Annotated in this window: 228 protein-coding genes, 23 tRNA genes, 2 other RNA genes, 3 pseudogenes and 1 riboswitch (1 of these 257 cut by a window edge); of the genes and pseudogenes, 121 read left to right on the forward strand and 135 right to left on the reverse strand. The window is 33.0% G+C overall.

The window, feature by feature from the left end; translation table 11 throughout:
- From N2692_00005 to metG, 13 genes are all read right to left on the reverse strand, one after another.
- A partial coding sequence (locus N2692_00005; protein ID MCX8015692.1) for an alanine--tRNA ligase-related protein occupies positions 1-448 on the reverse strand: 448 nt, incomplete at its 3' end.
- Positions 449-491: 43 nt separating this feature from the next.
- A complete protein-coding gene (locus N2692_00010) occupies positions 492-872 on the reverse strand; it encodes a hypothetical protein (GenBank protein ID MCX8015693.1) in 381 nt (126 codons plus the stop codon).
- Positions 869-1,147: a hypothetical protein gene (locus N2692_00015; protein MCX8015694.1), complete on the reverse strand. Its 279-nt coding sequence runs from the start codon at positions 1,145-1,147 to the stop codon at positions 869-871. Before N2692_00015 ends, N2692_00010 begins: the two co-directional genes overlap by 4 nt.
- A gap of 75 nt (positions 1,148-1,222) precedes the next feature.
- Positions 1,223-2,530 carry an exopolysaccharide biosynthesis polyprenyl glycosylphosphotransferase gene (locus N2692_00020; protein ID MCX8015695.1) on the reverse strand — a complete coding sequence of 436 codons (1,308 nt, stop codon included), beginning with the start codon at positions 2,528-2,530 and terminating at the stop codon, positions 1,223-1,225.
- An 11-nt stretch (positions 2,531-2,541) separates the two neighbouring features.
- Entirely contained in the window at positions 2,542-3,447 is a 906-nt protein-coding gene (gene secF, locus N2692_00025) for a protein translocase subunit SecF (protein ID MCX8015696.1), read from the reverse strand.
- Between the two features lie 5 nt (positions 3,448-3,452).
- Positions 3,453-4,748: a protein translocase subunit SecD gene (secD, locus tag N2692_00030; protein ID MCX8015697.1), complete on the reverse strand. Its 1,296-nt coding sequence runs from the start codon at positions 4,746-4,748 to the stop codon at positions 3,453-3,455.
- 57 nt (positions 4,749-4,805) lie between these two features.
- Positions 4,806-4,899, reverse strand: a tRNA-Lys gene (locus N2692_00035).
- Entirely contained in the window at positions 4,858-5,139 is a 282-nt protein-coding gene (locus tag N2692_00040; GenBank protein ID MCX8015698.1) for a GIY-YIG nuclease family protein, read from the reverse strand. Before N2692_00040 ends, N2692_00035 begins: the two co-directional genes overlap by 42 nt.
- Before the next feature lie 13 nt (positions 5,140-5,152).
- Positions 5,153-5,225: transfer RNA gene (locus N2692_00045), tRNA-Lys, on the reverse strand.
- Positions 5,226-5,373: 148 nt separating this feature from the next.
- Positions 5,374-5,730, reverse strand: a complete 357-nt coding sequence (locus N2692_00050) for a diacylglycerol kinase family protein (GenBank protein MCX8015699.1) — start codon at positions 5,728-5,730, stop codon at positions 5,374-5,376.
- 4 nt (positions 5,731-5,734) lie between these two features.
- The gene (locus N2692_00055; protein ID MCX8015700.1) at positions 5,735-7,147 is read right to left on the reverse strand and encodes a phospholipid carrier-dependent glycosyltransferase; all 1,413 of its coding nucleotides are present in this window, start codon (positions 7,145-7,147) and stop codon (positions 5,735-5,737) included.
- A complete protein-coding gene (locus tag N2692_00060) occupies positions 7,144-7,968 on the reverse strand; it encodes a TatD family hydrolase (GenBank protein MCX8015701.1) in 825 nt (274 codons plus the stop codon). The genes N2692_00055 and N2692_00060 overlap by 4 nt, the downstream gene beginning before the upstream one ends.
- A 4-nt stretch (positions 7,969-7,972) precedes the next feature.
- Complete coding sequence (metG, locus tag N2692_00065; protein MCX8015702.1) at positions 7,973-9,451, reverse strand: methionine--tRNA ligase; 1,479 nt, start codon at positions 9,449-9,451, stop codon at positions 7,973-7,975.
- Between the two features lie 46 nt (positions 9,452-9,497).
- Between metG and N2692_00070 the strand changes: the two genes are divergently transcribed.
- Positions 9,498-10,016, forward strand: a complete 519-nt coding sequence (locus tag N2692_00070; GenBank protein ID MCX8015703.1) for a hypothetical protein — start codon at positions 9,498-9,500, stop codon at positions 10,014-10,016.
- A gap of 47 nt (positions 10,017-10,063) precedes the next feature.
- Here N2692_00070 and N2692_00075 read toward each other — a convergent pair whose 3' ends face one another.
- Positions 10,064-11,089, reverse strand: a complete 1,026-nt coding sequence (locus tag N2692_00075) for an AI-2E family transporter (protein MCX8015704.1) — start codon at positions 11,087-11,089, stop codon at positions 10,064-10,066.
- A gap of 81 nt (positions 11,090-11,170) precedes the next feature.
- On the opposite strand from N2692_00075, the gene N2692_00080 reads away from it, so the two are divergent.
- Positions 11,171-12,274 carry a glycosyltransferase gene (locus N2692_00080; GenBank protein MCX8015705.1) on the forward strand — a complete coding sequence of 368 codons (1,104 nt, stop codon included), beginning with the start codon at positions 11,171-11,173 and terminating at the stop codon, positions 12,272-12,274.
- Here N2692_00080 and N2692_00085 read toward each other — a convergent pair.
- The 11 genes from N2692_00085 to N2692_00135 form a co-directional block, all read right to left on the reverse strand.
- A complete protein-coding gene (locus N2692_00085) occupies positions 12,241-13,446 on the reverse strand; it encodes a glycosyltransferase (protein ID MCX8015706.1) in 1,206 nt (401 codons plus the stop codon). The two genes, N2692_00080 and N2692_00085, sit on opposite strands and share 34 nt — an antisense overlap.
- Positions 13,436-14,251 carry a class I SAM-dependent methyltransferase gene (locus tag N2692_00090; GenBank protein ID MCX8015707.1) on the reverse strand — a complete coding sequence of 272 codons (816 nt, stop codon included), beginning with the start codon at positions 14,249-14,251 and terminating at the stop codon, positions 13,436-13,438. The genes N2692_00085 and N2692_00090 overlap by 11 nt, the downstream gene beginning before the upstream one ends.
- Positions 14,252-14,387: 136 nt before the next feature.
- Positions 14,388-15,173: a glycosyltransferase family 2 protein gene (locus N2692_00095; GenBank protein MCX8015708.1), complete on the reverse strand. Its 786-nt coding sequence runs from the start codon at positions 15,171-15,173 to the stop codon at positions 14,388-14,390.
- Positions 15,157-16,845: an asparagine synthase (glutamine-hydrolyzing) gene (gene asnB, locus N2692_00100; protein MCX8015709.1), complete on the reverse strand. Its 1,689-nt coding sequence runs from the start codon at positions 16,843-16,845 to the stop codon at positions 15,157-15,159. Before asnB ends, N2692_00095 begins: the two co-directional genes overlap by 17 nt.
- A 46-nt stretch (positions 16,846-16,891) precedes the next feature.
- Positions 16,892-17,500, reverse strand: coding sequence for a hypothetical protein (locus N2692_00105; GenBank protein ID MCX8015710.1), 609 nt, complete (start codon positions 17,498-17,500; stop codon positions 16,892-16,894).
- A gap of 1 nt (position 17,501) precedes the next feature.
- Positions 17,502-18,656, reverse strand: a complete 1,155-nt coding sequence (locus tag N2692_00110; protein ID MCX8015711.1) for a glycosyltransferase family 4 protein — start codon at positions 18,654-18,656, stop codon at positions 17,502-17,504.
- A gap of 74 nt (positions 18,657-18,730) precedes the next feature.
- Entirely contained in the window at positions 18,731-19,975 is a 1,245-nt protein-coding gene (locus N2692_00115; GenBank protein ID MCX8015712.1) for a flippase, read from the reverse strand.
- A 3-nt stretch (positions 19,976-19,978) separates the two neighbouring features.
- The gene (locus tag N2692_00120; protein MCX8015713.1) at positions 19,979-20,557 is read right to left on the reverse strand and encodes an elongation factor P; all 579 of its coding nucleotides are present in this window, start codon (positions 20,555-20,557) and stop codon (positions 19,979-19,981) included.
- 44 nt (positions 20,558-20,601) lie between these two features.
- Positions 20,602-20,826 (reverse strand): DUF167 domain-containing protein, encoded by a 225-nt coding sequence (locus N2692_00125; GenBank protein ID MCX8015714.1) that lies wholly within the window; start codon positions 20,824-20,826, stop codon positions 20,602-20,604.
- Positions 20,827-20,833: 7 nt separating this feature from the next.
- On the reverse strand, positions 20,834-22,495 hold the full coding sequence (locus N2692_00130) for a type IV secretion system DNA-binding domain-containing protein (GenBank protein ID MCX8015715.1): 1,662 nt from the start codon (positions 22,493-22,495) through the stop codon (positions 20,834-20,836).
- 100 nt (positions 22,496-22,595) lie between these two features.
- Positions 22,596-22,790, reverse strand: coding sequence for a hypothetical protein (locus N2692_00135; protein MCX8015716.1), 195 nt, complete (start codon positions 22,788-22,790; stop codon positions 22,596-22,598).
- Between the two features lie 116 nt (positions 22,791-22,906).
- On the opposite strand from N2692_00135, the gene N2692_00140 reads away from it, so the two are divergent.
- Positions 22,907-24,028 carry a hypothetical protein gene (locus N2692_00140; GenBank protein ID MCX8015717.1) on the forward strand — a complete coding sequence of 374 codons (1,122 nt, stop codon included), beginning with the start codon at positions 22,907-22,909 and terminating at the stop codon, positions 24,026-24,028.
- Between the two features lie 9 nt (positions 24,029-24,037).
- On the opposite strand, the gene N2692_00145 is transcribed toward N2692_00140, so the two are convergent.
- Positions 24,038-25,318: a radical SAM protein gene (locus N2692_00145; protein ID MCX8015718.1), complete on the reverse strand. Its 1,281-nt coding sequence runs from the start codon at positions 25,316-25,318 to the stop codon at positions 24,038-24,040.
- A 122-nt stretch (positions 25,319-25,440) separates the two neighbouring features.
- Between N2692_00145 and N2692_00150 the strand changes: the two genes are divergently transcribed.
- Genes N2692_00150 through N2692_00160 form a run of 3 tightly spaced genes read left to right on the forward strand, consistent with a single transcriptional unit; the run spans position 25,441 to position 28,853 of the window.
- A complete protein-coding gene (locus tag N2692_00150) occupies positions 25,441-27,651 on the forward strand; it encodes a valine--tRNA ligase (GenBank protein MCX8015719.1) in 2,211 nt (736 codons plus the stop codon).
- A 1-nt stretch (position 27,652) separates the two neighbouring features.
- Positions 27,653-28,420, forward strand: coding sequence for a PrsW family intramembrane metalloprotease (locus N2692_00155; GenBank protein ID MCX8015720.1), 768 nt, complete (start codon positions 27,653-27,655; stop codon positions 28,418-28,420).
- A 1-nt stretch (position 28,421) separates the two neighbouring features.
- Positions 28,422-28,853, forward strand: a complete 432-nt coding sequence (locus N2692_00160) for an Hsp20/alpha crystallin family protein (protein MCX8015721.1) — start codon at positions 28,422-28,424, stop codon at positions 28,851-28,853.
- Between the two features lie 41 nt (positions 28,854-28,894).
- Here the strand turns inward: N2692_00160 and N2692_00165 are convergent, their stop codons facing one another.
- The 18 genes and pseudogenes from N2692_00165 to N2692_00250 all read right to left on the reverse strand — a co-directional run bounded on the left by N2692_00165 (position 28,895) and on the right by N2692_00250 (position 42,205).
- Positions 28,895-29,416: a phosphatase PAP2 family protein gene (locus tag N2692_00165; GenBank protein MCX8015722.1), complete on the reverse strand. Its 522-nt coding sequence runs from the start codon at positions 29,414-29,416 to the stop codon at positions 28,895-28,897.
- A complete protein-coding gene (locus tag N2692_00170) occupies positions 29,413-30,771 on the reverse strand; it encodes a L,D-transpeptidase family protein (protein ID MCX8015723.1) in 1,359 nt (452 codons plus the stop codon). Before N2692_00170 ends, N2692_00165 begins: the two co-directional genes overlap by 4 nt.
- A complete protein-coding gene (purN, locus tag N2692_00175) occupies positions 30,768-31,397 on the reverse strand; it encodes a phosphoribosylglycinamide formyltransferase (GenBank protein MCX8015724.1) in 630 nt (209 codons plus the stop codon). The genes N2692_00170 and purN overlap by 4 nt, the downstream gene beginning before the upstream one ends.
- 8 nt (positions 31,398-31,405) lie before the next feature.
- Positions 31,406-31,975, reverse strand: coding sequence for a response regulator (locus N2692_00180; protein ID MCX8015725.1), 570 nt, complete (start codon positions 31,973-31,975; stop codon positions 31,406-31,408).
- 39 nt (positions 31,976-32,014) lie between these two features.
- Positions 32,015-32,103, reverse strand: a tRNA-Ser gene (locus N2692_00185).
- A 13-nt stretch (positions 32,104-32,116) separates the two neighbouring features.
- Complete coding sequence (locus N2692_00190; protein MCX8015726.1) at positions 32,117-33,565, reverse strand: MBL fold metallo-hydrolase; 1,449 nt, start codon at positions 33,563-33,565, stop codon at positions 32,117-32,119.
- Positions 33,546-34,046, reverse strand: coding sequence for an NUDIX domain-containing protein (locus N2692_00195; GenBank protein MCX8015727.1), 501 nt, complete (start codon positions 34,044-34,046; stop codon positions 33,546-33,548). The genes N2692_00190 and N2692_00195 overlap by 20 nt, the downstream gene beginning before the upstream one ends.
- Positions 33,998-35,752, reverse strand: a complete 1,755-nt coding sequence (polX, locus tag N2692_00200; protein ID MCX8015728.1) for a DNA polymerase/3'-5' exonuclease PolX — start codon at positions 35,750-35,752, stop codon at positions 33,998-34,000. The genes N2692_00195 and polX overlap by 49 nt, the downstream gene beginning before the upstream one ends.
- Before the next feature lie 24 nt (positions 35,753-35,776).
- Complete coding sequence (gene queA, locus N2692_00205; GenBank protein MCX8015729.1) at positions 35,777-36,814, reverse strand: tRNA preQ1(34) S-adenosylmethionine ribosyltransferase-isomerase QueA; 1,038 nt, start codon at positions 36,812-36,814, stop codon at positions 35,777-35,779.
- 2 nt (positions 36,815-36,816) lie between these two features.
- Complete coding sequence (locus tag N2692_00210; GenBank protein ID MCX8015730.1) at positions 36,817-37,494, reverse strand: queuosine precursor transporter; 678 nt, start codon at positions 37,492-37,494, stop codon at positions 36,817-36,819.
- Between the two features lie 6 nt (positions 37,495-37,500).
- The gene (gene infB, locus N2692_00215; GenBank protein ID MCX8015731.1) at positions 37,501-38,982 is read right to left on the reverse strand and encodes a translation initiation factor IF-2; all 1,482 of its coding nucleotides are present in this window, start codon (positions 38,980-38,982) and stop codon (positions 37,501-37,503) included.
- Positions 38,983-39,097: 115 nt separating this feature from the next.
- Positions 39,098-39,502, reverse strand: a complete 405-nt coding sequence (locus tag N2692_00220; GenBank protein MCX8015732.1) for a hypothetical protein — start codon at positions 39,500-39,502, stop codon at positions 39,098-39,100.
- Between the two features lie 25 nt (positions 39,503-39,527).
- Positions 39,528-40,037 (reverse strand): PIN domain-containing protein, encoded by a 510-nt coding sequence (locus N2692_00225; protein ID MCX8015733.1) that lies wholly within the window; start codon positions 40,035-40,037, stop codon positions 39,528-39,530.
- A gap of 82 nt (positions 40,038-40,119) precedes the next feature.
- Positions 40,120-40,830, reverse strand: a complete 711-nt coding sequence (locus N2692_00230; GenBank protein MCX8015734.1) for an RluA family pseudouridine synthase — start codon at positions 40,828-40,830, stop codon at positions 40,120-40,122.
- A 75-nt stretch (positions 40,831-40,905) separates the two neighbouring features.
- On the reverse strand, positions 40,906-41,448 hold the full coding sequence (locus N2692_00235) for a CPBP family glutamic-type intramembrane protease (protein MCX8015735.1): 543 nt from the start codon (positions 41,446-41,448) through the stop codon (positions 40,906-40,908).
- Positions 41,449-41,546: 98 nt separating this feature from the next.
- Positions 41,547-41,618: transfer RNA gene (locus N2692_00240), tRNA-Val, on the reverse strand.
- 65 nt (positions 41,619-41,683) lie between these two features.
- Positions 41,684-42,104: pseudogene (locus N2692_00245) on the reverse strand (pyrimidine dimer DNA glycosylase/endonuclease V).
- 29 nt (positions 42,105-42,133) lie between these two features.
- Positions 42,134-42,205: transfer RNA gene (locus N2692_00250), tRNA-Ala, on the reverse strand.
- A gap of 126 nt (positions 42,206-42,331) precedes the next feature.
- On the opposite strand from N2692_00250, the gene N2692_00255 reads away from it, so the two are divergent.
- The 4 genes from N2692_00255 to N2692_00270 are packed head-to-tail and all read left to right on the forward strand — an operon-like array spanning position 42,332 to position 45,799.
- Complete coding sequence (locus tag N2692_00255) at positions 42,332-43,333, forward strand: hypothetical protein (GenBank protein MCX8015736.1); 1,002 nt, start codon at positions 42,332-42,334, stop codon at positions 43,331-43,333.
- A 49-nt stretch (positions 43,334-43,382) separates the two neighbouring features.
- Positions 43,383-44,645, forward strand: coding sequence for a tyrosine--tRNA ligase (tyrS, locus tag N2692_00260; protein ID MCX8015737.1), 1,263 nt, complete (start codon positions 43,383-43,385; stop codon positions 44,643-44,645).
- Positions 44,646-44,690: 45 nt separating this feature from the next.
- Positions 44,691-45,170 (forward strand): ribonuclease H-like YkuK family protein, encoded by a 480-nt coding sequence (locus N2692_00265; GenBank protein ID MCX8015738.1) that lies wholly within the window; start codon positions 44,691-44,693, stop codon positions 45,168-45,170.
- 2 nt (positions 45,171-45,172) lie between these two features.
- Positions 45,173-45,799, forward strand: a complete 627-nt coding sequence (locus N2692_00270) for a ribonuclease H-like domain-containing protein (protein ID MCX8015739.1) — start codon at positions 45,173-45,175, stop codon at positions 45,797-45,799.
- A gap of 119 nt (positions 45,800-45,918) precedes the next feature.
- Here N2692_00270 and N2692_00275 read toward each other — a convergent pair whose 3' ends face one another.
- The 20 genes from N2692_00275 to rpsF form a co-directional block, all read right to left on the reverse strand.
- Positions 45,919-47,214 (reverse strand): hypothetical protein, encoded by a 1,296-nt coding sequence (locus N2692_00275; GenBank protein MCX8015740.1) that lies wholly within the window; start codon positions 47,212-47,214, stop codon positions 45,919-45,921.
- Positions 47,215-47,446: 232 nt separating this feature from the next.
- Entirely contained in the window at positions 47,447-50,770 is a 3,324-nt protein-coding gene (locus N2692_00280; protein ID MCX8015741.1) for a GNAT family N-acetyltransferase, read from the reverse strand.
- A 30-nt stretch (positions 50,771-50,800) separates the two neighbouring features.
- A tRNA-Ala gene (locus tag N2692_00285) sits at positions 50,801-50,873 on the reverse strand.
- Positions 50,874-51,064: 191 nt separating this feature from the next.
- On the reverse strand, positions 51,065-52,381 hold the full coding sequence (locus N2692_00290; protein MCX8015742.1) for an ATP-binding protein: 1,317 nt from the start codon (positions 52,379-52,381) through the stop codon (positions 51,065-51,067).
- A gap of 70 nt (positions 52,382-52,451) precedes the next feature.
- Positions 52,452-52,706 (reverse strand): thioredoxin family protein, encoded by a 255-nt coding sequence (locus tag N2692_00295; protein ID MCX8015743.1) that lies wholly within the window; start codon positions 52,704-52,706, stop codon positions 52,452-52,454.
- Positions 52,696-53,472 carry a thioredoxin domain-containing protein gene (locus tag N2692_00300; protein MCX8015744.1) on the reverse strand — a complete coding sequence of 259 codons (777 nt, stop codon included), beginning with the start codon at positions 53,470-53,472 and terminating at the stop codon, positions 52,696-52,698. The genes N2692_00295 and N2692_00300 overlap by 11 nt, the downstream gene beginning before the upstream one ends.
- Before the next feature lie 64 nt (positions 53,473-53,536).
- Complete coding sequence (locus N2692_00305; GenBank protein ID MCX8015745.1) at positions 53,537-56,050, reverse strand: O-antigen ligase family protein; 2,514 nt, start codon at positions 56,048-56,050, stop codon at positions 53,537-53,539.
- Positions 56,051-56,165: 115 nt separating this feature from the next.
- Complete coding sequence (locus tag N2692_00310; GenBank protein MCX8015746.1) at positions 56,166-56,987, reverse strand: hypothetical protein; 822 nt, start codon at positions 56,985-56,987, stop codon at positions 56,166-56,168.
- 50 nt (positions 56,988-57,037) lie between these two features.
- Positions 57,038-58,711 carry a peptidoglycan-binding protein gene (locus N2692_00315; GenBank protein ID MCX8015747.1) on the reverse strand — a complete coding sequence of 558 codons (1,674 nt, stop codon included), beginning with the start codon at positions 58,709-58,711 and terminating at the stop codon, positions 57,038-57,040.
- Between the two features lie 86 nt (positions 58,712-58,797).
- Positions 58,798-59,631 (reverse strand): hypothetical protein, encoded by an 834-nt coding sequence (locus N2692_00320; GenBank protein MCX8015748.1) that lies wholly within the window; start codon positions 59,629-59,631, stop codon positions 58,798-58,800.
- 126 nt (positions 59,632-59,757) lie between these two features.
- Positions 59,758-60,264: a hypothetical protein gene (locus N2692_00325; GenBank protein ID MCX8015749.1), complete on the reverse strand. Its 507-nt coding sequence runs from the start codon at positions 60,262-60,264 to the stop codon at positions 59,758-59,760.
- Between the two features lie 474 nt (positions 60,265-60,738).
- Positions 60,739-61,515, reverse strand: a complete 777-nt coding sequence (locus N2692_00330; GenBank protein MCX8015750.1) for a lytic murein transglycosylase — start codon at positions 61,513-61,515, stop codon at positions 60,739-60,741.
- A gap of 20 nt (positions 61,516-61,535) precedes the next feature.
- Positions 61,536-61,838 carry a hypothetical protein gene (locus tag N2692_00335; GenBank protein MCX8015751.1) on the reverse strand — a complete coding sequence of 101 codons (303 nt, stop codon included), beginning with the start codon at positions 61,836-61,838 and terminating at the stop codon, positions 61,536-61,538.
- Between the two features lie 466 nt (positions 61,839-62,304).
- Positions 62,305-64,167, reverse strand: coding sequence for a peptidoglycan-binding protein (locus N2692_00340; GenBank protein MCX8015752.1), 1,863 nt, complete (start codon positions 64,165-64,167; stop codon positions 62,305-62,307).
- Positions 64,168-64,556: 389 nt separating this feature from the next.
- On the reverse strand, positions 64,557-65,270 hold the full coding sequence (locus tag N2692_00345) for a hypothetical protein (protein ID MCX8015753.1): 714 nt from the start codon (positions 65,268-65,270) through the stop codon (positions 64,557-64,559).
- Positions 65,267-67,918, reverse strand: a complete 2,652-nt coding sequence (locus N2692_00350) for an AAA family ATPase (protein ID MCX8015754.1) — start codon at positions 67,916-67,918, stop codon at positions 65,267-65,269. The genes N2692_00345 and N2692_00350 overlap by 4 nt, the downstream gene beginning before the upstream one ends.
- 4 nt (positions 67,919-67,922) lie before the next feature.
- Positions 67,923-69,221: a trypsin-like peptidase domain-containing protein gene (locus N2692_00355; protein MCX8015755.1), complete on the reverse strand. Its 1,299-nt coding sequence runs from the start codon at positions 69,219-69,221 to the stop codon at positions 67,923-67,925.
- 36 nt (positions 69,222-69,257) lie between these two features.
- Complete coding sequence (gene rpsR, locus N2692_00360) at positions 69,258-69,455, reverse strand: 30S ribosomal protein S18 (protein MCX8015756.1); 198 nt, start codon at positions 69,453-69,455, stop codon at positions 69,258-69,260.
- A gap of 13 nt (positions 69,456-69,468) precedes the next feature.
- Entirely contained in the window at positions 69,469-69,933 is a 465-nt protein-coding gene (locus N2692_00365; protein MCX8015757.1) for a single-stranded DNA-binding protein, read from the reverse strand.
- 31 nt (positions 69,934-69,964) lie between these two features.
- Positions 69,965-70,414 carry a 30S ribosomal protein S6 gene (gene rpsF / locus N2692_00370; GenBank protein ID MCX8015758.1) on the reverse strand — a complete coding sequence of 150 codons (450 nt, stop codon included), beginning with the start codon at positions 70,412-70,414 and terminating at the stop codon, positions 69,965-69,967.
- 99 nt (positions 70,415-70,513) lie between these two features.
- Here rpsF and N2692_00375 point away from each other — a divergent pair, with 99 nt between their 5' ends.
- From N2692_00375 to mltG, 7 genes are read left to right on the forward strand one after another with little or no spacing between them, the layout of a single operon-like run.
- Complete coding sequence (locus N2692_00375) at positions 70,514-70,825, forward strand: hypothetical protein (GenBank protein ID MCX8015759.1); 312 nt, start codon at positions 70,514-70,516, stop codon at positions 70,823-70,825.
- 5 nt (positions 70,826-70,830) lie between these two features.
- Positions 70,831-71,703 carry a bifunctional DNA-formamidopyrimidine glycosylase/DNA-(apurinic or apyrimidinic site) lyase gene (gene mutM / locus N2692_00380; protein MCX8015760.1) on the forward strand — a complete coding sequence of 291 codons (873 nt, stop codon included), beginning with the start codon at positions 70,831-70,833 and terminating at the stop codon, positions 71,701-71,703.
- Entirely contained in the window at positions 71,700-72,653 is a 954-nt protein-coding gene (locus tag N2692_00385) for a hypothetical protein (protein MCX8015761.1), read from the forward strand. Before mutM ends, N2692_00385 begins: the two co-directional genes overlap by 4 nt.
- On the forward strand, positions 72,654-73,715 hold the full coding sequence (gene mnmA / locus N2692_00390; protein ID MCX8015762.1) for a tRNA 2-thiouridine(34) synthase MnmA: 1,062 nt from the start codon (positions 72,654-72,656) through the stop codon (positions 73,713-73,715). It abuts the gene before it with no gap.
- 22 nt (positions 73,716-73,737) lie between these two features.
- On the forward strand, positions 73,738-74,550 hold the full coding sequence (locus N2692_00395) for a hypothetical protein (GenBank protein MCX8015763.1): 813 nt from the start codon (positions 73,738-73,740) through the stop codon (positions 74,548-74,550).
- Between the two features lie 2 nt (positions 74,551-74,552).
- A complete protein-coding gene (gene rodA, locus N2692_00400) occupies positions 74,553-75,650 on the forward strand; it encodes a rod shape-determining protein RodA (protein MCX8015764.1) in 1,098 nt (365 codons plus the stop codon).
- Positions 75,651-75,693: 43 nt separating this feature from the next.
- Positions 75,694-76,725, forward strand: coding sequence for an endolytic transglycosylase MltG (gene mltG / locus N2692_00405; GenBank protein MCX8015765.1), 1,032 nt, complete (start codon positions 75,694-75,696; stop codon positions 76,723-76,725).
- Between the two features lie 27 nt (positions 76,726-76,752).
- Here the strand turns inward: mltG and recA are convergent, their stop codons facing one another.
- From recA to N2692_00520, 23 genes are all read right to left on the reverse strand, one after another.
- Entirely contained in the window at positions 76,753-77,784 is a 1,032-nt protein-coding gene (recA, locus tag N2692_00410; protein MCX8015766.1) for a recombinase RecA, read from the reverse strand.
- Positions 77,785-77,880: 96 nt separating this feature from the next.
- Positions 77,881-77,952: transfer RNA gene (locus tag N2692_00415), tRNA-Arg, on the reverse strand.
- A gap of 7 nt (positions 77,953-77,959) precedes the next feature.
- Positions 77,960-79,051, reverse strand: a complete 1,092-nt coding sequence (locus tag N2692_00420) for a lamin tail domain-containing protein (GenBank protein ID MCX8015767.1) — start codon at positions 79,049-79,051, stop codon at positions 77,960-77,962.
- Positions 79,051-79,479, reverse strand: coding sequence for an Hsp20/alpha crystallin family protein (locus N2692_00425; GenBank protein ID MCX8015768.1), 429 nt, complete (start codon positions 79,477-79,479; stop codon positions 79,051-79,053). Before N2692_00425 ends, N2692_00420 begins: the two co-directional genes overlap by 1 nt.
- Before the next feature lie 84 nt (positions 79,480-79,563).
- Entirely contained in the window at positions 79,564-81,174 is a 1,611-nt protein-coding gene (locus N2692_00430; protein MCX8015769.1) for a hypothetical protein, read from the reverse strand.
- A gap of 34 nt (positions 81,175-81,208) precedes the next feature.
- Positions 81,209-82,483 carry a 23S rRNA (uracil(1939)-C(5))-methyltransferase RlmD gene (gene rlmD, locus N2692_00435; GenBank protein ID MCX8015770.1) on the reverse strand — a complete coding sequence of 425 codons (1,275 nt, stop codon included), beginning with the start codon at positions 82,481-82,483 and terminating at the stop codon, positions 81,209-81,211.
- On the reverse strand, positions 82,480-82,872 hold the full coding sequence (locus tag N2692_00440) for a secondary thiamine-phosphate synthase enzyme YjbQ (GenBank protein MCX8015771.1): 393 nt from the start codon (positions 82,870-82,872) through the stop codon (positions 82,480-82,482). The genes rlmD and N2692_00440 overlap by 4 nt, the downstream gene beginning before the upstream one ends.
- 32 nt (positions 82,873-82,904) lie before the next feature.
- Positions 82,905-83,867 carry a methionine adenosyltransferase domain-containing protein gene (locus N2692_00445; protein MCX8015772.1) on the reverse strand — a complete coding sequence of 321 codons (963 nt, stop codon included), beginning with the start codon at positions 83,865-83,867 and terminating at the stop codon, positions 82,905-82,907.
- A gap of 60 nt (positions 83,868-83,927) precedes the next feature.
- A riboswitch (SAM riboswitch) is annotated at positions 83,928-84,038 on the reverse strand.
- Positions 84,039-84,051: 13 nt separating this feature from the next.
- Complete coding sequence (locus N2692_00450; protein ID MCX8015773.1) at positions 84,052-84,375, reverse strand: hypothetical protein; 324 nt, start codon at positions 84,373-84,375, stop codon at positions 84,052-84,054.
- 41 nt (positions 84,376-84,416) lie between these two features.
- The gene (locus N2692_00455) at positions 84,417-85,961 is read right to left on the reverse strand and encodes a hypothetical protein (protein ID MCX8015774.1); all 1,545 of its coding nucleotides are present in this window, start codon (positions 85,959-85,961) and stop codon (positions 84,417-84,419) included.
- 104 nt (positions 85,962-86,065) lie between these two features.
- The gene (locus tag N2692_00460) at positions 86,066-86,398 is read right to left on the reverse strand and encodes a DUF4870 domain-containing protein (GenBank protein MCX8015775.1); all 333 of its coding nucleotides are present in this window, start codon (positions 86,396-86,398) and stop codon (positions 86,066-86,068) included.
- A 20-nt stretch (positions 86,399-86,418) separates the two neighbouring features.
- Positions 86,419-87,156 (reverse strand): PD-(D/E)XK nuclease family protein, encoded by a 738-nt coding sequence (locus N2692_00465; GenBank protein MCX8015776.1) that lies wholly within the window; start codon positions 87,154-87,156, stop codon positions 86,419-86,421.
- Between the two features lie 6 nt (positions 87,157-87,162).
- Positions 87,163-87,702 carry a DUF6512 family protein gene (locus N2692_00470; protein MCX8015777.1) on the reverse strand — a complete coding sequence of 180 codons (540 nt, stop codon included), beginning with the start codon at positions 87,700-87,702 and terminating at the stop codon, positions 87,163-87,165.
- A gap of 110 nt (positions 87,703-87,812) precedes the next feature.
- The gene (locus tag N2692_00475; protein MCX8015778.1) at positions 87,813-88,001 is read right to left on the reverse strand and encodes a hypothetical protein; all 189 of its coding nucleotides are present in this window, start codon (positions 87,999-88,001) and stop codon (positions 87,813-87,815) included.
- A gap of 99 nt (positions 88,002-88,100) precedes the next feature.
- A complete protein-coding gene (locus tag N2692_00480; GenBank protein ID MCX8015779.1) occupies positions 88,101-88,574 on the reverse strand; it encodes a tryptophan-rich sensory protein in 474 nt (157 codons plus the stop codon).
- Between the two features lie 75 nt (positions 88,575-88,649).
- Positions 88,650-88,895, reverse strand: coding sequence for a DUF5652 family protein (locus N2692_00485; protein ID MCX8015780.1), 246 nt, complete (start codon positions 88,893-88,895; stop codon positions 88,650-88,652).
- 87 nt (positions 88,896-88,982) lie between these two features.
- A complete protein-coding gene (locus N2692_00490) occupies positions 88,983-89,468 on the reverse strand; it encodes a hypothetical protein (GenBank protein ID MCX8015781.1) in 486 nt (161 codons plus the stop codon).
- Positions 89,469-89,591: 123 nt separating this feature from the next.
- Complete coding sequence (locus tag N2692_00495; protein ID MCX8015782.1) at positions 89,592-90,098, reverse strand: hypothetical protein; 507 nt, start codon at positions 90,096-90,098, stop codon at positions 89,592-89,594.
- A gap of 310 nt (positions 90,099-90,408) precedes the next feature.
- Positions 90,409-91,263: a class I SAM-dependent methyltransferase gene (locus N2692_00500; protein MCX8015783.1), complete on the reverse strand. Its 855-nt coding sequence runs from the start codon at positions 91,261-91,263 to the stop codon at positions 90,409-90,411.
- Between the two features lie 51 nt (positions 91,264-91,314).
- Positions 91,315-92,355 carry a hypothetical protein gene (locus tag N2692_00505; protein MCX8015784.1) on the reverse strand — a complete coding sequence of 347 codons (1,041 nt, stop codon included), beginning with the start codon at positions 92,353-92,355 and terminating at the stop codon, positions 91,315-91,317.
- Positions 92,356-92,556: 201 nt separating this feature from the next.
- Positions 92,557-92,628, reverse strand: a tRNA-Pro gene (locus N2692_00510).
- Between the two features lie 47 nt (positions 92,629-92,675).
- Positions 92,676-92,747 (reverse strand) — tRNA-Glu (locus N2692_00515).
- Between the two features lie 75 nt (positions 92,748-92,822).
- Positions 92,823-93,776 carry an SPFH domain-containing protein gene (locus tag N2692_00520; protein ID MCX8015785.1) on the reverse strand — a complete coding sequence of 318 codons (954 nt, stop codon included), beginning with the start codon at positions 93,774-93,776 and terminating at the stop codon, positions 92,823-92,825.
- A 173-nt stretch (positions 93,777-93,949) separates the two neighbouring features.
- Between N2692_00520 and N2692_00525 the strand changes: the two genes are divergently transcribed.
- The 3 genes from N2692_00525 (at position 93,950) to N2692_00535 (ending at position 96,261) form a co-directional block, all read left to right on the forward strand.
- A tRNA-Arg gene (locus tag N2692_00525) sits at positions 93,950-94,021 on the forward strand.
- A gap of 21 nt (positions 94,022-94,042) precedes the next feature.
- Positions 94,043-95,248, forward strand: a complete 1,206-nt coding sequence (locus N2692_00530) for a tRNA (adenosine(37)-N6)-threonylcarbamoyltransferase complex transferase subunit TsaD (protein ID MCX8015786.1) — start codon at positions 94,043-94,045, stop codon at positions 95,246-95,248.
- Positions 95,249-95,886: 638 nt separating this feature from the next.
- A complete protein-coding gene (locus tag N2692_00535) occupies positions 95,887-96,261 on the forward strand; it encodes a YraN family protein (GenBank protein ID MCX8015787.1) in 375 nt (124 codons plus the stop codon).
- Positions 96,262-96,400: 139 nt separating this feature from the next.
- Here N2692_00535 and N2692_00540 read toward each other — a convergent pair whose 3' ends face one another.
- Positions 96,401-96,943, reverse strand: coding sequence for a hypothetical protein (locus N2692_00540; GenBank protein ID MCX8015788.1), 543 nt, complete (start codon positions 96,941-96,943; stop codon positions 96,401-96,403).
- 91 nt (positions 96,944-97,034) lie between these two features.
- Here N2692_00540 and N2692_00545 point away from each other — a divergent pair, with 91 nt between their 5' ends.
- From N2692_00545 to N2692_00565, 5 genes are all read left to right on the forward strand, one after another.
- Entirely contained in the window at positions 97,035-97,751 is a 717-nt protein-coding gene (locus N2692_00545; GenBank protein ID MCX8015789.1) for a YebC/PmpR family DNA-binding transcriptional regulator, read from the forward strand.
- 13 nt (positions 97,752-97,764) lie between these two features.
- Positions 97,765-98,253 (forward strand): crossover junction endodeoxyribonuclease RuvC, encoded by a 489-nt coding sequence (gene ruvC / locus N2692_00550; GenBank protein ID MCX8015790.1) that lies wholly within the window; start codon positions 97,765-97,767, stop codon positions 98,251-98,253.
- 123 nt (positions 98,254-98,376) lie between these two features.
- Positions 98,377-99,747 carry a chromosomal replication initiator protein DnaA gene (dnaA, locus tag N2692_00555; GenBank protein ID MCX8015791.1) on the forward strand — a complete coding sequence of 457 codons (1,371 nt, stop codon included), beginning with the start codon at positions 98,377-98,379 and terminating at the stop codon, positions 99,745-99,747.
- Between the two features lie 153 nt (positions 99,748-99,900).
- Positions 99,901-101,001 (forward strand): DNA polymerase III subunit beta, encoded by a 1,101-nt coding sequence (gene dnaN, locus N2692_00560; GenBank protein MCX8015792.1) that lies wholly within the window; start codon positions 99,901-99,903, stop codon positions 100,999-101,001.
- Positions 101,002-101,006: 5 nt separating this feature from the next.
- Positions 101,007-101,561, forward strand: a complete 555-nt coding sequence (locus N2692_00565; protein ID MCX8015793.1) for an HD domain-containing protein — start codon at positions 101,007-101,009, stop codon at positions 101,559-101,561.
- Positions 101,562-101,564: 3 nt separating this feature from the next.
- Here N2692_00565 and recG read toward each other — a convergent pair whose 3' ends face one another.
- The 4 genes from recG to N2692_00585 all read right to left on the reverse strand — a co-directional run bounded on the left by recG (position 101,565) and on the right by N2692_00585 (position 105,480).
- Entirely contained in the window at positions 101,565-103,658 is a 2,094-nt protein-coding gene (gene recG, locus N2692_00570) for an ATP-dependent DNA helicase RecG (GenBank protein ID MCX8015794.1), read from the reverse strand.
- A gap of 16 nt (positions 103,659-103,674) precedes the next feature.
- A tRNA-Arg gene (locus tag N2692_00575) sits at positions 103,675-103,746 on the reverse strand.
- 12 nt (positions 103,747-103,758) lie between these two features.
- On the reverse strand, positions 103,759-104,364 hold the full coding sequence (locus N2692_00580) for a hypothetical protein (protein MCX8015795.1): 606 nt from the start codon (positions 104,362-104,364) through the stop codon (positions 103,759-103,761).
- A 12-nt stretch (positions 104,365-104,376) separates the two neighbouring features.
- A complete protein-coding gene (locus tag N2692_00585; GenBank protein ID MCX8015796.1) occupies positions 104,377-105,480 on the reverse strand; it encodes a S1 RNA-binding domain-containing protein in 1,104 nt (367 codons plus the stop codon).
- A 91-nt stretch (positions 105,481-105,571) separates the two neighbouring features.
- Between N2692_00585 and N2692_00590 the strand changes: the two genes are divergently transcribed.
- The 9 genes from N2692_00590 (at position 105,572) to N2692_00630 (ending at position 112,764) form a co-directional block, all read left to right on the forward strand.
- Positions 105,572-106,216: an MBL fold metallo-hydrolase gene (locus N2692_00590; GenBank protein ID MCX8015797.1), complete on the forward strand. Its 645-nt coding sequence runs from the start codon at positions 105,572-105,574 to the stop codon at positions 106,214-106,216.
- A complete protein-coding gene (locus N2692_00595; protein ID MCX8015798.1) occupies positions 106,213-106,617 on the forward strand; it encodes a hypothetical protein in 405 nt (134 codons plus the stop codon). The genes N2692_00590 and N2692_00595 overlap by 4 nt, the downstream gene beginning before the upstream one ends.
- 8 nt (positions 106,618-106,625) lie before the next feature.
- Entirely contained in the window at positions 106,626-109,130 is a 2,505-nt protein-coding gene (gene gyrA, locus N2692_00600; GenBank protein ID MCX8015799.1) for a DNA gyrase subunit A, read from the forward strand.
- Positions 109,131-109,159: 29 nt separating this feature from the next.
- Positions 109,160-109,690 carry a class I SAM-dependent methyltransferase gene (locus tag N2692_00605; protein MCX8015800.1) on the forward strand — a complete coding sequence of 177 codons (531 nt, stop codon included), beginning with the start codon at positions 109,160-109,162 and terminating at the stop codon, positions 109,688-109,690.
- 1 nt (position 109,691) lies between these two features.
- A complete protein-coding gene (locus N2692_00610) occupies positions 109,692-110,975 on the forward strand; it encodes an extracellular solute-binding protein (GenBank protein ID MCX8015801.1) in 1,284 nt (427 codons plus the stop codon).
- On the forward strand, positions 110,975-111,424 hold the full coding sequence (locus N2692_00615; GenBank protein MCX8015802.1) for a hypothetical protein: 450 nt from the start codon (positions 110,975-110,977) through the stop codon (positions 111,422-111,424). The genes N2692_00610 and N2692_00615 overlap by 1 nt, the downstream gene beginning before the upstream one ends.
- Before the next feature lie 4 nt (positions 111,425-111,428).
- Positions 111,429-112,001, forward strand: coding sequence for a pilin (locus tag N2692_00620; protein ID MCX8015803.1), 573 nt, complete (start codon positions 111,429-111,431; stop codon positions 111,999-112,001).
- 2 nt (positions 112,002-112,003) lie between these two features.
- On the forward strand, positions 112,004-112,354 hold the full coding sequence (locus N2692_00625; GenBank protein MCX8015804.1) for a hypothetical protein: 351 nt from the start codon (positions 112,004-112,006) through the stop codon (positions 112,352-112,354).
- Between the two features lie 86 nt (positions 112,355-112,440).
- Complete coding sequence (locus tag N2692_00630; GenBank protein ID MCX8015805.1) at positions 112,441-112,764, forward strand: hypothetical protein; 324 nt, start codon at positions 112,441-112,443, stop codon at positions 112,762-112,764.
- Between the two features lie 99 nt (positions 112,765-112,863).
- Here the strand turns inward: N2692_00630 and N2692_00635 are convergent.
- The 9 genes from N2692_00635 to N2692_00675 all read right to left on the reverse strand — a co-directional run bounded on the left by N2692_00635 (position 112,864) and on the right by N2692_00675 (position 117,671).
- Positions 112,864-112,946: transfer RNA gene (locus N2692_00635), tRNA-Leu, on the reverse strand.
- Positions 112,947-112,950: 4 nt separating this feature from the next.
- Complete coding sequence (locus N2692_00640; GenBank protein ID MCX8015806.1) at positions 112,951-113,877, reverse strand: hypothetical protein; 927 nt, start codon at positions 113,875-113,877, stop codon at positions 112,951-112,953.
- Between the two features lie 30 nt (positions 113,878-113,907).
- Entirely contained in the window at positions 113,908-115,074 is a 1,167-nt protein-coding gene (locus N2692_00645) for a hypothetical protein (GenBank protein MCX8015807.1), read from the reverse strand.
- Entirely contained in the window at positions 115,061-115,531 is a 471-nt protein-coding gene (locus N2692_00650; GenBank protein MCX8015808.1) for an MgtC/SapB family protein, read from the reverse strand. The genes N2692_00645 and N2692_00650 overlap by 14 nt, the downstream gene beginning before the upstream one ends.
- 22 nt (positions 115,532-115,553) lie before the next feature.
- On the reverse strand, positions 115,554-115,904 hold the full coding sequence (locus N2692_00655; GenBank protein ID MCX8015809.1) for a translation elongation factor-like protein: 351 nt from the start codon (positions 115,902-115,904) through the stop codon (positions 115,554-115,556).
- 24 nt (positions 115,905-115,928) lie between these two features.
- Positions 115,929-116,501: an LOG family protein gene (locus N2692_00660; protein ID MCX8015810.1), complete on the reverse strand. Its 573-nt coding sequence runs from the start codon at positions 116,499-116,501 to the stop codon at positions 115,929-115,931.
- A 47-nt stretch (positions 116,502-116,548) separates the two neighbouring features.
- Positions 116,549-116,621, reverse strand: a tRNA-Lys gene (locus tag N2692_00665).
- A 50-nt stretch (positions 116,622-116,671) separates the two neighbouring features.
- A complete protein-coding gene (locus N2692_00670; GenBank protein MCX8015811.1) occupies positions 116,672-117,349 on the reverse strand; it encodes a 1-acyl-sn-glycerol-3-phosphate acyltransferase in 678 nt (225 codons plus the stop codon).
- Between the two features lie 250 nt (positions 117,350-117,599).
- A tRNA-Arg gene (locus tag N2692_00675) sits at positions 117,600-117,671 on the reverse strand.
- 56 nt (positions 117,672-117,727) lie between these two features.
- On the opposite strand from N2692_00675, the gene N2692_00680 reads away from it, so the two are divergent.
- From N2692_00680 to N2692_00725, 10 genes are all read left to right on the forward strand, one after another.
- A complete protein-coding gene (locus tag N2692_00680; GenBank protein ID MCX8015812.1) occupies positions 117,728-119,335 on the forward strand; it encodes a type II secretion system GspH family protein in 1,608 nt (535 codons plus the stop codon).
- A 28-nt stretch (positions 119,336-119,363) separates the two neighbouring features.
- Positions 119,364-119,723, forward strand: coding sequence for a four helix bundle protein (locus N2692_00685; GenBank protein MCX8015813.1), 360 nt, complete (start codon positions 119,364-119,366; stop codon positions 119,721-119,723).
- A gap of 434 nt (positions 119,724-120,157) precedes the next feature.
- Positions 120,158-121,198 carry a reverse transcriptase/maturase family protein gene (locus N2692_00690; GenBank protein ID MCX8015814.1) on the forward strand — a complete coding sequence of 347 codons (1,041 nt, stop codon included), beginning with the start codon at positions 120,158-120,160 and terminating at the stop codon, positions 121,196-121,198.
- Positions 121,199-121,277: 79 nt separating this feature from the next.
- Positions 121,278-122,768 (forward strand): CCA tRNA nucleotidyltransferase, encoded by a 1,491-nt coding sequence (locus N2692_00695; GenBank protein MCX8015815.1) that lies wholly within the window; start codon positions 121,278-121,280, stop codon positions 122,766-122,768.
- 3 nt (positions 122,769-122,771) lie between these two features.
- Positions 122,772-122,842: transfer RNA gene (locus tag N2692_00700), tRNA-Pro, on the forward strand.
- Between the two features lie 10 nt (positions 122,843-122,852).
- A complete protein-coding gene (locus N2692_00705) occupies positions 122,853-123,059 on the forward strand; it encodes a DUF6485 family protein (protein MCX8015816.1) in 207 nt (68 codons plus the stop codon).
- An 8-nt stretch (positions 123,060-123,067) separates the two neighbouring features.
- Positions 123,068-124,039: an L-threonylcarbamoyladenylate synthase gene (locus N2692_00710; protein MCX8015817.1), complete on the forward strand. Its 972-nt coding sequence runs from the start codon at positions 123,068-123,070 to the stop codon at positions 124,037-124,039.
- 1 nt (position 124,040) lies between these two features.
- Positions 124,041-124,496 carry a DUF192 domain-containing protein gene (locus tag N2692_00715; GenBank protein ID MCX8015818.1) on the forward strand — a complete coding sequence of 152 codons (456 nt, stop codon included), beginning with the start codon at positions 124,041-124,043 and terminating at the stop codon, positions 124,494-124,496.
- 132 nt (positions 124,497-124,628) lie between these two features.
- Positions 124,629-125,561 (forward strand): KamA family radical SAM protein, encoded by a 933-nt coding sequence (locus tag N2692_00720; GenBank protein ID MCX8015819.1) that lies wholly within the window; start codon positions 124,629-124,631, stop codon positions 125,559-125,561.
- A 114-nt stretch (positions 125,562-125,675) separates the two neighbouring features.
- A complete protein-coding gene (locus N2692_00725; GenBank protein MCX8015820.1) occupies positions 125,676-127,130 on the forward strand; it encodes a hypothetical protein in 1,455 nt (484 codons plus the stop codon).
- 63 nt (positions 127,131-127,193) lie between these two features.
- On the opposite strand, the gene N2692_00730 is transcribed toward N2692_00725, so the two are convergent.
- From N2692_00730 to N2692_00750, 5 genes are all read right to left on the reverse strand, one after another.
- Positions 127,194-127,385 (reverse strand): ferredoxin, encoded by a 192-nt coding sequence (locus N2692_00730; GenBank protein MCX8015821.1) that lies wholly within the window; start codon positions 127,383-127,385, stop codon positions 127,194-127,196.
- A gap of 19 nt (positions 127,386-127,404) precedes the next feature.
- Complete coding sequence (locus N2692_00735; GenBank protein MCX8015822.1) at positions 127,405-128,064, reverse strand: iron-sulfur cluster assembly scaffold protein; 660 nt, start codon at positions 128,062-128,064, stop codon at positions 127,405-127,407.
- Positions 128,061-129,254 (reverse strand): cysteine desulfurase, encoded by a 1,194-nt coding sequence (locus N2692_00740; GenBank protein MCX8015823.1) that lies wholly within the window; start codon positions 129,252-129,254, stop codon positions 128,061-128,063. Before N2692_00740 ends, N2692_00735 begins: the two co-directional genes overlap by 4 nt.
- A gap of 1 nt (position 129,255) precedes the next feature.
- The gene (locus N2692_00745; GenBank protein ID MCX8015824.1) at positions 129,256-129,657 is read right to left on the reverse strand and encodes an Rrf2 family transcriptional regulator; all 402 of its coding nucleotides are present in this window, start codon (positions 129,655-129,657) and stop codon (positions 129,256-129,258) included.
- Between the two features lie 100 nt (positions 129,658-129,757).
- Positions 129,758-130,264 carry a hypothetical protein gene (locus tag N2692_00750; GenBank protein MCX8015825.1) on the reverse strand — a complete coding sequence of 169 codons (507 nt, stop codon included), beginning with the start codon at positions 130,262-130,264 and terminating at the stop codon, positions 129,758-129,760.
- 229 nt (positions 130,265-130,493) lie between these two features.
- Between N2692_00750 and N2692_00755 the strand changes: the two genes are divergently transcribed.
- From N2692_00755 to N2692_00905, 31 genes are all read left to right on the forward strand, one after another.
- Positions 130,494-131,027, forward strand: coding sequence for a prepilin-type N-terminal cleavage/methylation domain-containing protein (locus N2692_00755; protein MCX8015826.1), 534 nt, complete (start codon positions 130,494-130,496; stop codon positions 131,025-131,027).
- Position 131,028: 1 nt separating this feature from the next.
- The gene (locus tag N2692_00760) at positions 131,029-131,523 is read left to right on the forward strand and encodes a prepilin-type N-terminal cleavage/methylation domain-containing protein (GenBank protein ID MCX8015827.1); all 495 of its coding nucleotides are present in this window, start codon (positions 131,029-131,031) and stop codon (positions 131,521-131,523) included.
- Positions 131,523-132,032: a prepilin-type N-terminal cleavage/methylation domain-containing protein gene (locus N2692_00765; protein MCX8015828.1), complete on the forward strand. Its 510-nt coding sequence runs from the start codon at positions 131,523-131,525 to the stop codon at positions 132,030-132,032. Before N2692_00760 ends, N2692_00765 begins: the two co-directional genes overlap by 1 nt.
- Before the next feature lies 1 nt (position 132,033).
- On the forward strand, positions 132,034-132,375 hold the full coding sequence (locus tag N2692_00770) for a hypothetical protein (protein ID MCX8015829.1): 342 nt from the start codon (positions 132,034-132,036) through the stop codon (positions 132,373-132,375).
- A 16-nt stretch (positions 132,376-132,391) separates the two neighbouring features.
- Positions 132,392-134,485 (forward strand): NAD-dependent DNA ligase LigA, encoded by a 2,094-nt coding sequence (ligA, locus tag N2692_00775; protein MCX8015830.1) that lies wholly within the window; start codon positions 132,392-132,394, stop codon positions 134,483-134,485.
- Positions 134,486-134,518: 33 nt separating this feature from the next.
- A complete protein-coding gene (locus tag N2692_00780) occupies positions 134,519-134,818 on the forward strand; it encodes a hypothetical protein (protein ID MCX8015831.1) in 300 nt (99 codons plus the stop codon).
- Between the two features lie 7 nt (positions 134,819-134,825).
- Positions 134,826-136,277, forward strand: coding sequence for an Asp-tRNA(Asn)/Glu-tRNA(Gln) amidotransferase subunit GatA (gene gatA, locus N2692_00785; protein ID MCX8015832.1), 1,452 nt, complete (start codon positions 134,826-134,828; stop codon positions 136,275-136,277).
- Positions 136,261-136,833: a hypothetical protein gene (locus N2692_00790; GenBank protein MCX8015833.1), complete on the forward strand. Its 573-nt coding sequence runs from the start codon at positions 136,261-136,263 to the stop codon at positions 136,831-136,833. The genes gatA and N2692_00790 overlap by 17 nt, the downstream gene beginning before the upstream one ends.
- A 3-nt stretch (positions 136,834-136,836) precedes the next feature.
- A complete protein-coding gene (locus tag N2692_00795) occupies positions 136,837-139,020 on the forward strand; it encodes a DNA translocase FtsK (GenBank protein ID MCX8015834.1) in 2,184 nt (727 codons plus the stop codon).
- Positions 139,021-139,028: 8 nt separating this feature from the next.
- On the forward strand, positions 139,029-139,802 hold the full coding sequence (locus N2692_00800) for a helix-turn-helix domain-containing protein (GenBank protein ID MCX8015835.1): 774 nt from the start codon (positions 139,029-139,031) through the stop codon (positions 139,800-139,802).
- Positions 139,803-139,839: 37 nt separating this feature from the next.
- Positions 139,840-140,234, forward strand: an RNA gene (rnpB, locus tag N2692_00805) — RNase P RNA component class A.
- 92 nt (positions 140,235-140,326) lie between these two features.
- On the forward strand, positions 140,327-140,908 hold the full coding sequence (locus N2692_00810) for a hypothetical protein (protein MCX8015836.1): 582 nt from the start codon (positions 140,327-140,329) through the stop codon (positions 140,906-140,908).
- Between the two features lie 3 nt (positions 140,909-140,911).
- Positions 140,912-142,498, forward strand: a complete 1,587-nt coding sequence (gene gpmI / locus N2692_00815) for a 2,3-bisphosphoglycerate-independent phosphoglycerate mutase (GenBank protein MCX8015837.1) — start codon at positions 140,912-140,914, stop codon at positions 142,496-142,498.
- Positions 142,499-142,544: 46 nt separating this feature from the next.
- Positions 142,545-144,980, forward strand: coding sequence for a leucine--tRNA ligase (gene leuS, locus N2692_00820; protein ID MCX8015838.1), 2,436 nt, complete (start codon positions 142,545-142,547; stop codon positions 144,978-144,980).
- Positions 144,981-145,061: 81 nt separating this feature from the next.
- A complete protein-coding gene (locus N2692_00825) occupies positions 145,062-145,613 on the forward strand; it encodes a hypothetical protein (protein MCX8015839.1) in 552 nt (183 codons plus the stop codon).
- Positions 145,614-145,653: 40 nt separating this feature from the next.
- Entirely contained in the window at positions 145,654-149,232 is a 3,579-nt protein-coding gene (locus N2692_00830) for a lamin tail domain-containing protein (protein ID MCX8015840.1), read from the forward strand.
- Positions 149,233-149,349: 117 nt separating this feature from the next.
- On the forward strand, positions 149,350-151,176 hold the full coding sequence (gene ftsH / locus N2692_00835; protein ID MCX8015841.1) for an ATP-dependent zinc metalloprotease FtsH: 1,827 nt from the start codon (positions 149,350-149,352) through the stop codon (positions 151,174-151,176).
- A gap of 63 nt (positions 151,177-151,239) precedes the next feature.
- Positions 151,240-151,312, forward strand: a tRNA-Ile gene (locus N2692_00840).
- A gap of 126 nt (positions 151,313-151,438) precedes the next feature.
- Positions 151,439-152,740 (forward strand): hypothetical protein, encoded by a 1,302-nt coding sequence (locus tag N2692_00845; protein ID MCX8015842.1) that lies wholly within the window; start codon positions 151,439-151,441, stop codon positions 152,738-152,740.
- 14 nt (positions 152,741-152,754) lie between these two features.
- On the forward strand, positions 152,755-153,024 hold the full coding sequence (locus N2692_00850; GenBank protein MCX8015843.1) for a hypothetical protein: 270 nt from the start codon (positions 152,755-152,757) through the stop codon (positions 153,022-153,024).
- A 129-nt stretch (positions 153,025-153,153) separates the two neighbouring features.
- Complete coding sequence (locus tag N2692_00855; GenBank protein MCX8015844.1) at positions 153,154-154,146, forward strand: LD-carboxypeptidase; 993 nt, start codon at positions 153,154-153,156, stop codon at positions 154,144-154,146.
- 49 nt (positions 154,147-154,195) lie between these two features.
- Positions 154,196-154,268 (forward strand) — tRNA-Arg (locus tag N2692_00860).
- A gap of 5 nt (positions 154,269-154,273) precedes the next feature.
- The gene (locus tag N2692_00865) at positions 154,274-155,851 is read left to right on the forward strand and encodes a glycosyltransferase family 2 protein (protein MCX8015845.1); all 1,578 of its coding nucleotides are present in this window, start codon (positions 154,274-154,276) and stop codon (positions 155,849-155,851) included.
- 41 nt (positions 155,852-155,892) lie between these two features.
- Positions 155,893-157,332, forward strand: coding sequence for an RtcB family protein (locus N2692_00870; protein MCX8015846.1), 1,440 nt, complete (start codon positions 155,893-155,895; stop codon positions 157,330-157,332).
- Between the two features lie 2 nt (positions 157,333-157,334).
- A complete protein-coding gene (gene smpB, locus N2692_00875; GenBank protein ID MCX8015847.1) occupies positions 157,335-157,787 on the forward strand; it encodes an SsrA-binding protein SmpB in 453 nt (150 codons plus the stop codon).
- Positions 157,788-157,794: 7 nt separating this feature from the next.
- Positions 157,795-158,144, forward strand: a transfer-messenger RNA (tmRNA) gene (gene ssrA, locus N2692_00880).
- Positions 158,145-158,193: 49 nt separating this feature from the next.
- The gene (gene infC, locus N2692_00885; GenBank protein ID MCX8015848.1) at positions 158,194-158,679 is read left to right on the forward strand and encodes a translation initiation factor IF-3; all 486 of its coding nucleotides are present in this window, start codon (positions 158,194-158,196) and stop codon (positions 158,677-158,679) included.
- Between the two features lie 10 nt (positions 158,680-158,689).
- Entirely contained in the window at positions 158,690-158,887 is a 198-nt protein-coding gene (locus N2692_00890; protein MCX8015849.1) for a hypothetical protein, read from the forward strand.
- A gap of 75 nt (positions 158,888-158,962) precedes the next feature.
- Positions 158,963-159,307, forward strand: a complete 345-nt coding sequence (rplT, locus tag N2692_00895; GenBank protein MCX8015850.1) for a 50S ribosomal protein L20 — start codon at positions 158,963-158,965, stop codon at positions 159,305-159,307.
- Positions 159,308-159,318: 11 nt separating this feature from the next.
- Entirely contained in the window at positions 159,319-159,711 is a 393-nt protein-coding gene (locus N2692_00900; GenBank protein MCX8015851.1) for a TraR/DksA family transcriptional regulator, read from the forward strand.
- 20 nt (positions 159,712-159,731) lie between these two features.
- The gene (locus N2692_00905) at positions 159,732-161,267 is read left to right on the forward strand and encodes a YifB family Mg chelatase-like AAA ATPase (GenBank protein ID MCX8015852.1); all 1,536 of its coding nucleotides are present in this window, start codon (positions 159,732-159,734) and stop codon (positions 161,265-161,267) included.
- A gap of 66 nt (positions 161,268-161,333) precedes the next feature.
- Here the strand turns inward: N2692_00905 and N2692_00910 are convergent, their stop codons facing one another.
- On the reverse strand, positions 161,334-162,323 hold the full coding sequence (locus N2692_00910; protein ID MCX8015853.1) for a peptidoglycan DD-metalloendopeptidase family protein: 990 nt from the start codon (positions 162,321-162,323) through the stop codon (positions 161,334-161,336).
- 324 nt (positions 162,324-162,647) lie between these two features.
- Here N2692_00910 and N2692_00915 point away from each other — a divergent pair, with 324 nt between their 5' ends.
- Genes N2692_00915 through N2692_00975 form a run of 13 tightly spaced genes read left to right on the forward strand, consistent with a single transcriptional unit; the run spans position 162,648 to position 177,220 of the window.
- Entirely contained in the window at positions 162,648-164,618 is a 1,971-nt protein-coding gene (locus N2692_00915; GenBank protein MCX8015854.1) for a UvrD-helicase domain-containing protein, read from the forward strand.
- Positions 164,608-165,387 carry a 16S rRNA (adenine(1518)-N(6)/adenine(1519)-N(6))-dimethyltransferase RsmA gene (gene rsmA / locus N2692_00920; protein ID MCX8015855.1) on the forward strand — a complete coding sequence of 260 codons (780 nt, stop codon included), beginning with the start codon at positions 164,608-164,610 and terminating at the stop codon, positions 165,385-165,387. Before N2692_00915 ends, rsmA begins: the two co-directional genes overlap by 11 nt.
- Before the next feature lie 43 nt (positions 165,388-165,430).
- Complete coding sequence (locus tag N2692_00925) at positions 165,431-166,249, forward strand: hypothetical protein (protein ID MCX8015856.1); 819 nt, start codon at positions 165,431-165,433, stop codon at positions 166,247-166,249.
- Positions 166,250-167,797, forward strand: coding sequence for a hypothetical protein (locus tag N2692_00930; GenBank protein MCX8015857.1), 1,548 nt, complete (start codon positions 166,250-166,252; stop codon positions 167,795-167,797).
- Between the two features lie 13 nt (positions 167,798-167,810).
- On the forward strand, positions 167,811-169,763 hold the full coding sequence (locus tag N2692_00935) for a hypothetical protein (protein MCX8015858.1): 1,953 nt from the start codon (positions 167,811-167,813) through the stop codon (positions 169,761-169,763).
- 36 nt (positions 169,764-169,799) lie between these two features.
- Positions 169,800-170,975, forward strand: coding sequence for a hypothetical protein (locus tag N2692_00940; GenBank protein MCX8015859.1), 1,176 nt, complete (start codon positions 169,800-169,802; stop codon positions 170,973-170,975).
- Positions 170,976-170,987: 12 nt separating this feature from the next.
- Positions 170,988-171,392, forward strand: coding sequence for a PrgI family protein (locus tag N2692_00945; GenBank protein MCX8015860.1), 405 nt, complete (start codon positions 170,988-170,990; stop codon positions 171,390-171,392).
- 2 nt (positions 171,393-171,394) lie between these two features.
- Positions 171,395-172,099 (forward strand): hypothetical protein, encoded by a 705-nt coding sequence (locus tag N2692_00950; GenBank protein ID MCX8015861.1) that lies wholly within the window; start codon positions 171,395-171,397, stop codon positions 172,097-172,099.
- Positions 172,100-172,103: 4 nt separating this feature from the next.
- Positions 172,104-173,906, forward strand: a complete 1,803-nt coding sequence (locus tag N2692_00955) for an ATP-binding protein (protein ID MCX8015862.1) — start codon at positions 172,104-172,106, stop codon at positions 173,904-173,906.
- Positions 173,907-173,940: 34 nt separating this feature from the next.
- Positions 173,941-174,432 carry a hypothetical protein gene (locus N2692_00960; protein ID MCX8015863.1) on the forward strand — a complete coding sequence of 164 codons (492 nt, stop codon included), beginning with the start codon at positions 173,941-173,943 and terminating at the stop codon, positions 174,430-174,432.
- Positions 174,416-175,141: a hypothetical protein gene (locus tag N2692_00965; protein ID MCX8015864.1), complete on the forward strand. Its 726-nt coding sequence runs from the start codon at positions 174,416-174,418 to the stop codon at positions 175,139-175,141. Before N2692_00960 ends, N2692_00965 begins: the two co-directional genes overlap by 17 nt.
- A complete protein-coding gene (locus tag N2692_00970; protein MCX8015865.1) occupies positions 175,138-175,935 on the forward strand; it encodes a hypothetical protein in 798 nt (265 codons plus the stop codon). Before N2692_00965 ends, N2692_00970 begins: the two co-directional genes overlap by 4 nt.
- A gap of 4 nt (positions 175,936-175,939) precedes the next feature.
- The gene (locus N2692_00975; protein MCX8015866.1) at positions 175,940-177,220 is read left to right on the forward strand and encodes a hypothetical protein; all 1,281 of its coding nucleotides are present in this window, start codon (positions 175,940-175,942) and stop codon (positions 177,218-177,220) included.
- A 64-nt stretch (positions 177,221-177,284) separates the two neighbouring features.
- On the opposite strand, the gene N2692_00980 is transcribed toward N2692_00975, so the two are convergent.
- From N2692_00980 to rpmH, 5 genes are read right to left on the reverse strand one after another with little or no spacing between them, the layout of a single operon-like run.
- Complete coding sequence (locus N2692_00980) at positions 177,285-177,719, reverse strand: hypothetical protein (protein MCX8015867.1); 435 nt, start codon at positions 177,717-177,719, stop codon at positions 177,285-177,287.
- Positions 177,703-178,467 carry a YidC/Oxa1 family membrane protein insertase gene (locus tag N2692_00985; GenBank protein MCX8015868.1) on the reverse strand — a complete coding sequence of 255 codons (765 nt, stop codon included), beginning with the start codon at positions 178,465-178,467 and terminating at the stop codon, positions 177,703-177,705. Before N2692_00985 ends, N2692_00980 begins: the two co-directional genes overlap by 17 nt.
- Before the next feature lie 5 nt (positions 178,468-178,472).
- Positions 178,473-178,694 (reverse strand): membrane protein insertion efficiency factor YidD, encoded by a 222-nt coding sequence (gene yidD, locus N2692_00990; protein ID MCX8015869.1) that lies wholly within the window; start codon positions 178,692-178,694, stop codon positions 178,473-178,475.
- A 3-nt stretch (positions 178,695-178,697) separates the two neighbouring features.
- Positions 178,698-179,033: a ribonuclease P protein component gene (rnpA, locus tag N2692_00995; protein ID MCX8015870.1), complete on the reverse strand. Its 336-nt coding sequence runs from the start codon at positions 179,031-179,033 to the stop codon at positions 178,698-178,700.
- Positions 179,033-179,167, reverse strand: coding sequence for a 50S ribosomal protein L34 (gene rpmH, locus N2692_01000; GenBank protein ID MCX8015871.1), 135 nt, complete (start codon positions 179,165-179,167; stop codon positions 179,033-179,035). Before rpmH ends, rnpA begins: the two co-directional genes overlap by 1 nt.
- A gap of 68 nt (positions 179,168-179,235) precedes the next feature.
- Between rpmH and N2692_01005 the strand changes: the two genes are divergently transcribed.
- Complete coding sequence (locus N2692_01005; GenBank protein ID MCX8015872.1) at positions 179,236-179,799, forward strand: sigma-70 family RNA polymerase sigma factor; 564 nt, start codon at positions 179,236-179,238, stop codon at positions 179,797-179,799.
- Between the two features lie 64 nt (positions 179,800-179,863).
- On the opposite strand, the gene N2692_01010 is transcribed toward N2692_01005, so the two are convergent.
- From N2692_01010 to N2692_01045, 8 genes are all read right to left on the reverse strand, one after another.
- On the reverse strand, positions 179,864-180,139 hold the full coding sequence (locus tag N2692_01010; GenBank protein ID MCX8015873.1) for an HU family DNA-binding protein: 276 nt from the start codon (positions 180,137-180,139) through the stop codon (positions 179,864-179,866).
- A gap of 94 nt (positions 180,140-180,233) precedes the next feature.
- On the reverse strand, positions 180,234-181,757 hold the full coding sequence (gene rny / locus N2692_01015) for a ribonuclease Y (GenBank protein MCX8015874.1): 1,524 nt from the start codon (positions 181,755-181,757) through the stop codon (positions 180,234-180,236).
- 198 nt (positions 181,758-181,955) lie between these two features.
- Positions 181,956-182,312 carry a hypothetical protein gene (locus N2692_01020; protein ID MCX8015875.1) on the reverse strand — a complete coding sequence of 119 codons (357 nt, stop codon included), beginning with the start codon at positions 182,310-182,312 and terminating at the stop codon, positions 181,956-181,958.
- 85 nt (positions 182,313-182,397) lie between these two features.
- Entirely contained in the window at positions 182,398-182,871 is a 474-nt protein-coding gene (locus tag N2692_01025) for a hypothetical protein (protein ID MCX8015876.1), read from the reverse strand.
- Positions 182,872-182,884: 13 nt separating this feature from the next.
- Positions 182,885-183,259, reverse strand: a complete 375-nt coding sequence (locus N2692_01030) for a hypothetical protein (GenBank protein MCX8015877.1) — start codon at positions 183,257-183,259, stop codon at positions 182,885-182,887.
- A gap of 85 nt (positions 183,260-183,344) precedes the next feature.
- On the reverse strand, positions 183,345-183,740 hold the full coding sequence (locus N2692_01035) for a hypothetical protein (GenBank protein MCX8015878.1): 396 nt from the start codon (positions 183,738-183,740) through the stop codon (positions 183,345-183,347).
- 117 nt (positions 183,741-183,857) lie between these two features.
- Positions 183,858-183,930, reverse strand: a tRNA-His gene (locus tag N2692_01040).
- Between the two features lie 44 nt (positions 183,931-183,974).
- Complete coding sequence (locus N2692_01045; GenBank protein MCX8015879.1) at positions 183,975-184,274, reverse strand: hypothetical protein; 300 nt, start codon at positions 184,272-184,274, stop codon at positions 183,975-183,977.
- A 63-nt stretch (positions 184,275-184,337) separates the two neighbouring features.
- Between N2692_01045 and N2692_01050 the strand changes: the two genes are divergently transcribed.
- Together N2692_01050 and N2692_01055 are read left to right on the forward strand one after the other, a co-directional pair.
- A complete protein-coding gene (locus tag N2692_01050; GenBank protein ID MCX8015880.1) occupies positions 184,338-184,568 on the forward strand; it encodes a HypC/HybG/HupF family hydrogenase formation chaperone in 231 nt (76 codons plus the stop codon).
- A gap of 22 nt (positions 184,569-184,590) precedes the next feature.
- Positions 184,591-185,199, forward strand: coding sequence for a DUF6390 family protein (locus N2692_01055; protein MCX8015881.1), 609 nt, complete (start codon positions 184,591-184,593; stop codon positions 185,197-185,199).
- Positions 185,200-185,236: 37 nt separating this feature from the next.
- Here N2692_01055 and N2692_01060 read toward each other — a convergent pair whose 3' ends face one another.
- From N2692_01060 to N2692_01080, 5 genes are read right to left on the reverse strand one after another with little or no spacing between them, the layout of a single operon-like run.
- Positions 185,237-186,427, reverse strand: a complete 1,191-nt coding sequence (locus N2692_01060) for a Ni/Fe hydrogenase subunit alpha (protein ID MCX8015882.1) — start codon at positions 186,425-186,427, stop codon at positions 185,237-185,239.
- Positions 186,420-187,169 carry an NADH:ubiquinone oxidoreductase gene (locus N2692_01065; protein ID MCX8015883.1) on the reverse strand — a complete coding sequence of 250 codons (750 nt, stop codon included), beginning with the start codon at positions 187,167-187,169 and terminating at the stop codon, positions 186,420-186,422. The genes N2692_01060 and N2692_01065 overlap by 8 nt, the downstream gene beginning before the upstream one ends.
- Positions 187,162-187,977 carry an FAD/NAD(P)-binding protein gene (locus N2692_01070; protein ID MCX8015884.1) on the reverse strand — a complete coding sequence of 272 codons (816 nt, stop codon included), beginning with the start codon at positions 187,975-187,977 and terminating at the stop codon, positions 187,162-187,164. Before N2692_01070 ends, N2692_01065 begins: the two co-directional genes overlap by 8 nt.
- Positions 187,946-188,884, reverse strand: coding sequence for a 4Fe-4S dicluster domain-containing protein (locus tag N2692_01075; GenBank protein ID MCX8015885.1), 939 nt, complete (start codon positions 188,882-188,884; stop codon positions 187,946-187,948). Before N2692_01075 ends, N2692_01070 begins: the two co-directional genes overlap by 32 nt.
- 39 nt (positions 188,885-188,923) lie before the next feature.
- On the reverse strand, positions 188,924-189,181 hold the full coding sequence (locus N2692_01080; GenBank protein ID MCX8015886.1) for a hypothetical protein: 258 nt from the start codon (positions 189,179-189,181) through the stop codon (positions 188,924-188,926).
- Positions 189,182-189,301: 120 nt separating this feature from the next.
- Between N2692_01080 and N2692_01085 the strand changes: the two genes are divergently transcribed.
- Complete coding sequence (locus tag N2692_01085) at positions 189,302-189,580, forward strand: hypothetical protein (GenBank protein ID MCX8015887.1); 279 nt, start codon at positions 189,302-189,304, stop codon at positions 189,578-189,580.
- 37 nt (positions 189,581-189,617) lie between these two features.
- Here the strand turns inward: N2692_01085 and N2692_01090 are convergent.
- Positions 189,618-189,703, reverse strand: a tRNA-Leu gene (locus tag N2692_01090).
- A 91-nt stretch (positions 189,704-189,794) separates the two neighbouring features.
- On the opposite strand from N2692_01090, the pseudogene N2692_01095 reads away from it, so the two are divergent.
- The 5 genes and pseudogenes from N2692_01095 to N2692_01115 all read left to right on the forward strand — a co-directional run bounded on the left by N2692_01095 (position 189,795) and on the right by N2692_01115 (position 195,374).
- A pseudogene (locus N2692_01095) lies at positions 189,795-190,709 on the forward strand (sugar phosphate nucleotidyltransferase).
- Complete coding sequence (locus N2692_01100; protein ID MCX8015888.1) at positions 190,704-191,666, forward strand: ParB/RepB/Spo0J family partition protein; 963 nt, start codon at positions 190,704-190,706, stop codon at positions 191,664-191,666. The pseudogene N2692_01095 and the gene N2692_01100 overlap by 6 nt, the downstream one beginning before the upstream one ends.
- Positions 191,667-191,719: 53 nt before the next feature.
- Positions 191,720-192,376: an FAD-dependent thymidylate synthase gene (thyX, locus tag N2692_01105; protein MCX8015889.1), complete on the forward strand. Its 657-nt coding sequence runs from the start codon at positions 191,720-191,722 to the stop codon at positions 192,374-192,376.
- Positions 192,377-192,529: 153 nt separating this feature from the next.
- A complete protein-coding gene (locus N2692_01110) occupies positions 192,530-194,548 on the forward strand; it encodes a PEP-utilizing enzyme (GenBank protein MCX8015890.1) in 2,019 nt (672 codons plus the stop codon).
- 7 nt (positions 194,549-194,555) lie between these two features.
- On the forward strand, positions 194,556-195,374 hold the full coding sequence (locus N2692_01115; protein ID MCX8015891.1) for a hypothetical protein: 819 nt from the start codon (positions 194,556-194,558) through the stop codon (positions 195,372-195,374).
- A gap of 120 nt (positions 195,375-195,494) precedes the next feature.
- On the opposite strand, the gene N2692_01120 is transcribed toward N2692_01115, so the two are convergent.
- Both N2692_01120 and N2692_01125 read right to left on the reverse strand, forming a co-directional pair.
- Positions 195,495-196,268, reverse strand: coding sequence for a nucleoside phosphorylase (locus N2692_01120; GenBank protein ID MCX8015892.1), 774 nt, complete (start codon positions 196,266-196,268; stop codon positions 195,495-195,497).
- 95 nt (positions 196,269-196,363) lie between these two features.
- Positions 196,364-196,451 (reverse strand) — tRNA-Ser (locus N2692_01125).
- A 38-nt stretch (positions 196,452-196,489) separates the two neighbouring features.
- Between N2692_01125 and N2692_01130 the strand changes: the two genes are divergently transcribed.
- From N2692_01130 to rpoC, 8 genes are all read left to right on the forward strand, one after another.
- Positions 196,490-197,101, forward strand: coding sequence for a methyltransferase domain-containing protein (locus N2692_01130; GenBank protein MCX8015893.1), 612 nt, complete (start codon positions 196,490-196,492; stop codon positions 197,099-197,101).
- Positions 197,098-198,372, forward strand: coding sequence for an endonuclease Q family protein (locus N2692_01135; GenBank protein MCX8015894.1), 1,275 nt, complete (start codon positions 197,098-197,100; stop codon positions 198,370-198,372). Before N2692_01130 ends, N2692_01135 begins: the two co-directional genes overlap by 4 nt.
- Before the next feature lie 2 nt (positions 198,373-198,374).
- Positions 198,375-199,478 carry a tRNA guanosine(34) transglycosylase Tgt gene (gene tgt / locus N2692_01140; protein ID MCX8015895.1) on the forward strand — a complete coding sequence of 368 codons (1,104 nt, stop codon included), beginning with the start codon at positions 198,375-198,377 and terminating at the stop codon, positions 199,476-199,478.
- Entirely contained in the window at positions 199,475-200,044 is a 570-nt protein-coding gene (locus N2692_01145; GenBank protein ID MCX8015896.1) for an epoxyqueuosine reductase QueH, read from the forward strand. Before tgt ends, N2692_01145 begins: the two co-directional genes overlap by 4 nt.
- A 25-nt stretch (positions 200,045-200,069) precedes the next feature.
- Entirely contained in the window at positions 200,070-200,414 is a 345-nt protein-coding gene (locus tag N2692_01150; GenBank protein ID MCX8015897.1) for a hypothetical protein, read from the forward strand.
- Between the two features lie 3 nt (positions 200,415-200,417).
- Entirely contained in the window at positions 200,418-202,946 is a 2,529-nt protein-coding gene (locus N2692_01155; protein MCX8015898.1) for an ATP-dependent Clp protease ATP-binding subunit, read from the forward strand.
- A 202-nt stretch (positions 202,947-203,148) separates the two neighbouring features.
- Positions 203,149-206,430 carry a DNA-directed RNA polymerase subunit beta gene (locus N2692_01160; GenBank protein ID MCX8015899.1) on the forward strand — a complete coding sequence of 1,094 codons (3,282 nt, stop codon included), beginning with the start codon at positions 203,149-203,151 and terminating at the stop codon, positions 206,428-206,430.
- A gap of 4 nt (positions 206,431-206,434) precedes the next feature.
- Complete coding sequence (rpoC, locus tag N2692_01165; protein MCX8015900.1) at positions 206,435-210,085, forward strand: DNA-directed RNA polymerase subunit beta'; 3,651 nt, start codon at positions 206,435-206,437, stop codon at positions 210,083-210,085.
- A gap of 59 nt (positions 210,086-210,144) precedes the next feature.
- Here the strand turns inward: rpoC and N2692_01170 are convergent, their stop codons facing one another.
- From N2692_01170 to rpsO, 3 genes are all read right to left on the reverse strand, one after another.
- Positions 210,145-212,289: a polyribonucleotide nucleotidyltransferase gene (locus N2692_01170; GenBank protein MCX8015901.1), complete on the reverse strand. Its 2,145-nt coding sequence runs from the start codon at positions 212,287-212,289 to the stop codon at positions 210,145-210,147.
- A gap of 93 nt (positions 212,290-212,382) precedes the next feature.
- A complete protein-coding gene (locus N2692_01175; protein MCX8015902.1) occupies positions 212,383-212,934 on the reverse strand; it encodes an NYN domain-containing protein in 552 nt (183 codons plus the stop codon).
- Between the two features lie 12 nt (positions 212,935-212,946).
- Complete coding sequence (gene rpsO, locus N2692_01180; GenBank protein MCX8015903.1) at positions 212,947-213,210, reverse strand: 30S ribosomal protein S15; 264 nt, start codon at positions 213,208-213,210, stop codon at positions 212,947-212,949.
- A 76-nt stretch (positions 213,211-213,286) separates the two neighbouring features.
- Here rpsO and N2692_01185 point away from each other — a divergent pair, with 76 nt between their 5' ends.
- From N2692_01185 to clpP, 6 genes are all read left to right on the forward strand, one after another.
- On the forward strand, positions 213,287-214,228 hold the full coding sequence (locus N2692_01185; GenBank protein ID MCX8015904.1) for a tyrosine-type recombinase/integrase: 942 nt from the start codon (positions 213,287-213,289) through the stop codon (positions 214,226-214,228).
- A 52-nt stretch (positions 214,229-214,280) separates the two neighbouring features.
- Positions 214,281-215,351 carry an HTH domain-containing protein gene (locus N2692_01190; protein MCX8015905.1) on the forward strand — a complete coding sequence of 357 codons (1,071 nt, stop codon included), beginning with the start codon at positions 214,281-214,283 and terminating at the stop codon, positions 215,349-215,351.
- Positions 215,352-215,372: 21 nt separating this feature from the next.
- The gene (locus tag N2692_01195; GenBank protein ID MCX8015906.1) at positions 215,373-216,638 is read left to right on the forward strand and encodes a hypothetical protein; all 1,266 of its coding nucleotides are present in this window, start codon (positions 215,373-215,375) and stop codon (positions 216,636-216,638) included.
- Positions 216,639-216,768: 130 nt separating this feature from the next.
- A complete protein-coding gene (gene nusA, locus N2692_01200) occupies positions 216,769-218,025 on the forward strand; it encodes a transcription termination factor NusA (protein ID MCX8015907.1) in 1,257 nt (418 codons plus the stop codon).
- A 2-nt stretch (positions 218,026-218,027) separates the two neighbouring features.
- Positions 218,028-219,317, forward strand: coding sequence for a trigger factor (gene tig / locus N2692_01205; protein ID MCX8015908.1), 1,290 nt, complete (start codon positions 218,028-218,030; stop codon positions 219,315-219,317).
- 13 nt (positions 219,318-219,330) lie between these two features.
- Entirely contained in the window at positions 219,331-219,942 is a 612-nt protein-coding gene (clpP, locus tag N2692_01210; protein ID MCX8015909.1) for an ATP-dependent Clp endopeptidase proteolytic subunit ClpP, read from the forward strand.
- Between the two features lie 60 nt (positions 219,943-220,002).
- On the opposite strand, the gene N2692_01215 is transcribed toward clpP, so the two are convergent.
- Positions 220,003-220,085, reverse strand: a tRNA-Leu gene (locus N2692_01215).
- An 87-nt stretch (positions 220,086-220,172) separates the two neighbouring features.
- On the opposite strand from N2692_01215, the gene N2692_01220 reads away from it, so the two are divergent.
- From N2692_01220 to N2692_01230, 3 genes are read left to right on the forward strand one after another with little or no spacing between them, the layout of a single operon-like run.
- A complete protein-coding gene (locus tag N2692_01220) occupies positions 220,173-221,495 on the forward strand; it encodes a hypothetical protein (protein MCX8015910.1) in 1,323 nt (440 codons plus the stop codon).
- Entirely contained in the window at positions 221,483-222,400 is a 918-nt protein-coding gene (locus N2692_01225) for a hypothetical protein (GenBank protein ID MCX8015911.1), read from the forward strand. The genes N2692_01220 and N2692_01225 overlap by 13 nt, the downstream gene beginning before the upstream one ends.
- 1 nt (position 222,401) lies before the next feature.
- Positions 222,402-223,430 carry an endo-1,4-beta-xylanase gene (locus N2692_01230; protein ID MCX8015912.1) on the forward strand — a complete coding sequence of 343 codons (1,029 nt, stop codon included), beginning with the start codon at positions 222,402-222,404 and terminating at the stop codon, positions 223,428-223,430.
- Between the two features lie 124 nt (positions 223,431-223,554).
- Here the strand turns inward: N2692_01230 and rplS are convergent.
- Together rplS and ychF are read right to left on the reverse strand one after the other, a co-directional pair.
- Positions 223,555-223,884 (reverse strand): annotated as a pseudogene (gene rplS, locus N2692_01235) (50S ribosomal protein L19).
- A gap of 44 nt (positions 223,885-223,928) precedes the next feature.
- A complete protein-coding gene (ychF, locus tag N2692_01240) occupies positions 223,929-225,026 on the reverse strand; it encodes a redox-regulated ATPase YchF (GenBank protein MCX8015913.1) in 1,098 nt (365 codons plus the stop codon).
- A gap of 43 nt (positions 225,027-225,069) precedes the next feature.
- Between ychF and N2692_01245 the strand changes: the two genes are divergently transcribed.
- The 7 genes from N2692_01245 to N2692_01275 all read left to right on the forward strand — a co-directional run bounded on the left by N2692_01245 (position 225,070) and on the right by N2692_01275 (position 230,317).
- Positions 225,070-226,389, forward strand: coding sequence for a hypothetical protein (locus tag N2692_01245; protein ID MCX8015914.1), 1,320 nt, complete (start codon positions 225,070-225,072; stop codon positions 226,387-226,389).
- Positions 226,386-226,736 (forward strand): 30S ribosome-binding factor RbfA, encoded by a 351-nt coding sequence (gene rbfA, locus N2692_01250; protein ID MCX8015915.1) that lies wholly within the window; start codon positions 226,386-226,388, stop codon positions 226,734-226,736. Before N2692_01245 ends, rbfA begins: the two co-directional genes overlap by 4 nt.
- Positions 226,737-226,782: 46 nt before the next feature.
- A tRNA-Cys gene (locus tag N2692_01255) sits at positions 226,783-226,854 on the forward strand.
- Between the two features lie 18 nt (positions 226,855-226,872).
- A tRNA-Leu gene (locus tag N2692_01260) sits at positions 226,873-226,961 on the forward strand.
- A gap of 41 nt (positions 226,962-227,002) precedes the next feature.
- The gene (locus tag N2692_01265; GenBank protein ID MCX8015916.1) at positions 227,003-227,968 is read left to right on the forward strand and encodes a YvcK family protein; all 966 of its coding nucleotides are present in this window, start codon (positions 227,003-227,005) and stop codon (positions 227,966-227,968) included.
- A 2-nt stretch (positions 227,969-227,970) separates the two neighbouring features.
- The gene (locus tag N2692_01270; GenBank protein MCX8015917.1) at positions 227,971-229,476 is read left to right on the forward strand and encodes a competence protein ComEC family protein; all 1,506 of its coding nucleotides are present in this window, start codon (positions 227,971-227,973) and stop codon (positions 229,474-229,476) included.
- Complete coding sequence (locus N2692_01275; protein MCX8015918.1) at positions 229,448-230,317, forward strand: MBL fold metallo-hydrolase; 870 nt, start codon at positions 229,448-229,450, stop codon at positions 230,315-230,317. Before N2692_01270 ends, N2692_01275 begins: the two co-directional genes overlap by 29 nt.
- Here the strand turns inward: N2692_01275 and N2692_01280 are convergent.
- A protein-coding gene (locus N2692_01280; GenBank protein ID MCX8015919.1) for a magnesium transporter CorA family protein crosses the window boundary here: on the reverse strand, positions 230,314-230,686 show its final stretch. 533 nt of this gene lie beyond the right edge of the window; 373 of the gene's 906 nt are visible here — the last part of the coding sequence; its start codon lies off the right edge, out of view; it ends in the stop codon at positions 230,314-230,316. The two genes, N2692_01275 and N2692_01280, sit on opposite strands and share 4 nt — an antisense overlap.

Raw genomic sequence — 230,686 nt, forward strand, 5'->3', positions numbered from 1 at the left:
CTTCTGGTATGCCCAAATTCCTCCATATTTCATAGGATTCCACATCTTTTTCAACTACCTCATCTCCACCAAAACAACTCACTGCTAATTTTTCTTTATTTAAACCCAGCCATTGAGGCGAAGTTAAAAATTCATAACTCCATTCTATCGCCTCTTTTTTAAAATAATCACCCAACGACCAATTACCCAGCATTTCAAAAAAAGTTAGATGTGCTTCATCACCCACTTCATCAATATCATCAGTCCGTAAACACTTCTGCACATCACACAAACGCTTGCCAGCTGGATGCTTCTCCCCAAGCAAAAAAGGAATTAAAGGATGCATACCGGCCGTAGTAAAAAGAACCGTTGGGTCGTTTTCAGGAATTAAAGAAGCCGAAGGTAATCTTTTATGACCCCTTTCTTCAAAAAATTTTAAAAATTTTTCCCTCAACTCATTTCCAGTCATAATTTTTATTCTAATCATTTTTTAAAAAAAGAAAAATCCGCCCCTACGGGCGGACTGATTTGTTTAATTTCTCTATCCTCAAGAAATTTTTTCCTTCCTTTTTCTCAGCAATCTGTTCCAATTTCTCTCTTCCTATAATTTTCTCAATTTCTCCCACCTTCACTTCAACTACCTGTAAAAATTTTCTGAGGGGAATCAATTTAAAAATTTTTTCAACCTTAATTTCTAATAATACAGGTTGGATCATCCTAACCACTCTATCCTCTTTTTCTAAAATTATCTCCTTCTTCTGTTTTTTCTGCATTAACTTTATTAACGTCTCCGATATTTTTCTTTCTTTTTTTTGAAGCTCCACTCGTCTGTCCTGTAAACTAACCAACTGAATAGCCAATTTTTCCATCCGATGATTTTTCATTTTTTTCATCTTTCAACCTCCTCTTTCATTTTTCCTTCAACCCGAGAGATAAACTTTCGGATTAATTCAAATCTTCTTTCCCGCAATTCTTCTTTTTTGTCTTCCAACTTTTTAATTTTTTCGTTAATTTCAAAAAGATCATGCATCCACTGAAATTTACTTAATTCGCCCTCGAATTTTTCTCTTCTAGCCAAAAAAATTCTTTCCGATTCCGCTCGTACAATTTCCTCCTCTAGCAAAGAAATCTCGCGGGAAAGAAAATAAATTTCCCTTTTTAAATCCATTTTAAAAACCTCCTTTTAAAATTTTTAATTTTAGGCTGATTTTATATTACAATTTTTTTTATTTTGGTCAAGATATTATAAATTAAAAATTATTTTTATTGTCCTCAAAATAATTGCCAAATCAAAAAACAACGATTGATTTCGAATATAATATAAATCATACTCAAATTTCTTCAATTCATCCTCCAAACAAGCCGCATAACGATAATTTAATTGCGCCCAACCAGCTAAACCCGGCTTGATTAAATTTCGTAAATAATAAAGAGGCTCGGCATTAACGCATAAATCAAAAAGTTCTTTTTCAATTGGTCGCGGCCCAACAAAAGACATTTCGCCTTTTATAATATTTATCAACTGCGGCCATTCATCAATGTGTAATTTTCTCAATAATTTACCAACTCTTGTAATCCGATTATCGTTCTCTTTTGACCAACGTGAATTATCATTGTTGTTAATATACATCGAGCGAAACTTAAAGATTTTAAACAATTGCCCTTTTTGACCCACCCGCCACGAAGAATAAAAAACAGGACCATTAGAATCAACTTTTATCGCTAGCATTATTATTGGCCAAAATGGTAATGTAATAAGAAAAAGCGTTAAAGCACTCAAAAAATCAAAAACACCCTTTACTAACAAACTAATTTTTTGACGATTCAAACTAAAATAATTTAGAAACCAATTTTCATCAACAAGCCGCAATGGAACGCATTTAAAAATCATCTCATAAAAATCAGCAGTATCATAAATTTCTTTTTTCTCAAACATCATTTTAAGAAAGGTTTCTTTGAGTTCTTTTTGTAAAAGCAAATCATCCGAAACAATAACTTTAATATTATTTTCTCGAATCAGTTTTTCTAACTCTTCATTTTTAACTTCCTCTATTTTTTCAAAATGAAATTTAACACGATAACCCCAATGTGGCATTTCTTCTAGTTGTTTTTTTATCTCTTTTAATTCTTCGCTATTCCCCAAAAGAATTGTCGGATAAACTATTTTTTTTGAAAAAACTGAATAAAAAATTAGACGCCAGATTAAAACAAAAAATGAAGAAAAAATAATGATTAAGGCCAAATTGGTTTTGGGAGTAATAATCGGATAAAGATAAAAAATGACGATGGCTAATAAAATATTAATAATTTGAAGTTTTATTAATGATGAAATTATTTTTTTTCTTTCTTTGAATGTTGTCAATTCATAAAAATGGCCGACATAAAAAATAAACACCCACACCAAAAAAATTAAAGAAAAAAGTTTAAAGTGAACAGCAAAATAATCAGCGGATAAATTTCTGATAATAGCCATTAAATAAAGCGAAAAGTAAAAACAGATGATATCGCCTATCACCAAAAAAATCTTTCTAATTTTTTCCGCAAAGGGCATATTCTTCTCTATTATCGCTTATTTTTTCTCTTTTGCAAAAATAATTGCCAATCGTAAAGCAATGGGCTGGCGATAAAAATAGAAGAATAAGTTCCAAAAAATGTTCCAACTAAAAGCGTAAGTGTAAAGTAAAAAAGATTAAGCGGTCCAAAAATTAAAAGTGTTAAAAGCACTAAAACCAAGGTGGCCGAAGTTAAAATAGACCGCCGCATCGTTTCATTGATACTTTCGTTAATCACTTGTTCAAAAGATAGTCCTGGATGGGTGCGTAATTTTTCGCGAATGCGGTCAAAAACAACTATGGTATCGTGAACAGAAAAACCTAAAACAACAAGTAAGGCAACAATAAAATTTGAATCAATTTCTATGCCCTTCAAATGACCAAGCAAAGCAAATAAACCCGTAGGGATACTAATATCATGAATTAATGCTAAAATAGCGGTAACGCCATAACGCCATGAAGCAACTGGTCTTGAAACCTGTCGAAAAGCCCAAGTAAGATAAATGATAATAAAAACGATAACTAAAATAATCGCTGTGATAGATTTGTTACGTAATTCCTTCCCTATTGTCGGCCCAAAAGATTCAAATCTCATTTCTTCAATTTGGTTATACTTTTCTTTAATTTGAGAGATGATTAATTGATGATTTTCTTCGGAAACATCCGTTGAACGAATTGTTAATCCTCCTTCACCATGGGGAGAAATTAAAATTGATTGATAGCCATATTGCTTATAAATATCTTCAATTACCTTATAATCTACTTGTGCTCCATTTAATTTTAACTCCAAAAGAGATCCACCAATAAAATCCATACCTGACTTTAAACCAAACACTATCAAAAAAATCCACGAAGCTAGAACTAATATTCCAGAAATCGTATAAGCAATTTTTCTTTTTTGAATAAAATTAATCATATTTTTTATTTAATAAAAACCTTCAAAAAAGACCGAGTAAGAACTACCGCTGAAAACATACTCACCAAAACACCAATCAATAATGTCAAAGCAAATCCTTTAATCATTGAGCTGGTAAAATTATAAAGAACTAAACAGGTAATTATTGAGGAAATATTAGAATCGCGAATTGAAGGCCAAGCGCGGCGAAAACCCTCCATCAAAGCTCGTTTTTTTTCTAAACCGCGCTTTAATTCTTCTTTATATCTTTCAAAAATCAAAATATTAGCATCAACCGCCATTCCAACCGAAAGAATAAAACCAGCAATACCTGATAATGTCAGAGTAACTGGTATTACTTTGTAAATGGCTAGGTTAATAATGGTGTAAATAATCAAAGCAATAGAAGCAACAAAACCAAGAAAGCCATACATCAAAATCATAAATACAATAATCGCAATCAATCCAATAAACCCAGCCTTAATACTTAAATTCAAAAAGAATTCACCTTGAGTTGCACCAACAGATTGTTGCGAAATAAGTCTAATTGGCACAGGCAAAGCGCCCGCATTTAAATTTTCAACTAATTTTTTCGCTTCTTCAGCAGTAAATTTACCCGTAATTTGAGCTTGGCCAGATTCAATTTCTTCTTGAACAACGGGTAAAGAAATTGGTTGACCATCTAAATAAATCGCTAAAATTTTTCCTACATTTTTCTTAGTTAATTCGGCAAAAATTTTTGTACCCTCATCGTTAAATTCCAAACTTACCATCGGTTCGTATGTGCGCGGATTGAAATCTAAACGAGCCGTTTTTAAATATTTACCAGTTAATAAAGGTTGAGATGGTACAAAATAAGGGTCAACAAATGCATAATCCGCATTATTATTTTTTTGCTCCTCTAAAATTTTGTCTGTCTCTTCTTTAGGTCGCTGTTCACGAAATTCTAAATAAGGCGTCTGTCCTATCATTTGAATAGCCGTAGCAATATCTTTCACTCCTGCTAATTCAACATTTAAGCGATAATCATCGCCTACCTTAACAACTTCAACCCGTGGTTCACTTACGCCAAATAAATTTACTCGGCGCTCTATTACATCCCGCAAACCATTCATAGCGGAATCTCTATCTTTAAGCTCAATTTGGCTCAAATCAGCCTCATAAATCAAACGCGTACCGCCGCTTAAATCCAAGCCCAAACGAAAGGGTTTTTTAAACCAATTGGGCAAAAAATTAAATTGGCCATAATCAAAAAGACCAATGAGAATTGCCAAAATCAAAACGATAATAACGAAAATTAAATTTCTCGAATTTTCTTTCATAGAAAAATTATTTTCATTCTAACTCAAAATAAATTATTTTCAAGCAATTTTTTGTTTTGGTAGTCCCCCCGGCAGGACTCGAACCTGCAACTTTCTGCTTAAAAGGCAGCTACTCCCTGCCTGCCGGCAGGCAGGTACCAATTGAGTTACGTTGTTGAATTTTTAATTTTAATAATTCTCTACCATAACCAGATTTATAAAATTTTTCTTTCTGGCGCGCTTCTAAACGATTTTCACATGCTTCTTCAAAAACTAAAATAAATGGTCGCCTACCCTTTGTAGAGGGAGTCATACCCGAATTGTGTTGTTTTAATCTCTTTTGGGGATTTTGTGAGATACCAATATAAAGTTTGCCGTCTTTTAAACTTTGGATAGCGTAAACAAAAAACATAATTTCTTGATAGTCCCCCCGGCAGGACTCGAACCTGCAACTTTCTGCTTAAAAGGCAGCTACTCTACCAATTGAGTTACGGGGGGATAAAATTTTTAAGAACAACTTCTAATCGCCGGCAATAATTAAAATCTGAATCTGCTTAAAAGGCAGCTACTCCCTGCCTGCCGGCAGGCAGGTACCAATTGAGTTACGGGGGGATAAAATTTTTAATAATTAAATAATAACTTTTTTTTAGAAAATTTCAAGAATTTTTGGCAAAAAAATTAAAATACCCGCAATCAAAGCAGTTAATGAAGCGAGAAAAACTGCTGCAGCCACCAAGTCCTTTGCTATTTTCACAATCGGATTAATCTCTGGTCTTAAATAATCAAAACTTCTTTCCCAAGCAGTATTAATGATTTCCAAAGTCAAAACTAATCCCATACTCAAAATTATCATTATCCACTCAAACAAAGAAATTTTTAATAAAAATCCTAAACAAATTGTTATCACAACAATAAAAAGCATCACACGAAAACTGTGGCCTTTCACCGCCTCTTTTAATCCATCAATTGCAAAAGAAAAGCTTTTAATTAATTTTTGAAACATATTTTTACCGCCATGTCGGCAACCACAATCGATGAATATACTGATTTTCAGTTAATGGCAACCCATAACTTAATGGCACGAAATATAAGAAAGATTGAATAAGAATAATAAAGATAACAATTAAAACCAGAGGTTTTTTGCGCAAGAAAAACCACAACAAAAATCCGCTAATTAAAGTCATAAAAATAAGTGATGGAAAGTAATGGTAGATAAAAGCGGGTCGAGTAATAAAAATATAAGGCAAAAGGTTTAAAAGGTAGCCGAAAACCAAAACTAATAAAGGCCGAAAATAAATTGTTTTATCTTTAAAACGCAGTTCGTAAATTAAAGCGAGAACAACAAAAACAACACACAATAAGCCCAACCACCAAATCAGCGGATTGCCGATTAAATAAATTCTGGCATGTATTTTATTGTTATCATCAACTAATTTATGCCACTCAAAAATTGGACGATACATAATTGGCCACGTATACCACTTTGAACTATAAGGATGTTTAGCATTTATAGCAGCATTTGCAGCAAACATTTTTGTATTTAATTCAATAATTCTTTTAATTAAATTGGGCGGTTCGTATTTGCCGTAAAATTGATTACCCAATAAAGCGCTTTGTGACTCACGAGTCAAAAATCCATCATGATTTGGCCCGCCAGTATAAGGCAAACTTAAAATATGAATAGCAAAAACACCAAAATAAGCTACAATAAAAATAGCAAACATTATTAATAATTCTTTAATAAAAAGTCTAATTTTATGAGGTCTACCGAAAGCTCTATCTAAAAATAAAAGAAAGATACCGACAGCCATAAAAACTAAAGCCGTCCATTTCACTAAAACGCCAGCAGTTAAAAATAAACTGCCTAAAAATAATTCTGGAAAAGAATTTGAATCCAATTTTTTATATTCTCTCAGCCGCAAAATAAAATAGATACCCAAAGCGCCAAAAGCCAAAAGAAAAATATCGGTAAAGATATATCGCGATTGCACCAAAATAGCATTGTCAAAAATAATTAATAACGAAGCTAGAAAGCCTGGCCATTTATTATAAAATAATCGCTTGCCGATCCCATAAATAGTCAAAACTAAAATTAAACTAAAAAACATTTCTACTCCTCTAAATAACTTATAAAAATCTCCTTTATATTTATTACCAATCTGGGAAAAATCAGTATTGTTTGTTTCGCTTAAACCAAAAATTTTTCCTGTTGCTGCCAAAATCATTTTTGCCAATGGCGGATGAATATCAAAATAAAATGTCCCTTTAAAATAATTAGTTGACCACTGCGCAAAATAAACTTCATCAAAAACCACCTCGTCGGGGTATCCAAAATAAGGAATTCTTGTTGTGGCAGTCAAAATAATTAAAATCCCAATCAATACCCATTCTTTCTGAAAAAATTTAATTAAATTCTTCATAATTGAAATAAATTAAAACAATTTTCCGTGGTAATTTCAGCAACTTTATTTAAAGATATTTTTTTAATTTTGGCAAGTCTATCCGCTACAAACTCTACAAAAATTGGTTCATTTCTTTTGCCGCGATAAGGAACTGGCGCCACATAGGGACAGTCCGTTTCAACTAATAATTTTTCTAAAGGCAAAGAGTTAATAATTTTATCATAAGCATCAGTAAAAGTAATGACACCAGGAAAAGAAATATAAAATCCTAACTTAATAAATTCTTCAGCTATTTTTAAATCGCCTGAGAAAAAATGAACTACTCCACTATTGCGAGCAGCTTCGTTATAACCATATTGTTTTAAAATCTCTAAAGCATCAAAGTAAGCATCTAAATTTTTGTAAGCGCGCAAATGTAAAACCAGAGGTTTTTTAATTTCATTGGCAAATTCAATCTGTTTTTTAAATTCTTCTTTTTGTCTTTCTTTAGCTTCTAGTGAATGATTATGAAAATAATCTAAACCACACTCTCCCACTCCCACTACTTTTTTACTTTTTATTAATGTTAAAAATTTATCTTTATCAAAAAATTCAATTTCTGTTTTTCCTTCGTTTGAATCCTGAGATTCAAAAAGATGAATAGGATGAAGACCGATAACAGCGTATAAAAAACCAACTTTTTCAGCTAATTCTACTGCTTTTTGTGAAAATAAAAAATTTGAGCCAATATTAATCGCCCAAATGTTTTTTTGTTTCATTCTCTCAATTACCGTCCCTCTATCATTATCAAAAGCGGCAAATTGCAAATGTGCATGAGAATCAATTAAATATGGTTTCATTGTTTTAATTTAAACGCGGAAAAAGTGGCGGAATTCTTTTAACAATAAATTCCTTGCCCAAAAAATTAACTTCGTTGTTTGCTCCTAATGAATTTTTTATTTTAATAGCTGTTTCGGGAAGATAGGGAGAAATTAAATCTGATAAATTAATCAAAATCATCCACAAGCTGCTCAAAGTTTCATTTTTCTTTTGCTCTTCTTCAATAGCCCAAACTCTTGTTTGATTTATAAAAGCATCCGCCTTACTAATTAATTGCAGAAAGGCTTCGGCAGCTTGATTAAATCGAAAATCAAGCATTGCCTCATCATATTTTTGCCACGCCTCATCAATATCATTTTTCAATAAATTACTTTCTATCTTTATCTTCCCACCTTGTTTTTCAATTAATGCTACAACACGATTTAACAAATTACCCAGTCCATTAGCTAGTTCCTTATCATAACGTTCTTTTATATTAGCAATGGTTAAATCGCCATCTTGAGCTAAAGAAAATTCTTTTAATAAATAATAGCGAATAGTTTCTACTCCAAATTGTTTCGCTAATTCAACTGGATCAATTACATTACCAACCGATTTGGACATTTTTTGGCCCTCAATAGTAATAAAACCATGAATAATAATTTTATTAGGCAAACGCACTCCTGCTGACAAAAGCATTGCTGGCCAATAAATACAATGGAATTTCGTAATGTCTTTCCCAATAAAATGCCAGATTTGGGTAGACTCATCTTCCCACCAAGCGCGATAAAGAGGAGAATTTACTGCATAGCCCAAAGCAGTAATATAATTGCACAAAGCATCAAACCAAACATAAATTACTTGGGAGTCATCATTGGGAGTTATAATGCCCCAATTATGCGCTCGCTCTTTTGAGCGTGAAATACTAAAATCTTTTAACCCACCTCCAATAAAATTCTCTATTTCTGCCTTGCGCGTTTCCGGAACAATTTCAATTTGATTATCCTGATAAATTTCTTTTAATTTCTGTTGATAACCAGAAAGTTTAAAGAAATAATTTTTCTCGGAAATTAATTGAGGAGGTTGTTTATGATTCGGACATAAACCATCAATTAATTCCTCTTCTTTCAAATAATCTTCGCAGCCCGTGCAATATAATCCTTGATATTCGCTTTGATAAATATCTTTCTCTGCTGCTTTCCAAAATCTATTTACCCCTTCAAAATGGCGTTTTTCAGTGGTTCGAATAAAATCAGAAATGCTTATATTATAAAGTTTCAAAATATCTTTAAATACTTGCGCTTTTTTATCTACTAATTCTTTTGGTGAAATACCTTCTTTTTCGGCAGCCAAAGCATTTTTTAAACTATTTTCATCAACGCCAGTTAAAAAATAAACTTCGTTTCCTTTAAGTCTCTGATAGCGCACTGCACAATCAGCTTGAATAAATTCTAAAACATGACCCAAATGCGGATCAGCATTAGAATAAGGAATAGCGGTTGTAATATAAATTTTTTTAAGCATAATTAATAATATAGATAATAGTTAAACTTTTTAAATTTTCAAATTTATGATTTTATCAGTTCATTTTATTACCGGCGCCGCCATTACTAAGATTATTCCCAATAAATTAATCGCCTATCCTTTGGCATTTTTAATTCATTTTCTATTAGATGCCCTGCCTCACACTGATTATTCACTACGCGGAATTTCTTCTGGTTGGAAAAAGAAAAATTTTTATGAAAGCGTTTTTAGTTTGATACTAGATACCTTATTTGGAATTGCTTTTATTATAATCTGGGCGATGGCTTTTGACAACTTTAATATAACTTCTGCGTTGGTCGGCGGATTTTTGGGAATTCTTCCGGATTTTTTGAATCTCATCTCTTATTTATTTCACAACAAAAACTTTCTTTTATTTATTAAAGGACATCCTTTAACTGATTTGGAAGAATTTAAAACCCAAAGCCAAAATCTTTACTATCGCTTCCATCATTGGATACATAATGGCTCTGAATCATCTAATAGCATTGGCATTGCCACTCAAATAGTCATTTTTTTAGCGGCATTAATTATTTTGCTGAAATAAAAAGCAAGGCCCGATAATCGGGCCTTGCTTTTTCACATCATAAATTTTTATGGCAATGGTAAAGGGCTATATTGCTTTTTATTATTTAATTCCTTAATTGTTTCCTCAATAACAATAATTGTTGGTAAGGCAATCAAAACACCGACCACCCCACCTAATTTGGCGCCAATCAATAGTCCTACTATTACAATCACTGGATTAAAACCAATGGTTTTTTTCATTACTAAAGGAATAAGTATATCATTTTCTAGACGCTGAATAAGAATAAAAACTAAAGCAGTCCAAAGTGCTAAGGGAACTGATTGAGTTAAGGCAATAAGAGTTGCTACAATGCCTGCTAAAATTGGACCAACAACTGGTACTAATTCACACAAAGCAGCAAAGACAGCAAGAATAAAAGCATACTTTACGCCCAAAATCAACATCGCCGCTAAAACCATTATACCGATAAAACCACTTAACAAAATCTGGGTACGCAACCATTTACCAAGTCGCAACTTGGAACGATACCAAATTCTTAAAACCGATTCTTCAATGCTTATTGGCAAAACAAATTTAATAAAATCCGCCACACCATCCTTTTTAATCAAAAGATAAAAAGAAATTAAGAAAACAGTCACCACCGAAACAATACCACCACCCAAATTAAACAAAATTGCAAAAAATTTTCCCGCATCTTCAAACAAAGACCCTTGATAAGTTGTTAGAAAATCCAAAATTTTTTCTCCTAATTGCGAGGTGGTGGCCGAACCTAAGATTTTTTCTGAAAAACCCGGCAATAAACTGCCAATATTTAAAATCTGTTCATAAACAATCGGGAAAGAAAAATATAAAACAATAGCGAGCAAAATTAAAATGAAAAGATAAATAGCCGCCGCACCCAAAAAACGCGGAATTCTTTTCTTTTCTAGCCGATCAACAAGCGGCGAAAAAGCAGCAGCAATAATAATCGCCACAAAAAGCATTACAAAAATTGAACGCAAAACATAAACCAGCGCTAAAATAATAATTAGCAAAATCAACCTCCAAAAACTCATCCACGATATCTCAATTTTTTTCACCTCCTCTGGCATTGATTTTATTATAGAAAATAAAGATAAAACAAGCAAGTCAAAAATTTTATTAATTATCTTTTTAATTTATAATTAAAATATATGCGAGTTTTAATTTTAATTACCCACGGAAATATCGGCGGTGCAACTAATTTTGTTTACTGGCTCGCTGAAGGATTAAAACAAAAAAGTGTTGAAGTAACAGTCGGTTTTGGTGAGGGAGATTATTTAAAAAATCTTTTAGAAAAAGCAGGAATTAACTTTGTTAATTTTAAATGGCTAAAAAGAACACACAATCCCATTTATAATTTGTTTTTTATTAAAGAATTTAAAAAATATCTGGATAATAATCGTTTTGATGTTTGCCATTTCAATAGCACCAATACTCTTTTCGGAGCTATCGCTGCCAAATTATCCAAAAACAAAACAAAAAATATATTTACATTTCACGGATTGTCTATATTAGACCCCAATTATAAAAAAAATTATTTTTTAAAAATTATTTATTGGCTTGTTTTTAAATTTTTACTTTTATTCATTGATACACCAGTTTTTGTTTGTAAAGCTAATTTGGAAACTGCCAAAAAACTTCATTTAGTTAAAAATGGCGCTGTAATTTACAATGGCATACCAGAACCAAAATTTTTATCACGCGATGAAGCACGAAATTTTTTTGCAAATAATTTATCCATTGAAATAAAAGATAAATTTGTAATAGGCTCAATTGGTAGATTAGATTATTCGAAAAATTATGAATTTTTGATAAAAAATTTTTCTGAAATCTTAAAAATAAAGCCCAATGCTATTTGTATTATCATCGGCGAAGGCCCAGAAAGAAAAAAATATGAAAAATTAATTAAAAAGTTGGGATTAGAAACAAAATTTTTTTTACTTGGCGAAAAACAAAATGCCCCTCAATACATGAAAGGCTTTGATTTGTTTGTTTTACCATCAAGATATGAAGGATTATCACTTACTTTAATTGAAGCATTATTCGCTCAAATACCCATATTAGCAAGTGATGTAGGAGGGAATAAAGAAATAGTTGGGAAAGAAAATATTTTCCCTAATGATTTTAATGGTTTTCTCGAAAAAATTTCTTCGTATACATCAGCAAAAAAAGAAAATATAAACTTTATAATCTCACAAATGATAAAAAATTATAATATTTTTTATTCATCTTCTTCTAGTAATTTTTCCCACTGAGGAACAATCTTTTCTAAATCAAAATCTTTGGCTCTCTCCTCTGCTTTTATTGAATACTTTTTTCTTAAATCATCATTTTCTAAAAATTTTTTTATAGTATTAACCCAATATTCAATAGTATCATTATTTTCGTTTGGGACTGGCAATAAAACACCATAATCCGCAAACTCAATTTTATCAGTTTGATAAGAAAAATCTGAGTTGGGAGCCAAAATCTCTCTAGGACCAGATTTACAATCTGATGAGATAACCGGCGTGCCACAAGCTAGAGCTTCAATTATTACATTTGGGAATCCCTCCCACAAAGAAGTAAGAATAAAAACATCTGAACGTGCAATAAATTTAAATGGATTTTCTTGAAATCCCAAAAAATAAACATCAAATTTGTCTGACAAAACATCTGAATCGTCTACAAAAACATTTAAATTCATTGCTTTTGATAAAGAAATAAGATTTTTTTTTAAAGGTCCATCGCCTAAAATTACTAATTTTAAAGATTTATATTCTTTTTTTAATAATTTAAATATTTCTAATAAAAATTTTTGGTTTTTTTGCTCTGTCAATCTACCACTATTAATTATTGTTTGATTTTTAAAAATTATTCCATAATTTCCCATCGATTCATTTCTCTTATTAATTATTTCCTGAATCTGATGAGGATTATATATGACTCTGATATTATCCAAACACAAACCAAGAGCTTCTAAACTTTTTTTAATTCCGTTTGAAACAGCAATTATTAAATCGGCACGAGAATAAAAAAATTTAATAAGAGGGTGAATTATTTTTCTAAAACCCGCGTAACCATCTATCAAATTTATATGAACCGAAACAATGGATTTGTGTTTAATAAAAAATTTTAAAAAAATATTTACGAAATTAGCCCTTTCTAAAAAAGAAAGAATAGTAATTTTTTTATTTTTATATTTTTTAATAAAGCGGAGCAATTTCAATATATAAATAGGCATAGACAGGTATTTTAAAAAAGAATTGGTTTTTCTGGTGTAATTAGATAAAATTATTATTTTTCCAGGATTAATCTTATAAACTATTTCATTTTCCAATAAAATAATTTTTTCGAAATCTAGCGAATTAGATAAATTTAAAACAATCTGCTCCGCTCCGCCACCGCCTAAAGAATTAATTAAGATAAAAGTTGCATTATTTTTCATTATTTTGAGGTATTGCTTCAAAATAAATATGATTGCCCCTTACAAATAAATTAACTATAAATGCAATAGGAAAAAAAATTATTTGTCTAAAAAATTTTATTATTTTCATTAAATTTAAATTTTTAGTTGAAGACGTATATTTTCTTATTTTGATTTTTAAACGATTACCCTTTTGTCCAGTAATTAAAGTTTCTATATTTATAATAATTTCTTCTAAAATTTTGTCCATTATTAATTTTAATTGAAAACCATTAATGTTTAAAATTTTTTCTAAAGAATCTTTAGAAAATCGCAAAAAATGATGGGGGGGCAAATCTGTTTTATCAATTTTTCCTCTATAAAAATATATGAATGTACCATCTCTATTAGGCACTGAACCAACAACTAATCCGTCAGGTTTTAAAAGATTTTTAATAATCAACAAAAAATCTTTGGGGCTATCCTGATGTTCTAAAACATCAAACATAGTAATAATATCAAATTTTACATTTGGAATAAATTTATAAAAATCAGCCAGTGATAATGCATATACATTTTTTAAACCTAATCTCCTTGCCGCTTCAATACTTTTTTTATCCAGATCTATACCCCACACATCTAATCCTCTTTTGCAAAGCTCTAACAAAAATGTTCCATCTCCACATCCAATATCTAGAACCGTTAATTTTTTTCTATTGCCAAAGAATTGGATTCGATATCTTTTTAATTTTTTTAAAAAAATCTTTTGACAAGGTTGTAAAATTCCTAAACCATAATGAAAAAACTTATAAGTTATATCTCCTTCTTGTATATAAAATTCTGGCATCATCTTTAGTGGCTCCCAAAATTGACACGCACAAAATTTACATTCATATAATACGTAATTTTTATTATTAAAATTCGATGTGTAATTTTCTTTTTTTATTAGATTATTATTATTACATATGGGGCAATTCATAGAATTAATTTATTAATTTTTTTAATAAACACAAAATCCGATAAATGATTAATTTTATAAAATAAATAATCAGAACAAAAGGACAACACATTAATAAGTCCTTATAAAAATTTTTTAAAAATTCTTTATGAACTTGATATATTCTTTCAAAATTATTCTTTTTAATTGATAATCTATCATCTCTCTTATTATTATATATCCTCAAAACATGTTTAACAAAATATCCGCAAGAATTTTTTTTCAACAATTTTATCCAGGCTATTGATTCACCGCCCCTAATATTAATAGGAAACATTATTGGCAAAAACAAATCTTTTTTTACCACCGTCAAAGCTTCACCCTTTATTTTCCCACATAAAAAATCTTTATAGGAAACCGGCCCCTCATAATCGGCTATATTTATTGGAATATTTCCAACTAAATCTCTACAATTAAACAAAAAAATAGAAACATTGGGAAATTTATTTATATACTGATTAATAATTTTTAAGGCATCTGCCATTAATGAATCATCCGAATCTAAAAAAACCAACCACTCTCCAGAAGCTCGAAGAATACCAAAATTTCTTGCTATATTTGGACCTACATTTTTCAAAAATGAAAAATATTTTATACGATTATCAATTGCAATATATTCCTCTACAATTTTTTTTGTATTATCATTTGAAGCATCATCAATAATTAACATTTCCCAATTTATAAACGTTTGCGAAATAATACTTTCAATAGCATTTTTAATTATATCTGCTCTATTAAACGTGGGAGTAATAATACTAAACCGAGGAGTCATGGTAAAAATCAAAAAATTGTTTAGTTAGATTATTAAGACCAAAACCAAAACCTTTTTTGGGGGCATATAAAATTTCTTTTGGCAATAACCATTCAAATGCTTCTCTTAATATTAGTTTATTATAAATTTTTCCGTATTTCCTTCTAATTTTTTTATGAGGATCTATTTTAAAAGCCATTTCTATAACTCTATAATCTAGAAATGGAGATCGAGTTTCAATTCCAAACATCATAGCGGGCAAATCTCCTATAATAGTAATAGAATGACTATTTTCAGTAATTAATGCTAACCAATGGGATATATCTATATAATTGTTTGTTTCCACTTTATTGGCCCAGTAATCTATCAATTCATTAAAATTATAATCATATTCAAATTTTTTTCTTGATTCTTCTAAATATAAAAAACCTTTGCGTTTTTTATTTTCTATTTGAGCCAATTTAAATAAAATTTTTAGTTGTTTGTTAAAAAAGGAGATTTTTTCTAAAACTTTCAAAATCTTTTTAGGAAAAATCTCTATCATTTTTACAAAATCTGAAAAAATAAGTTGTTTATATGCATTATCATATCCATAAAAAATTTCATCAGCCCCATTGCCTGTCATTACCACTTTAATATCATTTTTTTTAATATCACTAAAAAGTTTTGCTGCATGAACCAACGGAAATAGCTTAATGTTTTCACCATAAATTTCGGTCATTTTGTTATAAAATTTTCTTTCTATTTCTTCTTCATAATAACAAATATGTAAAGGGATCTTAAATAAATTAGCTACCTTTTTTGCACGATTCAATTCTTCTGCATCTGCCATTAAACTAAACGCAGAGGGTTTCAAGCCGTGTTTGCACATTAATCCCGCAACAATAGAACTATCCACACCTCCGCTTAACAAAACAGCAACATCAACATCTGCCCTTTCCCTTATTCTAACAGCATCATCAATAACTGCACACAAATCTTCTTTAGTAATCTTAGGATCATAATAAAAAGAAGGCGACCAATAGCACCATTTTTTTATAATCTTTTTATTTTTTACTATGATTGCATGGGCGGGTTCTAATCTTTTTATTTCTTTATATTTTGTAAAAGGTTCGGGGATGTGTAAAAAATTTCTTAGATGACTGTACGCTATACCTATTTTATCTTCCTCTGAAGAAAATATACCTATACTAAACAACGCACCCAATTCTGAAGCGAAATAAAAGCCGGATGAATTTTCACTAAAAATAAACGGTTTCTCTCCTATCCTATCACGAGCACAAAATAATATTTTTTCTTTCTTATCATATATAGCAAACGCGAATGCTCCATTTAATTTTTCTAAACATTTTTCTTTATAAAATATATAAGAAATTAGGAGTACTTCTGTATCACTATTTGTTTTGAAAGAATAATGAAATTTATTTTTGATTTCATTTTTTAACTCAAGATAATTATATATTTCCCCATTAAAAACAATGGCGTATCTGCCACATTGGGAAATAAATGGTTGATTAGCGTTAGCGCTTAAATCAATGATTGCCAAACGATTATGCCCTAATGTGATATCATCAATAGTTATTTTAGAAATATTATCAGAACCACGATGAATCTGTTTTTCAAGAATTTTCTCTACATACCTCTCTTGTAATTTGATTGGATTTGTTGACCAAACACCTGCTATTCCGCACATATAATATTAAATTTATTCGCTCTCAAATTTTTGAAAATATTATTTATTAAAATTTAGTTAATTCTGCTATAATACCCCTACAATATTCTTTTTTGATACATTCAAATAATCTTTGAATTTTATAAGCTAGCGATTGATTATTATTTTCAAAATAAAAAAATAAATATCCTTCAACTTTATCTCCACAATAATTATTCAATAGATTTTGAAGTGTGACTATATCGAATAATAACACGTGATTTTTATCGTTTTTAACAAATTTACCAAAAATTGCATCTTTTAAAAAAATTGGGGCATAAGCATTAGGAGTGGTAATAATGATCTTTCCTCCGCTTTTTAAATGGATGAGGGTATTACAAATTAATTTACCAATATTCCAAACATGTTCAATAAGCTCCCCTATAATTATTATGTCAAAAAATTCAAAAAATTCATCTGTATAAAAATCTTCGGCGTTAGCTTTGATATAATTTAGTAAATTAGCATCAAAAATATCTAAACCATAGGTCACTTGGGCAACTTTTGATATTTTATTATGAAAAGTTGCCTTTCTATCCGCTCCCAAGCAGCCTAAATGCAAAACTCTTTTATTTTTGCATAATTCAATTATATATTCTTCTCTTTCTACTTTTTTATTTAGAAAATTGATTGCCATATTATACCCCCATTATTTCTTTAAATCTTTGGTGCCATAAATTAGAAGAAAATTTTTTCTCAAATAATTCAATGCTATTTCTCTGCCATATTTTATATATACCCAAAGAATCATTTATAGCATTTTTAAGATCATTATATAAATTTTCATAAAATTCTTTATTGGCTAAATATCTTTCAAAAAAGTCCCTATTATTCATTTTTACACAATTAACTATCTGCTGATTGTTAATAATCTCGGGCGTCAAAATAGGATGTTTTAGTAATTTCCCATTATAATCATTTATTACCATTTCGGGTACGGCATAATTATTTACTGCTATAATTCCCATCCCAAATGAAAGTGCTTCTAACAAAACAACACCAAACGATTCATAAAAAGAAGGGAGTATTAATATATCCATCTTAGGATAAATTTCACAAAATAATTTTTCGCGCGACTGAGTAGGTAAAAATATTATTCTTTTATCAAGCCTGTATTTATTTTTAATTACTTCATCGATATCTGAAATTAAAGTCAATCTAATACTATCATTCTTAATATCATGAAAGGCTTCTAAGAGTTCTATTACTCCTTTAAGTCGATAATTTAAACCTACAAAAATAAAGTTTATAATGGAGTCATTTCTAGTATTTCGTTGGTAATTTGACTCCATATAAGGATATAAAATTGAGATTTTCCCTAATAAGTTATTGTCAAATTCTTCTAGTAGATGATTTTTGCATGCTTCTGATAAGCAAACTATTTTATAAGCTTTATCAATTAATTTTTTTAGCTTGTTTTTGTTTTTATAAAAATTCCAATAAGAATAATAGGTTAAAACGTAAGGATTATCTAATTCTATAATAAAATTTTTATTACTGCATCGAGGAAATGCGCCCCACATATAAACTAAATCGGCATTATACGAGGAACTCCTATCCACATTTTGTTTATGAATTAATATATTACTTAAGTAATATATTATCTGCGATTTTAAATAAACAACTATCCGAGATAATTTGCTATTTTTTTTATTACTATTTTTACTATTTTTTGCACAAGGCAATAAATTGTTGACACGATTTAACACATTGCAATCTTGTTGTGCTGCTTTAATAGTATCTATCATTCTGGGCCGAGCATTATTTCTTAAGTTAAAATAGATTTTTTTCATTATGATGTTTTTAAAAATAATTTTAATAAGATTATATAATAAAGGAATTTTTACTATTTTATACTTTCATATATCTATTGCTTCTTGCTCAATAATATAATTAACAACCCAGCATTAACTGCTTGTGCTATAATACTCGTCAATGCGGCGGCGAACATGCCGAAGCGAGGAATTAAAATGAGATTAAGAACTAAATTAAGTATAGCACAAAAAGCGGTTAAAGCAAAATTAAGCCATTGTTTATTGTAAGCAATATAAAGATAGCTTAAATAAACTGAAGGAAAAGTGAAAACTACTATCCACCCCAAAAATTGCGCTAAACCAATTGAGGGCTGATATTGTTTTCCAACGAAAAATGGAAGAATTGGCGAAAAAATAAAAATTAGTAAAGCAATTAAAAATCCCAGACCAGTTAATCCAATTAAAGCCTTTTTTGTTATTTTTTTGATTTTTTCTTTGTCATTGATATTAGCAGCAAGATAAGGGAAAAGGGCGGTTATTATCAAAAATGGAAGAACATTAATCAAAAGAATACCCTTGGCAATCAAAGAATAATAACCAACTTCCTCTACTCCTCGCATCTTACCCAAAATAATTTGATCAGTGGAAAAGAAAATAAAATTAAGCAAGCCAAAAAGAGCAATTGGGAAACCATTAATTAATAATTTTTTTAATAATTCTTTATCAAATGTCGGTTTAAAATATGATTTGAAGTTTTTAATCACCAATAAAGCGGTTGCAAAACTAAGCAAAACGCCAATTAAATAACCAATACTTAAAGAAATAACATTGCGATTAATTAAAATTAAAAAGATGCTAAAAGCCATCACAAAAAATCCTTCAGCAAAAACAATTAAAAATTCTTTTTCCATCTTTTGAATGGCGCGCAAAAAAGCCACAAAAGTTTCTTTTATGTTAGAGACAAAAAGATAAAGCGAAAGCACTATAAAATTGAGACGAAAAGCGGGATTTTCGAATACAAAAAGACCAATTAAAGCCGCAATTAGACATATGCTTACGGTAATAATCCGAAACATAAAAGCGGCTTTTGTATAGCATTCTTTTTCTTCTATCTGCTGATAATCGCGAATTAGTAAAGTATTAACACCCCAATCAGCAAAAAGAAAAAAGAGGGTGGCAATTGATAAAATATAATTAAAAGTGCCAAAACCATTTGGTCCCAAAACACGAGCAGAAACTAAAACCAGAATCAATTTAAAAAAACGGCTCAGCGCTTGGCTCAATAAAAGCCAAAAACTATTTTTGAAAAAAGTTTGTTTGGGTGAAAGATTATTAAAAAGTAAGTTTTCTAAATCCATAAATTAAGAGTTTTTCGCTTTTTCTACCCTCTCCACATATTCGCCTGATTCTGTATTTACCCGAATAATATCGCCTTCATTAATAAATAATGGTGCGGCAATCTTGGCTCCTGTTTCAATGGTTACAATTTTAGTTCCCCCTTGAGCTGTATCACCTTTAATTCCTGGCGGTGCTTCCACAACCTTAAAATCCATTTTAATCGGCAATTCAATATTTATAATTTTTCCATTAAACTTAAAAGCTTCTATTGGTACGCCAGCTTTCAAAAAATTTTTATTTTCTCCCAAAACCGCTTCATCTAATTGAAATCTTTTAGAGCGGTCGCCTGCTTCACAGAACCAATATTCACCTCGATGATGATATAAAAATTCTACAGTTAAACGCTCCAATTCTGCCTCTTCAAATTCTTCTGAATGCTGAATGTTTCTATCAATTACTTTGCCGTTAATTAAATTTTTAAGCCGTGTTTGAAGCACGGGTTTTCTTTGTTGCATCTTCAAAAAATTAGCGCTCAAAACCTCATACGGCTCATCATCAATGATAATAATTGTTTTTGGTTTTAAATCATTAATTCCTAACATAATGAATTATCTTAAAAAAATATTCAGTTGCTGTCAATAAAAATTTAAATGTTTGTTATGTCGAAAATTTTTTGCTTGCTTTTTGCTCCTTTGATTAAATTAATACGGGAAGGTGCGATATTTAAAAATTCTGCTAATATTGTAATAACCGCCTCATTAGCTTTGTTTTCTTTAGCTGGCGCTGTAGTAAAAATTTCAAATTGATTATCAGCGATTTTTTTAATTTTATTTATGGAAGCATTGGGTTTAACTTTAACGCTAATTTTCATAAACAAACTATTTTTCGTCTTCTTTTCTTTCCTCTTTCTGACTCAATTTAGAAAGAGATTCACGTAAAGCTTTTTTCAATTCATCAACATTTACTTGTGCTTTTGGTTTTTCAGTTCCTTTTTTTTCTATTAATTTTTTGCCACTGCTTTCGAAAATATTCTTAACGATTTTGGTTTCTAAACGAAGGGGTTTTGTTGGTGGGATAATTTCGCCTTTTTCTACACCCTCTAAACAAACTTTGCAGAAAACTGGTCTTTTGCCATCAGGTTGAAAAGGCACTTCTGTCTGCGCGCCACACACCCAACAAAAATCCATATAAGTTTTTTTCTTTTTTTCTTTTTTAACTTCTACAACTTCCTGATTATTTTCCTCAGCGCCTTCCAACCATTCAGCGCTAATCTGCCTTTCAACTTCAATTCGTGGTTGACAATAAATCTTTCTTGTATTTTCAATAATTTGTTGCTTAAAACTAATTTCGGGTTTTATTCGCGGCGGCAAAGTAACTGCCGAAAAAGCTTTTGATGTTATTCCATCAATCATCAATTTGAGATAAATATTATATTTAGGCAAATTTACCAAGTCCGTTGCAGTGAATTCAGGCGCAAATTCTTTTTCTAACCATTCTGCATCTTCAGCGCCAACTCGAAAAACAACAAAAGTACCCACATTACCAAAAATGGCTTCTTTAACGGATTCGGGCAATTGCCCAATATACTGATGAGAAATAATCAAAGATAAATGATACTTGCGAGCTTCAGATAAAATATTAGTGAAAGATTCTGTAGCAAAAGTCTGAAATTCATCAACATACAAAAAGAAATCTGGACGTTCTTCTGGTGGCACATCGGCACGACTCATAGCCGCTTGTTGAATGCGCGTCACCATCATTGCGCCTAACAAAGCTGAATTGACTTCTCCAATGCGACCCTTGGATAAATTCACAATCAAAATTTTTCCCTCATCCATTATTTTCCTGATATTAAAAGATGATTTCGGCTGGCCAACGATATTTCTTACCAGGGGATTAGTAAGAAATTGGCCGACTTTATTTTGAATAGGAGCAATTGCTTCTACTTGAAATTTTTCATGATAACGCGCGAATTCATTAACCCAGAAATTTTTCACCACTGGATCTTTCAAACCGGAAACAATATAATCGCGATATTTTTTATCAGTTAATAAACGCATTATGCCCAAAAGCGTTGAATTGGGATATTCAAGAAGTGCCATCAAACAATTATTTAAGATATACTCCATTCTGGCGCTCCAAACATCTGGCCAGATTTTTTTAAAAATCTCCAAAATCCCGCTCGCTACCAAATGCCTCTGTTCCTCGCCTACTGATTCCAAAGGATTAAAAGCAATGGGATAATCAGTATCGTGCGGGCAAAAATAAATAACATCTTCAAGGCGCTTCTCTGGTATATGCTCAAGTAATTCTTCGGCTGATTCGCCATGAGGATCAATAAAGGCCAAACCAAAGCCTGATTCAATATCGGAAATAGCCATATTAGTCAGCATAACCGTTTTACCCATACCTGTCTTACCAATCGCATACATATGCTTTCGGCGGTCATCTAACTTAATACCAAATTTCACTTTTTGGTTTCGAAAATTCGTTTCAGCAAAAAAATTGATATTTTCCTCACTATATTTTGCCTTTGCCATATTTCTTTTTTATTGTACTTTAAAATAATGAAAAAGACAAATAGAATTTAAAATTATAAAAAAATGAAAAAGGGCCCAAAGGCCCCTTATTTTAAAATAATTAATAACTATTTGGTGGGTATTCTCCGCAGCTATCGGTATCACCACAGCATCCATCTTGATTGTCAGGAATGTCTTCTTCGCAGGAACTACCTACTTCATAATTTGATTTTATAAAAACAATTTTATCAATTGCATAGGATTCTAATTCTTCAAGGGTAATTATGTTCTCAGGCATTTTCTCACCTCCTTTCATTTAAATTAACATGCTACTATTATAGTAATTATTTAAAAAAATAAGTCAATAATCAATAAAAAAACATTTGCTCTTTGCATTTATCTTAAGGTAAAATAAAGATATATAAGAAATATATGAGAAAAAATAACAAAAAAGAGGGGTTTTATCTCAAATTTATCATTAATAAATGGGCTAATTTCTTCTTTTTTATTGATAATTTAGCTTTCCCCATTGATACAATGCATAAAGAGTATAACTCGCAGTGGTTAAATGAGTATGAATTAACAACAAAAGAAAAGACTGCTTTAGAAAAATATCGTCAATTTAAATACTTACTCTTTCGACAAGGCGGACGAAAATTATTTGATGATATAACAGCCATTTTCTATCAAAACACCAACTCAATAACAAAAAGAAAAAAAGAATTATCAAGTTTTTTAAATAAAAAACAAATCAATGATTTAGAAAAAATCTTTTTTGTTTTTAAAAAACGTTTTAATAAAATATGGAGAAAGAATTTGCCTATTTTAAGTAATAATTTACAAAACATCCAAATTCATTATCAAAAAAAAGAAAAAGATTTTTTATTGGCTTTTGAACTCATTAAAAACTTTTACCAAAATTCATCAGATAAATATTCGACTGAAATTTTTCTAATAATACGTCCTTTTGAGGGTTTTGTAGGTGGACGTGTTATTAGCAAATCACCCCACTCAAAAATATTAATCGAAAGCGGCAAAATTGGTAAAAAAAACAAAAAAATAATATGGAATCATTTCTGGTTACTATTATTGCATGAATTATGCCATCTTTTTTTCGAAACAGAAATTTTTCAACAAAAATTAAATGATTTTCTAAAAAACAAGGAGGAGTTGAAACAATTTTTAGTTACTTATCCATCAACAAAAACCGCCTATTGGGCAACACGACGTGTAATGCGCGAAATGATTATTAATAGCGTAGTCTTAAGCAGCAAAATAAAAAGAATTTTTGATAAAAATTATAGATTTAATAAAAAATTGGTTCTTTTGCGTATAAAAAATTGGTTAGAAAAAACCTCTTCAAATCCTAATGATTGGGGGGATATAATTCTTAAAGAAGGTGGGGTTTTTAAAGATTATATAATTATCAAAATAGATAAATATATAAATAAATATCTAGGAATAAAAGAATTGGACAATAAATTGTTAAATAAATTATATGAGATTCTCTATTATTTTCCTAAAAACTTATTGGAAGAGCTTTCCAAAAAATAAAAAGAGGAGTTAAAAATACTCCTCTTTTTTATTTAGCAAAAATTTTAGCATTTCTTTAGTGGCAATTTGAATATCCTCACATCTATAACTGGGTTTTCTCCAAAAATTATAGCCATATAACAATGCCTTATTAGCCGGGCAATCTCCTGCGCAACTATATCGAGCAAAACAATTTTTACATTGAGGTATACTATCTATTGTCAATTTTTTCAAAAAATTATATTTTTTACTATCAAATATAAATGATTTCTTGTCGAAATTAAAATCACCAAAATGAAAAACATCGCCCATACTCCCATTTTCAATCATTCTATGACAAGCAAAAATTCGATTATCATAAGTAACCATAAAATTTTTCCCTGCCACACCACAAAAAGAATATCTTCTGTCTTTGTCCAATTTTAAAACCGAAGTTCGTATTCTTGAATTAAATTTTCTACCAATTTCTACACTTTCCAAAAATTTTGTAAAAAAATCTCTTGGATTAGGTGAACTAGCAAAAAGACACTTTGAATCATTTACTGAAAAAACTGGCTCATACAATTGAAAACATCCAGGAAAATTATTAGCTAAAAAAGAAACGATATCCGGCAAGTATCTTACACTAAAAGCTGAAATAGTAATACGAAAACTTAATTTTTTAAAATCTTCTTCATAAATTCTTTTAGCATTCTCAAAAATTATATTAAAAGTTTTACCTCTCTGTTTATTGTGTATCCAAGCCGGACCATCTAAAGAAATTAGGATTTTATCTATATTTTTACAAAGCCATTCTGCTTTCTTCTTATCAAAAAATCCATTCGTTGTCATATTTATAATACCTCGAGTATTATTCTTTAAAATTTGGTCTCTTGCGTAAGTGGTTATTCTAACTAGAGTTTCCCACGCCAATGTTGGTTCTCCACCGAATAAATCAATTCTGACTTTAGAATATTTTTTTGATTGGGCATTTCTCAAAATATAATTTATAGCAGCATAAGCAGTTTCCAACGGAATTACTGCAGAATTTTTTTTATCAAATCCACCGTAATTCCCAAAACAATAAGTACAATTTAAATTGCAAGCATTTGTTAAGAGTAAAACTGCATTTGTAAAACAATAATCTGAATTTTCAAAATCAAAATGATTCCTCGCCTTGTCTTCAATAGCAACAAAATCAGGTATTTCCCTTGCTGATTTCGAATTAGCTACATAAAAAATTTCTGACAATTCAGGGATATAAATAATTATTTTTTCTCCATCGGGAATTTTAAAAACCCTTACAATTTCTTTATTGTCTTTATTATTCATAATTACCTCCTTTTTTTGATTTTTTAATTTTCTAAATATAGAATAGAATATATTTTTAATTTGTCAACTTATGAAATTATACCTTGTTTAATCTGATTTTTTATAGTAAAATCCATTATTGTATGCAGGAAATGGATAAAATTTATAATCATTTAGCAGTGGAGAAAAAAATTTATGAGAGCTGGGAAAAATCCGGCTATTTTAATCCAAATAAATTACCAACCAAAAGCAATAAAACTTTTACTATTATTATGCCACCGCCTAATGCTAATGGCGCGCTTCATTTAGGACATGCCTTAACAACAACCCTGGAAGATATAATGATTCGCTATAAAAGGATGCGCGGATTTAAAACACTCTGGCTACCTGGTGCTGACCATGCAGGTTTTGAAACGCAAGTAGTTTTTGAAAAGAAACTTGAAAAAGAAGGCTCCAGTCGCTTTGAAATTTTAAAACAAGAAGGTGGACGCGAAAAATTATATCAGATGATTTGGGATTTTACGCAAAGTAATAAAGTTAATATGGAAAATCAATTGCGACAATTAGGAGCTTCCTGTGATTGGTCTCGCGAAAAATTTACACTTGACCCATCAATTATTAAAGTAGTTTATGAAACATTTAAAAAACTTTATGAGGATGGCTTAATTTATAAAGCAAATCGCATCATTAATTGGTGTCCGAAACATCAAACAGCCCTTTCTGATTTAGAAATAGCCTGGGAAGAAAGAAAGGATAAACTTTACTATGTAAAATATTTCCTCGAAGATGACCCCTCGGAATTTCTAATTGTTGCAACAACACGACCAGAAACTATTCCCGCTGATATGGCTATTGCTGTACATCCGCATGATAAGAGATATAAAAATTGGATTGGGAAAAAACTAATAAATCCTCTAATTAAAAACCGAGGAAAATATGGTGATAGCATTGAAATTATTGCCGATGAACTAGTTGATAAAGATTTTGGCACTGGTGCCTTAAAAATTACACCAGCTCATGACCCTGTTGATTTTGAAATAGGCCTTAAACACAACCTGCCCCTTGATTACCAAATTATTGATTGGGATGGAAAGATGAATAATCTGGCTAATGAACTTAATGGTCTAAAACCAGAGCCAGCGAGAGAATTATCAATTAAAATTCTTGAAGAAAATAGCGCGTTAGAAAAAATTGAAGAATATTCCCACAAAGTCCCTCTTTGTTATAAATGCAAATCAGTTATTGAGCCATTACCACGCAAGCAATGGTTTTTGAGAATGACCACCCCACCTAAAAGCGGCAAAAAATCTTTGCGCGATTTAGCTGTAGAAGCCGTCAAAAGTGGAAAAATAAAATTTGTCACTAAACGCTTTGAAAAAATTTTTTATCATTGGATGAAAAATATTAAAGATTGGAATATCTCTCGCCAAATCGTTTGGGGTATTCCTATTCCTGTTTGGTACTGTAATGATTGTGGTACTGAAATTGTTCATATTGAGAAAAAACCTATTGTTCAATGTCCAAAATGTCATAGTAAAAATTTAACAAAAGAAAGTGATGTTTTTGATACGTGGTTCTCCTCGGGTCAATGGCCATTCGCTACTTTAGGTTATCCAAACAATTCGGATTTTAAAAAATTCTATCCAACCGACGTAATGGAGACAGGATGGGATATTCTTTTCTTCTGGGTAGCAAGAATGATTATGTTTGGTTTATACAGAACTGGGAAACCACCTTTTAATTATGTCTATCTTCATGGATTAATTCGCGATAAAGAACGCCAAAAAATGTCAAAATCAAAGGGCAATGTTATTGATCCTTTGGGCGTTGTTGATTTATATGGCGTTGATGCTTTAAGAATGGCTTTGGTTGTTGGCACGGCGCCTGGTAATGACCCGATTATTTCTGAAGAAAAAATCCGCGGTTATCGTAATTTTTCCAATAAAATTTGGAATGCTTCGCGATTTGTTTTAATGAATCTTTCTGATTACAATCCGAAGAGAAAAATTAGTTTAAGTACAAAAGATAAAAAAATATTAACGCAATTAGAAAAATTTGTTTTGGAAATAACAAAAGATATGGAAAACTTTCGTTTTCATCGCGCCTCAGAAAAACTCTATCAATATTTCTGGCATACTTTTGCTGATAAAATTATTGAACAAAGCAAGCCGCGACTTCAAAACCCAAAAGAACGCCCTCAAACGCAATATCTTCTTTTAACCATTCTCTCAACGCTTCTAAAAATGCTTCATCCTTTTATGCCTTTTATCACTGAAGCCGTTTATCAACAGCTGCCAAATAAAAATAAAAAGTTTATAATGATTGAAGAGTGGCCCTCGAAAATAAAATCTTAATATGCCCACTATCTTACATATTATTTTTCTTGTCAGTTTAGCTCTTTTGCCCAGCCTTATTTGGTTGGGTTATTATTTAAAAAGAGATGATCGCCCCGAACCGCGATATCGCCTAATAATAACTTTCTGCTGCGGAGTTTTGATAACTTTTTTTGCTGCTTTTGCTGAAGGACTCTTAGCTAAAACCTCTTCTTTTTTAAATAGCATTAACCTCTCAACAATTATTTTCTTTTTTGCTTTTCCATTTATTGAAGAGATTAGTAAATTTTTGGCTACTGTAATTAGTAATTTTAAAAATCGTTTTTTTGGCGACGAATATACCGATCCGATGGTTTATAGCATTACTGCGGCTTTGGGTTTCGCAGCCGCTGAAAATCTAAAAGTATGCCTATCTATCCTTGAAGAAAATGCTGTTGCCTTAAAAATGCCTCTGTTGGCTAATTTAACCATTCCATCATTAATTTTGAATACGCTTGTTATTACTATTTTTATTCGTTTTCTTTCGGCTGTTTTCCTTCACGCCAATGCTTCTTCAATTTATGGATATTTTTGGGGCATTGGTTTAATTCTAAAAAAAGACAAAAAAATGAAATTTTTAATGCTTACTTTTGGAATTATAATGGCCACTCTTTTGCATTCTTTTTATAATTATCTTATAATGAAAACGGGTGAGAATTTATATTTTGCTTTAATAGTCATTCTACTTTTAATTGTTACTAATTACATAATGAGTCGCGCTTTTAAACAATTAAAATCTTATCAACAATAATATGGCATTTAGATTTTTTAAAACCAAAGGTGAAGAGGAAGAAAAAAACATTACAATTAAAAATCATCTACGCCCCACCGAAGAAGAGGATGTTTTGGAGGGCGAAGGTCAATTAATGGTTGATGTTTATCAGACACCAACAGAAATTGTTATAAAATCGGCTGTGGCAGGAGTTAAACCAGAAGATATTGATATTTCCATCGTTAACGATATGATTACCATCAAAGGAAAGAGAGAGTTAGACGAGACAGTGAGGAGTGATGATTATTTTTATCAGGAATGCTATTGGGGTTCATTCAGCCGTTCAATCATTTTGCCCATTGAAATTGATGCGGATCGGGTCAATGCAAATTTAAAAAACGGGATTTTAACTATTCGCCTGCCAAAAATTGATAAAAATAAAGTTAAAAAGGTAAAAATTAAATCTGAATAAAAAATCTCCCCCAAAGGGGGAGATTTTTTATTAAATTAAATCTATTTTAGAAATTTTATTCTTGGTGAAATTTTTTCAACAAACCAAGCTGAAAAAACTCCAACAATTATTCCACCAACAATATCTAAAGGATAATGAACGCCTACATAAATGCGGGCAATGCCCATTAAAACACCCAAAACAATAAAGACTAGGCCTATTTTTTTATTAACCGAGGCCACAAAATAAATTAAAGGAAAAATAAAAGTGATATGACCAGAAGGAAAAGAACCACTGATATCATGAGAAACTAGATTGTTCACCTGATGAGTCAAAAATGGTCTCGGGCGATAATAGAAAAATCTAATTATTTCTGTAATAATAGCGCGGGAGAAAATAATAGCAATAATTGGCTTAATAAATTCTTTCCATTGTTTTTGATAAATAAAAAATAAGTAAATTAAACCGAAAGCGGTCATAAAATAAATTAGATATTCTGCCAAAAAAATCATTAACTTATCAAACCATAAACATTGATTAGCCAAATTATTTATTTTTTGAAAAATTAAATAATCAAAATTCATAATTCAATTTGATAATGCGTTTTAACAAAATCGACCATTTTTAAAATATCCGATTTAACATCATCGGATTTTAAAGCAATAAAAACTATTGGTCGTTTCTCACCATTAAATTGTAATTCAAAAACCGCCATCATTGTTTCTTTGCTGGCTTCAGTTTTCCCCATTTTACCGCCAACAAAATCATTATTATCAGCAAATAAATTTAAATTTTTCAATTCATAGATAGGTTGGCCGTAATAGGTATTATCAAAAATTCCTTTGGTCATTTTTAAAATAAAACTGCGGTTAAAGTAAAGATAGCGGGCTAATTGATAGAGGTCGGTCGGAGTTGAAACATTCTCACTCGCAGCGCCATTTGGATCAACAAAACGCGTATTAATCATTCCGATACTTCTCGCAATATTATTCATCCAATCAATCACCTTGTCTGCGCCTAAATATTGAGAAAGCGTTATACCCGCTTCATTGGATGATTCAACTAAAAGCAAGGCCAATAAATCAAAAACGGAAATTTTTTGCCCAACTTTTAATCTTGGAATAGAAGTAAAAACTATCGCTTCTTTGGGTACAATAATATTGTATTCCAAAAAAGTATGGTCTAAAACCGTTAAGGCTGTAATTAATTTGGTAATCGAAGCAATAGGAAATTGTTGATTTTTATTTTTTTCTAAAAAAACAAAATTATTTTTTAAATCAACCGCCAAATAAGCTTCAGCAGATAATTCAGGAATTGAATAACGGTAACTGGAATTTTCAGCTAATAAATCTTTTTTAAATACCAAAACGGGCATATCAACCTCAGTTAAATCATAAATTTTTTTCGCATCTTCATCAAATAAACGAATACAGCCGCCAGAATAAGAACTATCAACCTTTCTCCCATTTGGATAATAAGGCCAACCGTGAATTAAAAAATTCCCCTCAAAAACTAAGGCATAATTCATATAAACATTGGCTAATTTAGAATAAGCCTTGTTAAACTTTGCTTCAATTTTGTAAAACCCCACCGGTGTTTCAAACCAAGAACCCACTCGTCCTTTAGCAATAATTGGAACATTTTCTATTGCCTCGCCATTTTTATAAACTGTTATTTTCATTTCGTCTAAATCAGCTAAAAGAAAATCCATTTTTTGATTCATCATTTTTGTTAAAACATTATGAAAAAAATTGACATCGCCCAGTTCTGGCCAAATGCCATATTGAAATTCAATATCTTTATTTTCTCCATTGTTCAGTTGAATATGATATTGTTTTATTTCCTTTCTAGGAAAATAATAAAAAAGTCCAATGATACTGGCGCCCACAATTAAAATCCCCAAAATTAATCCTAAAGAAATTTTTTTTGTTTGATTCATAAAACAATAACTTTTCGACCATCAATTTTTATTCGGCCCTCAGCAAATGCTTTTATACCTTCGCATAAAATTTCCTCCTCTTTTTGATGAATTTTTTCTTCTAAACTTTCAATAGTGTCGTCATTTTTAACTTCAACGGCGCGTTGAAAAATAATTGGCCCCGTATCAACACCCTCATCAACAAAATGCAAAGTACATCCTGTTATTTTCACTCCATAATCCAAAGCTTGCTTAGGAGCATCCAACCCCGGAAAAGAAGGACACAAAGAAGGATGGATATTTATTACAGCATTGGGGAAATTTTTAAGAAATGCTTGCGAAACCACCAAATCCCATCCTGCCATCACCACTAAATTAATATTCCTTTCTTTTAAAATTTTTGCTAATTCTTCATCAAATAATTGTCTATCTTTACCTTGCAATTTCCAATCGCTCAAACGAAAATAAAAAGCTTCAATGCCTTGCGTTTTTGCCCATTCAATACCCGGAGATTCTTTTTTATGCGAAATAACAACTGCTAATTCGATTAGAGGATGATTTTTGCAACATTCATAAATGGCTTTCAAGCGCCCCCCTCTTCCTATTAATGCCGCAACGCGGCAATGATTTCTTTGAGAAATAGACATAAAAAAATTTATTTTTTATCGTCGGTCTCTTCTTTCCCAGTTTCTGTTTTGCGCTGTTCCACTAATTGTCTAAAATAATCGGCTAGCAATGCTGATTCTGTTTTTCTAAAAGCTATTTCAGCGCCAATTTGCATCATTTCTTCATTTTTTGTTTCCGAACTACTAAATCCAATGATTTTGATTTGACTAGTTAAATCTCTTATTTGCTGAACAACAATTGGACCGCTATTTAATTCTTCTTCGTCTAAGTCTAAATAACCGTCAACCAAAATAATGCCTGGCAAATTTTCTTTATTTTCTATTCGCTTTTTTAATTCATCAAGCGCTTCTTTGGCGGTATCAAAATGCCTGAATTGATATCCCAATCCTCGTGTTTTAACTTCGAATAATCTTAAACACGCCTCAACAACATTTTTATCATCATCAATAATCCAAACTTCATGATTATTTAACTCCATTAAATCTGGTTTATGCGCGTTGTTTGTCTTTTCGTTTTTATTTAATGGCACATCTGCTTCGTTTGGCAATTTATTAATTTTTGATTTCAAAAATTCAAATTTATTAACTAGATTAAACATATGAAATTATTATATCAAATAATCCAAAATCTAAAAGAGCGGTGGGGGCGAGACTCGAACTCGCATGTCCGCTCATCACGGACCCCGCTTTTCGAGAGCGGTGCCTTACCAATTCGGCGCACCCCACCAATTTTTAAAATTCTATTCTAATTCAAAGGTTTGTCCATAATCCGGCACTTCAGTAACAATGCCAAAATTATCTCTGCTTTTTTGAGCTAATTCTTTTGCGGCGTCTTCTTCACCATGAACAATAAATAACTTCTTGATACGAAATCTTAATTCTTTTATCCAATCTAAAAGCATTCTTTGATCAGCATGGGCTGAATAACCCGTAATTTGCGCTACTTTGCAATTAACATTAATTAATTCATTGTGAATTTCAACCTGCTTTGCGCCTTCAAGAATTTTTCTTCCCAAAGAATTTTTAGCCTGATAAGAAACAATTAAAATGATGCTATGCGGATCGGCCAAATATCTTTTCTCGTGATGCAAAATGCGACCGCCCTCTGACGAACCAGAACCAGCTAAAATAACCTTAGGAGGAGGAACAGCATTAATGGCTTTGGATTCTTCTGTTGTTAAAGTAAAAGTTAAACCTGGAAATTCAAATAATCCCCTACCATTTCCCACAAATTTAAATGCCTCAATTTTAATATAATCCAAGTATTTCTGGTAAATTTCAGTTAATTTACTTGCCAAAGGACTATCCATAAAAATCGGCACCAAAGGAATTCGATGATGAACTACTAATTCATTTAATTCAACTAAAATCTCTTGGGTGCGTTCTAATGCTAAAACCGGAATCATTAATACTCCTCTATTGCGAATTACCTCTTCAATGGCATCTTCTAATAAATCTTTCCGAATTTCCGCATCTTCATGAAATCGATTCCCATATGTTGATTCAACAACACAATAATCGGCTTCTTCGCTAATAATATCAGTATCGGGCAATAAGATATTAAATGAATTACCCAAATCACCCGAAAATAGAATTTTAACTTCTTTATCAGATTTTTTAACTTTCAACAAAACTATAGCAGAACCCAAAATATGACCAGCATTATAAAAGATAAAAGAAATTCTGGGGGAAATTTTTACTTCTTGATAGTAATTTTGCGGACTAAATAATTTCAGAGTTTCCTTCATTTCTGTTTCGGTATAAAGTAATGGTAACCCCTGTTTTTCAGCTGCCTCCTTCATTAAATTAAAAGCATCCTCCCATAAAACAGCGCAACAATCAATTGTTGGCGGCGTGGCATATATTTTCCCGCGAAAGCCATTTTTATACAAAACAGGCGCTAGACCGCTATGATCAATGTGGGCATGGGTTAAAATAATTGTTTTTAATTCTTTTGGGTCGAAGGGGGTTGGTTCATAATTTCTTTCATTTCTTACATCACGATAAATTCCGCAGTCAATCAAAACTTTTTCATTTTTATACTCTACCAAAAAACGACTTCCTTCAACTTCTTTCGCCGCGCCATAAAAAGAAATTTTTATTTTGTCATTATTTTTTTTGTGGTTATTTTTAGAAATAACTTTGCGGTTTTTATTCTTTTTTGTATTATTATTTTTTTTCTTCGGCACTTTTTTGAAAATTTTTTATTAGTTCGACAGCATGAAGAAAAAGTTTTCGTGTATTAGGAAAAGTGGTTGTTTTTAAAGCTTCTTCAGTCGTTAACCATTTACCTTCAATATGTTCTGGTGATAATCGAATATTTTTTTCCTGTGTTTCTCCTAATAAAAAAATAACTTTTTTATAAATCCATTCTTTTCTGCCTGTATATTTGGCATTATTAAACCAATAGGTGATAGATTTTTGAAAATTTGGGTAAATTTTAAAATTTCTAATCCCTGTTTCTTCAAAAACCTCCCTTCTTATAGTTTCCTCTATTTTTTCATTTTTTTCAATATGCCCTTTCACAAAATCCCAATGTCCTGCTGGATAATGAAGCATTAACCACAAAATTTGTCCGTTCTCTTCTCTAAACAAAAAAATGCCAACAGAAATTTCAAATTTTACTTTTTTCTTTTTTGGTTTTTTAAAATTTTTAACAATTCTGGCCATGGTCGTGTATTAATAATATCATCTTTAGTTGCCCAACCTCGTCGCGCTTGGGCAATGCCGAATTTTAAATAACCAAGATGAGTAATAGAGTGAGCATCTGAATCAATTGATAATTTCACCCCCTTTTCAATGGCTTTTTTAATGTGTTCGTCTTTAAAGTCTAAACGGTCGGGGGAAGCGTTAATTTCGATACATTCTCCTCGTCTCGCGGCCTCCTCAATAATTCTATCAATATCTATCTCATAAGCTGGTCTTCTTAAAAGTACTCGACCAGTCGGATGAAAAATAATATCAACCAATGGATTTTTAATTGCCTTGCAAATTCGTTCGGTCATTTCTTTTTTGTTCATATTAAAATGAGAATGAACGGCAGCAGCGACAATGTCTAATTTTGCTAAAACTTCTTCTTTGATATCCAAAGAGCCGTCTTTTAAAATATTTACTTCGGCGCTCTTTAAAATTTTAAATTTAATCCCTTCCTTTTCTAATTTTCGATTTAAGCTATCAATTTCCTTCATCTGTTTTAATAATTTTTGCTCATCGCAACCCCCTGTCATAGCCAAACTTTTAGTGTGATCAGTAATAGCAATATATTCTAATCCTAATTTAATCGCCTCCTCAACATATTCTCCAATAGAATTTGCGCCGTCGCTCCAATTTGTTTGAATTTGTAAATCACCCCTGAGGTCATCGTAATTGATTAATTTTGGCAATTGATGTTTTTGAGCTAATTCTATTTCTCCCCAATCCTCCCGCATTTCTGGTTCAATATAATCTAATCCAAGTTTTTCATAAATTTCTTCTTCTGTTTTACCAGCAATTTTAATTTCTTTGTTTTTATTAATTTTAAATAAACCGTATTCATTTAACTTATACCCCTTTTTTAGGGCAATTTCTCGTAAACGAATGCCGTGGTTTTTTGAACCAGTAAAATAATTAAGTGCTGCTCCAAAAGATTCCTCAGGAACAACACGCAAATCAACATCTAAGCCATTATTCAAACGAATAGCGGATTTGGTTTCTCCATGCGCCACTACCTGAAAAACATCTTTTAAATTGACAAAATAATCCATTACTATTTTAGGATTATCTGAAACCACTAGAATATCTAAATCTCCTATTGTCTCTTTCATTCTTCTTACCGAGCCAGCTGCTATAATTTTTTTCACTCCTTTTACTTTTTTTAATTGCGCAATAATTGATTCTATCTGTGGGTAAATAAAGCCGAGAATGAATCGATTACCGCCCTGTTTCAAAAATTCAATGCTTTTCAAAATATTCTGCTCTGTTTTTTCACCAAAACCTTCAATATTTCTAATTTTTCCTTCCCGAGCTGCCTTTTCTAAATCAGTAATATTTTTAATTTTTAGTTTTTCATAAAGTTTTTTAAGTGACCTCGGCCCGATCCCTTCCACTCTTGATAAATTTTCCAAATCGAGCGGATACTTTTTCTTTAAATTTTCATAATATTTTAATTTCCCGGTCTTCAACAATTCCTTGATTTTTTCAGCAATAGAAACACCAACCCCTGGAATTTCTTCAATTCCTTTTACTCCTTGTTTCTGGTAAATCTCTTTCAACGGCTTATCTAATGCCTCAATACTCGATGCAGCTTTTTCATAGGCGCGAGGTTTGAAAGCTTCACCTTCCATCTCTAACAAAAAGGAGATTTCTGATAAAATTTTAGCAATCTCCCAATTTTCCATTAATTTTATTATAACCTGCTTTAACTAAATAATAAACATCGCATCACCAAAGCTGAAAAATCTGTATTTTTTCTTAACAGCTTCTTGATAAGCTTTAAAAATCAAATCCTTGCCAGCAAAAGCTGAAACAAGCATTAATAAAGTAGATTTAGGCAAGTGAAAATTAGTGATTAAAGCGTCAATGAATTTAAATTGATAACCAGGATAAATAAAAATATCAACAAATTTTTGACCAAATCGAAGATACCCTTTTTTATCAGCAAAACCTTCTAATGCTCTTGTGGTGGTTGTCCCAACCGCAATAATTCTTTTATAGCTCTTCTTTGCCTGATTTAAAAACGCCGCTGTTTTTTTATCAATCTCCGCCCACTCCGAATGCATTTTATGTTTTTCAATTTCATCCACTTTAACTGGTTGAAAAGTCCCCAACCCAACATGCAAAGTAATATATTTAAAAACAACTCCTTTTGCTTTCAATTTTTTTATTAATCGTGGCGTAAAATGAAATCCTGCTGTTGGCGCTGCCACTGACCCTAAATTTTTAGCATAAACCGTTTGATATTCTTTTAGATTGGACATCCTTTTGATGTAAGGAGGCGTTGGCGCTTGGCCGATTTGATAAATAATTTTTTTTAATTTTTCACCATGACAATTGAACTCGATGACACGTTCATAATTAACTGATTTTTTTACCACAGCTGTTAAACCTTTTTCAAAAATAATTTTTTGCCCTTCTGATAAACCAGGTTTACCAATCACTACCCATTTTTTTATCCATTGATAATGGGTTAATTTTTTTGTCTCGGGCCGCAAAAGTAAAATTTCCACCCTCCCGCCAGTTTCTGGTTTTTTACCTATCAATCGCGCAGGTATCACTTTGCTATTATTTAAAACCAAAACATCGCCTTTCTGTAAAAATTTTTCTATTTCATAAAAATAATGATGACTGATTTTTTTCTCTTTTCGATTAACAACCATCAACCGCGAATGGTCTCTCGGAGAAATCGGCTTCTGGGCAATATATTCTTTTGGCAAATAATAGTTAAACTCTTCGAGCTTCATAGTTAATAATTAAAATCTTTAATTTTGAATGGCGAAAAGTGAGTACCAATGTCAAATGTGTCAACTTTCTCTTTTTTCTTTAAGAAGTTAGCAGCAAGATAAGTGAGCGGCGTAAACAAAATTTCTACGCTGACTTTAAAAATATAATTGGAAATAATAATTGTTAACAATAAACCCAAAGGAATTTTACCAAAAAACGCAATTAAACAAAAAATTAGTGAATCTAAAAATTCGGCCACTAAAGTTGAACTAATCGTTCGGCTCCACAAATATCGCCCTTTAGTAAAAATTTTCATTTTGGCTAAAATAAATGAATTCACAAACTCCCCAATCCAATAAGCAACAATACTTGCTAAAACAATTCGCGGCACCCAACCTAAAATTGCTTCATAAGCTTTTTGGTTTTCCCATCCTTCAGCTGGTGGCAACTTCGCCACAATCATAAAAATCAAGGCCATCAAAATATTAGTGCCAAAACCCAACCAAATCACTCGCCTCATTCTTTTATAACCATAAACCTCCGTAAAAATATCGCCCAAAATATAAGCCAAAGGAAAAAGAATTGTTCCGCCATCAAAAGTAAAAGGACCAAATCTTAAAATTTTAGCTGAAACAACATTGGAAACCAAAAGCACTAAAATAAATAAAACCAATAAAAAATCAAAATATTTAAAATTCATGCGTTATTATTGGAAAATTAATTGATCTCCAACAATAATTTCCACATCGCTATCAATTAAAATACCACATTCTTTCCCTTCTAAAACTTCTTTAACATCTAATTTATTGCATTGAACATTTAAAATTTTTCCGCGGCCAATAATTTCTTCTCCTCGCTGAATTTTCACCTGCGCACCCTTTACAATTCTTCCTTCAATAACCTTACCGCCAACAACCTGCTCGGTTCGTTTTTTACTGAAACAAGCTAGAATTTCCAATTTTCCCTTTATTGGCGGCTCTTGCGGTTTAAACATTGCTTCAATTTCTTCTTTCAAAAACTTCTCCATTTCATAAATCACATCAAAAAGATAAACACGCAGATTTTTAGCTTGAATAATTGTTTGTAAATCTTTCGGTATTTTTACTCGAAATCCCAAAATAATTGCCGGCGCCGTTTCGGCCAATGAAACATCAGAAACAAAAATATCACCAATTGATTCGCTAATAATTTTCAAACTTGTATTTTCTGGCAAAGTGAGATTATTCAAAATGTTTTTCATCGCCTCAAGCGAACCAACAACATCAGCTTTTAAAATAATATTTAAAACATTTTCACTGGCATCCAATTTTTGAATTTCAACTCTTTTATTCTCGCGCATTTTTTTCAATTCTTCCTCGCTTTTCTCGCCAACAAAAAACTCCTCACCAACCTGCGGCATATCTTTAAAACCAATAATTAACACTGGTTTTGAAGGACCAGCTTCTTTAATTTGTTTGCCGTTGCAATCTTCCATTAAACGCACTTTGCCAAGAACTGTTTCTGTATAAATAGAATCACCTACTTTCAAAACGCCGTTTTTTATTAAAACCGAAGCAATAATACCCCGTTTATTATCAAATTTCGTTTCCAAAATAACTCCACTGGCAGGAATATTTAATTCTGCTTTCAAATCCTCCATATCTGCCACCAATAAAATTAGCTCAAGCAATTCATTGATATTGGTACCGTTTTTCGCCGAAATATTAACAATTGGCACATTGCCTCCCCAACCCTCAACAAAAACTCCTAATTCTGCTAATTGGGTTTTAACTTTGTCGGGATTGGCTTCGGCTCTATCAATTTTATTCAAAGCCACAATAAAAGGAATTTTTGCTTGCTGGATATGGTTTAAAGCTTCAATTGTCTGCGGTTTTACTCCTTCATCAGCCGCAATAATTAAAATAGCAATATCACAAACTTGCGCCCCGCGCGCTCGAATAGCCGAAAACGCTTCATGACCAGGCGTATCAATAAAAGTAATTTGTCGATTATTGTATTCGGGGTTATCGCTTTTAACAATAATATCATAAGCGCCAATATGCTGAGTGATGCCACCTGCTTCTTTGGCAGTAATATTAGTTTTGCGAATAGTATCTAAAAGAGTTGTTTTTCCATGGTCAATATGACCCATCACTACTACAATGGGCGGTCGTTTAACCATATTCACTTGATTTGTTTTCTCAGCCATAAAATTTTTCTTAAAGTGTTTTTATCTTATCACAAAATTTCTTTTTCGTCTACTATTTATTTTTAATTTCAAAAAACAAAAAAGGGGTTCATTTTTGAACCCCTTATAAAAATTTTTAACGCCTTTCCACCCAAAACCTTCCACCATCCTCGCGGATGATGAAGGTGTAAGAATACGAATAATAGTTCGATCTTGCCCACACCTTATCGGCGTAGGCGAAACCCCTTCTATCAACAATCTGCAGGGAAACTTCCTCCCCATAAAGGGAGGTGTTCCACAGACGAGCTAACCACTTCCCATAGGGAGCCGCCACCCCCCTCTCCACCCCATCTATTAAAATATAAAAATAATAGGGGGTGGTGTTAAGAACAGTAACCCTTGTAGTATTAATAGGAAGATTAGTGTCAACTGCAACAGTCAAACCGAGGGGAGTGCAGCTAGACAACAAAAGCAGAGTAAGCAACAACAGCACCAGCGAAAGAAAAATTTCTTTTGTTTGCTTCTTAATTAAATTCTTCATTTTTGCCTCCTTTTTATAATTTTTATTATTTTAATATCTCCCCTTTCCAAAAGTGCCTCTGCCAACCATGGGTTGGCGGGACACTTATATCTAATTTTCTGGCTAGTGCTATGACTGCATGATCTAGTGACAGCAATTTAACTTTTTGCTCACCACCATTCTGAAGAGCAAGAGCCGTTGCAACAACTCTAATGTCTATTATTGATATATCCTTCAACCTCATCCTTTCAGCCTCCGCTATTAATCTGGGGACTATCCTTTTTCTATACGACCCGGCTACTTTCCATTCGCCGGATCTAATTTTTTCCTCCACCTGTGGCCATCGCTTTAAGGATAATGCAATGGTTTTTTCCAGCTTCTTCACCCGTCCATTCTGCGGCTTAGTTCTAAGCCGCTTTAAAACATCAAGATCTGCTCGATATTTTAATTCCTCTACAACTGCTCGAGGAACAATGATTTGAACACCCTTCTCGCGCCCAAGTACCTCTACAAAACCATAACTTCGCAGTAAAATATTGCTATCTACCACAATCATTAGCATTTTTTACCTCCTTATTTTTATTTTTTAAAGAACTTTTTTCAAAACCGCCTAAATTATATACCTTTTTTATTTTTTGTCAAATATCAATTTTTTCTCCTATTTCTTTCAAAAACCGCTCCAAATCCTCAGGCAAATCAGCCTCTAATCGCAAAGTGGTGCCGTTTGGCGAAGGAAATTCCAATAAATACGCATGCAGAAACAGCCGAACCGCTATTTTTTCTTTCTTCCGACCATAAATTTTATCACCTACAATAGGATGACCAATACTTGCTAAATGCACTCTAATTTGATGTGTACGGCCAGTTTTGGGGGAAACCCTCAAAAGCGTCAACTTTTCTTTTTGCCACTCAAAAACTTTAATCACTTCATACTCAGTAATCGCCTCTTTTAATTCTTTCATTTTTTGAGCAGCAGTTGAGCGTTTGATAGAGGAAGCAATAATACCAATTGGCTTATCAATGACACCTTTTTTATTTTTTATCTCACCATAAACCAAAGCTAGATATCCTTTTTTTATTTTCCGCTCCTGAAAAAGTTTTTTAAAATAATCAAACGCTTTTTGATTTTTGGCAATTAATAAAAGACCAGAAGTTTCTTTGTCTAAACGATGAACAATGCCTGGTCGATTTTTATCTTCACCAACGCCAACAATATAAGGATAGCGTTTAATTAGCCAATCCACCAAACTTTTTTCGCCATATTTTGTCGAATGAACCAGCACTCCTACTGGCTTATTAATCACCACAAAATCTTCATTTTCAAAAACAATAGAAATTTCTAACATCATTTTTATCCTATCATTTCTAAAGTTTTTTTCAAATAAAAAAGCGCCTTTCTAATAGGCGCCTTCTTTAAATTAAAATTATAAACCGCCGAAAATTTTGACAAAAAAATAACCATTAAATAACACTAAAAGATTATACAAGATATGCGAAAAGATAACCGCTAAGGAAGCTTCAAAATATCTTTGCTGATAACCGCCGGCTTTCAAAAATAAATAAGACCATAATAAACCAAGAATGCCTTGAATAAAAATATTGAAACGTGTGGTATGAGACAAGGCAAATCCTAAAGACAAAAATAAAATAGAAATTATCAACAAAACATTAGCGAATTTCCGATTTTTCAGACCTAACAATAGAAAACTTATCAATGTCAAAGGTAAAATCCGCCAAACCACTTCCTCGCCCGCCGAATAAATAATTATGTTTCTTAAATTAACACCCATCCCCTTCCCAAAAGAATGCCAGAATTTCAAAAAATAAACCTGCGGGAAAAATAAATCATCAAGCGCTAAGGAAATAAAACAACAGAAAAAAAGCGTATAGTTAAAACCCAAAAGAGAAACAATCAGTGTCCATAAAATTTTTTCCTTGTTGTTTAATTGTCTTTTAAACAAGTCCATTCTTCGCCTCCTTATTAAAATTTTAAAAAACTAATAAAAGCTTAGCATTTTTTGAAAAATTTTTCAAAAATAAAAAGCCGCTCGGCGGCTTTCAATAGTGCGCCCTGGAGGGATCGAACCTCCGGCCTTTTCGATGTCAACGAAACGCTCTACCACTGAGCTAAGGGCGCAAACAATTAAATATCTATTATTAGAATAATCAAAAACTCAATTAAAGTCAACGATTAGGTTTTCCCTATTTTTCTTTTTCACCTTTGATTATTTGAAAAAGGGGGTGTGGTAAAATTTTGTTAACTCGCAATAATTCTTTATATTTTTCTTTATCTCGCTTTTTTAATTTTTTTAATAAATGATTAAATTCAAATTTTAATTGCCTCTCAGTTATTTTTATTTTTCTTTTTACTCTCGGAATTGGCCAAATTTTTGTTTGGTTAAATTTAAAACTGCGTTTCTTTGCTTCCAAATAAACAAAAAATACAAATAAAACCTGATGCAATTTTGGGGATTATAACAATTTTTAAATCTGATTAACTGTGGATGGTTTTGATAGCCTTTTGTTTTATTCTCCAAAACCTTTTTCGCTAATAAACCCTCGCGTCATAAAGCAATTAACCTTTGGTATCTAAATATTTTGGATGAATAGACCATAAACGCATAAATTCAAATTTATTTAAATAAAAATTAGTGGACCGGATGGGAGTTGAACCCACGACCTTCCCGATGCGAACGGGATGCTCTACCACTGAGCTACCGGCCCTTTTTTCTTATAAATTAATCTTAATGATTTTTGTTAATTTTTCAATTTTTTCTCTATTTGACAAGAAATAAAAAAGTTTTAAGATTAAAACGGTTTCTTAAAAAATTTTAAAAGGAGGATAAAAAAATGAATAAAAAGAAGGATGAAAAAATTTTTCCAATATTAGACCCTATTCACACCACCCAACCCGATACCCTTGATGGAATTATTTTTGATGATTCCCCAGAAATTGACAGAAGCGAATTTCCCTTGGTTCTCATTGATACTGACACAATTATTATCCCCGTTACTACTTTTAAAGGATACGGAGAAATTGGCTCTAATGTACTAATCTCCAACTCTTTTCTTTCCAAAACCACCATTAAAAATGGTAGCAAAATTATTGATAGCCGAATTTTCACTGGTATTATACATAATGAAACTGTAATTATTAATTCAACCATTGAAGGTTCGGTTTTTAATGAGAAATGCTACGCTAACAACTGCACCATAATCGAAAGCGTTTTAGGAAAAGAGGTGATTATCTGCGGCAGTTCCAATATCAATCGCTCTAGGATATATGACGAAGTAGTCTTAAGTCCACAAGTTATTGTTGATAATGGCAAAGTAGAAAAATTTTGTTATTTAGAAAGTGGAGTCAAGCTTATTGGTCAAAAAGGCCGATACGGAGATGCGGTTGTTATTCTCAAGCCAAAAGTTTATGTTGGAGCCAACTCCTTAATTATCGGCCCAGCACTGATTGACCATAATTGCTATATTGACAGCGATGTTGTTATAGAACCAAGTAATTTAATTGGAATTTTTATTCCCCCTTTTTCATATATCAGAAGAAGCGACAACAAAAAAGGGTACGAAGTTTTAGAAAAGAGATCTTTTTATTTAATTGACGGTCTTTGGTATGTGGCAAAAGACACTCCAATTGAAATATCATTAATCAGAGAAGTAAAAAATAAACTGGAATTTATCGAAAAAAAATTAAAAGAAAAAAAAGAGGACATAAAAGAAGTGCTAACAAATAAAAATACAAAAGCGGGAAATCAACCACCCATCCAATTGCTTTTATATAATGATGGTCTAAAGAAATTTAAAGAATTTTTAAATAGAATGATGGAATCCCTCGTCAATTGACGGGGGATTTTTTTGACTTATTCTTGAAAAATTTCTAAAATAAAAAAGTATGAAAGAAAACGTTTTTAATGAATTGGAATGGCGCGGCCTAATTAATCAAACAACCGATGCCAATCAATTAAAAGAACGCTTGAAAAAACCCATTGTTTTATATTGCGGTTTTGATGTAACAGCCGATAGTTTACATATTGGCCATCTTTTGCCGTTAATAACCCTCAAGCGTTTTGCCGAGTATAATCATCAAATTATCGCTGTTTTGGGCTCAGCAACCAGTTTAATCGGCGACCCGAGCGGTAAAAAATCCGAACGCAAGCTTCAACCTGAAGAAATTGTTCAACAATGGAATCATGGCATAAAAAAACAATTAAATAATTTATTGAAAGAAGAAATTCAAACACACAAAGCTATTATTGTTGAAAATAGTGAATGGCTTAAAAAGTTGGGTCTTTTATCATTCATTCGCGATATTGGCAAACATTTCAGTTTGGGCTATATGCTGGCAAAAGAATCAGTAAAAAACCGTCTTGAAGTTGGAATTTCTTTTACTGAATTTAGTTATATGTTGCTTCAAGCTTATGATTTTTGGTGGTTGTATAAAAAATATAATTGCGAACTTCAAATTGGAGGTAGCGACCAGTGGGGTAATATTACTACTGGTATTGATTTAATTCAAAAATTAGAAAATAAAAATGTTTATGGGTTAACACTTCCTCTTCTTCTTAAATCTGACGGGACTAAATTTGGAAAAACTGAGGGTGGCGCTGTTTGGCTTGATGCTTCAAAAACTTCCGTCTACCAATTTTATCAATTTCTTATTAATACAGATGATCGCGACGTTATAAAATTATTAAAATTTTTAACTTTTTTAACTGCTGAGCAAATCAAAGAATTAGAAAAGTCGGTAAAAAATCAACCAGAAAAACGCCTTGCCCAAAAAACATTAGCGCAAGAATTAACAAAATTAGTTCATGGCGAAAAAGCGTTACAACGAGCAGAAAAAATTTCTGAAGCCTTGTTTTATAATAATCTTAAAAATTTATCAGCTGAAGAGTTGAAAGAGGGTCTTAATGATGTTCCAACGGCTAAAATTGAAAATAAGCAAAAATTAAACCTCGTTGATTTTTTGGTTGAAACCAAAGTTTGTTCTTCCAAACGACAAGCCCGCGAAGATATTATTAATGGCGCAATTACTTTAAATGGTGAGGTTGTTAGAGACATTAATTTAACCCTCTCCCCTCAAAATTCGCTTGTTGAAAATATCTTTGTTGTTCGCCGCGGCAAAAAAAATTATCATCTTATTTTTTGGCAATAATTAAAAATTGACTTTCTCTTTTTCTCTATTAATATCAATTTTGATATGGCTGAGATGTTGTTTAATTCGTCAGATAATCGGAAAATTGGTCTCAAAAAATTAATTGGGGAAATTTTTGCTTTTATCCAAGAAAAACCTCAAGCCGCTTACAAATTAGTTATTGGCACTGATTCATTAAACGCGGCTGACCACTCGGATTTCGTCACGGCAATTATTATTTTACGCATTGGCAATGGCGGACGTTATTTCTGGCGGAGAATTAAAGATAAAAATTTTAAGAGCTTGCGCGAGAGAATTTACAAAGAAGTCTATTTATCTCTAGAAATTGGCCAACAATTACTCAAATTGCTAGAGAAAAATCAATTTTACACTTTTGATTTGGAAATTCATGTTGATGTTGGACAGAATGGCGAAACTCGTAATTTAATTAACGAGGTTACTGGTTTGGTAAGAGGTTGCGGTTTTGTGGTAAAAACTAAACCCGAAAGTTTTGCCGCTTCAAGCGTGGCAGATCATTGTATTTAAATATGCTTGATAAAATTGTTTTGGATTTAGAAACAAAAAATTCTTTCGCTGATGTTGGGGGGAAACAAAATCTTCATCAACTTGAAATTTCTTTAATTGGTATTTACTCATACAAACGCGATGAATATTTAGCTTTTACAGAAAAAGAATTTCATCTTTTTGAAAAATTTCTTCATGATGTTGGCGCTATTATTGGTTTTTCTATTTATAATTTTGATTTACCTTTAATTGAAAAACATTTTGATTATAAATTTGATAATCATATCATTTTTGATATTTTAAAAGAAATTGAAGAAAAACGCGGTCATAAAATCAGCCTTGACGAATTAGCATCAGCTAATATAGGGTTGCGAAAAAACGGCAATGGTTTAGAAGCTATTAAATTATACAAGGAAGGAAAAATTGAAGAATTAAAAAGATATTGTTTAAATGATGTGAGATTAACAAAAGAGCTTTATGAACTTATTCTAAAGCAAAATCATTTAATTATCCCATCAAAAATTCACGCACCAGTAAAAGTGCCTTTTAATTGGATTCAGTTGCACAATGATTTAGAAAAGAAACTTATTGAAATAGAAAAACAACGCCAAAAAATTTCTGTTCAAAATTCTTTGTTTGAAATCTTTTAAACGCATTTACTATAAATTTTTTAAATTTGAAAAAATAATAGGGTCTCCTTTTAAGACCCTATTATTTTTTGTTTTATTTTTTATTATTTTTTATTATTTTTAATTTTTTAATTCTCCAGTTATTCTTCTACCTCCTCCTCGCCCTCATATGCCTCTTCTTCCTCATTATGACCATCATAATGTTGAGATACATAAAATATCTCCGAGTGCCCCCATAAAAAACTTATCCATTTCCACCACTTTCCTTCTATTAAAACCTTCGTCGATATTGTTCCATCCTCTTGAGAATGAAATCGAGCTACACCTCTTATTCTTTTATTATCAATTTTTTTTAAAAGATTCTCCCCTCTAAAAAGCCATCTTTCCTCGTCTAACATCACCACCCCAGCTAATTTTCCGTTTTTTTGTAAATGAACATGTTTTAATTCTAAATCTGATGAATTAGACTTAATCTTAATTTCCCACAATATATTATTATTTTCAAATCCAATTACTTTATCATCAGAATTAAATATCCCCACTATACCATTTGTTTTTCGAGAATAACCAACATAAAGAATCTCTTTTATTGGTTCTCCGGCTATCTCTTTTAAGATGGTATCTCCGGAAAAAAGAGAACACTTATTATCGTCGCCTTCTAATACAGCCAGCCCGCATAATGTTCCATCTAACCGAGGGAAAACCTCGAGAACCTCTAATATCTTTTTATTTCCTATCTTTTCTAAAACGACATCTCCTTGAAAAAGAACTTTTTCTCTTTTATCTAAATCAGCAATACCCACTAGAGTACCGTCTGGTTGAGAATACAATTGATAAATATAACGTATTTTCTCTCCTGCAATTCTTGGAATAAGGCTATCTCCGCTAAACAAAAACGATTCTCCCTTTTTTGTGTACATGAAACCAGCTAACATATTATTTTCTAAAGGTTCTAAAGGAATGGCAAGCTCCACCTCTTTTATCCTTTTCCCACCAATTTTTTCTATAAGAACATTGTCTTTAAAAAGAAATTCATTATCTTCATAGCCACTTATCTCAACTACACCAACTAGCTTACCATTTTTTAGAGAAAAAACTTGATGGGCATCCACAACTTTTTCGCCTTCTATTTCCTCAAAAAGAATATTTTCTTTAAAAGGAATCTCGCTTGCGCCACTGTCACTTAATTTAACCGTCCCTGCTAATTTACCATTTTCCTGAGAATGAAAATCACAAACTTCCCTTACCTTTTTTCCTCCAATTCTTCCAAACAGAGTATCATTCCTAAAAGGAATTTTTCTGCCATTTTCTAATTTAACAACGCCAGCCACAGCATCATTTTTCTGTCTATGCACATCATATACGTCTACTATTATAAAGCCTAATTTCTGAAAAAAATTCTTAAGAAAACTAAAAATATCTTTTGTTTTTTTCATCTTTAACCTCCTTATATGCTCTTCCTACTTGATCCCCCCTTTCGGTGGGGCATCGGAAGAAATTTTAAATTTGCTAATTATACAATAAAAAATTATTTAAATTTGTCAATTTTTTGATTTTATAAAAAATTTTCTAAAGACAATAAAAAGCTAACCCATTGAAGACTTGGCGTTTTGATTAATTGAATAAAAAGTGTTCTGGATAATTCTGACAAGGACGTCTCAAAACAAACTAAATCTCCACCTCCAAATAATCAAAGGGTTCGCCGAAATTATGCCAATTTTCAATGCGTCTTAATTTTTTAGCACCTTTTTTCTGTAAAAATTCTGAAAGTCCATTTTCTACTCTTGCATGCATAGTAATCTTCTTATATCCCCGGCGTTTTGCTTCTTCTTGTAAAGATTTCAATATTCTTAAAAATATTTTAATATTTCTTTCTTCTGGTTTGGTAGCTATTGATTCTATATATAAAGCATCCTCTTCTGGCTTTAATTCTAAATCATAATCTTTTAATTCTTTAAAGGCGTCTTTTAATGGTTTAGAAGATAAATACGAAACTACTTCGCCTTTTTCATTTTTAGCAATAATCTGAATGCCGTTGCGATTTTCTAAAGTTTCCTTTAAATCTGCTAAATCTGACTGCATTTCTTCAGGGAAACTGGCTTGCTCGACAAGCAAAATTTTTTCAAGTAACTCTTTATTTATTTTTTTTACCACTTCAACTTTATACTCTCCTCCTTCTTGTTTTTTTCCTTCAACCTCTCGAGTAATATTAAATGCTTTCCCACTAAGAAGCGCTTCTAGATAATATCCATCGTCATATAAATATCCACCCAGTTTAGAGTTTACTAAAAGATTCTCGATTTCTTGTAGATCTTGCGTTTCAATATCGTTGTAAGCATCCATTCCTAACCCCACCTTAGAAATATTACAAGCTTGAGCATATCTATTAAGAAATTCAAACATAGCTTCGCGAATAGCATTATTAATATTATCGCCTTGAGGGTATTTTCTGTTTACTTCAAAATTATCAGCGATTAAAACAGGTTTACCGTTATTATCTAAAGTGACAAAAAGCCAAGTTTGAGCAATAACATCACCAGTATCAGGGTCAATGATTTCAGCAACATTAATGCCTTTATCAATAAGATATTGGAAAATTGTTTCGGGATAAAGAGTGGGAGGGCCGCCACCGGGTGGTGATTCTTTAACGCCAACAGCAATACAACAATCAGTATCATTGCCTTGAAACATATCTTTTCTGGGATCTCTATCCCATAATTTAACAATAAATTGTTTTTTAACAGTTTTTTCTTTGTGTTCGGAAGAGAAAGCTTTGATTGCTTCAATAAGATGGGCAAAAGCTTCTTGGGCTTCAATTGGCAATTGAAAATCAGGATATTTGGTTTTTAGGTAGTTTAAGCTTTTGGTATAAGTGGGGAGGAGTTGTTCAAGCCAGTTGGAATCATGAATATTGATTTTTGAAGGGTCAAATTCTTTTTTCTTTTGATTGAGTTGGGTAAGGTCTTTTTCTAAAGATGTTTTTAAACGAGGTTCAGATTCGCTGACGATTGTTATCCAATTTTTTAATCGTTCTTCAAATTGTTTAAATAAGGCTTCGGTATCTTGTTTTTTCTGAGTATCAACGGTTATTAAAACTTGTTCTTTGAAATTAAGCCAATTATCCCAATTGATGTTTTTTTCTTTAAAAGCTTTTTCTACTTGTTGGTTATGATAGGCGATATCACAGCCAATTTCATCTTTTTGATTAGGATTAGAGATAAAATCATTGAATCTATTTTCAAAGACTGATTTAAGAAGATGGTTAAAAATTTCAAGGTATTCTTCTTTGTTTTGTTGCCTTAACATTTCTTGATTAGTAATGAGATTGGCAAAATATTTAATTTTCCACTGAGAAAGTTCTTGATTAGAAACTTCAACATCAAGATTTAATGATTGAGCCACCATTTTTAAAAGATTTTTGTTTAATTCTGATTTTAGTTCATTAAAGTTTTTGGCTTTTGAATTGGTAATAATTTGTTGAAAGGTTTTTTGAGCATTGATAATTTGATAAGATGAGGCGATTTCTAATAAATCAGCAAAGTTATATCCATCAAGTTGTTTGTTGGTTTGGATATATTTTTGAATAGCATTTTTTATTTCTTCATCTTGAATAGTTGGTTCTACAAAATTTAGAAAACTATCAGCATAAGATAATCCTCGATAAATGATGTTTTTTAACAGTTGGGTGGAGAGATTAAGGTCTAATAACTGAAGATTGGCGATATTTGAATTGTGATAAACAAAAAAGTCTTCGGGATTTTCCCATCTTTTTCTTTCATCAATTGTCTCGTTAATTTTTTTAGCAAATTGTTTGATAGTTTGATATTCAGGTAAATATTTAATTGCAAATTCTCCTAAATCTTTTTGATTTTTTAATAAATTAATTAATATTGGATAAGCATAATAAATGTCAATTTCTGAAAGTTTGTATTTTGTATTAAGAATTTCTGCAATTTTTTGTTCTTGTTTATTATTAATTTTAGCTAGTTCACCTAATTGTGAGGCTGCGGCTTCTCTGACATCTGGCTCATTATCTTTAAAACATTGTTCATATAAAGGAAAGGTTTTTTCTGGTAATACTTTAGCTAGTTCAACTAATTGTGAGGCTGCGGCGTATCTGACATATTTATTATTACTTTTAAGGCATTGTTCATATAAAGGAAAAGTTTTTTCTGGTAATGCTTTAGTTAGTTCAACTAATTGTGAGGCTGCGGCTTTTCTGATATATCTATCATTATCTTTAAGGCATTGTTCATATAAAGGAAGGGTTTTTTCTGGTAATGCTTTAGCTAGTTCACCTAATTGTGAGGCTGCGGCGTATCTGACAGAGTAATAATCATCTTTAAGGCATTGTTCATATAAAGGAAGGGCTTTTTCTGGTAATGCTTTAGCTAGTTCACCTAATTGTGAGGCTGCGACTTCTCTGACCCATGAATGATTATCTTTAAGATATTGTTCATATAAAGGAAGGGTTTTTTCTGGTAATGCTTTAGCTAGTTCACCTAATTGTGAGGCTGCGGCGTGTCTGACCTCTGGTTCATAATCTGTAAGGCATTGTTCATAAAAAGGAAAGGCTTTTTCTGGTAATGCTTTAGCTAGTTCACCTAATTGTGAGGCTGTGGCGCGTCTGACATCTGGGTCATAATCTTTAAGACATTGTTCATATAAAAGAATGGTAGTTAAGGAATAGATTAGTTCTAATTTTTCTTTTTCTGCTAATTTTTTAAGGCTTTCTAATTGTTGAATATCTTCTGCTGTAATTTCCTTGTTTAATTCTTCTTTAACTTTTTTTCTAATGGTTTCTATTAAATATTTAGCCTGAGCTTCTTCAGATTGTCTTAAACGTAAAATTTTGCCAGCTGGGACATTTAATTTGCCTTTTTGTTCTATTGGATGTGCTAATTGTATATCAGGCGGTAAAATTTCGCGAATTTCTTCTCGTTTTTGTTTTCTTTTATTCTGATTATTCTGATTTTCTAATGAATTTTTCATCTTTATTTAGGTGTTTTTTAATAAAATTTGTGGACCTGAGGGGACTCGAACCCCTGACCTCCTCGATGCCATCGAGGCGCTCTACCAACTAAGCTACAGGCCCTTAAGTTTTAATTTTAGAAGAACGGTAATGAATTTTTTCGAAATAATTTATTTTTTGTTAGAATGCCATCGAAGCGCCCCTGCCTGCCGGCAGGCAGGTCTGCCTAACGGCAGATAAATACCAACTAAGCTACAGGTCCTTAAGTTTTTAATTATTTTTAATTTTATCTGTTTCTTAAAATTTTTCAACTTTTAAATGGAGCTGGAAATGTAGCGCTTTGGCAATAATTTTTCATCCATAGGTAAAGTGAAATAAAAAGTGGATCCTCGATTTTCAATTGATTCAGCCCAAATTTTTCCACCATGTGCTTCAATAATGTTTTTAGTAATATAAAGCCCCAAACCAGTGCCTTCGGTTTCGTATTTTAAAACATTGGTAGCGCGGAAAAATTTAGTAAATAATTTTGGAATTTCTTCTTTAGGAATACCAATGCCAGTATCTGTTATTGAAACTTCCACATACGGCGGTTTTTTCTCAATTTTTATAATAATTTGTCCATTTTCAACATTATAGCGTAAAGCATTCTCAATAAGATTTTGAATAACAATTTTTATTCTCATTGGGTCAAACTTAAACGGCTGAAGACCATCTGGAGGCGGCTGGAAATATATTTTGATACCATGTCGCTCAGCCAAAGAAATATATCCTTCAACAACTTTTTGAATTAAAGCACATAAATCTCCCTGAACAAATTCATAACCAAATTTACCTGCTTCAATATTGGCAGTATCAAGCAAATCATTGGCTAATTTCAAAACTTTATCGGTTGCTTCTAAAGTGCGTTTTAATAAATCTCTTTGGGTCTCATTTAAATTTTTATTATCTTCACCCAACAATGTTTCTAAACTCCAGCGAATTCCTGATAATGGCGTCCGCATTTGATGAGCGGCAACAGTCAAAAACTCTGATTTAGTTTTTAAAATTTCTTCTTCTCTGGTTCTATCTTTAATTACTTTAAAAAATCCCAAAATCTTTCCTTTTTGGTCTAATACTCTAATTGTTGTCACTACTAATTCAATAAACGGCTCAGTAATAGAAATTTCCATTATATTAGGAAAAATAGCTGGGTCGCTTTTCCATGTCATTGCTGGCGCTAAACTCGGAAAAAGCACTTGGGCTAGTAATTTTGTTTTTGGATTTTTCGCCCACTCTGGCGTCACAATCTCGCCAATCACATCAAAAGCTTTTAATCCAAACAGGTCTTCGGCGGCGCTATTAAAAACAGTGATTCTAAAATCACTATCATAAGCGATAATCGCTTCAGTAAAATTAGCAAGAATTGTTTTAACTTGATTTCTCTCAGCTAAAAGTTCGTAATGTTTAATTGTATTGCGCAAAGACAAAAAGAAACTGATTAATAAAAAAATAATAGTGACAACCAAAGCAATCGTCTCCCACAATCCTTCGCCAAAATGCAAAATAATGCCCAATAAAAAAAGCATTATAATGAGCATTATCCAAAACAAAATCATCTCAGGCAATGACAAATAAGCCAAAATTTTCTTCATATCTTAATTATAATTGAAAGCTTAAAAAATAAAAACCCTCGCCAATCAGCGAGGGTTTATTAAAAAGTCATCATTTGCTCTTTTCTTTAAGAATCCGCTCAATTTCAGCTCGGTTAAAACCAATAATAATTTCTCCGTCAATATCAATTACTGGCACGCCCATTTGCCCGCTTTTTTCAATCATTTCCTGCGCAGCTTCTTCATTTTGAGAAACATCAATATCTTCAAAATCAACATTCATTTCTTTTAAAAATTCTTTTGCTAAATGACAATAAGGACAAGTGGGTGTTGAATAAACTTTTATTTTCATATTTTTATTTAGCATAAACATCTAACACCGACTTTACAACACTATATGGTTGCGCGCCAATTAGTAAAACCGCATTGCCTAAATCAACTTGGGGATTTGAACCTTGGAAAGCCGCATTAATTTTTTGAATATCAACATCCAAAGGCAAATTCTTTGTTGGAGTAATAATCATGGAAGGTGTTCCCAAAATTCCCAGCTTTGAAGCCAAATTTAAAGATTCTTGAACTCTAGCCGCATATTTATTTGAATTTAAACAATCAGAAAGGAGTTGTGTGTCCAAACCTAATTCTTTCCCGTATTTTACCAATGATTCAATTTTTAAATCCTCAGCGTTTTCAGCCGTGGCAAAAATTTTATCATGCATTTCCCAGAATTTATTTTGGTCTTTAGCACACCAAGCTGCTTCAGAAGCTTTTTGCGCAAACTCATGAAATGGCAGTGGCACATCAATAAAAACAATTTTTGCTAACCCCGTATCCACATAATCTTTTACTAAACTAATATGGGTTAACAAATAAAATCTTCGGCAATAAGGGCATTGATAATCGGCAAATTCAAAAATTGTTATTGGCGCGTTATCTTTGCCTAAAACAACATTATCCGAAGCAATAGCCAATTTTAGAGTATTGCCCGCTGATTGTTGTTCTTGTTCTACTTCTGCTTTTTGGGTAACATTAACACCTTTACTATAAATAAAAGCACCACCAATAATTAAAGCCGCTAAAACAATTGAGATCGGCAATAAATAATCTTTTTTCTTGGTTTGTTGATTATTTTCCATAACTTTTTTCTTAATAGACCTTTTGTTATTTTAAAGCTTAAACAAATTAAACTTTAAATCAAGATTAAAAAAGTTTATCCCATTGCTCTTGTTCAACTAAATTAATAAATTCCCTTACATCAGTCGCGTAGCGCGAATCAACTTTGAGAACTTGCTGGGCGTATTCAATAGCTTTTTCTTTGTTATGTAGTTGAGCATAAGCAGCAGCTAATTTGATAAGAATTTCCAGGCGATTTTTTTGATATTGATTGGCTTTTTCTAAATAATTTATTACTTTATTGATGTGATCGGCGTCTTTTGGTGGATTGCTAATTTCTATAAAAACAGCTAAATCAATTAAACTTTTTACTTTGTTTAACAAAATCCCTTTTTGAAAGGCATTTAATTTTTCATTTTGGAGCAATTTTTCGGTTTTGCTAATTTCTTCATCAATTAAACCAATCATTTTTCCTCTGGTTTGGAATAAAGTTATTTGCGAGACAACATTCATTATAAAATCAGAAGATTTTTCTAGATAAAATTCATAACCATTATCAAAAGCAGTATTTATATATTCAAACACTTCTTCTTCATTTTTCCCATCTTGAATGGCTAAAATTGCTTTTAACCACCATGCTGGCGCGTATTTCGGAGTTTTTTCCAAAAGCTCCGCTAGCTCTTTTTGCGTTTTCTCTTTTGATGGTTGACTTAAAACATATTGCATCAAAAAATCACTTCTTTTAGAATAATTTTTCTTTAAAAATCCAAAATATTCGTCCATTTCACTATAATACTTTTGCCTTTCTTCATCAGATAAATTAGGTTGCTTGGGCATTTGTGAGGCAATGTAAGATAAATAAACATAAAAATCTACCATTGGCTCGCGTTTATAACCAGACAATAATTGTTCTTTAATTTTTTCATAAAAATTAACCACTTGATTTTTATCGGCTTTAATCTGGCCAGAACTACTATATGTTAAATAGGAAAAGAAGTAATCAGCCCATGGTTTTTTAATTTCGGTATTGATAAAAGTATTGAGCTTTACCGCTTTTTCAAAAGTTTGGAATCTCCCTGCTAAATCCTGCGGATTAACCCGATTAGCTTCATAAACCAATTGGGCAGCTTTATAAGGTTTATAATCAACATGGTAAAAAATAAAAGCGGCAATTAATAAAATTATTCCAATAATTAATAAATCCAAAACATCAAAAGCTTTTTTTGGAATAAATATTTTTTGCTCTATTTTCTTCTCTGATGAAACTTTTTTAATCTTTATATCTTCCGTCGATAAATTAACAAAAGCTAAAAAGAAAAAGAAAAAGATAGAATTGGCCGGCGTATCAAAAACAAAAAAATTATGAACATTATAAGCTATAAAAAGCGAGAAAATAAGAATCCAGCTAATCTTATCTTTAAAGGTTTCTGATAATTTAATCTTTTTGAAAATTAAATAGCCAACCACCGCCAACAAAAACACATAAGCCAAAAATCCAACAATCCCATTCATTACTAAAACATCAAAAAATTTATTATGCGCCCTATCAAAACGCTCATGGCTTAAAGCGTAATCATTAGCATCGTAATGACTATCAAAAACAGCGTAATACATATCCTGTCCATAACCAAAAATCGGTCTTTCTTTCCACCAATTAAAACTACGCTGCCAATTTAAAATACGAGCGCGAGTGGAAGCATCTGATAAAGAAATACTAGCTAAACGTCCAATAAAAGGAATTTTTTCGCTGATAACGCTTTTTTGAATTTGCGGTTGAAAAACAAAAAATAAAATACCTAAAATAACAATGGCGCCAGAAACAAGAGCGCTAATTTTTTTATATTGTTTATTGGGAATAGTAAAAATACTCAAAATCAAACCAACGAATAAACCAAAAACTAAGCCTAAAATTGAGCCGCGCGTCTGCGCCCAAAGAAAAACAAAAAAGGAAACTGCGCCCATTATTATTACCAGATTTTTTTGCTGTTTTAATTCGGCTTTGTGAGCAAAATTAAGATAATACCAGACAATCAAAAACAAATGCACCAACAAAAAACCAGCAAAAAAAGTTGGATTGCCAAAAACGCCGCCCGGTCGCGTTAAATTTTCACCGGTTGGGATAGCAACAATTCTGAAAACTTCCAAAATAGGAAAAATAGCACCGAAAAAACTAATACAAATTGAAGTAAAAACTAATTTGCGAATTGCTTCTTTATCATTGAAAAAAATTGAAGAAATAGCTAAAAAGAAACCATAAAAATGAAGTAATGAAATAAAACCTTCCATTCGCTCAGCATTGCCCCAAAAACTGCGATAAGGTACAAGGCTAAAAATGCAGCTAATTAAAATAGCGAAATAAAAAACCGAAACAGCGATTGTTAATAAATTAAAGCGCGGTCGATATTTTTGAAAATTAATCAACATCAAAATTGCCCAAACAACTAAAAGCAAAAGTGTTGAAATTTGAAAAGGAAACATTTTGCCCAGAATAAACGGCCGCAAAATATTGGGCAAAAAAATCAAAGCAGAAAACAAAGCAGCGGCCACCAAAAAGAATGCAACTTTTTTTAAATTATTTTCCAAAGAAATTAATTGACTCATTTTTTATTTATAACAATTAAAAGCGACAAGTATATCTATTATTATAGATGATAATTTATTTTTTCCAAATTAAAAAAGCCCTTCTGGGGCTTTTATACTTTTATAGCAGAAAATTCTACAATCCTAATTCTTTTTTCAACTCATCAATAATCACCAAAGCATCCACACAACGATTGTTATTTAACAATTCATCAGCTTGTTTTAATTGAGAAATGATTCCTTCTTTGTCATTATTGTCTAAACTTAAATAATCAACTATTTCTTTAAGCTGTGCCAAATCATTTTCTAAATAAACAGGGCAACGATTAATTTTATCCTCTGCTTCGGATTTTAAAGCAAAAACTTGATTTTCAACTTTTTCCAATTGATTTTGTATTTTTTCTACCTCGGTTGCCACCTCTTTTTTATTAACAGCCACTTGTTTCAAAGTTTCTTTTGCTTTATTTGTTTCTTTTTGTAATTGCTCAGATAGAGCCGCTAATTGCTGAGGATGTGAAATTTGTTTTAACTGTTGAGTTATATCTTCTAAATTTTGCGTTAGGGTTTCAAAAGCCAATTGGTTATAATAATCGCCTACTTTTTTATTCAAATCATTCACCATCATCTGGGTGATGGCCATTTTTAAATCCAATTTATATTGAGACGGCGCCAAAGCAATTATAGCTTTGTTCATTAAAATTTTAGCGCCATAAAGAGGGCTATCAATGGATGCTGTTTGGGCTAAATTAACCGCGCCACTCAATAAAAGCATTACAGCGCAAAAAACCGCTGCTAATTTATATCCCAAAGAAAAAACAAAAATAGGCGCTTTGGCGCTTTTTTGTTCTATTCTATCAATCTGAGCTATTAAAACTCTTTTACTGGAAACAAGCCATTCTTTATCTGGCTTTACCATTTTTAATTGTCTAATCCGCGCGATAATATCAGCTTTTTTCATATTTGCCTCTCTATAATATATAACGAAAAAAGCGGCAAAATATTACTACATCAATATCCAAACCATTCACGATTGGCCACTACCCGTGTTAATGGCCCAAAATAACCCGTTGGCGGCAAGCCGTATTTTTGCTGATATTTTTGGATAGCGGCTTTTGTTAAATCCAAAAAGTTCCCCGTGATTAATCCGCCACCATAAATACTCGGCTCTTTCTCTGACAACATCTTTTGCAAACATTTCACATCATTATCATTCTTTAAACCATAATACAAATCTCTCTGAAAACGCGAGCAGGAAATAGTTGTTTGATTTGTGGCATTTAATTGAGCAACAAGCATTGCTAATTGAGCTTTAAGTTGAGCAATGCGTTGATTAAGCATTTCAATTAAAGTGGAGTTATTAGAAACACTGCTTGAAACTTGCGCGTCATATTTAAATAAAGCGCTACCCGCTGAATTATTAGTAATAAGAGGCAAAAGATAAAGCGCGTTAATATTAACACCGAAATCAGAAATAGAAATCGTCCCTTTATTGTTGTCTTTATTAGAAACTGTTTCTATTTTTTTATTATTCGCTTTATCAACGCTGATATAAGTTAAAACAAACTGCGTATCCTGCGGAAATTCATAATAAACTTTTAAATCGCCTCGACCGCCGCTGATTTTAATCCAAGTGCCAGCGTATAAATTTAGATAGCTATTGGCGGTTAAAGAAGCAGTACCATATTCAGGCAAATAAGTGGTATAAGGGTAGATGCGGAAATTGCTCAAATTAGGATTATCAAAGCAATAAAGCTTACCCAAAGAACAATCATTAAAAAGCATCGCAATTAACCAATTGCGAAAAAGAGTATTAAAATCTTCTGAATAACCATTTTTTGCCAAAGCGTAATTAACCGAAGCAATGCCAGTTAAATTAGAACGCAGCGAATCAACCAAAATTTTAATGCCATATTTCTCAACAATATATTCAGCCAAAAGATGAACAGCCGCATAATCACTATTTGTCCCTTTGAATTCCAACAACGAAAAATTGGGATTTTGACGCAAAGCATTCAGACGTTTTTCTAAAATACTGCCAGCTAAATTATTGTTATAACCTAAAAAAGTGGAAAAATAATCTGAGCGCGCTTCTGCCAGCCAACGCTCATCTTCGGAATTAACAAAAATGCCTTTTTGATTAAACGAAATGAGATGTAAAACTTCATGAGCAAGATAATAGCCGATTTGCTGAGGAGGTGTATCTAAAAAAATCGCGGTATTTAAATAAACCATCTCGTGCTGATTGGAAAAATTATTGGCTGAAGCGGGCAATGAATCAACAAAGCGAGCATAACCAAGAAAATTTTCTTTTAAGGGATGAATTAAAATATAAATGCGGGTGTCATTATCATAACCAGGGATAGCCTCGGAGCCAAAGGTTGCTGTAATTTTCGGATAATCATAGTTTTCAAAATAACTGGCTAAAGAGAAAATTTTGGCATTGATATTATTTTGGTCAGTAAACGTAAGGCTTTGCCACCAATTGGTATCAATGTAGAAATTGAGTTTATTAGTTTGATAAATGAGAATAGCGTTTATTTGATTGCGAGAATAATAATCATAATCGCTTTCAACATAAAAAACGCTCTGCGAATTAATTGATTGAGCAGAAACAAAAAGCGGCGCAAACAAAATTAGCATTGAAATAAAAATAAATTTCCAATTTTTGGTCTTTTTCGCCATTTTCTTGATTATAAAATAAAAGAGGTGGTGTTTCAATGATTTGAAAAAGAAAAGCGGCTGCGTTGTTCCAACGCAGCCGCTTGAGTTCAATTTTCCTCCCTAAAGTCCCGCAGGGACATGCCCCGCGGGTTTCTTTCTACATCATCCTCTGCGCGGAGAGGAAGCTTTTTTCCTCTCCTTTTTTCTACTTTTTTTTCTACATCGACCTTGACCTTCTTCTGCTCCCGGTCTGATGGTACTTCAACGGGAACGGGATCAGGAAGAAATGGCTGAGAGTGAGGGGAAGGCTGCTGGGGCTGTGGAGGGTTCATCCTCGGCCGAGGAGTACTCGACCGAAGAACATTCTCCAATCCCTTTTCCCACTGGGGATTGGAGATGCGATCGGGCTCGAAAAGCTCGACCGCCACTTCTAGAAGTTCCTCCGTGACCTCGCCGCGGAGAAACTCCCGGAGTCCCTCCTTGTCCCGCACAAAGTGCGGGACATCAATCGCTACCCGCTCCTTTTGCAGGAGCTGGTAACGAGCCCCCTGGCGGACTACTGCAAGGTAATCCGCCACTAGTTTTCGGCCATGGAACCGCACCACGGTTCCATTCCGAAAAACTATGAGCCATTTCTCCAACTTTTGATTAAAGCGGGGAGTGACTCTTTTGCCTTCCCCTACCAGCACCACCCAGCCACGAGGGCCAGGAACGGCCAGCGAGAGCTGAAACCAGTGAGGCTGCCCTAGTTGGGGCAGTATCACCCACGGTTTCACCTCCCCTGTGGAGAGGATTTCGCACGGGATTTTCACCCGTGCATCCTCACCAAGGTAGACGCCCTGCAGGGCGCCTCCCTTGATTCTCTGCCGAATTTCTCGGCAGAATTCCTGCCCGAGCCGCTCCCAGACGGCCCAACATCTTAAAAATTTTAAGCCTATCATTTTAAACCTCCTTTTAAATTTTCAAACAAGGTGTGGCCCGGGCCGACAGCCCTGACGGTTCACCTTGCGCTGATTTAAGAATATCATAAAAACTCAAAAAAGTCAATATAAATAAAAAGGAGGGACTTAGTCCCTCCAACGATCGGGTGAGGAGGATGTTAAATCCTCCTTCACCCACACTGAGTTCCTTTCCAGAATGGAAAGGAACTCTTCGTACGTCCGCGGTCTTTTCAAACCGCGGACGTAAACAATCACCTCCCGCGGAGCGCGGGAGGGATTGTGGTCCCAGGAGGTTAAATACCTTAACCTCCCGGCACCATCTCTCTTGATGCCATTAATGGCATCAAGAGAGACCCCCAGCCTCTGGAGGACCTTCTCCAGGTCCTCCATAGACCGGAAGCACCACATTGCCCTAAAGGGCAACTGGTGCTCCCGGCAATATCGCCGGGGGAAATCTCTGTCTTCCTCCACAGGAGGAAGACAGAGGACTTTGTGTGGGGAAATCCGGTAAACTCTACCGGATTTCACCTTCCATAACCCTCCTCCGCGGGAGGAGGAAATAATCCTTCCTCCCGTACCCACTTCCAGGATCCACCCGGAAGTGGGGTCCTGGGGATCCGGGACCAGAATCATTCTGGCTCCAGAATCCCCCTTCCGAATTACTTGCGGCCCAGCCGCAAGCAATTCGGAGGAAACCAGAATTTCAAAAAAATTTGCCATTTTTTCCTCCTTTTCCCCCACCTGCCTTACGGTCAGGTGCCCACCTTTTTCTAAACAAAAAAAGGTGGGGTTTTAAGGGTTATTTTTTTAAATGGCTACATATATTATATCATAAAAAATTCAAAAAGTCAATAGAGTGCCAATTCAAACTAAAAAAGAAAAGCGGGTCTAAAAACCCGCTTTTTTCCTAAATTTTTCTCTTTCTTTCTCCTTTCTGTCCTCTAGGACAGAAAGGAGAAGTATCAGCAACACAGAAGCCAACATTAACCCCCCTGTTAGCGCCGTCCACCCTATCTTCTCCTGCCCCCACGGCCGAAAGCCGAAGAGGAGGAGATTTTCAATAATTAACAAAAACAATAAAAAATATTTCATCACAACCTCCTTTTTTTATTTTAGAAAGTTTGAATACGTAATTATAGCAAGAACATATGCTAAATCGTGATTGTAACTTAAAATAGCCTCCTTCTGCCTATAAAAATCACCTCTCTTCCAACCATGAGCACGCAGATAACGAGCAACGCTCATAACCGCGTCATCAACCTTATTCAAATCAACTCTACCATCGCCATCTCCATCAACCCCATACTGCAGGTAAGAAGATGGAAGAAATTGAGGCAGGCCGAACGCGCCCATATAAGATCCACTATAGTTATATGGATCTTCATGATTTTTTCTAGCTATCAAAAACAGATTAAGCATCTCTTTTTCCGCAAAATCCGCTCGAAAATCCAAAATAAGCATTGAATAAAAGGTTGATATCAGACGACGTCTACCAACAAAACTGCCAAAATTCGTTTCCAACCGAAGAATAGCCACAATCACTTCTTTGGACACTTGAAATTCTTTTTCGGATCTTTCCAAAACTGATTTGTTTTCTGTAAGAAATTCCCGACCGCGAGCAATGGAATTCAGTGAAAACAAACCAAATGCCGCTTCAAAATAATCTACCTTCTTCTTTTTGAGTTCCCCAATATCATTATAAAATTCCAACCGCGGATCGGAAAAAATTTTCTCCAGCTCAGAACGCGCAAATCTCTCTTTCTCTAATTTTTTTACTGCTCTTTCTAAAGCTGGCGGGAATTCTTTTTCTTCTCCCAGAAGAATTATGGCCAACAGTGCCAAAAATAATAAAAGCAACAGTGCTTTCTTTCCTTCATCTTTCATTGCCTTCCTCCTTTTTTAATTTAATTAAAGTATTTCGTTAGCAAAATTTTTCTAAATCCATTTTTCCACATAACCTCCATAGCCTGCAACTTTCCTCCTCCAAAAAGCACTCTAATCCCAAAAAATTTTGGTTCGCCATCCTTAAATCTAGTTAGTCCAATAACATGACCCTCCTTTAATTTTGTAAAATCTACTTTGCTTAACCATTCGGAAACTTTATTGGCATCTTCTTCGGAAATTTCTTTTTGCACAAAAAGCAGGTCCAAAATCTTTATTGCTTCTTTTTCAATTTCTTCAATAAAATCATCAGTCAGTTCTTTCATTTTCTCCTCCTTTTTATACCCGAACCTTAAATGGGTTGGGCATTTAATTATTAAAAAGCTGCCTATATTTCAGCATAAAAATTTTAAAAAGTCAATGGTTTGAATAAAAAATAAAAGCCCCAGCTCTTCGAGAAGAGCTGGGGCCGTTCCGTACCTTTTTTTACGCCCCCGGAATTTTGGGGCAACCTCCTACTGATAGGAGGGTTGTTAAAAAATAACTAGTCCGGTGCCAATGGCCTTTTGGCCATCATTCTCACCTCCTTTTTTAAAATATCTAAACTAATTATATCATAAATTATTTTTTAAGTCAAGGGTGGAAAATTCAACGAATTTCCCCTGCTTTGGGAATCTTTGTTTTTTTATTAGTTAATAATCGCCAGAAATTATAAATAAAAAACTGCTCCCGCCGAAAGGCGGGAGCAGCCAAAGCTGGGATTAACCCAGCCAACCCCTCAAGGAAAGGGTGTTAGTAAGACAAGTAGAGTGAACCAGTCTTGAAGTTATCCCAACCCCAAGTCTGTTCAACATCATTGGTAGTTGTAGCGCTAGTATTCCAAGTGATTTTACCAACACCAACTTGGAAGAAGCCATTTTGAGTTGAAGTGCTTAATTGAATAACGGCGCTCAACTCACAAGTGGCGGTTGAACCAGCGCTAATGCGGTAATAATTACCCTCTTCGGTAGCATTGGTTGTACAAGTAAAGTTGTAAGCTGTAGAAGCAGAAGTTGTACCAGCAACTAATGTTCCGTAAGTATTAGCGCTTGTTTTGTCAATATAAATATCGTTGTTGTAAGCGGTAATACCTAAGGTAATTTTCGCATTACCAATGCTTTGAGGATGATCAGCGCTACCAGCAGCTGTAAAGCTGGTTGTTCCCAAAGCAAACACTGGGGCTTTGACAAAGACGTATTGTTCATTGCCAGCCAAAGTGTAAGTGCTGCCAACGATATTGGAGTTGGCATCAAGACCCTGCAACCAAACATTGCTTGCTTTCACATAACTGCCAGCAACAAAAGTTGTGTCAGTTGTCGGAATTGAAGCAATAATGGCTTTAACAATTAAGGTCTTGGTGGTGTTAGCAGCAATAGGTAAAGTGAAGTTTTCCCAGCTTACAGCACCATTGGTTGTGGTCCAAGTAGGAGCAGCGGTTTGAACGCGAGTGCTGCCATCCCACAACTCAACAGCGGTTACATAAGAAGTTGTAGTTGTATTCTGTACTACAACAGTGGTTGTCGCGCGATTTAAAGTAGCGCTGACATTGCTGTCGTTTTTAACAGTGAACTTAAGCAAGGTCACTGCTGTGGTATTGCTGGTTGAAGCAATCACATTGCTTTTGACTGGATTATCAGTGGCTAAAGAAACAATGAGATTGGCTCTGTCAGCTTCGCCAACAGTACCAATTGTCGCTGACAAATTCTTGCTAGTGACATCCAAAGTGGTGTAAACCACACCAGCTGTATCAGTGTAAACAGTACTGCTGTTCATTGCCACTGTAAAGCTAGCAGCCAAAGCACTAGTTGTTAAGGTTGGCAACAAAGTAGCTTTGACAGTTAAAGTTTTCTTTTGGCCATTAGGAATAACCCAGTTCAAACCAGCAACATTTAAGGTGTAGTTGCTAGCGAAAACATTCTCAATCAAGTTGGCTTGATTAACAACTAATTCAGCTAATTTGGTTGAACCTTCCCACAAAGAAATTGTGGAGAACTTCTGCCAGGGCAACATATTGGAGCTGGTAGTGATATCAATGCCGATTTTGCGGACAGTAATATCAGAACCAGTGGCTTTGAATTCGCCGGCAAAAAGTTCATAGGTTCCACCAGCGTAATAGGTATAAGCTGGATTAGCAACTGGTACTTTGTTGATTGATAAATTGCCGTAAGCAGCGGTGGTTGGAGTGGTTGTTGGAGCAGTAGTAGTGGTCTGTTGAGCAGTACCACAATAGAGCGAATTTAATTTAGCTCTTGTTGCTGGGCCAACAATACCAACCTGATCCAAACCGTATTTAGCTTGGAATTTTTTCACAGCTGCTTCGGTTAATGAACCAAAGTAGCCAGTAACTAAACCTTCAGGATAAATTGAAGAGTCAGTCTTCAAGACTTGCTGCAAAGTGGTTACTTCTGGATCGCTCATACCCTTTTGAAGGGTCTTGGTGAAGCAACCAGTTGCAGTTGATCCGCCTTGAGCTGCCAACTGAGCTTGAAGTTGAGCAATTTGTTGGAGCAAGGCGTTGATTTGAGCTTGAAGCTCTTCAACGGTTGCGCCGTTAATTGGAGCAACCCAAGCCAAAGTTGTTAAGGCTAAGGCGATTGCAATAACTTTATTTTTCATAGGAATTAAAAGGACCTTTTAATTCTCGACCAAAAGGAATCTAAAAGATTTCTTAAGGTCGATTTTGTTAGTTATAGCGCATTCTTTAACTCAATCGACCCGCCTCTCCAAATGGAGAAGCTTGAATTAAAGAAGGCTATTTTTTAACTTGCTTGACGCAAGTCTGCGAACTTTAGTTCGCAGAGGTAAAATTACTCTCTTAATAATCTTACCTCTATGAACTATTTTTTATTTGAAAAGAGCGAATATAACAAAAACCTAACGCTAAAAGCGCTATTTTATATTTTAATCAATTTTGATAAAAGAATCAAGCATTTTCAAAAATATAGTCATTTGCTGGGTATTCATATAATAAAACGAAAAACAAAGGAAAAGGTTACATTTCCCCCTTAAAGCATCTGCCAAGTGCTGCTGGTTAGGATTAAACTAATTAAAATGGCCGAAAAAATCACTTCTGGCAAAAAATGCTTAAAATTAAAGAGGTTTTGAATGGTTAAAAGCATTGTTTCGTTGGCCAAAATAAACAAAATCAACCAGACGCCAGCTAAACTCAAAAAATTAATGGGCAAAAAATTTAAAACCCAAAGAAACTCCAAAAGCACAAAAGCTGGAACCAACGCTATCAAAGAACGATTTTGATTTTGCAATTCAAAAAGATAGCGATAACTTTCTAAATAAAGGTAAAGCGCTAAAAAGAATAATAATTGTTTGAAAAAGAAATTTTCAAAAAGATTGGAGCGGAAGAAAAAATAAGCCATCGCGCCAAAAACAATCGGCGAAAAAATGCGAAAAAAATCTGGCGATTGCATAAAACGTTTATAGAAAATAATTAGTGGGTAAAGAACTAAATAGCCGATAATAATAAATATCTGGCTGGTGATATTTGTCCACTGAAAAACCTGGGGAACAATCAAAAAAAGAATAAAAACCAAAAAAAGAGGCCAAATTCTAAAAAAGTTTTGTTTGAAGGAGCTTTCTTCTGTTTTTAATCGCTCAAAAAGATAATAAAAGAAAAATAGAATGGCAAAAACTAGCCAAAAATAAGAGAAATTTTTCCATAAATAAATTACTGATGATAAAAAGCTGAAAATAAAGGATATCATTTTTTCTTGGGAACTTTGGATTTATGGCCGACGCCCAAAAAATTGATTTGGTTGTTGGAAGAAAGGGTGATTTTAATTTTATCTCCAGCTGAAATTTCGTTTGAAACAATTTTGGAAGCCAAAGGGTCTAAAATAAGGCGCTGGATAACACGTTTTAATTCTCGAGCGCCGAATTCAGGGCTAAAACCTTCTTTAGCCAAATAAGTCTTTACTTCAGATGAAATTTCTAATTTAATATCTTTTTGTTCTAATCGCTTACTAACATTTTTTAATTGAATTTCCACAATCTGCTCAATATCTTTTTGAGTTAATGGGTTGAAAATAATAATTTCGTCAATGCGATTTAAAAATTCGGGGCGAAATCTTTCTTTAAGAGCTAATCGTATTTTCTCTTTTAGACTTTTGGTTTCGAGGGTTTCTTTGCTTTCCCCATTATCGGTTTTAAAACCCAGTTCAGACATCTGCTCTAAATACTGGCTACCAACATTAGAAGTCATAATAATGATGGTGTTTTTGAAATTAACCGTCCTTCCTTTGGCGTCAGTTAATCGGCCATTGTCTAGAATTTGAAGAAGAATATTGAATACTTCTGGATGAGCTTTTTCAATTTCATCAAACAAAATTAAGCTATAAGGTCGATGTTTTATTAATTCGGTTAATTGCCCGCCTTCTTCATAGCCGACATAACCGGGCGGTGAACCAATCAAACGACTGACTGTATGCTTTTCCATATATTCACTCATATCAATTCTAATCATTGCTTTTTCATCATTGAACATAAATTCAGCCAGAGCTCGCGCCAATTCAGTTTTACCAACGCCAGTCGGACCCAAAAACATAAAAGAGCCGATGGGTTTGTCTTCTTCGGCTAAACCAGCGCGACCGCGACGAATGGCATTTGCCACTGCCTTAATTGCCTCCTCTTGTCCTACTATTCTTTGATGAAGCGCTTCTTCTATTTTATTTAATTTCTCCGCTTCGCTTTCAAGCATTTTACTGACAGGAATACCAGTCCATTGGGAAACAACCTTGGCAATGTCTTCTTCATCAATTTGCTCCTTAAATAATTTTTGTTTGTTGGCTTTGATTTTTTTCTCCAGCTCCTCCAATTTCTTTTCGGTTTGGGGAATTTCACCATAAATCAGGCGAGCGACTTTTTCTAAATCGCCCTGCAATTCGGCAATTTCTTTCTCTTTTTTCAAATCATCTATTTTTTTGCGAAGAGTATGAACTTCCTCAATAATTTTTCTATTGCCACTCCATTTATTATTGGCTTTTTTAAATTCTTCTTTAAGTTTTTTTAACTCTGCTTCAATTTTTTTAAGGCGGGCGCTTTGATTTTTTTCTTTTTTCAACGCCTGCTTTTCAATTTCTAAATTAAGCATTTTTCTTTTAATAGCTTCTAACTCTGGCGGGGTGCTGTCTAACTCTAAACGACGCGCGGCCGCTGCTTCATCAATCAAATCAATGGCTTTATCAGGCAAAAAACGATCAGTGATATAACGCGCTGATAGATTAACAGCAGCAACTAAAGCATTATCAGTAATTTTAATGCCATGGTGCGATTCGTATTTTTCTTTTATACCTCTTAAAATAGCAATCGCTTCTTCAATGGACGGCTCCTCAACCAATACTGGTTGGAACCTTCTTTCCAAAGCTGGGTCTTTTTCAATGTGACGTTGATAATCTTTCAAAGTTGTAGCGCCAATAGCGCGCAATTCGCCGCGAGCAAGAGGTGGTTTTAAAACATTAGAAGCATCAATCGCGCCTTCCGCAGCGCCAGCGCCGACAATCATATGAATTTCATCAATAAAAAGAATATATTTTCCTTCGGCAGCTTTAATTTCTTTAATAAAAGCTTTGAGACGCTCTTCAAATTCACCGCGGAATTTTGTACCAGCAACCATGCCAGGCAAATCCAAGGAAATAATTTCTTTATTTTTCAAACTTTCTGGCACTTCACCATTAACAATTTTTTGTGCTAATCCCTCAACAATAGCTGTTTTCCCAACGCCTGGCTCACCAATAAGCATTGGATTATTTTTAGTTCGGCGCGACAAAATTTGAATAACTCGATAAAGCTCATCTTCTCGGCCAATTACTGGGTCTAATTTCTGCTCGCGCGCTAATTGAGTTAAATTCACCGCATATTTTTCTAAAACTTGAAATTTGTTTTCGGGAGTTTCATCAGTCACTCTTTGGCTGCCGCGAATTTCTTTGAGGGCTTTCAAAATATTTTCTCGGCTGATATTAAATTTGGAAAAAACTAACTTCAGGTCGGTTGCCATTTCAATTAAACCGAGAAACAAATGTTCACAAGAAACAAATTCATCTTTTAATTCAGCAGCCTCTTTGGCTGAACGATCCAAAACTTTAATTAAATCTTGCGAAAGATAAAGCTGTCCAACATTAGCGTTAACGACAAATAATTTCGGCAAACGATTGATTTCTGCCTCTAAAAAATTGGCTAAAGCGTTTAAATTAACACCCAAACGCGATAAAATCATTGGCACTACTCCGCCCTCCTGAACTACCAAAGTGTAAAATAGATGGATTGGTTTAAGCTCGCCTTGATTTTTACTCACGGCCAATTCTTGAGCGGCTTGTAATGCTTCTTGAGCTTTTAATGTAAAACGGTTAAATGGCATATTATTAAAAGTTATCCGGACGTTCTCCTAAAATTAATTCTATATTGATTTCTTGTTTATCCCGCAAAACTTTCAAATTAACTTTATCACCAACTTTATATTTTTTCAAAATGGCAGTTAAAGTATTAGTGGCGGTAATTTTTTCGCCATTAAATTCTAAAATAATATCACCTTCTTTAAGCCCAGCTTTTTCCGCTGGCGAGCCGGAGATAATTGCTGATTCTTTGCTGGACCCGCTATTAATCCAAGCGCCATAATCAACCGACAAATTATTTTGTTTTTGAATAGCGGAATTAACAATTGTGTATTTTATGCCAATAAACGGCGCGGTAATTTTCCCAAATTTTTGATAAGATTCAAGGGCTTTTTTAGCGCGATTAATCGGAATAGCAAAACCGATATTTTCAGCGCCAGAAGCAATAGCAGTGTTAATACCAATTACTTCACCTTTCAAATTAATTAATGGGCCACCTGAATTGCCTAAATTAATCGCCGCGTCAGTTTGAATAACATTATCAATAGATTCAATATTGCCATAAGCGTCAGAAGCCATTACTGAGCGCGATAAACCTGAAACAACACCCACCGAAACTGTATTTCGAAATTCACCCAAAGCGTTTCCGATAGCAATTACCGTTTGGCCAACTTTAATGCCATCAGAATCCCCTAGTTTTAAAGTTTTGAGATTTTGCGCTTCAATTTTTATCAAAGCAATATCATCAATAGGGTCAAGCGCTAAAACTTTAGCGTCATATTTTGTACCATTATTAAGATAAACAGTATAACTAGCATCTTTGTCATTAACCACGTGCTTATTTGTTAAAATCAAACCATCAGACGAAATAATAAAACCAGTGCCGCCACCGATTTCTTTTTTCTCTGTGCCTTTTTGACGATATTGAGGAATATTAAATTGGAAAAATGGTCCGAAAAATTCCTGCCAATCTTGGGGCAAATTACCAAAAGGATTGGTATAATATTGCTCAAAAATTGGAACATCTTTAGAAACAATGATACTCACTACTGCATTAGCCGATTGTTCAACGATATCAATAATTCTTTGCTCATAGGCTAAATCTGGTTCATAAAACGCTGGTGTTGGTGCGGGCGTAGGCGTTGCTTTTTCAAACCAGTTTTGGGGAATTAAATTTTTCGGGATTAAGTTTTTAAGATTATCAAAAATGCTGGCTGTAAAATTAGAACTCGAATAAGCAATTTGATGCGAAAACAAAACTCCAACAACAGCACCAACTAAACTGCTTAAAATAATAACCGAAATCAAAAATTTGGTGTTGAACTTCATAGTTTGATTATACGAATAGAAAAAAATATCGGCAAATTAAGGAATGTATTTAATTAAACCAAGATATCTAGCGCGTTTAATGGCTTTTGACAATCTTTTTTGATGTTTGCGGCATAAACCAGTTTTTTTAGCTGGTAAAATTTTAGCCTGAAAAGACATAAAACGCGGCAAAAGCGTTACATCCTTGTAATCTACCTCATCTACGTTTTGACTACAAAAAAAACATTGTTTCATATTATTTTATCAATTAAAATGGCAAGTCGTCAGCGGAAATTTCATCTTCGGAAACAATCGGAATATCTGATTCAATATTTACTTCATCCAAATTGGCTGGCGGTTCTATATCAACACCTTCAGAAGCTGGAACATTGGCGGCAGAAGAAGTTGAGCGCGGTCCCAATTGAAAATTCTGAGCAATAATTTCTGTCCGCGAATGACGAACGCCATTTTGGTCAGTCCAATTTCTGGTTTTTAGTCGACCCTCAATAAAAACTAGTTTGCCTTTAGTTAAATAACGGCTGGCTGTTTCAGCTAATTTGCCCCAAACAACAATATTATGGAATTCAACTTCACTTTGTCTCTGTCCATTTTTATCAGTCCAGATGCGATTGGTAGCCACGCCAAATGTAGCAACACTCTGGCCGCTTGGCGTGGTTCTTAATTCGGGATCGCGAGTTAAATTGCCTAAAATAAATACTCTATTAAAATTCATATTTTTGAAACTAAAAGACCTTTCTTAATTATTATACCAATTTTTGAATTTCTTCCAATTTTTCTTCTAATTTCTCAAAATCTGGCTCTGGTTTTTTCTCTTCTGAAGCAGCGGCGATTTCGCTTATTGGTTGAGGCGCGCTTTTGGATTCTTTGGCTAATTTTGGTTGACTTGTTAGTTTCTTATATTTTGGCGGAGGAGTCACAATTAAATAGCGCAAAATATTTTTTTCATACGATAATTGTTCTTTAAAATCCGCCAATTTATCAGGCTCTAACTCAAACCAAAAATAACCAAAATATGCTTCGGTTTCTTTTTTGATGGGATAGGATAAATTGATTTTATTGAACTCTGCTTCTTTAAGAAGCTGAGCGCCGACGGATTGAAAAGCATTTTTTATCTTTTCAATTTGACCGCTGAGTTCGGCTTCGGTCAATCGGCCGCTCAAAAGGCAACCAATCTCATAAACCTTTTTATTCATACTGAATAGTTTAATTCAAATTTCGGAATTGTCAAATAAAAATTGAAAATCTCCTATTTTTTAGTTATGCTTAAAGTGGTCGCGTAATTTATTTTTTATATGCCATATATAAAACCCGAAATTAGAAAAAATTTAGAGGGTGAAATTGATGCTTTGGTGGAAAAAATTGCTGATGAAGCTCAAAAAGACGATCCAAAAATTGCTTTTGTTGGAATTTTAAATTACACTTTTACCACCATCGCATTAAAAACCGTCAAAAAACTTTTTGGTCAAATGCGATATTGGTTAATTGCTGCGCTTGTTGGTCTTTTTCATAATATCGCCGATGAGTTTTATCGCCGCGTTGGCGCCGCTTATGAAAATAAACAAATTGAAAAAAGCGGAGATATTGAAGTTTATCAGGATTTTTAACTAATATGCCGGAACTGCCCGAAGTTGAAACAATTGTTAATGATTTGAAAAAAATCCTTCTTAAAAGAAGAATTGTTGATGTTTGGACTGATACCAAAAAACTTATTAAACAACCAGATTTTGAAATTTTTAAAAAACAGGTTAAAGGCCTTTTAATTAAAAATATCCGTCGTCGAGGAAAAAACATTCTTATTGATTTATCAAATGACCTTACTTTATTAATTCACCAAAAGTTAACTGGCCATCTTTTATATGGAAAGTGGAGTATTCAAAAAAATAAAGCCATTCCCTTGATTCATGGCGCCTTAGAAGATCCGATGAATAATTTTATTCATGTTGTTTTTTATTTAGATAATAACTATCAACTAGCTCTTTCGGATTTGCGTAAATTCGCCAAAATTATCTTAGCCAAAACGGATGAAATTGAAAATTTAAAAGAAATAAAAGAAATTGGGCCTGACCCATTGGATAAAAATTTTGATTTTGAAACATTTAAAAAAGCGATAAAGAAACAGCGAGGAAAAATTAAACAAGTGCTGATGGAACAAAAAGTTATTGCGGGCATTGGCAATATCTATTCTGATGAAATTTTGTGGTGGGCTAAAATTCATCCTTTAAGAACTACCGCATCTTTAACGGATGAAGAATTAAAAAAACTTTATCATTATACACTAGAAGTTTTAAAAACCGCCATTAAAGCCCGCGGCTCTTCAGTAAGCGATTATCGCGACCCCAAAGGAGAAAAAGGCAGTTATGACCAGATTCGCCGCGTTTATCGTCGCGAAAATCAAAAATGTTATCGGTGTGGGACATTAATTAAAAGAATAAAAATAGGTGGTCGCTCCAGTTGTTTTTGCCCCAATTGTCAAAAATTATGATTTATTTTTTGTTTGGCACCGACGACTATAGAATTAAAGAAAAATCTGATGAAATAAAAAATTCCTACCAGCAAAAATATCCTAATTTGCTTGGTTTCGATACTTATGATTTTGAAGAAAAGAATGTGTTTGATGAATTTAAAAATTTTTTTGAAAGTATTTCAATGTTTGCGCCTCAAAAATTAGCCATTGCTTATAACTTATTTAACAGCCCTGAATTTAAAAAAATTGCCGATTTTTTAACTCACTCAAATTTAAAAGATAGTAAAGAAAATAATCTCATTATTGTCCAAACTGATTTTGATAAAGAAAAAATTAAAAAATTATCTAAAGAAAAAGAGGAATTATTAAAATTTTTAAAGAAGAACGCGAAAAACCAAGAATTTCAACCTTTTGAAAATTTTTCTGAAGCTTTACCATGGATAAAAATCCAACTAAAAAAATATGACATCAAAATCGATTTGCCGGCTTTAAAAATTTTATTTGAAAACTTTAAAACCAATTCCTATCAATTTATCAATGAATTAATAAAAGCCTCTCTTTTTAATTCAAAAGAAAAAATAACCTTGAAAGAATTGGAATCAATCTCTAGTTTCGAAATTAATCCGGATTTTTTCGCTATTTTTGATAATTTTTTCGATGGCAACAAAAAAGCAATGCTTTTTAATCTAGAAAAAGCCTTGAAGGGCGGAGTTGATGAAGGTCAAATTTTTAATTATTTTATTAAACAAGTTCGGGTTGCTATTTATATTTTGAATCATCAAACAGAAAATATTGAAGCGCCGACTTTTGTAGTAAACAAAATTAAGAGAAAATTGGTGCGGTGGCGCAATGCCAAGGAAACGCTATTTAAAATTTATGAACAATTAGCCAAAATTGATTGGTTAATTAAAAAAGGCGTTCTTGATTATCAAACAGCGTTAGAAATATTAATTGCTCATCTTAAATAAATGATGAATAAAAAAAATGGTAAAAATTTAAAAGTGGTGATTGGTTTATCGGGCGGCATTGATAGTGCCGTTGCGGCCAAATTGTTAAAAGAAAGTGGATTTGAAGTTGTCGGCGTTCATTTAAAACTCTGGCATGAAAAAAAAGAAATTTTAAAAAAACGTGAGTTATTGGTTAAAAAAATCGCCAAAAAATTAAATATTCCTCTCATCATCGTTAATGCCCAAAAAATTTTTTTGAATTATACAATTAATCAATTTTTAAAAGAATTGAGGAGGGGCCGAACGCCCAATCCTTGCATTGATTGCAACTATTACGTAAAGTTTGAAGCGCTTGCTAAAATCGCCAACAGAATCAAGGCTCAATTTCTAGCAACAGGTCATTATGCCCGCATTAAAAATGAAAAAGGTGTTTTCTATTTATTAAAAGGAAAGGATAAAAACAAAGATCAATCATATTTTCTATGGCGACTTAATCAAAAATTACTAAAAAGAATTATTTTCCCCTTAGGAGAATTTCAAAAAGATGAAGTGAAAAAAATGGCTGAATTTTGGGGATTAAATCTGAAAAAAAATTATTCAGAAAGCCAAGACTTATGTTTTGCTAATAATTTAGAGAGGTTTATTGAAAAAAGATTAAAAAGACGAGATGGCGTTATTATTGATGTAACAAAAAATAAAATAATCGGGGAACATCCAGGGATTCATTTTTTTACTATTGGCCAGAGAAAAAACATTCGAATTCCCGGCCCTGAACCATATTATGTCATTAAAAAGAATAGTAAAAAAAATTTATTATTTGTCGCTCCTTTCTCTGCTAAAAAATTTTTCCAAAATAACCAATGCGAATTAGAGAAAGTTAATTTTGTTATTTATAAAATTAAATTGCCTCTTTCTTGTTTGGTAAAAATCCGTTATCGAACAAGACCTCTTTCGGCGACGCTTTTAAAGAGAAACGGGAAATACTTGCTCTGCTTTAAAAAGCCGGCTGAATTTTTAACGCCAGGCCAATCAGCCGTATTTTATCAAAAAGAAAAGCTGATTGGCGGAGGAGTGATAAAATAAAATTTTTAGTTATAATGAAGATATGAGCAATTTTGAAGAAAGAATTATTGAATTAGAAAAAATTAGAAAGCGCAAAAAAATTATTGTGGTCATTATTCCATTGTTGATTATTCTTCTTTTTGTTTTAATTAAGCTTTTCTTTATTAAACCAGAGCCAACATGCTTTGATGGGGTAAAAAATGGCCGAGAGGAAGGAATTGATTGTGGCGGTCCATGTTTAGCTTGCGGCATTAAATATGCCGCACCAATTGAAGTTGTCCAAACAAAAATTATTCCTGAAACAATTAATACCAGCGAGGTTTTAGTTCAAATTAAAAATAGCAATTTGGAATATGGCGTTAAATTCCGTTACTCTATTACTCTCTACAGTGCTTTTGGTGAAAAAATAAAAACAATAAGCGATTATGACTATATCTTACCTTTTTCAACAAAATATTTATTGGCTCAGAAAATTGATATTTCAACTGACAAAATCAATCGCGCTGAGGTGAATTTTGAATATAACATTAGCGACTGGTTTTATAGCCCACGAAAAACTTCTGATTTATTTACCGTTGTTGATAAAAGGTTGAGAAAAATGGAACCAAACGAAGCGGGATTTTTAGAATTAATTTCTCAGATAAAAAATAACACTAATCAAGATTTTTCAGAGGTTGATATTATTATTTTGCTTTTCTCCAAAACCGGCCAAATTATCAATGCAGCTAAAACAAAAACTTTTAATTTAGGCGCTTATGATACACGCACTTTTGGTTATGTTTGGCAACTGGCCTTCCCCGAATTAAATAATTTGGATTATTTCCACATTGAAATTCTGACTGATGCTCTTGAATAATTATGAATTTATCTTTGCGTAAAATTTCTTTTTCTCTGATTTTGCCGTTGTTTATTTTGGCTATTTTAAGCTTGTTAACACTTTATAGTTTATCTTCCCAAGACGCAAAGCCTTATCAAATTTTTCAAAAACAGCTATTTTGGTTTATTTTTTGTTTTGCGGTTTTTTATCTCATTGCTAATTTTTTTGATTACCGTGTTTTAAATACTCAAAATTTTTTCGTTGCTATCATCTATTTTATCGCCTTGATTCTTTTAATAATTGTTTTGGTTTTCGGCTCGAGAATTAAAGGAGCGGCAGGTTGGTTAAATTTTAAACTTTTTAGTTTTCAACCAGTAGAGCTAGCTAAATTAGCTTTGATTATTTTTTTAGCGCGATATTTTGCTATTTGGCACATTGAAATTTGGCGACCTCAAAGATTATTGGTTACCGCCATTTATAGTGGTTTATTCGCTTTTTTAACTTTCCTTCAACCCGATTTGGGTTCAGCTATCTTTTTTATGGTTATCTGGGTGGGAATGCTTTTATTTTCTGGTTTAAAATTTAAGCATTTTTTGATTTTAGTAATCTTTTTTGTTATTTTGGCGCTGCTTGGCTGGAATTATTTTTTGAAACCTTATCAGAAAGAGCGCATTCTTACTTTTTTAAACCCAGCTCGCGATCCCTTGGGTAGTGGATATAGTGTTATCCAAGCAAAAATTGCTATTGGCTCAGCGGGATTTTTCGGTCGAGGATTGGGACAAGGATTATTAACTCAATTAAGATTTTTACCTGAAGCAAAAACTGATTTCTTTTTTGCGGCTTTCACGGAAGAGTGGGGGATTCTTGGAATAATTATTATGTTTTTTGCCTATGGTTGGTTAATTTTTCAAATATATCGCATTGCTATAAAAAGCGAGAATAATTTTTCCCGTCTTTTTATTTTTGGTTATCTTTTAATTTTATTCACTCAGATTTTTATAAATCTCGGGGCTAATCTTGGATTTCTACCAGTCACTGGTTTGCCTTTGCCATTTTTAAGTTATGGTGGCTCCAATCTCTTGATTAATTTTATCGCTTTGGGTATTATTCAAAATATTAGCCGCATTCATAGTTTTTAATTTTTTTGTCGTTTCGAAATTTTTCTTTATTTAAATTTTTGCCATGAAACAATTCCTAATTCTGGTTGCAAGCATTTATCTTGTTGGGATAATTCTCTTCATTATTATTTTCAATTATCAATTAAAACCTCTAATAGTAAGTGCTGATGTGAAAAACCAAAAAGTAGAATTTGTTGTTCAAAAAGGCGAAGGTTTTAAAGAAATTGCCGAAAATTTAGAAGCTCAACAATTAATCAAATCTTCAAAATCTTTTAAACTTTATCTTCTGCTTCATGGCTGGGCGAACAAATTAAAACCCGGAATTTATCAAATTCCTTATGAATTGCCCGCTTCGGAAGTGGCTAAAATGCTTTTAACTGGCGTTGTTGATGAAAAAACCATCACTATCCCTGAAGGATATACGCTTTCTCTAATTGAAGAAAAATTAAAAAATGAAGGAGTTTTGGCGCAAGATGAATCGCTTTTGAAATTAAAAATCTCTGATTTTCAAAACGATTATTTCTTTTTAAAGGATGCGCCGGCGAATTATTCTTTGGAAGGATTTCTTTTCCCCGATACTTATCGTTTTAAACTTAATTCGCCAGCTAAAATTATTGCCAAACGAATGCTTGATAACTTAGAAAAAAATCTTACTGATGGTATTCGTCAACAAATTGAACAATCACGATTTAATGTGTACCAGATTATTGCTTTGGCTTCATTAATTGAAGGAGAAATTCCTCATGCCGAAGATAGGCCAATTGTGGCAGGAATATTAATCAAACGCCTTGATAATCAAATACCGCTTCAAATTGATGCAACAATTGTTTATATAAAATGTGAAATTTTAAAAACGGAAAATTGCCGAAAATTATCATTAGATGATTTAAAAATTCCTTCACCTTATAACACCTATCAAAATTTAGGATTGCCCAAAGGACCAATTAATAATCCTGGTTTAAATGCCATTGAGGCTGTTCTTAATCCATTAGAAAGTGCTTATTGGTATTATTTATCTGATCCCAAAACAGGAAATACAATTTTTTCAAAAACTTTAAAAGAACATAATGCAGCAAAAGCTAAGTATTTGAAATAAAAAATTCCGCCGAACGGCGGAATTTTTTTATTTCATTTCTTTTAAAACTTTCTGTCTTAAGGCTTTGTCAATTTCTAAAGCAATTTTTGGGTTTTGTTTTAAAAATTCTTTCGCATTATCAATACCAACGCCCAATTTTGTCTCGCCGTAAAGATACGAATTACCAGAACGATTAATGATACCGAATTTAACACCTGTATTAATTAAATCCCCTTCTTTGGAAATACCTTCATTATAAATAATATCAAATTCTGCCTCCCTAAATGGTGGCGCCACTTTATTCTTTACCACTTTTACTTTGACTCGGGAACCAATAATTTCTTCTCCTTTTTTCACCTGCGCTGTCCGGCGAATATCTAATCTAACAGAGGCATAAAATTTCAACGCTCGGCCGCCCGGCGTTGTTTCTGGATTACCAAACATAATGCCAACCTGCATTCGAATTTGATTGATAAAAATAATAACGGTTTTGGTTTTGGCGGCAATTGCAGTAATTTTTCTTAAAGCTTGCGACATTAATCGCGCCTGAAGACCAATATGCTGCGCGCCCATTTCTCCCTCAATTTCCGCTCGAGGAGTTAGCGCTGCTACCGAATCAACAACAATTACATCCAAAGAACCAGAACGCACTAATTGTTCCATAATATTTAATGCCTCCTCACCATTATCAGGTTGGGAAATAAAAAGTTCATTTAATTTAACGCCGATTTTTTTAGCATATTCAGGATCCAACGCATGCTCCGCATCAATAAAAGCTGCCTTTCCTCCTTGTTTTTGCGCCTGTGCTACAATATGCAAAGCTAAAGTTGTTTTACCGCTCGATTCTGGTCCAAAAATCTCAACGATTCTCCCCCGCGGCACACCACCGACACCCAAAGCTAAATCTAAAGAAATCGAACCAGTAGAAATAGCTTCCACATCTACCCTTGGCGCTTCTCCCAATTTCATAATTGCGCCTTCTCCGAATTTTGCTTGGATTTCTTTAATTGTCGCTTCCAAAATTTCGTCTTTTTCATCTATTGTTTCTTTTTCTTCTTTTTTCTTTGATTGTTTTACCATAAATAAAAATTTTTATTCGGCCATTTAAATTTTTCCTAATGTTATTATAGCACAAAACAAAAAAAATTAAATTTAATTTTAATAAACAAATCTTTGTGCCCCTGGTAGGAATCGAACCCACATCTCTCCCTTAGGACGGGATTGCTCTATCCGTTGAGCTACAGGGGCTTAAAAATTAGTATTGATAAGCGTCAACAACTAATCCCTTATTATCCTTTAAAATAATTTTGTCATGACTCCTATCCGCTAGACTGTTATTTACAAAAACGTACCATTCGTTTTGAAAGAAATCTGAATTGTTTTGGTATTTATTAACGCAATTATCATAACCATAATAACTATTTAAAAATTGCTGACAAGAAAAATCACCGACAAAACGGTTAACATCAATACTTGTAGGAATTTGGCACCTTCCTAAATTATTAATATAACGTTGGCAATCGCTTGATAAATAAGAAATGTCATTTTCTAATGGCCGCGGGCAATCTAAACGAAAAAGATTATAAAAATTATAAGAATTTGTTAGATAACCGAAGCAGCGATTCAAATAAAAATTAACGACAATCGGACTGCCCGCTCCCACTATTATTAAAGAATCTTGAGGATTTAAAATAATATTTTGCCAAATCAAACTAGAATTTAATCGGAAAAATTTAACAGCACTACCAATTGAGTAACTACGTGAATTACTTTCTATCGTCCAACCATTCAAATCAATATTTGTACCAGAACGATTAACTAAGGTCAATTTTTGCGGTGTATTTTGAGGATAAACAGAAGCTATCTTTACCTGTCCAGCTTTGTCTGAAAGTTTTGCTCTAAAAACTCTCTGCGCTGGAGTATAATCTTCAATTCCGTCTTTGGTTTTTGCTCGGACATAAAAATAATAAGTGCGCTCGCCCGGCAATAATTGGACTACTCTGATATTGCTGCTGCTCACCTGCCAATCTGTATCAATACCATCTACTTTGGTTTCAAAAACTAATCCCCGTTGATCCCCGCTCCAAATTGCTACAAATTGAAAAACAGCCACATTGTTATCCGCAATCTCCTCCCAGTCTTTTGGACCAGAAATAATTACTGTTTCGGGTCGCGGACCAGTATAAGGAGTCGGATAAGGCGTGGCTGTTTTCCACGATGACTGGTTAGAAATTTTTAAACCCTCTAATCCAGGCAATGAAACCTTTATTGGACTAAAATTAGCCAAAACAAAAAGAATTATTCCAAATCCAATTAATAAAAATACTATGGGTAAAGTTTTTGGCATTAATCTTTGCTTTTAATTTTAATTTTTTTCTCTTCGGAGCGTGAAGGCGACTTCTTTGGCATTACAACTTTTAATACACCTTTTTCATAGTTTGCCTCAACCTTGTCCTCATCAATCTCAACAGGAATTCTAACTATTCTTTCAAATTCACCGCGTCGAATTTCTTTTCGCCAATAATCTTTTTTCTTTTCTTCTTCTTTACTTTCAGTTGAACCTTTTATAGTTAAAACTTGATCTTTAACTGAAACTTCAACTTTCTCTGGATCAACGTTGGGCAAATTTAATTCAGCAATAACTTCTTTATCAGTTTGATAAAGGTCCATTGTCGGTTCTTTAAAGAAAGAGGTTGAAACAACTGGCAAAAACCAGTCATCATCTTCAAAAAATTTTTCTAAATCTCTAAAAGGACTCCAACGAATTAAGCTCATATTTTTGTTTTTATATAAGCTTAACTCGACCTTTAATTTTTATCCTATATTATATTATACCAAAATTGTCAAGACCCTGCAAGATTAACCAAACATTAGCCAAGCTGGTTTAAATATTAGAAGCAACCCAATAATAACCATTAGAATGCCTCCGATTAAGCGTGAATAAAGAGTATATTTATTGTTTTTAGCAGCAATTTTTAAAGTAATCATCGCGATAACAAAAACAACTATATCATCAAGCATATAAAGAATAATGTAAATTAACATATAAAAGAAGTATTGCCAGGAATTTAGATTGCTTAAAGCTAAAATCTGCGTAAAAACAACTGGGAAACCAGCAGAGCAAATGAGCTCTACTAAATTAACAGAAAAAGCTAAAGCAATAATACCAATAATAGCTAATAAAAGTGATTTTTTATGAATTGCCTCTTTCATTCGTTCAATAATTTTTTTCTTCTGAGTTTCATTGGTTACATCACACGTTATTGCTTTTTGTTTCTTAATTTTAAAGACTTCTCTAATTGAAAAAATACCTGCGCCAATAGCAACCAAGGCAATTGCTAAACGCACCCAAAAAATCGCACCAACAAAAAGAATAAGCTTTAACCAAGCAGCCATAAACAAGAAATAAACTAGTCCAGAAATAAAAAGAAAAATTCCGCCTAAAATCCACATTCTTTTTCTATCTTTCATTCCTAAAAGAAAACTAATTAAAAATATCAAAACCCACATCGCGCAAGGATTAAAACCATCCAGACTACCCATTATAATTGTCAAAAGAGGCAATGAAATATTTTTTGTTTTAATTTCGCCGAATAACGGCAATTTCAAAACCTCAGGAATTACACTGTCTTTTGTTGGAAGATTTATAGAAGAAATTAGATTACCAACAATATCAGGGCAACCAGTTTCAATAGCACATTGAATGGCATCCTCAATAATTGGACCTGTAACAGATTCATTTTTCCAACCTAAAACATATTTTTTACCAATCACAAAAAGAGGAACTGCCGCATTCTCAATTTGCAATTCGTCAAGTGTTTTTTTAAAAATTTCCAAATTTTCTTTTTTGGATAATTCTAATTTTTTAATTTCAAGATTGGGATATTTTGTTCTTAATGTTTCCAAATATTGTTTTTCTGCATTACATAAAGGACAACCACTACTCCAGAAAAAATAAGCTTTTAATTCTGCTTCAGAAACAGGAGTTGTTGGAGTAATAAATGGAGTGGGAGTGGGCGAAGGTTGGGGAGTAAAAGTTGGCACAAAAGGAGAAACATTAATCAATTTAGCCAACGGATCATCACATTTCTGAAGGCGACATTGCAAAACATAACTTTCGATTTGAGCACCGGTTGTTTCGTCGTTTAAATAACCAACAAGCGCATTATTGCCAACAACTGTAAAAGGTACTCCTCCAATTTGTTGATTTAAAATTTTACCTGCCTCAATTAATAATTCTCTATTTTTAGCATTATACCAAACTTCGAAAGAATAAATTTTAACTTCTGGGTACTTCTGCTGAAGTTTTTCTAAAAATGGTTTCTCATCAGCACAATGAGGACAACCATCACCCCAGAAAAAATAAATATTAACTTGATTAAAGGCTAAAGTTTTAAAACCAAAAATAAAAAAAATAGAAACAAAAAAGACAACAAACAAAGAAAACGGTAATAATCTTTTTCTGAACATAATAGTTTTATTGTAAATAATTTAATGGTGAAAATCAAACTTTTTTAAGAATAACTAAACTTTCCAAATGTGGTGTGTTTGGATAAAAATCAAAGCCATATATTTTTTCTAATTTATAAAATTCTTTTAAATAATTGATATCTCTTGCTTGAGTTAAAGGATTACAAGCTAAATAAAAAATATATTTTGGCAGGCACTGAAGAATAGCTTTAATAACGTTTCTATGAATGCCGGCGCGCGGTGGATCCAAAATTAATAAATCGGCGTTTTCTAAATGTTGAAGCGCCACTTTTTCCGACTTGGCCGCTAATGCTTGAAAATGTGAAGCATTATTCAATTTAGCATTAATTTCAGCATAATGGATAGCATTCTGATCTAAATCAACGCCAACAATTTTTTTGGCATAATCACTCAAAGAAATGCCTATTACACCTACGCCACAATATAAATCTATAATTTTATTAAAATCTAAAACATTCTCTTTCATTAAAATTAACGCTTTTTCAAATAATGGAATATTATTTTGAAAAAAATTATTAAAACCGTATTGAAATTCCTGATTTAAAATTTTTTCTCGTAAAAAATTTTTTCCTTTAGTTATCAAAATTTCATCAATCACACTTGCAGGTGATTGCGGCCGCGAATAGCCCACAATAAAACCACTTAATTTTTCATTACTATAAATTGAATGATTATATTCCTTTTTTTTAATTAATAAATTAAAAACTAAATCATTAAAATTTTTGCTCTTTCTCACAATTAAACTTTTTAACTTTTCAATTTTCTCTTTATTAAGAAATTGTACAAAATCTAAAACAATTTGATTGCTTTCTTTGTCTAACAAAATGCATCCTTGAAGCAATTTTTCTTTTCTTAAAAAATCTCCTCTTTTATGAAACGCCAATGATAAACCATTTTCATCTTCATCAAAAACAAACTCCATTTTTGTACGATAACCAAAAATTTCTGGCGATTCAAAAAATCCATTTAATTCTATCTCTTTTTGGAAAAAACGATTATAAATTTCTTTAAGCAAATTCTTTTTTAATTCAATTTGATAACCGTAATTAAAAGTTTGCCAGGGGGAACAAATTAAATAATGATCCTCTTTTGGTTCAATACGATGCGGAGATTTTTCTAGTATTTCAATTAATTCGCCTTCAATAAAATTATGTTTTTCTTTAATAATTCTGATTTTTGCCTTTTCATTTGGTAAAATTCCATAAGCAAAAACTACTTTGTGATTAAAATAACCAATGGAAACGCCATTATGTCCTATTTTTTCAAAAGTTACAATTAATTCTTTCATTTTGATTCAAAACAACGCAAAATAATTTCCCGACTCCGTGGTCCTTCAAATTCAATTAAAACAACTCTCTGCCATATTCCCAATAATAAATGTCCATTTTCAATTGGTAAAATTAAAGATGTGCCAATTAATGATGATAAAATATGCGCAGGCATATGCGCCGGATTATGCGGATGACGAAAATTGATTTTAGGAATAATCTTTTCAAACGCTTCTAAATAATCAATATCGGTTCCACCCGGATCTAAATCAGCAGTGGTTAAAGCTGCTGTTGTGTGAAGTAGAAATAGATGACAAATACCTTTCTGAATATTTAATCCTTTAATTTCCTGATTAATTAAATCAGTAATATCAACCACTTCTCTTTTAGTCTGTGTTTTTATAATCATCTTTTCATTTTACTCTATTTTTGCTAAAAACTCTATTTATCCCATTGAAAACCTCGACCAAAATGACCCCACGACGCTGTTTTTAAAAAAATCGGATTTCTTAAATTTAAAAATTTAATAATGCCTTGCGGCGTTAAATCATATCCTTTAATTTCATCACTTACTCCATCAACAATCACTTCCTTCATTAATGGTTTTTCCTCGCCAATCGCATAAGCTAAACGTACAAAAACCTCTTTTGCTTTATATTTCCTTAAATAATCAACAGCAATTTTCCGCGCCATATAAGCAGCGCTGCGATCAACTTTGGTTCCATCTTTGCCGCTAAAAGAACCTCCTCCAACTGGTACATTTGGACCATACGAATCAATAACTAATTTGCGACCAGTCAAACCACTATCAGCATCAAAACCACCCGTTTGCCAATCGCCAGCTGGATTAATATAATACTTTTCTGCTTTAATTAATTTTCTTACTAATTTTTCTAATGTTTCACGTGAAACATTTTGAAAACTTGCTACAACTGATAAAACTTTTTTACCATAAATAGTCACTTGTGTTTTTCCATCATATGGAAACCTTTCGTAAATTTTTTGACAAAGATAACGCGATAATTCATATTCTAAAGGCATTAAACTTTTTGTGTCACTAGTTGCATAACCATTCATAATCCCTTGATCGCCAGCACCGCCTTTTTCTACGCCTCGAGCAATTTCCAAACTCTGCTCTACTAATCGTATTTCTAATTTAAATTTCAGACCAACAAATTTTTGAATAATTTTTCTTATTTCTTTTTCACCTAATTTTATTCGACTTTTTACTTCACCAATCACAGCCACTAAATTATGACCAGCTAAAATTTCAATGGCTGTGCGCGCAAAGGGATCTTTTTTTAAATAAGCATCAAGCAAAGCATCAGCCATTTGATCGCATAATTTATCAGGGTGTTTTGGTGAAACAAATTCAGCGGTTTTAATTAATTTTTCTTTTTTCATATTTTTTAATTTAATTTTTTATAATTAAAAAACTCTTCCTAAAAAGAAGAGTTTTTCGACCAGTTATCTCTCCCTTTTAGGGTCTGGATTTGGCACCTTCTTTAAGGAGTCACCTTAAAGGGTTGCCGACGGATCATTGGGCCAGTTCCCTCCCCGCACTCGCGATAACTTTTTATTCAATTTTTTATTTTACTAAATTACGTGTATCTAACAACATCTTTTTTTCTTCAGCAATTATTTCTGATAAAATTTCGTTATAATTTGGTACTTTTTCATCTAAAAATTTCTGAAAACCATCAACATCCCCTTGTTTAACAATTTCTTCTAATTTTTCAATTGACTCATCATCAATAATTTCTGACAATTTATTAATAAATCTTAAATATACAACATCAGCTAATTTGGCTAAAAGAGCCAAACGTGATTCCATTGGGATATCATCAAGATTAAGACCTTCAAAAATATCTTTTGATAAATATTCTTTAATTTCTTCTTTAGATATTGGCATTTTTAAAAACTTTTAAATTTTACTAAACGACCTTTTAAAAATTAATTCTGGCCTAGACCTCGCAAAATAGATTTAATTACCCCTAATGGCACTTCTTTGCCTAATTTCTTGTATGCATTAATTAGATCTTCAGCGCCTCCAATTTTAACTTTTGGAGTAATAAGAGCTTGAAATTTAAAATCTTCAGGATTAAGTGTTAGTAATACTTGTTGATCTGATTTTAATGGCAAAACCCAATGAGCTTGAGGCATTTTAAACACCTGGCCCGAGATAGGATCAATAACTTCTGCATTACTCCAAGCTCTAGCAAAAAATTCATCAGTCATTCCTAATTGTTGTTTAATGGTTTGAGCAGCAGCCCAAAAACCACCTTTTCCAACATAAATAGTCGGAAAAACATTTCTTTCTCCAATCATTTCAAAAATTCTAGTAGAAGGCTTGGGTAGCTTTTCTATTTTTGTGATTACTTGTTCAACTGGCTTAGATGGTGGTTCTGGTAAAAGAACATCATGACCAAATGCTCTTTTTGTAAGAGCATAAATATTATCAGCATTGGCAGCTACACCACCAATCAAAGCAGCAATTAATGTCCATTTTCGACGTTTTTTGTCATGCTGAGCTCTTATTTTATCACGCTCTGCCAAAACTTGATCTAATCGACTATCAAGCTCTTCAGCTATATTAATCCATTGCTCATATGATTGAGGGGTTTTTGCAGGATCATTAATTAAATCAGCAATCTCTTTACTAATTTTTTCTACATTTTTATTAGTTTCTTCAATTAAAACTTTGTTTTCTTTACGTTTAATTAATTTATCAGCCAAAGATTTAATAGATCCACCAACAACAACACCTCCAAAAAATCGACGAGCAAAAGCTGTTGCTCCAATTCCCAAAGCAGCAAAGCCAGCACCTCCAGCAGCACCAATTACCCCACCACCGACACCAGCAATCGCTGCGCCAATTAAAGCTTTTTTACCATAGGGCAATGCTTTGTATTTTTCCCACAATTTACCAAAAAACTTGGCATTTTTTATATTTACAGAATTGATCATCGCTCGAATTTCTTCGGCTGTTCTTTCTTCTTCGGCTAAAGTATTAAAAGCTACTTCGCTGATTAATAATTTTTGAATATCATTTTTTTCTTTTTCAAAAATTATTTCTGCCTCCTTATCAATTTCTCTTTCAACTGCTTCTTGTAATTTTGCGGGAGTTATTGAAGGATATGCTTTTAATAAACGATTTTCAATGACACTGCGCTTTCTTTTAGCTATCTCATCTCGAATATATCTTTTCTTTCTATTTAGCACATCGTGATATTCGGAAACCTTGTATTCATCCAAGGCGCGACGATACATATTATAAGCATTTTTATACCACAACTCTGCTTCTTTTAGCTTGGCCTCTGCCTCTAAACGCGCATCTGGCTTTTTTTCTTTTTTTACCGATTTTTGCATTTCTAAATATTTTTTGTACTGCAACAAATATTCAGCTTTTGCCTCTGATAAATTTTTTATTGATTCTCCTGTTGTTAAAATTTTATCAGATTCTTCTAATTTAAATTTTAATGTTTTTTTGGAAGCCATTTTTGTTATATTTAAAAAGCACCTAAGCGACTTTGAATTCTATAACAATAGTAGAATAATTAATATAACCTGTCAAGAAATGGCTTTAATCTGTAAATTATGACTTAAAATCTGAATTTCTCAGCAAACTGTCCAATAATAGGCAAATGTTCTTTTTTGCCATTAATCACATTAACAATGCCTATAATGGACAAAATGAACCAAGCTAAGCTGCCGATAGTCCAAACAAGCCAACCAATAATTGGCACCCAACTAATCATTAACGTGGCTATCTGAGCAATAGCCAAAACTAAACCTTGTTTGGCATGAAACTTTACAAATTCATCTTTCTTTTCAATTAAAAGCGGGATAAGAACCAATAAACCAATATAGCTCAAAATCGCCAAAGCATTTACTTTTGCCTTTTCTTCTTTTTTTTCTTCAATTTTTTGTTCCATAAATAAAATTTTAACGACCTTTATTCCTCTTCTTTTTTTCTTAATAAATAATAACTGCAATAATTACAATCGGGGTCTGGAGGCGGAATTTTATTCGCTTCAAGAGTTTTTTTGATATTCATCAATGCATCCTCAATCCAACTATCATTGCCTTCATAAGGCAAAACTGAAATATCAAATTCTAATTTACCATCAAAAGCTTCTCTATCAGTTTTGCCATTGCAATAAACAAAAAAACCAGTTTTAGAAACTTTAAAACCATTTTTTTTAAAAAGCCATTGATAAATTTCCATTTGTCTTTTGTAAGAATCTTTCCACTCATCATCAAGCGTCACTTCATTGCTGGAGCTGGTGCTTTTAAAATCAACAATATAAAGTACTCCTTCCTCGTCTACCCACACATCATCAATGGCTCCATAAATCTCTAAATTTGTCGGCTTGTGATAATAACGAATACCAACACGATTATTTCGCCATTCACTAATTCGCTCATCATTTAATGGTTTTAATTTTATCCCATAGCGTTCTAATAGTGGGTATTTTTCATTTTTTGCTCGATGAATATCAAATTCCTTTTTCAACAAAGTATCAACTGCTTGATTTAAACTAAAAGGAAAACCCGGCGGCCGTGAAATACCTAAGCGAACATCTAAATAAAAACAACGCGGACATTCAATAAATAAATCAATTTTTGAACGACTTAAAACAAAAGGTTCTAAACCTTCTGGCTGATAAATATTTCTTTCTCTTTTGTGCATACGGAGTTATTTTACCAAATTAATTCCATAGCTGCTACTTAAAGGATCTTGAAAAAGAAAAATCTTTGGGGGATAAAAAGTAAAAACAGCAAAACAAATTAAAAGTCCAACCAATAAAACGAGACCTAAAATCGCATACCCTCTTTGCACTGGCCGCCAAAACATAATCCAATAACTTAAAAATTGACCCGAAATCACCGCAATAATAAAAGTAGAAATATCTAACCACAAAATATTTTTGCCTAAAATCGCGGTATAACCATAAAAAATAACGATAATTAAAACAGGCATTAGAAAAATTCCTTTTACTTTAGCAAAAACAAAATTAGGAATTTCGTATTTTAAAATTTTATCTTCAATTAAAAGCCAGAGGACCGCCGGAAACACTGCTAATTTTAAATGCTCCCAGACACTTTCGTTCACGGCCGAAAAAATACCAACTAACCAAAAACGATTAAACCATTCAAAAGTAAAATGCAGCAAACTACCCAAAATAATAATAAATCCTGCGCCAATCAACTCCAATCTTAAAATTTTCTTTCTCATTTCCGACATCACCACCATTATAACAAAAAATAACAGCAAATGCGATTTGGCTATCTAATATTAAATCAACCACTACCACATTATATCACAAAATGTTCTCAATCTATATTTTAATTTTTATCTTTTTTATTATGTTTTTTATTATCCTTATCTTTTCGTACTACTATCTTAATTTTCCCATCATAATTCTCTTGGAGTTCAGATATAAAATCATCAAATGTTTGCTTTAGATACAAATTATAAAGAATGGCACCACCAATGCCACCTAAAATAAAACATAGAAAAAATAACCAAAACATCTTTTTGGTTTTAAACGACCTTTGCCTCCTATATATACCGTTACAAGTGGAAAACTTGGCAATGCTTAACAAAAATCAGCCTTTATGACTGTAGATTTGCTAATTCAACATCCAAACCGCCAAATTAAGAATTGAAGCAAAAGTAACCCAGAGAATATAAGGAATCAAAAGAAAAGCGGCAAGCGGTTTTATTTTATAAAATTTAATAATGGTCAATAAAATCAAAATCCACAAAATAACAATTTCAAAAAAAGCAAAACCGAAGTTTTTCAAACCAAAAAATATTATTGACCACAAAGCGTTAAAAATAAGATGAATTAAATAAATTGAAAGCGCGGATTTGATATTTTTATTTTCTCTTTCTCGCCAAACTAAAAATGCCGCCACAGCCATCAAAAAATAAAAGAGGATCCAAGCTGGGCCAAACAACCAATTCGGCGGAGCGAAACTAGGCTTTTTTAAATACTGGTACCAGCTGACTATATTTGGAGTGGTAAAATAAGAGCCAATGGAGGTAGTAAGAAAAACTAAAAGAAACGAAATGAAGAGTGGTAAAATGTATTTTTTAAACATATTATTTTTATTATAAATGATAGAAATAGAAATAAAACTGTGGCGCCGAAGGCGCCGCAGAAATCATTTATTATATTAGTTTGAAGATGAAATTTCGTCGTTATTTTCTTTTAGCATCTTTTTACTTACAACAAAAAGATAAATAATTTCCAAAATGCCAACGGTATTAATAAAAAAGAGAATAATAAACCACCATTTTTGGCCCAACCGAGCAGCACGCCACAAAGCCCAAAGTTTCCAAACAATACTCCAAGCTAAAAGAACGGCTAATAAAACAGGTGGGATGGCATATTGTTGAGCGATAATTTGAAAGTAATTCATAAAAAACTTTTTGATGCGACTAAAATAATTATAACATTTTTAAATTTTTTATAAAAAGAAAAGCGGCGCTATGCGCCGCCTGATTTTTTAAATTAAAAACAAAAGGCGAGGAATCCTCTGAGAATCCACATCCAACTTAAAACATTCTCTGCTCATCCACTGCAACAGATCTCCTTTTTTTATTTGAAGTTCCTCAAATAAAAATTTTGCTCTAGTCAAAATGATTAATTCATTTAAACTTAATTCCCCTCTTACTTCTAAAAATTTCTTAATTCTCTCTTTTTCTTTTTCTTTTAATTGATACTCGGGGGTTTTCACAAAAGTAAAATAATACCCTTTACCATTAAATTTAATTTCAATATACCCTGCCGTCTCAGCAATCGCAACATAATGATCAATCAAATCCGAAAAGAAAACTCCACTCGGTGACATCAGAAAACCCCATTTTTCTTTTTTGTCATATTGGTAAAGAAATATCAGCGCATTCAGCATTGTCCGACTAATCTTTTTCTGGGGAAATAGTTGTTCAAACGATCTAATCATTTCAACTAGAAGCGCAATTTGTTTTAACATTAAATACCTCCTTATAAAAATTTTAAAAAACTAAAAAAATTTTATTCACCAAAGAAAAGTTGTCAAGGTTTTTTGGGAAAAATTTTATTAAAATGAAGAAAAGAAAAGCGGCGCTTCGCGCCGCTAAATTACTACCTCAACAAGTTTTTTTATTTCCTCTCTTTCTAGAAAAGGGCGGGAATCACAAATCGCATCAATAATCATTTTCTTATCCTCCATTTGGTAATTATTCCGCATGTATACCGCAAGGGTAATAATGCCTAATTCATCCGCTTTAAACTGTTGAAATTTCTGTATGATCTGCGTTAATGCTTGTTTATCCTCCGCATTTAGAGAATCCGTAACATCTGTAGAAACCTCTCGAAAAATAAACCAACTATTTTTTCCCTCTCTTTTCACCGCGATGTATTCCCGTGCCTCCGCCCAGCTTAGAAATAAATCTATGAGTTCTGAATGGGGTCCTGACGAATTTTTCAAATGGTACCCCCATTCGTATCGCATCTGATCCGAGAACAAGAAGAGTAACTTTTGAACTACAGTTCTACTCAGCCATTGACGGTGATATTCATTCTTCAACACCGCCAACAAATAACAAACTGCTGCCGTGCCTTTTTCCATAAGCTCACTCATTTAAACCTCCTTTTAAATTTAAATTTTTAAAATTTTCTACCCTAAATTTTGCACTTTTTTTGTTTTTTGTCAAATAAAATGTGGGGTTGCATTAAATTAAATACAAAAACTACCTCAATCGAGGTGGTTTTTAAAAATTTAAAAAGGGTTTTTATTCCCTGATATTGTCCGGGCTCTGTCTTTATTTTGCGCATAACACCACCCCCTTCTTCTACTTTCAATCCTATAAAATTAAAATCTGATTCTTGAGGAGAAATGAATGAATCTCGCGAGTTATTAAACACAATTAATTTATTCAAAATAATTTGCTTTATCTTGTTGCGTGTTTTTTAATAACCGCTCCAAAAGTTAAATCATAATAATTTTTTCTTTTTATGCTATAAATTTTATAAGAAATTTTGTATTGTCTTTTTATAATATCCAGTGCTTTTTTTATATCTTTTTTTGCCAACGCCGATAAATGTCCCTTAAAACCCTCTATGAAGTCTTTTTCGCTTAATGTAGTTGCTAAATGAATCAGCCTTTTCTGTTTTAATTTCCAAGGGGAATCTCTTTGAATATCTTGAATAAAAATTTCCCCATTTTTTGGAAGTATTTTTATCATTTCTTCAATTGTTTTAATGGGATCTTTAAGTAAATGAAATGTGCTGGTACTTATTATGTATTTTAGTTTTGGCAATTTTAATTCTTTTGGGCTTTTTTTAATTTTAAATAATTTGATTTTTTTAAGAAGACCTCTTTCTTGAATATTTTTTCTTCCAAGTTTAATCATAACAGGAGAATTATCCGCACCATAAAGCACCACAGAACGAAATCTATTTTGTTTGTATATTTTGCTGGCTATTGCTATTAGTAATAGAGCTGAGCCACAACCAAAATCCAAAATATTTCCCGGTTTTTTTACGAAAGATGTTTCTTCGAAAAAAATTCTCAAAATATCATCATAACTGGATAATCTGTTTTTAAAATACAAATTATAAGTGTATGCATATTGTTTCCGGAAGCGTTCGCTTATATTGGTAAAATAATATCTTTTTCCTTCTGTTTTGATACCAAGAATTAAAAAAGCCGCCTCTTGTAAAGATTTGGCTTTTTTAAGATGCTTAATTAATTCTTTGCTATCCATATTAAAATTATATAATAATTTAAAATAAATTAAAACCATATCGAATAAGACATCTTAACAAATTTATTTTGTGAAATAGAAAAGAGGCTCTTAAAGAGCCTCTTTTATTTTTTCAACTAATTTCTCTACCACCACTCCCCCCCCTATCTCCTCAAAATTCATTCCATAAACTAATGAGGAAAATAGAGGTACTGCCTGTCCAATGTTGATATACGCCCCATCCTCGCTATTAATAATATTTTTCTGCCTCAAATATTCTATGACCACAGGGCGGCGATACGCAGTAAAAAAGCCTCCGTGATATTCGTAAATCCGTCCTGTAGAAATACTGCGCTCTCTCAACGAGTGTCTATCAACAAATACTACATCATCTCCATCAACATTGAAGTTAGGAAGATAGGGGTAATCTCCACTAAAAGACAGTGTTCCATCAACAAATACTACTCTTGCCTCCGCCGATCCCTTTAATTCATTGACCACCCTCTGTTTGAACTGGGTGAGTAAGTTATTAAATGTCTCTGGATCTATATTGCGCCGCTCCTTTTTTTGATTGATGATGGTGGCTTTATTTATAGCCTTCTCCCCTCTGAGTCTACTGCGGGTAATGAGTATAACTCTTTCATCACCTAAACTTACCGGGATTCCGTGATCTAACATGGTCAGATCTACAAGAACTCTTTGCACGTCTCTGTCGGCTTTTTCTGCTTTGACTATCTCCGACATTAACTGAACTACATCAAAAGCTTCTCCGATTAGGGCCTCTTCAATCAGAACCCCTTTCTTTTCTTTCAACAATTCACCAAAAAACGACAAAGACGTGGCGTCATATACGACCACCTCAGATTCTTTAATTTTCTGTTCTATTTCTGCGCTAAGAGCACCATCATCATAAGTTACAACTTCCACGCTAGCATATTTAGCACGAAATTTTTCGTCGGTATAAAGAGCATCGGAAATCTTTCTTGCTACTTCATCATTGACATGTAGCGCATGAGCACCCTGTGCTTTTCTGTACAAAATAAGAACTTTCTTTTTGGGTTTCGGTGGAGCAGGTGGAACTGGCGGGGTCGGTGGTGTTGGCAGTGTCTTTTTACTTCCACCGCTAAAAATGGAAAAAATTTTTTTAAACATCGCAAACCTCCATATTTCTCCCTACTTGATCCCCCCTTTCGGTGGGGCATCGGGAGAATAATTTTAATTTGCTTATTTAAGTATAACAATTTATGATTATTTTGTCAATATTAATTGGATTTTTATAAAAATGCGGGGTTTTGTTCTATAAATTAAATAACGAAAGAAAAAACCACCTCAATTGAGGTGGCTTTTAGCTAGTCGGGCTGCCGGGATTCGAACCCGGACTAAATCCTCCCAAAGGACTCGTGCTAGCCGTTACACTACAGCCCGTTTCATTTATATATTATAACCAAAAAGAGCTTTGAAAAAAATTTCTGCGCCGCCACCGGGAATCGAACCCGGATTTACACCTTGAAAGAGTGTTGTCCTAGCCATTAGACGATGGCGGCTGATGTTTTTTATTTTATTGATTAAAAAAATTTTTTCAATAAAAAGGGCTGTCTATTAGACAGCCCTTTATGCCTTTATTTTTCTTTTTGCTTCATTAATTTAGTAGTATCGAATACTGGTGTAATATCAGATCCGTAGGGGAAAAACATAATAGTGTTTGAAGGAGATTCAGCTACGCTGGGAAGATTTTTTATGAAATACCACTGTAAGTACTCTTTTGTTAAGGATTGTTGAATAATTTTATTAGATTCTGCTATCCCCTGAGCTTCAATGATTTTCCTCTCCTTTTCTTTTTGTTCTTTTAGAATTTTGTACTGCATCTCCTGGGCCTCCTGGTCAGCCTGCATTTTTCTTTCAATAGCCTGTTCTAGTTGATCAGGAAGCTTGACCTTCCTTATGGTAAAATCAACACCCAACACCCACATCTTTTCTGCTTTTTCACAAAATCGCTCAAAAATCCTTCTGCCAAATTCTTCTCTTTTTTGAGGGTGGGAGTAAATATCATTGGAGCTATAATTTACAGCGATGTCCCTTGCTGCACCTCGTAACTGAGGTAGTGCTACGGTCGAGAGTGGATCGCCTGAAATGTTTAACAAATATTTGTGGGCATTGGCAACATCAAGCCTATACCACAATGTAGCATCCAAAAAAACCCTCAAGCCGTCATTCATCAGCACATCCATCGTTGTAGTAGCTCCTTCTCCTTCAACATTCAAAGGAATGTGCATGGTCAACTCCTGGATCCGTCCGTCCATCTTTTCAACTTGTACAAATGGATTTACTAAATGTAATCCAGAGGGGATAATTTTCATTTGAACCTTACCAAATAGAACGGGCACCCCCACATGGCCAACAGGAATCACCGTGAAAAAAGAGATTGAAAAAATTAAAATACATGTGCCTATCGCCAAAGCAATTGTACCCGTGGTTATCCCCTTTTTGTCATTCCCCTCTCGTACGTCCTTCAACCACCAAAGCAAACCTAATCCCGCAAAAATTCCCAAAACCAAAAGTCCTATGCCTTGCATTTAAACCTCCTGATGTTCCTTTGTTGCCTGCCGACATAATCGGTTCAGGTATCCGGAACATTTTTAATTTGCTAATTATATATTAAACTTTTTTTAATTTTTGTCAAGACTAATTTTTCTTGAATTATTCCATTCTTTTAGTAAAATTAAAAATTAGTAAATAATAAAATGTTGTCCCCGTAGTTCAATGGATAGAACAGCTCCCTTCTAAGGAGCGGATGGGGGTTCGATTCCCTCCGGGGGCACTTAAATAGTTTTTTGACATTTTGTTTTTAAAAAATAAGATTTTAGTAATGAAGGTTTTGGCTATTGAAACAAGCTGTGATGAAACCTCAATAAGCATTTTGGAATTTGATGCTAAAAAAAGATGCCGCATTTTGGCTAATTTTGTTTATTCGCAAATTGCAGTGCATCAACCTTTTGGCGGTGTAGTGCCGACTTTGGCCAAACGCGAACACCAAAAAAATTTGGTCCCTATTTTAAAATTGGCCTTAAAAAAAGCTGCTTTATTAAAAAAGAGAAAAAATACTATTTCCTCTAAAAAAATCTCTATTATTAAAGAAATTCTGGCCCGCGATGAAATTTTACAACAACAAACGCTTGATTTTTTTACTCAATATCAAAAACCTCAAATTCACTTCATTGCTGTTACAGCAGGACCAGGATTAGCTCCTGCTCTTTGGCCGGGCGTTAACTTTGCCCGCGCTTTAAGTTTTTATTGGCAAACTCCACTTATTGGTGTCAATCATTTAGAAGGCCACGTTTTGGCTAACTGGCTCCCCAAAGAAGAAAAAGTATGGCAAAAAATAAATATTTCTCCTAAAATTTTTCCAGCGTTAAGTTTAATTGTTTCCGGCGGCCATACTCAGTTGGTCTTAATTAAAAAATTAGGCCATTATAAAGTTATTGGTGAAACACGTGATGATGCTGCCGGTGAGTGTTTTGATAAAACAGCGCGTCTTTTAAATTTGGGATATCCCGGCGGTCCAGCCATTGCTAAAGAAGCAGCAAAATTTCAAAAAGAAAATCCATTTTCTATTCAATTACCTCGGCCAATGATTAATTCAAAAGACTATGATTTTTCTTTTGCTGGTTTAAAAACAGCTGTTCTTTATTTAATTGAGGATTTAAAAAAGAAAAATGTAAATTTAAAAAAACTCAAACCTCTTATAGCTAAAGAAATCCAAGATAGTATTAATGAAGTTTTAGTAAAAAAGACGATTCAAGCAGCTAAAAATTTTAAAACCCACAGTATTATTTTAGGAGGTGGAGTAGCTGCAAACGAAAATTTAAAATTTTTATTAGCTAATGAAGTTAAAAAACAATTGCCAAAAATTCAACTATTTATTCCTGAAACAAAATATACTGGCGATAATGCCGCAATGATTGCTTTGGTTGGTTGGTTAAAGAAGAAATCTGCCAATATCAATAATTGGAAAAAATTAGAAGCTGATGCTAATCTGAGATTATAGAATTTATTTAATAAGAATTATTTTTAATAATTTTGTCAAGAGATATTTTTAAACAAAATCCCCTATTTATCCACAGGGGTTTTATTTTAAATTGTCCTGGTTGATTTTTAAGACCGCTCTTTATTTTGTTGTTTTAAACCCGCCCACTCACCCGCTCCATTTTTATCTCGATCCCGCCCACTTGTCTCATCCCATTCAGAACCATTGCCGACCTATGATATGTCGCACAATATTGTTTCACAAAAATTTTGTGAAACACTTTCCCAACCAAAATGTTTCACGTGAAACATTTTCGGCCTCCTGCACCCTAAAGTGTTTCACGTGAAACATTTCTGATATTTTTCAGGCTTAAACATTACTTAAAAAACCACTAAAAATGTTTCACGTGAAACATTTTAAGATTGAGTATTTCACAAAAAAATTCGCGAAACACTCCAGGAATCAAAAAAACTTCCACAAAATGTTTCACGTGAAACATTTACCGAACTACCAAAAAGTGTTTCACGTGAAACACTTAAAACAAGTAAAAAATGAAAAATATAGAAAATATGTGAATTTGTGAATTTTTGCAATTTTGATTTGACAAAAATGTTTCACATTGTATAATTTTTTTGTGAAACAATATTGTGCGACGTATTATGTCCAAGCAAACAAATAAAACCATCGGCACATTAGGAGAATTAATTGCTGAACGCCATCTTATAAAGGAAGGCTACAAGATTATTGCTAAAAATGTCAGGGAGAAGTGGGGCGAGATTGACTTAATCGCCGATAATAAAAAAGAAATTGTTTTTATTGAGGTAAAAACTCTAATTCAAAAATCACCCTCTTTATCAAACCTTAAACCTGAGGATCAAATGACCAACCATAAAATCCAACACCTTCAAAAAAGCATTCTTCATTATTTAAATAAAAATAAAATAAACGGAGATTACCGCGTGGATTTAATTAGTGTTGAATTATACCCCCAATCTAAAAAATATCACCTTCGCCACTACAAAAATATTTTATAAAAAAATCGCCCAGCTGGGCGATTTTTATTTAGATACTTTTGTTTTTTGTAATTTGTATTTTTGTAAATAACGGAAGGTTGATGGTGTTCGATAGGCTAATTTTCCCTTTTTAGCTCGGCGTGAAGAATAATTTTTCATATTACAAATTTATTTTTTCCGCCCATTTATATAAAATAGGAATGCGCCAATATCTTCCCAAAAGAGTTTGAAAAAAAGAATTAAGAGTAATTGCCAAAACCAATAAACCATAAAGCATATTAATAATGGGAATAAAATAAAAAATAGAAGTAACAAGTTGAAGGGCAAACCAAACTAGTCCTTGTTTAGCATGTTTCTGGCAAAATTGACTGTCACGTTTTAAAAATAGAGGAATAAGGAAAAGAAAAGATAAATAAGAAAAAACGGCCACATATTTATTTTGTTTTATATCTTCTTCTGATAATTTCTCGTTTTCTAATTGTAAATTATTTTTCTGTAAAAAAGCATCCAAATTATTTTTTTCTTCAAAGATTTCTTCAGAATAATTATTAGTGGTTGATTCATTAATTTTTTTTGATAGATTTTCTTTTTCTTGATGTTGTGATAATGTGTCTATTGTAATTTTTAATTCGTCGGTTGATAAATTATTTTTTGATGTTCTTGATGTTTTTTTGTTGGATGTTGATGATTTTTTTCTCGGCATATCTTTTCTTAATAAGCGACAATCACTATTATAAAAAATTTTTTCGAAAAATAAAATTGAATTTTTTAAAAATGTTTCTATACTTTTAATTATGGCTGGACATTCAAAGTGGGCGCAAATAAAACATAAGAAGGCGGCAACGGATGCAAAAAAAAGTAAAATTTTTTCTAAATTAGCTGCCGCAATCACTGTTGCTGCCAGAGAAGGAGGAGGGGATCCGGATAAAAATCCGAAACTTCGCCTTGCTATTGAAAAGGCACGTTCATTTAATATGCCCTCGGATAATATTGAACGCGCCATTAAAAGAGGCACTGGCGCATTAGAAGGAGCACAATTAGAAGAATTATTACTTGAAGCTTATGGGCCAAATGGTCATGCGCTTTTAATCTCTGCTATCACTGATAATCGTAACCGTACTTTAGCAGAAATAAAGCATATTCTTAATAAATATGATGGTAAATTAGGAACAGAAGGGAGTGTGCGATGGATGTTTGATTTGAAAGGAAAAATTATTCTAGAAACACCGAAGCTGACAGAAGAAGAGGAATTAAAATTGATTGATTGGGGCGTTGAGGATATTCAACAAGAAGATGATAATATTATTGTTTATACTCAACCTGATAATCTTTATAATCTTCAACAACAAATTAAAAATAATGGATTTCGCATTTTAGAGGCATCATTGGATTTTATTCCAAAAAATATTGAAACAATTTCCGACGAAGAAAAAAATATTTATGAAAAATTATTTGATGAATTAGATGAACAAGCAGAAGTCAAAGATATTTATTCAACCATCGAATTTTAATAAAAATATTTTTATGAAAATTCTGGGTTTTGATCCGGGAACAAAAAGATTAGGATATGGAATTATTGAAATTAAAAATAATCAATTAAAAGTTATTGATGCTGATTGTTTTGAACCAAAAAATAGAACGGAAGAAAAAATTTTAGAAGAAATTTTTCAAAAAGTAGATTCATTAATCAAAAAATATAAACCTGATTTTATTTCTATTGAAAAAATTTTCTTTTTTCAAAATCAAAAAACCGCTTTTCAAATTAGTGAAGTAAGAGGTGTTTTACTTTTAGCTGCCGCTCAACATCAAATTCCGATTATTCAACCAACTCCACTAGAAATTAAAACTTGTTTAACTGGTTATGGCAGGGCAGAAAAAAATAACGTGGCTTTAATGGTTAAAAAAATTCTTAAATTAGAAAAAATGCCGCGCTTAGACGATACAACAGACGCTTTAGCTTGCTCTATCACTGCTTATTATTTTTTGAAAAATAATTTCAAAATTAAGAAATAATTTTTATACTCGTCAAAAAAGAGAAATCCACAGGAAATCCACATTTGCAAGGATATTAATTTGTTATTATTTTTTATAATAAATATTGAATAATTTATTATTTTTCGCATAATAGGTGTGAATATGGATAATAAAGAGCTTTGGCAATTGGTTTTAGGGGAGTTAGAACTTCAAATTTCGAAGCCAAATTTTCAAACTTGGTTTAAAAATAGCGCTTTAACCGAGAAAGGTGATGATTATGTAGTAATTAGTCTAGAAAGTGTCTTCGCAAAAGAGTGGGTAGAGACCAAATATAACAAATTATTGCTTAAAATTATCCGAAATTTCGAGCCGGAAATCAAAGAAATTCGCTATCAAATCCAACCGACTACTAAACCAGCTGTTTTAATCACCAAAAAGAAGGTGGAGGCAACCATTGAAACCGAAAATCTGAATTTAAATGACTTTTCTATTGATCCAAAAACTAATTTAAATTCAAAATATACATTTCAAAATTTTATTGTTGGTTCTAATAATGAATTGGCTTACTCGGCCGCTATGGCTGTTATTCAAGAATTGGGGAAAAAATATAATCCGTTATTCATTTATGGTGGTGTTGGGTTGGGTAAAACTCATTTAATCCAAGCCGTTGGTAATGAATTAAAGAAAAATTATAAAAATAAAATTGGAATTAAATATGTTTCAACAGAAACTTTTGTTAATGAAGTAATTAATGGAATCAAAAATAAAAGAATGGAAGATGTAAAAAATAAATATCGCAAAGTTGATGTTTTAATTATTGATGATATTCAATTTATTGCTGGTAAAGAAAAAACACAAGAGGAATTTTTCCATACATTTAATACTTTATATGAAAATAATAAGCAAATTATTATTTCATCAGACAGATCGCCTTATTTACTCTCAACCCTAGAAGAACGATTAAGGTCTCGTTTTGAAGGAGGAATGGTAGCAGATATTTCTTATCCGGATTTTGAAACAAGAATGGCTATTTTAAAGCTTAAATTACAAACTCATCATTCTGAAATCTTTCTTTCTGATGAAATTTTAGGGTTAATTGCTGAGAAATTCCCTTATAATATTCGCGAATTAGAAGGTGCTTTAACGCGTTTATTGGGTATTTTAAAAATTAGAAAATTAAATCCTACTAAAGAAAATATAGAAAATCTATTAAATGAAATAACCAATCAAAGGGTAATGATGATTGCGCCTGAATTAATTATTAAAACCGTAGGAGAATTTTATAATATTCCCGAAAAAGATTTAATTAGTCATTCTCGGAAAAAAGAATTAGTTAAACCACGTCAAATTATCATGTATTTATTAAGAGAATATTTAAAATATTCATTTCCAACAATCGCTCGAAAATTAGGAGGCCGCGACCATACCACAATAATGCATGCTTATAATAAAATCACTCAGGAATTACTAAAAAATCATTTATTAACCCAAGAAATTAATTTAATAAAAGAAAAAATATATAATCGTCATTAATTCAATTGGTTATCCAAATTTTTATTTCATTTATACAAAATTTATTCACAACTAATCCAAAATTAAAAAATCAAAAAATCAGTTAAAAATCTCAAATTATTAGATAAATTATTTAAAAAAAGTCGCGCTCTATTACAACAACAAATTTAAAATATGAAAATTATTGTTATAAAGGAAAATTTAAAAAAGTCTTTTTCTGATGTAGAAGGGGGAATTGGTAGTGGGGTAATGTTACCCATACTAAAAAATGTTTTAATTACTACCGATGATGGAAGAATAAAAATTTGTTCTACTGATTTAGAAATTGCTATTACTAGCTGGATTAATGGAAAAATTGTGGATGAAGGTGGGATAACAGTGCCGGCTAATATTTTAGGAATGGTTTTAAATAATATTTCTGAATCAAAAATTGAATTAGATTCCACAGATTCAAAATTAAAAATAAAAACCGATAAATCAGAAAATATTATTCAAGGAATTAAAGATTCAGAATATCCTATTATTCCAACTATTAAATCCGATAATTATATCGAGATAAAAAGTGATGTCTTAAAAAAATCTTTAAATCAAATAATTTCAGCTGCCGCCTCATCTGATAGAAGAATCGAATTAAATGGAATTTTGTTTTATTTAAATAATGAATTAAAAATGGTAGCTACAGACACTTTTCGATTAGCGGAGAAAACCTTAAAAAATAATGAATTTCAAACAAATATTACCGAATTACGCGCTATTATTCCATTAAAAGTTATCCAAGAATTTCTAAAAATTTGTAAAGAAGATAAAGTTGTTAAAATTTATTTCGACCCACACCAAGTAATGTTTGATTTAGAGGATGTTCAAATAATTTCTCGGTTAATAGAAGGTAATTTTCCTGATTATCAATCTATAATTCCTCAAGATTTTTTAACTACTGTATTGATTAATAAAGAATTTTTATACAATGCCATTAAATTAGCTTCTGTTTTTTCATCAAAAATTAATAATGTAAATATTAAAATAAAATCACCTAATAAATTTATTGTTTATAATCAAGAATCAAGTATTGGTGAGACTAAATCAGAATTAGATGCTGAAATTAATGGTGAAAATCAGGAATTGATATTTAATTGGCATTATTTAATTGATGGATTAAAAAATATTGAGAGTGAAGAAGTGTTTTTAGGTTTTAACGGAGATATAAAACCATTATTTATTAAATCACCAACCGATAATAATTACTTTTATATTCTAATGCCGATTAAAAATAATTAATAATTATGACACGCGAAGAAGCTTTTAATTTATTAAAAGAAAAAATTCAAGATATTAATATGGTAAAACATTCTTTGGCGGTTGAGGCTTGTTTGAGAGAATTAGCTATTTTTTTCAGTCAAAATCCGGATGAATGGGGATTAGCTGGTTTGCTTCATGATTATGATTATAAAGAAATGTTGCCATTTCCAGAAAAACACGGATTGGTAGCAGTGGAGGAATTAGAAAAATTAGGATTAAAAAATCAAGATATTTTGCACGCTATCAAAGCTCATAATGAAAAAAATAATACTCCGAGAGAATCTTTATTAGATAAAGCTATTCATTGTACGGATCCAATGACGGGTTTAATTGTGGCTGCTACCTTGGTTTTACCTTCAAAAAAAATCAATGATTTAAATGTTGAGATGATTTTAAATCGCTATAAAGAAAAAAGATTTGCCGCTGGCGCAAATCGAGAAATCATTAGCCGTTGTTCGGAATTAGGTTTATCATTAGAAAAATTTTCAGAGATTTGTTTGAAGGCGATGCAGAAAATTAGTGATGATTTAGGTTTATAAATTTCAATGAATAATTTCTAAAATTTTTTGTTGTTGAATTTTCTTTTGAAGTAGTATATTTTTTTTCAGTTCTGGGTCGGATTTTAAAATTATTTCCGCCTCTTTTTTAGCAATTTGCACTAAAGATAAATTTGTTAAAGCTCTCATTAAATTATCAGGCAAACCTGATTGGCGTGTACCTAGAAATTCCCCTGGTCCTCTTAATTCTAAATCTTTTTCGGCTAATTCAAAAGAATTTTTAGCTGTTAAGATAGCTTTTAATCTTTTTTGGGTATTTAAACTATTATTTTCTGTAAATAAAAAACAATAAGATTGATAAGGTCCACGACCTACTCGGCCTCGAAATTGATATAATTGAGCCAAACCAAATCTTTCAGCGCCTTCTATTAAAATAATAGAAGTATTAGGTACATCAATACCAACTTCCACTACAGAAGTAGAAACCAAAATATCATATTCTCTATTTAAAAATTTTTTCATAATTTCTTCCTTTTCTTTATTTTTTAATTTTCCATGTAACATAGCAATATTTAAATCCGGAAAGATATCTTTTTTTAATTTTTCATATTCTTGGGTGACGCTTTTAACCTCTAATTTTTCTGAATTATCAATTAAAGGACAAATAATAAAAACTTGTCTACCTTCTTTAATTTTTTCTCTAATAAATTCATAAACTTTTTCTCTTTGATTTGGAGTAATAATTTTTGTAATGATTGGTTTTCTATTTTTTGGTAACTCTTTAATTATTGAAATATCCAAATCACCCCACAATGTTAAAGCTAAAGTGCGCGGTATGGGCGTAGCAGTCATTGATAATAAATGAGGGATAAAATCGTTATGATTGGTTAAAAGTTTTTGTCTTTGTTCAACACCAAAACGATGTTGTTCATCAATAATCACCAGTCCCAATTTTTGAAATTTAATATTTTTTTGAATAAGGGCGTGAGTGCCAATAATGATATTTATTTCATTATTAATGCAATTTTGAATAAATGTTTTTTTATTTATATCAGAGACAAAACCTTCCCAACTTAATCTGGTATTACTGCTTGTTATTAAACCTATACTAATATCAAAATTTTTGAAAAGATTATTAAAATTTTGAAAATGTTGATTGGCTAAAATTTCCGTAGGAGCCATAAAGGCAACCTGATAATTATTTTTAACTGTCATTAAAGAGGCAATAGCAGCGACGATTGTTTTGCCAGAGCCGACATCTCCCTGCAATAAGCGATTCATTGGTTTTCCTTTTTGAAAATCTTTTAAAATGTCTAAAACTGCATTTTTTTGATCTGCTGTTAATTGGAAATTTAATGATTGAGCAAATTCCTTGAGGATTTCTAAATTGGGTTTAATAGCAAATCCCTTGTATTGTTGTAATTTTGATTTTTGTTGTAAAATTATTAATTCTAGAATTAATAAATCTTCGAATAAAAAACGCTTCTGAGCATTTTCTGCTTCTTTTAAATTTTTGGGGAAGTGTATTTGGTTTAGGGCTTTTTTTAAATCAGGAAAATTATATTTATTTTTTAAATAAGGGGGTAGCCAGTCAATTGGTATGCGAGTTTCCTTAAGACATTTTTTTATGAAAAATCTTATAGCACGAGATGTTAAACCTTCAGTTTCCGGATATACTGGAATTAACCCTCCTGTTTCTCTCCTTTCTTTATTATTCAAATCGTTAATTTTTTCATAATGTGATGGTAAAAAATAAGTGCCATTTTTATCAATTATTAACTTGCCAGCAACACTAATAAACTCATTAATTCTCAAATTTTTTGTAAGAAATGGCTGATTAAACCAAAGAATTTTTACTACACCGGATTCATCTTGAAGAATAGCTTCTGTTATGTACATTTTTTTGTGCCATGTCTTAAAAGTTTTTATATCTAAAATTTTCCCTTCAATAGTAACGATTTCATTGGGAATTAATTGAGTGATATTTTTCACTATTGAAAAATCTTCATATCGGAAGGGAAAATAAAATAATAAATCTTTAATAGTTTCAATATTAATTTTTTTAAATTTTGTTAAATATTTTTTCCCTACACCAGACAATTTTTCAATAGGTGTTTGAAAATCATACATATATTTCATTATAACCCAAAGTTTGTACCCCCACGAGGAATTGAACCTCGATCTCAGCCTCCGCAGGGCTGCGCTCTATCCGTTGAGCTATGGGGGCAGCAGTCTTAGCTTAAAAAATATTAGCAATTAAATCAATTAGTGATGGTTTAATTTCTTTTTCTGGTAACAAATTTTTTAAAAACTCTTTAATTTTATCTGTTTTTTCTTTTTTAAATGGCACAAAAAGATTGGTATTTAAAAATTTATTAGTTTTAAAAATAATAAAATTTTTATCAGCCGTTTCCATAATCCAAAAATAATTTAAATCATTATAAGAATAAAATGTTTCAGCCACATACAATCCTTCCTCAGTTAAACGATAAATAGATTTTTGGGGTTTTAAGAAATATAAAACAAATAATACATCAGCTAAAAGAATGATAACGAAAAAAATCCAATTACTTTGCAAGAAAGCAACAATAATGAAAACGAGAGATAAAATAAAAAAGATAATTGAAAGCCAAGAATTATAAGAATATTTTTCTTCAACCGTCCACCAAATTGGCTGAATTTTTTTATTTTTTGTTTTTTCTGTGGTGGGAGATTGTTTCTGCAGATTTTCTGTATTATTGTTTTTTGGCGGAACAATAACTGTTTTTTTATTAATTGTTCGTAAATCTAAAACAGTTTCCGGCTTTTTTTGATTATTAGCAATAGCGTCTAATTTTTTGGCCATTATATTTATATTTTAATCCTTTTTTATTTGAAGATTAATGCGTTTTTCGTTGAAATTTATATTACTAATAATAAATTCACCTTCGTCATTGAGTTTTAGTTGTTGCTGCATTTTTTCAATACCTCCAAATTCGGAAGAGTGTATAAAACCAAATATATCCGAATCAATTTGGATTAATGCTCCAAAAGGTAAAAATTTATACACTTTCCCCTTAATTATTTGTTGTGGTTGGTATTGTTTGAGTTTTTCAATTAAAGGATCTTGTTGTAATGCTTTTAGGGAAAGAATAATCTCTTTGTTTTTATTGATAGATGTAATTTTAAATTGGTAAAAGGTGTTTGGTTTGAGTATTGTATCTAATTTATCAACTGGAGACCAAGATGCTTCATCAATGGGTAAAAACGCTTTAATTAGAGGATGGTCTTTAAGGGAAATAATTGCTCCGCCACTAGTTATTTTATATAGACTTCCTTCAACCACATCACCCACTTTATATTTATTAATCAAATCCTTTATTTTATCTTCCTCTATTTTTTTCTCCGAGAAAATAATTTTACCATCAGCTGGGGTGAAATTTAGAATTTTTACTTTGATTTCCTTTCCCACTAATTGTTCAAGCGCTTCTAAAATTTTTTCTTTGTCACCGCCTTCCACTTTTGGAAAGTGGTCTTCAGACATTTGGGAAGTTGGCAAAAATCCTTGGATATCGTCAATTTTAATTATTAATCCCCCGCGATTGGCACCCATAACTTTTCCAATAAGAATCTCATCTTTATTAATCAATTCTTTTAGATTTTGATATTGTTCATGGGGTACGACATCGTGCAACATCATTTCAATCATTCCGAATTCATTTTCTGGATGTAAAACTTGCGCTCGGACAATATCCCCCTCTTTTAGATTTTTAATAACATCAGCCGATTTTATAAATTCAGCGCCCCAAATTAAACCCGTGCCGTATTGATTTAAATCTAGATATAACGCTTTTGATGCTTTTTTGATAATTTTAGCTTCTAAAATTGTGCCGGGGTTTAACTTCGGCAAATTAGTTGCGTGGAGCCAAGAAGGCCGTCTCTTTATTGTAGAAGAATTTGGAGTGGAATTTTGATTCAACATAGTGTAAATAGATTAGCAAATTTCTTTAAAAATGTCCAGAGTGTAGAGGCTAAGAGTTGAAAAAAACTTTTAAAAAATTAAAATAAAGAATATGACTCTTGAATGGTTTGGCGAAGGATGTTTTAAAATTACTGAAACTGGCAACCGTTTTTCTATACTTACCGAAACTCCTAGTAAAGATTCGGGATTGCCTATTCCGCGTCATAAAACAGACGTTTATTTAAGCGTTTTTTCTAATTTAAGTGATAGTTTATTTAATTCAAATAAAAAAGAAAATGAAATTTTTATTATTAATAATGCCGGTGATTATGAATTAAAAGATAATTTTATTCGGGGAATGGTGGTCAGCGTGAAAGAAGGATTAGTGAAAAGCATTTATACAATTAAAATGGAGGATATTAGAGTTGCTTATTTAGGAATGATTAATAATAAAGAATGGACGCCGGAAGCGGGAAATTTTTTGGGAGAAATAGATATAATGTTAATTCCTATAGGTGGCGGTGAAATGCTTGATGCGGTTCAAGCGGTTGAGGTTATAAAACAGGTGGAGCCAAAAATCGTTATTCCGATGTATTATAAAATTCCCGGTTTAAAAATAAAAAGAGGAGAATTAAATACTTTTCTAAATAAAATGGAAATCAAAAAAATCGAAGAAATGGATAAATTACTAATTAAAAGCAGAGAATTAGAAAATTGGGGAGAAGAAATTAAAGTATATATTTTAAAACAATCATGAAAATTATAAAAAAAATAAAAAATTTCTTTGTTTTTATTCAATCCTTGCCCTACGAAAAAAGGCTTTATTTACTTCAAATTTCTTTAGTTGTGGTTGGTTTAATAGGTTTTTTGGTGTGGATTAGTATTTTTAGCAACCAAGTGAGCGAGAATAGAATTGCCTTAGAAGAACAAAATAAATCAGCTCCTAGTAAAGTAGATGTTTTCAAAAAAGGTATCTATGCGGTTTATCAGGATTCTTTATTACCATTTTTAAAGAAAACTTCCCAGGTTTTACTCTCATTCTTTTCTTTTTCCGTGCAAGTAGTAATTAGAATTTTCAATTTTACTTCACATTTAGCACAGCAAATTCTAGTACAATATAAAGCGTATGCGCAATTAATTCAACACTTCCTCTTTTAATAAAAACTATGAAATATAAAAATAAAAAATCCGATAATAATTCTCCAAACAAAGAAGATTTAAAAAATAATTCTAATAATAACAAAATTGTTCCCCGTGAAATTACCGAAGAATTAAAAACGGCTTATTTAGATTATGCAATGAGCGTCATTGTTTCGCGAGCTTTACCTGATGTGCGTGATGGTTTAAAGCCGGTTCAGCGAAGAATTTTGTATGCGATGGGTGAGGCTGGTTTTTGGCATTCATCCAAATTTAGAAAATCAGCGAGCATTGTTGGTGAGGTGTTGGGCAAATATCATCCCCATGGCGATGTGCCGGTGTACGATGCTTTGGCAAGAATGGCCCAACCGTTTTCTTTGCGTTACCCATTAATCGAAGGTCAAGGTAATTGGGGTTCAATTGATGGAGATGCACCAGCAGCGATGCGTTATACCGAAGCGCGTTTGGCAGTTTTGGCTGAGGAGATGCTTCAGGATTTAGACAAAGAAACTGTTCCTTTCCAAGATAATTATGATGGAACTCGGAAAGAGCCCACTGTCTTGCCAGCCAAACTGCCTAATTTACTTATTAATGGCACATCAGGTATTGCTGTAGGAATGGCAACAAACATTCCCCCTCATAATTTAGGAGAGGTTTGCGATGCTGTGGTTTATTTAATTGATCATCCTCAAGCTGAGGTAAAAGATTTATTAAATTTTGTTCAAGGTCCTGATTTTCCAACTGGTGGTGTTATTTATAATCGCAAGGTATTAGAAGAAATTTACAGCGCTGGTAAAGGGGCGATTACAGTAAGAGCTCTAGCTGATATTCAAGAAAGAAAATCAGGTCAGTTTGATATTGTGATTACGGAAATTCCTTATCAAGTTAATAAATCTGCTTTATTGGAAAAAATTGCGGAGTTAGTACAAGACAAAAAAATTGAAGGAATTAAGGATATTCGTGATGAATCTGATAAAGAAGGATTGTGTATTACTATCCAGTTAAAAAATGATGCTCATCCCCAAAAAATTTTAAATAATTTATTTAAACATACAGACTTACAAAAAGATTTCCATGTTAATTTTTTGGCTTTGGTTGATGGTATTCAACCCCAAACTCTTTCATTGAAAGGATTGCTTGAGCAATTTATTAAACACCGCCAAAATATTATTCGCAAGCGCTCAGAGTTTGATTTAGCGAAAGCCAAAGCCCGCTTACATATTTTAGAAGGTTTATTAAAGGCATTAAAGAATATTGATGCGGTTATCAAAACAATTAAAACCTCGAAAAGTCGTGATGAAGCAAAAGAAAAATTAGTTAAAAATTTTAAATTAACCGTTATTCAAGCAGAAGCAATTTTAGAGATGAAACTTCAAACACTTGTTGGCTTGGAAAGAATTAAAATTGAAGAAGAAGCTAAATTAAAAGAAAAAGAAATTAAAGAGCTGGAAGAAATTTTAGGTAGTCCTAAGAAAATTTTGCAGATTATTAAAGACGAAACAACTGAATTAAAAAAGAAATATAGCGATGAGCGCAAAACAAAAGTTGTTAATGCTGCTATTGGTGAATTTAAAGATGAAGATTTAATTCAGGCACAAGACGTTGTTATAATGATGAGTCAGGATGGTTATATTAAATCGTTTGTACCAGAAACAATTAAAGCTCAAAAACGTGGAGGAAAAGGTTTAATAGGATTTGATGTCAAAGAAGAAGATAAAATTCAACACGTTCTTGTGGCTAATACCCATGATAATCTACTCTTTTTAACAACCGCTGGTCGCGCTTTTCAATTGCGAGCTTATGAAATTCCTTTGGGCAGTCGAACATCGCGAGGCAAGAGTATTTTTAATTTTCTGGAATTGCCTCAAAATGAAAAAATCGCCGCGATTGTCAATTACCCATTTAATGAAAAAAAAGAGCCTGAGGGATTTTTAGCACTAGTAACCAAAAATGGCATTATGAAGAAAACTCCCTTGGCAGATTTTTTGAGTGTAAGACGTTCGGGATTAATAGCTATTAGATTAAAAGAAGGTGATGAGTTAAAAGACGCTAAAATTGTTAATAAAGGGGATGAAGTTATTGTTTTATCTGCTTATGGGCAGGCATTAAGATTCCCTGAAAAAGATTTGAGGCCAATGGGAAGGGTAGCGGCTGGTGTTTTGGGCATTAAATTAAAAAAAGAAGCGGGTAATGAAGTGAGAGGCTTTGATGTGATTCCTTCAATAATGAAAGAGGGTTTATTATTGGTGGTTACTGAAAATGGCTTTGGGAAAAAAACATTATTAAAAGAATATCGTCTGCAACATCGCGGCGGTCAAGGCATCAAAACGGCCAAAATTACTGAAAAAACAGGAAAAGTGGTAGCTATTAGGGTAATTACTAAAGAAGATAAGGAAGCATTAATTATTTCTAAAACTGGCATTTTAATTAAAACGGATTTAGATAATATTTCGCAGCAATCCCGTACTTCGCAGGGCGTAAGAATCATTCGTTTAGAAACGGGAGATTTAGTGGCTGGTGTGGTAGTATTATAATTTTTTTTGTGTTAAAATTATAATATTATATGGCCGAAATGTTTAATCCTAAAATTGTTATTGCGCAATTAAATATTCCAACTGGTGCCATTGTAGCGGATTTTGGTTGTGGAAGCGGTTATTTTACGTTGGAATTAGCGCAAGCGGTGGGATCAAAAGGTAAGGTTTTCGCTATTGATGTTGTTCCAGAGCAATTGGAATCAGTGAGATCCTTAGCTCAGATGAGAGGATTAAATGAAATTATTGAAACTCGCTGGGCTAATTTGGAAAAAACGAGCACTTTAGACAAAGAAAGTTGTGATTGGGTGATTGCTGCTAATCTTTTTTTTCAAATCCCCAAAGATCTTAAAGATAAGGTAGTGAAAGAAGCGTTTAATATCTTAAAGAAGGGTGGTAAGATGGCGATTATTGATTGGAAAAAAGATTCAATAATTGGCCCACCGAAAGAAGAAAGAATTGATAAAGAAGAAATTATTCAATTAGCCGCTAAAGAAAATTTCAAATTATTCAAAGAAATCAATATTAGCGACACTCATTGGTGCGTTGTTTTAATAAAATAAAATGGCTGAACTTACAAAATCACAAAAAATTATTTTCCTAGTTTTTGGCGTTATTATATTAATTGTTGTTTTGATGGCATTGGGAATTTTGCCTGGTTTGAAATCAAACCAACAAAAAAAATCTCCTCCAATGCCGCCAATGACTTTGGAATTTTGGGGTATTGATAATGAGGATTATTTTAAACCTTTAATTGAAAAATTTATCGCAATTTATCCTAATGTAACCATTCGTTACAAAAAAATTAATGAAACCGAATATGAAACAAAACTTATTGATGCTTTGGCGTCTCAATCAGGGCCGGATATTTTAATGATAAAAAATAATTGGATTCCTAAACACATAAATAAACTTTATCCCTCAACTGTCACTTTAAAAGATTTAAAAAACGCCTTTGTTGATGTGGTGGCTTCTGATTTATATTACAATAATGATTCACAAGGCCGTGTTTGGGCTTTGCCTTTATGGGTTGATACCTTGGCTTTGTTTTATAACAAAGATTTGTTTAATAATGCCAGTATTGCTTTGCCTCCTCAAAATTGGGATGAATTTATTAAAGATGTTCAGTTATTAACAAAAAAAGATACAGTTGGTTCTATTTTCCAATCGGGGGTGGCTTTGGGAACAGTGAATAATATTTCTTATCCCACCGAAATTCTATTAACTTTAATTATGCAAAATGGTCAACAATTGGTTGATGAATCGGGAAGGGCTATATTTAATAATCCTAAAGCTCAAGATGCCATTAATTTTTATTTAAGTTTTGCTAATCCTGTTGCACCTAATTATTGTTGGAATGCATCATTTGGTAATGATATTGAGCTTTTTGCTCAAAATAAAGTAGCAATGATTATTGCTTATAGTTCTGCCATGAAAAAAATAGAGGGTTTAAATCCTTATTTGAATTATTCTGTGTCTTTTTTGCCGCAACCCACCAATGCAAAATTAAAACAAAATTTAGCTAATTATTGGGCTTTATCTGTTTCTGCTACTTCACGCTATCCGCAGATGGCTTGGAATTTTATTTATTATATAATAAATAATGGAATGAAAGATTATATGGATTTAACTCAGCGTCCAACTCCAATGCGCACTTTAATTAGTGAATGTCAAAAATATGATAAATTAAGTGTTTTCTGCGAGCAGAGTTTAGTAGCTAAAAGCTGGTTACAATTTAATCCGGAGAAGAATACTCAGATTTTGAAAAATATGTTAGAATCAATAATAAGCGGTCGAAGCAGCGTGGGTGTTGCTTTATCACAAGCTGTTGATTTAATAAATAAATAATGAAAAAACAAAAAATAATTTTTTTTGCGCTTTTAATTTCGTTGTTTGCAACGGGTATTTCGGTTTTTGCGCAAGTTAGAGTAGATATTGAGCAACAAACAGCTAATAAAGGATTATTATCAGGTATTTCTTCTGCTTGTGCCGAATCGGGTCAATGCACCTTGGTTGATTTTATGGTTGTTGTAAAAAATATCTTTCTTTTATTGCGACAAATCGCTTTTTGGGCAGCGGTTGGATTTGGAATTTATGGTGGTATTACATTGATAATTTCTCAAGGCAACCCTTCAAAAATTAAAAGTGGTAAAAATATTATTTTGGCAGCTTTTGTTGGATTAATGATTGTTTATGGCGTGAGCTTAATTATAAATATAATTCTTTTGGCTATAAATAAGCAACCGATTAATTTGGAGCAAATTTGGAATCCTCAAATAATATTTGTAAATGAATAAAAATATGATTTTTTACAAATTATTGACCAAATTTTTTATTTTTTCTATATTGTTAATAGCAGTATTTTTAACAAATTATGCGTTTGCTCAAGAAGGACTTCCTGATCCTTTGGGAGGTAAAACTCTTTTAGGATTAGCTGAAACGATTGTTAAATGGCTAATGCAGATTGCTGTGCCGTTAACTGCGATTATGACAATCTGGGGTGCAATTTTGATGATGACAGCAATGGGCAATCCTCAAAAAATTAAACAAGCCCAAGGCGCTTTAACTTGGGCGGTAGCTGGATTAGTGGTAATCATTATTTTGCAAGGTTTATTTGAGTTTGGGCAGACCACTATTTCTGAAGCAGAAGGATTATCCGATTTATTAAATACTATTCAGCAATATTTACTTTTTATTGGAGGCCCATTATCAATAGTTATATTTTTATACGGCTCCTATTTATTAGGAACTGCTAAACCCGAAAATGTTAAAACAGGAAAAAATATTTTAATTTGGACTTCGGTTGCTTTGGCAATTATTAGTATTTTTACCGTCGCCAATCTTATCAATATTATTAATCAATTGGCAAAATAAATATGAAGAAAAAAATTGTATTACCATTTTTAATTATTGTTGGTTTAATGCCGACAATTTTAATAATGGCCCAAACGAATGAGGCTTTACCCACAATTCAAGTGAAAAATGTAGATGATGTAATTAAAATAATTAACAATGTTGCTGCCTGGATGTATAGAATTATTTTGGCAATAGCCGGCATTTTTGTTTTAATGGCTGCTTTCACCTTCTTTTCAGCTGGCGAAAAAACAGAAAATGTGAAAAAAGCCAGAAATCAAATTTATTATGCGGTAGTGGCTTTAGTGGTAGCTGTTTTAGCTTTTAGTATTAAAGAAATTGTGATTAAAATTTTAACAACGACAACAAAATAATAAAAAATAAAAGGTCGTTTAAATAAAATAATTAAAACAAATTTAATATGAAAAAAATAAAAGAAATTGGTTTGTGGGTTATAACATTGAGCTTAGTTTTAGGTCCAGCAGTTTCAGTTTTTGCTCAAACCGTAGCTACAGCCAATACGCCACAACCCAAGGACTTAGGTACTTGGTTGGGCGTCGTAAAAACCGTCTTTCGATGGATTTATACTATTATTTTAGTTATATCAGTTGGTCTGGGTCTTTATGCCGCATTTTTATATCTTACTTCTGGAGGAGATGCTGGTAAAGTAAAACAAGCTAGTAAATATTTGATTTATGCTATTATTGGTTTAGTAGTAGCAGTATTAGCCTTTAGTATTACAAGTATTGTAGGCAGTTTAATTAACGAGCAGATGAATGTTTAATAAGAAGAAATATGTCAATTTTAAATCAAGGCCAGTTTTTAAAACTGGCCTTGATTTTTTTATCAAAAAATCTGTTAGAAAATTATTGTATTAATTGAGTGCCGAGGGAGGGATTCGAACCCTCAACCCCAAATGGGACTAGGTCCTAAGCCTAGCGCGTCTGCCAATTCCGCCACCTCGGCCAATTTATTTTATTAAAATCAAATCCAAAATTTTTTCAAATGCTTTTTGGCTGGTAGCAACAATAAAATACTCATTGTAAAAACCATAATAAAATTCATTGCCGGTTGAAAATTTAATGTACTGAGCTTTTATTGGTCCGATTTCTTTGGGTAAAAATGGTTGGGTTGGACTTCCAATATTTTCCAGATATTGAGAGGTTAATAAATCAGGATTTTGTTCAATCATTTTTTCAAAAGCTAAACCAAATTTTGATTTTAAGTTTGACAAAGCAAAAACTGATAAGCCCGAGGCATTGATTTTACTAACATAAGCGATTGATTTTTTGCTTAATTCATCGGAATAAACAATAAATGAAAAGTTAGCAAAAAACTTCGGTTGTTCACTAGAAGCTATGCCTGAAAAATTATTATAGAGCAAACGAAGAAATTCGTCGGTTGTAATAAAATCTCCCGTGGATTTTGTAAAAATAATTTCTTGGATATTTTGAGGACCAAGCAGATGCTTTTTAATAAGAATCTTTTCAAAGTCATCCAAGGACAAATCCATTAATTCATAAACAGACTGACCGGAGAAATTTATTAATAGCGAAACGTATTGGGCTTTTGGAGTTGGTGTAATAGAGGTTTTAGGAGTCTGGGGTTTGTGAGACAGAAAATAAATTAGGCCGACAATTACTGCTAATCCCAAAATTGTTCCGCCAATAATAAAAAGTAAATTTTTTTTCTGAGGTTTAATTTCTTGATCAGCGGTATCAGTAGGGAAAAAAGTAATAACCTGTTCCTGATTAATTTTCTGGCTTATTTCTTCAAAATCTCTTCCAAGAATTTTTCCACTAACTAATCCTCCACCACTTTTGCGAAGGTCTTCAACATCAGTTTCAAGTGTGCGGATTTTAATTTGAGATGGTGGTTTTTTAAGAATTTCCGCCATATTTTTATTATAATTAAATTTTTCAAATAATTAAAAACTGTGAATTATTTCAAAAATAGCTCCTCCAATTAAAAGAAAAATGAGAATAATTCTTATAAATTGTGGAATTTTTATAATGTAAGGTGGAATTTGATTTCCTTTTTGTTGAGCTTTTTTATGAATGAGAAAATTTAATAAACTTTCAATTCCTAATATAGAAGCGCCTAAAAATCCAATGACTTTAATAAAATTATGAATGCCTAATTGATAAAGAAGGAGAGGTAAGATTACAGGAACGAACCATGCCCATTTTTTATTGATTCGGAGATCAAAAATTAGAGCATTTTTGAAGTTAAAAGCCAGAATAAAATAAGAGGTAATAATTAAAAGGAGTCCAAGCAAATCAGTCGTGATGCCCAAAATGGGATTTTTGGAAATTAGTTGAGGCACTACATCCCATTGAATATTGCCATTGCCTAATATTCCCAAAATACCTAGTGCAAAAATTAAATATAAAAAAGCGGGGACGATGCTACCTAAAATAATAGGTTTTTTAAAATTAATTTCATGGGGTGTTAGAGATTTTTTACGGAAATAATTAAAAATTTCCGGCACGGCTGAACCACCAGATAAAGCAAAAAGTAAAACGCCATAAGGCAAGAAAAAATCTTTAAAATTCATTAAAGGAACGCTTGCTAAATTTAGATGGGGTGCCCCTAGAATAAAAAATCCAAAAATTAAAATTAAAATTAAAATAGCTCCAATAGCTTCGCCAAAACTGATAAATCTAATGCCTAGAATTACCCCCAAAGAACCAAACAACCAGAGCAGCAAAACAGCTAAGTTTAAATCTATTGGTTGGCCAATAATATTGAAAAAATTGTAAATAAATTGACCGCCTAAAATCAAATAAGCCAAAAGACAACCTCCAACGCTAATAAAAGTGGTCAATGTGACTAATTTTTTCGCCCAAGGGCCTAAATAAATTTCTGCCAATCCAATAAAGCGATGTTCCTCTTTTGTTCTTAGAAGAGATTCACCGAAAATTAAATGAGTAATTGTGCAGATTAGCGTTGCTAAAATGAGATAAAATAAAAAAATTAAAATACCTGATTGTGAAAAGACATAAGGCAAAGAAAAAATTCCGGCACCTAAAATAGTGCCAGCTAAAATTGTTGAAGCGGCAAAATAAATTTCAATCTTTTTAAATTGACTCATCGGAAGATTTTTTAATTTTTCTAGTTAAACTTTTTTCGACAAAATAAAAAATAATCAAAACAATTAAAACTAGACAAGTAGCAATAATAGCTAAACTGTATAGTTTAAAACCAACAGCCATACCTATGGCTGCCGAAACCCATAAACTGGCGGCAGTGGTGATGCCATAAATTTTGGAACGATGAAAAATAATAACGCCAGCGCCGAGGAATCCAATGCCAACAATAATTTGTGAAGCTAAGCGTGATGGATCAAAAGATAATCCATTGCCACCAATGGCTTTATACTTTAAAGCCATTGTTTCGGAGATAATAGTAAATAAAGTAGCACCTAAACAAACAAGCGAATAAGTTCTAAATCCTGCTGGTTTTTGGGCTAATTGTCTTTCTAATCCAATAAGAGAACCCAATAATAAAGATAAAAGAAGTTGTCCGAGAATGATTAAATCTCCACTCATTAAAGTTGATTTTTATAAAAGGTTATTCGACTAAATAAATCTCATTTCCTTCGTGTACTTTTTGAATAACTTTAATTCCAACCTCATCGCCTTTTTTGGCTTTTTTAACTGGTTCGTGTTCAATTTGCATTGAGGTAACTTCTTGTTCAAATAAATCTCCTAAATGACTGCGGAAGAGAATTTTATCACCTATAGATAAAGGGGCTTTTAATTTTAAAGCCGCTACACTAATTTTGTCAAAATAATGTGTAACAACACCTACTAATTTTTCTTTTTTCTGGGTTTTTGCTTTGGATTTTACAATTTTGGTCTTGCTTTTAGATTTTTTGTTTGATTTTTTGCTTTTTGATGTGGTTTTGGTTTTTTTAGGCATTTTTTTTATTTTAAAAATCGACCTTTAAAAATGATTGTTTGTTTTCTTTTCTTTATGGATAGCTTCAATTAATTGTTCTACTAATTCTTTCGGGTTACTATTAAAAATTACTTTGCCGGGTCCGCGACGTGCTTTTTCAATAATTTCTTTAAGCATATCTGAAATACCACCTGTTCCTTCTAGAACTCCTGTGAGTTTGTTTTCTTCAAATGCGACAGTAAATTCGTTTAATGTACCAATACGACCGCAAATAGTTATAACAGCATCAGCAGCGCGGGTTAAAAGTAAATTGCGTCCTGCGTATCCCGACCCAGTATAGATAATTAAATCGTGATAATCAATTGGAAGATGATATTTTTTAACATGTTCTTGTTCGGAAATAGCAGGTGATAAACCTATAACAATTCCCCCTGCTTCTTTGGCGGCTTTAGCCACCCAATAAGGAGCACCTGTTGTGGCACCTGTTACAACAACACAATCATGTTTAACTAATTCCCGTCCCAATTCCATAGACATTTCCATTGCTTGGGGACTACAAAGACCAGTTTCGGCAGCGCCGGAAATGGCAATTTTGATTTTTGGTTTAAAAATTTCCATATAGAATAATTATAATTAAAAAATTTTAAAAATAAAAATTTAATCAGTCCGCCCAGCAGGACTCGAACCTGCAACCGTTTGCTTAAGAGGCAACTGCTCTGCCAATTGAGCTATGGGCGGATATTTATATATTAAGGAAATTTTGGATTTCTTCAAGAAAAAAAAGGTCCTTAAAAAAGGACCTGTTGATATGTTTTATTTGCTACTTTTGCAATTTCAGTCATTATCCGATTGGTAGCTTCAATTAAAAACTGGGGATTTTCATCAATTTCTTTTTGATTTTTTATTTCGAGTTGAAATGGTTTGCCAATTCGAATTTCTTTTTTCGCAAAGAATCCGATAACACCCTCTTTAAATCCATAAGTGCTCGGTCCAAAACATCCGATAGGAATAATCTGACAACCACTTATTAAAGCTATTACCGCCGCCCCCCTTTTTCCTTTTTTTAAAGAGGAAAAGGGATTTCGATGGCCTTCTGGGAAAATAACCACTATATTTCCTTCGTTAATTAATTTAACAGCCTTGATTAAACTTTCGCGCGCTGCTGGCAAATAGCCAATACTATCCATTCCGAGCGTTAATATTGTGCTTATTACATGATATTTAAGAAAATTTTTCTGGAGATGCTTGGCACCAATAAAGAAAACCTTTTTCTTTTTAGGTAAAAGATACATTTTAAAGTAGGCATAAAGAGCAGCAGCTATTATTGGCGGATCATAATTATTCTGATGATTAGCAATAATTAAAAATCCTCCGTCTTTTGGTAAATTTTCCAATCCCTCAATTTTTTCTAATCTCGGTCTGATTAAGGAATAAACAAAAAAATAGAGTAGTTTATAGAATAACATTCTAAACCTCCTTCTAATAAAAATTTTTAAAAACCCACTTTATTTTATTAGTTTTTTTAATTTTTTCAATTGTGCCCTCGGAGGGATTCGCCTACAAGTAATCTGCCTGACGGCAGATTCTCGCAGGCCGCCCCTCGCGGTGCTCGCCTTTTCCGCTTGCGCGGAAAAACTCGCACATCGCTGCGGGCTTCGAATCCTCCACGCAAGCAAAGCAGTTTGCTTGCTCGAGGTCACTCTCGCTTTGCTCGAGTGCCCTCGGGAGGATTCGAACCCCCAATTCCAGTTCCGAAGACTGGCGTGATATCCGTTTCACCACGAGGGCTAGAAATTGCAAGTTCTTTTTTAAATTTAATACTTTTCTTTTAAAAATCAACCCCATTGCATATTAAAAGAAAAATTGAAAGAAAAAATTATGTAAGTTATAATATCCAAAATAGTCAATTTGCCCCTCCTATTCCCCTTATGCGATTTACTATTAAAGATAAGCGAATAGTAATCAAGAGATTTTTTCTCACTAAAACCTCTTCTTCTTTCACCCTCATTGAACTTTTAATTGTTATCGCTATTTTAGCTGTGTTAATGTCTGTGATTGTTGTTAGCTTGAATCCCGCAGAAATGTTGAAAAGAACCAGAGATGTGAGACGCCAGGCAGATTTAAAAGCTATTAACTCAGCTTTATTAATTTATTCTGTTTCCAATCCTAATGGTTTTTTTGGTTCTTCCACCATTGTTTATATCTCCATCCCTTCTAACTATTCTAATTGTTCTGATTTGGGCTTACCGCCACTTCCCTCAGGTTGGTCTTATCATTGTTCAAACGCTGATAATTACCGAAAAATTGATGGCAGCGGTTGGATTCCAGTTAACTTTAATTCTTTAGATGTTGGCGCTCCTATTTCTGCTTTGCCCATTGACCCCATTAATTCAACCACTTCAGGCAATTATTATACTTATGTTACCGGTGGTTCTTGGGAATTAACCGCTCTTTTTGAATCACAAAAATATCGCCAAGAAAGCGCTCCCGCTGATGGCGGAGATGTGGTGAATGGTTTTGAGGTCGGCAATAATTTAACCCTCACTCCCATTATCTTTCCTCACAACTGGATTAAAGTGCCGGGCAGTTCTCTTTACGGCACCAATGATTTCTGGGTGATGCAATTTGAAGCTAAATACTCTAAAACCGGTTCTGGCGCTGATGATGCTGGAGCTTGTTATTATACTTCTGGCTACGATACCTGGGATTGGGGCAAAACCGGAACCGACTGTCCGTCTTCTTGGTCAAACACTAATGTCGTTTCCTCTCCTTATGGTTCGCCGATTGCCGGTGTTAGTCATAATGAAGCCAAAGCCATTTGTCAATCATTAGGCGGTCATCTGATAACTAATCAAGAATGGATGACCATTGTCAGAAATGCTGAGCAAGTGGAAGAGAATTGGTCAGGTGGTTCGGTTGGTTCTGGCTGTCTTTTTCGGGGTAATGTCGGTTCTAACGATGCCTGCGGCTATGATGGCGCTAACCCGGAAAAGGGAATTAATCGCAATCCCAAAGCCAAATTAATTCTTTCCAATAATGAAGAAATCTGGGATATGGCGGGCAATGTTTGGGAACATGTAATGAAAGATTTAAATGATACTCTGGTCAATAACCATCCTACCATTCTTTCCGACAACACCTGGAAGTGGTCAGAACATACAGCCAGCTGGACTAGTTATGGTGATCTTTCTTACAATGAAATCAGACCTTCCAATTCTTCTTGGAACGTCAATCAAGGAATGGGCAGGATTTATCATTATGATGGTTATTACAGCGGCCGTGTTCTGCTTCGCGGCGGGTATTGGGATGGTGGTGACAGTGCCGGGGCGTTGACGCTGTACTTGATATTGGGACGCGACGACTCAGAGCAGCCCTGTGGGGTTTCGCTGCGCCCGCTGATCCCCGTGAGATACCTCCGTATCTCACGGGGTGAAGGGGTTTTGGTAATTTAATCTAAAATCTAAAATTTAAAAAACTTTCATGTTAAACGATTTGATTGTTTTTCAAAAGACCTATGATTTTTACGTTTGGCAAAAAACTATTATTCTTCATCTAGCCAAAGTTCATAAATATAGTTTGGGTATCCAATTAGAAAACGAAACATTAAATCTTTTAAAACAGATAGTCAAAGCAAATTTAAGCCGAACAGCCAAAAAAGAAGAAATAGAAAATTGTTTAGTATCTTTGGAAATTATTAAAGTTTTGATAAGGGTCGGCCACGAATTTAACAGAGAAGGCGGGATTAGTTTGAAAAATTATCAACTAGCATCAGAGAAACTTGCAGAAATCGGAAAATTGTTGGGTGGCTGGTTGAAAAATTTCAGCGGCCGGGCGCTTTAATGGCATTATAAGCCGTAGAGAATCCGGCCGCCCCGTTCTGTTTTTTACAGGACGGGCGGGGGATAAAATCAATAAGCGGCCGTGTTCTGCTTCGCGGCGGGAATTGGGATAATGGTGACAATGCCGGGGCGTTTACGCTGAACTTGAATTGGGACACGACGACTCAGAACAACAATGTGGGGTTTCGCTGCGCCCGCTTCAGTGGTTATAATTTGCCAGAACTTTGCCTTTTCTTTGGAAAGGCGAAGGTGTGCTTTACAAAACCCCAGATTTTATTCCCTCCCGATATGATTTTATCATAGGGAAAATATTAGGCTTTTACCCCGAGGCAGTGAAAGTAGTTAAATTATTACGAAATTTCTGCCTCGGGCCATTAAGCCCCCTTTTAATATAACGTCTTGCGATGACGTAAATATAGATATAGATATAGATATATGTTTGATAAAATCTGCTCTTTTCAAAATTTATACTCAGCTTATTTAAAAGCGCGAAAAGCCAAAAGATATCGGCCTTATATTTTAGAATTCAATTTTAATTTAGAAGAAAATTTACTGAATCTCCAAAAAGATTTATTAAACTTGACTTATCAGCCAGGACCATATCGTCAATTCACTGTTTGTGATTCTAAAAAGCGGCTCATTAAGGCGCCGGCGTTTCGTGACCGCATCATCCATCACGCTTTATGCAATGTCATTGAGCCGATTTTTGACCGAGGATTTATTTTCGACAGTTATGCTTGCAGGAAAAATAAAGGCACCCATCGGGCAGTTAAAAGATTGGGGAATTTCATTAAATCATTAAAAACGCGTTTGGGGGAAAGTACGACCAGTGTCGAAACTTATTGCCTTAAATGCGATGTTTCCAAATATTTTGAAAATATAGACCATAATCTTTTGTTAGGTTTTATTGCAAAGAAAATTAAAGATAAGAGAGTTTTCTGGTTGATTAAACGAATTATTGAAAGCGATTCGCCGGGGATACCCATTGGCAATTTAACCAGCCAGCTTTTCGCCAATATTTATTTGAACGAATTAGACCAGTTCATAAAACATTATTTAAGAGAAAAGTATTATCTTCGCTATATGGACGATTTTTTAATTTTAGATATCAATAAAAAGCGATTGCATCAAATTAAGCGCCAAATTCAAAAATTTTTAAGAGATAAATTAAGATTAGAATTACACCCCAAAAAAGCCAATATTTTTCCGATAAATAAAGGAATTGATTTTTTGGGTTATAAAATATTTTTTAATTATCGTTTGCTGCGCAAAAATACCGTTAAACGTTTTATTAGAAGATTAAAAAAACATCAACAACAATTAAAAAATAATTTAATAAAAATTAATGATTTTAAAAAAACATTTTACTCTTGGTTGGTTTATGCTCAATTTGGAAAATCTTGGCGATTAATAAAAGATTTAAAGTTTAAAGAAAGACTTTGTTCAATACATAATGCCAGATATATATTATATTAGATTTTGTTAAACTTCAATCTCAGGGCATTTTTAATCATCGGCATTGTCAATTTAATGGATTTAAGATAAGATAAGAAAGATGAAAATTCCCCAAGAAATTTTAGCCATTATTAAAAAGTTTGAAGAAAGCCCTCAAAAATTTGAGGTTTATTTGGTTGGTGGCTGTGTGAGGGATTTGTTGCTTTCGCGCGAGCCAAAAGATTGGGATTTAACAACGAATGCCACACCTTCTGAGATCCAAAAATTATTTCCAAAAAGTTTTTATGAAAATCAATTTGGCACGGTTTCAGTGATTACTGATTCGGAAAAAGAAAGTTTAAAAATTGTTGAGATTACTCCCTTTCGTTTGGAAGGAAAATATTCTGATAAACGCCATCCTGATGAAATTAAATTTGCTAAAACTTTGAAGGAGGATTTAGCGCGCCGCGATTTTACAATTAATGCAATGGCGCTTCAGGTTAATACTTCGACATTAAAAACAAAATTGATTGATTATTTTGGCGGCGAGAAGGATTTAAAAGATAAAATTATTCGAGCCGTAGGCGATCCAGAAAAAAGATTTAATGAGGATGCTTTAAGGTTAATGAGGGCAGTGCGTTGCGCTGTTGAGTTAGATTTTGAAATTGAAGAAAAAACTCAAAGAGCGATTGTGGAATTAGCCAATAATTTAGCTTATATTTCTCGCGAAAGAATTCGTGATGAATTAATAAAGATTTTAATGTGCGAAAATGCAGCCAAAGGGATTCAATTGCTTTATGAATTAAAATTATTGCCTTATGTAATAAAGGAATTAGAAGAAGGAGTTAATAGTATCGGAGTAACAAAAAAACTAAAAGAGCATATTAAATACGAAAAATTAACGACCTTTGAACATTTATTAAAGACTTTAGATTATGCCGCAAAAAATAATTTTAATTTAGAGACTCGTTTAGCAGCTTTGCTCCATGATATTGCCAAACCTCGGACTAAAGAAGGAGAAGGATTAGAAGCGACTTTTAAAGGACACGAACGATTGGGGGCAAAAATGGTAAAAGAAATTTTAATGCGATTGCATTTTTCAAATAAAGTTATTGATAAAGTAGTAAAATTAGTACGTTGGCATTTCTTCTTTTATGATGTAGACAAAGTAACGCCAGCTGGTGTAAGGCGATTGATTAGAAATGTTGGCGCAGAAAATATTGATGATTTATTAAAATTACGCGAAGCTGATCGGAGCGGATCGGGATTGCCAAAAATTTCTTCATATCGGCTCAGGCATTTGCGTTATATGATTGAAAAAGTAAAAAAAGACCCGATTGAACCAAAAATGTTAGAAGTAAAAGGTAATGATGTAATGGAAATTTTAAATATTCCGCCATCACCCAAAGTTGGTTGGGTTTTAAATATTCTTTTAGAAGAAGTTTTGGAAGATCCTCAAAAAAATAAAAGAGATTATTTATTAAAACGGATAGAAGAATTAAAAGAAAAAGATGAAGGGGAATTACAAAAAATGGCTGAAGAGGCAAAACGGCGGATTGAAGCAATAGAAGAAGATGTTGACCAGCAAATAAGAAAAAAATACAATGTTTAAAAGCGGGGTGTAGTATAACGGTAGTACGCTGGGTTCGGGACTCAGTGGCCCGGGTTCAACTCCCGGCACCCCGACACCACAAATATGAATTGTCAAAAAGAGAAAAATTTAAAAGATTGCCCGTGTAGTTATCCTTCTTGTCCGAGAAAGGGGATTTGTTGCGAATGTATCAGGCATCATCGGGAAAACAATGAGTTGCCAGCTTGTTATTTTTCAGAAGAAGCAGAGAAGAGTTATGACCGCTCTATTGAAAGGTTTATTGAAGATATTAAAAAACTAGGTCATTATTAGATAATTTTATGGCGGAAATTCTTAATGGTTATTCTTCAAAAAATATCAAAAAAGCTGCTCAATTATTAAAAAAAGGAGAGCCAGTAGTTTTTCCAACGGAAACGGTTTATGGTTTGGGAGCGATTGCTTATCATAAAAAATCAGTGGCGAAAATTTTTGAAATAAAAGAAAGACCATTTTTTGACCCAATTATTGTTCATATTGCTAATTTAAAACAATTGGAAGAGGTGGCTGAGGTAAAAGATGAAAGAGTAAATATTTTAATTCAACATTTTTGGCCAGGTCCTTTAACTTTAATTTTGCCTAAAAAGAAAAAAATTCCTTATTTAGTAACAGCAGGTTTAGAAACAGTGGGAGTAAGAATGCCACAGAATATTATGGCTTTGTCTTTGATTGAAGAAGTGGGAATGCCTATTGCAGCGCCAAGCGCTAACAAATTTTCTCAATTAAGTCCAACGCGCGCGGAACACGTTGAAAAACAAATCGGCGATAGAGTTAAAATTATTTTAGATGGCGGAAAAACAATTTTTGGCGTTGAGTCAACAATTTTATTAATGGAAGAAACGCCTGTTGTTTTGCGCGCAGGTGGATTAGCGATTGAGGAAATTAAAAAAGTTATTGGCCCAGTTTTAATGAAAAAAAAGTTAGACGATAAAGTATTGGCGCCAGGGAATTTAAAAACGCATTACGCTCCGCAAAAGCCGCTTGTTATTGTTAATAACGAAGAAGAAATTCAGCAATTTAAAGAAAAAAGAAAAATAGGATTTTTGGCTTTTCAAAAAATAAAGAATAAAAAATTATTTGTAGATTATAAAATTTTATCGCCAAAAGGAGATTTGAAAGAAGCAGCGAGTAATTTTTTTGATTGTCTTCATCAATTAGACGAAGGGCCGTCTGAAATAATTTTTGCTGAAAAAGTAGAAGAAGTTGGGTTGGGTAAAGCAATTATGGAAAGATTAATCAAAGCAGCCCACAAGTGATATGTTTCAATCAAAAACAATGATTATTCTTGCTATTGTTTTAATAATTTTATTAATTATTGGCGTTTATTTTGTTTTAAAAAAAGAAGTTGTTGAAATAAATTTTGGAAAGAAAAATTTAACAGTGAAAGCGGAGGTGGCGGAAACATTATGGGAACAAACGAGGGGGTTGATGGGAAGAAAACATTTGGGAGAATTTGAAGGAATGCTTTTTGTTTTTACTGATGAAGCGCCAAGAAGTTTTTGGATGAAAAACACTTATATTCCATTGGATTTAATTTTTATTTCTCAAGAGAAAAAAATAGTAGAAATTAAGCGGAATTTTGAGCCTTGTCAGGAAAGTAATTGTCCTGTCTATCGCTCGCAAGCTTCAGCAAAATATGTTTTGGAGGTGAATGGTGGTTTTTGTGAAAAGCATCAGATTGAGGTTGGCGACGAATTAGATTTTTCATTTTAGAGTTTTGAAAAAATTTTTTGGAAAAATTTTTGGTAAAAAGTTATCCACATATTGCATGAGGTTCAATTTGTGTTAGAATGAAAGTGGAAAATAAAAACGAGTATAAAAAATTTTCTAAAAAATAAGAAAGAGATGCTCGCAGAAAAAATTTCAGACCACCTAAAAAAATTAGCGACAACGAGTTCAGCAATCAAGAAACAGTTTTTTATCTCGAAATGGGAACTTCATGCTAAAGAAGATAAATTAAGCTCGTCCGATCCTTTATTAGAAGATGAATATACAAAAATACGCGGCCTGATTTACAAGTATTCGGGTCGCGTTTTGATTTTATTAACGCTTTCTTGCGCTTCTTATTGCCGTTTTTGCACGCGGCGACGTTGTGTTTCAGAAATTGAGAAGGGGATTTTAACAAAAGAAGATATAAATCGAATGGCTGATTATATTCAAAAACATCAGGAAATTAAAGAAGTTATTTTGTCTGGCGGCGATCCTTTAACAGTCCCCGAGCTTTTAAAATATGCATTAAAAGTTTTTTCGGCTTTGCCGCAAATAAAAATTATTCGGATTGGGACGCGGGCACCAGTTTCTAATCCAAAATTAGTTAACGATTCGCTAATAAGAGTTATTAAAAAAATAAAACAACCAGTTTATATTGGAATTCATTTTGAGCACCCTGATGAATTAACCAAAGAAACAATTGAGGCTTGCGAAAAATTACGCAAAGCGGGCGCGATTTTGTATAGTCAGAGTGTTTTTCTTAAAGGCGTTAATGATTCTTATAAAGTTTTGTATGAATTGTTTTCGCGTTTGATAGAAATTGGAGTGAAACCTTATTATTTGTATCGCTGCGATCCAGTAAAAGGCATTGAACATTTTCGGGTGCCGTTTGAAAAAGAAATTAAAATTGCCACGAAGTTGAGAAAAAATTTATCGGGGTTGGCTTGGCCAACTTATGTTATTGATACGCCGAACGGCAGCGGAAAAATTCCTGTGCCTTTGGAGTTTTGGGAATTTAATAAAAAAGAATTTAGAGATTTTTTGGGGGAAAGGCATAAGGTTATTTAATTGCAAAGATTTTTTAGGGTAAAAAGCAGGCGAAGCAGAGCTTCGCCTGCAATTATTTTCAAAAACCCCTTTCCTTGACAAAATATAAAAATAAAGTAGAATTTAGGCAGCTTTTTGAAAAAGAAAATTTTTTTTAAAAGGAGGTTTTACATGAAAAAAAATTTAGGAGTGTTTGTGGTACTGCTGCTGCTGGCAACAGCGGCAGCTGGGCAAGAAATTGAGTTGAAGGAGCTGGGAAGGGCTCCTTTGAGTCCATATCTCCAGTCCCCAGCGGAGGTAAGAACTCTTCTCGGTCGCGTGAATGAAGAGCTGGGCAGGGCTTTGGATTTTTTCCCTGGTGGAGGGCTCGGCGAACAAGTTTATGCCTCTCTCTATGAACAGTTGCAGAATTTGAAAATGGAAGTAGTAGATATTCATCCAAACCAAAAAATGGTTTGGATGATGTACTCGAAGGGACGTCTCCTGAAGTCGGTGGTTTGGAAAGGCAATGAGTCTTTCCAAGCGTACAAGTTCCGGCTGGAAGTGGAGGGAAAAATTTTTACATTTATAGTTCCAATTCGTTGCGGCAACATCGCGCTTCTCGAAATGCGAGAAGCGCCGGTAGCTCCACAACCACCAGCTCCAGTTCCACCGGCTCCTCAACCGCCAACTTCGCAACCACCAGCTCCTACTCCGCAGCCAATCCCAGTTCCGCAACCGCCAGCTCCTCAGCCAACATCGGTGACTCCGGTCATGGTTCATTGGACTCCCACTATAAAAATAAAAGTGGGAGGGGGATGGGCAGGAATAAAATTTCCCGCACCAGTAGATTTTTCCAGCTCACGCGTTGACTTCTTCTCTCTTATTCCCGCTGATTCCTCCGTCTTCTATTGCGAAGACGGGGTAGCCTTCTGGTACTACAGTCCTAGAAACTCCATTCCCTTTGCCGTCGGCCAGAGCGTACCGCTCTGGCGGCACGAGGTGGTAGAAATTCAGAAGGGAAAGAATTTTCCCTTCTACGCGCAGATAGAAATCGAGTTCGCGCGTAATTTATTCATTACCGGATCCTTTTTCGAACTCGGAAAATACTCTTCTTTCCAATACGAAGGAAAGGAGAGTATGGTATTGGACGAGGTACGTCTCCTCGGCCAATACCAGGGACAAGAAGGGCAGACCTGCCCCCCCACGTACGTCTATTACGTGGGGTTACACCGGGACTGGCATGAAATCCTGGTCCGGGAGAACATCCGGATTCAGGAGTTTTCAGCTGGTATTTCATACCAGCTGAAGGTGGTGAGGAATGTTTTTGTCACCCCGCAGGGTGGGGTGACGTGGCAGACCCGGCGGGGTACCCGAGTGACGGATACCACTATTAGCAAGTGGTATCCGTTTAAGGAGGCCCCTCTCGAGAAAGAGAGGGTAACCGAGGTGGTGGAAAAGGTAAAATCCACCACAACCCACCCTTATGTGGGGATTGGGTTGGAAATCGGTCCCTTCTTTCTCGAAGGTCGCCGTCTGTTCGGCGACCAGCCGGGACCAATGAAAATCTCTCCCTGGCGTGTCCAGGGAGGGATCCTCCTAAAAATTTAAAAAAAATAAGCCCCGAGACCGAAGGTCGAGGGGCTTTTCTTTTTCTTAAAATTTTTTTTCAAATTATTTTTTCTCAACTTCAATGGCTTCAACTGGGCAAGATTCAATAGCTTCTTTTAATTTTTCCTCGTCAATTTTTTCAATTTTTTTAACTTCTGCTTTACCCTCATTATTTATTTCAAACATTTCTGGATAAATAAAAGTGCACGTGCCGCAACCCAAACATTTTTTTTGATTTATTTTTATCTTTTTCATAAGAAACTTTTTAAGCGACCTATAAATTGTATTTTTCTTTGTAAAAACGAATAAGTTCTTTAACTAAAGGAAGACATTTTGAATCACCTAATCCAACTTTGGTTTTTGCTTGTACTTCTTCCAAAGTTGTAGCGCCTTCAAGAACTGCTTTTTCAATATCGCGTTCGGTAATTTTTAAAACTTTATCAACAATGCGGCTGCCTTCTGGTTCAATTTTATCGTATTGTTTTGTTCGGCGGTAATAATCATTAATAGCATCGCGCAAAGCTTTATCACCCAAAACTGAGCAGTGATATTTAATAGCGGGCAAACCTCCTAATTCTTTAATTATATCATCAGGCGTGATTTTGCGCGCTTCCTCAATTTTCATTCCGCCGTTTTTGGTAATCATTTCTGATAAAACCGAAGTTGAAGCAATAGCTGAAGCGCAGCCAAAAGTTCGCCAGCGGCATTTTTTAATTTTTTCTGTTTTTGGGTCAATCCATAACCAAAATTTCATTACATCGCCGCAAGCGGGACTACCCACCATTCCTAAAGCGTTATATTTAAATTTTTCTTCTTCTCCGAATTTCATAAAATTTTTTGGGCGGAGAAAATGTTGGCGAACTTTTTTGCTGTAAACCCAAGGTGCGCCGCTTAAAATATCAATTTCTTTTTTTTGTTTCTTTTTGTTTGTCATTTTATTTGAAGAGAGAGCGGAGATAATTCTCTTAATTTTTTAACGACTTTTTCCAATGATTGAATTAGATAATCAATATCTTTTTTGGTGGTATATTTGCCGAGTGTGATTCTAATGCTTCCATGGATGAATTCAGGAGGTAAACCAATGGCTTTTAAAACATGTGAAGGTTGAAGGCTTTTGGAATGGCAAGCTGAGCCAGTGGAAACCGCAATGCCTAATTCGTCTAATTTTAAAACCAACGCTTCGCCTTCAACATCTAAAACTGAGACATTGATATTATTCGGTAAACGATTTTTTAAATCGCCGTTAATAATAATTTTTGGGATGCGTTTTTTTAAATTTTCAACCAGATATTTTTGTAATTTTTTGAGCCGCACGCTTTCTTTTGTTTTTTCTTTTTGAGCTAATTCTAAAGCTTTGGCAAAACCAATCAGACCAGCCACATTTTCTGTGCCAGAACGATAACCAAATTCTTGGCCGCCGCCGAAAATAATAGGCGTTAGTTCAATACCACTTTTTTTATAAAGCATACCAGTTGCTTTTGGGCCATAAATTTTACTGCCATTTAAACTCATTAAATCCACTCCTAATTGTTTTGGTTGAATATTTAAATAACCAGCTGCTTGGCAGGCATCGGTATGAAAAAAAGGAAAGATGGTTTTATTTTTCACGCGAAAATTTTTGAGATATTGAGCAATTTTTTTAATTGGTTGAACAATGCCAATTTCATTGTTGGCGTACATTATAGAAATTAAAAGCGTATTTTTATTGATTTGCTTTTTTAATTTTTCTAAATCAACAATGCCGTTTGGCAAAACATTTAAGTAAGTAATTTTAATCCCATTTTTTTCAAGAAATTTTGCTGTTTCCAGCACTGCTGGATGTTCAATTTGAGAGATAATAATTTCTGGTTGAGAGAAATTTTTTCGGTAATAATTTACAGCGCCTAAAAGAGCTAAATTAACTGATTCGCTGCCGCCATTGGTAAAAATAATTTCTTCGGGTTTAATCTTTAAAATTTGCGCAATTTTTTGACGGGCTTTTTCAAGGAAAAATTTGGCCATTCTTCCTTCATAATAAATTGCTGAAGGATTGCCAAAATATTTTTGCCAAAAAATCTCCATTTCTTTAATGACTTCTTTTCTAACTGGTGTGGTGGCGGCGTAGTCAAAATAGTAGCGTTTCATATTATTTTAAAAATTGATTTAGTTTTATTTTGGCCAATTTTTTAGCTAAATCTTTGTTTAAAGTTTGCCAGCAGTTTTTAAGGGCGCATGTTTGAGAAGTACAAAAGGGTGAGCAATAAACTAAAGAGATTGGTCCTTCAAGAGTTTCAATAATAGAAAGTAATGAAATTTGCTGAGGCGATTTTTTAAGACGATAACCGCCAGTTTTGCCTTTTTGCGATTCAATTAATCCAGCTTTGACTAATTGGCGATTGATTTTTTGAAGATGATAAAAAGAAACTCTTTTTTCATTACAAAAAGAGCGCAAATTAATAAAATCGCTTGTTTTATTTTGGGCTAAGAATAAAAGCCAGCGGAGAGCCAATTCGATTTGTTTGGAGATTTTGATACTTTTGAAATTCATACTAATGAATACTCAATTAGTATAAAAAAACAAAATTAATTGTCAACAAAAAGAAAAAAGGACCCTAAGGGCCCTTTTTTCTTAAGAAGCAAATTATTTGCTAGCGATGCAAGATGTAATCAACCTCCACTTTCAATCCTAAGCCAGTTTGGTCAAAGCGCATTCGGATATTAATGTCCTCTTTTGCTCTTCGAGCGTACAAATTATAAATTTCACCGCTTGAAGTATCATTAATAATCGTCCAGTTGTTTTTGGTTAAATAGTTTTTGAAAGTAGTAATTAATTCTCCTATCGGTTTTTTAGAATAATAAGCAAGATGAGCTGTTACATCTCCACTATCTTTGTATTGGGTTTTTGTCGATTCAATTAAGCGCGTTCCGGATTCAAACGGAAAATCTTTTGGGAAAATTTCAGCTGGGATATCGCTGTAATCCCAAGTTTCTAAACTAGCTTCAGATTGAATAGAAGTAGTAACAGTTGCTTGTTGCTTAACTCCGCTCTGTTTGCCGTATAAATAGCCACCGATACCAATTAAAACCATTAGAACAATAATGATAATCCATAAAAGAGCTTTATTTGATTTTTTTGTGATGGTAATCTCAGCCATATTTTACAAAGCGAAATAAACAATCGCTAAAATAATAATAATAGCAAGAACAATCCAAAGCCAAGTTAATTTTTTCTTTGGTTTTGTTTCTTGCATTGGAGCTTGATTTAGTTCGTCCATAAAAGAATGAATGTTAAATTAAATTCGACCTTGGCACATTTTTATTATAACTCAAAAAAGGACGTCAAACAAATTGCTTGTGGATAAAAAATAGGGTAAAATAAAAATAATGAAAAATAGAGGGTATACTTTGGTGGAAATTTTAGTGGTTTTGGGAGTGACGGCTTTATTAAGCGGCCTTTTGTTTGTTTATAGTCGACAAGGTGAAAAAATCGGTGAAATTATGAGGGTGCGAGCGCAGGTTGTATCAGATATTAATCGAGTAAAAAATTTAGCTATTACAGCTGCCACTTGGCAAGGGCAATTAACTTGTGGTTATGGTATTTATTTTGATATCCCAAACAATCAATATATTATTTTTACTGATATTTCTGCTGATTGTAAATCATCGAATCATTTACGCAACCAAGCACAAACTCAGGATGTAGAAAGAATAAAAACGCCTCAGCGATTTACGTTGGTTAATACTAATGTTCAACAAGTATTTTTTATGCCACCTCAACCATTTGTTTTTTTTGATGGTCAAGCAGCTGAGAAGCAAAGTGCAATTGAAGAAGTTGAGATTACATTTGGTTATTTGTCTGATATAGACCCAGCCTTTAAAGTTTATATTAATTCCATTGGTCAAACTTGGGCTTATTAAAATGAAAAAAAAGATTCAAACAACAAAAAATGGTTTTAGCATTATTGAGGTAGTAGTAGCAATTGGTGTTATTTTAATTGCCTTTACAGGCATGCTCACTTTAATTAATCGTTCTTTAGCTTTTCATGATTTGGCTTATAGTCGCCTAATTGCTTCTTATTTAGCACAGGAAGGCATAGAAATTATTAGAAATATCCGCGATAATAATATTTTGCAAAATAAAAATTGGAATGCTGGATTATCAACGGGCACTTATCAAGTGCAGTATAATGATTTAGCGTTAAGAAATTATACTGGCGAGCCATTAAAGCTGGATACAGTAAATGGTATTTATAATTATGATTCGGGTTCGATTACGCGTTATATAAGGCAGGTTGATATAACAACCATTTCTTCTGACCATATTTTTGTTAAATCAATTGTTACATGGAAAAATCGCGGCGGCTCTTTTGATATTGTGGTCGAAGATCATTTATATAATTGGCTTGGCGATTAATGAAAAAAAATAATCCTCAATTAACGGGTTTTACTTTAATTGAAATATTGGTGGCTACAGCAGTGTTTTTAACGGTGATTAGCATTACAACTGCTACATTTTTAACCAGTTTGCGTACCCAGCGTTATCTTTTGGCTTCAATTAATGGTACAGCCAACCTTGCTTATGCTTTGGAAGTAATGGGACGAGAAATTCGTATGGGTAAAAGTTTTTTTGCTCCAACTGAAGACACTCTAAATTTTCTAAATGTTGATAATGATGCCATTGTTTATCGTTTGAATTCGGTTACTCAACAGATTGAAAGGTCAATCGGAGGCGGGCCATTTAAAACTTTAACGTCGCCAGATGTTCGCGTTTTATCTTTAAGATTTATTATTAGTGGCGCCGAGCGCCAAGATGGACAACAGGTAAAAGTAACGATTTTGCTAAAAGTAGCTTCATATGCTGGTCGAAGACAAATTGAAAGCAATATCCAAACAACCATCAGTAGTCGTCAACCAGAAACATAAAATGAATAAAAAAATTTTAAACAATAAAGGTCAGGCAATGCTCATTACACTTTTGATTTTGAGCGCTTCATTTTTAATTGCGATGGCTTTGGGTAGTTTGGTTTTATACGAATTAAGATCAATGATTTTTACTGGTGAATCAATTAAAGCTTTGTATGCTGCCGAGAGTGGTTTAGAGTGGAAATTATTTGAAAATATAAAGGGTGTTTTAATTGAAGCGCCGACAATGACTAATAATTCTTCGTTTGAAGTTTCTGTTTCTAATCCGCCTGCTGGTGGGACACTGATAAAATCAATAGGACAAAGTGGAAACAACTTTAGAGCTTTGGAAGCATCTTTTTAATTAATTTATTTATAGTATGAATAAAGAAGAGGCGAAAAAAAGAATTGAAAAATTACGCCAGGAAATTAATTATCATCGTTATCTTTATCATGTTTTGGATAAAGAAGAGATTTCTCCAGAGGCACTAGATTCGCTCAAAAAAGAATTGTTTGATTTAGAACAGCAATTCCCAGATTTAATTACTCCTGATTCGCCAACACAACGAATAGGCGGTGAGCCGCTTGATGCTTTTAAAAAAGTAGAACATCCAAGACCAATGCTTTCTTTTAATGATGCCTTTTCTCAAGAAGATATGCGAGCTTGGGAAAAAAGATTTGTTGATTTTTTGGGTGGTAAATTAAGGAAATGGGAGAAGTTTTATTATTGCGAATTAAAATTGGATGGATTAGCAATTGAATTGTATTATGAAAACGGGATTTTTGTTTGCGGCGCTACTCGGGGGGATGGTTATATTGGTGAAGATGTCACTCAAAATTTAAAAACGATAGAAGCCATTCCATTAAGATTATTAGATGAAGAGGAGGTAATTAAAAATTTAGAAAAAGAAAAACTTTTTAATGTTGTCGAAAAGATTAAAAATAATTTTCCTCAAAAAATTGTAGTGCGTGGGGAGGTTTTTATGCATAAAAAAAATTTAGAAATTCTTAATAAAGAACAAATTAAAAAAGGTTTAAAACCATTCGCTAATCCGAGAAATGCTGCGGCTGGTTCTATTAGACAATTAGACCCAAAAATTACTGCCTCGCGCAAATTAGATTCTTACGCGTATAGTTTGGTAACTGATTTTGGTCAAAAAACTCATGAGGAGGAGCATATTATTTTAAAATCCTTAGGATTTAAAACTAATCCACATAACAAACCAGCGAAAAGTTTAGAAGAAGTTTTTGATTTTCATAATTATTGGTCTAAAAATCGTGATAAACTTCCTTATGAAATTGATGGTATTGTAGTTATTTTAAATGATGAAAAAGATTTTGAACGGGCTGGTTATGTTGGGAAAGCGCCGCGAGCAGCAATAGCTTATAAATTTGCCTTAAAACAAGCAACTACAATTGTTGAAGATATTATTGTTCAAGTGGGAAGAACAGGAGTTTTGACGCCTGTGGCGATTTTAAAACCAGTTAATGTTGGTGGCGTAACGATTTCGCGGTCAACCTTGCATAATTTTGAAGAAATCAAACGTTTAGGATTAAAAATTGGCGATACAGTGATTGTTGGAAGGGCTGGTGATGTAATTCCGCAAATCATTCAGGTTTTAGCTGATTTGCGAACAGGAAAAGAAAAAGAATTTCAAATTCCTAAGAAATGTCCAATGTGCGATTCGCCGATTATTAAAGATGAAGGAGGGATTATTTATCGTTGCAGCAATAAAAATTGTTTTGCCATTAATCGTCGTTCATTATATCATTTTGTTTCAAAATCCGCTTTTGATATTATAGGCGTTGGTCCAAAAATCATTGATCGTTTATTAGAAGAGGGATTAATTAGAGATGCGGCCGACCTTTTTGAATTAAAAGAAGGAGATTTAGCTTCTTTGGAGCGATTTGGAGAAAAATCAGCGGAAAATATTATTCAGTCAATTAATAATCATCGTCAAATTGATTTATCGCGATTTATTTATGCTTTGGGAATTTTGCATGTTGGAGAAGAGACGGCCGAAGTTTTAGCTACACATTTGTTAAAAGTTAAAAATATTAAAAAACCAACCGATGTATTGGAGGCCATGAAGAAATTTTCTATTGAAGATTTAGAAACAATTGAAGATATAGGTCCAAAAGTTGCTTTGAGTATTAAAACGTGGTTTGAGAATAAAAATAATCAAAAATTTTTAGAGAAATTAGAAAAAGTTAGTATTAAAATTACAAAACCAGAAATAATTGAGTCAAAATTAAAAGGTAAAATTTTTGTATTAACCGGCACGCTAGATTCAATGAGTCGAGAAGAAGCTAAGGAGAGAATTAAGCGATTAGGCGGTCGTGTTTCTTCATCGGTTTCAAAACATACAGATTTTGTAGTGGCCGGAAGAGAGCCGGGGAGCAAATACGAAAAAGCCAAAGAATTGGGTGTAAAAATTATTGATGAGAAAGAATTTATTAAGATGTTAGAGTAGAATTTAAGCAATTTTTGTGTTAAAATAAAAAACATGAGCGGAGAAAATCTTATTAATCAAAAGATAGTTGACTATTTATTAGATTTGAGTCGTTTGCAAATTTCAGAAAAAGAAAAGGAGAAAATTGAAAAAGATTTAAACCTCATTCTTGATTATGTGAAACAATTACAGGAAATTAATACAGGGGGGATTGATTTAGAAAAAATACTTTTTCAAACAAAAAACTCAGACAACAAAGAAGTGGATGATGATTTGTTATTTGTGCGTGATGATTTGTTAGATGGTTTTTATCAGAGGAAAGATAATTGGTTGGAAATTCCGCCAATTTTTTAACTTTTTTATGATTACTTTACATGATTTAACAATCAAAAAAATTCACAACCTTCTTTTGAACAAAGAAGTTTGTTCTTTTGATTTAACAAAAGAATTTTTTGACTATATTGAAAAAAAAGACAGAAACATTGATGCCTATCTATCCCTTTTGAAAGAAGAAGCATTAAAACAGGCTAATGAGGTTGATAGAAAAATTGCAGCTGGTGAAAATATCCCTATTTTAGCTGGTGTGCCATTGGCTATTAAAGATAATATTTTAATTAGAGATACTATTACAACAGCTGGCTCAAAAATATTGAAAGATTATAAAGCAACATATGACGCGACGGTAATAAAAAAATTAAAAAAACAATTGGCAATTTTTTTGGGGAAGACCAATCTTGATGAGTTTGCAATGGGTTCTTCAACGGAAACATCCGCTTTTAAATTAACTAGAAATCCTTTGGATGAAGAGCGAGTGCCAGGTGGGTCAAGTGGTGGTTCAGCTGCAGCAGTGGCAGCTCATGAAGCAGTCGCGGCTTTAGGATCTGATACTGGGGGATCTGTAAGACAACCAGCTAGTTTTTGCGGTTTGGTTGGTTTAAAACCAACTTATGGCGCGGTGTCACGATTTGGCTTAATTGCGATGGCTTCTTCGTTAGATCAGATTGGCCCTATTACTAAAAACGTTGAGGATGCCGCTCTTTTGTTAGAAGCAATTTGCGGCAAAGATAAATTTGATAACACAACGGAAAATTTTAGTTTTGACGCTCAATCAATTTATGAACGAAAAGATTTAAAAAATTTAAAAATAGGCATTATTAAAGAAATTGATTTAACTCAATTCGATGCTAATTTGGCGGAGATTTTTCAAAAAAGTCTTTCTTTATTAAAAGAATTGGGAGCAGAAATTAAAGAAATTTCTATTCCTCATGTTAATTTAAGTTTGGCGTGTTATTATGTTTTAATGCCAGCAGAAGTAAGTAGTAATTTGGCGCGTTTTGATGGTTTGCGTTATTCTCCTTCTGAAGAAAGTGGAATATTAAAAGATTTATATTTTAAAACTCGCGGTAAATTGTTTGGTCAAGAGGTGAGGCGAAGAATTCTTTTGGGCACGTTTGTTTTATCAAGCGGTTATTATGAGGCGTATTATAAAAAAGCTCGTTTAATCCAGGCCTTAATTAAAAAAGAATTTGAGAATATTTTTAAAGAGGTTGATTTAGTTGTTTTACCGACAACTCCCACCCCTGCTTTTAAAATCGGTGAAAAAACCAGCAATCCTTTAGAAATGTATCTTTCGGATATTTTCACAGTGCCTGCTAATATTGCTGGAATCCCAGCTATTTCTTTGCCTCTCTGGTCTTCTAAAAACAAATTACCTTATGGTCTACAATTTTTTGGAAAACATTTTGAAGAGCCATTAATCTTAAACGCCGCTTATTTATTTGAGCAAAATTCAAATTATGGAAGATTTTATTAGTGCAACTACTTCTATTATTAATACTATTGTTGGTGTTTTTCAGGCGATCATAAATGTTGCTATTTTTATCTTTAATCTGCCAATTATAAAAATATTACGTTTAATTGGAGGCATTCTCTCGCTTGTTTTGTTTATTTTCTGGATTTATTTAATTATTAAAACAAATAAAATCACTGATGTCATTGAAAAATATAAAACCATCTGGGTTGGAGGTCATTATGAAAAAAGAAGAGTGTTAAGAGCATGGAAAGAAATTCACGATTTATTAAAAGAGGATGACATCCAATCTTATAAGCTCGCTTTTTCGTTGCTTAATGAATTGTTGGAAGAGGTGATTAATCGTTTAAATCCCAAAGGAAAAAATTTATTAGAGAAAATTAAATCTTTAAAAATTGCCGAACTAAACGAAATTGAAAAAAGCAAATTGTTGGTGGGTGTTTATGCTTATGATAAATTAAAAAGCGACCCAACTTTTAATTTAGAACCAAAAGAGGTAAAATATTTTGTAAAGCTTTATAAAGAATTCTTTGAGCGATTACATATTTTGGGTGATTAAATTATGGCTAAAAAAGAAAATAAAAACAATAAAAAAACAGAACGATTGCCGAAGATGAATTTGAAAGAAGAAACGAAGCAAACGGTTATAGGAATTATCTGTTTTGGTTTGGCTATTTTATTGGTTTTAAGTTTTTTTAAATTGGCAGGTCCTTTTGGTATTTTTGTTTATGATGTTTTTCATTTTTTATTTGGTTGGATTTATTTCTTTCTGCCAATAATTTTTATTATTGCCGGCGGTATTTTTATTGGTTCGTTGAGAAAAAATATTTATTTATCAACCATTATCGGTCTTTTATTGTTTAGTTTGGGTATACTGGGTTTTTCTGATATTTTGAAACCGTTTTCAGGGGGATGGTTGGGTGATAAGGTTGGATTGGTTGATAAGGTGTTTGGTTTTTGGGGTGGTTTAGTTTTTTGTTTAATTTTAATTTTTGTTGGTTTGGTAATTGTTTTTGAGTGGTCTTTGAAAAAACCCAAAGAAGAAGAAAAAGAAATAAAATCAATCATTGAACCGACGCCAATAAAGGAAGTTAAAATTAAAACCAATGGCGCTGAAAAAGAAACAAGCGTTGTTAAGGAAAAAATTAAAAACGTTATTGAAGAAGAATTGGAAAAGGTAGAGAAGAAAAAAACTGAAAAAAAGACGTGGCAGAAAGAGAGAATTGTGACTAATTGGAATTTCCCACCTTTGGATTTATTGGAAAAAGAATCTGGCAAACCAACAAGTGGAGATATTAAAGCCAATGTAAATATTATTCAGAGGACATTGGCTAATTTTGGAATTCCTGTCGAGATGGGTGAGGTTTATGTTGGTCCAACAGTTACCCGATACACTTTAAAACCAGCTGAGGGCGTCAAATTATCAAAAATTGTTGCTTTGCAAAATGATTTATCTTTAGCTTTGGCAGCTCACCCCATCCGCATTGAAGCTCCAATTCCCGGTCAATCGCTTGTTGGCATTGAAGTACCTAACAAACAAAAAATGACCGTTCGTTTAAGAAACATGATTGAACTTGATAAATTTTTAGAAAGCGATTTATTAACTTTTCCTTTAGGACGCGACGTGGCGGGCGAACCGGTTTTTGCTGATTTGGCTAAAATGCCTCATTTACTAATTGCTGGCAGCACGGGTTCAGGGAAATCAATAACCATTCATTCTATTTTGTGCAGTTTGCTTTATAAGAATACTCCGGAAACATTGCGTTTCATTTTAATTGATCCAAAAAGAGTTGAATTATCGGCTTATAATCGTTTACCCCATTTAATTTCCGAAGTGATAATTAATCCTAAAAAAACAATTCTAGCTTTGCGATGGGCGGTCAATGAAATGGATGAGCGCTACAATCGTTTATTAGCTGCGAATGCGCGCGATATTAATAGTTTCAACCAAAAAATGATGAAAGAGGGCAAACCATTAATGCCGTTTATAGTCATTGTAATTGATGAATTGGCCGATTTAATGGTGGCCTATGGACGAGAAATTGAAGCGGCAATTGTGCGATTGGCGCAGATGGCAAGAGCTACAGGTTTACATTTAATTGTTTCTACGCAAAGGCCATCGGTGGAAGTTGTGACAGGATTAATTAAAGCTAATATTACTTCGCGCATTGCTTTGCAGGTAGCTAGTCAAGTTGATTCAAGAACAATTTTGGATATGGCTGGCGCAGAAAGATTATTAGGTAGGGGTGATATGCTTTATTTGGCAGGAGACACATTCAAACCAAAAAGAATCCAGGGTATTTATATTTCTGAACCAGAAGTTCAAAAGATTATTAAATATATTATAGAAGAAAACAAAGATTATGAGATTTCTGGCGAAGAAGAAATGGATTTTGAAAAAGAATTAGAGAAACAAATGCAAGAAATTTCGTTGGATAGCGCTGGGTCTTTTGAAAATTTAGATGCTGATGAATTGTATCCAGAAGCTTATAAAATAGTAGTTCAAACCGGTAAAGCTTCAGCGTCATTTTTGCAAAGAAGGTTGCGGGTAGGTTATGCGAGGGCAGCGCGACTCCTGGATTTATTGGAAGAAAGGGGGATAATTGGGCCAGCAGATGGCGCCAAACCCCGAGAAGTTTTGGTAAAAGGAGATAATATAAATAATGAAAATGGAGATATAAATGTGGAGGATGAAAATATTGAAAAGGATAATATTTTAACCGAGGAAGAAATTGAGCGGGAATAATAAATATTATGTTTCAAGAATATTTCAATCAAAGAATGGATGATAAAAATTTTACCGCTGAAGATATTGAGCGGTTAACAAAAGTGCCATTGAAAAATATTATCGCTTTAAAAGAAGGCAAATTTGAGCAGTTGCCAGCCAATGTTTTCGTAAAAGGATATTTACAAAAAATTGCTAAAATTTTGGATATTGATTTTGAAGAGTTTTGGAACATGTATCTTGAAGAATACAATTTGAGAATGCCACCAAAACCAGATTTATTGCCATCAAATCGTTTTGAATCAAACAAAGAAATTACTCACCACATTCTAAAAATTTTACGTTACATTCCCATTGTGGCAATTATTATTACCGCTATTGGTTTTATTCTTTTTCAAAGCAAAAATCTTTTTGGTGAACCAAAATTAAAGATAATTAGTCCAGCTTTCGAGACGATTGAAACTTCAGAAAATCCATTTGTAATCGAGGGTGAAGGTCAGCCTCATAGTTACATCACCATTAATAATAAAGAAATTTATCTTGGAGATGATGGAAAATTTAGTGAAGCGATTAATTTAAGGGAAGGATTAAACGAAATTATTATTGAGTCAGTTAATCGAACAGGCAAAAAGAAGACCATTGAAAGAAAGATATATTTTAATAACCCAACCCAAGTTTCTTCTACACCGACCCCAATTAAGACACCGTCAGTCTCTATCACGCCGAAAATTTTAAATTCTTCGCCAAATTCTTCTTTAGAAATTAATACTCCCACTCCAACTTTGCCTATAATAAACTATTGATTTTTTTGAAAATCAAAGTAAAATCTTTAACAGTTTCTTCAATAAGTAGGCAACTGCTGTTAATGCTTTGAGATTTTTTCAATAATAAGCATTAACAGAGGAAAGTCCGAACACCCTGCTGTTTTCTTTTGAAGACAGTAGAAGCAGGAAGTTGCTAACAGCAACCGGTCACATTAACTGTGATTAGGGAAAGTGCCACAGAAACTATACCGGCCGTCTTTTAAGGCGACCAAGGGTGAAAAGAGTGGAGGTAAGAGCTCCCAACTCTAATTGGTGACAATTAGAGGTGGCAAACCCTTCCTGGTGCAAGATCAAGTTGTCGCGCAAGCGACAGGTAGATCGCTCTGAACTTGGTAGCAATACCAAGTCAAGATAAATAGTTGCCGCCCATTTTTAATGGGTACAGAATTCGGCTTATTCTTATTGAAGAAACAAGAATCAGAAAATCCTGCCCAACGGCAGGGTTTTCTGATTTAATAGTGACTCTTTTATTTTTTTAAAAATTGAGTTAGAATAAAAATACCATGAGTAAAAACACAAAATTAATAATTATTATTGTTATTTTAATTATTTTAGTTGTTGGTGGTTTAATTTTTATTTTAAAGATTAATAAGTCAGGAGAGCAAACACCAACTATTGTTAAAGAGGTGAAAACTGGCAGCAATGAGTTAGTTTCTTTGATAGAAAAAAACCAAAACAATCTCAAAGCCGCCAAAGAAAAATATGACCAGAAACAATTAAAAGAAGCGCTTGATATTGCTATTGTGATTAGTAATGATATTCCAAAAATTTCTGATGAATTGCTTAAATTATCCGAACAAATTAAACAACTTTTAACGCGCAATGATAGCTTAGCTGGTGACCAAAAGGCGATTATTTTACAATTAGCCCAATATCAAATTAATGCTTTGAATAATTTGAAAGATTATTGTACTTATGCGGATTTATTAAAACAGGGTATTGCGGCAGAGTATGAGGCGGAATTAGACAAAAAAGGAATTGATTTAAATATTAATCCTGCTGGTTTACTTCAAGAGATGGAAAATAATCTAACTTTGGCAAAGCAAAATTTAACCGAAGCAGATAAGATAATGGCAGATTTGTAATTTATGAGAAAAAATTTAGTCTTAATTATTTTAGATGGCTGGGGGATTGGAGCTCGAGATGATTCCAATCCCATTTATAAAGTAAAACCAGAAATTATTGAGAATTTTAAATACAACTATCCGGCGACTTCTTTGCAAGCCAGCGGCATTGCTGTTGGTTTGCCGTGGGGAGAAGCGGGTAATAGTGAAGTTGGTCATTTAACAATGGGCATTGGAAAAATCATCTATCAGTATTATCCGCGCATTAGTTTGGAAATTCGCAATGGTAATTTTTATAAAAATGAAGCAATAAATAAAGCTTTTGATTTTGCTTTAAAAAATAATTCAACCCTTCATTGTCTTGGATTATTATCAGAATCTCACGCCCACAGTGCGTATGAACATATTTTAGCGTTATTACAATTTGCCGCAAAGAAACAATTAAAAAAAATAATTTTTCATTTTTTTACTGATGGTCGCGATAGTCGGCCAAAATCAGGAAAGGAATTAGTAGAAAGATTTTTGACTGATGCCCAAAAAATTGGAGTGGGTAAATTGGGTAGTTTATCCGGGCGTTATTATGCGTTAGATCGTTCAAAAAACTGGGATTTAACTGCTCGCGTTTATAATTTGTTAGTTAATGGTGAAGGGCGGAAAGCAAAAAATTATCAGGAAGTTTTTGATTATTTTTATAATGAAAAAAAATTGAGCGATCCATACATTGAACCAACGATAATTATTGAAGAAAATTCTCAAGATTTACCCCTTATTAAGGATGGCGATAGTATAATCTTTTTTGATTTTCGCGAAGACAGCGTTCGACAATTGAGCAGCGCTTTCGCTCTTTCAGAATTTAGTTTTTTCCCAAGAAAGAAATTGAATATTCACGTTACAACAATGACTCAATATGATAAAAATTTTAAAGTTGATGTTGCTTATTATCCAGAAAAAATAGAAACATCTTTAACAGCTGAATTAAGCAGACACAACTTGAAGCAATTAAAAATTGCCGAGACAGAAAAATATTACCATCTAACCTACTTTTTTAATGGTTTAACAGATAAAGTTTTCCCTGATGAATTTAGAGTTTTAATTCCTTCTAAAGAAATACCACATCCGGATGAATATCCAGCCATGCGCGCGCCAGAAATTACTGAAAGATTAATCGCGGCTATGATGGAAGGGGTTTATGATTTTATTGCCGTAAATTATGCTAATCCAGATACTATCGCCCATACGGGGAATTATAATGCAGTGATGGAGGCTATTAAAGTTTTAAATCAACAATTAACAAAAGTTTATGAAGTCGCTCAAAAAATTGGCGCTACTTTAATTGTTACTTCTGATCATGGCAACGCAGAGAGATTATATGATCCCTTAACTGGCGAAAAAGAGACACACCACGATAGCAATCCCGTACCATTTTATTTAATTGATGAAAGATTTAAGTTAAAAATTCCCAGAACCGAAGAGCAGATTAAAGAAATGGAGGGTATGACGACAGGTTCATTGTGTGATATTGCGCCGACAATTTTGGAATTGATGGGGTTGCCAATTCCGATAGAGATGAGCGGTGTTAGTTTGTTAACCAACTTGATTTCTTATCAATAAATTTTATACTTTTTTATAATAGTCATTAAACTTTTATTTTGTAAGTATGAAAGTTTTTAAATATCCTTTTCAAAAAATTGAGAATAAATGGTTAAAAAATTGGGAAAGAAAAAATTTTAAAACTTATCAGGTAAGTGATTATCCCAAAAAGAAATTTTATGTTTTAGATATGTTTCCATATCCTTCTGGTCAAGGATTGCATTTGGGACATGTTGAAAATTATACGGCGAGTGATATTTATGCGCGATATAAAAAGATGCAAGGATATGAAGTGCTTCATCCAATGGGGTGGGATGCTTTTGGTTTGCCAGCCGAAAATTACGCTATTAAAGTAAAAAAACATCCAGCTGAAATTGTAGCAAAAAATATCAAAATTTTTAAAAAACAATTATTAAGAATGGGGTTTGCTTATGATTGGAAGCGTGAAATTAATACAACAGACCCGAAATATTATAAATGGACACAGTGGATATTTTTAAAACTTTTTGAAAAAGGTTTGGCTTATGAAAAAGAAGCACCAATTAATTTTTGTCCTTCTTGTAAAACAGGTCTTGCTAATGAAGAGGTAACAGCGGAGGGGAATTGTGATCGGTGTGGTGCTCCCGTTCAAAGAAAAATGCTTCGTCAGTGGTGGCTTAAAATTACTACCTATGCTGAAAAATTATTAAAAGATATTCCATTACTTGATTGGCCTGAAGATATAAAAGAAATGCAAAAAAATTGGATAGGAAAATCTGTTGGTCATCAAATTAAATTTGTATTAAAAGATAAAAATAATTACAAAATTGGAGAGATTGAAGTTTTTACTACTCGCATTGATACCTTATTTGGTGCTACTTATTTGGTTGTCGCACCAGAACATTCAATAATTAATGAATTAAAAGATTACATTGAGAATGTTTATGAAGTTGAAAAATATATTCAAGATGCAATGCAAAAATCAGAATTAGAGCGAACAGATTTAGCAAAGACAAAAACGGGTGTTGAGTTAAAAGGTATTTGGGCAATTAATCCAACAAATCAAAAATTAATTCCTGTTTGGATTTCGGATTATGTTTTAATTCATTATGGCACAGGAGCAATTATGGCTGTGCCAGCTCACGATGAAAGAGATTTTGAGTTTGCTAAAAAATTTAAACTTGAAATTGTAGAAGTCATTAGTTCTGATGGGAGTGAACATAATTTAGAAAATGCTTATACCGGAGATGGCTATTTAATTAACTCCGGACCATTTAATGGCTTGGATAATCGTAGCGCTCAGGAGAAAATTGCTAATTATGTTGGCGCGAAAAAAGTAACGAATTACAAAATGCGAGATTGGATTTTTTCTCGTCAGCGTTACTGGGGTGAACCTATTCCAATTGTTCATTGTCAAAAGTGTGGTATTGTTCCAATTCCAGAAAAAGATTTACCTTTAACTCTGCCCAAAGTGAAATCATATGAACCAACTGGCACTGGTGAATCTCCTTTAGCGGCTATTGAAAATTGGGTAAATACGAAATGTCCAAAATGCGGTGGACCAGCTAAAAGAGAAACCAACACCATGCCTCAGTGGGCTGGTTCTTGTTGGTATTATTTGCGTTATATTGATCCAAAAAATTCTAAAAGGTTTGTTGATTTGAAAAAAGAAAAAAAATGGATGCCAGTTGATTTGTATATTGGCGGGAAAGAACATGCAGTTTTACATTTGCTTTATGCTCGTTTTTGGCACAAGTTTCTTTATGATTTAGGTTTAGTTTCTACCCCCGAGCCATTTAAAAAACTTGTTAATCAAGGTATTATTTTGGGATCTGATAATCGGAAAATGTCTAAATCTTTTGGAAATGTTGTTAATCCTGATGATATTGTAAAACAATACGGCGCTGATACTTTACGAATGTATCTTATGTTTATGGGGCCACTTGAAGATATGAAGCCATGGAATTCAGAGGGCATCAATGGCATTTTCCGATTTATTAATCGCATTTGGAATTTTTATCAAAATCAAATGCGATTAAAAATGAAAGAGACAAAAGATAATGAGATTGAAACAATCATTCATCGCACAATTAAGAAAGTAACAGAAGATATCGAAGTTTTGCGGTATAATACGGCAATTAGTGCATTGATGGAATGTTTGAATAAAATGCAGGATAAAAATATTAAACTTTCTAAAAAGCATCTGGAAATTTATATAAAACTTGTGGCACCATTTGCGCCATTTATAGCAGAAGAAATCTGGCAATTACTTGGACATAAAAATTCTGTTCATGATGAAAAATGGCCAAAGTATGAGGAGGGATATTTACAACAAAAGCAATTTGAATTATTAGTGCAAATCAATGGTAAATTAAGAGCAAAAATTACTGTTCCATTTAATATTTCTCAACGCGAAGCAGAAAAAATTGTTTTAGCCAATGATAAAATTGCCGAATTTTTGAAGGGCAGTAAAATTAAAAAGATAATTTTTGTCCCCAATCGTTTGATTAATGTGGTAATATAGAAATATAAAAATTTTCTCTTTTCCCAATTTAAATTGGTTTTTTTGAAGATATGGTCGATTAAAAATCATAAATTTTAAAAAATGACAAACAATCAAAATCTACAAAAACTGCCAAAAAGAAAAAAATTTTTATTAATCATCTCAATAAGTTTATTAATGATTATTTTGATTTTATTTGCACTTGGCGGTGGATTCGGTTTATTGCGAGAGAGAATCCAATTAGTTATTGATACATATCGCTTTAGAAAAGCTTCGGAACAATTTTATCAAGGGTTAGAACAATATTATCAAGCATTTCGAGAAGATACTTATGGCGGGAAAACACCTCAAGAAACATTAAATATGTTTATTGAGGCATTAGAAAAAGGTGATATAGAATTAGCTTCTAAATATTTTGCTATGGATGATAATTTAAGTCGGGAAAAGTGGGAGAATGGTTTAAGACAAGCACAAACAGAAGGGAGAATATCAGAAATAATTGCTTTGTGTTATCAATTTAAGCCTGACCGAATACAATCGTGGGATACTACAACGTATGATTTTGTTATTATTGGCGATGATAATTTAGTTCAGCATACTTTAAGAATGAAATTTAATGAATATTCTGGTGTTTGGAAAATAGTTAGTATGTAAAATAAAAAAAATTCAAAGTCGTTTTTTAAACTTTTTAAATATGTTTAAAAAAAGATTTTGGATTATTTTATTTTTACTAATTTTTCCTTTTAAATCATTTGCTTATGATAATTTAACTACTCATCCAGCCCTAACTTCAGAAATTGTAAAATTTTATAATAATTTTTATACCCCAAAAATAAATGAAGAAGAAAGAAATTGGTTAATAAATGGAAGTACAAAAGAAGATGAACCCATTTCAAGAACATTAAATCATTTTTTTGACCCAGTTTACAATAGAGGTTTAAACAATGAAATTAATGCCGGCGCCTTAGCGCCATTTTTAAGAATTTTAAAGCCCTTTATTCAAACCGCCAAAGAATGGGCGCAAAATTCTTATAAGCAAGCCATGTTTTTAGGAGAAGCTTACAAAAATGCCGCTTTAAATCCATATGCTCAATTAACCAAAAGCGCAGTAGAAATTTTAAGTGTTCATACTTGGGAAAAGGCTATTTATAACTATATTATTGGTAATAAAAAACAAGCTTTTGAGGATTTAGGACATGTTTTGCATCTATTGGAAGATATGGGTGTGCCAGCGCATACGCGGAATGATCATCATTTAAGAGGTGATGATTATGAAAAATATACTTCGCAATTTACAAAAGAAAATATTAATATTATCTCTCAATTAAAAGATAAAAAACCTTTAGTATTTAATAAGTTAAATGATTACTTTAATGATCTAGCTTCATATACTAATAGTCATTTTTATAGCCAAGATACTATTGGTATTCAAAGTGGTTATAATCAACCAGAATGGAATTATTTAGAAACAAAGAGTATAAACAATAAAATATATAGTTTCTCTGAAGACGAATTTGGTTTTTATTATCTATTAAGAAAAGATATAAATCAAGGAATTATTATCTCAACCCAGCCCACTTTAATTTTAGATGCACTAATCCACGAATCCTACTGGTCTCATTTATCAAAAAAAATAGTTTTATCGGGCGCCGGCGTTTTAAGATTATTTTTTGAGGAAGTAGAAAAATATCGTGATGATCAAGAATTTTTGAAAAAAATGCGAAAAACGTTATTTGCGATAATGATTGATAATTTTAAAAAGAATTTGGGTTTAATTAATGAGGATGAGCAAAATTTTAATCAAAATGAGAATCAGACAAAAGTAGGTTTATCAATAGAATCTGATTTATCGCCAACAACTCAAGAAATCTCACAACCCGTTATTTTATCATCACCAGTACCACAAAATCAGGAACAATTTCAAGAAATTGAGATTTTGCAAAATCAAATTACACCAAGCCCAATTATTACGCCAACCCCAATCGTTACTCCTTCGCCTACTTTTCCTCTTTCAATCACACCAACTCCTTTTTCTAATTCAGTAAGCCAAATAATTTCTGCAAATTCAACTATTATTGCTTCTTCAGAAACACCATCTCCATCACCTTCTTCATCTCCCTTCTTAACACCAACCATTACCCCCTCTCCTACTCCACCTTCAAAAATTTTAATTTCCGAAATTTTATATGATGCGGGTCATGGAGATGAGGGTAAAGAATTTATTGAATTATATAATCCCAATGATTTTGCGGTAGATTTGAGTGGGTGGTCACTGAGGATTATTAAAAATAATAGCACAAGTTCAAATTCACTGGCTACTATTAAAACAACAGATAAAAATAATACTATTCCAGCCAGAGGTTTTTATTTAATTGGCTTAAACGATTATGACGCAACAAATTATAATGGAGTAGTTGCTGATATTATTCGTTCTTATAGTTTGCCCGATGCATCAGATGATAACGTTTATACTATTTATTTAATTAAAGATAATGAAATAATAGATTCAATTACTTATGATAAAAATATGGCTGTACCAAGCAAAAGCTTAGAAAGAAAAGCAAAAGAAAATTCTACGTCAGAATCAATGAGTATCGGGGAGGATAAATTTTTAGGTAATGGCTATGATAGTGATTCAATGGATGATTTTGTTATTCGTGATCCTCAACCACAAAATTCTTTAAATCTATCTGAACCACGTTCAAAACCTACATCCCCAAAACCTATTGAGAATAAAAACAACATTGTTTTTTATGAGACTCAAACTAACAGTTTAATATTTCAATGGCTACCATCTTACGATGCAAAAAATTCATCAGAAGGAATTATTTACAGCATTTTTGTAAAAAAAGAAGACAATTTTTTGCTTTTAACTTCCACTTCTGCTTTAGAGTTTATTTATCCTCTGAATAATGAAGAAGAAAAAACTTTTGATTTTAAAATGATAGCATATGACAGAGACCAATTGGCATCAGATCCAATTTATTTTAGCGCAAATATAGAAGGATTAATTTTTGTGCAGGATGTTGATTCTGAACAATCTATGGCCAGTTGGTATTCTGATAATTGGTATCGTTTAGGACGAGGCTTTTCCGGCATTCTTAAATCTTTAACTTTGAAAGGATATGTTAATGATAATGAGCCATATGAATCAATTATTACTTTGAAAGAATTTGAGGATGAAAATTATACTATTGAGTTGGCTTCATATTTAATTTTATCAGATGGAATATCTTTTGCTTCAACAGCAAAAGAAGTGAAAATTAATAATCTAAACATTCCCTTAAATCCTTATTCTTATTATCGTTTAGATGTTTACCAAAGTCGACAAAATCGAAGCGTGATTTTATTAGGCACAACAGCAACGGGCACTGCAATGTATAATGATCATGTATTTGGAGTAGGCAAAAAAGAATTTATTTATGTATTTTATCCTTTTATAAAAATGGAGGGAATTTTAGGATCAAAGGTTGACTTTTCTATACCCCAACCTCCAACGATGCCGGAATTGAAATCTGTTAGCTTTGATAATCTAGCTGAAACTATTTATCTTGAATGGTCATCATCAACCGATCTTGATTCATTGGATTCAGAAATTGTTTATGAGTATAATGTTAGTTTGAAAGATTCTGATTTTGATGAGACAAAATGGCGATCTGTTGGGAAAAATTTAAACGCAATTATTCCCGTGAAATTCCCTAATCAATATAAAATTGGCGTGAGAGCAGTAGATAATTTTGGGATGCATTCGGATGTAAGAATTCTTGAATGGCAATTTCCGTCAGATTTTGTCATTATTCAAGAACAGCGCGAGATGGAAGATAAAGAATTTAACCCCAATCCTTATGTTTTAGCTCAGATTTTTGTAGCTAATCAATCGGGTTATGTAAAAGGTTTAAAATTATTTGCTCAACAATTTTTTGGTCAATCAACAGGAGATATGCAGGTGTTTTTGTATAATACTGATAATTATGAAAATATTTCAGAGAATAATTTGATTGCATCATCTGATAAGATTGTATTATATGGCGGTCAGCAAGGAGGCGAGATAATAGTTAGGTTTAATCAGTCACCATTTTTAGAAAAGGATCATAAATATTTATGGGCAGTTTATTTTAATAAAGTAACTTCTAATTTTAAAGGAACATGTACTGATAATTTATCAGAAGGTTTTGCTTCGGCAAGATTCGGAAGCAATAACTGGGTTGTAGGTGATTGCTATGTGGCTCCATTAGATTATTATTTTGTCTTAATTGGTTCAACAAATGAATAATTTTAGATGAAAAAAATAAAATCCCTGGCGTAAGCCGGGGATTTTTATTGTTTTTTTGGTAAGAATATGCTAAAATGAATATCACTAATTTAATAATCAAAAGGTAATTAAATTAAAATCACTATGAAAAACTTATTCAAAAACTTAGCTTTAGGCATTATTATTTTTTTGCTTTTAAGTTCGATTTTTTCCTATTTGTTTAGCGGTGGTATTACGGTTAAAGAAAAAAAAGTTTCTTTAAATGAGTTGGCTTCTAAAATCCAAAAAGAAGAAATAAAAGAAATAACGGTGCAGAGTAATGAGATAATAGCTAAAAGTATTAATGATGAGATTTTTAAGACGAATAAAGAGGAGGGAGTAAGCATTGTTGAAACATTAAAAAATCTCGGCGTAAATAGTGAGCAATTAGCCAAGGTAAATATCAATATTAAAACTTCTTCTGATTGGTTATTTTGGGGGGCATTGCTGCTTCAAACGATTTTGCCACTTGGTTTAATTTTGCTCTTTTTCCTTTGGATGAACAAACAGGCTCAAAAAGGAGTTGGGCAAGCTTTTTCTTTTGGAAGAGTTAATTTGAAAATTTCTTCGCCAAAAGATAAAGTAACTTTTAAGGATGTTGCGGGCTTGGAAGAAGCAAAACAAGAATTAAAAGAAGTTGTTGAATTTTTAAAAAATCCTAAAAAATTTTTGGATTTAGGCGCTAAAATTCCGCGCGGGGTTTTATTGATGGGTCCTCCAGGCTCTGGTAAAACTTTATTGGCGCGGGCAGTGGCTGGTGAAGCTAATGTTCCTTTTTTCCATATTTCTGGTGCTGAGTTTGTGGAGCTTTTTGTTGGTGTTGGTGCCAGTCGAGTGCGCGATGCTTTTGCTACTGCTAAAAAAGCCGCTCCTTCTATTTTGTTTATTGATGAGATTGATGCGGTTGGCCGTGAGCGGGGAGCTGGTTTGGGTGGCGGCCATGATGAACGAGAGCAAACTTTAAATCAAATTCTTGTTGAAATGGACGGCTTTGATAGAGATACAAATGTAATTGTAATAGCCGCGACTAATAGACCCGATATTCTAGACCCAGCTCTTTTGAGACCTGGTCGATTTGATCGCCGAATTGTTTTAGATTTGCCTGATTTAAAAGAAAGAGAAGAAATTCTAAAAATTCATTGTCGGGACAAAATTTTAGGTAAAGATGTATTTTTACGAAGGATTGCTGAAAGAACTCCCGGATTTTCTGGCGCTGATCTGGCTAATTTAGTAAATGAAGCAGCAATTTTAGCAGCGCGAAGAAATAAAAAAGAAATTACCCAAAGTGAACTTTTAGAATCAATTGAAAAAGTTGTTTTGGGGCCAGAAAGAAGGAGTAGAGTTATTTCAGAAAAAGAGAAACAAATTATTGCTTACCATGAAGCAGGTCATGCTTTGGTGACTTATCATTTGCCCGACGCTGATCCAGTTCAAAAAATTTCAATTATTGCGCGTGGCCAAGCGGGTGGTTATACATTAAAAATGCCATTGGAAGATAGGAGATTACAAACAAAAAAACAATTTTTGGCTGAATTAGGAGTATTGATGGGAGGATATGTTGCTGAGAAAATTTATTTAGGTGATATTTCAACGGGAGCAGCCAATGATTTAAGAGAAGCTTCTGAATTAGCTAGAAAAATGATTGTTAAATTTGGGATGTCTGAGAAGTTAGGCCCGATTACTTTTGGGAAAACTGAGGAATTAATCTTTTTGGGTCGGGAAATTACTGCCGAAAAGAATTATTCGGAAAAAACAGCTGTTGAAATTGATAATGAAGTTAAAAGATTGATTAATGAAGCGGTTAAACAAGCAGAAAAAATAATAAAAACTCATAAAAAACAGATGGATGTTCTAGTGAAAACCTTATTAGAAAAAGAAATCATAGAGAAAGAAGAGTTTGAGGAATTAATGAAAAACTCAAAATAACACAGTTTGAAAAAAATTAAAAAATAAATAAACTAAAAAGAGATATTAATTCTTTTTAGTTTGGGGCGCATAGCTCAGCGGTTAGAGCACAGACCTTATAAGTCTGGGGTCGATGGTTCGAATCCATCTGCGCCCACACTTTTTTTATTTTTTTATTGTTTTATAATCAATAAAAGAACCGCCTAAAACTTTGGCGGAAGACTCTTGCAAATTTTTAGTTTTTCTGGTATAATTAAAGTGTTGTCGATAAACAATAAAAAATATGGCTAATAAATTTGAAAAAATGGAACAATCCATTTCCCAAGAAATGGCAGAGGCGCAGAAAAAATTAATAGAAAAATCATTTAGCAAACGACCAGTTGAAATTAATCTACTTCAAGTTTTAACCAATGACAGCAAACCGATATTTGAAAAGTTAACGGATAAGGCAAAGGATATTGCAAGAAAAACTTATGAAAAAATTTATAATACAGAGGGCGTCAATCGTTTAGCTGGAAAATTAGAAACCGCTTTAAGCCAAAAAAGAGTTAATGTTTATGAAGAAAAATTGTTAACCTTTAAAAACGCTATTGACCAGATTGATTATCGCATCAATTTATTTAATCAAGCTGAAAAGGAATTAACAGATTACAAAGAAAATTTTTTGAAAAGCAATATACCAGGATTAGAAGGAATTGATAATCAATTAAAGAAAATCAGAGAAGAAAGGGAAAAGCTTTTGAATAAAAAAGATAAAATTGCTTCAAAATTTGAAATTGAAAAAAACAAAAGAGATGTTTATGTTGAAAAAAGAAATATTATTGCTCAAAGACTAATAGATTATTATAACCAGAAAATTAAACCGTTTGAGCAGAAAATGGAAATTTTGAATCAACGCAAGAATGATTTAGAAAACAAATGGAAGGAAACAACCAAGCAGTACGAAGAGCGAATAATGGTTTTGGAGAAGCAAAAAAATGATTTATATCAAATTTTGACAAAAATTGGTTTGTCAGAAAGAAAAATTAATAATGATTCTACAATAAAAACTTTGGAAAAATTAATTAACGATACAAAGAAGCAATTAAATTCTCAAAGAATTGCCATAGAAAAGCAAATCTTAGAAGCAGAAAAAAGAATAGAAAAAATAAATAATAGAATGCGACCGCAAGTAGAAAAGAGAAATGAATTTTTAAGAATAATTGAGCGAGCGCCCTTAGATGTTTCAATTAATAAAGAAGAAGATAATAAAGAAGAAGAAAAAGAAGAAAAAAAGGAAGAAGTCGTTAAAATGGAAGAGACAGAAGAAAAAGAAAAAGCAATAGAAATGAGAATAGAAGAATTTCTTAAATACTGGGATAATTATTTAAAAGCGAGTTCTCGTAAGGATTTCGAAAATTATCAATTTTCCGAAAAACAATTTATTGAAAAATTTAATATTTCGCCTAAAAAACCAATGGATATTAAGAATTTTGTTGTATTGTTAAAAAATTTTTATGATGATTATCCCAAAAATCAACAAGACAGGGTTAGAATGCTCATTGACGATTTTATTATTCAATTACCCAAAGAAAAAGGCGAGTAATAAATTTTAAAAATATGACCAATTATAACGACGAGCAAGTTCAAAATAAAAAAAAGGAGATTGAAGAAATTGCTCAAAAAACCAAAGAAGAAATTAAAAAAATCAGCGAAAATTATAAAGAAATTCAAAAAGGTTTTGAAAAACTAATTAAGGATCTTGATGAAATGTTAAAAGATTCTGAGAGGGAGGAAAGAGAAATTGGTAAAGCCGAAAGCGATTTTGAGGAAGAACTTGATAAGTTAATTTTACAAAACGCTCAAGACGAAGCCGAAGAGGCGGAATAAAATTTTTCGAAAACTTTTAACTGAGAATCGCTAAAAATTGTCGAGTTAAATAAACTTGATAAAATTTAAATTTTTAGTATAATTAAATAAATCAAGGGATTGTGCGGTCCTTTTTTATTTATTAAAGATATGATTACTTTAATTCGTCATTTGCCATTATTAAAGCCAAAGAGGTTGAGAAGAGGAGATAAGGTTATTGTTGTCTCTCCTTCTCAGCCCATAACCAATGAGAAACATTTTAAAAGAGGGCTTAAAACCTTAGAAAGCCTTGGTTTTGTGGTTGAAACTTCGAAAAACGTAGATATGGTTTATGGTATGTATAAAGCAGGTACGCCAGAAGAAAGAGCGCAGGATTTAAATGAAGCGTTTGCCAGAAAGGATATAAAGGCAATTTTTATGAGTGTTGGTGGTTATCTTGCTAATCAAGTTTTGCCGTTGCTGGATTATAATTTGATTCGTAAAAACCCTAAAATTTTAATTGGTTTTTCTGATGGAACAACTTTATTAAATGCGATTTATCGCCGAAGTAGAATTGTAACCTTTCATGGTTTTAATATCGAACACTTTTTTATGAAGGCAAATAGTTACACAATTAATTCTTTTAAAAATATTTGTTTTGAAGGAGGAACTACTTTTTTAAGAAGAAGCAAATGGCAAGTATTAAAGCCTGGTCGAGCGCGTGGTAAGTTAGTTGGTGGTAATTTAATTAGTTTTGCAAATTTATTGGGTACTCGTTATTTCCCCGATGTTTCCAATAGTATTTTATTTTTTGAAGAACATGGTGATTATTCTGAAGACGTTGAATGCGCATTAACTCGTTTAATTAACGCAGGATTATTCGTAGAAGGTGGCGTTAGAGGAATTATTTTTGGGAAAATGATAAATGTAACTGTGGGTTCAGCCGATAAAGAATTGGAGAAAAAATTCGGCCGTCCAAAATATTTTACGCTCAATACTATTTTTAAGGAGATTTTGAAACCATATAAAATTCCGGTGGTAACTAATGTTGATTTCGGTGATATTTATTATCCGATGACTATCCCCATTGGCGTAGAGGCGGAATTAGACGCAACAAAAAGAGGGGAAGTAATAATTCGTTTATTAGAGCCAGCAGTTCGATAGTAAAAACTTGGCTAAATTTTAAATTTGAATTAAAGTATTTAAAGAAGGAGCGCCTGTAGCTTAACGGATAAAGCGTCGGCCTCCGGAGCCGAAGACTGCGCGTTCGATTCGCGCCAGGCGCACTTATATGCTTTCTCCAGAGTTATATTATCTTAAAATAGGCAAAGCAGATGAATTATCTAATAGAACAGAAAAAACAATATTTCGCTTTTTTGAAATTTTTCCGGGTTTGTTGTCATGGATAACTTTAATTTTAGTTTTTATTGTGGCGTGGCGATTACCGGTTGTGGCCGCTATTTTTATTATTGTTTTTGATGTTTTTTGGTTAATAAAAACAATTTATTTTAGTATTCACGCTTTTTATAGTTTTAAAATTCTCAGAAAAAATTTAGCAAAAAATTGGTTGGTTGAATTGAAAAATTTACCAAAGGAAAATTATCAACTAAACATCAGTGATTGGCGAGAAATATATCATTTAGTAATTTTACCGATGGTAAGTGAATCTTATGAAATTATATCTTCCACTTTAAATGCATTATCTAATGTTAATTATCCAACTGATCGTTTAATTGTAGTTTTAGCGACAGAAGAAAGAGTTCAAGAACAAATTCAAGAGACTATCACAAAGGTTAAAGAACAATTTGGGAATGTTTTTAAATATTTTTTAATAACGGTTCATCCTAAAGATATTGAAGGAGAAATTGCTGGTAAGGGCGCAAATGCAACATGGGCAGCGCGAGAAGCGAAAAAAAATATAATTGATCCTCTACATATTCCTTATGAAAATATTTTAGTTTCTAATTTTGATATTGATACCGTTATACCAGCAGATTATTTTGGTTGTCTTACATACCATTTTTTAACAGCTAACAAGCCTTTAAATTCTAGTTATCAACCTGTGCCACTTTTTACTAATAATATCTGGGAGGCGCCGGCATTAGCGAGAGTCATTTCTTTTTCGGCAACTTTTTTTCAATTAATTCAACAAGCTCGACCAGAACGAATGACAACTTTTTCCTCCCATTCAATGCCATTTAAGGCTTTGGTTGATATTGATTTTTGGCAAACTAATGTTGTTTCGGAGGATTCACGAATTTTTTGGCAATGTTTTTTGTATTATGATGGCAATTGGGAAATTGTGCCGTTATTTTATCCTGTTTCAATGGATGCAAATGTGGACGCTAAATTTATTAAAACAATGATTAATCAATATAAACAACAAAGACGTTGGGCTTATGGCGTTTTTGATATTGCTTATGCCTTTTTTGGTTTTTTAAAGAACAAAAAAATTCCTTTAAAAAAGAAATTAACCTATGGGTTTTTCCTTTTTGATGGATTTTATTCGTGGGCGACAACCAGTTTAATAATTTTCTTTTTGGGGTGGCTGCCTTTGGTTTTGGGAGGACCAAAATTTAATTTTACCATCCTCTCATTTTATTTACCGAAGATGACATCATATATTCTAACGGTTGCGAATATAGGTATTATTACTTGTGCGATTTTAAATTTTTGGTTCTTGCCGCCACGCCCACCATATTATGGCAAGTGGCGTTATGTTTATTTTGTTTTACAATGGTTTTTAACTCCAATAAATTTAATTTTCTTTGGGAGCATACCAGCGTTAGACGCTCAAACAAGATTAATGATTAAGAAATATATGGGTTTTTGGGTGACACCAAAACATCGTAAGCTCAAAATCAATTAATTTTTAATTTCTAAAAATAAAGTTATAATAAAAATGTTTTTATGAATAAAAACGATTTTATTAAAATTAAAGATTATTTGTGGGAGATTCCAAAAACATTCAGAGATGATATGCGTGTTTCTGCAAGAGTTTATGCGAGTGAAAAATTAATTGATGAATCAATGCGCGATCGTTCTATTCATCAATTAATCAATGTGGCAACCTTGCCGGGAATTATTAATTATAGTTTAGCAATGCCTGATATTCACGAAGGTTACGGTTTTCCTATTGGGGGTGTTGCGGCTATTGATGCAAAAGAAGGCGTAATTTCACCCGGTGGAGTCGGTTATGATATTAATTGTGGGATGCGTATTTTATTGTCTGATTATTCAAAAATTGATTTAGAACCATATTTAGATAGATTAGCAACAGCCATTGCTAAGGCAGTACCGTCAGGTCTTGGGAGAGGACATAAAGAAGGATTAAGCATTATAGATTTGGATAAAATTTTAAATGGCGGCGCAAAAAAATTAGTGGCAGATGGATATGGAGAGAAGGAGGATATTGAACTTTGTGAATCAAATGGATGTTTGGATTTTGCCGATGCAAAACTAGTTTCGTATAAAGCTAAAGATCGAGGTAGAGATCAGCTAGGAACTTTAGGGAGCGGGAATCATTTTTTAGAAATTCTTAAGGTAGCAGAAATTTTTGATGAGAGGCTTGCTCAAGTAATGGGATTTTTTCATGATCAAGTAGTTGTTATGATTCATACTGGTTCAAGAGGGCTGGGGCATCAGGTGGCAACCGATTATATTCAACAAATGATGAAGTCAATGAAAAAATATAATATAAATGTTCCTGATAGAGAATTGGTTTGCGCGCCATTCCAAAGTGAGGAAGGACAAAGTTATTTTAGAGCAATGAGTGCGGCTGCCAATTTTGCTTGGGCTAATCGCCAAATGATTACTTTTTATATTCGGGAGGCTTGGGAGAAAATTTTGGGTAGAGATAAAAAATTAAAAATGTTGTATGATGTGGCGCATAACATTGCTAAATTAGAGGAGTATGAAATAGAAGGAGAAAAAAAGAAACTTCTAATTCATCGCAAAGGTTCAACGCGTGCTTTTCCGCCATTTCATCCAGAAATTCCCAAAAAATATCAAGCCATTGGTCAACCGGTATTGATTCCGGGCAGTATGGGGACAGCTTCATATATTTTGGTTGGGACAGAAAAAGGATTAGAAAGTTGGTATTCCACTTGTCATGGTGCTGGTCGAAGGATGTCGCGTATGGCAGCAGTTAAAAATCTTTCTCCGAAAGAAATTATTAAATATTTAGAAAATAAAGGGATTTTAGTTAAATGTGAAAGTTTGAAGGGTTTAGCCGAAGAAGCCCCAGAGGCATATAAAGACATAAATGAAGTGGTTAATATTGTTCACCAGAGCGATTTATCATTAAAAGTGGCTAAACTAGTGCCTTTGTCGGTAATAAAAGGAGAGTGATTATGAAAATTTTAGCCAAAAATAGCAAAGCGGAATTTAATTATGAAATTTTAGAAAGAATTGAAGCAGGAATCCAATTGCTTGGATGTGAGGTTAAATCTGTAAAAAATGGCAATGTTAATTTAACTGGTTCATTTGCCCAAATTTATGGTAATGAAATTTATTTAATCAATGCTAAAATTCCAGCTTGGCAGCCCCAAAATGCCCCTTTTAACTATCAAGATGATCGGAGCCGCAAGTTATTGCTTCATAGAGAAGAAATTAAGCGATTAATTGGCAAAATGAAAACCGAGCGTTTATTGCTTATTCCCCTGGCGGTTTACTTGAAAAAAAATAAAATTAAAGTAGAATTAGGACTTGGTAGAAGCAGACATAAAATTGATAAAAGAGATATAATAAAACAACGCGAAGTAGAAAGAGAGATAGCCCGCAACTTTAAAAATTATCAATTTTAGTCAAAAGGGGGATGATCGGCCTCGAGACGGAAAAGCATTTTCGAGTCAGGCCGAGGAGCCGTTACCTCGTAAATCAACGGGAAACAAAAAACTGCCAATTTTAGCAGAAATTTGGCTTTTGCTTTAGCATAAGCCCATCCAATTAGCTGATGCTCGATAGGCTAAAAGGGTGTCAAATTATCGAGCTTGGCTCTTTCTAGGCGTCTTTGGCTAGAAGAGCAACCTAACTCCAAAGACAGGGACTAATAATTTTGCCGATTTTAGATATTAGTCCTTAAGAAAAATCGGCTGATTGTCTGGAAAGCTCGAAAATCAACTTTTTCGTCCACGCGGGTTCGATTCCCGCCATCTCCACTAAATTATCCGGTCGGTCGATTTTTAAAATTCTAAGATAAAAAGATTTAACATCAACAACCAAATAAGAGCGAGAGAAGTTAGAGTAATTGATGAGAATGGTCAAAATTTGGGGGTAATGTCATTGGAAGAAGCTTTACGTTTGGCGCAGTCAAGAAATTTAGATGTGGTTGAAATTACAAGCAAAGCTAATCCTGTCGTGGTGAAAATTTGCGATTTTGGCAAATTTTTATATCAACAAGAGAAAGAAGAAAGGAAAAAGAGGATGAAAGAACGCAGTGATGAAATGAAGCATGTTCGATTGGGTTTTAATATTGGCAGACATGATATGGAAGTAAAAGCGCGGCAAGCTGAGGAATTTTTGAAGGATGGTTTAAAAATCCAAATTGAACTCATACTTAGAGGTCGAGAAAAAAGCCATAAGGATTTAGCGGAGAAGAAATTAAAAGAATTTTTGACTTTTATTAATCATCCATATAAAATCATTCAAGATATAAAAAGCGCTCCGCGAGGGTTAATTATAACAATCTCTTCTTAAAATAAAAAATATGCTAAAAACAAAAAAGGCTGTTCAAAAAAGAATAAAAATTACCAAAAACAAAAAATCACTTCACCGTCCAATAAAACAGAATCACTTTAAATCAAAATTAACAGGTCGAGATAATCAAAAAAAGAGACATTATAAAGGTTTTTATAAGGCGGATGAAAAGGTAATTAAAAAATTTTTGCCTTATAATATCAAATAAAAATTTTTATTAAGGTTTCTGTTTAATTTTTTATAAAAATTAAATGGAAACTATTTTTTATAAATTTTTAAAACTATGGTCAGAGTCAAAAGAGGAAAAATTGCTCATAAGAAAAGAGAAAAAATTTTACGTTATACAAAAGGATTTAAATGGGGTCGCAAATCAAAAGAGCGATTGGCTAAAGAAGCTCTTCTTCATGCGTGGACCCATGCTTTTGAGGGAAGAAAATTAAAAAAGCGTGATTTTCGTCGTCTTTGGCAAACTAAAATTAAGGCTGCGGTTAATCAGGGTGGATTGAAGTATAACGAGTTTATTAACTTATTAAAGAAAAATAATGTAAAAATTAATAGAAAAATCCTTGCTCAATTAGCCGAATTTTATCCGGAAGTTTTCAGCCAAATTGTTTCAGCGGTCAAATAAAAAATTTCACTATGATTATTTTTAAACGAAAAAAATACGATAAGAAAATTTTGAAAGAGTTAAAAGAATTATTGGATAAAGAAAAAAAGGAACTTCAAGAAAAAGTAGAAGAATTGAACTTAAAAGAGAAAGACATGGCAATAAAAATGCCCGATTTTATGGCATCCGAAGATGCTTCAATTGAAGCTGATGAAGTAGAAGAATTAAACAACCTTCTTTCCTTAAAAATGGAATGGGAAAACGAAATTGATAGAATTAATCAAGCATTAGAAAGAATGGAAAAGGGGAGTTATGGCATTTGTGCTGAATGCGGTAATTTAATTGAAATTGCGCGTTTAAAAATTGAACCGACAGCGCAAATTTGTATGACTTGCGTTAAGAAAAAAAATCGTCAAACACCTTAATTATAAAATATTTCTTTACAATGACTGCCAAAGTTTTTTCTTCGGCTGTTGTTGGAATAAAAGCTCAAATAATTGAAGTAGAAGTTGATTTAGCACCTGGTCTTCATGCTTTTAATATTGTGGGTTTGGCTGATAAAGCTGTTAGTGAGGCAAGGGACAGAGTTTCGTCGGCTATAAAAAATAGTGGCGCTGTGGCGCCTCAACGCTTAAATAAAAGAATCACTGTTAATTTAGCGCCGGCTGATTTAAAAAAAGAGGGTTCGGCTTATGATTTGGCTATTGCGGTTGGTTGTCTTTTAGCCTCCAAACAAATCAAAATTTTTAATACTCAAAATAAAATTTTTTTAGGTGAATTAGCGTTGGATGGTAGTTTAAGGCCTGTGGCTGGTGTTTTACCAATTGTTTTAATGGCCAAAAAATTTTCTTTTGAAGAAGTAATTATTCCCAAACAGAATGTTAATGAAGCAGGTCTGGTTGAGGGATTAAAAGTGGTTGGTTGTGAAAATTTAGCAGAAGTAATCGATTATTTAGAAGGAAGAAAGGATATATCTTTTATAAGCAAAGGAGATTTTAATCGGCAAAAATTAAATGATTATTCTGTAGACTTTTCTGATATTAAAGGTCAATATCAAGCAAAAAGAGCTTTAGAAATAGCAGCGGCTGGCGGACACAATGTGTTAATGATTGGATCGCCCGGGGCTGGTAAAAGTATGTTAGCTAAGGCGTTACCTTCGATTTTACCACCTTTATCTTTAGAAGAAGCTTTGGATGTAAGTAAAATTTATAGTGTTTGCGGTTTGCTTTCCAATGAAAATCCTTTGATAACTACAAGACCATTTCGCTCGCCCCATCATACAGCTTCAAAAATTGCTTTAGTTGGGGGAGGATCCTGGCCAAAACCCGGTGAAATTAGTTTGGCTCATCGTGGAGTTTTGTTTATGGATGAAATTCCTGAATTCGCCCGTGATGTTTTAGAAAGTTTAAGGCAACCATTGGAAGATGGCGAAATTACCGTTAGTCGTGTTCAGGGAAGTTTAACTTTTCCAGCGCGATTTATTTTGGTGGCTGCTATGAATCCCTGTCCGTGTGGTTATTATGGCGATTCAGAAAAAGAATGCCGTTGTTCACCTTCGGAAATTTTAAGATATCAAAAGAAAATCTCTGGTCCTTTACTTGACCGTATTGATTTACAAATTGAAGTGCCAAGAGTTAAATATGAGGAGCTCAAGCAGGAAAAAAATGGTGATTCATCAGAGGTAATTAGAAAACGAATTGAAAAAGCACGCGAGATTCAAAAACAAAGATTTGCTCAGTTGGAAAGAAATATTTTCACCAATGCGGAAATGACTTCTAAAGATGTTGAAAAGTTTTGCCGATTGGAAGAGGCAGCAGAAAAATTATTAAAACAAGCCATTGAAAATTGGTATTTATCAGCCAGAAGTTATTATCGGATTCTTAAAGTTGCCCGCACAATTGCTGATTTATCAGAATCAGAAGTGATAAAAAATGAACATATAGCTGAAGCTTTAAGGTATCGGATTAAGAACGAAAATTAAAGAAAAAGATAAAACAAAAAATCGAGTTAAAACTCGATTTTTTGTTTTTGGATAAGATTGTAAACTTTATCTGGCAAAGGGATTTTTAGCGCCGCGGACTTCAAAATGAAGATGACACCCTGGCGAACCGATAACATAACCGCTATTGCCCATTAATCCGATTAATTGTCCCTGCATCACATAATCGCCTTCTTTAACTTGAACTTGATTTAAGTGAGCGTATAGGGTTTCAGTATTGTTGGGATGTTGAATTTTTATATATTTGCCGTAGCTATTGTCATAAGATGCCGTTTCTACCAATCCCTCGGCCGCTGCTAAAACCGGAGTATCGCAGCGATTAGCAATATCAACAGCATTTACATTGTGGAGAATGCCCCAATTAAAACCAGCGACGGGGATGATGTAGTAATATGGATATTCAGGCAAAGAAGAGGTTGCAGCGAATACTTTATAAGTTCTGGGCATTCGGCCATCGGGTATAATAATTTTTTGTCCTGGTATTAAAGAAGAGCTAGTTAAATTATTGTAAGCAATAATTTTGTCAGTTGCGACAGAGTATAATTCCGCAATTTTTTCTATTGTGTCACCGGGTTTGATTTCATGCAGAACGCCAGATACTGGTAAAATAATTAATTCTTCGCCGGGAGTGATTCTTTCACTTTTCAAATTATTAGCCCATTTTATAGTATCCAAACTTATACCAAATTCAGAGGCAAGACTTAATAACGTATCACCCTTTTGAACTTTATAAATCAAGACACCATTTTTATCCGTTTTAATACTTGTAAGAATGGGGCTGGGATTTTGTAAGCTATTGTTGTCAATAAGATAATAAATATTGGAGTCGGCGATAGATGAAAACCCCAAACCTTTATTTTCATTAAAACTCTGATTAACGGCGAGAGCAAAAACGGCTGTATTGTTATTATTTGATGCTAAATTTGTGGTAATTAATTTTGGACCGCCTAAAATTCCTCTGTCCGACTCTTTGTAAGCTAAAAGTTTATTTTCGTTTGTGTAATTAATGACTATTAAAACAATTCCTAAAATAAACAAAAAGACAACCGTTGGGAGTGGCTGTCTAAAGAAAAAGAACTTCTCTTTTAACGAAAAGAGGTTTTTTGAATTAAAAATGATAACTTTCAGTTCAATCGTGATCTTTCGAATCAATCGCTTAAAATTGGTGAAAAGCGTACAAATAAGCTTGTTTAATTGTTTTCTCCTCAAAAGACAGGGGTCTTTTTAAGGATTACTCTAAATTATAAACAAAGAGGAAAACAAGTCAAGTTTTTGTTAATCGAGAAAAAATCAGTTTAAAAATCTAAAAATTATAATAATTTTTGCTGGAAAAAACGAAGAAAAAATGTTAAACTTAGTTTTATGATTGATAAGTTTGAAATTCTGGAGAATTTAAATGAGGATCAGAAAGAGGCGGTGCTTTTTACAGAAGGGCCGCTTTTAATTGTGGCTGGTGCTGGGTCGGGCAAAACGAAAACTTTATCTCATCGGGTGGCCTATCTTTTGGCTACTGGTATAAAACCCGAAAATATTTTAGCTATTACTTTTACTAATAAAGCTGCCGAAGAGATGCGTGAACGAATTAAAAAAATTTTGGGCGCTAATAATTTTTCTCATAAACTTTTTATAGGGACTTTTCATAAATTAGGCTTAAATATTCTAAAGGATTTATTAAGAATAGTGCGCCGCAATAAAAATTTTGTAATTTTTGATGAAGACGATTCATTAAAAATTATTAAAGATTGTTTACGAGAACTAAATTTGCCGAAAGAACAATTTTTACCAAGTATTGTTCGCAATGAAATTTCTCGAGCCAAGAGTGAATTAATTGATGTGATTAACTATGAAAAAAACGTTGAAAATTTTTTTCAAGAAAAAGTAGCAAAAGTTTATCGATTATATGAGGAAAAATTAATTCAAAACAATGCTTTTGATTTTGACGATTTGATTAAATTGCCAGTAGAAATTTTTCAAAAAAATCCAGAAATTTTGGAAAAATATCAAAACAAATGGAAATATATTTTAGTTGATGAATATCAGGATACAAACACTTCCCAATATCAATTAATAAAACTTCTTGCTTCGAAATATCGCAATTTATGTGTGGTGGGCGATGAAGACCAGTCAATTTATACTTGGCGACAAGCTGATTTTCGCAATTTTTTAAATTTTGAAAAAGATTGGCCAGATGCAAAGGTGGTAGTATTGCGAACCAGTTATCGGTTAACAAAGAATATTTTGAGAGCAGCCCAAGAGATAATAAAAAACAATAGATTGCGTCGAGAAAAAGAATTGATATCGGTTAACAAAGAAGGAAAGCCAGTTTTTGTTGTGAGGACACTTGATGAAATTGAAGAAGCAGAATTTGTAGCCTCGATGATTTTAAATTTAATCGAACAATATCATTATCAATATAAAAATTTCGCTGTGCTTTATAGAATCAATGCCCAATCCCGTGTTTTGGAGGAGGTTTTTTTAAAAGCAGGCATCCCTTATCAAATTTTTGCTGGCATTAAATTTTATCAAAGAAAAGAAATAAAAGATATTATTGCTTATTTAAGGATTTTAGTTAATCCAAAAGATTTGGCTAGTTTAGAGCGGATTATTAATATTCCGCCGCGCCAAATTGGAGCAAAGAAAACGGCAATTATTTTTCAAGAGGATAATTATGAAAAAGTTTGGGAAAATATTAAAAAAATTGCCGAAGCAAAAAATTTTTTAAAAATTTATAATGAATTAAAGAATTTAGTTGATAAAATTCCAATAGCCCAATTATTGCGAGAATTATTAAATAGAATTAATTATGAGCAGTATCTGAAGGAAACAGTTAAAGATCCTATAGAAAAATGGCAAAATGTTTTGGAGTTGGTGCGATTAGCAGAGGATTTTGATGCTTATGAAAAAGGCACATTGACAGAATTTTTAGAAAAAATCACTTTATTTCAGGAGGGTGATGAAAAAACAGAGGATAGAAACTATGTTTCTTTAATGACTTTACATAGCGCTAAAGGATTAGAATTTGATGTTGTTTTTATTGTCGGGGCGGAAGAAGGAATTTTGCCGCATATTCAGTCTCAGTATTCAGAAGAAGAACTTGAGGAGGAGAGGAGATTAATGTATGTTGGGATGACGCGAGCTAAAGAAGAGGTTTATTTGATCTGGTCATCGCGACGCAAAATGTTTGGTCAATTGAAAATCAGTGAGAGCTCTCGTTTTGTTGAAGAAATTCCAAAAGAGCTAAAAGAAGAAATAGAATTAGAACCATATAAAGAAATAATTGATCCGGATTATCCAGAAATCGAATTAATTGATGATGATAATTATGAAATATAAAAAAAGATTAGGACAAAATTTTTTGATTAATAAATCAGCATTAAAAAAAATTGTCGATGCTTTGGAAATTAAAAAAGATGATATTGTTGTTGAAATTGGCGCTGGCAGTGGCAATTTAACCAGTGAGATTTTTAGAAAAACTCCTTTTGTTATTGCGGTTGAAAAAGATAAAGAATGGATTGAAATTCTAAAAAAACGTTTAGGAGTTTTTAAAAATGAATGGCCGAAAATTATTGAAGCAGATATTCGTGATGTTTTAGAAGAAATTTCAAAAACTTATAAAAATTATAAAATCATTGGTAATATCCCTTATTACTTGACTGGTCAACTTTTGCGCATTTTTCAGAAATTAAGAAACCCACCCCAATTAATTGTTTTGATGCTCCAAAAAGAAGTGGCTCAAAAAATTTTGGCCAGCCCACCAAACGCTAATTTATTATCGAATATAGTTAATCTTTGGTCTAAACCCCGATTGGTTTTTAATTTAAAATCAAAAGATTTTTATCCGCCGCCTAAAGTGTCATCAGCGGTAATTAAATTGGAAGTTTTGTCTACTGGTAAAAGATTAAAAAATGAGGAAGAAATAATAGAATTATTAAAAATTGCTTTTAAACAACCACGAAAAACGCTTTTGAATAATTTGTCAAGTAAATTTGATAAAGAAAAAATTAGAAAAATCTTAGCGGAATTAAATTTGTCTGAAAAATTAAGACCTTCTGAATTATCGCTTCAATTGTGGATAACTTTGGCAGAAAAACTTAATAAATAATAATTTTTGCAGTATAATATTAAAGAAGCAAAGAATTTTTAATATGAAGAGCAAATATTTACAATTAAGCATAGGAATTTTTATCTTTGCGATTTTTATTTCTTTTTTGATTTTGCAAAACAATAAAACAAATAGTTTAAATGAAAACAACTTAGCTGTGGTTAATTCAGCTAAAATTAATGCCCCTTCTTCTTTTTCGTTGGAAAAATTAAATCAAAAATTAGCAGCGGATATAGAATCGTTGGATATTAAAGATGAAGATAACCTAACTTTAAAAGTGGCTAATGAACTAGCCTCACAAATTATTTCTTTAAACGCCAATAACGATTTGTCCTCGGGAGAATTAATGGTGCCGAACGAGGAATTATTTAGCGCTGAAATGATTGAGAAATACAAGAATTATTTTTTGGAAAACTTACCTATTACCACTTTTGCTGAATTAAAATTTATCTCAAATGAACAGCCGCCATTCACCTCTTTTAAATATTTTGTTGAAACAATAAAAATTTTATATGACAACAAATTAACTGATGATATCTTCCAAGAAAAAATCCAGAGTTTTCTTGATAATGAAAATCCAACCTTTTTTAGCGACACAATTAATGATTTAAATTTAGCAATTACCGATTTGAAAAACTTGCCTATTCCCACCTCTTATGCCAATTTGCATTTGGACTTGATTAATCTTTTAAACACAAAACTTTCAATACTAAAGGCGCTTTATAATTACCAAAAGGATCCAGTGAGCGCCTTGGTTGCCTCTCAACTGCTTGAGGATTTGGATACTGCCTATCAGCAATGGATGGCGGCAATGATGCGGAAAATGGAAAGCGATGGTTCGATTAAATATTTTAAGTTTTAAATGAGCAAAAAAACATTTGCCATTATCACTTTAATTGCTATTTTACTCCTTAATTTAGAAGGGGTTATTGAGGTTAAAAAGGCCAATGCCCAAGTTTCCCTTCCTACTGTTGAAAGATCTCTGCCCCCCATACAAGATATGGAACCAGTTATAGAATCAGCACCAGAAGTATACGATGCCGAAAATTGGGGCGAGGTGATGGTTTGTTCCACGGGGATTTACCAGAGGATTAGTAGTTGGATAAATACCGCATTATCAGTTGTTCTTAATCCAGTTTGTCAGATGTTGGGTCGCGCTTTTAGTTTTTTGGGGATTGGGGGTACAGCTGTTTCAGGAGAGTGTATTATAAATACTGGTGGCGCTGATACAACCCAGCAATGTAAAGAATGGGTAGCGAAAAAGAAAGCTTCTTTAAAGGCGAAAATGGCAGAAATGACAAAGTTGTTGTTAAGAATTACGGTTAAAACATTTATGGATCGTCTAGTTTCTAATGCTGTTGACTGGATTAGCGGTAGAACAACAGGAGATCCTCAGTTTGTTACCAATTGGAGACAATTTTTTAGTGATGTAGTTAATGAAGCATTTGGATTCTTCATTGAAAACTCCCCATTTTCTCAATTATGCGAACCATTTCGTTATACAGTGCGAGTTGGGACTACTTTGCCTGGTAAGCCACCATTCCCAACTTGTACTTTATCTAGAGTGGTAAGCAATATTGAATCTTTTTATGATAATTTTTCTAATGGCGGATGGTTGGCGTTTGAGGAATCGTTTTATCCTTGGAATAATGCTTTTGGGGCATACTTGATGACCCAAGAATCTTTAAATGCGGAATTGACCGAGGCTCGCGAAGAAGCAGAGAAAAAGACACAAAGCGGATATAAGCCGACTGAGTGGTGTATTAAAACCAAAAAAGATCCTGCTACTGGGCAAGAGATATGTGTAGAAAAAGTGGTAAGTATTCCTGGCGAAGCAAAATCCGATGTAACCTCAAAAGTTTTAACCAATCAACTTGATAAAGCAGATACATATTTCTTAACCTCAGCTGATCTTAAAGGTTATGCTGAAATGATTGCCCAAGCCATAATGAGTCGTTTGATAAAATCAGCTAAAGAATTATTGATTGGTGGCAAATGGTATGGTAAGGGGTTATTGAATTTGCCGGAAAAGGGTGATTCAGGTCCATCTTTAAATTTGCGTTATGCGTGTAAAACATATGGAGGTTCAAAGGTTTGTGAGATTGATGCAGATGGGCCCTATTTTTCCAAGGAGAGTTGTGAAGCGGTTTGTAGTGGTTCATCAATACGATTTAAATGCGACGCCCAATTACAAATTTGTGTAGCTGATCCAAACGGCAATTATAGTGATTATGATTCTTGTAATCGAGTTTGTTATCCTACAATAACTACCCCTCCGCCATCAGAAAATCGTTATAGCTGTAATGAAACCGAAGGGCTTTGCGAATTAGACCCCAATGGTGATTTTACCAGCCTGACTAGTTGTCAAAAATATTGTGGTAGCGAACCACCTCCACCGCCGCAGTATTAAAATTTACTGAAATATGCTAAGAAAGATAAAAAATATACTTAAAAAAATTAAATTGAGAAAATTGTCTTTGACTCAAGGGGTGGTTTTGGGTTTGTTTATAAATTTTATAGCAGTTTTTAAAACCCATGCACAAACCTCCTATATTACTTCAAAAGTCATTTATGGTATTTTTAGTTGGATTTCACATCTAATTGCTATTATTGCTTCTCAAATCATTATTTTAGAAGCAAAACTCTTGGCTTTAATTATTAATGCTTCCGTCTTTACAAAAATGCCCGTTGTTCAAACAGGATGGCGAATCGCGCGCGATTTCACCAACATCTTATTTATAATAATTTTAATTTACATTGCTTTTTCTTATATTTTGAGAGTGCAATCAAGAGCAACAAAAGGTTTATTGGTCAAAATGATTATTATGGCTATTTTGATTAATTTTAGTTTGATGATTGGCGGAGTTATTATAGATTTTTCAAATATGTTTTTCAGATATTTTATTTTCGGTTCTTTGGGCGGAGATTCGAGTGGTTTAAGTGGTGTCAGATTTACTAATGCACTAGCTGATGCTTTATCATTGCAAACATTTATGAAAAGTCAGTCTGTTCAAGAACCTACAGCTACCTCTACACCAGCAGAGTGGCAAACATGGGTAGAATCACAAATGGCGGGTGCTCAAGAAAAAACTGCTTTGATGGGGATTGCAAAATTAATGTTTACCATTATCTTTAGCTTTTTAATGATTATAATTTTTGGCGCTCTCGTGGGTATTTTATTTGTTCGTCTTTTCTGGTTGTGGATTTTATTAATTTTTGCTCCTCTGGCGTGGGTGATATCGTTAATTTCAATTCCCGGCACGCCGGGCAATATTGCTAAGCAGTGGTGGGATAAATTTTTGCAGTGGTGTTTTGTAGCTCCAGTAATGGGATTTTTCATTTATTTAGCTTTAGAGACAGCGGGTCATGTTAAACAACTGACCATTCCTGATAGAATAGTAACTGGAATGAGTTCTGTAATGTATAACCTTCAAGAAATAATGCAAATGTTTTTAGTGGCTGGTTTTATTGTTGCGGGGTTGATAGCAGGGGAGAAAATGGGAGCAAAAATTGCTGCTAAGGCGCATGGTATTGTAACCTCGGCTGGCAATAAAGTAAAAGGAGCTGTTAAAAATAAAGCTTCTTTATGGGCATTGCGAGCTGCTAATGCTCCGGCCACTGGTTTGGAAAAAGCCGCTAGTAAATCCGATGTAGCAAAAGCGCTAATCGGAATCACTGGATTGGGCATGGCTAGTCGTTATGTTTCCCGCAAAGCCGAGGAGGCTGAAAGTAAGGATTGGAATGAGAGAAAGAAGAAGTACGAATCTGTTGGCGTTGATCAATTAAAGAAAATGGCTAATTCAGCTTTGATGCCGGCCGAAAGAGCGGCAATGTTCTCGGTTTTAGCTCAAAAAGGAGGAATTGATGATTCTAACAAAGATCAAGCTATATCATTGTTAAATAGGTATGATAAAGATTCTTATAAGAAAGTTTTAAGTGAACACCCTGAATGGCATCCTGCTGTTCAAACAGCGGTCAAGAGTAATGATATACAACAAGTAAAAAATGTTATTAAATCAAATTCTGACATTGATATAAATAAATTTAATATTAGCAAAATTAAAGATGAAACTATTCTTTCAGCTGTTGTTGAGCTAAAGATTGATTTGGATCCAGAAAAAGCAGCATTAGAATTAAGAAATCTTGATTTAGATTTGTTAAATAAATTAACCACGCATATTAAGGAAAGATTCAAAGGTTTAGATATTGAAAGCAAAAAAGAATTTGCCAAAAAGATGAAAAGTGGTTATACCGGTCGACAATGGTTTAATGCAAATTTAAACGCTGATTTAGAAGCAGCATTAGAAGAAGAAGCATTAAAAGAACAAAAACAAAAAGAAGAAAAAGAAGAACCGAAAGTTAAATTGTATAAATAAAATAAAAAACAGAAAATTTTTTAAACAAATAAAATTATGAATAATAATACATTAATTAATTCAGAAGAAACAATAGAAAATATTAGAAAAAGAATGGATAAATTACCTGATAACATTCAGAAGATTCTTATTAGTAATGAGTTGGCCGATTATTTTTTAGAATTAGATCGTCAAAACTATTTGACGATGGAACAATTTGATGTAATGGTAGAGACAACACATCAAGTTTTTTTGGGCATGATTAATCCGAGTGTTTTTCTCCCGTTATTGTCCGGCAAATTAATAGATAAAGGACTTCATCCTGTCATTGCCAAGGAAATTGCTCAAAAAATCGAAAGTAAACTCATTGCTCCAATAAGAGATGATTTAGAAAAAATTTATCATCGTTTTTCAGCGATGGAAAAATTAGAAGGAAAAACCCAAGAAGAAGTCCAAAAACAAAAAGAAGAAATATCGAAACCTTTAGAAGCGCAAGAAACACCCCCCACCTCATTAATTATTGAAAGTCAAAAATTGCCACAAGAAACTTCTGGGGGAGAGATTAAGTCAATGGACACGATTATTAAGCCCAAATCAGAAGAAATTGCTCCACCCATTCAACCATCAGAAGAGAAGCCAAGGCGTTCCTTTTTGTCATTTTTGAAATTCAAACAACCAACTGAAGAAAAACCTGCGGAAAAAGTAATTATTGGGAAAGAAGAAGAATCCAAACCAGTTTTGGAGGAATCTTCACCATGGCGAATTAGCTTTGAGGATGTTCAACCAGCCAAAGAAAAAGTAGTTTCAGAAATTGAGTTAAAACACGAGGAAGAAATTAAACCAATTGGAAAGATAGAAAAACCAGTTTTTGAAAAAGAGGAAATAATTCAGAAAGAAGGAACTCCCACCATACCCGCTGAAACCATACCAGCAATGCAAGCAGCCGCACCTCCCCTAGAGAAAAAGTTAGAACCCCCCATTCCTGAAATGAAAACAGCCGAACCAATGATAGAAAAAGAAATTTTCCCAAGCGCTAAGCCGCTATCAGAACCCCCAGAGATAAAACATGAAACAATAAACTTAACACAAAATAAACCTTCGTTAGAAGAGCAAGCGCCAGAATCGGCCACGATTAAGGAATCCCCCAAAGAAGAACCAGAAAAGATTAAAGAAGGAGATTCACAGAATGTTCCCGCTGAGAATGTAATTGATTTAAGAAAACTGAAATTCTAAAAATTAAATAATATGCCGACAACACAAGTTCCACAATTTATTAATTTAGAAAGCAAAATTGTTGGGCCGTTAACCCTTCGTCAATTTTTATTTCTGGGGGGCGGAGGAGTTTTAATTTTTATTTTAAATTCTATTTTAACAACAGGTCTATGGATTTTAGTAAGCATTGTTATTGGTTTAATTTCAATTGCTTTGGCTTTTGTGAAAATTAACGAGCAGCCGCTTCATAAAATCCTAATCAACGCTTTAAAATTTTATATTAATCCTCGTTTATATACTTGGAAAAAACCACAAGCAACAAAGCCATTATTAAAAGAAACAAAACCAATTGTTGCTAAAAAAGAAGAAAAAAAGCGATTAACCGTCGAAGAATTAGAAGCAATAGCTAAACAATTAGAAGAAAAAAATAATCAATAATTATGATAGGAGGCGCTTCTACAGAAAAATTCATAGATATTGAGACAATCAAAGACGATTGCGTTATTTTAAAAGACGGCTCTTTAAGGGCGGTTTTAATGGTTTCTGGCATTAACTTTGATTTATTGTCGGAAACTGAACAAGAGATAGTGTTAAATGCTTACCAGAATTTATTAAATTCTTTAGATTTTCCACTGCAAATTCTTGTTCATTCTCGAAAAATCAATCTTGATAATTATTTGCAAAAGATTAAAGAAATTGAAAAAAACGAGCAGAACGAACTTTTGAAATTGCAAATTCAAGAATACCGCAATTTTATCGATGAATTAATAAAAAGCACCAATATTATGACAAAAAGATTTTATGTTGTTATTCCTTATTCGCCATCACTTATTTCCGCAAGTAGCTCGGCTAATCCATTAACGCAAATTTTTCAAAAATTACCTTTTGGCAAGCAAAAAGCAAATATTCAACAACAAGAAATTGATGCCGAAACACAATTTGTTAATAATAAAATGCAATTATATCATCGCGTCAGCGCTGTTATTTCTGCTTTGAAGCCAATGGGTTTAAATGCCATCCGTCTTAAAACGCCGGAGTTAATTGAATTATATTACAACTTTTATAATCCCGAAAAACAAGAAAGGGTCGGTTTGGCTATTACAGCCGAACTAGAACAATTAGAAGAAGAACCATTAATAGAGTAAAAATATGCCATTTTTACCTTTTTCATCAAAAAAAGACGAAGAAATAAAAATTCCGAAACCATCGCGAACGGGCTTGCAAACCATTAGAGAAATTTTAACCCCACCCGCTTTGGAGATAGAGTCAACATATGTACGCCTGGGCGATTTGTATACCAAAACTTACTATATTATTTCGTATCCGCGCTATCTTACTTCTGGTTGGTTTTCGCCTGTCCTCAATATTGACCAAACAGTTGATGTTTCTATTTTTGTTCAGCCAGTTGATACAGGAGTAGCCTTAAAACAATTACGAAGAAAAGTAGCTCAAGTAGAAGCTCAACTTTTAGAAAGAGAAGAAAAGGGATTGGTGAGAGATCCAGTGTTAGAAACCGCTTATCAAGATTTAGAAAACTTACGTGACGCCTTGCAGCAAGCAAGAGAAAAACTTTTTGAAGTCGGTGTTTATATTGCTATTTACGCCTCTAATCTCAAAGAATTGGAAGAAATTGAGCAGAAAATTATAAGTTTCTTGGAGGGGAGAATGGTCTATATAAAACCAGCACTTTTTCAACAATCGGAGGGGTTATTATCTTGCTTTCCTTTGAATAAGGATTATTTGAGCGTTCATTCAACATTGAATTCTTCGCCTGTTTCTACTTTTTTCCCTTTTATTTCTTTGGATTTAACTTCAGATAAAGGAATTTTTTACGGCATTAATCGACATAATAATAGTTTGATTATTTTTGATAGGTTCTCTTTAGAAAATGGTAATATGGTAATTTTTGCTAAATCCGGTAGCGGTAAATCTTATTTTTGTAAATTGGAGGTTTTGCGTTCTTTAATGATGGGAACCGATGTAATTATTATTGATCCCGAGAAAGAATACCAGCATTTAGCAGAAACAGTTGGAGGTTCATTTATAAATATTTCTTTAACTTCAGAGCACCATATTAATCCTTTTGATTTGCCACCGCCTCGTCCTGATGAAAAACCCGAAGAGGTTTTGAAATCAAACATTTTAAATCTTACGGGTTTATTAAGAATTATGCTTGGTGAATTAACTTCTGAACAAATTGGAATTTTGGATAGAGCGATTGCTGAAACTTATGCCTCCCGCGATATTACTCCAGAAAGCGATTTTACCAAATTAACTCCCCCATTAATGGAGGATTTGCAAGCGGTGTTGGAAAATATGGAGGGTGGTGCTGAATTGGCTGATAGATTATTTAAATTTACGCGAGGCACTTTCGCTGGTTTTCTCAATAAACCCACTAATGTTGATATTGATAATCGTTTGGTTGTTTTTGCCATTCGTGATTTAGAAGATGAGCTGCGGCCAATTGCAATGTATATGGTTTTGAATTTTATTTGGAATTTAATTCGTTCGCAACTAAAAAGAAGAATTTTGATTGTTGATGAAGCATGGTGGATGATGAAATATCCAGCAGGCGCAGATTTCTTGTTTGGATTAGTAAAGCGTTGTCGAAAATATCATATGGGCGTGACAACAATTACCCAAGATGTTGAAGATTTTATAAGAACGCCGCAAGGGAAACCAATTATCACAAATTCCGCGTTGCAATTGCTTTTAAAGCAATCGCCTGCTTCTATTGAGGTGGTAGCCGAAACATTTAATTTAACTGAAGCAGAGAAACAATTGCTTTTAAGCGCTAATGTAGGAGAGGGGATATTTTTTGCGGGTGCAAAACATGTGGCTATTAAAGTAATTGCCTCTTATACCGAGGATCAGATAATTACTACCAATCCAGCTCAAATGCTTCAAATTGAAAAAGCCAAAGAAATGTTTGATAAAAGCTTTGGGGCATAGCTTAATTTTTTAATAAAATTTATTTATAATATATATGGAGCAAGAAAATGAAGATTTACAATTGAATCAAGAAGAAGAGGATACAGAATTAAAAGAAGAAGCTGAAGAAACTCCGGCGGGGCCTAAAATTTCTTCAATTGAATTTTTTATTTGGCCTTTACCTGCGGCGGTTTTATCTGATTTGGTTGATTTACTTCAGTTAACGGGGGTTGGTGTGATTATTAGCTGGGCAGTTAATATTTTGTGCGGCGGTTCATTGACATTATGGTTATTTATGAAAGGGCTGAGGGGGGAATTTATGTTGCTGGGTAGTGTTATCGATATGATTCCCGTTGTAGGTTCATTACCGACAAAAACAACTATAATGATTTGGATATATGTTCAACAGAAACATCCAGAGAAATTAAAGATGGCGGCAAAAGGATTAGAGGTTGCTGGGAAAGTAAAACCTGAATTGGCTGCTGCTGGCAAAGCATTAGAAGCGGCGAATAATATGACCTCACAAAAAAATGAAGAATCTCAATAAACAAAAAATTTTAGTTCTTTTGATAATGACACTTTTGATAATTAAAGGAGATTTTGTGTTTGGGCAAACTTTGAAAAACCCCGAAAGTTTTCTTTATTTAACTTGGGAGAGCGATGGAATGATTCCGATTGAATATCAAGGCAAGGCATTGCCAGCGCGTTTCGCGGTAATAAAGGTTTCGGTTCAACCTCTAATTTATTCTGCAAAAAATGGTAATTATTTAAATTCCGATCAGTGGAGTTATCGCTGGTATGTAAACGATAATTTAATAAATGAAGGAGTAGGATTAAAATCAATTAGATTTCGACCAAAAGATTTCAATAAAAATTCTTATAATGTAAAAGTTTCAATTTTAACATCCGCATCAAGTCAGCCCGTTGAAAAAACCATAACAATTAATTTGGCTCAGCCAGCCGTATTTTTCCGAATATTCGGGGAAAAGAAAATTGTTCAAGGTCAGTATTCGAGTAGTGGATCATTATTGCAATTAGAAGCAGTTCCATTTTTCTTTGGCGGCGACGACCCAAAACAACTTCATTATATGTGGCGAATTAATAATGAAAGGGTAAGTAATCTGGATAATGAACGCATATTGATATTGCCTAAAGCCGAGGAGGGAGAAAAGAGTTACTCAATCCAATTAACAATTGAGGATTTAAGAGATATTATTATAAGAGCCAGTGCGAATATAAATATTAATTTAAAATGAGAAAAAAACCCAATTTTTTTGTAATATTCACCTTTTTGTTACTTGCTTTAAGCAATGTGGGATTGGCACAACAAGGAGCTCAAGTTGCTCCTCAAACTGTTTCGACTGCTGCAACTACTACAACAACAGCGACAACATCGGAGAATTGGTTTAGTGGGACGCAGTGTATGGAAATTTCTTTGGCGCCATTTTTGAGTAGTTGCCCTCAATCCCCAGCGGAATATCTTTCTGCTTTGTACCGCTTAGCCCTTTATGCTGCTGTTATCGCCGCGATTATTCAGATTACCATTGCCGGCATTACTTATGCTACGAGCGGTGATAATACTTCAAAACAGAAAGAAGCGCGCGGTCAAATTCAAGACGCTCTTATTGGTTTGGTTTTGGTTTTAGCATCAGTGTTAATTTTACGAACAATCAATCCAGATTTAGTAAGATTAAATCTGCCGGGTATTGCACCGAAATTAAGCGATCAACAACTAAAACAAGCAGAGGAAAAGAAAATTCAAGAGAATACCGAGAAATTACGAAAAATTTGTATTCAAAGTGTCTGTAGTGAAGTTAGTTCAAATATAGCATACAAATGTATAGAAACATGCAATGCGTTATATAAGATAGAAATTCCCGATCCCGAAGGATGTTTTAATGTTTGTTGTGCTAAGGCCGCCACTAATCCTTATGGAGTTGGAAGTGTGCCGCAAGATCCATGTTATTTAAATGGCCAATTAACAAACATAGGAAAGTCTTGTGCTGCGCAATGTAATAAACCAACGGGGGATGTTAAATTACCAGAATAAAAATATGAAAAAAACAATTTTAATTATATTTTTAATTTTAATTATTCTTGGTATCATTGCTTTTGCTTTCTACTGGTTTTATTTGAAGCCGACGAGTTACGTTGAAGAAGAGACGAGCGGTGGTATTGGTGGCACTCTTCCAACAATTACTGCTACTCCATTATTGCCTGGTGGAGAACCTATTGGGACGCCAATTAGTTCCATTGGGGATAAAATAACATTGCGAAATTTAGTTAGTAAAGATATTTTAGCGTTTTGGCAAAGCGGCGCTTCTACTTTGCAATATCTCACTAAAGAGGGGCTTTTTGAAATTGATTATTCTCAAGCACAAATTAAAGAAGAAAAACGGGAATTGGGAGTTAATTTTAATAATGTTTTATCCATTCAACCATCAGTTAAAGATAAAATTCTAATTAAATATGTGGCTGAGGGTGCCACAAAACCATCTTATAGTGTTTTGGATATAAAAACACGCGAAGTAAAAAATCTAGACCTTTATATCAAAACTGCTACTTGGTCGCCAGATGGCGAGAATTTACTTTATTATTATTCTGACAGCCCTCTTTATTATCAAGAGAATTTTAAAGAATCAAATTATTTGGCCCAATTGGACAAGAATTTGGCTAATCGAAAAATTTTAATGGATTTTAAAGCGGCAAGTGATATTGCTTTATTATGGCCTACAACAACTACTGCTTATATTACTCAAAAACCCAGTGGCATAAGTGAAACAACAGTTTTAAAATTTGATTTGAAAAATAAAATATTTAGTCCTTTTGTTAGTGGCTATGGTTTAATTTTGAAATGGGATGACAGGGGGCAGTATGGTTTGCTTTTTACTACTTCTAGTAGCGGTTCTAATCCTAAATTACAATTGATAAATAAAGATGGTTATGTTTTGGCAGATTTTCCCAATATTACTTTGCCGGAAAAATGCGTTTTTGCCCATTCTTCCCCCATTCTTTATTGCAGTATTTTTGTTAATCCTGTTTTTTCTGGTGTTTGGCCCGATGCTTATTACATGGGTGTTTTGTCAATTGATGAAATGATTTACCAAATTAATTTGGAAACAATGGAAGCGCAGTTATTAAATAATAATACTTTCCAAGTGAATGATATAAAAATAAGCAAAGATGATAAAAATCTGTTTTTCTACGATGAAAAAACAAAAACGCTTTATAGTTTAATCTTGCCAGCGGTTTCCAATCAGCAAATTTCACCAACACCCACAACAACTCCAACTATTACTCCAAAAACCACACCTACAGCTACCCCATCAAGATAAAAAAATCATTTAAAAAACCGCCCCAACGGGGCGGTTTTTAATTTAATCTAACCACTTTTATCTATTAAGGATAAGGTTTTACAATTAAATAGCGATTTGGTTCTTCGCCAACACTTTCAGTGGTGACGTTAGGATTGATAGCCAATTCCATATGAATAATTCTTCTTTCATAAGCATTCATTGGTGGTAATTTAATCGGATTTTTAGTAATTATTACTTTGTGGGCTGTTTCTTTGGCTAATTTTTTCAATTGTTCTTCGCGGTATTTGCGGTAGCCATTTATATCAAGATTTATTTTTTTATTTATATTATTCTTCTGAGCCAATAATCTAATTATCAATTCTAAATCTTTCAAGACACTACCGTCAGGACCAATTAAAATTTTCCCACTTTCTGTTCTAATATTAATATTGGTTAAATTTTCATCAACTTCATTTATTTCAACTTCAACATCATCAATATTAAAAAAAGATAATAAATTTTTAATTATTTGTTCCATTGTTTGAAGTGGTGGGTTTTGTCTCGACCGATAATTTTTTTTGAATAATTTTTTGCTGAATAATGCTAATGACTGTTGTTATAGACCAATAAATGCCTAAAATTGATGGCAAGCCAACCAAAATTATAAATGTCATAATTGGTCCAATAAAAAGCATTTGTTTTTGTAAAACAGCTGTCATTTTTTGAGCGGGATTTTCTAAAACATTAGCTTTAGAAGGTTGGGGGGCGGAGGGCATAATAATTTTGGTTGAAATAAATTGTAAAACTGCGCTGAGAATAGCAATAAAAATATTGGCCTTATTTAGATTGATAATGCCTAAAAAGAAAGGATTTATATTTTGGGGCATATTAACAAAAGAATATAAATTATTTGTTAAAACTTCATTGCTAAAACCCATCAAAAAAACTCGATAAACAGCGAACATAATAGGTAGTTGAAGTAAAATCAAAAAACAATTACTGAAAGGATTAACTTTGTGCTTGCTAAAAAGTTCCATTTGGGCTTTGGCTAATTTTTCTTTATCGTCTTTGTATTCTTTTTGAATTTTTTGAATTTCCGGCTGTAATTTATTCATTAATAATTGTTGTTTGCTGCTTTTATAAAAGAGCGGGGCTAAAATTAGACGAATAAAAACGGTTAAAATAATGGTAGCTACACCAATATCATGCCAAGGAAGAAAATTATATATTCCTATTAAAAGATTGAATATCGGCTGAATGAAGATAAGATGAAAAAAATTACTCATATTTTTTATTTGATAAATCCACTACATCGACAGAATCTCAAAAAAGCCATTTTTAGGCCTTTAAAACAGCCATATTTATTAATAGCATTATAAGCAAAAAGAGAGCAAGATTCTTCGTGTTCGAAATGGCAGTGGGCGGGAAAGAAGTAAAAATTTTTAAATAATCCCGTTTGGGGGGAGAAAAAAACCCGATAAAATTTTATTACACCTAAGAGAAGATATTTCATAAATTAAATTAAGTTTGCTTTCTGCATTAATCTTTCGGTCAAATCTTTCAATTCGGAAAAATTCTTCGCAAGTAGGGACGGGCGAGGGATAAAGACGATATCATAACCACTCTTTTTAAAATCTATTTGATCGCAAATGGCTTTGAGACGTCTTTTTAACAAATTGCGTTTGCAAGCTTTTTTAGAAATTTTTTTACTGATTAAAAAAGCAAAGCGATTGTTCTTATTTTCTGGATTGAATAAATAAATAATTGTTAAGTCCGAATTTTTTTCCCTCTGCCCATTTTTAAAAATAAATTTGAAATCTTTTGTTTTCCGAATGATTTGCGCCTTTTTCATTAGACACTGAGACGATAACGACCTTTCTGGCGTCGTCTTTTTATTACTCTCTTCCCACCAGGCCTCCTCATTCTTACTAGAAACCCATGCGTTTTCTTTCTTTTTCTTTTTTTAGGTTGATAAGTAGTCGACATACTTTTATTTTGTTATTCTATCATAAAATTTTGATTTTCGCAATAATTGTTTATGATATAATAAAGTTATGCCTGAAATTTCTGAGAAAGATATAAAAATATTGATAAGAAAAATAAAAAAAGGTGATAAAGAAGCATTTGGAGAAATTTATGAGTTATTTGCTGAACGAATTTTCCGCTATATCTATTTCAAAGTCGGGAAGAAGGAAGAGGCCGAAGATTTAACTCAACAAGTATTTGTGAGAGTTTGGGAATCTCTCGATGATTTTAAATTTAGAAAAAATCCTTTTAGTAGTTGGGTTTATAGAATTGCCCATAATTTGGTTGTTGATTTTTATCGAAAACAAAAAGACGTTTTAAGTTTAAATGATGATATTAAGATAGAGATTGTAGATTCATTAGATTTGGATGAACGTTTATATTATAAAGAAGAAGTTAAAAAAATTTTAAGCTTAATTAATCGATTGCCGCAGGAACAAAAAGATATTTTAATTTTGCGTTTTGTTGACGATCTTTCTTATGGCGAAATTGCCAGAATTATGAAAAAAAGCCCTTTAACTTTGCGTGTTTTACAACATCGGGCATTGAAAAAATTAAAAGAATTGCTAGGTAGTCGAGGTGACAATAATTAATTTTTCCCAAACTAAAAACCCCTTATAAATAAGGGGTTTTTAGTTTTGTCCGGACAACAAATCTTTATTTTATAGCTTCCTTTAAGGCTTTGCTGGCGCGGAATTTTGGTTTAATAGAAGCGGCAATTTGGATTTTTTCACCAGTACGAGGATTAATACCTTCGCGAGCTGCTCTACGAGCTACTCTAAAAGTGCCAAATCCACTGATAGCTACTTCTTCACCGCGAGCCATTGTTTGTTTAATGGTTTCAAAGATAGTTTCAACAATTTCGCGGGCCTGTTTTTTGCTGGCTAATTCAAATTTGCTTAAAATAGCCTCGACTAATCCTTCTTTTGTCATTTTTTTAAAAATTTAACCGACCTTTTAAGGCAAAACCTGTCTAATTGAATTATAGCACATTTTATGCGGTTTCCAAATGGGGGTGTGGATAAATTTAACGGGCATATTCAACAGCTCTGGTTTCACGAATAACATTAACCTTAATTTCTCCAGGATAATTTAGTTCATCGTGAATTCGATTAGCTATTTGTTTGGCTAAATTTAAGGCACCCAAGTCATCAATTTTTTCAGGAATGACGAAAACTCTTAATTCGCGTCCAGCTTGAATAGCATACGCTTTTTGGACTCCCTCGAAAGAAAGAGCAATTTTTTCAAGGTTTTCCAAGCGTTTAAGATAATTTTCCAAACTATCACGTCTGGCACCTGGGCGACTGGCAGAAGTTGCTTCAGCTGCGGCCACAATAAATGATTCCGGGGTTTCAAATGGATAATCTTCATGATGCGCTTCAATGGCTTTAATGATTTCTTCGGAAATGCCATATTTTTGAAGAATTTTTCTGCCTAGTTCAACATGAGTGCCTTCAACTTCATGATCGATGGCCTTTCCAATATCATGTAGTAGTGCAGCTTTTTTTGCCACTTCAACATTAGCGCCCAGTTCAGCAGCCAACATTTTAGCTAAATGAGCGGCCTCAATTGAATGTTGCAGAACATTTTGCCCATAACTTGTTCGATAATTTAGTCTACCCAAAAGATAAATAAGTTCTTTTGGTAAATCCAAAATTCCCAATTCATAAGCTGCGTTTTCTCCCGCTTCTTTGATTTTTTCATTTAATTCTTTCTGCGCTTCTTCAACCTTTTCTTCAATTTTGGCTGGTTGGATGCGGCCGTCTTTGATAAGTTTTTCTAAGGCAATACGCGCCAACTCTCGTCTTAAAGGATCAAAAGAAGATAAAGTAATTGTATCTGGCGATTCGTCGATAATAATATCCACGCCTGTTAAACGTTCCAAAGTACGAATATTTCTACCTTCTCGGCCAATGATTTTACCTTTTGTTTCTTCATCAGGAATAGAGAAAGAAGAGGTTGTTACTTCACTGCTAACTGATCGGCTAAAGCGTTGGATGGCGGTTTCAAGGATATTAAAAGCTTGTTTTTCTATCTCATCGCGTTTTTCTCTTTCCATTCGTTTCAATAATTCAACAATTTCTTGGCGGTGGGTATTTTCTATCTTTTCAAATAATTCTTTTTTAGCCTCTTCTTCACTTAATCCAGCAATTCTTTCTAGTTCTTTTTGCGCTTCTTGGCGGATTTCCTCCACTTTTTCTTTGATTTCCTTTACTTTCTTAATATTTTCTTCTAAAGAACGATTTTTAGCTTCGGTTTCGGTGAGTTTTTGATTAAGCAATTCCTCACGACGATTAAGACGTTGTTCAAAAGCCGAAAGTTCTTTCTTGCGCTCTTTTTCTTCTTTTTGAGCTTCATCCAAAATAGCCGCGGCTTTATCTTTGGCGGCTAGAATAATTTCTTTGGCCTTGGTTTTGGCCTCTTCTAATTGTGTTCTAATTTTTTGTTCGGCCGAATCAATTTGGCGTTTGACAATATTTTGTCGCGCCAAGTAACCAATAAAAATTCCTAAAAGTAAAGTTGCTAAAGATACTAAAATAAGCGTCTCCATATAATTGGATTTCGCCTTTCAAAAATTGCGATTGAAGGTTAGAGAATTTCACAAATTTTTTTATAGCGAAATTAAGATTAAATGACTCTAAAAGCAAAGTAAAAAGAAATACATTTTTATTATAATAGCAATTTTTAAAAAAGCAAGCGAGAAGAATAAACAAAAACGGACTCCTTGGGAGTCCGTTTATCACTAGTATTAATATACTTTTAATTTTTTTATTTCTACAGCCAGCCCAGCTTCTTCTAACCTTTTTTTTATTTTTTGCGCTCTTTCTATTACTACTTTTTCACATTCATGAAACAATTTTTCTTTGTCATCATATGGTTTGACCAAAACTTCGCAATATAATCCACTATAAATGCCGGGCAATTCGTCGGCAATTACTTCTACAACGCCTTGGTACACTTCTACTGCGCTAAGATGTTCAAAAACCGTGATGCGGGGGATAATTTTTATAATACCCACCTTTTGTTTTTTAGCCTCTTCAATAAATAAATATAACGAAGGATAATTTTTGAAAATTCTGCAAATTTTTAAAAGAATTTTTTTCATTAAACACCTCCCCTTTAGATTTTTTAACAGCCAATTTTAGATTATCGCTATTTTTTTATTTGTCAAATAAAAAGAAAAGATGGCGTTAAGCGCCATCTTTTTGTTCTTGAATTCGTTTTTTAAAAAAATCATATCTTCCGTCTCTTTTTGTGAAACCAATAAAACAATTTAACCTTATCTTATTAGTCAATAAGAATTTTCTATAATATTTCAATTTATTCCTTGTGCTTCTATTTAATGAGCGATAGATTTTTTCCAAATATTTAACATCTAACATTTCTAATTTTGGTTTCTCTTTCAACCAAACCCTCGATAAAACATAAATAATAACAGGCATACCAATGCGGGCAATACTTGAGCGCAAGGGTTTTGTTGAAGCGTCCACAATAACGCATTCTTCACCAATAGCCAGATAAAACAGCAGCTCATCGCTTAGTTGTTCAAAAAGGTGATTCCAGGCTTTTCCTTCAATGTGTGATGATTGGATGCGGGTAAAGTGAGGGTATTTTTTAATATCGGCGATTTCTAAACCGTTAGTTAGATTATAAAAATAGACCATTTTTACCCTCCTTTTATCTTAAACTTCTGAAAATTCGATTGATGTCTTGTTGAGAAGCGCCACTAGATTGAGGCGTTGTTTTTCCCGTAACAATAAAATCACCTTCTTTAATTTCGCCAAATAGGATTTCTTTAATTTCCGTGTATTGGCCGTCTGTGATGCCTATGCGGATTAAAACTGGTTTAATTTCTTTGCCTTTTTCATCTGTAATCCAAATTAAACGCATATCAGGTTCTAATTTTTGAAGATTAATAGTTTCAAGAATTTCTTTTTGAACAAGAGAAGCGGGCATTGCAGGTGAATGCTGTTTTTGATACCAGACGATGCCAAAAATAACAATTATGCCAAAAATTAAAACAAGACCATAAATAAAAATCTTTTTTCTCATTTTTCTCCCCCCAATTGATTTTTAAAAAACCATCAATAATTTAGCATTTTTTTATAAAAAAACAAGGAGCGCTTTGGCTCCTGTTTTAAAATTCTCCTTCTGAAAAAGAATCAAAAATTTCTTTAAGTACTTCTTTTATCGTTATAATTTCTTCAGGAATGAGTTTTTCTTTTTGGAATCGATACATCTCGAATGTTTTAAATATCTCGCCACTATCCACCCTAATTTCTATAAGAAATTGGCCTTTAAAAGGAGGATGTTCGGGAATAAAATTTCTTTGGATTTCAAAAATTAAGGAATAATTTTTAAATCGGCGATTATAATCTTCTCGGAGGGTGACCTGATAAATTTTTTGTTCACTGGGTGGTGCGAGAGAGAATTTTTTTAAATCAATAGGAAGAACCTGCATTTTTTGGAAATGTTCGTTGAGCTTTGTTTCCAATAAAGGCACCAGAACATTTTTGGCCAATTGAAAAGCCATAAAAAACCTATTTTTTAGCATTTTTTACCTCCTTATTTAGAAATTAAGAACCGAATTTGAGTTTAATAAAAATTTAAAATTAAGCAAATTAAAAAACTCCCAAAAAGGGAGTTTTAGGGTGGCCTAGGGGATTTGAACCCCTGACCTCCTCGGCCACAACGAGGCGTTCTAGCCACTGAACTAAGGCCACCGTGATAAAACAATTTTAATCTTTGAACGTGATTTTGTCAAAAGTTATCTATTAACGCAGCGGTTTCCATCAAAGCATTTGTCTGGACCGCAATCGCAGATTTGAATATTATGGCTTTGATCTGGTGCACAGCCACAAGCGCCAAGAAGGCAAGTGTTAGGGAAGTGAGATGTTGATAGACAACAGGAAGCAGCAATCACTTGTCCGCCGCTTTCCAAACAATTTTTCAAGGCAGTTTGCTCGGGTGGTATAGCGCTTTTTTTATTCAAAATCACAATAACTATACTTAATAAAAGAATAATAATAGCAAGAATCAAAAAAATTTTTCCAAAGGTTTTTTTCATTGATAATTGTCTATTTAGTCGACATCTTTATTATAACACTAATTAAAGCTATAATTAAATTATATGTGTCTAGCAACGCCAATGAAAATTATAAAAATTGAAAAAGATAAAGCAATTGTTGAAGGTGAGGGGCATACACACACAATTGACATCTCTTTAATTAAAAATAAACATCCGAAAAAAGGGGATTATGTTTTAGCTCATGGCGATTTAGCCATTCATAAGCTTCCCTTGAAAGAAGCAAAAAAGATATTAAACTTTGTAAAGGGAAGTCATCACCATGACACCCATTAGATCTTTAAAAAGGAGGAATACAATGGAAGGATTAAAATTAGCGGCAAGATATTCTTATGTTTGTGAAAGGGCGAGGTTGTTAAAGCTGGCTGATGATTTAAGAAATTTTTTCCAATACGGAATGGGTGATTTTCAAAAAATCGAAAACATTTTGAAAGGATTAGCCAGTTATGATTTTTACCGAAAGATCGCTCATTTAAATAACAGAAACGTTTTTGATGAAGAAGTCGTTTCTTTTTATTGGAAGGGCAGCCCAAAGTTAAAAGGGTGGGAGTATATTCATAATGGTTCAACTCTTGTACCAATTATTCGTTTACGGATGAATTTAATTGAGCCGGAATTGGTTGATGAATGCATTGTTCATCTGGCAAAGGTGACAGAAAGTTGTGCTGATGGTGATTTTTGGGTAAAGTACAATCCGATTATTAAAACCAAAAAGGGATTAAAATTGAATGGTACAATTGAATTGAAAGTTAAAAATGAGCTCGGATTAGAGTTGAAAAAAGGCGATTGGGTGACCATTCATTTTCGGCGGATTATTGAAAAAATTTCAAAACAAGAGGCAGATAATTTGCTAAAGTTGACAAAGAAAAATCTAACAAATTTTAATAAAAAAAATCAAAAGGCCTGAAAAAATCAGGCCTTTTTTATTTTTTATTTAATGAATTTTAGTGAACCGAGCAGGTGATACAAGGGTCATAAGCCCTCACTAGCATATTTAATAATTTTTCTTTTTCTTTTTGTGGTTTTGTAGCGTGTTGTTCAATTAAAGCTTGAGCTGTTTTTTCAATAGATGTCAGATTTTGGACGGTGGGAGTGATAATGTTTACATAGGTAATTATGCCTTTTTCATCAAGATGAATTTCATGATATAAACCTCCACGCGGGGCTTCAAGAGCGCCAACGCCTTGGGAGTTTGTCTGCCAGTTAATTTTTGACTTTTGAAGATGGTCTCTTAATTCAAACTCTAATAATTTTTTAATAATTTCAATGGCTTTTTGATGATAGAGTTTAATTTCAATAGCTTGGGCTAAATTGTTATGAAATGGATTTTGAAAATCAAGCGGATAATTATTGTTTTCAAAATAAAGACGAGCCAAAGCGCCTACCATTACTTCGCGTTTTTTAAATTTGGAAAATTTAGCGGTAGAAAACTCTTTAATTTCTTCTTCAATGGCTGTTTTATAATCATTTACAGAAACAATATCGCCTTTGCTTGAATAAATTTTATTGTCTTTTATTGCTACCAACTCCAAATCAACTTTTAATTCAGGATAATTAAGTTTGGCGCAAAATTGTGGCAACCATTCAACAATTTCCTGAGATTTTTCTAAATCAATTAGAGCTTTATTTAATTCTTTTTTTGTGGGCAATTTATTAAAACCACCCAAAGTTGGTGTTGTTGGATGAACATTGCGTCCAGCAGAAAGAAAAGCTAAATTATCTGCTAATTCTTTTAAAATTAACGCATTCTTAAAAGCTTTTGGATTTTTGTTTTTTAATTCCGTGCCGCGGTCAATTCCTAAATAATCGGGGAGAGCCAAAAAGAAAAGATGAAGAGTGTGGCTTTGAATCATTTGAGCGCATTGCATCAAATCTCTTAATAATTTTAATGGTTCAGGCAAAATAATTCTTGCGGCATTTTCTAAAGCGTTAAGTGAGGCAAGACTATGGGCAATAGGACAAACGCCACAAATGCGCGGGGTAATCCAATAAGCTTCTTCAGCTGGTCGGCCAACGAGTAATCCTTCAAATAATCTTTCACCCTCAGCCACTTCTAAAACTACTTTGTTATTTCGCCAATCAATCTTTAAATTTCCATGACCTTCGATTTTAGCAATAAATTCATTACTAATCATATTTTATATTTCGTTTATGAAACATTGAGAGATATAAAGCGACGGTTTTTTTATCAGCGATTTTTTCTAAAATTTTGATTAAAGCTTCAATATTAGCGCCATCGCGTAATCCAAAACAACCATAACAAGGCGAGCCACCAGAAACGCAAATAGCGCCACAACCGTTTTTGGTAATCGGCCCCAAACACGGCACTCCTTTAAGAATACGGCATTCATTTTTGGCTTTTTTACAATCAAAACAAACAGGATAATCAAAAGGATAAGGTTTTTTCCCAACAAGCAAAGATTCAAAAATTTTCAAAATTTCTTTTTCATCAACTGGGCAGCCATTAATAACAATATCAACTGGCACATAAAAAGATAAAGGCTGAGCTTCAATTCCCCGCGGTTTATAGTTTTTCCCATAAATTTTTTCATACCAATATTTTCTTTCATTCTCCGAAAGAATGGCGGGAATGCCACCTAAAGCAGCGCAAGAGCCAAAAGCAATAAGAATTTTGGTATTATTGCGAATTTCTTTTAGCAACTCCACTTCATCGGGCATAATAGGCGTTCCTTCAACAATGGCGATATCATAAGGACCAGATTCAAATTTTTCTTGTCCTAATCGCCAAGCTTTAATATCAATTTTTTCTTCTAATTTTAATAATTTTTCGCGTAGCGAGATTAATTTCACCTGACAGCCCTCACAATCAGTAAAATCAAAAATGCCAATATTAATTTTTTCTTGTTTTTTAGTCATAAGCGTTTTCAATTTCATCATAAGTAAAAACCGGACCATCTAAACAAACATAATTTTTGCCGCAAGTGCAATGCTGGCATTTTCCAACACCACACTGCATTTTTCTTTCAATATTAACAAAAATGCGGCGATCAGAAATTCCTAATGGCTTTAAAATTTTTTCTAAAGCATCCATCATCGGTCCGGGTCCGCACATCGCTGCCACTGCATCGAGTTCGTTAATTTTTATGTCTTTGACTAAGTCCGAAACAAATCCCACTGGTCCTTGCCAGTCTGGATGCGGTTTGTCAATTGTTAAAATAACATTGATATATTTTTTCCAGTATTCAATGCGTTCTTTCAAGAGTAATTCATCAGGTGTTTTCGCTCCATAAAGCAAATAGACATTGCCGAAATGTTCCCGATTTTTAATGATATATTCAATTAATGAAGCGATAGGTGGTATGCCACAGCCGCCTGTAACCAAAACAACATCTTTTTCTTTCATAAAATCCAGTGGAAAGCCATTGCCAAAAGGTCCGCGAATTTCGATTGTATCGCCAGCTTTTAATGTATGGAGATAATTGGTGACATTTCCAGCTTTGCGAACGGCAAATTCCAAGTATTTTTTATCATAAGGAGAGGAAAGAGCGCCAAAAGGAGCTTCGCCATATCCAATTTCGCCTAATAAGAAAAATTGACCAGGGATAAAACAAAGTCCGTTTTTATCTTTGGGAAATTTATTTTCAAGGCGGAAAAGCTTAACAGTCGGCGATTGAGTTTCAACGGCTTTGATTTTAACTATTTTCGGAAGGTAAATGTTGTTCATAATCTTTAAGAATTGTTTTTAAGACTTTTAAAATATCAATTTCAGCTGGGCAATTTTTATGACAACGACCGCAGCCCACACATAACGATTTTCCCGTCTCGTAATAACCTCGCACAAATTTATGATAAAACCAGTTATAATAGCGTTTTTTTAATTCTTTTCGAAAATTATGCCCGCCAGCCACCATTGAAAAATCATTTAATGTGCAAGCGCTCCATTTGCGCATGCGATATTTTTCCCCATCAAGCGTTTGATAATCTTCTACAGAAAAACAATAACAAAGAGGACAAAGATAAGTGCAAATTCCGCAACCAAGACATTTTTGGGCTAATTCATCCCAAATAGGATGATTCTTTGACCACTCAATGGCTTTGGCTAATTTCTCAGGGTCTAACAATAACCAGCGCAATTCTTTATTCCAATTAATTACTTCATTAAATTTTTGGGTTTTAATTTCAGCATCAGATAATTTTTCAAAAAAACGAGCATATTTTTTTAACCACTTTTCTTCTTTGCTGCTTTTAACCCAAACGCGATATAATTCTTGATTAACTTTTTGAAAAACAATTTCACCACCCGGCAAGCTATCAATATCCTCATTAATCAATCCAATAACAATGCTTTGATTGCGGCGCTGGAAATAAAAATAATCAGAATGCGGTTTAAGCATCAATTCATCTAATTGATTCAAAGCCTCTAAATCGTAAAAGTTTAAACCAAACAAAACAAAAGGTTTGGGCGGGGGAAGGGTTTTAATTTTTTTCTTTTTTCTTTCTAAAATTTTTTCTTCTGGCGGCAAAAAATACTGCTTAAATGGCAATAAATCATTGCGCACATCAAAAACTCCGTATTTTTGGCGCAAGGTATTTAAAAAATTATTGATTTCCGCTTCGCGAATATAAAGCATTATTTTTATTATAAGCCAAAATTAATTAATCAGAAAATTTTAATGGATGGTTTCTTCTGATTCTTCGTAGAGCCATTTTTTAAATGTTTCTTTAAGAAGCAGCGGATCTTTTAGCAATTCTTTAATTTCTTCCTTTTTTTCTTCCACTAATCTTCTAAATTTCGGCGAGTATTTTTCAATCCATTCAAATTTATTCATTCCTGATTCAATAATTAAATCTTTTTGAAGTAAAAGGTCCCAACCTGGTTGGAGATAGGGATTTTCTTGGTTATGTTTTTCAATTTGTGGTTCAGGCATACAATTATATTTTAATCGATTATTTTTTTATTTTTAAGCCCAGCCAGACATTCTATTAACAAAAAGATTAAAAAATTGTATTTATAAGGTAGCAAATTTAGAAAATTAAAAGGAGGGCAAATGGAAAGAATAATGTCCGTCCTTTCTTTTTTTATTTTGCCCATAATTGTTTTTTATGGTTTTGCCCTGATATTGGGTAAAACCAAGGAGGCAAATAGAGCAGTAAAGAAGATGTTCCAAGCAGTTTTTCAGTTTGTGATTGATGTGATTAGTTCTATAGTTGTTTTTATATTTCAAAAGTTAACGCAGTTACACAAGTATTTTTACAAGAAAAATTCTTGGTTGACGGTAATAGTAGAAGCAGGATTGTTAATAGTGGCAGCAATTTTAATTTTATAAAAAAAGCGGACTAGGTCCGCTTTTTATATTTTTATCGTGCCCAGGGTGGGACTCGAACCCACAAGTCTTTTGAAAGACAGAGGATTTTAAGTCCTCCGCGTATGCCAATTCCGCCACCTGGGCAAAAAATTTTAAAATACCAAACATAAAAAATTTTAATTTTAAATTTTTTTCTTGTCAACAGATAATTTTTTTGCTTTAATAAAGAAAAGTTATGGAAAACAAAGATTTAACTCTTGTTGTTTTAGCGGCTGGAATAGGCAGTCGTTATGGCGGATTAAAACAAGTTGACCCAATTGGTCCCAACGGAGAATTAATTATTGATTACTCACTTTATGATGCCAAACAAGCTGGTTTTAATCATATAGTGTTTGTCATTCGCAAAGATATAGAAGAAATTTTTAAAGAGAAAATTGGACAGCAAGCAGAAAAGAATTTTAAGGTTTCTTATGTTTTTCAGGAATTAAATAAAGGACTGCCTTCTTGGTTTTCATTGCCGCCAGAAAGAAAAAAGCCATGGGGAACAGGTCATGCGGTGCTTTTATGTAAAGATGTTGTTAATTCAAATTTTGCTATCATTAATTCCGATGATTTTTATGGGCGCGACGCTTTTATCAAAATGGCTGATGCGTTGAAAAATTTAGCGGATGAAAACGGAATTTACCATTATTTAATGATTGGCTATCAATTAAAAAATACTTTATCCGAACACGGCGCTGTTTCGCGTGGTGTTTGTTCTTTGTCGCCAGAGGGATATTTGATTGATTTAAAGGAGCGAACAAAAATTCAAAAATTTGAAGATGGAATTAAATTTGAAGAATTTGATACCTGGCTTAATTTAAGCGGCGATGAGATTGTTTCAATGAACTTTTTTGGTTTTACGCCAAGTATTTTTTATGAACTCGAAACTCGGTTTTATAAATTTTTAATGAATTTAGCTAATCCTGAAAAAAGCGAATTTTATTTATCTGAAATTGTCGGGCAATTAGTTAGGGAAAATCGGGCGCGCGTTACTGTTTTGCCAACAAATGCCAAATGGTTTGGTGTTACTTATCCTGAGGACCGCGCTTTGGTTGAAGCTGGAATTAGAAATTTGATTGATAGTGGTGAGTATCCAGAAAAATTGTGGCCAGATTTAACTGCAAAAGAGACGATAAATTTAGAAGAAAAAATTTATCATTCGGAAGAAAAACAAAAAAGCGCGGCTGACATTCAAAAAAATGATTTAGCTTTTGATGAAAATTTAGGACCTATTAAAGAGGCGGTTTACTTAATTGAAGTAGAAAAAATTAAACCTAACCCCTATCAACCACGCAAACACTTTGATGATGAATCATTAAAAGAATTAGCTGAGTCCATTCGCGAATATGGAATTTTGCAACCGTTGATTGTTTCGCGAGTGGAAAAAGAAACAGATTTTGGCAGAAGTGTTGAATATCAATTGATTGCTGGCGAAAGACGTTTGCGGGCTGCTCAGCTTTTAGGATTAGAAAGAGTGCCGGCGATTATTCGGCCGTCGCTTGAAGAAAGACAAAAATTAGAAGCAGCAATTATTGAAAATATTCAGCGCTCTGACCTTAATCCTTTAGAAACCGCCCGTGGTTTTGCAAAATTGGCTGATGAATTTGGTTTGCCTCAAAGGGAAATTGCTGAGCGAATTGGCAAAAGCCGAGCTTATGTAGCGAATATGTTGAGGTTGTTGGAATTGCCATCAGAAGCGCAACGAGCTCTTGAAGAAGGAAAAATTACTGAATCGCATGCGCGATTACTTTTATCTATTCAAAATCCAGAAAAACAAAGAGCGTTACTTGGAGAAATTTTGAGTCGCAAATTAACTGTTCGCGAGACAGAAATTCTAACGCGTCGCATTTTGGAAATGCCTCTGGGTGAATTTGTTCAAAAACACCAAGATGTTTCTATAAGCGATTTGGGTGATGCGCTGGAAAAAGAAATTGAAAGAAAATTAGAAGAAATTTTTGGCACAAAGGTGGAAGTAAAAAAACGCGGCAATAAAGGAAAAATTACGATTAATTTCTTTTCAGAGGAAGAATTAAACGAAATTTTGAAAAAGCTTGTAAAAGAATAAAAATAATATTATAAAAAGAAGAGGATTTTAAAATTTTAATAAGGAGGCGAAAAATGAAGGTGGTTCCGCCGTCTTTTGAAATTGTTAGCTATTTGAATCGCGAAGAGATTTTAAAGAAAATCGAGAGAGCAGGTCGGATTGCTCACAAAAGCGAGGAAAAAATTACACCAGATTCTGCTGAGGATTTTGTGAAAAAATTAATTCAGATGGGGCACGAAAGTGTTTTGGAGCACGTTGATATTTCTGTAATTATTATTTGTGATAGAGGTATTTCTCATGAATTAGTGCGCCATCGTCTTGCGAGTTATACGCAAGAATCAACGCGGTATTGTGATTATGCCAAAAAAGGCGAGCTTGCTTTTATAAAGCCGTGTTTTTTGAAAGAAGGGACGCGGGAATATAAGATTTGGGAAGAGGCGATGAGGTTTGCGGAAAAAATGTATTTTAAATTAAGAGAAAGCGGTTTAAAGCCACAAGAAGCCCGCGCGGTATTACCCAATTCCTTAAAAACCGAAATTTTTATGACCGCCAATTTAAGAGAGTGGAGACATATTTTTGAATTGCGCTGTGCTCTTGCTTCCCATCCTCAAATGCGTGAAATAATGGTGCCACTTTTACATGTTTTTCAAAACCGCTTAAAACCAATTTTTGATGATTTCTCCATTGATTACGACAGAAAAATCGCCACCAAAGGAAAGATGCTGATTTAAAAACAAAAGCCTTCCGCAATTTCTCGGAAGGCTTTTTAGGTGGCGGAGGCGGGAGGATTCGAACCTCCGAGAGGGTTTTGCCTTAAATTTGAATGTTTCTTAAAAATACAACAAATTTGAAAATAAATAATAAAAATGCTAAAATAAAATTATATGGAATTCATAAGGAATTTTAATAAAATTAGCCAACAAGATATTACCATTGCTGGTGGTAAAGGTGCTTCGCTCGGTGAAATGACAAAAGCAAAAATTCCCGTTCCTCCAGGATTTGTTATACTTTCAACTGCCTTTGAAAAATTTTTAGAGGAAACAGATTTAAATGTAGAGATTGATTCAATTTTACATTCAGTAAATCACAAGGAAATACATACTGTAGAGAACGCTTCAACAAAAATTAAAACCCTTATTCTTAATGCGGAAATACCAAAAGATATAACCGAAGAAATTCTCAAAGCTTTTAAAAAACTTAAAGCGAAATATGTTGCTGTTCGTTCAAGTGCTACGGCTGAAGATTCAAAAAGTGCAGCTTGGGCAGGACAACTAGAAAGCTATCTTAATACAACAGAAGAAAATCTAATTGACAATGTAAAGAAATGCTGGGCATCACTATTTACACCCCGCGCTATTTTCTACCGATTTGAAAAAGAACTGCACAAACAAAAAATATCTGTTGCAGTTGTTGTACAAAAAATGATTAATAGTGAAAAATCTGGAGTTGCCTTTTCTGTTCATCCAATAACCCAAGATAAAAACCAAATTCTTATTGAGGCTGGATTTGGATTAGGTGAAGCAGTGGTTTCTGGTCAAATTACCCCAGATTCCTATGTTGTAGAGAAAAAACCGCGAAGAATTATTGATAAAAATGTTCAAGTTCAAACTAAAGCGCTTTATTGTTCTAAAAATGGTGGGAATGAATGGCAAGAAATTCCTAAAGAACAAGGAGAAAAACAAGTTTTATCAGACAATGAAATATTAAAACTTTCCCAAATAATTCTAAAAATCGAAAAACATTTTGGCTTCCCCTGTGATATTGAATGGGCAAGGGGGAAAAATCAATTTTATATTATTCAAAGTCGCCCCATCACTACATTATCAGACAAAAAACAAAAGCAAGTCATATACGAAGAGGTTTTTACAAGAGATTTTTCTTTGCCAATGCTTCAGGTTTGGTATAAAGGAGAGGCATATGATCCGAAACCCTGGAGTGGCAAACAACAAAAGTTTTTGCCATATATTGTTTTTTTGCGAGAAGATGATACAGTAAAAAGTTATTATGATCCCCGGGGAGTTGAATGGATAAAAAATCATATTAAAGAAACTATTGAAAGTGATCCAAATTTTTTAGACAAGTTAAAAAATCAAGTTACCAAAAAATTAAAGCCGATACAATCCATTTATGAAAACGAAACCCCGTTGTCTAAAAACAAATTACTGAAATTTATTAGAAATTTTGAAGTTGCTTATCCGTGGGTTGAGGCAATGTGGTGGTTATGTGAAATGAATGACGAAGAATTAAATAGTTTAGATATTTCGTCGATTAAAAAATTAAGAAAAAAAACTACAAAATTATCAGCGGGAACAGATATTGTTGTGCGAAAATCTCTTAAAAGAATTTTTCCTAAGATAAAAGATTATATTCATGTTCTTACGTTGGAAGAAATTGAAACAGAAAATATCCCGCAACTTTCTGAATTAAAAAAGAGAGACAAACAATTTATATTTACACAAAATCGCTTATACATAGGAAGCCATTTAGTTGAATATATTGAGAAGGAATATGGAATTTTATTGAAGCGAGAGAATTTTAATAAAAATATAATCGAAATAAAAGGAATCGTTGCATATCCTGGAGTCGTTCGTGGAAAAGCCAAACGAGTAATGGGACACAAACAAATTTCTTCTATTAAAAAAGGGGAAATTTTAGTATCTCCGATGACTATGCCGGATTTTATGCCAGCCATGAAAAAAGCAACTGCTTTTATTACCGACGAAGGAGGCATTACTTGTCATGCTGCTATTGTTTCAAGAGAATTAAAAAAACCCTGTATAGTTGGCACTAGAATAGCAACCAAAGTAATAAAAGACGGTGATTTAATTGAAGTTGATGCCAACCAAGGAATCGTGAGAATATTAAAAAGAAGTGGTAAAAATATAAAAAAGTCTAGTAAATAATAAACACATGATAGAAAGATATTTTTTAACAAGACACTCTATCAAACCAAAAGAAGATGATTTGGAAAGTGAGAAATACAAAGGTATTTCTAAGCAAGGCGAATTATTAGCTAGAGAATCTGCAATGAATCTTTTTGAATATTTTGAGAAAGAAACTCCAAAAGATGCAGTTATTTTTTTAGGAGGTGTCTCAGAAGAAGTGAGAACAAAATCTACGGCCCAAGTGTATGGAGAGAGATTAAAAGAGGTTGCAGTTGATAATCCAAATTATATTGTTATAATCGAAAAGGATATTGATAAAAACAAAGGGTATAGCGAAATTGTAGAACAAATAAAGCAAATCATTAAAGCTAATCCAGACAAAAAAATTATTATCGACTTCCCTCTTTTTTTGAAAGAACTTTCTTTAAGGCGAACTTGGACTCCCGATGGAAAACCATCTCCTTTTATGTTATTAAAAGGAGGTGATTTTGAAAAAACGAAAGAATGGATTGCGATGGGAGAAAAATTTGATGGTCCCTCTCCTGAAATGGTAGCTAAAAAATACGAAAATGCTTTAAAAAGATTAGAAAAATTTGCGCGGAAATACATTGGTGATCGTCCTTTAGTGGTAGGTATGGTTGGGCATAGTGTTGAAGCCGATGCTTATTTAGCTTATCTGGCCGGCAATGGAAATGTGGACTTAGAGATTCTTGATAAAATAAGCAATGGAGAAGGTCTAATTAAAGAAACTGAACTTGCGACAATAGAAGCAACACCTGATTTTATAACCATCTCTTATAGGGGAAGAAAAAAAATACCTCGATCCTCATCTAAAGAACAATAAAAAAGATTCGCATTCAATTTCATTGATTACGACAGAAAAATTGCCACCAAAGGAAAGATGATAATTTAAAAACAAAAGCCTTCCGCAATTTCTCGGAAGGCTTTGTTGGTTAAAAATTTTTTAGTCTTGATCTAATATTACTCGTTTGGCAACCCGAAAAAGAACTTCCCAGTTTTTATCTGAAATATGAAATTTTGGTTTCCACACCAGTTCTGCTAAAGAATCACTAATAGTAAAAAGCGCTCCTATTTGGGCATTGCGATATTGAGCAACAGCAAATAATGCTGCTGCTTCCATTTCTACGGTTATCACCCCTTGTTTCTGATAGAACTTTGTTTCTGCGATTGTTTCTCGATAAGGAGCATCTATAGTCCAACTTGTTCCGACGTAATACTTTTTCCCCAGTTGATCAAGCGTTTTCTGAATTTTTTCAGTGATATTTTTTGATGGATATGCATATTTTGTTGGTTTGAGATAGTGGTATGAGGTGCCTTCATCACGAATCGCTTTATTACAAACAACAATATCCCCGATTTTTATATGTTTTTGAAGACAACCAGCTTCGCCTATAGAAATAAAAATTCTTACGCCAAAAGCAAATAATTCTTCCAAAAGAGTACAAGCAATAGGCGCGCCAATTCCAAAGTTGGCTATAATTCCAATTTGTTTCCCGCTTTCATTAAGCAGATAAAAATCACCAGAAAATCCTTCTACTTTTGTAGTTTTATGATTTTTAAGAATATGTTGTAATAAATTTTTGCTGTAACAAAAAATAACACCACAAGGCGATTTAAAATTTGGATATTTACCTCTCTGTTTTTGGTAATTTAAAAAGTCTTTTGGGGTGAATACTGATTTGCTAGGGTATTTATTTTTGAAATTTGGGCAGGACATATATTTTTGCTTCCTCTTATTGTTGATTGGGATTTTGTCGTATTTTTTATCAAATAAGCAAGAAAGGTAAAGTGGTTTGAACATTTACTAATTAGCGGAGGCGGGAGGATTCGAACCTCCGAGAGGGTTTTGCCCTCAACTGGTTTTCAAGACCAGCGCCATAAACCACTCGGCCACGCCTCCAAAATAATTAAATATTCTTTTGTTATTATAGCGAGAAAATGTTTTTTTTCAAACTTTCTTTTTTGTTTCTTTGCGTTATAATTTCTTTAATGTATCTGTCCACGGTTTTTGTTTATTTTATTTTATTTTCCATTTTGTTTATTCTGATTTTATTGGGAATTGTTTTGTTTTTAATTGTATTGACTTTGTGGGTGTCGGGTTTAAAAACTGGTGTCCCATTTGTTAAGTCAAAAAATACTATTATTCAGCGCTTAAAAGAATTAGATATTCTAAAGCCAAATACTGTTTTTTGTGATTTGGGGTCGGGCGATGGGGGATTTCTTTATAATCTAGCCAAAGAATTTAAAAATATTGAATTTGTTGGTTATGAAAAGAACGAACTACTTTATTTATTTGCCAAAACTTTTAATCGTCTTCCTAATCTAAAGTTTTATTGTGAAGATTTTTTTAAAGCTGATTTATCCCGATTTGATTATGTTTATGTATTTCTTTTCCCTTTTTTGTTGGAAAAATTAGAGCCGAAAATAAAAAAAGAAGCAAAAAAAGAAGTGTTTATTATTTCTAATAGTTTTTCTTTTCCGCGATTGAAACCTTTTAAAATTTTAGAGTCGCCCAAAAAACTCGAAACAATATATATCTATAAAGTATGAAATTAATAGCCGATTTTCATATTCATTCTCGTTTTTCGCGAGCAACGGCGCGGGATATTACGGTTGAAAATTTGAATCTTTGGATGAAAAAGAAGGGGATTAATATTTTGGGGACAGGAGATTTCACTCATCCCCAATGGTTTAAAGAATTAAAAGAAAATTTGGAAACTGCTGAGCCTGGTTTATTTAAATTCAAAAAAGACAATGATTTAAAAAATATCAGTCGTTTTATTTTATCAACCGAAATTTCTTGCATTTATTCTCAAGGTGGTAAAACGCGGCGAATCCATCATTTAATTTTGGCGCCATCTTTTGAAATTGTTGAAAAAATTAATGTGGCCTTGAGTTGGCAAGGGAATTTAAATTCTGATGGTCGTCCCATTCTTGGTTTATCAACTATTGAATTATCTAAACTTCTTTTTTCTATTTCTCCTGAGATTGTAATTATTCCAGCACATATTTGGACACCATGGTTTTCGCTTTTCGGCTCAATGTCAGGATTTGATTCTTTGGAAGAATGTTTTGGTAAGGAATACACTTCTAAAATTTTTGCTATTGAAACGGGTTTATCCTCTGATCCGCAAATGAATTGGCGTTTGTCGCAATTAGATAATTTAGCAATTATTTCCAACTCCGACTCGCATTCTTTATCAAAAATTGGCCGCGAAGCTAATGTTTTTGATACCGAATTGTCTTATCAAGAAATAATTGATGCTATAAAATTTGGTATTCCTGCGAATTATCAAAAAAACCAGCAAAAATTTCTTTTCACAATAGAGTTTTTTCCAGAGGAGGGAAAATATCATTATGATGGTCATCGATTATGTAATGTAGTTTTATCGCCAACTGAAAGTAAAAAAATAAACAATGTTTGTCCGCGGTGTCATCGGCCATTGACTGTTGGTGTAATGCATCGAGTTGAAGATTTGGCTGATCGACCAGAAAATTATCAAGCACCCGATAGACCGCCTTATAAAAGACTGGTTCCTTTAGAAGAAATTTTGGCGGAAGTATTAAAGACAGCTCCCCATTCGAAAAAAGTTCAGAATGAATTTGAAAGATTAATTAATCTTTTTGACAATGAAATGAAAATTTTATTAGATGTGGATTTAAAAGAAATTGAAGCAGAGGCGAGTTTTGAATTAAAAGAGGCGATTAATCGAGTGAGAAAAGGGCAGTTGAATATTCGACCGGGATTTGATGGTGAGTATGGAAAAATAAAAATTTTTGGAGAAAATGAGGTGATAGCGCCTAATAGCACTTTATTTTGACTATGTTTAAATTAATTAAAAAATCTAAAAAAAGCGCTGCTCGGCTAGGAGAATTAAAAACTTTGCATGGAACAATTAGAACACCTTTTTTTATGCCAATAGCCACTCGCGGTAGTGTTAAAGCCTTAACCAGTGGCGATCTTTTAAATATTGGCGCGGAGATTATTTTGGCTAATACTTATCATCTTTTTCAACGGCCCGGTGATGACATAATAAAAAAACTAGGCGGTTTGCATGGTTTTATGAATTGGCAGAGGCCAATTTTAACAGATTCCGGCGGTTATCAAGTTTTTTCTTTGTCTAAATTGAGAAGGATTAATTTAGCTGGTGTAGAATTTTGTTCAGAGGTTGATGGTAGAAAAATTTTTTTAACGCCAGAAAAAGTTTTGGAAATTCAGAAAAATTTAAATTCGGATATTGCGATGGTTTTAGATTATTGCGTGGGTTATCCATCAAAAAAAGAAGAAGTTAAAAAAGCAGCCGAAATTACCAGTTTATGGGCAAAAAGGTCAAAAAGTTATGCTGAGCGCATTGATTTTAAAAATTTAATTTTTGGAATTATTCAGGGAGGTGTTTATAAAGATTTAAGAGAGAAAAGTTTGAATGATTTGTTAGCGTTAGATTTTGATGGTTATGCAATTGGGGGATTGGCAGTGGGCGAACCGGAGAATAAAATGTTTGAAATAATAGATTTTGTGGCGCCGCAGTTGCCAGAAAATAAACCACGTTATTTAATGGGCGTTGGTTATCCTGAGCAAATTTTTAAAGCAATTTTAAAGGGTATCGATATGTTTGATTGTGTTATTCCAACTCGTCACGCTCGTCATGGTGAATTATTTGTGCGGAAAAATAAGAAAATTTTGACGAAGAAGGGTTTAAATTATGACATTGTTGAAATTGGCAAAAGCAAATATAAAGAGAGTAAAAAGAAAATAGATGCATATTGCAATTGTGAGGCTTGTCAAAACTTTACTTTAGCTTACCTCCACCATCTTTATAAAAATAATGAACTGCTTTATTATCGTTTAGCGACTATTCATAATTTGAAATTTTATTTAGATTTAATTAAAGAAATTCGCCAGGCTATAAAGATTGGTCAAATATGAATACAAAAGAAAAAATTTTGTTGCATATTTGTTGCGCTGTGTGCGGGGCTTATTTAGTTGAATTATTAAAAGAGAAATTTGAAGTGATTTTGTATTATTGCAATCCAAATATTTGGCCTGAGGAAGAATACAACAGAAGATTAGAATCAGTAAAATTGCTAGCTAAACATTTTGATATAGAATTGATTATTGGTGAATATAATCATTATCATTGGTTGGAAAAGATTAGAGGATTGGAAAATGAACCAGAAGGTGGAAAGCGTTGCGAGGTTTGTTTTAAAGAAAGATTGCTAGAATCGTTAAATTGCGCCATTGAGAAAAAAATTAAATATTTTACTACAACGTTGCCAATTAGTCCTTATAAATCAAAAGAATTAATAAACGAAATAGGAGAAAAAATAAGCTCAAACCAAACTGTTTTTTTGAGTTTTTCGGAAATTGAAAAAATGTTTCAAAAAGATAAACAAGAATTGTGGCGAGAAACAAGGGAATTAGCCAAGGTTTTAAATTTTTACCATCAAAAATACTGCGGTTGCGAATTTTCTTTGCGACAAAATCAGAAATGAGTTATAATCTAAATAAGAAGTGATTATGAATCGTTTTTCTATTTTTTACCTTTTTTCCATTGCCTTCAAAAGAATCAGAATCTTTTTAAAAGATTGGTATGTTAATAGTTTTATTGGTTTTTGGGATTTTCTTTTAAGGAATTTAACCAAACTTGATAAAACATTCGCGGTTAAAATTACAATGCGACACTGGTTGGAGCCGCTTTATCAAGATAGAACAGTTGTTGGCTATGTTTTGGGGTTTATTTTTAGAACTTTAAGAATTGTTATTGGTTCAATTGTTTATTTAATTGTGGTCGTTTTTGTGCTTTTTTGCTATTTACTCTGGGCATTTATCCCATTTGTTTTGTTAGTTAAAGCCATTGCTTAATATATGAATATCGTTGGTAATAAAGAACAATTTTTTTATCGTGATGCACGTTTGGAAATGACTTTTTTTGAGCGCGTTTTTGTGCGTTGGGCAGTAATTCTTTTTTGGGTAGGTCTTACAGCGCTAACAATTTTATTTATTTTAATGAGAGAGTCTTCTTTAAAATTTTTCGGATATTTTTTGGCGCTTTTTATTCTTGATCGTTTACTTAACTTAAATCGCTCTGAAAAAATTTTTAATCGCCAATTTGAAAAACAGATTTTAAATAATCCAACTTTAAAAATAAATTTATTACCTTATTGTGAAGTATCTATTAGAAAAACAATTGAAGCGGCTTATGATAAAACAATTTTACAAGGCGGCAACTTTTACCTTCATTTATTAAACGAATTTTTAAATGATAAAAGGTTTCAGGACGTTTTTAGGAGATTAGAAATTAAATATGAGGAAGTTGAGGCGGCCACTCATGATTTATTGAATAAAAACTCAGAGAAAAAGACAAAGAAGGAATTAATTAAAATGATTAGCGAGTTGGTAACGCTAAGTTATTTTTTGCGCGATAGAAATTACATCAAGAGCAAAGATGTTTTTGCGGCAATTTTTCATATCCAAAACAACGAGATAGAGCGCTTAAAAAATTATTTTCGATTCACCGAAAAAGACATAGCTCTGGCGGCAGTGTTTTCTGAGTTTGCTAGTCAAATTAAAAGATGGCGTGTTGTACCAGAAGAGCGACGTGCTTTTGTAAAAGAATTTAAACATCGCAGACAAAGAATTATGAATCGCGCTTGGACCGCTCGACCAACTCCTACCTTGGATAATTTTAGTACGGATTTAACTAATTTGGCGCGATTAGAGCAAGTGGGTTTTCTTATTGGCCACGAGAGGGAATTAAAACAAGTTATTAATATTTTATCCCGCGCGAGCAATAATAATGTTTTATTGGTTGGCGAACCATCAGTTGGTATCGGAGCAATTGTCAGACATGTTGCTTATTTAATTAGTAAAGATGAAGTGCCGCACGAACTTTTTGATAAAAGATTGGTAATGTTATCAATCGATGAATTAGTTGCGGGCTGTGATCCAATTACTGTAACCGAACGATTAAAAAAGATAATTTCAGAAATTTTAATTGCGCGCAACATTATTTTATTTATTCCTGATATTCATAATTTGTTTAAAACTTCAACTCAAGGCTATTTGCAAGCAGCAGAAGTTTTAATACCAATGATTTCTAAATCAGGTATTCAAACTATTGGTTCAACCACGCCAGATATTCTTAAAAAAGAATTAGAAACCAAAAAAGATTTTATTAGTTTATTTGAAGCAGTAAGAGTAGAAGAAATTAGTGAGAGTGAAGCGACGCTATTTTTGATATATTCTTCATTGATTTTGGAAAAAAGATTTAAAGCACAGATTACTTATCCAGCAATTAAAAACGCGGTAAATATTGCTCATAGATATTTTAGAGACAAACTTTTGCCTTTAAGTGCTGATGATTTTTTGAAGGAGGTTTTGGCTGATGTAAGAAATCTTGGCCAAAAAATAGTTACTAGTGAAGATGTGATTCGAGTTGCTCAACAAAAAATTAATGTTCCATTGTCAGTGGCTAGCAAAGAAGAAGCTCAAAAACTATTAAATTTAGAAGAAATCATTCATCAGCGATTAATTGATCAAGAGGAAGCAGTAAAAGAAGTAAGTAAGGCACTAAGAGAATATCGCGCTGGTTTATCAAGAAAAGGAGGACCAATTGCGACTTTTCTTTTTGTTGGTCCAACGGGTGTTGGTAAGACTGAATTAGCAAAAACTTTGGCGCGAATTCAATTTGGTTCAGAAGAAGCAATGATTCGTTTTGATATGTCACAATATCAGGATAAGAAAAGTATTTTTGATTTTATCGGTACGCCAGAAGGAGATAAAAAAGGAATTTTAACTGAAGCAGTTCGTCAAAAACCCTATTCATTGATTTTGCTTGATGAATTTGAAAAAGCGCACACTGATTTATTAAATATCTTTCTTTCTGTTTTTGATGATGGTCGTTTGGTTGATAATTTTGGTAGAACCATTGATTTTACTAATACAATAATCATTGCCACTTCAAATGCTCATTCCAATTTAATAAAACAAAGAATAGAGGAGGGAGTAGATATTGAAAATATTGCCACGGAATTAAAAAAGCGTTTAACCGAATATTTTCCACCGGAGTTAATAAATCGTTTCTCAGATATCATTGTTTTTAAACCACTTCGTCCGGAGGATTTGTTGAAAATTACAAGTTTATTGCTTAATGATTTAGCGAAAAATTTAAAAGAGGAAAAAGGTATCGAATTGGTTTTCGATGAGTCTGTTATTAAGAAATTAGTCGAAGTTGGTTATGACCCAGTTTATGGCGCGAGACCTTTAAGAAATGCCATTAGCGATAATATTAGGAGTTTATTAGCTAATTCTATCCTTCAAAATGAGTTTGTAGCTGGTGATAGGGTTTTGTTGGTTTATGAAAATGAGAAATTTGAGGCGAAAAAGACAGGATAGTCGGGTTTAAATACTTGACAAAAAAATTGTTTTGAATAGTATAAAATACAATAAATCCTGGTTATTGTTTTTATAATTTATTTTTTAAAACTTTGATTCAATTTTTAATAAAAATATAAATTTGGAATTAAAGCCCTTGCGGGCGCTGTTTCTTTTAATAAAATTTTTAATCGTCAAAAATATAATTGATTTATAAATAATTATGCTGCCTCAAAAAATTTTTGCCAAATCCCCTAGATTTTTAGAAACATTAAAACACTTGCCACATTTAGCAGAAATTCAGATAAAATCTTATGAATGGTTTTTGAAAGAGGGGTTAAGGGAATTATTTTATGAAATTTCGCCTGTAAAGGATTATACTGGCAAAGAATTAGAACTTTATTTTGAAGATTACTATTTTGATCAACCGAAATTTAATGAGATTGAAAGTCAAGAAAAAAATTTAACCTATGAAGCAGCGTTAAGGGTGAAATTGAAATTAGTTAATAAAAAAACTAACGAGACGAAAATCCAAGAGGTTTATTTTGGCGAAATTCCAATGATGACCTCGCGCGGAACTTTTATTGTTAATGGCGTTGAAAGAACCGTGGTTTCTCAGATTATTCGGTCAAGCGGTTTATATTTGACAGCAATTCAAGCACGTGGACGAAAATTGTTTGGCGCTAAATTAATTCCCAATCGCGGCTCTTGGTTAGAATTTGAAACTGATTTAGACTCCGCTATTTATGTTAAAATTGATCGAAAAAGAAAAGTACCAGCGACGTGTTTGTTAAGAATTTTTGGTTTGGATACCAATGAGGCAATTTTAAAAACTTTTGCTGATGTTGATAATGGAAAGATAAAATATATTGAAAAAACTTTAGCAAAAGATATTGCTAAAACAAAAGAAGATTCTTATGTTGAAATTTATCGACGTATCCGGCCGGGAGATTTAGCGACGCCCGATAACGCTAAAAGCTTAATTGATGGCATGTTTTTCAGGGAAGATCGTTATGATTTGGGTGAAGTAGGAAGATTTAAATTAAATCAGCGTCTCAATCGAAAACCAGACGAAATAAAAGAGAGGACATTGACGCTTAAAGATTTGGTTGAAGTTGTAAAATTAATCATTTCTTCTAACAATAATGATTTAGCTGAACCCGATGACATTGATCATTTAAGCAATCGCCGAGTGCGGCCAGTTGGGGAATTATTACAAAATCGTTTAAGGGTTGGCATCATGCGTTTGCGCCGAACAATTCAGGAGAGAATGTCCACTTTGGATATTTATAATTTAGTGCCAGCTCAATTAATTAATGCAAGACAGATGATGGCGGTTGTTTGGGAATTTTTTAGCACTTCTCAATTGTCTCAATTTTTAGCCCAAGAAAATCCTTTAGCCGAATTAGAGCATAAAAGAAGACTATCAGCGATGGGGCCAGGTGGTTTACATCGCAAACGTGCTGGTTTTGAAGTTAGAGATGTGCATCCAACTCATTATGGCAGAATTTGTCCAATTCAAACACCCGAAGGACAAAATGTCGGATTGGTCACTTATTTATCAACATTTGCTCGATTAAACAGATTAGGTTTTATTGAAACGCCATATTTTAAAGTGAAAAAAGGACACATCACTGATGAAATCATCTATTTGGATGCTTATGAAGAAGAAAGATATCATATTGCCCATTCAAATGTGAATATTGATAAAAATGGAAAAATTGTTGATGAGATGGTTGAGGCTCGTTATCGAGGAGAGCCGGGCTTTTATCGTCGCGATGAAATTGATTTAATAGACGTTTCGCCATTTCAAATTTTAAGCGTTGCCACTTCTCTAATTCCATTTCTAGAACATGATGATGCTAATCGCGCGCAAATGGGTTCGAATATGCAGCGACAAGCCGTTTCTTATATGTATAGCGAGGCGCCGTTGGTGTCGACTGGTTTAGAGGCCAAGGCAGCACGTGATTCAGGTCATGTGCTGGTTAGTGATGTTGATGGTGAGGTGGTAGAGGTTGATGGACGTCATATTAAGATAAAAGTAAAAGGTACAAATAATTACAAAGTTTATACTTTGCGTACTTTTGTTCGTGCTAATCAATATACTTGTATTTCTCAAAGACCAATTGTGAAAAAGGGCCAAAAAATTCACAAGGGTGATGTTTTAGCTGATAGTTTGCAAACAAAAGATGGAATGCTGGCTCTGGGAAAAAATTTATTAGTTGCTTTTATTTCTTGGGGCGGCGCTAATTATGAAGATGCAGTAATTTTGTCTGAAAGAGTTGTGCAGAATGACTTGTTCACTTCTATCCATATTGAAGATTTTGTTTGTGATGTGCGCGAAACAAAATTAGGACCGGAGATTACCACATTAGATATTCCCAATGTTTCTTTGGAAAAACTTAAAGATTTGGATGAAGAGGGTATTGTTAGAATTGGCGCGGAAGTGAGAAGTGGAGATATTTTGGTTGGTAAAATTTCACCAAAGGGTGAAGGGGAGTTAACCGCAGAGGAAAGGTTGTTGAGAGCAATTTTTGGTGAAAAAGCCCGCGATGTTAAAGATACTTCCTTAATTTTAAAACACGGCAAAAGAGGAAGAGTGGTCGGAATAAAAATTTTCTCTCGTGATCGAGGCGACAAATTAGAGCCGGGAATTATTAAGCGTATCCAAATCGAAGTGGCACAAAGACGTTTGATTAGAGCAGGAGATAAGTTGGCGGGTCGTCATGGTAATAAGGGTGTTATTTCTAAAATTGTTCCTGTTGAAGATATGCCTTATTTAGAAGATGGAACACCAGTTGATATTATTTTAAATCCATTGGGCGTTGCTTCTCGTATGAACCTCGGTCAAATTTTAGAAACTCATTTGGGATGGGCAGCGCATGAATTGGGTTACCAAGCTATCGTGCCAGTTTTTAGTGGGACAACCGAAGAGGACATTAAGAAAGAATTAAAAACAGCTGGGTTGCCTGAAGATGGAAAAGTAATTTTATATGACGGCAGAACTGGTGAGCCATTTGAAAACAGAGTGATGGTTGGCTACATCTATATGATGAAATTAGTTCATATGGTTGAAGATAAAGTTCATATGAGATCCATTGGTCCTTATTCGTTGATTACTCAACAACCATTAGGTGGAAAGGCGCAATTGGGTGGTCAGCGCTTTGGAGAAATGGAGGTTTGGGCACTAGAGGGATATGGCGCTGCTTATACTTTACAAGAAATGTTAACAATAAAATCCGATGATATTAAAGGAAGAATTTCTACTTATGAATCAATTGTGCGAGGCCAAGAATTTAAGAGTCCGAACATTCCCGCTTCTTTTCATGTCCTTGTTAACGAGTTGAAGAGTTTGGCTTTAAATATTGAACTAATCGGCGTAAAGGAAAAATCAAAGACTGTGGAAGAAAAAGAAGAGGAAGGAAAATTATTCTCTGAAGCTATGGAAGAAAACAAATATTTAGAAAATAATCAAGGTCAAAGTCAACAATCAAAAGAAGAATAAAATTATGTTGCCAGAAGATTTTTTAGCCATTAAATTAAAATTAGCCTCCCCAGAAGAAATTCTTTCTTGGAGTTATGGGGAAGTAACAAAACCTGAAACAATTAATTATCGCACTCAACGACCAGAAAAAGATGGTTTATTTTCTGAAAGAATTTTTGGCCCAACAAAAGATTGGGAGTGTTATTGTGGAAAATATAAGAGAATTCGTTATAAGGGCATTATTTGCGATAAGTGTGGTGTGGAAGTAACTCGCGCCAGCGTTCGTCGTGAAAGGATGGGCCATATTAAATTAGCTTGTCCAGTGGCCCATATCTGGTATTTAAGAAACATTCCATCTCAAATAGCCCTTTTCTTGGGGGTTAACCAACAGCAATTAGAGAGGGTCATTTATTATACAGCCTACATTATTACTAAAGTTAATAACGAGGAACGCAAAAAAGCTTTAGAAGATTTAAAATCAGAATACGAAAGCAAAAAGAAAAATACTTCGAAGGATAAATTAAACGTTTTAGAAACTCTTTATAAGCATCATGTGGAAGAGTTAAATGGCCTTTATCCGCTAAAAATCATTTCTGAAATTGAATATTTCAATTTAAGTAAAAAATTTGGACATGTCTTTGAAGCTGGAATTGGTAGTGAACCGATAGTTGAATTGTTGAAATCTATAGATTTAAAGAAAAAAGAAAAACAATTAATCAAAGAATTTAAAGAGAAAAAAAGTGATAAAAAGAAAATTCTTCTTCAATTAAAACTAATCAAATCTTTTGTCAAAAATAATTTAAGACCGGAATGGATGTTTTTGACGGTTTTACCAGTTTTGCCACCAGATTTAAGACCAATGGTGGCTTTAGATGGCGGTCGCTATGCCACTTCAGATTTAAATGATTTATATCGACGCGTTATTAATCGTAATAATCGACTGAAAAAACTTTTAGAATTAAATGCGCCAGAAGTAATTATTAGAAATGAAAAAAGGATGTTGCAGGAAGCGGTTGATGCTTTAATTGATAATAGCGCTAGAAAAACTCAAATTCAATCAAGCGCTCAGAAGCGACCATTAAAATCGCTTTCTGATATTTTGCAAGGTAAACAGGGTCGTTTTAGACAGAATTTATTAGGAAAGCGCGTTGATTATTCTGGTCGTTCGGTTATTGTAGTTGGTCCAGAATTGCGACATTTTGAATGCGGATTGCCTAAAGTAATGGCCTTGGAATTATTTAGACCATTTGTGGTTAATAAATTGTTAGAAAGAGGAATTGTTTTTAATATTCGCAGCGCTAATCGATTGATTGATCAAGGACCAGCAGAGGTTTGGGCTATTTTAGAAGAAGTGATAAGAGATAAATACGTATTATTAAATCGCGCGCCAACACTGCATCGTTTAGGCATTCAAGCTTTCAAACCCGTTTTAATCGAGGATTTAGCTTTACGCATTCCGCCAATGGTTTGTACAGCTTTTAATGCAGATTTTGATGGCGATCAAATGGCAGTTCATTTGCCATTGACTCAAGAAGCTCAAAGAGAAGCTCGTGAAATTATGCTTTCTTCTTTGAATTGTTTAAAGCCAGCTAATGGTGAACCAATCATTAATCCCACAAAAGACATCATTGTTGGATGTTATTATTTGACAAAAATATTTAACAATCTAAAAGGAGAAGGAAAAGTTTTTTCTTCGCCAGAAGAAGTTATAATGGCTTATGATTATAAAATTATTGATTTAAAAGCCAAAATAAAAATCAAGCCTTACAAAGAGTTTTATTTCAAAAAGATAGGCGATGTTTTGGTGGCTGAAAAATACGAAAGCCCGAATACTTTAATTGAAACTTCCGCTGGCCAGATTATTTTCAATGATATTTTCCCTAAAGATTTTCCTTTTGTCGGCGAGGTTGTTGAAAAGAAGTTTTTAAGTAAATTAACGGATTACATTATTAGTCATTTTGATTCGGTTGTCGCGATTGATTTGTTGGATAAAATCAAGGCATTGGGATTCCATTATGCAACTATTTCGGGAATTACTTGGTCCATGTCGGATTTGCTTATTCCTGCCGAAAAAGAAGAAATTATTAATGAATCCAGAAAAGAGATTCAGACAATCGAACAACAATTTAATGAAGGATTCTTAGCTCGCGATGAAAAAAGAACTCATGCGATTAAAGCATGGGAAAAAGGATTATCAAAGATTTCTAAAAATATTACAAAGGCATTGCCGGAAAACAATCCCGTTTTTCAAATTATTGATTCTGGCAGTCGAGGATCATGGGGACAGTTGACTCAGATGATGGGCATGAAAGGTCTGGTGCAAAATCCAAAAGGTGAAATTATTGAATTGCCAATTCTCTCTTCTTATAAAGAGGGATTAAGCGTTTTGGAATATTTCATTGCAAGTCACGGCGCTCGAAAAGGATCTAGCGATACCGCTTTGAAAACTGCCAATGCCGGTTATTTGACGCGCCGTTTAATTGATGCTACACAAGAAGTAATTGTTACTGAAGAGGATTGCGGTGCTACTAAAGGCATTACTGTTTTTCGAGCTGATGGCGCTGAGTATGGTCATCGTTTCAGCGCTCGATTAATTGGAAGAACAGTGCTAGAAGATATAAAAATTGGCAATAAAATAATTATTAAAGCCAATGAAGTGATTACTCCTCAAATAGCGGAAATAATTGAAAAATCTGATATTGAAGCAGTCAAAATTCGTTCGCCAATTACTTGTAAAACTTTGTGGGGAGTTTGCGCTAAATGTTATGGATATGATTTGGGTTATAATAAACCTGTTGTAGCGGGCACGCCAATTGGTATTATTGCTGCTCAATCAATTGGTGAACCAGGAACGCAATTAACATTAAGAACGTTCCATACAGGCGGTGTTGCTGGTCAGGATATTACTCATGGTTTGCCTAGGATTGAAGAGTTATTTGAAGCGCGAACCCCAAAAAATAAAGCAGTTATTACTGAAGTTGATGGAGAAGTAACTAAAATAGAAGAACAAGAAAAAGAAATCATCATTCATATTAAATCAAAAAAGGAAACAACCAAAAAAATTAAAGGGAAAACTCATAAGTTAAAAACTACAGATGCCCATCAATACTCTATTCCTAAAACGAAGAAAATTTTGGTTAAAGAGGGCGATATTGTAAAGGCGGGAGATAAATTATGTGTGGGCGATATTGATCCTAAAGAATTATTGAGAGTTACTAACCGCGAAACAGTTGAACGATATATACTTTCTGAAGTTCAGAAAATTTATGTTTCTGAAGGTGTAAGTATTAATAATAAACATTTGGAAATTGTTATCCGACAAATGTTTGATAAGGTTAAAATTAAAAACCCAGGCGATAGCGATTTCTTAATTGGCGAAATTGTTTCCAAATCCAGATTTTTGGAGGAAAATAAAAAATTGAAAACCAAAGGTAAAAAACCAGCTAAAGCTGTTCAATTGTTTTTGGGCATTACTCGTTCGGCTTTAGCCAGCGAAAGCTTTTTGGCTGCCGCTTCATTCCAGGAGACAACAAGAGTGTTGGTGAAGGCTGCGCTCGAGGGCAGGGTTGATTATCTCCGTGGCTTAAAAGAAAATGTTATTATTGGCCGTTTGGTGCCGGTTGGCACTGGATTCAGAAAAAACGAAGAACAGCAAATTGCGAAAAGAAAAAAATAATAAACAACAAAACCGCTCTTATATAAGAGCGGTTTTGTTAAAAAGAAAAAAATTATTTACTATTTTTTGTTTTGTTTGAAAGAGTGATTATTTTGTTTTGAATTAGAACCATTTTCACTTAGAGCTTTAAGAGAAAGACCAATTCGCCCGTTTTCATCAATTTTTACGATTTTCAAAGTTAAAACTTGTCCGATCTTAACCTCGTCTTCTACTTTTTCAATTCGACGATGAGCAATTTCCGAAATATGCAGCAATCCTTCTTTGCCAAAACCAAGATCAACAATGGCGCCGAAATCCAAAATTTTAATAACTTTACCCGTAACAATTTCTCCTTCTTTAAATTCATAAGTAATATTTTTTATAATTCCCAAAGCTTCTTTTCCAGCTTCTTCATTTGGCGCAGTTACAAAAATTGTGCCATCTTCTTCAATGTCAATTTCAACGCCAGTTTTTTTAATGATGTCATTTATTGTTTTTCCGCCCGAACCAATAACATCGCGAATTTTATCAGGATTAATTTTAAGGGTGAAAATTCTAGGTGCTAAAGGTGATAGAGTTGGGCGTGGACTTTCAAGAACTTCAGTCATTTTCTTTAATATTTCCAAACGAGCTTTTTTGGCTTGAGTCAGTGTTTCTTTAAAAATTTGGATGGTAATCCCTTTAATTTTAACATCCAGTTGAATGCCGGTGATGCCATTTTTCGTGCCTGCTACTTTAAAATCCATATCACCATAATGATCTTCGGGTCCTTGAATATCAGTTAGAATTTTGTAATTATTCTCGTCTTCCATTACTAATCCCATGGCAATACCCGCCGCCGGTGTTTTAATAGGTACTCCTGCATCCATCAAAGCTAGAGACGAACCACATACTGAGGCCATTGAAGATGAGCCATTTGAGGATAAAATTTCTGATACAATTCTAATAGTGTAAGGGAAATCATCTTTTTTGGGTATAATAGGCAATAATGATTTTTCAGCCAGTGCGCCATGGCCGATCTCTCTTCTTCCTGGACCGCGCATTGAAGAAACTTCGCCAACTGAATAAGGTGGGAAGTTGTAGTGATGAATAAATCTTTTTGTATCGCTTTCTTCAATTGTTTCCACTGTTAATCCGTGAGAGGGCGCGGCTAAAGTAACGGTTGATAATGCTTGGGTTGTCCCTCGGATAAATAAACCAGAACCATGAACGCGTGGCAAAATTCCTACTGCGCAATAAAGCGGTCTAATTTCATCTAGTTTTCGACCATCCGGCCTCTTTTCTTTTTCCAAAATATTTTTGTGAACTAAAGCATCTATCTCATTTTCTAAAACAACGAACGCTTCTTTAATTTTGTTTTCATCCATGCCGTCATTACGCAATGTTTCTTCCAAGTCGTTTTTAAGTTGCTGTAATTTGGAAACTCTGTCAATTTTATCCGTTACATATATTGCTTCTTCCAATTTATTTTTAAGAAAATCTTTGGTTTTTTGTTGAATTTCTGCATCGATTTGTTTGAATAATACTTGGGCTTTTGGTTTAGCCATTTCTTTGATGATTTCTTTTTGGAAATTTTGAATTTTACCGATTTCTTTAAGAGCTAGTTCAACAGCATCATTCATTTTTTCTTCGCTAATTTCATTAGCGCCAACTTCAATCATAGTGATAGCGCCATCGGCGCTGCTCAGAAAGAAGTCCAAATCGCTTTTTTCTCTGTCGGCAAAAGAAGGATTAATCACAAAATCATTATTAACCAAACCAATTCGAAGAGCTGAAATTGGACCATTCCAAGGAATGTCTGATGTGGATAAAGCTAAAGATGCTCCAATTAAAGCAGGGAAGTCCGGGTCATTTTCGCCGTCAATTGCCAAAACCGTAGCAACAACTTGCACCTCGCGTCTCATATCGTGATTAAAAAGAGGGCGAATAGAACGGTCAATCAAACGCGCATTTAAAATGGCGTTTTCTGACGGCTTCCCTTCTCTTCTTACAAAACGACTCCCCAAAATTTTACCCGCGGCGTAAAAACGCTCTTCATAATCTACAACCAATGGGAAAAAATCAGCTTCTAAACGATCTGTTTTCCCCATTGTGGCCGTAACCAAAACAACAGTTTCACCGTATTGAATTAAAACTGAACCATTGGATTGTTGAGCAAGCGGTGTAAATTTTGCTGTTAATTTTTTACCCGCTATTTCTAAAGAAAAACTTTTTTCTTGCAACATACAATATAAAATTTTTCCAAGAAACAATTTAATTTAGCGCAGAGGAGAAGATTGCAATTCCTCTCCTCTGCTCTAAATTGTTTCTTGGAATTATTAATAATTTTGTTTAAAAATTTTATTTTTCGACTTTTTTATTAAAGAACTTTTTATTAAAAATTTTTGTGGATTTTTTTCTAAATCAATAAAATCATCAGCCACCTCTTTTAATTTTGATGAAGCGCTGCGACCAAAAGCAACAACCTCTACTATTTTACCTATTCCTTTCAGATAATCAACTAATGGCAAAAAATCGCCATCGCCCGTAACGAGAATTATACTATCAACTGAAGGGGCCATGCGAATAGCATCAACAGCTAAACCAACATCCCAATCAGCCTTTTTTAAGCCATCAGGATAAATTTGCAATTCTTTAATTCTTAATTCAATTCCGATATTTTGAAGCGCTTCAAAAAAAGATGCTTCTCCTTCAACAACATCACTTTTTACAACGTAGGCAATTGCCCTAATTAATCTACGATTGGCTACTGCCGCTCTCAAAACTTCTTTAAAATCAACACGCGCTTGATAAAGATTTTTTGCTGAATGATAAAGATTTTGGATATCAAAAAAAATTGCCACTCTTTGATCTTTATATTTAATAATCATAACTATAAAAAACTATTTTAATCCCAAAGTTTTCGTTAATTTATTGTAACGGCGAATAGATTCTTTTTGAAGAAAATTGAGAAGTTTTTTTCTTTTAGAAACCATTTTTAATAGTCCACGTCGTGAATGATTATCTTTGGGGTGTTTTTTTAGATGGGCAGTTAATTTATTGATTTGTTGGGTTAATAAAGCAATTTGAACTTCTGCCGACCCCGTGTCTTTCTCGTGTTTTCTGTATTTGCTAATTAATTTTGTTTTCTCTCCTTTCTTTAGCATATAGATTGATAATAACATAAAGATTAAAAGTTTGCAAGATATGGAGATAGAATGATATAATATAAAAAGGAAAAACATGAAAAACAAAAACCTGTTAGATTTAAAAAAACAATATTTGGAATATTTAGAAATAGAAAAAAACCGCAGTTTAAAAACGTTGGAGAACTATAATCGTTATTTAACGAAATTTTTAAATTTCTTAGCCAAAAACAATAACAAAAAAATTGAGCAGTTAAATATTGATGATGTTGACCAGGAGGCGATTAGGCGGTTTAGATTATACCTGAATCGTTTGGAAGGAAAGCAACAAAATTTAAAAAAAGCCACACAGAATTATTATATTATTGCTTTACGTGGTTTTTTGAAATATTTAACAAAAATTGGAATTGAATGTTTGGCTCCTGACCAGGTGGAATTGGCTAAGGTGTCTCGCAATGAGATTAATTTGATTAGTTTTAATGAATTGGAACGACTATTGAATGCGCCTGAGGGTAATGATGTTAAGTCTTTGCGCGATAAAGCAATTCTTGAGACATTATTTGCAACTGGGTTGCGCGTTTCTGAGTTGTGCAAATTAAATCGTGATAGTGTGAATTTGGAAAGAGGTGAATTCAGTGTGAAGGGCAAAGGGGGAAAAATTCGTCTAGTTTTTCTTTCGGAAGATGCAAAAGAAGCGATTAAAAAATATTTAAGCAAAAGAACAGATATTGAAGAGCCACTTTTTGTCACCTTTAAAAAATCGAAAAAATATGAAGTGTTGGGCAGAATGACGCCGCGCAGCGTTCAGCGGATGATAAATTTTTATAGCAAAAAAGCAGGAATCGTAAGAAAAGTGACTCCCCATACACTTAGGCATCTATTTGCCACAGATTTATTGCAAAATGGTGCTGATTTGCGCTCGGTTCAAATGCTTCTGGGGCATAGTAATATCAGCACAACGCAGGTGTATACACATTTAACCGATAAAGAATTAAAAGAAATTTACCAGGCTTTTCATGGCCGTCGTCGAAAACGATAATATCTATTGACAAAAAGAAAATTTATTTCTAATATTTATTTTGTTAAAAAATATGGCCAGTAAAAATTTACTTCAAACAATTAAAGAATTTGTTGGAATTTTGCCAGAAAAACAAAAAGAGATAGTTGAGAAACGATATGGTTTAATAAACGAAAAACCTTTAACACTAGAAGCTATTGGCAAGGAAAAGGGGTTAACGCGCGAACGTATTCGTCAAATTGAAGCGGTTGCTTTAAATAAATTAAGAAAAAATTTGAATGAATTAAACGAGGTCCTGGAACGCATTAAATATCAATTAGAAATAATCGGAGGAATTAGACGAGAAAAAAAATTATTAGAGGAAACCCCTGTTTTATTGGTTGATAATCCAAGAGAACTTTGGGAGAACGAGAGGATTAAAAATCAATGGGAAAACCATATTAATTTTTTATTAGATTTAAGTCCAGAATTTAATTATTTTTTAGAAAAACCCCATATTTATTCTAACTGGTATTTGAAAGAGGAATACCTCAATAAAACCCTAAACATTTATAAATTTGTTGAAAAACAAATTAAAATTTATAAACGACCATTAATGCTTGATGAATATCAATTATTATTGCGGAAAATAATGAAAGAATTCCGTATTCATAATGAAAACTTAGTCGTTTCTTATTTAGATGTCTGCAAAAAGTTTGGATTTAATCCTTTTGGTGAATTTGGTTTGGTTGATTGGGAATTAATCAAGCCCCACAACGTTAAAACCAAAGCCTATTTAATTTTAAAGAAAATGAGCCAACCGATGCATTATAGTGAAATTCTCCAAAAAATTAGAGAACTTAATTTTGATGACAAAAAAATTTCTATTAATAGTTTACATAATGAGTTAATTAAAGATGATTCTTTTGTTTTGGTGGGTAGAGGGATTTATGCATTAAAGGAATGGGGATATCAGGCTGGAACCGTAAAGGATGTTTTGGTTAAAATTTTGGCCAAAAAACCAATGTACTTCCGTGATATTTTAAAAGAAATTGCCAAACAGCGATTGGTTAAAGATATGACAGTTTTGATTAATCTGCAAGATAAAAATCTTTTTAAAAAATTGCCTGATGGCCGCTATACTATAGTTTCCTCAAAAAAATAATTTTGGATTATAATTAAATTAATGAGCGAAGTATTTGAAATTTTACAAGGGGTTATTTTATCCATTTGGAAAATTTTTAAATTTGTTTGGTGGATTATTATCCCCCTTGTTTTAATAAAAGCGGTTTATGCGCTTTGGCTTGAATACGTTAAAAAGAAATTTCTTAAGAAAATCGAATATACAATTTTTGAAATAAAAATTCCCCGCAACATCGAAAAAAGTTTTAAGTCAATGGAGGATATTTTCGCGGCGCTTCATTCTATTCAGATTTCCAAACCGAATTGGAAGGAAAGAGTTTTTGAGGGTAAAACTCAGTTGTGGTTAAGCGCTGAGATTTTGGGTAATGGTGAAGGGGTTTCCTTTTATATTCGCACGCCAAAAGATTATAAAAATTTGGTTGAGGCCCATCTTTACGCTCAATATCCAGATTTGGAATTAAATGAGGTTGAGGATTATACCAGCATTTTTGCTGCTTCTTTGCCAAATAAATTTTGGGATTTATGGGGGTTAGATTTAATGTTAATTCAACCCTCACCATATCCTATTCTTACTTATCCCTATTTTGAATCACATAAAGATGAGAAAATAGTGGACCCTTTAGCTGGTTTATTTGAAACAGTTAGTAAATTAAACCCAGATGAGAAAATTTGGATTCAAATTTTATTTAAACCAGCTGATGATAGTTGCAAAAAAGAAGGAGAATCAATAGTAGGGAAACTTATTGGCAAAAAAGAACCAACCCAGCGTTCTTATTTTGATTATATTCTAGAATTCTTTTATCACTTATTTCGAGCGCCACTCACTCCACCTGAGTGGTGGGAAGAAGGCGGTTCAGGTGGTTCACCGGGTTCAGTTCAGAATTTAACACCCGGCGAGAAAGACGTGATAGAGGCAATTCAGAGAAAAATTTCTAAGCTTCTTTTTGATGTAACAATCCGTTTTGTATATATAGATCGCCGCGACGCTTTTACACGTTTGAATATTACTAGCGTTATGGGATTTTTCAGACAATTTAATACCCTACATTTGAATGGATTCAAACCATATAAGCCTTCCGTTCCAAAAGCCAAATGGCCATTTAAAGAACAAAAAGAGTTTTGGAAAAAAACCGTTTTATTTAAAAATTATTTGAAACGCAAATTTAATTCCGATACAAAAATGGTTTTAAATACTGAAGAGTTGGCTACTCTCTTTCATTTCCCAGTCAATGTTGTTGAAGCGCCAATGCTTAAAAGAATTGAAGCTAAAAAAGGTGAACCACCAATTAATTTACCTATTGAGAAATAAAAAAACACTAATCCTGCTTGACAGGATTTTTATATTTTATTAAAATTCAGTTATAATATTAAAGGTCCGTTTTAACGGACCTTTATTGCTAGAAAGTCGCGTGTTATTTTATTAAATCCATTAATTAACCATGTTTGATTTAAAAGATTTCTCTTTGGCTATTAATCAAATCGCTGAAGAAAAAGGTATTAGCAAGGATAAGATTTTAGAGGCAATTGAACAAGCCATTGCTGCCGCATATAAAAAGGAATATATGAATAAAAGCAATATCGTGCGAGCGAAAATTGACCCGGAAACTGGTGAGGTAAAATTTTGGCAGGTAAAAATTGTTGTTGAAAAAAGTATGCTAAAAGAAGAAGACGAAGAAGGGGATAAGGCGGAAAAAGACGAGGTTTCCCAATTAACGGCTGTAGAGCAACAAATTAAAAATGGTGATGTGGTGAAAAAAATAAAATTTAATCCGGAACGTCACATTCTTTTGGAAGAGGCACAAGAGATAAAACCGGAAGCGAAGCCCGGAGAGGAAATTATTTTCCCCTTGGAAGCCCATGAAGAATTTGGTCGTATTGCTGCACAAACGGCAAAACAAGTTATTTTACAAAGGTTGCGTGAAGCAGAAAAACAAGCAGTTTTGGATGAGTTTAAAAACAAGGAAGGAGAATTGGTAAGCGGGATTATTCAAAGAGTGGAAAATAGAAATGTTTATGTGAATTTAGGACGCGTTGATGGGGTGATGTTTTATAATGAGGCAATTCCTAATGAGCGATATCGAATCGGCGAAAGAATGAAATTTTATTTGTTGGCAGTTCAAGAAAATACAAAGGGTCCCATGATTATTTTATCGCGTAGTCATCCAAAATTTATTTCGAAACTGTTTGAAATGGAAGTGCCGGAAATTGCTTCTGGTGTAGTGAAAATTATGGCTATTGCTCGCGAGGCCGGCTTCCGCAGTAAAGTGGCTGTTCATTCAACTGTGGCAGGTGTTGATCCGATCGGTTCCTGTGTAGGTCAAAAAGGAACAAGAATCATGGCTGTTTTAAATGAATTAGGACAAGAAAAAATCGATATTATTAAATGGTCGGAAGATGCTGAAGAATTTGTAGCTCAAGCTTTATCACCGGCTAAGGTTTCGCGGGTAGAAACACATCAAAGACGAGAAATGCGAGTTTTTGTACCTGAGGATCAGTTGTCTTTGGCTATTGGTAAAGGAGGGCAAAATGTGCGATTAGCCGCCAAATTAACAGGTTGGAAAATAGACGTACGAAGTGAAGCGGCGCCGGATCAAATTGTTGAGGATGGTGTAGCCGAAGCAATAGAGGAGGTTGTTGATAATGGAGATGTTGATGCGGAGCAAGTCGATAAAAAACAAGAGAAAGAAGATAAATAATCATGAATCACAAAATTTCTTATTTACCAAAATCACAGATTGAATTGGAAGTAGTTTTGTCGCCAGAAGAAATGGAGAATTTTTGGAAATTGGCAAAAGATAAGGTTCTAAAAGATGTTAATTTAAATGGTTTTCGGAAGGGGAATATTCCTGAGGAATTAATTAAAAATACTGATTTGGAGGAGAAAATTTTTGATGAAGCCGCTAATTTAGCATTTCGAAAAAGTTTAGCCGACGTAGTGAACGAGTTAGATTTAGAATTAATTGGTCAGCCAGAAGTTAATATCAAAAAAATTGCTCCTCAAAACGAATTTATTTATATTTTAAAAAGCGCTATTTTGCCGAAACCAAAATTAGGCGATTATAAAACAATCAGTCGAGATGTTTTTAAACAAAAAAAGGTTTTAGATGTTTCAGATAAAGAAATTGATGATGCTATTGATTGGTTGCAAAAATCTCGAGCTAAAGTTGTTGAAGTTAATCGGCCAGCCCACAAAGATGATGTTGTTGAAATAGAGGCCAAATGTTTTATTAATGGGGAGGCGATAAAAGATTTTCCAGAGAACGATCGTTTTATTTTGGGTCAAGGCAAATATCCAGCGGGCTTTGAAGAACAATTAGAGGGCTTGTCAAAAAATGATGAGAAAAAAATTTCAATTCAAACCCCAGCTGATTATTGGAAAGAAAATTTAAGAAATAAACAGTTAAATTTTGAAGTTAAAATAAAAAGTGTAAATGAAAGGCAATTACCAGAATTAAACGATGAATGGGCTAAAAGTCTAGGAAATTTCAATGGTTTAGATGAATTAAAGAATTCCATTAAAGAAGGCATTTTAATGGAGAAAGATTTAAAAGAAAGAGAGCGATTAAGAATATTATTGCTGGAAAAATTAATTGAAAAAGCCGAGATTGAACTGCCAGATATTTTAGTTGATGGCGAAACAGAAAATCAATTTCATTCGCTAAGACATTTTATTGAGGATCAAGGAATGAGCTTTGAAGAATATTTGCGAAAGATTAATAAAAAAGAAGAAGAATTAAAAAAAGAATTGAGAAAAGAGTCCGAGAAAACATTAAAAGGATTTATTGTTTTAAGAACAATTGCCAAACTAGAAAATTGTGAACCATCTCCAGAAGAGATAAATCAAGCTACTAATGAGATTTTAAACCAAAAAGCAATGGAGGGGGTGGATGTAAATCAAATTGACAGGGCGGCGCTTATGGAATATACTAAAGAAAGATTAACCAATGAAAAAGTTTTTCAATTTTTAGAAAATCAAGTCAATAACTAATAAAAAATAAACCATGGAAGAAGAATATTTTAATTTAATACCAACCGTTATTGAAAAATCGCAATTTGGTGAACGCGCTTATGATATCTATTCGCGTTTATTGAAAGAGCGTATCATTTTTTTAGGTGGACCAATTAATGATGCCGTAGCTAATAGTATCATTGCTCAGCTTTTATTTTTGGAACATGAAGATCCAAAAAAAGACATCCAGTTTTATATTAATAGTCCCGGCGGAATTGTGACTTCAGCATTAGCTATTTATGATACAATGCAATATGTTAAGCCCGATGTTTCAACAATTTGTTTGGGACAGGCAGCTTCAGCGGCAGCAGTATTATTAGCGGCTGGGACGAAGGGTAAAAGATTTGCCTTGCCCAATGCTGAAATTTTATTGCATCAAGTCATGGGCGGAGCAGAGGGACAAGCGGTTGAAATAGAGATTACAGCTAAGCAGATTTTAAAGATTAAAAATAAAGTTAATGAAATTTTATCTAAACACACTGGGCAGCCATTGGAAAAAATAGAAAAAGATACGGACAGGGATTTTTATTTGAGCGCTCCTGATGCCAAAGAATATGGCTTAATTGATGGGATTGTCCAGAATACAAAAAAGAGACCCAAGTAAAAATATGTAAATTAAATATCAAAAAGCAGCCATTCGGCTGCTTTTTGATATTGTTATTAGTGCCCAGGGCGGGATTCGAACCCGCACGGCCAAAAGGCCCACGCCCCTCAAACGTGTGTGTATACCAATTCCACCACCTGGGCAGATAAATAACTTTAAAAATTATAAGAAATTTTCAAAAATTTTCAACTCGCTTATTTAAAATTTTTATTTTATAATTTAATTGAATCATGTCCGAAACAAATCAAAAGCAGGCATTGGCATGGATTGTTGGTGTAAGTATGGGTTATGGCCACCAAAGAACAGCTTATGCTTTGAAAGAATTTTCGCCTGATAAAAAATTTATCAATGCCAATGATTATTCAGATATTCCCAAAAAAGATAGAAGTATTTGGGAAGGTTCGCGCCGTTTTTACGAGTTTATTTCTAATTTTTATAACTTACCTTTAATTGGTAAAATCGGCTTTTCCATTTTCGATTATTTTCAAAGAATCCCCCAGTTTTATCCCAAAAGGAATATTTCAAAAGCTGATTTTGTTTTAAGGCATATTTATTATTTGATTAAGAATGGATGGGGAAAGCATTTAATAGAAAAATTGAATAATGAGAACAAAAAAATTGGCAAAAAGATTCCTTTGATTTCTACTTTTTTTACGCCAGCTTTTATGGCTGAAGAACATAATTATCAAGGAGAGATTTTTTGTGTTGTTTGCGATAGCGATATTTCGCGCACTTGGGCGCCATTGATTCCTTCGCAAAGTCGTATTAAATATTTTGCGCCGACGGAGCGAGTGGTAGAAAGATTAAAATTGTATGGCGTTAAGAATGATAATATTTTTTTGACGGGATATCCTTTGCCAATTGAAAATATCGGCCACAAAAATCCAGATGTTTTAAAAGAAGATATGAAAAATAGAATTTTTAATTTGGATCCTCAGAAAAAATATATTTCAAAATACCAGCGTCTGATAGAAACTGAATTAGGATTGATTCCTCAACGAAGCAATCATTTATTAAGTTTGATGTTTGCCATTGGTGGAGCTGGCGCACAAAAAGAAATAGCCATAGATATTGTTAAGGGACTTAAAGCTGAAATTCTAAATAATAAAATAAAAATTTTAATTTCTGTCGGCGTAAAACCAATTGTCAAAGATTTTATTGAGAAAAAAATCAGAAAGCTTCAATTGTATCAGAATCAAAATATTGAAATAATTAGCGGTGTTAATTTATACGATTATTTTAATAATTTTAATCAAGCTTTAAGGAAAACGGATATTTTATGGACAAAACCAAGCGAATTATCCTTTTATACCGCCCTCGGATTGCCAATTATTCTTGCTCCTACTATTGGATCGCAAGAAGATTTTAATCGTGATTGGCTTCTAAAATTAGGCTCAGCGCTTCCTCAGGAAAATGTGAAATATATTAATCAATGGTTTTTTGATTATTTGAATGAAGGATTTTTTGCTGAGGCGGCAATGCAAGGGTTTGTTGAGGGCAATAAAATGGGCGTTATTAATATTAAAAAAATTATTGAATTATGTTGTGGTTGATTATTACTCTTATTTCTTATTTTCTTTTGGCAGCTGTTTATTTGGTTGATAAACATCTTTTGACTGCTACCGTTTTAAAGCCGCGTGTATACACTTTTTATGTTGGTATTTTAGCAATGATTATTGCACTTGTTATACCATTTATCCACTTTTATATTCCGCCAATAAATCAATTGCTATTAAGTTTGTTAACCGGCTTTATTTTTTCTTATTGCTTGCTTTGGTTTTATAAAGGTTTGAGTATTTTTGAGGCTTCGCGTATAATTCCTGCAATAGGTGCTCTTGAGCCGATCCTAACATTTATTTTGATTTTTGTTATTTCTTTTGGCAAAGAGAAGATGAGCTATATTGATTTAATCGCTTTTCTTTTATTAATAATCGGCACTATTCTAATTACCCAAGAAAGAAGAACAAAAATTAATTGGCTAAGTTTAAAATACGCCTTTATTATTGCGTTTTTGTTTTCTATTTTTTTGGTTTTTTCAAAACAGGTATATCTCAATCAGCCATTTCTTAATGGTTTAATTTGGATAAAGATAGGAGGCTTTTTGTTTTCAGTGATTTTGTTTGTTTTATATCCTGAGGTTCGCCAAAGTATTTCTTTTAAAATACAGAGCGAAAAAGTTTCTCCGCGAACACTTTTTATTTTTATTGGTAATCAAATTGTAGGTGGGGGAGCGGGATTTTTACAAAATTGGGCCATTGCTTTATCGCCAATAATTTATGTCCCGATGATTACTGCCTTGCAGGGTGTGCAGTATGTTTTTCTCCTTCTTCTTATAGTCCTTCTGTCATTAAAGTTCCCTAAAATTCTCTATGAAGAAGTTAGCCGTCAGGTTCTTTTTCAAAAGATTATCGCTACAATTATAATTGGTATAGGTATTGCGATTTTGGCTTTTAAATAAAATGAAATCAATTTTTCTTTTTTTAATTATTGTAATTCTTGTTTTGGTAATTGTTTTAATTTGGAGCAAATTTTTTATTCCCGACACCATTGTTTCTAAAATAAAATGGGGCGTTAGTTTTTCTCAAAAACAAAGCGAGGCATTAGGATTAGATTGGCGAGAGAATTATTTAGCCATCCTTAATGATCTCAAAGTAAAATTTTTACGTATCTCGGTTCATTGGGATTTAATAGAACCCATTGAAAATCAATATGATTTTTCGGATTTAGATTGGCAAATAAATAAGGCTAGAGAGGCAGGGGCGCAGATAATTTTGGCTATCGGAATGAAAACACCTCGTTGGCCAGAATGCCATTTACCTGATTGGGCGAATAATTTATCTCCAGAAAAACAACAAGAGAGAGTAAATAATTTAATCAGAGAAATTGTTTTACGATATAAAGATGAAGAAACAATTGTGGCCTGGCAAATTGAAAATGAACCATTTTTTCCTTTTGGCGAATGCCCAAAAAGAAAAAAGGGTTTTTTGAACGAGGAAATAAAAATTGTTAAATCATTGGATAATCGAAAAATAATAACAACCGATAGCGGCGAATGGTCTTTTTGGATTAAAACAGCTAAAAGAGGAGATGTTTTTGGTATTAGTTTATATCGCCGAGTTTGGTCAACAACTTTTTCTTTCTTGCATAAGATATTTCCATTTATTCCAGATGGATTTTATTTAACCTATCCTTTCCCGCCAGAATTTTATAGTATACGTGTTAAAATTTTAGAAAAACTTTTGAATAAAAAAGTAATTGTTGCTGAATTGCAGGCAGAACCGTGGAACCCAGTTGCCACATCAGTTTCTTTGCAAGAAGAGCAGAAGAAAACAATGGATTTAGAAAAATTTAAAGAAATGATAAATTTTGCTCAAAAAACAGGTTTGGATGAATTTTATTTGTGGGGGGCTGAATGGTGGTATTGGTTAAAAACAAAACAAAATAACCTCCTCTTTTGGGAGGAGGCTAAAAAACTTTTTATTAATTAATTTTGGTTTATTTTTCAGGCTCTTTTATATCTTGTTCGGCTTTTTCATTGTTGTTTACGATAGCATTTTCGGTGGTTAGAGTTTCTTGTTCGGTCACGACGCTTTCAAAAACAGACAATTTTTTACGAATTTTAGTAGGCGAAAGATGACGCAAAAAATATAATTTTGCCCTTCTAACGCGTGGCGTTTTAATAATTTCAATCTTTTCAATCATTGGTGAATGTAGAGGCCAAGTTTTTTCTACTCCGATACCATCAACAACTTTTCTCACAGTAAAGGTGGCGTTGATGCCCTTTCCGTGTTTTTTTGCTAACACAATTCCTTCGAAAATCTGAATTCTTTCTCTATCTTTTTCTTTTACTTTTTCATGGACGCGAACATGCATCCCAGCTTTAATTTCTGGAATATTTTTTAATTGATCTTTGGTTACTTCTTGGATTAACAAAGCATTCATATGAACTTTAGTATATAAAAATATAAATTAAAATCAAGAGAGATTTAAATTTTATAATAAATTATATCTCCATCCCGAACAACATAATCGCGGCCTTCAATTTTTAGCTTACCAGCTTCGCGACACTTTGCCCATGAACCTAATTCAACAAAGTCTTTCCAATAGACAGTTTCGGCTTTAATGAATTTTTCTTGAAAATCTTTATGTATTAATCCTGCTGCTTCCCAAGCAGTTGACCCATTTCTTAAAGGCCAAGCACGCGTTTCTTCTGGGCCAGTGGTTGTGAAAAAGGTAATAAGATTTAGAATTTGATAACCGCGCCTTATCAAATCATCCAAATTATTTAAATAGGGAATTCTTTTTAAACCCAATTCCTCGGCCTCTTGAGTTGTGAGATTGGCTAAATCCAACTCTTTGGCTAAATCAATTGCTAATATATCTTCGGTTTTTAATTGATTATTAGTTTGTTTTAATATTTCTTCTTGAATTTTTTGAATTTCATTTTCAGAAATAGATTCATCAACATTTAATACAAGTAGAAGCGGTTTAGCTGTTAAAAAGTTAAATTCTTTTATAAGTGCTAAATCGTTTTCGGTTAACGGATAAGAGGAAATCCATTTATTATCTTGCAAGTGTTTTTCTAATTTTTTGATTAATTCAAATTTTGCCATTGCTTCTTTGTCATGGCGTTTAATATCTCCTTCTAATTTGGTAAAAATTCTTCCTAGAGTTTCTAAATCTGCCAAAACTAATTCTGTTGAAATTATTTCTAAATCTCTTAAAGGATTAACATCTCTTTCAACATGGGGAACGTTTTCAGCGGTAAATAATCGAATAATTTCAACGATAGCGGTAACTTCACGAATGTGGGCAAGGAATTGGTTGCCCAAGCCCAATCCTTGGGCCGCTCCTTTGACTAATCCAGCAATATCCACAAATTTAACTGTTGCTGGAATAATTTTTTCCGATTTTTGAATAGCGGCAATTTTATCTAATCTTTCATCTTTTACCGGCGCAAGGCCGATATTGGGATCAATTGTTGTAAAAGGAAAATTAGCAATACCCACTTGTTTTTTGGTGATTGCTTGAAAGAGGGTTGATTTTCCAATATTGGGTAAGCCAACAATTCCTAGAGAAAGCATATTTTTTGCTTTTATCGCAATTTTATTATAAACTATAATTATCGTGGATACAATTAAAGAAAAAATTTTACTTACATATGATATTAGAGGAATTTTTCCTAAAGACATTAATGCTGATGTGGCTTGGCGTTTAGGATATTTTTTGCCCCGGTTTTTAAATTCAACTAAAAAAAAATTAAAAATTATTATTGGCCGAGATTCAAAACCGAGCGGTTTAGTTCTTGTTAAAAATTTGTCTCAAGGTTTGATTCAAAATAATGTTGAGGTAGTTGATGCTGGTATTATTACAACGCCGATGCTTTATTATCTGATTAAAAATAAAAAGTTTGATTTGGGAATTATTATTACTGGTTCACATTTAGGGAAGAATTATACTGGTTTTAAAATTTATAATTATAACCTAGAAGCTATTACTGGGGAATCAATAAAAAAGAATCTCAATTTTTTTAATCGGCCAATAACCATTGGTTTAAATAAGGGTAGAGTTATTAGAAAAAACTTTATTACTGATTACGTAAATTTTCTTTTGCAAAAAACTAGCATCAAAAATATTATTTTCAAAATTCAAAATAAAAAAATTTTAGTCTGTTGTCCTAAAAGCACACAGTTAATTTTGGAGAAAATAAAGAAAGAGTTGCGTTTAAACATCCAATTTATTCACCGACCCATTAGCAAAAGATTAATTCAAAATAGAAAAAATGATTTAATGGTTCAATTCGATAACGACGGCGACCGCATCTATCTTTTTGATAAAACGGGCGAGCTTATTTTGGGTGATATTGTCGGAATATTTTTATTAGAAACAGTTAAAAACCAAAAACCAAAAAAAATTATTTTGGATTGTCGCTCTTGCGAAGTATTGGCGGAGCGTGCTAAAAAATATGGTTTTCAAGTGTATTTTTCGCCAGCTGGTCACAGTTATTTTAAATACGCTATGCGTAAATATAATGCTATATTGGGCATTGAGAAGTCGGGTCATTATTATTGGAAGACATTTTTCTTTGCTGATTCAGGCCTTTTTTCTTTTTTAATGCTTCTAAAATTTTTTGCTCAGCAAAAAGAATCTTTGGAAAATTTAGTAAAGAAACATCACTCAAAAACTATTGTTTTGCCAGAGATTAATTTTCGTTTAAAAAAATCTGAACACAGGGAATTAATTTTTAAAACAATAGAGAAATATTTTGAAAAAAGGGGTAAAATTTCAAAAATTGATGGATTAACGGTTTGGGGTAAAGACTTTCATTTTAATTTGCGCTTTTCTCAGACCGAACCAATGATTTTGCGTTTGAATATAGAAGCTAGAGATGAAAAAATTTTAAATGAGATTTTAGATTTAATAAAGAAAACAATTAAACAATCATGAGTTCTTATCGTTTGGCCCAAGTTAATAATTTAATCAAAGAGGTTTTTTCGGAGATTCTTAAAAAAGAGTTAAATTTAACGCCCGGATTTTTAGTTACAATTACTAAAGTTAATGTTTCAAAAGATTTGTCGCAGGCCCAAATTTTTATAAGTGTTTATCCGAGCGCCACAAAAGAGATAAAAAATTTTTTTGAAAAAAATATTTATCAGCTTCAACAGATGTTGAATAAAAAATTAAAAATGCACCCCGTGCCCAAATTAATCATTCACTATGATTTATCAGAAGAAAAAGCGGCAGAAATAGAGGAAGTATTAAATAAAATTAAAAACGAAGAAAAGAATTCTTGATTTTTTGAAAATTATTTTATATTTTTATAAAAGATGTTTTAAAGAGGGCCTGGTAGCCAAGTGGTAAGGCAACGGTCTGCAAAACCGTTACACGTGGGTTCGATTCCCACCCAGGCCTCTTAACAATTTGGAATGCGCCCGGGTGGCGGAATTGGCAGACGCGTTGGACTCAAAATCCAATGACCCTCACCGGTCGTGAGAGTTCGAGTCTCTCCCCGGGCACCAAAAATTTTTCTGTTATAATTTATTTAATGAATAAAAATTCAATGACTAAAAAAAGACGGGTTGTCGTAATTGGTGGGGGTACCGGCGTTTTTGTTGTTTTAAGTGCTTTAAAAAATTTACCCATTCATCTTTCAGCTATTATAACTATGGCTGATTCCGGTGGTTCTACTGGAATTCTGCGAGAAGAATTCGGTATTTTGCCACCAGGGGATGTAAGACGTGCCTTAATAGCTCTTTCTCATTCTGATAATAAAATTTTGGCAAAATTATTTAATTATCGTTTTAACGAAAGTTATTTTTTGGATGGCCATAGTTTTGGTAATTTATTTTTAACGGCCCTCGAGCGGATTACCGGTGATTTTCAAAAGGCAATTTTAGAAGCGGGGAAAATTTTAAATATTTCCGGCGAAGTTATTCCAGTAACACTTCAGCATTGTCATTTGCTAGCCAAATTAAAAAATGGCCAAATTATTTACGGTGAAGCTGCCATTGATCGTCGTAAAGAAAAAAATCCTTCACCCATCAAAACAATTTGGCTTCAGCCAGCGGTAAAGATTAATCCATTGGCTAGAGATGCTATTTCAAAAGCTGATATAATTATTATTGGCCCCGGTGATTTGTATACAAGTATTTTGCCCAATTTTCTTGTTAAGGGCGTAAAAGAGGCAGTTAAAAAAAGCCGAGCACAAAAAATTTTTATTACTAATATTATGACTAAAAAAGGCGAGACTGATAATTTCACAACTGCCGATTTTATTAGAGTGTTTGAGAAATTTGTAGGCAGAGATATCTTAGATTATGTTTTGATTAATACTCGCAAACCAGATAGAAAAAGGATTAAAAAATATCAGGAAGAAGGTTCTCGGTTTGTTAAAATTGTTTTAGATAAAAACCTTTTATTAAAATATAAAATTATTAAAACCGACCTTTTACGCAATAAAGGATTATTGCGTCACGATCCAATTAAATTAAAAGATGCTTTAGAAAAAATTATTTATAGTGGATAGTTATGCTAAAAAATTGGTTGATGAATCTTTCTAAAAAAGATTTGCCCTCCAAATTTCTTTTATTAATCCTATTTTTTATTAGCGGGGTTTTTATTTCCTCATTTTTTAACACTACTAATTTAATAGGCGGTTTGACTCTTTTGTTAATTGGTTTAATTTTTTGCTTCGAAGAATATTTATTTAAAAATAAAATAAATTTTGCTGTTTATTTATTAGTTTTTGCTTGCGGATTTTTTTATTTTCAAGCATATGAAAAATATCAACAAAACCACTCAAGTTTATTGTTAAATGGCCAAGAAATTCAAAATGTAAAAGCTATTATTTCGAATCTGCCTATTTGCCAATATAATAGCACTTCTTTTGAGGCCAAATTATTGTTGCCTTTCCAAGAAAAAGTTCTAATTAGAACAAAAGGCAGTTGTGAAGAATTTCATTATGGTGATAAAATTATTTTTACAGGAAAATTTGAAGAACCAATTTCTTACTTGGATTTTGATTACAAGGCCTATTTAGCCAAAAGCAATATTTATTCAGTGATTAATTATCCGCAAATTAAAATTATTGATAAACATCAGGGATTTTGGTTAAAAGATTTTTTGTATCAAATCAGAATTTCTTTTCAAAAACAAATTGATAAGATTTTTCCAGAACCAGAAAGAAGTTTTTTGAATGGTTTGCTTTTAGGCGAAAAGAGAACGTTGGATAAAGATTTGGAAGTTGCGCTGCAAAAAACTGGTACGATGCATTTAATTGCCTTGTCGGGATTTAATATTACTATTATTACTAATGCCGTTTATGCTTTTTTAATTGTTTTGGGTATAGTGCGTCCAAAAGCTTTTTGGTTGGTTATAATTTTTATTTTGTTTTTTGTTGTTTTAACTGGCACCTCGCCTTCTATTGTGCGAGCGGGAATTATGGGAGGAATTTTAGTTTTAAGCTATAGATTAGGCAAACCTTATCAAATTAAAAATGCATTGTTTTTTGCGGCTTTTTTAATGATTTTAATAAACCCTAAAATTTTACGTTTTGATATTGGTTTTCAATTATCTTTTGCGGCAACATTAGGATTAATTTATTTTTCTCCATTTTTTAATCGTGTTTTTCAAACCGAAAAACCATCTTTTTTAAATTGGCGTCAAGTAGTTGCAACAACTTTTTCTGCTCAATTAGCTGTTTTGCCGCTGTTAATTTTTCGTTTTGGTTATATTTCGTTAATTTCCCCTCTTGTTAATGTTTTAATAATATCTTTAATTCCTTATACAATGCTTTTGGGATTTATAGCCGTAATTTTATCGTATTTGCATACATGGTTAGGGATTATTGTCGGAGTTTTTCCTTATCTATTTTTATATTTTGAGATTTTAATAATAAAAATTTTTAGCCGTTTTTCTTTGGCTACCATTAATTTTGGAGGATTTTCCGAAATAGTATTTTGGGTGGTTGTGATATTTTTTCTTTTGATATTAATAAATAAAAAATATGTTCGAGGAAAAACAAAAAGTATTTGAGAAAAATTTAATAATCGCTATTCTTTTCTTAATAATTTTAGATGCTATTTTATGGTATTTTATTTTAGCTGATTCGCGAGCGGTGGAATTTTATTTTTTAGATGTAGGCCAAGGAGATGCTACATTGCTTAATTTTCCTTTTTCTGGGCGGATACTAATTGATTCAGGCGATGGAAAAATAATAGAACATTCCCTTGCTAAAATCGGCGGCTATTTTAAACGTTCGGTTGATATTTGGATTTTAAGTCATGCGAACCTGGATCATTATGGTGGTTTTTTAAAATTAATTAATAATACTGAACCCCAAATTTTTATTTACAATGGTTTTAATTCGGATGCCCAATCATTTCAAGAATTAATTAATAAGTTAAAACAAAAAAAAGTTCCTATTATAATTCTGGCTAGGGGAGATAAAATAAAAATAGGTGATAATCGATTTGATATTTTGTGGCCACCACCAAATTCAAATATAAAAGATTTAAATGATAATTCTTTAATTTTATATTTTAAAAACTTTTTTGGTACAGCTTTATTTTTAGGAGATGTTTCTCAAAAAATTCTTGGACAAATCCAAAATTATTTTAATAATGGATTGGTTGTTGATGTTTTAAAAGTGGCTCATCATGGTTCAAAAACTAGTTTAAATAAAGAATTTTTAGATTCAGTGAAACCAAAAATTTCTTTAATCGGTGTTGGTTTAAATAATCGTTTTAATCATCCTCATTCTGAAGTTATCGATTTTTTAACAAAAATCGGCTCTCAAATTTTGAGAACCGATATTAACCATAATATCAAGATTATTTTTAATAAAGGTATGGAAATTCAAACCTTTTCTTTTTAAAGCCACTTTTTCTTTTTAAAAATAACCAAAAATAGCGTTGCAAATAAAAACATTAAACCAACAATATACCAAAAACCATAAGGGGAAGAAACTAAGGGGGTGTTTTCGGTATTCATGCTAAAAATACTCGAAAAAAGAGTTAAAGGAAAAGTGATGAAGGCCATAATGGTTAAAATTTTCATAATTTCATTTGTGCGGCTTTCGAAAAAGGTGTTATTGGTGTTTTCTAGCGATTCAATTGTTTCTTTCAAATTATCAATGCTCATCCACAATTTTTCATAATCACCCAAAAGGTCATTAAAATAAATTTCCAAGTTTTTTCCAAAGAAGTTTAAACCCTTAAGCTTTAAAGATTCCAAAATCGGGTGC

Source organism: Patescibacteria group bacterium, assembly GCA_026415775.1.
Taxonomy (GTDB): domain Bacteria; phylum Patescibacteriota; class Minisyncoccia; order UBA6257; family JAAZHW01; genus SKW32.

Coding starts and splice junctions, on each gene's coding strand:
- N2692_00010 (MCX8015693.1), bottom strand. CDS start 872: ATGAAAAAAATGAAAAATCATCGGATGGAAAAATTGGCTATTCAGTTG.
- N2692_00015 (MCX8015694.1), bottom strand. CDS start 1,147: ATGGATTTAAAAAGGGAAATTTATTTTCTTTCCCGCGAGATTTCTTTG.
- N2692_00020 (MCX8015695.1), bottom strand. CDS start 2,530: ATGCCCTTTGCGGAAAAAATTAGAAAGATTTTTTTGGTGATAGGCGAT.
- secF (MCX8015696.1), bottom strand. CDS start 3,447: ATGATTAATTTTATTCAAAAAAGAAAAATTGCTTATACGATTTCTGGA.
- secD (MCX8015697.1), bottom strand. CDS start 4,748: ATGAAAGAAAATTCGAGAAATTTAATTTTCGTTATTATCGTTTTGATT.
- N2692_00040 (MCX8015698.1), bottom strand. CDS start 5,139: ATGTTTTTTGTTTACGCTATCCAAAGTTTAAAAGACGGCAAACTTTAT.
- N2692_00050 (MCX8015699.1), bottom strand. CDS start 5,730: ATGTTTCAAAAATTAATTAAAAGCTTTTCTTTTGCAATTGATGGATTA.
- N2692_00055 (MCX8015700.1), bottom strand. CDS start 7,147: ATGAAGAATTTAATTAAATTTTTTCAGAAAGAATGGGTATTGATTGGG.
- N2692_00060 (MCX8015701.1), bottom strand. CDS start 7,968: ATGAAACCATATTTAATTGATTCTCATGCACATTTGCAATTTGCCGCT.
- metG (MCX8015702.1), bottom strand. CDS start 9,451: ATGCTTAAAAAAATTTATATTACAACCGCTATTCCTTATTCTAATGCT.
- N2692_00070 (MCX8015703.1), top strand. CDS start 9,498: ATGATTTTATCAGTTCATTTTATTACCGGCGCCGCCATTACTAAGATT.
- N2692_00075 (MCX8015704.1), bottom strand. CDS start 11,089: ATGCCAGAGGAGGTGAAAAAAATTGAGATATCGTGGATGAGTTTTTGG.
- N2692_00080 (MCX8015705.1), top strand. CDS start 11,171: ATGCGAGTTTTAATTTTAATTACCCACGGAAATATCGGCGGTGCAACT.
- N2692_00085 (MCX8015706.1), bottom strand. CDS start 13,446: ATGAAAAATAATGCAACTTTTATCTTAATTAATTCTTTAGGCGGTGGC.
- N2692_00090 (MCX8015707.1), bottom strand. CDS start 14,251: ATGCCAGAATTTTATATACAAGAAGGAGATATAACTTATAAGTTTTTT.
- N2692_00095 (MCX8015708.1), bottom strand. CDS start 15,173: ATGACTCCTCGGTTTAGTATTATTACTCCCACGTTTAATAGAGCAGAT.
- asnB (MCX8015709.1), bottom strand. CDS start 16,845: ATGTGCGGAATAGCAGGTGTTTGGTCAACAAATCCAATCAAATTACAA.
- N2692_00105 (MCX8015710.1), bottom strand. CDS start 17,500: ATGGCAATCAATTTTCTAAATAAAAAAGTAGAAAGAGAAGAATATATA.
- N2692_00110 (MCX8015711.1), bottom strand. CDS start 18,656: ATGAAAAAAATCTATTTTAACTTAAGAAATAATGCTCGGCCCAGAATG.
- N2692_00115 (MCX8015712.1), bottom strand. CDS start 19,975: ATGGATTTAGAAAACTTACTTTTTAATAATCTTTCACCCAAACAAACT.
- N2692_00120 (MCX8015713.1), bottom strand. CDS start 20,557: ATGTTAGGAATTAATGATTTAAAACCAAAAACAATTATTATCATTGAT.
- N2692_00125 (MCX8015714.1), bottom strand. CDS start 20,826: ATGAAAATTAGCGTTAAAGTTAAACCCAATGCTTCCATAAATAAAATT.
- N2692_00130 (MCX8015715.1), bottom strand. CDS start 22,495: ATGGCAAAGGCAAAATATAGTGAGGAAAATATCAATTTTTTTGCTGAA.
- N2692_00135 (MCX8015716.1), bottom strand. CDS start 22,790: ATGAAAGGAGGTGAGAAAATGCCTGAGAACATAATTACCCTTGAAGAA.
- N2692_00140 (MCX8015717.1), top strand. CDS start 22,907: ATGAGAAAAAATAACAAAAAAGAGGGGTTTTATCTCAAATTTATCATT.
- N2692_00145 (MCX8015718.1), bottom strand. CDS start 25,318: ATGAATAATAAAGACAATAAAGAAATTGTAAGGGTTTTTAAAATTCCC.
- N2692_00150 (MCX8015719.1), top strand. CDS start 25,441: ATGCAGGAAATGGATAAAATTTATAATCATTTAGCAGTGGAGAAAAAA.
- N2692_00155 (MCX8015720.1), top strand. CDS start 27,653: ATGCCCACTATCTTACATATTATTTTTCTTGTCAGTTTAGCTCTTTTG.
- N2692_00160 (MCX8015721.1), top strand. CDS start 28,422: ATGGCATTTAGATTTTTTAAAACCAAAGGTGAAGAGGAAGAAAAAAAC.
- N2692_00165 (MCX8015722.1), bottom strand. CDS start 29,416: ATGAATTTTGATTATTTAATTTTTCAAAAAATAAATAATTTGGCTAAT.
- N2692_00170 (MCX8015723.1), bottom strand. CDS start 30,771: ATGAATCAAACAAAAAAAATTTCTTTAGGATTAATTTTGGGGATTTTA.
- purN (MCX8015724.1), bottom strand. CDS start 31,397: ATGTCTATTTCTCAAAGAAATCATTGCCGCGTTGCGGCATTAATAGGA.
- N2692_00180 (MCX8015725.1), bottom strand. CDS start 31,975: ATGTTTAATCTAGTTAATAAATTTGAATTTTTGAAATCAAAAATTAAT.
- N2692_00195 (MCX8015727.1), bottom strand. CDS start 34,046: ATGGCCAGAATTGTTAAAAATTTTAAAAAACCAAAAAAGAAAAAAGTA.
- polX (MCX8015728.1), bottom strand. CDS start 35,752: ATGGAAAATTGGGAGATTGCTAAAATTTTATCAGAAATCTCCTTTTTG.
- queA (MCX8015729.1), bottom strand. CDS start 36,814: ATGAAGCTCGAAGAGTTTAACTATTATTTGCCAAAAGAATATATTGCC.
- N2692_00210 (MCX8015730.1), bottom strand. CDS start 37,494: ATGAATTTTAAATATTTTGATTTTTTATTGGTTTTATTTATTTTAGTG.
- infB (MCX8015731.1), bottom strand. CDS start 38,982: ATGGCTGAGAAAACAAATCAAGTGAATATGGTTAAACGACCGCCCATT.
- N2692_00220 (MCX8015732.1), bottom strand. CDS start 39,502: ATGAAGAATTTAATTAAGAAGCAAACAAAAGAAATTTTTCTTTCGCTG.
- N2692_00225 (MCX8015733.1), bottom strand. CDS start 40,037: ATGATTGTGGTAGATAGCAATATTTTACTGCGAAGTTATGGTTTTGTA.
- N2692_00230 (MCX8015734.1), bottom strand. CDS start 40,830: ATGATGTTAGAAATTTCTATTGTTTTTGAAAATGAAGATTTTGTGGTG.
- N2692_00235 (MCX8015735.1), bottom strand. CDS start 41,448: ATGGACTTGTTTAAAAGACAATTAAACAACAAGGAAAAAATTTTATGG.
- N2692_00255 (MCX8015736.1), top strand. CDS start 42,332: ATGAATAAAAAGAAGGATGAAAAAATTTTTCCAATATTAGACCCTATT.
- tyrS (MCX8015737.1), top strand. CDS start 43,383: ATGAAAGAAAACGTTTTTAATGAATTGGAATGGCGCGGCCTAATTAAT.
- N2692_00265 (MCX8015738.1), top strand. CDS start 44,691: ATGGCTGAGATGTTGTTTAATTCGTCAGATAATCGGAAAATTGGTCTC.
- N2692_00270 (MCX8015739.1), top strand. CDS start 45,173: ATGCTTGATAAAATTGTTTTGGATTTAGAAACAAAAAATTCTTTCGCT.
- N2692_00275 (MCX8015740.1), bottom strand. CDS start 47,214: ATGAAAAAAACAAAAGATATTTTTAGTTTTCTTAAGAATTTTTTTCAG.
- N2692_00280 (MCX8015741.1), bottom strand. CDS start 50,770: ATGAAAAATTCATTAGAAAATCAGAATAATCAGAATAAAAGAAAACAA.
- N2692_00290 (MCX8015742.1), bottom strand. CDS start 52,381: ATGAAGAAAATTTTGGCTTATTTGTCATTGCCTGAGATGATTTTGTTT.
- N2692_00295 (MCX8015743.1), bottom strand. CDS start 52,706: ATGCTAAATAAAAATATGAAAATAAAAGTTTATTCAACACCCACTTGT.
- N2692_00300 (MCX8015744.1), bottom strand. CDS start 53,472: ATGGAAAATAATCAACAAACCAAGAAAAAAGATTATTTATTGCCGATC.
- N2692_00305 (MCX8015745.1), bottom strand. CDS start 56,050: ATGAGTCAATTAATTTCTTTGGAAAATAATTTAAAAAAAGTTGCATTC.
- N2692_00310 (MCX8015746.1), bottom strand. CDS start 56,987: ATGAAAAAAGCTGATATTATCGCGCGGATTAGACAATTAAAAATGGTA.
- N2692_00315 (MCX8015747.1), bottom strand. CDS start 58,711: ATGGCGAAAAAGACCAAAAATTGGAAATTTATTTTTATTTCAATGCTA.
- N2692_00320 (MCX8015748.1), bottom strand. CDS start 59,631: ATGATAGGCTTAAAATTTTTAAGATGTTGGGCCGTCTGGGAGCGGCTC.
- N2692_00325 (MCX8015749.1), bottom strand. CDS start 60,264: ATGATTCTGGTCCCGGATCCCCAGGACCCCACTTCCGGGTGGATCCTG.
- N2692_00330 (MCX8015750.1), bottom strand. CDS start 61,515: ATGAAAGATGAAGGAAAGAAAGCACTGTTGCTTTTATTATTTTTGGCA.
- N2692_00335 (MCX8015751.1), bottom strand. CDS start 61,838: ATGAAAGAACTGACTGATGATTTTATTGAAGAAATTGAAAAAGAAGCA.
- N2692_00340 (MCX8015752.1), bottom strand. CDS start 64,167: ATGAAAAATAAAGTTATTGCAATCGCCTTAGCCTTAACAACTTTGGCT.
- N2692_00345 (MCX8015753.1), bottom strand. CDS start 65,270: ATGATATCCTTTATTTTCAGCTTTTTATCATCAGTAATTTATTTATGG.
- N2692_00350 (MCX8015754.1), bottom strand. CDS start 67,918: ATGCCATTTAACCGTTTTACATTAAAAGCTCAAGAAGCATTACAAGCC.
- N2692_00355 (MCX8015755.1), bottom strand. CDS start 69,221: ATGAAGTTCAACACCAAATTTTTGATTTCGGTTATTATTTTAAGCAGT.
- rpsR (MCX8015756.1), bottom strand. CDS start 69,455: ATGAAACAATGTTTTTTTTGTAGTCAAAACGTAGATGAGGTAGATTAC.
- N2692_00365 (MCX8015757.1), bottom strand. CDS start 69,933: ATGAATTTTAATAGAGTATTTATTTTAGGCAATTTAACTCGCGATCCC.
- rpsF (MCX8015758.1), bottom strand. CDS start 70,414: ATGAATAAAAAGGTTTATGAGATTGGTTGCCTTTTGAGCGGCCGATTG.
- N2692_00375 (MCX8015759.1), top strand. CDS start 70,514: ATGCCATATATAAAACCCGAAATTAGAAAAAATTTAGAGGGTGAAATT.
- mutM (MCX8015760.1), top strand. CDS start 70,831: ATGCCGGAACTGCCCGAAGTTGAAACAATTGTTAATGATTTGAAAAAA.
- N2692_00385 (MCX8015761.1), top strand. CDS start 71,700: ATGATTTATTTTTTGTTTGGCACCGACGACTATAGAATTAAAGAAAAA.
- mnmA (MCX8015762.1), top strand. CDS start 72,654: ATGATGAATAAAAAAAATGGTAAAAATTTAAAAGTGGTGATTGGTTTA.
- N2692_00395 (MCX8015763.1), top strand. CDS start 73,738: ATGAGCAATTTTGAAGAAAGAATTATTGAATTAGAAAAAATTAGAAAG.
- rodA (MCX8015764.1), top strand. CDS start 74,553: ATGAATTTATCTTTGCGTAAAATTTCTTTTTCTCTGATTTTGCCGTTG.
- mltG (MCX8015765.1), top strand. CDS start 75,694: ATGAAACAATTCCTAATTCTGGTTGCAAGCATTTATCTTGTTGGGATA.
- recA (MCX8015766.1), bottom strand. CDS start 77,784: ATGGTAAAACAATCAAAGAAAAAAGAAGAAAAAGAAACAATAGATGAA.
- N2692_00420 (MCX8015767.1), bottom strand. CDS start 79,051: ATGCCAAAAACTTTACCCATAGTATTTTTATTAATTGGATTTGGAATA.
- N2692_00425 (MCX8015768.1), bottom strand. CDS start 79,479: ATGAGCTTAATTCGTTGGAGTCCTTTTAGAGATTTAGAAAAATTTTTT.
- N2692_00430 (MCX8015769.1), bottom strand. CDS start 81,174: ATGTTCAGAAAAAGATTATTACCGTTTTCTTTGTTTGTTGTCTTTTTT.
- rlmD (MCX8015770.1), bottom strand. CDS start 82,483: ATGAAAGAATTAATTGTAACTTTTGAAAAAATAGGACATAATGGCGTT.
- N2692_00440 (MCX8015771.1), bottom strand. CDS start 82,872: ATGATTATAAAAACACAGACTAAAAGAGAAGTGGTTGATATTACTGAT.
- N2692_00445 (MCX8015772.1), bottom strand. CDS start 83,867: ATGAAAAAAGAAAAATTAATTAAAACCGCTGAATTTGTTTCACCAAAA.
- N2692_00450 (MCX8015773.1), bottom strand. CDS start 84,375: ATGCCAATATCTAAAGAAGAAATTAAAGAATATTTATCAAAAGATATT.
- N2692_00455 (MCX8015774.1), bottom strand. CDS start 85,961: ATGGCTTCCAAAAAAACATTAAAATTTAAATTAGAAGAATCTGATAAA.
- N2692_00460 (MCX8015775.1), bottom strand. CDS start 86,398: ATGGAACAAAAAATTGAAGAAAAAAAAGAAGAAAAGGCAAAAGTAAAT.
- N2692_00465 (MCX8015776.1), bottom strand. CDS start 87,156: ATGCACAAAAGAGAAAGAAATATTTATCAGCCAGAAGGTTTAGAACCT.
- N2692_00470 (MCX8015777.1), bottom strand. CDS start 87,702: ATGAGAAAGAAAATTTTAAGATTGGAGTTGATTGGCGCAGGATTTATT.
- N2692_00475 (MCX8015778.1), bottom strand. CDS start 88,001: ATGTTTTGGTTATTTTTTCTATGTTTTATTTTAGGTGGCATTGGTGGT.
- N2692_00480 (MCX8015779.1), bottom strand. CDS start 88,574: ATGTTTAAAAAATACATTTTACCACTCTTCATTTCGTTTCTTTTAGTT.
- N2692_00485 (MCX8015780.1), bottom strand. CDS start 88,895: ATGAATTACTTTCAAATTATCGCTCAACAATATGCCATCCCACCTGTT.
- N2692_00490 (MCX8015781.1), bottom strand. CDS start 89,468: ATGTTAAAACAAATTGCGCTTCTAGTTGAAATGATTAGATCGTTTGAA.
- N2692_00495 (MCX8015782.1), bottom strand. CDS start 90,098: ATGAGTGAGCTTATGGAAAAAGGCACGGCAGCAGTTTGTTATTTGTTG.
- N2692_00500 (MCX8015783.1), bottom strand. CDS start 91,263: ATGGTTTTAATTTATTTTAAATTATTATATAATTTTAATATGGATAGC.
- N2692_00505 (MCX8015784.1), bottom strand. CDS start 92,355: ATGTTTAAAAAAATTTTTTCCATTTTTAGCGGTGGAAGTAAAAAGACA.
- N2692_00520 (MCX8015785.1), bottom strand. CDS start 93,776: ATGCAAGGCATAGGACTTTTGGTTTTGGGAATTTTTGCGGGATTAGGT.
- N2692_00535 (MCX8015787.1), top strand. CDS start 95,887: ATGTCCAAGCAAACAAATAAAACCATCGGCACATTAGGAGAATTAATT.
- N2692_00540 (MCX8015788.1), bottom strand. CDS start 96,943: ATGCCGAGAAAAAAATCATCAACATCCAACAAAAAAACATCAAGAACA.
- N2692_00545 (MCX8015789.1), top strand. CDS start 97,035: ATGGCTGGACATTCAAAGTGGGCGCAAATAAAACATAAGAAGGCGGCA.
- ruvC (MCX8015790.1), top strand. CDS start 97,765: ATGAAAATTCTGGGTTTTGATCCGGGAACAAAAAGATTAGGATATGGA.
- dnaA (MCX8015791.1), top strand. CDS start 98,377: ATGGATAATAAAGAGCTTTGGCAATTGGTTTTAGGGGAGTTAGAACTT.
- dnaN (MCX8015792.1), top strand. CDS start 99,901: ATGAAAATTATTGTTATAAAGGAAAATTTAAAAAAGTCTTTTTCTGAT.
- N2692_00565 (MCX8015793.1), top strand. CDS start 101,007: ATGACACGCGAAGAAGCTTTTAATTTATTAAAAGAAAAAATTCAAGAT.
- recG (MCX8015794.1), bottom strand. CDS start 103,658: ATGAAATATATGTATGATTTTCAAACACCTATTGAAAAATTGTCTGGT.
- N2692_00580 (MCX8015795.1), bottom strand. CDS start 104,364: ATGGCCAAAAAATTAGACGCTATTGCTAATAATCAAAAAAAGCCGGAA.
- N2692_00585 (MCX8015796.1), bottom strand. CDS start 105,480: ATGTTGAATCAAAATTCCACTCCAAATTCTTCTACAATAAAGAGACGG.
- N2692_00590 (MCX8015797.1), top strand. CDS start 105,572: ATGACTCTTGAATGGTTTGGCGAAGGATGTTTTAAAATTACTGAAACT.
- N2692_00595 (MCX8015798.1), top strand. CDS start 106,213: ATGAAAATTATAAAAAAAATAAAAAATTTCTTTGTTTTTATTCAATCC.
- gyrA (MCX8015799.1), top strand. CDS start 106,626: ATGAAATATAAAAATAAAAAATCCGATAATAATTCTCCAAACAAAGAA.
- N2692_00605 (MCX8015800.1), top strand. CDS start 109,160: ATGGCCGAAATGTTTAATCCTAAAATTGTTATTGCGCAATTAAATATT.
- N2692_00610 (MCX8015801.1), top strand. CDS start 109,692: ATGGCTGAACTTACAAAATCACAAAAAATTATTTTCCTAGTTTTTGGC.
- N2692_00615 (MCX8015802.1), top strand. CDS start 110,975: ATGAAAAAACAAAAAATAATTTTTTTTGCGCTTTTAATTTCGTTGTTT.
- N2692_00620 (MCX8015803.1), top strand. CDS start 111,429: ATGATTTTTTACAAATTATTGACCAAATTTTTTATTTTTTCTATATTG.
- N2692_00625 (MCX8015804.1), top strand. CDS start 112,004: ATGAAGAAAAAAATTGTATTACCATTTTTAATTATTGTTGGTTTAATG.
- N2692_00640 (MCX8015806.1), bottom strand. CDS start 113,877: ATGGCGGAAATTCTTAAAAAACCACCATCTCAAATTAAAATCCGCACA.
- N2692_00645 (MCX8015807.1), bottom strand. CDS start 115,074: ATGAGTCAATTTAAAAAGATTGAAATTTATTTTGCCGCTTCAACAATT.
- N2692_00650 (MCX8015808.1), bottom strand. CDS start 115,531: ATGAGTGGAGATTTAATCATTCTCGGACAACTTCTTTTATCTTTATTA.
- N2692_00655 (MCX8015809.1), bottom strand. CDS start 115,904: ATGCCTAAAAAAACCAAAACCACATCAAAAAGCAAAAAATCAAACAAA.
- N2692_00660 (MCX8015810.1), bottom strand. CDS start 116,501: ATGGAAATTTTTAAACCAAAAATCAAAATTGCCATTTCCGGCGCTGCC.
- N2692_00670 (MCX8015811.1), bottom strand. CDS start 117,349: ATGTTATTCTATAAACTACTCTATTTTTTTGTTTATTCCTTAATCAGA.
- N2692_00685 (MCX8015813.1), top strand. CDS start 119,364: ATGTTAAACGATTTGATTGTTTTTCAAAAGACCTATGATTTTTACGTT.
- N2692_00690 (MCX8015814.1), top strand. CDS start 120,158: ATGTTTGATAAAATCTGCTCTTTTCAAAATTTATACTCAGCTTATTTA.
- N2692_00695 (MCX8015815.1), top strand. CDS start 121,278: ATGAAAATTCCCCAAGAAATTTTAGCCATTATTAAAAAGTTTGAAGAA.
- N2692_00705 (MCX8015816.1), top strand. CDS start 122,853: ATGAATTGTCAAAAAGAGAAAAATTTAAAAGATTGCCCGTGTAGTTAT.
- N2692_00710 (MCX8015817.1), top strand. CDS start 123,068: ATGGCGGAAATTCTTAATGGTTATTCTTCAAAAAATATCAAAAAAGCT.
- N2692_00715 (MCX8015818.1), top strand. CDS start 124,041: ATGTTTCAATCAAAAACAATGATTATTCTTGCTATTGTTTTAATAATT.
- N2692_00720 (MCX8015819.1), top strand. CDS start 124,629: ATGCTCGCAGAAAAAATTTCAGACCACCTAAAAAAATTAGCGACAACG.
- N2692_00730 (MCX8015821.1), bottom strand. CDS start 127,385: ATGAAAAAGATAAAAATAAATCAAAAAAAATGTTTGGGTTGCGGCACG.
- N2692_00735 (MCX8015822.1), bottom strand. CDS start 128,064: ATGACAAACAAAAAGAAACAAAAAAAAGAAATTGATATTTTAAGCGGC.
- N2692_00740 (MCX8015823.1), bottom strand. CDS start 129,254: ATGAAACGCTACTATTTTGACTACGCCGCCACCACACCAGTTAGAAAA.
- N2692_00745 (MCX8015824.1), bottom strand. CDS start 129,657: ATGAATTTCAAAAGTATCAAAATCTCCAAACAAATCGAATTGGCTCTC.
- N2692_00750 (MCX8015825.1), bottom strand. CDS start 130,264: ATGGCTGAGATTACCATCACAAAAAAATCAAATAAAGCTCTTTTATGG.
- N2692_00755 (MCX8015826.1), top strand. CDS start 130,494: ATGAAAAATAGAGGGTATACTTTGGTGGAAATTTTAGTGGTTTTGGGA.
- N2692_00760 (MCX8015827.1), top strand. CDS start 131,029: ATGAAAAAAAAGATTCAAACAACAAAAAATGGTTTTAGCATTATTGAG.
- N2692_00765 (MCX8015828.1), top strand. CDS start 131,523: ATGAAAAAAAATAATCCTCAATTAACGGGTTTTACTTTAATTGAAATA.
- N2692_00770 (MCX8015829.1), top strand. CDS start 132,034: ATGAATAAAAAAATTTTAAACAATAAAGGTCAGGCAATGCTCATTACA.
- ligA (MCX8015830.1), top strand. CDS start 132,392: ATGAATAAAGAAGAGGCGAAAAAAAGAATTGAAAAATTACGCCAGGAA.
- N2692_00780 (MCX8015831.1), top strand. CDS start 134,519: ATGAGCGGAGAAAATCTTATTAATCAAAAGATAGTTGACTATTTATTA.
- gatA (MCX8015832.1), top strand. CDS start 134,826: ATGATTACTTTACATGATTTAACAATCAAAAAAATTCACAACCTTCTT.
- N2692_00790 (MCX8015833.1), top strand. CDS start 136,261: ATGGAAGATTTTATTAGTGCAACTACTTCTATTATTAATACTATTGTT.
- N2692_00795 (MCX8015834.1), top strand. CDS start 136,837: ATGGCTAAAAAAGAAAATAAAAACAATAAAAAAACAGAACGATTGCCG.
- N2692_00800 (MCX8015835.1), top strand. CDS start 139,029: ATGTTTCAAGAATATTTCAATCAAAGAATGGATGATAAAAATTTTACC.
- N2692_00810 (MCX8015836.1), top strand. CDS start 140,327: ATGAGTAAAAACACAAAATTAATAATTATTATTGTTATTTTAATTATT.
- gpmI (MCX8015837.1), top strand. CDS start 140,912: ATGAGAAAAAATTTAGTCTTAATTATTTTAGATGGCTGGGGGATTGGA.
- leuS (MCX8015838.1), top strand. CDS start 142,545: ATGAAAGTTTTTAAATATCCTTTTCAAAAAATTGAGAATAAATGGTTA.
- N2692_00825 (MCX8015839.1), top strand. CDS start 145,062: ATGACAAACAATCAAAATCTACAAAAACTGCCAAAAAGAAAAAAATTT.
- N2692_00830 (MCX8015840.1), top strand. CDS start 145,654: ATGTTTAAAAAAAGATTTTGGATTATTTTATTTTTACTAATTTTTCCT.
- N2692_00845 (MCX8015842.1), top strand. CDS start 151,439: ATGGCTAATAAATTTGAAAAAATGGAACAATCCATTTCCCAAGAAATG.
- N2692_00850 (MCX8015843.1), top strand. CDS start 152,755: ATGACCAATTATAACGACGAGCAAGTTCAAAATAAAAAAAAGGAGATT.
- N2692_00855 (MCX8015844.1), top strand. CDS start 153,154: ATGATTACTTTAATTCGTCATTTGCCATTATTAAAGCCAAAGAGGTTG.
- N2692_00865 (MCX8015845.1), top strand. CDS start 154,274: ATGCTTTCTCCAGAGTTATATTATCTTAAAATAGGCAAAGCAGATGAA.
- N2692_00870 (MCX8015846.1), top strand. CDS start 155,893: ATGAATAAAAACGATTTTATTAAAATTAAAGATTATTTGTGGGAGATT.
- smpB (MCX8015847.1), top strand. CDS start 157,335: ATGAAAATTTTAGCCAAAAATAGCAAAGCGGAATTTAATTATGAAATT.
- N2692_00890 (MCX8015849.1), top strand. CDS start 158,690: ATGCTAAAAACAAAAAAGGCTGTTCAAAAAAGAATAAAAATTACCAAA.
- rplT (MCX8015850.1), top strand. CDS start 158,963: ATGGTCAGAGTCAAAAGAGGAAAAATTGCTCATAAGAAAAGAGAAAAA.
- N2692_00900 (MCX8015851.1), top strand. CDS start 159,319: ATGATTATTTTTAAACGAAAAAAATACGATAAGAAAATTTTGAAAGAG.
- N2692_00905 (MCX8015852.1), top strand. CDS start 159,732: ATGACTGCCAAAGTTTTTTCTTCGGCTGTTGTTGGAATAAAAGCTCAA.
- N2692_00915 (MCX8015854.1), top strand. CDS start 162,648: ATGATTGATAAGTTTGAAATTCTGGAGAATTTAAATGAGGATCAGAAA.
- rsmA (MCX8015855.1), top strand. CDS start 164,608: ATGAAATATAAAAAAAGATTAGGACAAAATTTTTTGATTAATAAATCA.
- N2692_00925 (MCX8015856.1), top strand. CDS start 165,431: ATGAAGAGCAAATATTTACAATTAAGCATAGGAATTTTTATCTTTGCG.
- N2692_00930 (MCX8015857.1), top strand. CDS start 166,250: ATGAGCAAAAAAACATTTGCCATTATCACTTTAATTGCTATTTTACTC.
- N2692_00935 (MCX8015858.1), top strand. CDS start 167,811: ATGCTAAGAAAGATAAAAAATATACTTAAAAAAATTAAATTGAGAAAA.
- N2692_00940 (MCX8015859.1), top strand. CDS start 169,800: ATGAATAATAATACATTAATTAATTCAGAAGAAACAATAGAAAATATT.
- N2692_00945 (MCX8015860.1), top strand. CDS start 170,988: ATGCCGACAACACAAGTTCCACAATTTATTAATTTAGAAAGCAAAATT.
- N2692_00950 (MCX8015861.1), top strand. CDS start 171,395: ATGATAGGAGGCGCTTCTACAGAAAAATTCATAGATATTGAGACAATC.
- N2692_00955 (MCX8015862.1), top strand. CDS start 172,104: ATGCCATTTTTACCTTTTTCATCAAAAAAAGACGAAGAAATAAAAATT.
- N2692_00960 (MCX8015863.1), top strand. CDS start 173,941: ATGGAGCAAGAAAATGAAGATTTACAATTGAATCAAGAAGAAGAGGAT.
- N2692_00965 (MCX8015864.1), top strand. CDS start 174,416: ATGAAGAATCTCAATAAACAAAAAATTTTAGTTCTTTTGATAATGACA.
- N2692_00970 (MCX8015865.1), top strand. CDS start 175,138: ATGAGAAAAAAACCCAATTTTTTTGTAATATTCACCTTTTTGTTACTT.
- N2692_00975 (MCX8015866.1), top strand. CDS start 175,940: ATGAAAAAAACAATTTTAATTATATTTTTAATTTTAATTATTCTTGGT.
- N2692_00980 (MCX8015867.1), bottom strand. CDS start 177,719: ATGGAACAAATAATTAAAAATTTATTATCTTTTTTTAATATTGATGAT.
- N2692_00985 (MCX8015868.1), bottom strand. CDS start 178,467: ATGAGTAATTTTTTTCATCTTATCTTCATTCAGCCGATATTCAATCTT.
- yidD (MCX8015869.1), bottom strand. CDS start 178,694: ATGAAATATCTTCTCTTAGGTGTAATAAAATTTTATCGGGTTTTTTTC.
- rnpA (MCX8015870.1), bottom strand. CDS start 179,033: ATGAAAAAGGCGCAAATCATTCGGAAAACAAAAGATTTCAAATTTATT.
- rpmH (MCX8015871.1), bottom strand. CDS start 179,167: ATGTCGACTACTTATCAACCTAAAAAAAGAAAAAGAAAGAAAACGCAT.
- N2692_01005 (MCX8015872.1), top strand. CDS start 179,236: ATGCCTGAAATTTCTGAGAAAGATATAAAAATATTGATAAGAAAAATA.
- N2692_01010 (MCX8015873.1), bottom strand. CDS start 180,139: ATGACAAAAGAAGGATTAGTCGAGGCTATTTTAAGCAAATTTGAATTA.
- rny (MCX8015874.1), bottom strand. CDS start 181,757: ATGGAGACGCTTATTTTAGTATCTTTAGCAACTTTACTTTTAGGAATT.
- N2692_01020 (MCX8015875.1), bottom strand. CDS start 182,312: ATGAAAAAAATTCTTTTAAAAATTTGCAGAATTTTCAAAAATTATCCT.
- N2692_01025 (MCX8015876.1), bottom strand. CDS start 182,871: ATGGTCTATTTTTATAATCTAACTAACGGTTTAGAAATCGCCGATATT.
- N2692_01030 (MCX8015877.1), bottom strand. CDS start 183,259: ATGAGAAAAAAGATTTTTATTTATGGTCTTGTTTTAATTTTTGGCATA.
- N2692_01035 (MCX8015878.1), bottom strand. CDS start 183,740: ATGGCTTTTCAATTGGCCAAAAATGTTCTGGTGCCTTTATTGGAAACA.
- N2692_01045 (MCX8015879.1), bottom strand. CDS start 184,274: ATGAAAAAAACCTTTGGAAAAATTTTTTTGATTCTTGCTATTATTATT.
- N2692_01050 (MCX8015880.1), top strand. CDS start 184,338: ATGTGTCTAGCAACGCCAATGAAAATTATAAAAATTGAAAAAGATAAA.
- N2692_01055 (MCX8015881.1), top strand. CDS start 184,591: ATGGAAGGATTAAAATTAGCGGCAAGATATTCTTATGTTTGTGAAAGG.
- N2692_01060 (MCX8015882.1), bottom strand. CDS start 186,427: ATGATTAGTAATGAATTTATTGCTAAAATCGAAGGTCATGGAAATTTA.
- N2692_01065 (MCX8015883.1), bottom strand. CDS start 187,169: ATGACTAAAAAACAAGAAAAAATTAATATTGGCATTTTTGATTTTACT.
- N2692_01070 (MCX8015884.1), bottom strand. CDS start 187,977: ATGAACAACATTTACCTTCCGAAAATAGTTAAAATCAAAGCCGTTGAA.
- N2692_01075 (MCX8015885.1), bottom strand. CDS start 188,884: ATGCTTTATATTCGCGAAGCGGAAATCAATAATTTTTTAAATACCTTG.
- N2692_01080 (MCX8015886.1), bottom strand. CDS start 189,181: ATGCCTGAACCACAAATTGAAAAACATAACCAAGAAAATCCCTATCTC.
- N2692_01085 (MCX8015887.1), top strand. CDS start 189,302: ATGGAAAGAATAATGTCCGTCCTTTCTTTTTTTATTTTGCCCATAATT.
- thyX (MCX8015889.1), top strand. CDS start 191,720: ATGAAGGTGGTTCCGCCGTCTTTTGAAATTGTTAGCTATTTGAATCGC.
- N2692_01110 (MCX8015890.1), top strand. CDS start 192,530: ATGGAATTCATAAGGAATTTTAATAAAATTAGCCAACAAGATATTACC.
- N2692_01115 (MCX8015891.1), top strand. CDS start 194,556: ATGATAGAAAGATATTTTTTAACAAGACACTCTATCAAACCAAAAGAA.
- N2692_01120 (MCX8015892.1), bottom strand. CDS start 196,268: ATGTCCTGCCCAAATTTCAAAAATAAATACCCTAGCAAATCAGTATTC.
- N2692_01130 (MCX8015893.1), top strand. CDS start 196,490: ATGTTTTTTTTCAAACTTTCTTTTTTGTTTCTTTGCGTTATAATTTCT.
- N2692_01135 (MCX8015894.1), top strand. CDS start 197,098: ATGAAATTAATAGCCGATTTTCATATTCATTCTCGTTTTTCGCGAGCA.
- tgt (MCX8015895.1), top strand. CDS start 198,375: ATGTTTAAATTAATTAAAAAATCTAAAAAAAGCGCTGCTCGGCTAGGA.
- N2692_01145 (MCX8015896.1), top strand. CDS start 199,475: ATGAATACAAAAGAAAAAATTTTGTTGCATATTTGTTGCGCTGTGTGC.
- N2692_01150 (MCX8015897.1), top strand. CDS start 200,070: ATGAATCGTTTTTCTATTTTTTACCTTTTTTCCATTGCCTTCAAAAGA.
- N2692_01155 (MCX8015898.1), top strand. CDS start 200,418: ATGAATATCGTTGGTAATAAAGAACAATTTTTTTATCGTGATGCACGT.
- N2692_01160 (MCX8015899.1), top strand. CDS start 203,149: ATGCTGCCTCAAAAAATTTTTGCCAAATCCCCTAGATTTTTAGAAACA.
- rpoC (MCX8015900.1), top strand. CDS start 206,435: ATGTTGCCAGAAGATTTTTTAGCCATTAAATTAAAATTAGCCTCCCCA.
- N2692_01170 (MCX8015901.1), bottom strand. CDS start 212,289: ATGTTGCAAGAAAAAAGTTTTTCTTTAGAAATAGCGGGTAAAAAATTA.
- N2692_01175 (MCX8015902.1), bottom strand. CDS start 212,934: ATGATTATTAAATATAAAGATCAAAGAGTGGCAATTTTTTTTGATATC.
- rpsO (MCX8015903.1), bottom strand. CDS start 213,210: ATGCTAAAGAAAGGAGAGAAAACAAAATTAATTAGCAAATACAGAAAA.
- N2692_01185 (MCX8015904.1), top strand. CDS start 213,287: ATGAAAAACAAAAACCTGTTAGATTTAAAAAAACAATATTTGGAATAT.
- N2692_01190 (MCX8015905.1), top strand. CDS start 214,281: ATGGCCAGTAAAAATTTACTTCAAACAATTAAAGAATTTGTTGGAATT.
- N2692_01195 (MCX8015906.1), top strand. CDS start 215,373: ATGAGCGAAGTATTTGAAATTTTACAAGGGGTTATTTTATCCATTTGG.
- nusA (MCX8015907.1), top strand. CDS start 216,769: ATGTTTGATTTAAAAGATTTCTCTTTGGCTATTAATCAAATCGCTGAA.
- tig (MCX8015908.1), top strand. CDS start 218,028: ATGAATCACAAAATTTCTTATTTACCAAAATCACAGATTGAATTGGAA.
- clpP (MCX8015909.1), top strand. CDS start 219,331: ATGGAAGAAGAATATTTTAATTTAATACCAACCGTTATTGAAAAATCG.
- N2692_01220 (MCX8015910.1), top strand. CDS start 220,173: ATGTCCGAAACAAATCAAAAGCAGGCATTGGCATGGATTGTTGGTGTA.
- N2692_01225 (MCX8015911.1), top strand. CDS start 221,483: ATGTTGTGGTTGATTATTACTCTTATTTCTTATTTTCTTTTGGCAGCT.
- N2692_01230 (MCX8015912.1), top strand. CDS start 222,402: ATGAAATCAATTTTTCTTTTTTTAATTATTGTAATTCTTGTTTTGGTA.
- ychF (MCX8015913.1), bottom strand. CDS start 225,026: ATGCTTTCTCTAGGAATTGTTGGCTTACCCAATATTGGAAAATCAACC.
- rbfA (MCX8015915.1), top strand. CDS start 226,386: ATGAGTTCTTATCGTTTGGCCCAAGTTAATAATTTAATCAAAGAGGTT.
- N2692_01265 (MCX8015916.1), top strand. CDS start 227,003: ATGACTAAAAAAAGACGGGTTGTCGTAATTGGTGGGGGTACCGGCGTT.
- N2692_01270 (MCX8015917.1), top strand. CDS start 227,971: ATGCTAAAAAATTGGTTGATGAATCTTTCTAAAAAAGATTTGCCCTCC.
- N2692_01275 (MCX8015918.1), top strand. CDS start 229,448: ATGTTCGAGGAAAAACAAAAAGTATTTGAGAAAAATTTAATAATCGCT.